The sequence below is a fragment of the Paenibacillus nanensis genome, assembly GCF_003583765.1.
Taxonomy (GTDB): Bacteria; Bacillota; Bacilli; order Paenibacillales; family Paenibacillaceae; genus Pristimantibacillus; species Pristimantibacillus nanensis.
Window position 1 is genome coordinate 1 of the sequence record NZ_QXQA01000006.1, and the last position, 230,686, is coordinate 230,686.

At 53.2% G+C, this 230,686-nt stretch carries 200 protein-coding genes and 2 riboswitches (1 of these 202 cut by a window edge); of the genes, 46 read left to right on the forward strand and 154 right to left on the reverse strand.

All coding sequences use genetic code 11. From position 1 onward, the window contains the following. Positions 1-806: 806 nt before the first annotated feature. From D3P08_RS11285 to D3P08_RS11315, 7 genes are all read right to left on the reverse strand, one after another. On the reverse strand, positions 807-2,054 hold the full coding sequence (locus tag D3P08_RS11285) for an ABC transporter permease (protein ID WP_119599812.1): 1,248 nt from the start codon (positions 2,052-2,054) through the stop codon (positions 807-809). Continuing rightward, complete coding sequence (locus tag D3P08_RS11290) at positions 2,054-2,803, reverse strand: ABC transporter ATP-binding protein (RefSeq protein WP_119599813.1); 750 nt, start codon at positions 2,801-2,803, stop codon at positions 2,054-2,056. The genes D3P08_RS11285 and D3P08_RS11290 overlap by 1 nt, the downstream gene beginning before the upstream one ends. A 136-nt stretch (positions 2,804-2,939) precedes the next feature. Then, positions 2,940-4,193: an S-layer homology domain-containing protein gene (locus D3P08_RS11295; protein WP_119599814.1), complete on the reverse strand. Its 1,254-nt coding sequence runs from the start codon at positions 4,191-4,193 to the stop codon at positions 2,940-2,942. A 109-nt stretch (positions 4,194-4,302) separates the two neighbouring features. Continuing rightward, the gene (locus D3P08_RS11300; RefSeq protein WP_119599815.1) at positions 4,303-5,784 is read right to left on the reverse strand and encodes a DEAD/DEAH box helicase; all 1,482 of its coding nucleotides are present in this window, start codon (positions 5,782-5,784) and stop codon (positions 4,303-4,305) included. 25 nt (positions 5,785-5,809) lie between these two features. Further along, positions 5,810-6,583 (reverse strand): SDR family NAD(P)-dependent oxidoreductase, encoded by a 774-nt coding sequence (locus D3P08_RS11305; protein WP_119599816.1) that lies wholly within the window; start codon positions 6,581-6,583, stop codon positions 5,810-5,812. 79 nt (positions 6,584-6,662) lie between these two features. Next, complete coding sequence (locus D3P08_RS11310; protein ID WP_119599817.1) at positions 6,663-7,124, reverse strand: chemotaxis protein CheX; 462 nt, start codon at positions 7,122-7,124, stop codon at positions 6,663-6,665. A gap of 143 nt (positions 7,125-7,267) precedes the next feature. Then, positions 7,268-8,275: an HRDC domain-containing protein gene (locus D3P08_RS11315; protein ID WP_119599818.1), complete on the reverse strand. Its 1,008-nt coding sequence runs from the start codon at positions 8,273-8,275 to the stop codon at positions 7,268-7,270. Between the two features lie 206 nt (positions 8,276-8,481). On the opposite strand from D3P08_RS11315, the gene D3P08_RS11320 reads away from it, so the two are divergent. Next, positions 8,482-8,778, forward strand: coding sequence for a DUF3055 domain-containing protein (locus D3P08_RS11320; RefSeq protein ID WP_119599819.1), 297 nt, complete (start codon positions 8,482-8,484; stop codon positions 8,776-8,778). Between the two features lie 52 nt (positions 8,779-8,830). Further along, the gene (locus D3P08_RS11325) at positions 8,831-9,109 is read left to right on the forward strand and encodes a hypothetical protein (RefSeq protein ID WP_420819030.1); all 279 of its coding nucleotides are present in this window, start codon (positions 8,831-8,833) and stop codon (positions 9,107-9,109) included. 111 nt (positions 9,110-9,220) lie between these two features. Here the strand turns inward: D3P08_RS11325 and D3P08_RS11330 are convergent, their stop codons facing one another. From D3P08_RS11330 to D3P08_RS11340, 3 genes are all read right to left on the reverse strand, one after another. Beyond that, entirely contained in the window at positions 9,221-10,576 is a 1,356-nt protein-coding gene (locus D3P08_RS11330; protein WP_119599820.1) for a dicarboxylate/amino acid:cation symporter, read from the reverse strand. Positions 10,577-10,721: 145 nt separating this feature from the next. Next, positions 10,722-11,057, reverse strand: coding sequence for a PqqD family peptide modification chaperone (locus D3P08_RS11335; protein WP_119599821.1), 336 nt, complete (start codon positions 11,055-11,057; stop codon positions 10,722-10,724). Further along, complete coding sequence (locus tag D3P08_RS11340; protein WP_147381799.1) at positions 11,041-11,418, reverse strand: hypothetical protein; 378 nt, start codon at positions 11,416-11,418, stop codon at positions 11,041-11,043. Before D3P08_RS11340 ends, D3P08_RS11335 begins: the two co-directional genes overlap by 17 nt. A 404-nt stretch (positions 11,419-11,822) precedes the next feature. Here D3P08_RS11340 and D3P08_RS11345 point away from each other — a divergent pair, with 404 nt between their 5' ends. The 7 genes from D3P08_RS11345 (at position 11,823) to D3P08_RS11375 (ending at position 17,987) form a co-directional block, all read left to right on the forward strand. After that, positions 11,823-13,769 carry an asparagine synthase-related protein gene (locus D3P08_RS11345; RefSeq protein WP_119599823.1) on the forward strand — a complete coding sequence of 649 codons (1,947 nt, stop codon included), beginning with the start codon at positions 11,823-11,825 and terminating at the stop codon, positions 13,767-13,769. 37 nt (positions 13,770-13,806) lie between these two features. After that, on the forward strand, positions 13,807-13,944 hold the full coding sequence (locus D3P08_RS11350; protein WP_119599824.1) for a paeninodin family lasso peptide: 138 nt from the start codon (positions 13,807-13,809) through the stop codon (positions 13,942-13,944). 108 nt (positions 13,945-14,052) lie between these two features. After that, entirely contained in the window at positions 14,053-14,997 is a 945-nt protein-coding gene (locus D3P08_RS11355) for a phosphoenolpyruvate carboxykinase (ATP) (protein WP_119599825.1), read from the forward strand. Next, complete coding sequence (locus D3P08_RS11360; RefSeq protein WP_119599826.1) at positions 14,994-15,305, forward strand: lasso peptide biosynthesis PqqD family chaperone; 312 nt, start codon at positions 14,994-14,996, stop codon at positions 15,303-15,305. The genes D3P08_RS11355 and D3P08_RS11360 overlap by 4 nt, the downstream gene beginning before the upstream one ends. Beyond that, positions 15,280-15,762: a lasso peptide biosynthesis B2 protein gene (locus D3P08_RS11365; protein WP_119599827.1), complete on the forward strand. Its 483-nt coding sequence runs from the start codon at positions 15,280-15,282 to the stop codon at positions 15,760-15,762. Before D3P08_RS11360 ends, D3P08_RS11365 begins: the two co-directional genes overlap by 26 nt. After that, positions 15,759-17,564, forward strand: a complete 1,806-nt coding sequence (locus D3P08_RS11370; RefSeq protein ID WP_119599828.1) for an ABC transporter ATP-binding protein — start codon at positions 15,759-15,761, stop codon at positions 17,562-17,564. The genes D3P08_RS11365 and D3P08_RS11370 overlap by 4 nt, the downstream gene beginning before the upstream one ends. Before the next feature lie 93 nt (positions 17,565-17,657). Beyond that, a complete protein-coding gene (locus tag D3P08_RS11375; protein WP_119599829.1) occupies positions 17,658-17,987 on the forward strand; it encodes a helix-turn-helix domain-containing protein in 330 nt (109 codons plus the stop codon). A 12-nt stretch (positions 17,988-17,999) separates the two neighbouring features. Here D3P08_RS11375 and sinI read toward each other — a convergent pair whose 3' ends face one another. The 3 genes from sinI to galE all read right to left on the reverse strand — a co-directional run bounded on the left by sinI (position 18,000) and on the right by galE (position 20,474). Beyond that, on the reverse strand, positions 18,000-18,161 hold the full coding sequence (gene sinI / locus D3P08_RS11380) for a DNA-binding anti-repressor SinI (protein ID WP_119599830.1): 162 nt from the start codon (positions 18,159-18,161) through the stop codon (positions 18,000-18,002). Between the two features lie 15 nt (positions 18,162-18,176). Then, positions 18,177-18,260, reverse strand: a riboswitch (cyclic di-GMP riboswitch). A 100-nt stretch (positions 18,261-18,360) separates the two neighbouring features. Beyond that, positions 18,361-19,419: a glycosyltransferase family 2 protein gene (locus D3P08_RS11385; RefSeq protein ID WP_162848440.1), complete on the reverse strand. Its 1,059-nt coding sequence runs from the start codon at positions 19,417-19,419 to the stop codon at positions 18,361-18,363. A gap of 20 nt (positions 19,420-19,439) precedes the next feature. After that, positions 19,440-20,474, reverse strand: a complete 1,035-nt coding sequence (gene galE / locus D3P08_RS11390; protein WP_119599832.1) for a UDP-glucose 4-epimerase GalE — start codon at positions 20,472-20,474, stop codon at positions 19,440-19,442. A gap of 193 nt (positions 20,475-20,667) precedes the next feature. Here galE and D3P08_RS27880 point away from each other — a divergent pair, with 193 nt between their 5' ends. Beyond that, positions 20,668-21,300 carry a serine O-acetyltransferase gene (locus D3P08_RS27880; RefSeq protein WP_276311151.1) on the forward strand — a complete coding sequence of 211 codons (633 nt, stop codon included), beginning with the start codon at positions 20,668-20,670 and terminating at the stop codon, positions 21,298-21,300. 168 nt (positions 21,301-21,468) lie between these two features. Further along, a complete protein-coding gene (locus D3P08_RS11405; protein ID WP_162848441.1) occupies positions 21,469-24,261 on the forward strand; it encodes a right-handed parallel beta-helix repeat-containing protein in 2,793 nt (930 codons plus the stop codon). A gap of 71 nt (positions 24,262-24,332) precedes the next feature. Here D3P08_RS11405 and D3P08_RS11410 read toward each other — a convergent pair whose 3' ends face one another. The 8 genes from D3P08_RS11410 to D3P08_RS11445 all read right to left on the reverse strand — a co-directional run bounded on the left by D3P08_RS11410 (position 24,333) and on the right by D3P08_RS11445 (position 35,111). Further along, the gene (locus D3P08_RS11410; RefSeq protein ID WP_206098951.1) at positions 24,333-25,892 is read right to left on the reverse strand and encodes a lipopolysaccharide biosynthesis protein; all 1,560 of its coding nucleotides are present in this window, start codon (positions 25,890-25,892) and stop codon (positions 24,333-24,335) included. Next, positions 25,889-27,097: a glycosyltransferase gene (locus tag D3P08_RS11415; RefSeq protein WP_119599835.1), complete on the reverse strand. Its 1,209-nt coding sequence runs from the start codon at positions 27,095-27,097 to the stop codon at positions 25,889-25,891. The genes D3P08_RS11410 and D3P08_RS11415 overlap by 4 nt, the downstream gene beginning before the upstream one ends. Next, a complete protein-coding gene (locus D3P08_RS11420) occupies positions 27,072-28,214 on the reverse strand; it encodes a polysaccharide pyruvyl transferase family protein (protein ID WP_119599836.1) in 1,143 nt (380 codons plus the stop codon). The genes D3P08_RS11415 and D3P08_RS11420 overlap by 26 nt, the downstream gene beginning before the upstream one ends. Positions 28,215-28,480: 266 nt before the next feature. Beyond that, positions 28,481-30,718 carry a right-handed parallel beta-helix repeat-containing protein gene (locus D3P08_RS11425; protein WP_162848442.1) on the reverse strand — a complete coding sequence of 746 codons (2,238 nt, stop codon included), beginning with the start codon at positions 30,716-30,718 and terminating at the stop codon, positions 28,481-28,483. Positions 30,719-30,935: 217 nt separating this feature from the next. Then, on the reverse strand, positions 30,936-31,967 hold the full coding sequence (locus D3P08_RS11430) for an acyltransferase (protein WP_119599838.1): 1,032 nt from the start codon (positions 31,965-31,967) through the stop codon (positions 30,936-30,938). Next, complete coding sequence (locus D3P08_RS11435) at positions 31,964-33,232, reverse strand: glycosyltransferase (protein WP_119599839.1); 1,269 nt, start codon at positions 33,230-33,232, stop codon at positions 31,964-31,966. Before D3P08_RS11435 ends, D3P08_RS11430 begins: the two co-directional genes overlap by 4 nt. Next, positions 33,229-33,864, reverse strand: coding sequence for an acyltransferase (locus D3P08_RS11440; protein WP_240647446.1), 636 nt, complete (start codon positions 33,862-33,864; stop codon positions 33,229-33,231). Before D3P08_RS11440 ends, D3P08_RS11435 begins: the two co-directional genes overlap by 4 nt. A 2-nt stretch (positions 33,865-33,866) precedes the next feature. Continuing rightward, positions 33,867-35,111, reverse strand: a complete 1,245-nt coding sequence (locus D3P08_RS11445) for a nucleotidyltransferase domain-containing protein (RefSeq protein WP_119599840.1) — start codon at positions 35,109-35,111, stop codon at positions 33,867-33,869. Between the two features lie 214 nt (positions 35,112-35,325). Here D3P08_RS11445 and D3P08_RS11450 point away from each other — a divergent pair, with 214 nt between their 5' ends. After that, positions 35,326-35,985 carry an acetyltransferase gene (locus D3P08_RS11450; protein ID WP_240647448.1) on the forward strand — a complete coding sequence of 220 codons (660 nt, stop codon included), beginning with the start codon at positions 35,326-35,328 and terminating at the stop codon, positions 35,983-35,985. Between the two features lie 21 nt (positions 35,986-36,006). On the opposite strand, the gene D3P08_RS11455 is transcribed toward D3P08_RS11450, so the two are convergent. The 19 genes from D3P08_RS11455 to yicI form a co-directional block, all read right to left on the reverse strand. After that, positions 36,007-37,143 carry an aminotransferase class I/II-fold pyridoxal phosphate-dependent enzyme gene (locus D3P08_RS11455; RefSeq protein ID WP_276311155.1) on the reverse strand — a complete coding sequence of 379 codons (1,137 nt, stop codon included), beginning with the start codon at positions 37,141-37,143 and terminating at the stop codon, positions 36,007-36,009. Positions 37,144-37,184: 41 nt separating this feature from the next. Then, positions 37,185-37,790: a sugar transferase gene (locus D3P08_RS11460; protein ID WP_276311156.1), complete on the reverse strand. Its 606-nt coding sequence runs from the start codon at positions 37,788-37,790 to the stop codon at positions 37,185-37,187. 22 nt (positions 37,791-37,812) lie between these two features. Next, positions 37,813-38,565 carry a glycosyltransferase family 32 protein gene (locus tag D3P08_RS11465; protein WP_420819031.1) on the reverse strand — a complete coding sequence of 251 codons (753 nt, stop codon included), beginning with the start codon at positions 38,563-38,565 and terminating at the stop codon, positions 37,813-37,815. Positions 38,566-38,579: 14 nt separating this feature from the next. After that, the gene (locus tag D3P08_RS11470) at positions 38,580-39,656 is read right to left on the reverse strand and encodes an EpsG family protein (RefSeq protein ID WP_119599843.1); all 1,077 of its coding nucleotides are present in this window, start codon (positions 39,654-39,656) and stop codon (positions 38,580-38,582) included. Beyond that, positions 39,637-40,560, reverse strand: a complete 924-nt coding sequence (locus D3P08_RS11475; protein WP_119599844.1) for a glycosyltransferase family 2 protein — start codon at positions 40,558-40,560, stop codon at positions 39,637-39,639. Before D3P08_RS11475 ends, D3P08_RS11470 begins: the two co-directional genes overlap by 20 nt. Beyond that, positions 40,526-41,677: a glycosyltransferase family 1 protein gene (locus D3P08_RS11480; protein ID WP_119599845.1), complete on the reverse strand. Its 1,152-nt coding sequence runs from the start codon at positions 41,675-41,677 to the stop codon at positions 40,526-40,528. The genes D3P08_RS11475 and D3P08_RS11480 overlap by 35 nt, the downstream gene beginning before the upstream one ends. Beyond that, on the reverse strand, positions 41,662-42,828 hold the full coding sequence (locus D3P08_RS11485) for a glycosyltransferase family 4 protein (protein ID WP_119599846.1): 1,167 nt from the start codon (positions 42,826-42,828) through the stop codon (positions 41,662-41,664). Before D3P08_RS11485 ends, D3P08_RS11480 begins: the two co-directional genes overlap by 16 nt. Beyond that, positions 42,818-43,705: a UTP--glucose-1-phosphate uridylyltransferase GalU gene (gene galU, locus D3P08_RS11490; protein WP_119599847.1), complete on the reverse strand. Its 888-nt coding sequence runs from the start codon at positions 43,703-43,705 to the stop codon at positions 42,818-42,820. Before galU ends, D3P08_RS11485 begins: the two co-directional genes overlap by 11 nt. A 23-nt stretch (positions 43,706-43,728) precedes the next feature. After that, positions 43,729-45,561 carry a polysaccharide biosynthesis protein gene (locus D3P08_RS11495; RefSeq protein WP_119599848.1) on the reverse strand — a complete coding sequence of 611 codons (1,833 nt, stop codon included), beginning with the start codon at positions 45,559-45,561 and terminating at the stop codon, positions 43,729-43,731. 86 nt (positions 45,562-45,647) lie between these two features. Beyond that, positions 45,648-46,316, reverse strand: coding sequence for a CpsD/CapB family tyrosine-protein kinase (locus D3P08_RS11500; protein WP_162848443.1), 669 nt, complete (start codon positions 46,314-46,316; stop codon positions 45,648-45,650). Then, positions 46,306-47,037, reverse strand: a complete 732-nt coding sequence (locus tag D3P08_RS11505) for a YveK family protein (protein ID WP_162848444.1) — start codon at positions 47,035-47,037, stop codon at positions 46,306-46,308. The genes D3P08_RS11500 and D3P08_RS11505 overlap by 11 nt, the downstream gene beginning before the upstream one ends. 102 nt (positions 47,038-47,139) lie before the next feature. Next, complete coding sequence (locus D3P08_RS11510) at positions 47,140-47,553, reverse strand: helix-turn-helix domain-containing protein (protein WP_119600040.1); 414 nt, start codon at positions 47,551-47,553, stop codon at positions 47,140-47,142. A gap of 569 nt (positions 47,554-48,122) precedes the next feature. Further along, on the reverse strand, positions 48,123-50,156 hold the full coding sequence (locus D3P08_RS11515; protein ID WP_119599851.1) for a beta-galactosidase: 2,034 nt from the start codon (positions 50,154-50,156) through the stop codon (positions 48,123-48,125). Between the two features lie 33 nt (positions 50,157-50,189). Beyond that, complete coding sequence (locus D3P08_RS11520; RefSeq protein WP_119599852.1) at positions 50,190-52,559, reverse strand: glycoside hydrolase family 95 protein; 2,370 nt, start codon at positions 52,557-52,559, stop codon at positions 50,190-50,192. An 86-nt stretch (positions 52,560-52,645) separates the two neighbouring features. Further along, complete coding sequence (locus D3P08_RS11525) at positions 52,646-54,379, reverse strand: ABC transporter substrate-binding protein (protein ID WP_119599853.1); 1,734 nt, start codon at positions 54,377-54,379, stop codon at positions 52,646-52,648. A 201-nt stretch (positions 54,380-54,580) separates the two neighbouring features. Next, a complete protein-coding gene (locus tag D3P08_RS11530; RefSeq protein WP_119599854.1) occupies positions 54,581-55,480 on the reverse strand; it encodes a carbohydrate ABC transporter permease in 900 nt (299 codons plus the stop codon). A gap of 12 nt (positions 55,481-55,492) precedes the next feature. Then, on the reverse strand, positions 55,493-56,482 hold the full coding sequence (locus tag D3P08_RS11535) for an ABC transporter permease (RefSeq protein ID WP_119599855.1): 990 nt from the start codon (positions 56,480-56,482) through the stop codon (positions 55,493-55,495). A 92-nt stretch (positions 56,483-56,574) separates the two neighbouring features. After that, entirely contained in the window at positions 56,575-58,362 is a 1,788-nt protein-coding gene (locus D3P08_RS11540; RefSeq protein WP_119599856.1) for a sensor histidine kinase, read from the reverse strand. A gap of 176 nt (positions 58,363-58,538) precedes the next feature. After that, complete coding sequence (gene yicI, locus D3P08_RS11545) at positions 58,539-60,854, reverse strand: alpha-xylosidase (RefSeq protein ID WP_119599857.1); 2,316 nt, start codon at positions 60,852-60,854, stop codon at positions 58,539-58,541. A 136-nt stretch (positions 60,855-60,990) separates the two neighbouring features. On the opposite strand from yicI, the gene D3P08_RS11550 reads away from it, so the two are divergent. Continuing rightward, the gene (locus D3P08_RS11550; RefSeq protein ID WP_119599858.1) at positions 60,991-61,887 is read left to right on the forward strand and encodes an AraC family transcriptional regulator; all 897 of its coding nucleotides are present in this window, start codon (positions 60,991-60,993) and stop codon (positions 61,885-61,887) included. Between the two features lie 62 nt (positions 61,888-61,949). On the opposite strand, the gene D3P08_RS11555 is transcribed toward D3P08_RS11550, so the two are convergent. The 25 genes from D3P08_RS11555 to D3P08_RS11675 all read right to left on the reverse strand — a co-directional run bounded on the left by D3P08_RS11555 (position 61,950) and on the right by D3P08_RS11675 (position 97,455). Then, the gene (locus tag D3P08_RS11555; RefSeq protein WP_119599859.1) at positions 61,950-64,754 is read right to left on the reverse strand and encodes a glycoside hydrolase family 3 protein; all 2,805 of its coding nucleotides are present in this window, start codon (positions 64,752-64,754) and stop codon (positions 61,950-61,952) included. 173 nt (positions 64,755-64,927) lie between these two features. After that, positions 64,928-66,484, reverse strand: coding sequence for a response regulator transcription factor (locus D3P08_RS11560; protein WP_119599860.1), 1,557 nt, complete (start codon positions 66,482-66,484; stop codon positions 64,928-64,930). Positions 66,485-66,836: 352 nt separating this feature from the next. Beyond that, a complete protein-coding gene (locus D3P08_RS11565) occupies positions 66,837-70,292 on the reverse strand; it encodes a glycoside hydrolase family 2 TIM barrel-domain containing protein (RefSeq protein ID WP_119599861.1) in 3,456 nt (1,151 codons plus the stop codon). A 26-nt stretch (positions 70,293-70,318) separates the two neighbouring features. Next, positions 70,319-72,394 (reverse strand): alpha-glucuronidase family glycosyl hydrolase, encoded by a 2,076-nt coding sequence (locus tag D3P08_RS11570; RefSeq protein WP_119599862.1) that lies wholly within the window; start codon positions 72,392-72,394, stop codon positions 70,319-70,321. 81 nt (positions 72,395-72,475) lie between these two features. After that, positions 72,476-74,149 (reverse strand): ABC transporter substrate-binding protein, encoded by a 1,674-nt coding sequence (locus D3P08_RS11575; RefSeq protein WP_119599863.1) that lies wholly within the window; start codon positions 74,147-74,149, stop codon positions 72,476-72,478. A gap of 72 nt (positions 74,150-74,221) precedes the next feature. Next, entirely contained in the window at positions 74,222-75,094 is an 873-nt protein-coding gene (locus tag D3P08_RS11580) for a carbohydrate ABC transporter permease (protein ID WP_119599864.1), read from the reverse strand. Positions 75,095-75,108: 14 nt separating this feature from the next. After that, positions 75,109-76,044: an ABC transporter permease gene (locus D3P08_RS11585; RefSeq protein ID WP_119599865.1), complete on the reverse strand. Its 936-nt coding sequence runs from the start codon at positions 76,042-76,044 to the stop codon at positions 75,109-75,111. 211 nt (positions 76,045-76,255) lie between these two features. After that, entirely contained in the window at positions 76,256-77,866 is a 1,611-nt protein-coding gene (locus tag D3P08_RS11590; RefSeq protein WP_119599866.1) for an extracellular solute-binding protein, read from the reverse strand. 42 nt (positions 77,867-77,908) lie between these two features. Continuing rightward, positions 77,909-80,191 carry an AraC family transcriptional regulator gene (locus D3P08_RS11595; protein ID WP_119599867.1) on the reverse strand — a complete coding sequence of 761 codons (2,283 nt, stop codon included), beginning with the start codon at positions 80,189-80,191 and terminating at the stop codon, positions 77,909-77,911. Positions 80,192-80,363: 172 nt separating this feature from the next. Beyond that, entirely contained in the window at positions 80,364-81,011 is a 648-nt protein-coding gene (locus D3P08_RS11600) for a YfbR-like 5'-deoxynucleotidase (protein ID WP_119599868.1), read from the reverse strand. A gap of 204 nt (positions 81,012-81,215) precedes the next feature. Then, positions 81,216-82,088, reverse strand: coding sequence for a 5'-3' exonuclease (locus tag D3P08_RS11605; RefSeq protein WP_119600041.1), 873 nt, complete (start codon positions 82,086-82,088; stop codon positions 81,216-81,218). A 30-nt stretch (positions 82,089-82,118) separates the two neighbouring features. Then, on the reverse strand, positions 82,119-83,351 hold the full coding sequence (locus D3P08_RS11610; RefSeq protein ID WP_119599869.1) for an aminotransferase class I/II-fold pyridoxal phosphate-dependent enzyme: 1,233 nt from the start codon (positions 83,349-83,351) through the stop codon (positions 82,119-82,121). After that, the gene (locus D3P08_RS11615) at positions 83,344-83,727 is read right to left on the reverse strand and encodes an arsenate reductase family protein (protein WP_119599870.1); all 384 of its coding nucleotides are present in this window, start codon (positions 83,725-83,727) and stop codon (positions 83,344-83,346) included. The genes D3P08_RS11610 and D3P08_RS11615 overlap by 8 nt, the downstream gene beginning before the upstream one ends. A 15-nt stretch (positions 83,728-83,742) precedes the next feature. Beyond that, positions 83,743-84,732, reverse strand: a complete 990-nt coding sequence (locus tag D3P08_RS11620) for an RluA family pseudouridine synthase (protein WP_119599871.1) — start codon at positions 84,730-84,732, stop codon at positions 83,743-83,745. Further along, positions 84,722-85,324, reverse strand: a complete 603-nt coding sequence (locus D3P08_RS11625; RefSeq protein ID WP_119599872.1) for a cob(I)yrinic acid a,c-diamide adenosyltransferase — start codon at positions 85,322-85,324, stop codon at positions 84,722-84,724. The genes D3P08_RS11620 and D3P08_RS11625 overlap by 11 nt, the downstream gene beginning before the upstream one ends. Positions 85,325-85,986: 662 nt before the next feature. Next, positions 85,987-87,201 carry an aminotransferase class I/II-fold pyridoxal phosphate-dependent enzyme gene (locus D3P08_RS11630; RefSeq protein ID WP_119599873.1) on the reverse strand — a complete coding sequence of 405 codons (1,215 nt, stop codon included), beginning with the start codon at positions 87,199-87,201 and terminating at the stop codon, positions 85,987-85,989. A 17-nt stretch (positions 87,202-87,218) separates the two neighbouring features. Next, the gene (locus tag D3P08_RS11635) at positions 87,219-87,710 is read right to left on the reverse strand and encodes an Lrp/AsnC family transcriptional regulator (protein ID WP_119599874.1); all 492 of its coding nucleotides are present in this window, start codon (positions 87,708-87,710) and stop codon (positions 87,219-87,221) included. A 154-nt stretch (positions 87,711-87,864) separates the two neighbouring features. Further along, positions 87,865-89,022 carry a Ger(x)C family spore germination protein gene (locus D3P08_RS11640; RefSeq protein WP_119599875.1) on the reverse strand — a complete coding sequence of 386 codons (1,158 nt, stop codon included), beginning with the start codon at positions 89,020-89,022 and terminating at the stop codon, positions 87,865-87,867. After that, positions 89,019-90,488: a spore germination protein gene (locus D3P08_RS11645; protein WP_240647451.1), complete on the reverse strand. Its 1,470-nt coding sequence runs from the start codon at positions 90,486-90,488 to the stop codon at positions 89,019-89,021. The genes D3P08_RS11640 and D3P08_RS11645 overlap by 4 nt, the downstream gene beginning before the upstream one ends. Continuing rightward, entirely contained in the window at positions 90,442-91,575 is a 1,134-nt protein-coding gene (locus tag D3P08_RS11650; RefSeq protein WP_162848445.1) for a GerAB/ArcD/ProY family transporter, read from the reverse strand. The genes D3P08_RS11645 and D3P08_RS11650 overlap by 47 nt, the downstream gene beginning before the upstream one ends. Before the next feature lie 126 nt (positions 91,576-91,701). After that, positions 91,702-92,619, reverse strand: a complete 918-nt coding sequence (gene cysK / locus D3P08_RS11655; RefSeq protein ID WP_119599877.1) for a cysteine synthase A — start codon at positions 92,617-92,619, stop codon at positions 91,702-91,704. Between the two features lie 18 nt (positions 92,620-92,637). Continuing rightward, positions 92,638-93,870 carry an MFS transporter gene (locus D3P08_RS11660; protein WP_240647453.1) on the reverse strand — a complete coding sequence of 411 codons (1,233 nt, stop codon included), beginning with the start codon at positions 93,868-93,870 and terminating at the stop codon, positions 92,638-92,640. A gap of 107 nt (positions 93,871-93,977) precedes the next feature. Then, positions 93,978-94,523 carry a hypothetical protein gene (locus D3P08_RS11665; RefSeq protein WP_119599879.1) on the reverse strand — a complete coding sequence of 182 codons (546 nt, stop codon included), beginning with the start codon at positions 94,521-94,523 and terminating at the stop codon, positions 93,978-93,980. Positions 94,524-94,644: 121 nt separating this feature from the next. After that, positions 94,645-95,067: a DUF350 domain-containing protein gene (locus D3P08_RS11670; RefSeq protein ID WP_119599880.1), complete on the reverse strand. Its 423-nt coding sequence runs from the start codon at positions 95,065-95,067 to the stop codon at positions 94,645-94,647. 18 nt (positions 95,068-95,085) lie between these two features. Further along, positions 95,086-97,455: an endonuclease MutS2 gene (locus D3P08_RS11675; protein ID WP_119599881.1), complete on the reverse strand. Its 2,370-nt coding sequence runs from the start codon at positions 97,453-97,455 to the stop codon at positions 95,086-95,088. A gap of 187 nt (positions 97,456-97,642) precedes the next feature. Between D3P08_RS11675 and D3P08_RS11680 the strand changes: the two genes are divergently transcribed. From D3P08_RS11680 to D3P08_RS11690, 3 genes are all read left to right on the forward strand, one after another. Further along, positions 97,643-97,999 carry a phage holin family protein gene (locus D3P08_RS11680; protein ID WP_119599882.1) on the forward strand — a complete coding sequence of 119 codons (357 nt, stop codon included), beginning with the start codon at positions 97,643-97,645 and terminating at the stop codon, positions 97,997-97,999. 199 nt (positions 98,000-98,198) lie between these two features. Further along, on the forward strand, positions 98,199-98,591 hold the full coding sequence (locus tag D3P08_RS11685; RefSeq protein WP_119599883.1) for a cupredoxin domain-containing protein: 393 nt from the start codon (positions 98,199-98,201) through the stop codon (positions 98,589-98,591). 138 nt (positions 98,592-98,729) lie between these two features. Further along, on the forward strand, positions 98,730-99,410 hold the full coding sequence (locus D3P08_RS11690) for an SDR family NAD(P)-dependent oxidoreductase (RefSeq protein ID WP_119599884.1): 681 nt from the start codon (positions 98,730-98,732) through the stop codon (positions 99,408-99,410). A 218-nt stretch (positions 99,411-99,628) separates the two neighbouring features. Here the strand turns inward: D3P08_RS11690 and D3P08_RS11695 are convergent, their stop codons facing one another. The 6 genes from D3P08_RS11695 to D3P08_RS11720 form a co-directional block, all read right to left on the reverse strand. Continuing rightward, positions 99,629-100,123, reverse strand: a complete 495-nt coding sequence (locus D3P08_RS11695; RefSeq protein WP_119599885.1) for a hypothetical protein — start codon at positions 100,121-100,123, stop codon at positions 99,629-99,631. Between the two features lie 21 nt (positions 100,124-100,144). Beyond that, positions 100,145-103,252 (reverse strand): cell division protein ZapA, encoded by a 3,108-nt coding sequence (gene zapA, locus D3P08_RS11700; RefSeq protein WP_119599886.1) that lies wholly within the window; start codon positions 103,250-103,252, stop codon positions 100,145-100,147. Between the two features lie 144 nt (positions 103,253-103,396). After that, positions 103,397-105,838, reverse strand: coding sequence for a phenylalanine--tRNA ligase subunit beta (gene pheT, locus D3P08_RS11705; protein WP_119599887.1), 2,442 nt, complete (start codon positions 105,836-105,838; stop codon positions 103,397-103,399). Positions 105,839-105,871: 33 nt separating this feature from the next. Further along, positions 105,872-106,906, reverse strand: coding sequence for a phenylalanine--tRNA ligase subunit alpha (gene pheS / locus D3P08_RS11710; protein WP_119599888.1), 1,035 nt, complete (start codon positions 106,904-106,906; stop codon positions 105,872-105,874). Positions 106,907-107,306: 400 nt separating this feature from the next. Continuing rightward, entirely contained in the window at positions 107,307-108,527 is a 1,221-nt protein-coding gene (locus D3P08_RS11715) for a copper resistance D family protein (RefSeq protein WP_119599889.1), read from the reverse strand. Between the two features lie 27 nt (positions 108,528-108,554). Next, positions 108,555-108,959 carry a gamma-glutamylcyclotransferase family protein gene (locus D3P08_RS11720; RefSeq protein WP_119599890.1) on the reverse strand — a complete coding sequence of 135 codons (405 nt, stop codon included), beginning with the start codon at positions 108,957-108,959 and terminating at the stop codon, positions 108,555-108,557. Between the two features lie 124 nt (positions 108,960-109,083). Here D3P08_RS11720 and D3P08_RS11725 point away from each other — a divergent pair, with 124 nt between their 5' ends. Both D3P08_RS11725 and D3P08_RS11730 read left to right on the forward strand, forming a co-directional pair. Continuing rightward, a complete protein-coding gene (locus tag D3P08_RS11725; protein ID WP_119599891.1) occupies positions 109,084-110,463 on the forward strand; it encodes a Glu/Leu/Phe/Val family dehydrogenase in 1,380 nt (459 codons plus the stop codon). Positions 110,464-110,499: 36 nt separating this feature from the next. Further along, positions 110,500-110,817 (forward strand): hypothetical protein, encoded by a 318-nt coding sequence (locus D3P08_RS11730; RefSeq protein WP_240647455.1) that lies wholly within the window; start codon positions 110,500-110,502, stop codon positions 110,815-110,817. A 91-nt stretch (positions 110,818-110,908) separates the two neighbouring features. Here D3P08_RS11730 and D3P08_RS11735 read toward each other — a convergent pair whose 3' ends face one another. After that, positions 110,909-111,865 carry an aldolase catalytic domain-containing protein gene (locus D3P08_RS11735; RefSeq protein WP_119599892.1) on the reverse strand — a complete coding sequence of 319 codons (957 nt, stop codon included), beginning with the start codon at positions 111,863-111,865 and terminating at the stop codon, positions 110,909-110,911. A gap of 166 nt (positions 111,866-112,031) precedes the next feature. Further along, positions 112,032-112,198: riboswitch (cyclic di-AMP (ydaO/yuaA leader) on the forward strand. 4 nt (positions 112,199-112,202) lie between these two features. Here D3P08_RS11735 and D3P08_RS11740 point away from each other — a divergent pair. After that, positions 112,203-112,649: a hypothetical protein gene (locus tag D3P08_RS11740; protein ID WP_119599893.1), complete on the forward strand. Its 447-nt coding sequence runs from the start codon at positions 112,203-112,205 to the stop codon at positions 112,647-112,649. A 695-nt stretch (positions 112,650-113,344) separates the two neighbouring features. Here the strand turns inward: D3P08_RS11740 and D3P08_RS11745 are convergent. The 4 genes from D3P08_RS11745 to D3P08_RS11760 all read right to left on the reverse strand — a co-directional run bounded on the left by D3P08_RS11745 (position 113,345) and on the right by D3P08_RS11760 (position 116,832). Then, complete coding sequence (locus D3P08_RS11745) at positions 113,345-114,013, reverse strand: DUF559 domain-containing protein (RefSeq protein WP_119599894.1); 669 nt, start codon at positions 114,011-114,013, stop codon at positions 113,345-113,347. Between the two features lie 235 nt (positions 114,014-114,248). Continuing rightward, positions 114,249-115,031, reverse strand: a complete 783-nt coding sequence (locus D3P08_RS11750) for an ABC transporter permease (RefSeq protein WP_119599895.1) — start codon at positions 115,029-115,031, stop codon at positions 114,249-114,251. 5 nt (positions 115,032-115,036) lie between these two features. Then, complete coding sequence (locus D3P08_RS11755) at positions 115,037-115,840, reverse strand: ABC transporter permease (RefSeq protein ID WP_119599896.1); 804 nt, start codon at positions 115,838-115,840, stop codon at positions 115,037-115,039. Then, entirely contained in the window at positions 115,837-116,832 is a 996-nt protein-coding gene (locus tag D3P08_RS11760) for an ABC transporter ATP-binding protein (protein ID WP_119599897.1), read from the reverse strand. Before D3P08_RS11760 ends, D3P08_RS11755 begins: the two co-directional genes overlap by 4 nt. Before the next feature lie 249 nt (positions 116,833-117,081). Between D3P08_RS11760 and D3P08_RS11765 the strand changes: the two genes are divergently transcribed. Next, entirely contained in the window at positions 117,082-117,624 is a 543-nt protein-coding gene (locus tag D3P08_RS11765) for a DinB family protein (protein ID WP_119599898.1), read from the forward strand. 54 nt (positions 117,625-117,678) lie between these two features. On the opposite strand, the gene kduD is transcribed toward D3P08_RS11765, so the two are convergent. The 3 genes from kduD to kduI are packed head-to-tail and all read right to left on the reverse strand — an operon-like array spanning position 117,679 to position 120,096. Continuing rightward, positions 117,679-118,434: a 2-dehydro-3-deoxy-D-gluconate 5-dehydrogenase KduD gene (gene kduD, locus D3P08_RS11770; RefSeq protein WP_119599899.1), complete on the reverse strand. Its 756-nt coding sequence runs from the start codon at positions 118,432-118,434 to the stop codon at positions 117,679-117,681. A gap of 2 nt (positions 118,435-118,436) precedes the next feature. Continuing rightward, positions 118,437-119,228 carry a DeoR/GlpR family DNA-binding transcription regulator gene (locus D3P08_RS11775; protein ID WP_119599900.1) on the reverse strand — a complete coding sequence of 264 codons (792 nt, stop codon included), beginning with the start codon at positions 119,226-119,228 and terminating at the stop codon, positions 118,437-118,439. Between the two features lie 37 nt (positions 119,229-119,265). Then, positions 119,266-120,096 (reverse strand): 5-dehydro-4-deoxy-D-glucuronate isomerase, encoded by an 831-nt coding sequence (kduI, locus tag D3P08_RS11780; protein WP_119599901.1) that lies wholly within the window; start codon positions 120,094-120,096, stop codon positions 119,266-119,268. A 250-nt stretch (positions 120,097-120,346) separates the two neighbouring features. On the opposite strand from kduI, the gene D3P08_RS11785 reads away from it, so the two are divergent. Both D3P08_RS11785 and D3P08_RS11790 read left to right on the forward strand, forming a co-directional pair. Then, positions 120,347-121,603 carry an aspartate aminotransferase family protein gene (locus D3P08_RS11785; RefSeq protein ID WP_119599902.1) on the forward strand — a complete coding sequence of 419 codons (1,257 nt, stop codon included), beginning with the start codon at positions 120,347-120,349 and terminating at the stop codon, positions 121,601-121,603. 57 nt (positions 121,604-121,660) lie between these two features. Next, positions 121,661-121,885 carry a hypothetical protein gene (locus D3P08_RS11790; protein ID WP_119599903.1) on the forward strand — a complete coding sequence of 75 codons (225 nt, stop codon included), beginning with the start codon at positions 121,661-121,663 and terminating at the stop codon, positions 121,883-121,885. A gap of 87 nt (positions 121,886-121,972) precedes the next feature. On the opposite strand, the gene D3P08_RS11795 is transcribed toward D3P08_RS11790, so the two are convergent. The 5 genes from D3P08_RS11795 to D3P08_RS11815 are packed head-to-tail and all read right to left on the reverse strand — an operon-like array spanning position 121,973 to position 126,086. Continuing rightward, on the reverse strand, positions 121,973-122,629 hold the full coding sequence (locus tag D3P08_RS11795; RefSeq protein WP_119599904.1) for a ThuA domain-containing protein: 657 nt from the start codon (positions 122,627-122,629) through the stop codon (positions 121,973-121,975). Positions 122,630-122,656: 27 nt separating this feature from the next. Continuing rightward, positions 122,657-123,358, reverse strand: coding sequence for an SDR family oxidoreductase (locus tag D3P08_RS11800; RefSeq protein ID WP_119599905.1), 702 nt, complete (start codon positions 123,356-123,358; stop codon positions 122,657-122,659). A gap of 17 nt (positions 123,359-123,375) precedes the next feature. Beyond that, on the reverse strand, positions 123,376-123,831 hold the full coding sequence (locus D3P08_RS11805; protein WP_119599906.1) for a VOC family protein: 456 nt from the start codon (positions 123,829-123,831) through the stop codon (positions 123,376-123,378). A gap of 46 nt (positions 123,832-123,877) precedes the next feature. Continuing rightward, positions 123,878-124,954: a Gfo/Idh/MocA family protein gene (locus D3P08_RS11810; RefSeq protein ID WP_119599907.1), complete on the reverse strand. Its 1,077-nt coding sequence runs from the start codon at positions 124,952-124,954 to the stop codon at positions 123,878-123,880. 4 nt (positions 124,955-124,958) lie between these two features. Continuing rightward, positions 124,959-126,086, reverse strand: a complete 1,128-nt coding sequence (locus D3P08_RS11815) for a Gfo/Idh/MocA family protein (protein WP_119599908.1) — start codon at positions 126,084-126,086, stop codon at positions 124,959-124,961. A 166-nt stretch (positions 126,087-126,252) separates the two neighbouring features. Between D3P08_RS11815 and D3P08_RS11820 the strand changes: the two genes are divergently transcribed. Further along, complete coding sequence (locus D3P08_RS11820) at positions 126,253-127,101, forward strand: helix-turn-helix transcriptional regulator (RefSeq protein ID WP_240647457.1); 849 nt, start codon at positions 126,253-126,255, stop codon at positions 127,099-127,101. An 8-nt stretch (positions 127,102-127,109) separates the two neighbouring features. Here the strand turns inward: D3P08_RS11820 and D3P08_RS11825 are convergent, their stop codons facing one another. From D3P08_RS11825 to D3P08_RS11870, 10 genes are all read right to left on the reverse strand, one after another. Beyond that, entirely contained in the window at positions 127,110-128,930 is a 1,821-nt protein-coding gene (locus D3P08_RS11825) for a PAS domain S-box protein (protein WP_119599909.1), read from the reverse strand. Between the two features lie 146 nt (positions 128,931-129,076). Further along, entirely contained in the window at positions 129,077-130,351 is a 1,275-nt protein-coding gene (gene odhB / locus D3P08_RS11830) for a 2-oxoglutarate dehydrogenase complex dihydrolipoyllysine-residue succinyltransferase (protein ID WP_119599910.1), read from the reverse strand. 6 nt (positions 130,352-130,357) lie between these two features. After that, on the reverse strand, positions 130,358-133,270 hold the full coding sequence (locus D3P08_RS11835; protein WP_119599911.1) for a 2-oxoglutarate dehydrogenase E1 component: 2,913 nt from the start codon (positions 133,268-133,270) through the stop codon (positions 130,358-130,360). 283 nt (positions 133,271-133,553) lie between these two features. Continuing rightward, positions 133,554-135,074: a leucyl aminopeptidase gene (locus D3P08_RS11840; RefSeq protein WP_119599912.1), complete on the reverse strand. Its 1,521-nt coding sequence runs from the start codon at positions 135,072-135,074 to the stop codon at positions 133,554-133,556. A 71-nt stretch (positions 135,075-135,145) separates the two neighbouring features. Next, complete coding sequence (locus D3P08_RS11845) at positions 135,146-136,540, reverse strand: ATP-binding protein (RefSeq protein WP_119599913.1); 1,395 nt, start codon at positions 136,538-136,540, stop codon at positions 135,146-135,148. A gap of 229 nt (positions 136,541-136,769) precedes the next feature. Beyond that, positions 136,770-138,194 carry an anti-sigma factor domain-containing protein gene (locus D3P08_RS27515; RefSeq protein WP_119599914.1) on the reverse strand — a complete coding sequence of 475 codons (1,425 nt, stop codon included), beginning with the start codon at positions 138,192-138,194 and terminating at the stop codon, positions 136,770-136,772. Next, positions 138,191-139,003 (reverse strand): RNA polymerase sigma factor SigI, encoded by an 813-nt coding sequence (sigI, locus tag D3P08_RS11855; protein WP_338068718.1) that lies wholly within the window; start codon positions 139,001-139,003, stop codon positions 138,191-138,193. Before sigI ends, D3P08_RS27515 begins: the two co-directional genes overlap by 4 nt. Before the next feature lie 138 nt (positions 139,004-139,141). Further along, the gene (locus D3P08_RS11860) at positions 139,142-139,555 is read right to left on the reverse strand and encodes a YgiT-type zinc finger protein (protein ID WP_119599916.1); all 414 of its coding nucleotides are present in this window, start codon (positions 139,553-139,555) and stop codon (positions 139,142-139,144) included. Positions 139,556-139,753: 198 nt separating this feature from the next. Next, positions 139,754-140,833 (reverse strand): 3-isopropylmalate dehydrogenase, encoded by a 1,080-nt coding sequence (leuB, locus tag D3P08_RS11865; RefSeq protein WP_119599917.1) that lies wholly within the window; start codon positions 140,831-140,833, stop codon positions 139,754-139,756. Positions 140,834-140,954: 121 nt separating this feature from the next. Further along, on the reverse strand, positions 140,955-143,006 hold the full coding sequence (locus tag D3P08_RS11870; protein ID WP_162848446.1) for a LuxR C-terminal-related transcriptional regulator: 2,052 nt from the start codon (positions 143,004-143,006) through the stop codon (positions 140,955-140,957). A gap of 210 nt (positions 143,007-143,216) precedes the next feature. Between D3P08_RS11870 and D3P08_RS11875 the strand changes: the two genes are divergently transcribed. Beyond that, a complete protein-coding gene (locus D3P08_RS11875) occupies positions 143,217-144,314 on the forward strand; it encodes an HD-GYP domain-containing protein (protein WP_119599919.1) in 1,098 nt (365 codons plus the stop codon). 30 nt (positions 144,315-144,344) lie between these two features. Continuing rightward, positions 144,345-144,953, forward strand: coding sequence for an HD-GYP domain-containing protein (locus tag D3P08_RS11880; protein ID WP_119599920.1), 609 nt, complete (start codon positions 144,345-144,347; stop codon positions 144,951-144,953). A gap of 360 nt (positions 144,954-145,313) precedes the next feature. On the opposite strand, the gene D3P08_RS11885 is transcribed toward D3P08_RS11880, so the two are convergent. Next, the gene (locus tag D3P08_RS11885; protein ID WP_119599921.1) at positions 145,314-146,486 is read right to left on the reverse strand and encodes an MFS transporter; all 1,173 of its coding nucleotides are present in this window, start codon (positions 146,484-146,486) and stop codon (positions 145,314-145,316) included. 115 nt (positions 146,487-146,601) lie between these two features. On the opposite strand from D3P08_RS11885, the gene D3P08_RS11890 reads away from it, so the two are divergent. Together D3P08_RS11890 and D3P08_RS11895 are read left to right on the forward strand one after the other, a co-directional pair. Then, complete coding sequence (locus D3P08_RS11890; protein WP_119599922.1) at positions 146,602-147,486, forward strand: LysR family transcriptional regulator; 885 nt, start codon at positions 146,602-146,604, stop codon at positions 147,484-147,486. A 61-nt stretch (positions 147,487-147,547) separates the two neighbouring features. Then, on the forward strand, positions 147,548-149,008 hold the full coding sequence (locus tag D3P08_RS11895) for an MFS transporter (protein ID WP_119599923.1): 1,461 nt from the start codon (positions 147,548-147,550) through the stop codon (positions 149,006-149,008). A 104-nt stretch (positions 149,009-149,112) separates the two neighbouring features. Here the strand turns inward: D3P08_RS11895 and D3P08_RS11900 are convergent, their stop codons facing one another. From D3P08_RS11900 to ilvB, 4 genes are all read right to left on the reverse strand, one after another. Beyond that, positions 149,113-150,654, reverse strand: a complete 1,542-nt coding sequence (locus tag D3P08_RS11900; RefSeq protein ID WP_119599924.1) for a 2-isopropylmalate synthase — start codon at positions 150,652-150,654, stop codon at positions 149,113-149,115. A gap of 143 nt (positions 150,655-150,797) precedes the next feature. Continuing rightward, complete coding sequence (gene ilvC, locus D3P08_RS11905; RefSeq protein WP_119599925.1) at positions 150,798-151,790, reverse strand: ketol-acid reductoisomerase; 993 nt, start codon at positions 151,788-151,790, stop codon at positions 150,798-150,800. A gap of 119 nt (positions 151,791-151,909) precedes the next feature. Then, entirely contained in the window at positions 151,910-152,401 is a 492-nt protein-coding gene (gene ilvN, locus D3P08_RS11910; protein WP_119599926.1) for an acetolactate synthase small subunit, read from the reverse strand. Next, positions 152,398-154,149, reverse strand: a complete 1,752-nt coding sequence (gene ilvB, locus D3P08_RS11915; RefSeq protein ID WP_119599927.1) for a biosynthetic-type acetolactate synthase large subunit — start codon at positions 154,147-154,149, stop codon at positions 152,398-152,400. The genes ilvN and ilvB overlap by 4 nt, the downstream gene beginning before the upstream one ends. Positions 154,150-154,675: 526 nt before the next feature. On the opposite strand from ilvB, the gene D3P08_RS11920 reads away from it, so the two are divergent. After that, complete coding sequence (locus D3P08_RS11920) at positions 154,676-155,152, forward strand: GNAT family N-acetyltransferase (RefSeq protein WP_162848447.1); 477 nt, start codon at positions 154,676-154,678, stop codon at positions 155,150-155,152. On the opposite strand, the gene D3P08_RS11925 is transcribed toward D3P08_RS11920, so the two are convergent. The 6 genes from D3P08_RS11925 to D3P08_RS11950 form a co-directional block, all read right to left on the reverse strand. Next, positions 155,136-155,522, reverse strand: a complete 387-nt coding sequence (locus tag D3P08_RS11925; RefSeq protein WP_119599929.1) for a hypothetical protein — start codon at positions 155,520-155,522, stop codon at positions 155,136-155,138. The genes D3P08_RS11920 and D3P08_RS11925 overlap by 17 nt on opposite strands. Before the next feature lie 178 nt (positions 155,523-155,700). Beyond that, positions 155,701-156,060 (reverse strand): 50S ribosomal protein L20, encoded by a 360-nt coding sequence (gene rplT / locus D3P08_RS11930; RefSeq protein ID WP_119599930.1) that lies wholly within the window; start codon positions 156,058-156,060, stop codon positions 155,701-155,703. A 44-nt stretch (positions 156,061-156,104) separates the two neighbouring features. Continuing rightward, positions 156,105-156,305 carry a 50S ribosomal protein L35 gene (rpmI, locus tag D3P08_RS11935; RefSeq protein WP_068682086.1) on the reverse strand — a complete coding sequence of 67 codons (201 nt, stop codon included), beginning with the start codon at positions 156,303-156,305 and terminating at the stop codon, positions 156,105-156,107. 33 nt (positions 156,306-156,338) lie between these two features. Then, positions 156,339-156,857: a translation initiation factor IF-3 gene (infC, locus tag D3P08_RS11940; RefSeq protein WP_240647482.1), complete on the reverse strand. Its 519-nt coding sequence runs from the start codon at positions 156,855-156,857 to the stop codon at positions 156,339-156,341. A 269-nt stretch (positions 156,858-157,126) separates the two neighbouring features. After that, on the reverse strand, positions 157,127-158,359 hold the full coding sequence (locus D3P08_RS11945) for a glycosyltransferase family 2 protein (protein WP_119600045.1): 1,233 nt from the start codon (positions 158,357-158,359) through the stop codon (positions 157,127-157,129). Between the two features lie 296 nt (positions 158,360-158,655). Beyond that, entirely contained in the window at positions 158,656-159,846 is a 1,191-nt protein-coding gene (locus D3P08_RS11950) for a glycosyltransferase family 4 protein (protein WP_119599932.1), read from the reverse strand. Positions 159,847-160,066: 220 nt separating this feature from the next. Here D3P08_RS11950 and D3P08_RS11955 point away from each other — a divergent pair, with 220 nt between their 5' ends. After that, positions 160,067-160,636: a phosphatase PAP2 family protein gene (locus D3P08_RS11955; protein ID WP_119599933.1), complete on the forward strand. Its 570-nt coding sequence runs from the start codon at positions 160,067-160,069 to the stop codon at positions 160,634-160,636. Here the strand turns inward: D3P08_RS11955 and trmB are convergent. After that, complete coding sequence (gene trmB, locus D3P08_RS11960) at positions 160,633-161,385, reverse strand: tRNA (guanosine(46)-N7)-methyltransferase TrmB (RefSeq protein ID WP_119599934.1); 753 nt, start codon at positions 161,383-161,385, stop codon at positions 160,633-160,635. The two genes, D3P08_RS11955 and trmB, sit on opposite strands and share 4 nt — an antisense overlap. Before the next feature lie 192 nt (positions 161,386-161,577). Continuing rightward, positions 161,578-161,784 (reverse strand): hypothetical protein, encoded by a 207-nt coding sequence (locus D3P08_RS11965; protein ID WP_119599935.1) that lies wholly within the window; start codon positions 161,782-161,784, stop codon positions 161,578-161,580. 283 nt (positions 161,785-162,067) lie between these two features. On the opposite strand from D3P08_RS11965, the gene mnmL reads away from it, so the two are divergent. From mnmL to D3P08_RS11985, 4 genes are read left to right on the forward strand one after another with little or no spacing between them, the layout of a single operon-like run. Further along, positions 162,068-163,030, forward strand: a complete 963-nt coding sequence (gene mnmL / locus D3P08_RS11970; protein WP_119599936.1) for a tRNA modification radical SAM protein MnmL/YtqA — start codon at positions 162,068-162,070, stop codon at positions 163,028-163,030. A gap of 3 nt (positions 163,031-163,033) precedes the next feature. Next, complete coding sequence (gene mnmM / locus D3P08_RS11975) at positions 163,034-163,612, forward strand: tRNA 5-(aminomethyl)-2-thiouridylate-methyltransferase MnmM (protein ID WP_119599937.1); 579 nt, start codon at positions 163,034-163,036, stop codon at positions 163,610-163,612. Positions 163,613-163,636: 24 nt separating this feature from the next. Further along, positions 163,637-164,035 carry a VOC family protein gene (locus tag D3P08_RS11980; protein WP_119599938.1) on the forward strand — a complete coding sequence of 133 codons (399 nt, stop codon included), beginning with the start codon at positions 163,637-163,639 and terminating at the stop codon, positions 164,033-164,035. A 34-nt stretch (positions 164,036-164,069) separates the two neighbouring features. Then, positions 164,070-165,050: a type I phosphomannose isomerase catalytic subunit gene (locus tag D3P08_RS11985; protein WP_119599939.1), complete on the forward strand. Its 981-nt coding sequence runs from the start codon at positions 164,070-164,072 to the stop codon at positions 165,048-165,050. Between the two features lie 180 nt (positions 165,051-165,230). Here D3P08_RS11985 and D3P08_RS11990 read toward each other — a convergent pair whose 3' ends face one another. From D3P08_RS11990 to D3P08_RS12005, 4 genes are all read right to left on the reverse strand, one after another. Next, complete coding sequence (locus D3P08_RS11990) at positions 165,231-167,033, reverse strand: B12-binding domain-containing radical SAM protein (protein ID WP_119599940.1); 1,803 nt, start codon at positions 167,031-167,033, stop codon at positions 165,231-165,233. A 135-nt stretch (positions 167,034-167,168) separates the two neighbouring features. After that, entirely contained in the window at positions 167,169-168,707 is a 1,539-nt protein-coding gene (locus tag D3P08_RS11995) for a trypsin-like peptidase domain-containing protein (RefSeq protein WP_162848449.1), read from the reverse strand. Positions 168,708-168,954: 247 nt separating this feature from the next. Continuing rightward, positions 168,955-169,458, reverse strand: coding sequence for a ferritin (locus D3P08_RS12000; protein WP_119600046.1), 504 nt, complete (start codon positions 169,456-169,458; stop codon positions 168,955-168,957). 102 nt (positions 169,459-169,560) lie between these two features. Next, complete coding sequence (locus D3P08_RS12005) at positions 169,561-170,991, reverse strand: S41 family peptidase (protein WP_119599942.1); 1,431 nt, start codon at positions 170,989-170,991, stop codon at positions 169,561-169,563. 90 nt (positions 170,992-171,081) lie between these two features. Here D3P08_RS12005 and D3P08_RS12010 point away from each other — a divergent pair, with 90 nt between their 5' ends. Beyond that, the gene (locus D3P08_RS12010) at positions 171,082-171,879 is read left to right on the forward strand and encodes a Cof-type HAD-IIB family hydrolase (RefSeq protein ID WP_119599943.1); all 798 of its coding nucleotides are present in this window, start codon (positions 171,082-171,084) and stop codon (positions 171,877-171,879) included. Positions 171,880-171,938: 59 nt separating this feature from the next. Beyond that, a complete protein-coding gene (locus tag D3P08_RS12015; RefSeq protein ID WP_119600047.1) occupies positions 171,939-172,922 on the forward strand; it encodes a quinone oxidoreductase family protein in 984 nt (327 codons plus the stop codon). Between the two features lie 63 nt (positions 172,923-172,985). Here the strand turns inward: D3P08_RS12015 and fur are convergent, their stop codons facing one another. From fur to D3P08_RS12080, 13 genes are all read right to left on the reverse strand, one after another. Next, the gene (gene fur / locus D3P08_RS12020) at positions 172,986-173,462 is read right to left on the reverse strand and encodes a ferric iron uptake transcriptional regulator (RefSeq protein WP_119599944.1); all 477 of its coding nucleotides are present in this window, start codon (positions 173,460-173,462) and stop codon (positions 172,986-172,988) included. A gap of 288 nt (positions 173,463-173,750) precedes the next feature. Then, positions 173,751-174,812 (reverse strand): sulfate ABC transporter substrate-binding protein, encoded by a 1,062-nt coding sequence (locus D3P08_RS12025; protein WP_119599945.1) that lies wholly within the window; start codon positions 174,810-174,812, stop codon positions 173,751-173,753. A gap of 34 nt (positions 174,813-174,846) precedes the next feature. Continuing rightward, on the reverse strand, positions 174,847-175,911 hold the full coding sequence (locus D3P08_RS12030) for a sulfate/molybdate ABC transporter ATP-binding protein (protein WP_119599946.1): 1,065 nt from the start codon (positions 175,909-175,911) through the stop codon (positions 174,847-174,849). Next, positions 175,912-176,709: a sulfate ABC transporter permease gene (locus D3P08_RS12035; RefSeq protein ID WP_119599947.1), complete on the reverse strand. Its 798-nt coding sequence runs from the start codon at positions 176,707-176,709 to the stop codon at positions 175,912-175,914. Beyond that, the gene (gene cysT / locus D3P08_RS12040) at positions 176,706-177,470 is read right to left on the reverse strand and encodes a sulfate ABC transporter permease subunit CysT (RefSeq protein ID WP_420819033.1); all 765 of its coding nucleotides are present in this window, start codon (positions 177,468-177,470) and stop codon (positions 176,706-176,708) included. The genes D3P08_RS12035 and cysT overlap by 4 nt, the downstream gene beginning before the upstream one ends. A gap of 271 nt (positions 177,471-177,741) precedes the next feature. Continuing rightward, positions 177,742-178,656: an MraY family glycosyltransferase gene (locus D3P08_RS12045; protein ID WP_119600048.1), complete on the reverse strand. Its 915-nt coding sequence runs from the start codon at positions 178,654-178,656 to the stop codon at positions 177,742-177,744. 210 nt (positions 178,657-178,866) lie between these two features. Further along, positions 178,867-179,499 (reverse strand): YigZ family protein, encoded by a 633-nt coding sequence (locus tag D3P08_RS12050; RefSeq protein ID WP_119599949.1) that lies wholly within the window; start codon positions 179,497-179,499, stop codon positions 178,867-178,869. A 26-nt stretch (positions 179,500-179,525) separates the two neighbouring features. Further along, on the reverse strand, positions 179,526-180,875 hold the full coding sequence (locus D3P08_RS12055; RefSeq protein WP_119599950.1) for a glucose-6-phosphate isomerase: 1,350 nt from the start codon (positions 180,873-180,875) through the stop codon (positions 179,526-179,528). A gap of 137 nt (positions 180,876-181,012) precedes the next feature. Next, complete coding sequence (locus D3P08_RS12060) at positions 181,013-181,534, reverse strand: DUF420 domain-containing protein (protein ID WP_119600049.1); 522 nt, start codon at positions 181,532-181,534, stop codon at positions 181,013-181,015. A 187-nt stretch (positions 181,535-181,721) separates the two neighbouring features. Beyond that, positions 181,722-182,039: a pyrimidine/purine nucleoside phosphorylase gene (gene ppnP / locus D3P08_RS12065; protein ID WP_119599951.1), complete on the reverse strand. Its 318-nt coding sequence runs from the start codon at positions 182,037-182,039 to the stop codon at positions 181,722-181,724. A 41-nt stretch (positions 182,040-182,080) separates the two neighbouring features. Next, positions 182,081-184,099, reverse strand: coding sequence for a transketolase (gene tkt / locus D3P08_RS12070; RefSeq protein ID WP_119599952.1), 2,019 nt, complete (start codon positions 184,097-184,099; stop codon positions 182,081-182,083). A 72-nt stretch (positions 184,100-184,171) separates the two neighbouring features. Continuing rightward, complete coding sequence (gene purU, locus D3P08_RS12075; protein ID WP_119599953.1) at positions 184,172-185,074, reverse strand: formyltetrahydrofolate deformylase; 903 nt, start codon at positions 185,072-185,074, stop codon at positions 184,172-184,174. Positions 185,075-185,126: 52 nt separating this feature from the next. Beyond that, on the reverse strand, positions 185,127-186,257 hold the full coding sequence (locus D3P08_RS12080; protein WP_119599954.1) for a deoxyribonuclease IV: 1,131 nt from the start codon (positions 186,255-186,257) through the stop codon (positions 185,127-185,129). Between the two features lie 102 nt (positions 186,258-186,359). Here D3P08_RS12080 and D3P08_RS12085 point away from each other — a divergent pair, with 102 nt between their 5' ends. From D3P08_RS12085 to D3P08_RS12095, 3 genes are all read left to right on the forward strand, one after another. Further along, entirely contained in the window at positions 186,360-186,797 is a 438-nt protein-coding gene (locus D3P08_RS12085) for a DUF2621 domain-containing protein (RefSeq protein WP_119599955.1), read from the forward strand. A 90-nt stretch (positions 186,798-186,887) separates the two neighbouring features. Next, complete coding sequence (locus tag D3P08_RS12090) at positions 186,888-187,391, forward strand: hypothetical protein (RefSeq protein WP_119599956.1); 504 nt, start codon at positions 186,888-186,890, stop codon at positions 187,389-187,391. A gap of 25 nt (positions 187,392-187,416) precedes the next feature. Then, positions 187,417-188,340 carry a TIGR01777 family oxidoreductase gene (locus tag D3P08_RS12095; protein ID WP_119599957.1) on the forward strand — a complete coding sequence of 308 codons (924 nt, stop codon included), beginning with the start codon at positions 187,417-187,419 and terminating at the stop codon, positions 188,338-188,340. On the opposite strand, the gene D3P08_RS12100 is transcribed toward D3P08_RS12095, so the two are convergent. From D3P08_RS12100 to D3P08_RS12165, 14 genes are all read right to left on the reverse strand, one after another. Next, a complete protein-coding gene (locus tag D3P08_RS12100; RefSeq protein ID WP_119599958.1) occupies positions 188,337-189,929 on the reverse strand; it encodes a DUF6382 domain-containing protein in 1,593 nt (530 codons plus the stop codon). The two genes, D3P08_RS12095 and D3P08_RS12100, sit on opposite strands and share 4 nt — an antisense overlap. A 31-nt stretch (positions 189,930-189,960) precedes the next feature. Continuing rightward, positions 189,961-190,467, reverse strand: coding sequence for an A24 family peptidase (locus D3P08_RS12105; RefSeq protein ID WP_162848450.1), 507 nt, complete (start codon positions 190,465-190,467; stop codon positions 189,961-189,963). A gap of 20 nt (positions 190,468-190,487) precedes the next feature. After that, complete coding sequence (locus D3P08_RS12110) at positions 190,488-191,480, reverse strand: hypothetical protein (RefSeq protein WP_147381802.1); 993 nt, start codon at positions 191,478-191,480, stop codon at positions 190,488-190,490. Beyond that, positions 191,446-193,677: a hypothetical protein gene (locus D3P08_RS12115; protein ID WP_119599961.1), complete on the reverse strand. Its 2,232-nt coding sequence runs from the start codon at positions 193,675-193,677 to the stop codon at positions 191,446-191,448. The genes D3P08_RS12110 and D3P08_RS12115 overlap by 35 nt, the downstream gene beginning before the upstream one ends. A 13-nt stretch (positions 193,678-193,690) precedes the next feature. Continuing rightward, on the reverse strand, positions 193,691-194,401 hold the full coding sequence (locus D3P08_RS12120) for a TadE/TadG family type IV pilus assembly protein (protein ID WP_162848451.1): 711 nt from the start codon (positions 194,399-194,401) through the stop codon (positions 193,691-193,693). Then, positions 194,391-194,579 (reverse strand): Flp1 family type IVb pilin, encoded by a 189-nt coding sequence (locus tag D3P08_RS12125; protein WP_119599963.1) that lies wholly within the window; start codon positions 194,577-194,579, stop codon positions 194,391-194,393. The genes D3P08_RS12120 and D3P08_RS12125 overlap by 11 nt, the downstream gene beginning before the upstream one ends. A gap of 24 nt (positions 194,580-194,603) precedes the next feature. Next, on the reverse strand, positions 194,604-195,482 hold the full coding sequence (locus D3P08_RS12130; protein ID WP_119599964.1) for a type II secretion system F family protein: 879 nt from the start codon (positions 195,480-195,482) through the stop codon (positions 194,604-194,606). A 26-nt stretch (positions 195,483-195,508) separates the two neighbouring features. Further along, on the reverse strand, positions 195,509-196,351 hold the full coding sequence (locus D3P08_RS12135; protein ID WP_119599965.1) for a type II secretion system F family protein: 843 nt from the start codon (positions 196,349-196,351) through the stop codon (positions 195,509-195,511). Continuing rightward, on the reverse strand, positions 196,335-197,573 hold the full coding sequence (locus D3P08_RS12140; RefSeq protein ID WP_420819032.1) for a TadA family conjugal transfer-associated ATPase: 1,239 nt from the start codon (positions 197,571-197,573) through the stop codon (positions 196,335-196,337). Before D3P08_RS12140 ends, D3P08_RS12135 begins: the two co-directional genes overlap by 17 nt. Further along, positions 197,560-198,705 (reverse strand): nucleotide-binding protein, encoded by a 1,146-nt coding sequence (locus tag D3P08_RS12145; RefSeq protein WP_119599966.1) that lies wholly within the window; start codon positions 198,703-198,705, stop codon positions 197,560-197,562. The genes D3P08_RS12140 and D3P08_RS12145 overlap by 14 nt, the downstream gene beginning before the upstream one ends. 142 nt (positions 198,706-198,847) lie before the next feature. Beyond that, positions 198,848-199,246 (reverse strand): nucleoside-diphosphate kinase, encoded by a 399-nt coding sequence (ndk, locus tag D3P08_RS12150; protein ID WP_119599967.1) that lies wholly within the window; start codon positions 199,244-199,246, stop codon positions 198,848-198,850. A gap of 31 nt (positions 199,247-199,277) precedes the next feature. Further along, on the reverse strand, positions 199,278-200,078 hold the full coding sequence (locus D3P08_RS12155; protein WP_119599968.1) for a pyruvate, water dikinase regulatory protein: 801 nt from the start codon (positions 200,076-200,078) through the stop codon (positions 199,278-199,280). 2 nt (positions 200,079-200,080) lie between these two features. Next, positions 200,081-200,773 carry a helix-turn-helix transcriptional regulator gene (locus D3P08_RS12160; protein ID WP_338068719.1) on the reverse strand — a complete coding sequence of 231 codons (693 nt, stop codon included), beginning with the start codon at positions 200,771-200,773 and terminating at the stop codon, positions 200,081-200,083. A gap of 148 nt (positions 200,774-200,921) precedes the next feature. Next, positions 200,922-202,703, reverse strand: a complete 1,782-nt coding sequence (locus D3P08_RS12165; RefSeq protein WP_119599969.1) for a M3 family oligoendopeptidase — start codon at positions 202,701-202,703, stop codon at positions 200,922-200,924. A 139-nt stretch (positions 202,704-202,842) separates the two neighbouring features. On the opposite strand from D3P08_RS12165, the gene D3P08_RS12170 reads away from it, so the two are divergent. Next, entirely contained in the window at positions 202,843-203,007 is a 165-nt protein-coding gene (locus D3P08_RS12170) for a YycC family protein (protein WP_119599970.1), read from the forward strand. After that, on the forward strand, positions 203,007-203,249 hold the full coding sequence (locus D3P08_RS12175) for a hypothetical protein (protein ID WP_119600052.1): 243 nt from the start codon (positions 203,007-203,009) through the stop codon (positions 203,247-203,249). Before D3P08_RS12170 ends, D3P08_RS12175 begins: the two co-directional genes overlap by 1 nt. Before the next feature lie 38 nt (positions 203,250-203,287). On the opposite strand, the gene D3P08_RS12180 is transcribed toward D3P08_RS12175, so the two are convergent. Both D3P08_RS12180 and D3P08_RS12185 read right to left on the reverse strand, forming a co-directional pair. Further along, complete coding sequence (locus D3P08_RS12180; RefSeq protein WP_119599971.1) at positions 203,288-203,992, reverse strand: DUF2225 domain-containing protein; 705 nt, start codon at positions 203,990-203,992, stop codon at positions 203,288-203,290. A gap of 5 nt (positions 203,993-203,997) precedes the next feature. Then, positions 203,998-204,387: a globin domain-containing protein gene (locus D3P08_RS12185; RefSeq protein ID WP_119600053.1), complete on the reverse strand. Its 390-nt coding sequence runs from the start codon at positions 204,385-204,387 to the stop codon at positions 203,998-204,000. A gap of 408 nt (positions 204,388-204,795) precedes the next feature. On the opposite strand from D3P08_RS12185, the gene ylbJ reads away from it, so the two are divergent. Together ylbJ and D3P08_RS12195 are read left to right on the forward strand one after the other, a co-directional pair. Continuing rightward, entirely contained in the window at positions 204,796-205,887 is a 1,092-nt protein-coding gene (gene ylbJ / locus D3P08_RS12190; RefSeq protein WP_119599972.1) for a sporulation integral membrane protein YlbJ, read from the forward strand. An 86-nt stretch (positions 205,888-205,973) separates the two neighbouring features. After that, on the forward strand, positions 205,974-206,771 hold the full coding sequence (locus D3P08_RS12195) for an NAD kinase (protein WP_119599973.1): 798 nt from the start codon (positions 205,974-205,976) through the stop codon (positions 206,769-206,771). A gap of 54 nt (positions 206,772-206,825) precedes the next feature. On the opposite strand, the gene D3P08_RS27520 is transcribed toward D3P08_RS12195, so the two are convergent. After that, positions 206,826-207,605, reverse strand: coding sequence for a YutD family protein (locus tag D3P08_RS27520; RefSeq protein ID WP_240647461.1), 780 nt, complete (start codon positions 207,603-207,605; stop codon positions 206,826-206,828). A 33-nt stretch (positions 207,606-207,638) separates the two neighbouring features. Further along, a complete protein-coding gene (lipA, locus tag D3P08_RS12205) occupies positions 207,639-208,583 on the reverse strand; it encodes a lipoyl synthase (protein WP_119599974.1) in 945 nt (314 codons plus the stop codon). Positions 208,584-208,823: 240 nt separating this feature from the next. Here lipA and D3P08_RS12210 point away from each other — a divergent pair, with 240 nt between their 5' ends. Beyond that, the gene (locus D3P08_RS12210; RefSeq protein WP_240647463.1) at positions 208,824-209,894 is read left to right on the forward strand and encodes a M23 family metallopeptidase; all 1,071 of its coding nucleotides are present in this window, start codon (positions 208,824-208,826) and stop codon (positions 209,892-209,894) included. Positions 209,895-209,960: 66 nt separating this feature from the next. Here the strand turns inward: D3P08_RS12210 and yunB are convergent, their stop codons facing one another. Continuing rightward, the gene (gene yunB / locus D3P08_RS12215) at positions 209,961-211,061 is read right to left on the reverse strand and encodes a sporulation protein YunB (RefSeq protein ID WP_240647465.1); all 1,101 of its coding nucleotides are present in this window, start codon (positions 211,059-211,061) and stop codon (positions 209,961-209,963) included. A gap of 94 nt (positions 211,062-211,155) precedes the next feature. Beyond that, positions 211,156-212,025: a sugar phosphate isomerase/epimerase family protein gene (locus D3P08_RS12220; RefSeq protein ID WP_119599975.1), complete on the reverse strand. Its 870-nt coding sequence runs from the start codon at positions 212,023-212,025 to the stop codon at positions 211,156-211,158. A 180-nt stretch (positions 212,026-212,205) separates the two neighbouring features. Here D3P08_RS12220 and D3P08_RS12225 point away from each other — a divergent pair, with 180 nt between their 5' ends. Continuing rightward, positions 212,206-212,421: a hypothetical protein gene (locus tag D3P08_RS12225; RefSeq protein WP_119599976.1), complete on the forward strand. Its 216-nt coding sequence runs from the start codon at positions 212,206-212,208 to the stop codon at positions 212,419-212,421. 67 nt (positions 212,422-212,488) lie between these two features. Here the strand turns inward: D3P08_RS12225 and D3P08_RS12230 are convergent, their stop codons facing one another. The 4 genes from D3P08_RS12230 to D3P08_RS12245 all read right to left on the reverse strand — a co-directional run bounded on the left by D3P08_RS12230 (position 212,489) and on the right by D3P08_RS12245 (position 222,543). Beyond that, positions 212,489-218,149: an S-layer homology domain-containing protein gene (locus D3P08_RS12230; RefSeq protein ID WP_119599977.1), complete on the reverse strand. Its 5,661-nt coding sequence runs from the start codon at positions 218,147-218,149 to the stop codon at positions 212,489-212,491. A 1,191-nt stretch (positions 218,150-219,340) separates the two neighbouring features. Then, positions 219,341-219,604, reverse strand: coding sequence for a hypothetical protein (locus tag D3P08_RS12235; RefSeq protein WP_119599978.1), 264 nt, complete (start codon positions 219,602-219,604; stop codon positions 219,341-219,343). 247 nt (positions 219,605-219,851) lie between these two features. Beyond that, entirely contained in the window at positions 219,852-221,792 is a 1,941-nt protein-coding gene (locus D3P08_RS12240) for an FtsX-like permease family protein (RefSeq protein ID WP_119599979.1), read from the reverse strand. After that, a complete protein-coding gene (locus D3P08_RS12245; protein ID WP_119599980.1) occupies positions 221,767-222,543 on the reverse strand; it encodes an ABC transporter ATP-binding protein in 777 nt (258 codons plus the stop codon). The genes D3P08_RS12240 and D3P08_RS12245 overlap by 26 nt, the downstream gene beginning before the upstream one ends. A 230-nt stretch (positions 222,544-222,773) precedes the next feature. Here D3P08_RS12245 and D3P08_RS12250 point away from each other — a divergent pair, with 230 nt between their 5' ends. Further along, positions 222,774-223,223, forward strand: a complete 450-nt coding sequence (locus D3P08_RS12250) for a DMP19 family protein (RefSeq protein WP_119599981.1) — start codon at positions 222,774-222,776, stop codon at positions 223,221-223,223. On the opposite strand, the gene D3P08_RS12255 is transcribed toward D3P08_RS12250, so the two are convergent. After that, positions 223,184-224,170, reverse strand: coding sequence for an endonuclease/exonuclease/phosphatase family protein (locus D3P08_RS12255; RefSeq protein ID WP_119599982.1), 987 nt, complete (start codon positions 224,168-224,170; stop codon positions 223,184-223,186). The two genes, D3P08_RS12250 and D3P08_RS12255, sit on opposite strands and share 40 nt — an antisense overlap. A 355-nt stretch (positions 224,171-224,525) precedes the next feature. Here D3P08_RS12255 and D3P08_RS12260 point away from each other — a divergent pair, with 355 nt between their 5' ends. Further along, positions 224,526-225,719, forward strand: coding sequence for a winged helix-turn-helix domain-containing protein (locus D3P08_RS12260; protein ID WP_119599983.1), 1,194 nt, complete (start codon positions 224,526-224,528; stop codon positions 225,717-225,719). A gap of 84 nt (positions 225,720-225,803) precedes the next feature. Here D3P08_RS12260 and D3P08_RS12265 read toward each other — a convergent pair whose 3' ends face one another. The 5 genes from D3P08_RS12265 to D3P08_RS12285 all read right to left on the reverse strand — a co-directional run. Continuing rightward, positions 225,804-227,255, reverse strand: coding sequence for an ABC transporter substrate-binding protein (locus D3P08_RS12265; RefSeq protein WP_119599984.1), 1,452 nt, complete (start codon positions 227,253-227,255; stop codon positions 225,804-225,806). Between the two features lie 110 nt (positions 227,256-227,365). Continuing rightward, on the reverse strand, positions 227,366-228,241 hold the full coding sequence (locus tag D3P08_RS12270; RefSeq protein ID WP_119599985.1) for a carbohydrate ABC transporter permease: 876 nt from the start codon (positions 228,239-228,241) through the stop codon (positions 227,366-227,368). Beyond that, positions 228,238-229,161 carry a carbohydrate ABC transporter permease gene (locus D3P08_RS12275; RefSeq protein WP_119599986.1) on the reverse strand — a complete coding sequence of 308 codons (924 nt, stop codon included), beginning with the start codon at positions 229,159-229,161 and terminating at the stop codon, positions 228,238-228,240. Before D3P08_RS12275 ends, D3P08_RS12270 begins: the two co-directional genes overlap by 4 nt. Before the next feature lie 97 nt (positions 229,162-229,258). Beyond that, positions 229,259-230,611, reverse strand: coding sequence for a response regulator (locus D3P08_RS12280; RefSeq protein ID WP_119599987.1), 1,353 nt, complete (start codon positions 230,609-230,611; stop codon positions 229,259-229,261). 23 nt (positions 230,612-230,634) lie between these two features. Next, on the reverse strand, positions 230,635-230,686 hold the end of the coding sequence (locus D3P08_RS12285) for a sensor histidine kinase (protein WP_119599988.1). Its footprint extends 1,787 nt past the window's final position; 52 of the gene's 1,839 nt are visible here — the last part of the coding sequence; its start codon lies beyond the right edge, outside the window; it ends in the stop codon at positions 230,635-230,637.

The following is a 230,686-nucleotide window of genomic DNA, read 5'->3' on the forward strand; positions in this document are numbered from 1 at the left end:
CCTTACTGTGCGTTGCTTGAATTCTTCGTTAAAGCGTTGCCGTTGTTCACCCAATGTGAACACCTCCTCGATAAGCTTATTATCTAGCTTCTCTTAATTGGGTGTCCACTTTTTATTCTAGTTGCACTCGCCGCCTTAACCGCCCGGCATCATCCGTTTCGGAGCAATTTGGTCGGTCTAACCGCCTTAATTGCCCGGCGCCATCCGTTTCGGCGCATTTAGATCGGTTTCGCCGCCTTAACCGCCCGGCGCCATCCGTTTCGGCGCATTTAGAACGGTTTCGCCGCCTTAACCGCCCGGCGCCATCCGTTTCGGCGCATTTAGATCGGTTTCGCCGCCTTAACCGCCCGGCGCCATCCGTTTCGGCGCATTTAAGTCGGTCTACCCGCCTTAACTGCCCGGCATCATCCGCTCGGCGCCATCCGTTTCAGCGCATTTTGGTCGGTTTCGCCGCCTTAACCGCCCGGCGCCATCCGTTTCGGCGCATTTAGAACGGTTTCGCCGCCTTAACCGCCGACGCCATCCGTTTCGGCGCATTTAGATCGGTTTCGCCGCCTTAACCGCCCGGCGCGATCCGTTTCGGCGCATTTAGATCGGTTTCGCCGCCTTAACCGACCGGCGCCATCCGTTTCAGCGCATTTTGGTCGGTCTCGCCGTCTTAACCGCCCGGCGCCATCCGTTTCAGCGCATTTTGGTCGGTCTACCCGCCTTAACTGCCCGGCATCATCCGCTCGGCGCATTTTGGTCAGCGGCGGTCTCAGTGCGGCCATTGAACCGCACTGTTCCAACTCCGCTGCTCCCCGCTTCTAGTCCTCATCGGCCTCAGCCTTCAGCTTTTTCCTGAGCCTTGCGGGTCTCGTCAAAGCGTAGCCAAGCGCGGCAACGAGCATAAGCGCAGGCGGCTGATAAATGCCGGCCGCGAGCAGCGGCAAAGCCGCGGGCAGCCATAGAAGCAGCAAGCCAGACCATAAAGCTGAGCGGTCTACTCGCATCAGCTGCTCATGCTGCTGCGCATCCGGCAGCGGGTATACATGCTTCCATACCGAGTGCCGGTGCACGCTTCTTAGCCCGCTTAACTGCACGCCGTAGATCACGGCGGATAACCCGTAGGCAAGCGCCGCCCCCCAGCCCGACCAGCTCGCATAGTCCGCCGCCATATAGCAGATTAGACCGCCAAGCAGCACAATACGCACCAGGATGCCGCCAATCTCCGACCGAAATAACGCGGCGCTGTACAAATAAACGAATGTATGGCGGTTGGCGAACGAGATCCGCGGCAGCATCCATGCCAAATAAGGTCTGCGCGTTACACCCGGCGACATCACCGGGACATCGATAAATAGGCCAAAAAATACGTAGTAGTGCCGCCGCACTGCCGCCTCCTCCGTGATCAGCCTGTCCCAATTGATCCGGAATTTCATCGGAAGCTTTAGGCAGATAAACACGAGCAGCCCGCACAGCAGCGTAAATCCCGCTGCCTGCCACCACAACGCAGTCAACCACGCCGCAAGCGCAGCCCCCGTTAACGCCCAGCGGAGCAGGCGGCATAAAAGCCTTGCGCCATCCGCAGCCATTCGCCTTTCCTGCCAAGCGCCCGCCGTATTGGCAGCTTTCAAAGCAATCGCTCCAATAGCGAGAAGCCAAGGAGACACTTCCGAGTCGCCCTGACGATAAATGGGCAAATAAATGAGGAAGACAACCGCCGCAAGCAAAAACGCCTTCATGAAGGAGCTTCGCATCGAGCGGTTTAAATAAGATCCCATATCGGATTCCCTAGGCATCAAATAAACGACGTCGGCAGGGGCCAAATAGGTGCGCATCGGGCTCCATGCCAGCACGGGTGTTAGAGCCGCAATTCCCACCCATACGATTGGAAAGTTCGGCGGCATATTGCGAATAAGCTGAAAATAGCTAATGGCCGACGCAATAAACAATAGCGACAAGAAGGTTGGAAATCCGCTTTGCCCCATATAGCGCAAATAGGGTATCGTCTCCTTCCGAAACGCCTTGGCTCGCTCCCGCCATAGAGCATCCAGACGATTACCCGCTTCCATCAGTGCTCTCCTCCGGTAACCAGCTGATAGAAGGCATCCTCCAAAGAACCGCTTCCCGCCTCAAGCCCCGCAGCCGCCCTAATGGCGTCCAAATCGCCTTGCGCGGCGATGCGGCCCTGGTGCATAACAATAAATCGATCGCAATAAGCCTCCACGGTGGACAAAATATGAGAGCTCATTAAAATCGCCGCGCCTCCGCGTTTCACTTCAACAAGCTGCTCCAGCAGGGATCGGATGCCGAGCGGATCAAGTCCAAGAAACGGCTCGTCTATAATGTATAAAGACGGAGAGGCAAGAAGCGCGCTCATTATCATAACCTTCTGCTTCATCCCCTTGGAGAGATGCGAGGCAAACGCCTTGCGCTTCGGAACCATCTGATATTGCTCCAACAGCCTAGCCGCTCCGCTTTCGTAATCCTTCTCGGGAACCTGATAGGCCATGGCGCTTAGCCGCAGATGCTCCTCCACCGTAAGCTCGTCGAACAGCACCGGCGTTTCCGGCACATAAGCAAACGCTGAACGGTATTGCTGCGGCGATTCGTTCAGCGTGACGCCGGCTACCTTAATTTCGCCCTGATGCGGATGCATCAGCCCCAAAATGTGCTTTATCGTTGTGCTTTTTCCGGCGCCGTTCAACCCGATTAAACCAACCATTTCACCCGCTTTCAGATGAAAGTTCAGCTCATGCAGCACAGGCCTTTTCGGGCTGTATCCCCCCGTCAGCTGATCCACCTGCAAAATCGTTTCCATCCTCTTTCACCTTCTGCCTGCCAAAATTCTCCTACCTGTTAACAGCATACCGAATCCGAGCGCCAATATCAAAAATAAAAGCACCCTCTCGGGCGCGTCGAGCGCTAAGAGGGTGCTGGCATATCATAAAAAGCAATTACTTGATTTCGATTGTTTTCACAACATTGTTGACGCCGGACAGTTGTACGAGCTGGCCGGACTTCAGCTTGGATACGTCGCCGACAATCGCTACACTAGGATCTACATTATAAATAAGTACAGTTGTTTGCGAGTTCACTTCTTTTGTGATGGAAACTGTAGCAAGCTTCGCCTGAGCATTGAATGTCAAGGTATTGACGACACCCAGCTCCGAGAAGGAAACGTTAACCGGAGCTTTCTCCGTTACTTCGATAAATACAACCTTGTTCTGGTATGTGCGGAGGAACAGCTTATCGCCGGCTTGCAGCGCGCTAACCGCTACCTTCTGATTGTCGCGGAAAATAAATACCGTTGGATCGACCGTAAGCGTAAGCTCCGTGTTGTCCGGCTTCACCAGCGTCAATTGACCGTTTACAGGAGCGGCCTTCAGAGTGCCCGTAATCGCCTGAGCGTCATGATCCGGCATTTCGCTATCCGTGCGGTCAAGCAATGCAGCAAGCTCGGCGCGCGTTACCGGTTGGTTCGGACGGAACGTTTTGTTGCCATGCTTGTCCTCATAACCTGTAATAATACCCTTTTGCAGCGCAAGAGCTACGTAACCGACGGAGCCTGCTGGGATTTGGTCCGCATCTTTGAAGTCAAGTTTCGTATTGTTCAGCTTCTTGGCTTCGTCTTCCAGCTTAAGCGCTTTAACAAGCAGAACCGTCGACCAAAGTCTAGTTGCGTTCTGCTCCGGCTTAATTTCCGTCTCCGTCTCTGCGAAGAGGTCGTTCTCCAGCGCAACCGCTACATAACCGACCGCCCAAGGATATTTTTTCTCAAGCTTGTTCGCATCCTTGAATTGAAGCTCCGTGCTCATCTCTTCCGCGGATTCCGCTTGCTCGCGAAGACCCATCAGACGCACTGCTGCCGTAATCGTTTCGATACGGGAAATCTTCTGCTGCGGTTTGAACGTTCCATCTTCATAGCCGGTGAATACGCCTTTGGAAGCCAGACGCATGATGTACTCCAACGCCCAATCCAGGTCTTCCTCGTCTTCGAATTTCCAAGTTATTTTGATTTCTTTGTCTTTATCATCATCGTCGTCATGGTCTCTATCTCTGTCACGGTCATCGTCGTGCCAGCCGTTGCCTTTCTTACCATTATCATAATTGCCTCTGCCGCCGTCTGCGAAAGCAGATGCCGCTCCAGTCGTGAGCATCAGCAAAGCCATGGCGGAAATCGCCGTTCTTTTCCAAACTGTCGTTTTCATAAAAAAGCCACTCTCCTTCTAATACGATTACGGAATGTTCCGTTTTTTACCTTCGACCATAACTTTCGTCGGTCTAGGCTCGTTTAGAGGGGGTGGCCCAAAATTTTTTTTATTTTTTATCCGTATTCGACGTTTGTCGCTTCTCCTTCAGCCATTTCGGAGCGCCTTTATCCTTCGTTTCGCGCTTTTTGGCGGACTTTGGCTTGGGCTTGTCAGACTTTACGGAAGCTTTATCCGCTGCCGGTTTTCGAACCGGCTTCACGTTCGCGCTGGTACCATCACCGTTTTCGCGCTTTCGTTCGGGGGGCGCAGCCGATACCGCAGCCTTCTTCACTCCGCCTTTCGCGGTTTCCGGGCTGCGCTGCTCAGGTGCGGCGGACTGCTGACGGCTGCCCCGTTTCGCCTGCTCCTTCGCTATCCGATCAAGCTTTGGACGTGTCGCCTCACTCAGCTCCTCCATCGACAGCAATTCGCCGCGGTACATCGCGCGTTCGCTTAGCTCAATGCCGAGCTGCTTGCGGAACTTCTCCATAATGAACACTTCTTGCGGTGTTACAATGGTAATGACGACACCGCTCCGCCCCATCCGCCCCGTCCTCCCCGCGCGGTGGACGTAATGATCGGCATCGACGGCTGGATCAAGCTGCAGCACAAGCGGCAAGCCTTCAATATCAAGGCCTCGCGCAGCGACATCTGTCGCCAGAAGAAGCTGGCAGCGTCCGTCGCGGAATCGGTCGAGCGTCGCCGCCCGCCGCTGCTTGTCGGAATCGCCGTACAGCATTTCAACGGTAAAGCCTTCATACGAAAGCTTCGATTCCCAATTGGCGATTTCATTCGTATCGTTTATGAACAGCAGAGCGGATTTCGGATTCAGCAATCGGATCAGCCTTCTTGCCGTATCCGTTTTATCCCGTTTATCGCTAATGATGTAGTAATTCTCCACGGTTTGGGAGACGCGATGCTCAGGCGTCAGTTGAATACGCATCGGCGATTTCATCCAGCGTCCTTCGAACCTTGCCATTTGCTCCGGGTATGTAGCGGAGAAAAACGCCATTTGCCTCTCCTTCCCCGTCGCAAACAGCAGCGACTCCACTTCTTTCGTAGAGCCAAGCTGGAATACTTGGTCCGCTTCATCGATGACGACCTGACGGACATCTTGGAGCTTTAGCTTACGCAGCTTAAGCAGTTCATGAATGCGTCCAGGCGTACCGATCACGAGCTGGGGACGCAGCTTCAGCTTCTCGACCTGCCGCTTCAGCGCCGCCCCGCCGATTAGCTGCTGCACCTTAATGCCGAGCGGCTCCGAATAGGCTTGCGCAACTCGAACGATTTGCATCGCAAGCTCCTGCGTCGGCGATAAAATAACCGCTTGAATTGCGCCGGACTTTGCATCGATCCGCTGCAGCAGCGGAAGCAGAAAAGCGAGCGTCTTGCCCGTTCCCGTCTGCGAACGCGCGGATACGTCATGTCCCTCCAGCAGAGGCGGTATCGTCTCGGCCTGTACCGGCGTCGGCTGCTGAATGCCGTTATTGTTCAGCGTCTCGACCAATCGACTGTCTATGCCGAGCTCGCTCCATGTTTTGCCACTCATGTTATTCCCTCTCTTATCGCTTACCCTATTTTCGGTTAAACAGCCCGCCGAACAGCCGGTCGGCTATTCGCGGGAACAACCCGTACAGCTTGATGCCGATCGAAGCCGCGGCAGGCAAATCCAGCTCGGCTTTTCGCCGTTCCATAACCCTTACAATAGCTTTCGCCACATATTGCGGCTTCATCATAAACCAGCTGACGTTTTTGACATAGGCACCCGTCGGATCCGCAATCGCAAAAAATTCCGTATCGATCGGTCCTGGATTAATGGAAGAGACATAAATGCCTTTCGGCTTGAGCTCCATTCGGAGCGCATTTGTAAAGCCGAGAACGGCATGCTTCGTAGCCGTATAGCTGGTCGATTTGGCGGAGCCGATCTTGCCTGCCATCGAGGCGATATTAACAATATGGCCTTCGCCGCGCTTCTCCATGTGCGGCAGCACCGCCTTTACGCAGCGTACAATTCCCATGTAGTTCGTGTCCATCATCGCTTCGAAGGTTTCAACCGGCATCTTCGAAATCGTCTCGAATTGGCCATAACCCGCGTTATTAAGCAAAATATCAATCTTCCCGTATTTCGCAAGAACCGCGCCAACCGTCCGTTCAACCTGCGCCATGTCGGTAACATCCATCACATAGTAGGAGCATTCTCCCTTTATGGAAGCGGCTTGGCGCTTCAGTCTCTCCTCATTGCGGCCGGTCAGAACCGGAATGGCTCCGCGCTCCGCCAGCAGCGACGCCGTAATCGCGCCGATTCCGCTGGAAGCGCCTGAGATCAGCACAATCTTCCCTCTTAGCATTCCAACATCACCCAATCACAAGTTTACTTCATCCACGGCCCAATACGCAAAAAAAGCTCCATAAAGGAGCTTTTCCGCCTTAGGATGCGATTAACACTTGAATGTCCAATTCGCCGATTCCTTCCATAATAAGCGGAATCGTCAATGCTTGCTTTGCGTTAAAGCCAGCCGCATGCGCCGATTGAATCAGCTTAGGCGGTGTAATATCAACGCGAACGCCTTGGTTATACAAGATCGTGCTGGCATTGCCGCTAATCATGTTGCCTAGCTCGGAAATTGCGCTGCGGCCCATTTCGTCAAATTCAGAAATTGCATAGCCGCCCATCATAGCCGAAACCATTTTGAGTGCAACCTGTTCACTCAGTCCGAATACAATATCACCGTTCATTTGTCCGTTGAGGCCGATTTGAATCCAAATGTAATTCTCAACAAACTTAATGTCCTTGATTCCAAGTTGTCCTGTCGCCGGTCTAATTTGAGCGACTTGCTCAATTACGATTTTTGCTGACTCAAGAAACGGATTAATATATTCTGCCTTCATAAAGAGGATGCGCTCCTTTTTTTCTCGACAAAATTCGCAATTTGTCTATTTGCAAACATTATACTTGAAATAGTAGGACAAGTATACTAGTAATATCGCATATGGTTCTTAAGACCCAACAGAAAATGTATCCAATTATTTAATTATACAGCCTGATTTTGTTGATTTTTGCGGCGGTAACTCATCCGCATCAGCCTCAGCCTCTCATACAGCTGTTCAACGGGACGATCGGACTGCGCCGCGGCGTCCTCCCCGTAAACGAGATGAAGCACGGGCTTCAAATACTTGTCGCCGATGGACGACAGCGCCTTCCATATTTCCTCGCGCTCCCCTTCTGGCACCGCGCTTAGCTCGCGTTCGAGCAGCGGATCGATATCATAGCCGTCCTGCTCCAACTGCTCGATCCGAAGCAAAACTTCCCTGCGCGGCAAGGAAAGCTCCTTCTGCAGCTGATCCAGGCCGCCTGATTGCTGCAAAATCGTAAGCATCCTTTTTTTCTCTTGCTGGCGGTCCATCATGCTTTTATATTTATTTTCTTTCTGTTTATAAAGCCACGCTGTGTATTGTTCGGACTCCAGCTTTTCTTGCACCCAATCCAGCGGGAAAGCCGTCGTCCGTTCCACGCCGGCAGTGATTGCTAGAATCGCTTCGCCGTAAGCCTCCTGCTTCGTCTTCCCCCAGCCCGGAATTTGCTTCAATTCCTCTGCAGTTTGCGGAACAAAAGCGCTGATCATCCACAGCATACGATTCGTCGCGATCAGATAAGCCGACTTTTTCTCTGCGGAGGCCGTCTTCCGGCGCCATTCCCGAAGCTGCTGGAACAGCTCCTCATTCGCGTGAAGCTCGCCGTAGCATTGAAGCATCGTCAAATAGCTGCCGGCGGATCGTTCGCTTTCCAGCAAGCCGTCCACAATCGGCGAATAGCCTTGGCCCATCATCCGTGCGACGCCGTGACGGAAAGCCGTCATCATCTCTTCCCAGGACGTGCCCTCGAACCAACGCTCCGGCTCCGGCTTGTCCGCCTCAGCTGCCGTTTCTTCCAGCCAATATACGCCCCATACTCCCTGCTCTTCGCTGATGGTTAACTGGGCGCCGATGACCGCTCCTCCTTCCACAGCCTTCTCAAACGTGTTCAAAAATACGATGTGCATGCATTCACTCACCTTTCTGCGAAATGTTTTTTTTCAAATGCCCGAACGTCGCTGCACGCAAAAAAAGCACCCCTTCTGCCGCAGCAGAAGAGGTGCTTCCTCACACGTTCATTCATTCGATTACTTCCATGCTATCATATCGCGAAGCAGGATTCAACAATTTATTGTATAATGATTTCCAACAACGATAATGCGGAGGTTAAACCATGCAGCTCCCTAATTACGATTTTATGTCCGATTCGACGGAAGACACCTCAACAAGATTTACGACCTTTATTACGCCAAGCTTAAAGCGCTTTGATCTGGCGGTAACCGCTACGAATCGATTCTACGGCAAAAAGCTGGTGACGGACCTCCAATCCGGAAGGACGGCCATCATCGGGCCCGACGATCTGAAGGAAGAAGGGTATTTGGAGCATACTTTCAAGCTGACGGAGGAAGAGGCTTCCGAGCTTGCGCAATTTCTTTATTTCGTTGTCGGCACCGTGAATTTTACGGATTAATCCAGGCAAACCTAAGGCGGTAGCTTACTATGATTTTGGGAGGAGCTTGCCCGTGAACCGGTTTATGCCAGAAGATCGCGATCGTTATCAGGATGTCTCCACGACAGAGTCTCATCGTAATGACCTAGCTCTCGAGGAATTCCCGGAAGGACCGTACGGCTCTACTTTGCTCAGCGAGTCGCTCGGCAAAAGCTCGCCGTGGCGAATCGATCAGCGTTCCTCCGAGCGATTCGGCTATGAGAACCGAACCCTGCACAAAGGGATGGATCGCGATTATCCCGGCGAGGACGACTACGGAGCCGCCATTCCTGAAGTGCATGATGAGCCTTAGAACAATCGTAAACCTTTAATTGTTGCACCCTAAAAACGCCCATGCTCAACCGGACGCTAAGTTGCCGGCCGGGCATGGGCGTTTGTAATTCCGTCGCTGTCCGGTAAGGAGTTATGCCGGATTAAGCTCCATCTCGTCCTCCTCGCCGCGGTTAAACGATTCGCGGTCGAATTCGCCCTCCGAGCTTGCGACAAGCAGCGCGGTAACCGTAGTCCCTGTCGCATTAACCGCCGTTCTCCCCATATCGATAATCGCTTCAACCGCGACAACGAGCGCGATGCCCTCAAGCGGCAAACCAAGCGCGGTCAGCACCACCGTTGTGGAGATCGATGCGGGACCAGGCACCCCGGCGACGCCGATCGAGGAGATCATGCTGATCAGTACAATTAATACATAATCGGTTAAGGTAAGCGTCAGGCCGTATACCTCCGACACAAAAACGGACACGACGGCCGGCCACACGCCGCCGCAGCCGTTAAAGTTCATCGATGCCCCGAGCGGCGCGACAAAGCTGGCTATTTGAGGCGATACGCGAAGTCTCTTCGTAATGACTTCAAGGTTAATCGGCAAGGTCGCGAAGGAGCTGCGCGTTGTAAACGCGACGGCAACCGTCGGATAAGCTTTTCTGAAAAATACAAATGGGTTTACTTTGGCGACTAACGAGACAAGCCCTCCAAACACAAATACAAAATGGAGAATGAGAGCTATGTAGGACACCGCAATCAGCATAGCGAGCGGCTCGATCGTCTCCCATCCGTATTTGGCCGCCATAACCGCGATTAACGCGTATACGCCATACGGCGTAAAGCGAAGCACATATTTAACGACCTGATGCATAATCTCTGTCGCGGAGCCGATAAACGCTTTAAACGGCCCGACCGCCTCCGGCTTTCTGCTGCCGACCTTCACAATCGCGAACGCGATGAACAGCGCGAAAATCAGAATAGGGACCACTTTGCCCTGCGCCGCGTCATTAATCGGGTTGGACGGCATTTGATCGAGAATGACTTGAAAAAAGCTGGGAATCTCGCGCACTTCGTATCCTTCCGGCTGCGCCGCTTGAAACCCCGCCCCCGGGTTCATGAGGACGGCGACCAATAACCCGATGATCGCCGCAATGCCTGTCGTCCCCAGAAACCATCCGATCGTCTTGACGATAAGTTTCCGCAAGTAATTCATATTCGTAATGGAAATGATACTGTTAATGACGAGAACGAATACAAGCGGAATCACGATCATGCGGATGAAATTGATATAAATCGAGCCGATCGTCCCGACGCCTTCCGTCTCGAGCCCAAATTGATTGAAGATCAATCCGGCGCCAAGGCCTAGGCCAAGCGCCAGCAGCACGCGGGTTCCGAACCCGACCCGCTTCCTCGCAAGAAAATAAAGCAAGCCAAGCAGCACCGCGGTTATGAGCAGCGATACCCAATTCGACTCGAAAGCTGCTAGTAAATTATTGTCCATAGCCTTGTACACTCCTTCTGAAGGTGGACAGCGTAATTCACCTGTCTCTGCATTAGATTATTCCCCGAAGGATTGCCAATCATTTATCTCTAGCGCCTTATGCTCCGAAAGAACAACAAAGAGACGCCGCTAAAAGGCGCCTCTCTTACATGCCAAACCATATGAGCTTATGTTCAGACAGCTTAACCAGGAATGAGAAAACTTCCGTCTCGCACGTCAGCCGGTCGATCTCATATTCGTCAAGCAGCTCGCTTACGACTTGCCCAACCGTTACGGGCTCCTGAATTAGCTCCCATATTCGGCTGCCGGTCCTCCCGAGTTCATAATATTTCTGAAAGACCGGATGAAACAACGAAACGCCGCACGCCGTATCTGGACTAATGCTGACGATCACATCTTTGCTCTGTATAACAAGAAGATGCGACGAGAGCGTAACGAACGGATTATACGAGCCCGCAATAAGCTCATACGAGCCTTCCATAGGCCATCACCGTTTCCCTCTCTTTATGCTCTTCAACCGAGAAGCCTCGCTGCTCAACAATCGCATTCATTCCATCCTTCAAAATAAGCTGCTGCAGGCGATCCTCATCCGCTCCCGCAAACGGCGATACAATCATTCGTACCCCGCCCATCATTCGAAGCACCCCGGTATCCGGAACGCATAATGTTGCAATAGACGGGCTCCAAGACGAATAGAATTTACCCGGATCCATGCCGTTCTTCAAAAAGGGATCCATTACGATCACAATATCCGCATAATTGTTGAAAGGGACGGCCTGCAGCCTTGCCGGCAGCGGCACCTCGCTATAAATCGATAACCCGAGAACGGAAAACCATTTCATCGTTGAAGGCATCCTTCTACCCACCTTATTGAATTTGCATCAAATGTTCTTAATTAAGAACGATAATATGATTCTAGCACTCCTGCAAAAGAACTGTCAACGCAAGTCATCCATCGGGACCATTCGATCACGAAATTCGTTTTTGGGAACGATTAACGATCGGGCTTCCGATATTCTGTTGTTGACAACCAAATTAGGAGATGATAACCTAAAGGCAGTTCTTAATAAAGAACAAAAATCCCGATCAGATTCGCTAAGTCGATCCCTGTAAATAGACCTGCCTTCCATTGCTTCACAAGGATAGGACGGCAGGCATCACGAATTAGAATGTTCTATAATACGAACAATTTGTCTCATATATTGTAACGTATCCAGCTGCGCAAGCAACACTTCGGGAGGATATCATGAGCGCTATCTGCAGTATTTATAATCTTCATCAACAATCATTACCGCCTGAGCTCGGCGCCGGGTTAATGGAGCGTCTTTCGCATTATCCGGCAGACCATATCGGCGTCTGGCAGCGGGATGAAGTGTTCTTGGGCTGTCACGGCCAGTGGATTACGCCTGAATCCCGGGCAGAACGGCTTCCGAGTTATCATTCCGAGTGGAACGCCGCCATTACGGCAGACGCGATCATCGACAACCGCGAGGAGCTGTTCGATAAGCTTCAAGTTCCGGCGACTGCGAGAGCGGACATGACGGACAGTCTGCTTCTGCTGCTTGCCTACAGGAAATGGGGCGAGCAAATGCCCGAGCACTTGGTCGGCGATTTTGCCTTCTTGATTTGGGATGAAAGCAGCCGTACCTTGTTCGGCGCAAGAGATTTCTCCGGAACCCGCACTCTCTATTACACCCAAAAGGCCGGACTGGTCGCGTTCAGCACCGCGATTCGCCCGCTGCTTACGCTTCCGGGTGTGAGCCGCGAGCTGAGCGAAAGCTGGATCTCGGAATATTTGGCGATACCCATTACGACAGAAGCGGTCGACTTGTTCTCTACCGTCTATAAAAACGTGGGGCAGGTGCCGCCCGCTCACCGCTTTACGCTTCGGGACGGCAAGCTGTCGTTCCACAGATACGTCACCCTCACGCCGAATGAATCATTGAAGCTTCGGTCTAACGGCGAATATGTAGAAGCGTTCCGCGACGTGTTCCAGAAAGCCGTCGCCTCCAAGCTCCGCACTTACCGGGAGGTTGGCGCGAAGCTGAGCGGCGGACTCGATTCCGGCTCTGTCGTCAGCTTTGCCGCGAGAGCTCTAAAGGAACAAGGGAAGCGGCTGCATACTTTCAGCTACGTGCCGGTCAGCGATTTTCAAGACTGGACGCCGAGAAGCCGTGTAGCGAACGAACAGTCGGACATCAAGGAAACCGTCAACTATGTCGGGAATATCCATGACCAATACTTGGATTTTCCGGATCTGAATCCGCTGTCGGTCGTCGACGATTGGCTCGAAATGATGGAAACGCCTTATAAATTTTATGAAAACTCCTATTGGATGAAAGGCATCTATCAGCAAGCTCATGAGGCGGGAGCCGGGGTCATATTAACCGGCAGCCGCGGCAACTGGACCGTATCGTGGGGCCCGGCGATCGATTATCAGGCCGAGCTCATGCGCAATTTCCGCTGGCTTAAGCTCTATCATGAGCTTCGGATGTATTGCAGAAATTTGAATGTGAACCGGTCAAAGCTGTACCGCGTTCTGATGAAGAAGGCGTATCCCGGCCTCAACCGGATGCTGTCCCGCCAGTCTGCTCCTGCGGATTCGAAGCTGTCCGAGCTTATCAGTCCGGCATTTGCTGAACGGACGAATGTCTATGAGAGGCTGGTACAAAGCGGGTACGATTTCTGGGGCGACTCTTCTCAGAATGTGTTCGATGTCCGAAAAAAACAGTTCGAGCATCTCTACTATTGGACGGTTACGGGAACGGTTGGCTGCAAGCAATCGCTGCGTTATTCGTTATGGGACCGCGACGCTACCAACGATTTGCGGGTCATTCGATTCTGTCTCTCCGTTCCGCAGGAGCAATTCGTGCAGGACGGCTATGGACGTTCATTAATTCGCCGTTCCACTAACGGTTATTTGCCGGATCGCATTCGGCTGAATCAGAAGGTCAGGGGCATTCAAGGCGCAGACGGCGTTCATCGAATGATGCCGGCATGGCAGCAGCTCATCGGCGAATTCGAGCAGCTCGCCGCAGATACGGAGATGAGCGAATATTTGAATATGCCGGAGCTCACCAAAGCGCTTGGCAAAATAAAGGCCGCCGCCGATCCAAAGCTGATCTTCGATACCGAGTTCCGAACGTTGATGCGCGGTCTTATTTTCCGCCGCTTTGTCCGGAAATTCGCTTAAGCGTAAGGCGCCAGACTGCATGAAAGGAGGTGATTTCATGAAAAAAGCATGGCAGCAACCTCAACTGGAAGTACTGAACGTTAATCGTACAATGGCGGGTCCTGGTATCAAAAATCCAGATGCCGTACAACCAGATCCAGACGCAAACGAGCATGACGTCGTCAACTACAGCTAATCCCGCGCGGCTTTTTTACTTACCATTGAGATCGCTAGGTTAGATGCCCTTATATGAACCGCATATAAGGGCATCCGCCTCCCGAGCTACAAACGCACATCGAGGTGAATGATCCTGATTATCCTGGACCGCAACTACCGTTACCGCTCTTTCGGACTCAGCATCGAGAGCGAGTTTCAATTGCCCGAGCTATCCTTTTCTGAACACGAGTTGGAGGAGGAGCAGCCGGGTTTGACAATCGCCGGAGCCGACCTCATGGAAACATGGGACAGCTTGAATCCAGTTGGCGCGCATCTGGCAATCGAAGGCGAGACCGTCTATGTGCGGGTACCGGACACCGGGATATTTGCGATGGAGAACGGACAATCCATTCTCGTATCGCTGTTCCCCGAAGCCAATATGGATAAGGTCAGGCTGTATCTGCTTGGATCATGCATGGGCGTCATTCTGATGCAAAGACGTATCTTGCCGCTGCATGGCAGCGCCATCGCAATTAACGGCAAGGCGTACGCTATCGTCGGCCACTCAGGCGCGGGCAAAACAACGCTGTCGACCTATTTGCTCGAACAGGGATATCAGCTGCTGAGCGATGATCTTATCGCGGTAACGCTGGACCAGGATGACAATCCGATTGTCACGCCCTCCTACCCGCAGCAGAAAATTTGGCAGGAAACCATCGACCTGCTCGGCATGAAGCCGGAACGGTTAAAACCGCTTTTTGAAAGAGAAACCAAATTTGCCGTGCCCGTCTCGGACCGTTTCCACAGCAGTCCGCTCCCGCTGGCCGGCGTCTATGAGCTCATTAAAGTCGAACAAGGCGCAGCGCTCCAGCCCGTCGAAGGCCTGGAGAGATTTCATACGCTGCTTCAACATACATTCCGCGGATTTCTAATCGAGCGGCTGGGCCTGATGGATTGGCATTTCGGCTTCCTTGCTCGTTTCGTGAACCGTATTCAAATGCACAGGCTGTGCCGCCCTCAAGCTCCTTCGAGCGTACAGGAGCTGGCGGAGCTGCTCATTCAAACCACGGCAAAGGAGAATCGCCATATATGAATTCGATCGATCAATTAGGCCTCTCAGATGTTATCAGCTCAAGCAAGGAAAACATCGTAAGCGACATGGGCGGCGAAAAAGTGATGTTAAGCGTAAAAAACGGCAATTATTATAATCTTGGTCATATCGGGGGACAAATCTGGGACCTGATCGCGGAGCCGATTTCCGTTGACGAGCTGGTCCAGAAGCTGCTGCTGGAATTTGAAGTAGAGCGCGCGGAATGCGAGCAGCATGTCTTTTCCTTTCTAGAACATTTGCGGAAGGAAGGTTTACTTGTTATTCATGCGCAAAATAAGGGCATTGCTTAAGCTGGACCGGCATTCGCTGTTCCTTTATGTAGAGGCCATGTACTATTTGGGGCTGGCGCGAATCCAGCTCTATCGGCCGTTCATCAAGGTTGCGCCTTCCCTAGGGGAACGTATGGAAGTGACGGAGGAGGATTGCGCCTCCCTGCCTACGCGGCGAACCATCAAACAAATCGCGAGCGCGGTTGATGTGATGAGCCGGTATACCGTTTGGGAAAGCAAATGTCTCGTAAGAGCGATCGCGAATATGAAGATGCTGGAGAGAAGAAGCATTCCTAGCACTCTCTATTTAGGAACAGGCAAAGACGAGCACGGGAAGATGATTGCGCATGCTTGGCTTCGCAGCGGTCCGATCTATTTGAGCGGCGCCGATGTCATGAACAACTTTATCGTCGTCGAGACGTTCGCCAACAAAGCGAATGCAAAAGGAAGACTCGTCTTCGGGAGGAGAGCCGTATGAATGCTGTCTTGCATTTTATTAAGGAAATGCATCGCGTAACGGGCGCCGCGCTTTACCGCAATTTATTCGGCATGGTCACAAGCAGCTTCCTGGAGAGCATAGGGGTTCTGCTGCTCGTCCCTCTCCTAGGACTTCTCGGACTTGTAAGTCTTGAAGTCGGAGGCGGTTATTTCGCTTGGGCGGCAGAGCTGCTGCAAGGCTTCTCGCCAATGACCGGGCTTTGTATCGTGCTTGGCATCTATGCGGTCACTACGATCGGGCATAACCTTATACAGCGCCATGTTACGATCCGCAGCGTCGAGCTGCAGGGCCAATTCGCCAGGAAGCTTAGGCTTGACGCCTACCGTGAGCTTCTTCAGGCGAACTGGCCCTTCTTCCTGCGCAAGCGCGGCTCAGATCTCGTCAATACGTTGACAATTGAGCTTTCCCGCGTGCTAGGCGCAATCAACACATTCCTCCAGCTCGTCGCATCGGTCATCTTTACCGTCATCCAAATCGCCATCGCCTTCTGGCTGTCGCCGAGCCTTACGCTCTTCGTCCTTATTTGCGGATCGATTCTTGCATTCGCTTCCAGAAGGTTCATCCGGAGAGCCAAGCAGCTGGGCAGCCAAACATCCCAGCACGCTCAAAACTATATGGCCGGCATTACGGACCAGATCAATGGCATGAAGGATATAAAAAGCAATACGATGGAATTAACGAGAATGGAGTGGCTGGAGGAACTGACACGGAATATGTTCCGCGAGCAAGTTGATTACATCAAGCTCCGAATGAACTCGCAGTTTGTCTATAAAACATCCTCCACCCTGCTTATCGCCGCTTTTATTCTCGTCTGCTTCGCATTGTTTCAGACACAGGGCATTCAGCTTCTTACGATTACGGTTATTTTCGCGCGGCTATGGCCAAGGTTTACATCGATTCAAGCGAACCTGGAATCGCTGTCCTCGATGATTCCATCGTGCAGAGCCGTTCTAAAGTTTCGCGAGGAATGCGTCGAGGCCGCAGAAAAATCATTGACCGGTATGACGGAAACTCGCCGGCTTCCGATTCGTCATGAGATCGAATGCCGCAATCTAAGCTTCAAATACGACAAATCAGACAACCAATATAACCTGAAAAACATTCATTTACGGATCAAAGCGCATTCGACGACCGCGATCGCCGGCGCTTCCGGCGCGGGAAAAAGCACGCTGATTGACCTTATCATGGGACTGATGTATCCGGACGAAGGTCATATCGTCGTGGATGGAGAGCCGATCTCCGACCGGAATCTGCTCGCTTACCGCCGTTCGATCAGCTATGTGCCGCAGGATCCGTTTCTCTTCAACGCATCCATCAGGGAAAATATGGAGCTTATCGCTCCAGGGGCAACCGAGCAAGAAATATGGGAGGCGCTTGAGTTCGCTTCTTGCGCGGAATTTGTAAGAGGACTTCCTCAAGGCTTGGATACCGTTATCGGCGACCGGGGCGTCCGGTTATCGGGGGGCGAAAGGCAGCGTCTGGTGCTGGCGCGCGCTATTATCCGCAAGCCAAGTATTCTTGTTCTTGACGAAGCGACAAGCGCGCTGGATGCGGAGAACGAACGAAATATTCAAGAGGCCATTGACCGCCTGAAGGGCTCCATGACGATTATTATCGTCGCACACCGCCTATCGACATTGCGCGGCGCCGATCACGTATTTGTCATCGGAAATGGACAAATAACGGAGCAAGGCGGTTTCGAACAGCTCGCCGCCAATCAAGGGGGATATTTCGGACGATCGCTGCAGCTGCAGACGAGTCCGCATGCTTCTTCCTTCTAAACTTTCGGTCGTTTCCCAGCTTTATCTTCCGTTATGACGATTATTTCGTTATAATAGTGAAAACGCATCCTAGCAGTGACGGAGGAGTCTAGCATGATCGGAGAACGTATTCAGATGCTTCGCAAACGTAAGGGACTATCGCTCACCGAGCTGTCCCAGCGTGCTGGAGTCGCCAAGTCGTATTTAAGCTCCATCGAGAGGGGACTCCAGCAAAATCCTTCCATACAATTTCTTGAAAAGATTGGCGAGGTATTAAACGTTCCGGTTGAGGAATTTGTGAATAGCGACCAATCCGAGCGTCCCGCAACAGGACTGGACCGGGATTGGGAGGATCTGGTCAGGGAAGCGATGGCTTCTGGTGTCAGCAAGGAACAGTTTAAAGAATTTCTTGAGTTCAATAAATGGAAATCCGCCCGCGACTAGCGCTGTATACCCTTATACAGCGCTTTCCTGTATAATGGTTTTCCCTTCCTCTTGAAGGATTAGCAGAACCTTTCTCACTTCCTCCACTGTCAGCCCTTTATCACGCGCGCATAACATCAACTCTACCCACTCTTCATCTAGTTCTAACTGGCTGTTCGAAATGACCTGAATCATGCTTCATTTCCCCCAATTCTTCGGGGCCGGTTGCACCACTGACTCCATGCGTTTAAGGTGCCCAATTACTGAACGCATTTCGACGCCGCCCTTTTCCATTTTTTCCATCACATGATGTATCATATCCTATTCCAATTGCATATGCTGTCGGTTTCTGTCTCCAATTTTTGATAGATTATTTCTCAATTTGTCGAATCTGTTAAAAAGTCATTTTTGTGAACGCATTCACCAGTACCTTCTTAGGTAGACTTCGCAAATAGTCCTTTTTCCCTAATTGATAGAGGAATCGGCAATTCGAGCTTTGAATGGCGCGGATATAGGACGGCGCGAAGTGTCCGGCTGCCGACTCGTCTCCTATACACTCCCGAACCTCCGGACTCTCGCAATATTGCCGGATAATCCGAAGCCTCTCATCCTTCGAATACGAGCTTTCGAACAAGTTCTTCAGGCAAGTTTGCAGCGTATGAAGCAGCATCACCCTCGTTCCACTAGCGTGGTCGTTACGTTCCTCGTAATAATAGTCCGCGATGACCTCCTTCTGGATGCGGTAGCCGTTGATCATATCCGTGAATAGGCTTGGCAAGTAGCGGCTGGTAAAGCCTCCTGCGCGGTAATAATACAGCCTTTCGGGAAGCAGATGAACGGCTTGCGCCTTAAGGAACATCTCCACATTACAATAAAGATCATCGCCAAAAAACTGAATGCGCGCCAGATAGCCGCCGCTTGCAAGAAGCAAATCCCGTTTATATAGCTTTCCGTGGAATTGCGCGGGAAACGGGTGGCCGTGAAGGAAGGCGGGGACGATTTCAGACCGTATCTCATCCCCCGTTATCACTTTCTCCTCCTGGAAAAAATGATCCCCATACGACTTCCGAATCCAGCCTGAGCCGCCCAGTACGCGATACACATTGCTAACCGCTATATCGGCATTCGAGATTGCGGTTGCGCCGCTGAGTCTCTCGAGCATGCTGCGGTCAACCCAATCATCCGCATCCACAAAGGTTAGGAAAGGGGAATCAGACAGCTCAATCCCCTTTCGTCTGGCGGCAATGCTTCCCGACCGCGGCTGACTGTGGACACGGATACGGCTGTCCTCCCTCGAATAAGCCTCGCATATCCGGAGGCTGTCGTCGGTGGAGCCGTCATTGATGAGGAGCAGGCTCCAATCCTTATACGTCTGTGCCTGAATGGACCTAATGCAGCGGTGGAGCTTGCGGCCGGCGTTATATACCGGAACAATAACACCAATCTTGGTCACAGGCAGGCACCCCATTTCGATTAAGTTTGCGCCACGGGTTCCGGCGTTCTGTAGCCCCGGGGATTCATCGACTGCCAGCGCCACGAGTCCCTGCACATTTCCGCGATCCCCCGCTCCGCCCGCCAATTAAGCTCGGCGGCAGCCTTCGTTGTCTCCGCGTAGCAGACGGCTACGTCGCCCGGCCTCCTTCCAGTGATCCTATAAGGGATCGGACGGCCCGAAGCTTCCTGAAAAGCGGCGATCATCTCCAGCACGCTGTAACCGCGGCCCGTTCCCAAGTTATAAATATGTACGCCTGTGGCATGCTCCAGCTTAATGAGCGCCTTCAGATGTCCAAGCGCCAGATCGACGACATGAATGTAGTCCCGCACTCCGGTACCGTCTGCCGTCTCGTAGTCATCACCGTAGACGGACACCTCCGCCAGCCGTCCAACCGCCACTTGCGCGATATAAGGCACCAAATTGTTCGGAACGCCGTTCGGGTCCTCGCCAATCCTTCCGCTTTCATGCGCGCCAACCGGATTGAAATAACGCAAGATCGCCACGCTCCAGCCGGGATTGGCATCAACCACATCCTGGAGCATCTGTTCGATCATCTGCTTCGTTCGCCCGTAAGGATTTACGGCGCCCACCGGCGCTCCTTCATCAATCGGCACTTGCTTCGGCAGGCCGTAAACCGTCGCCGAGGAGCTGAAAATAAGCCGCCTTACGCCGTTAGCCTCCATCACCTCGCAAAGCGTTGTGGTGCTCATCAAATTGTAATGGTAGTATTTAAGCGGATTTTGGACCGACTCCCCTACCGCCTTCAGCCCTGCGAAATGGATGACCGCGTCGATCTTATGCTCCTTGAATACATGGTCAAGCGATTCCCGGTCCATGAGATCAATAAAATAAGAAGCAAAGCGAATGTTCGTTATTTCAGACACGCGTTTCAACGCCTCCGGATGGCTGTTCGACAGATTGTCCACGACGACAATTTCAAAGCCCGCATTCAACAGCTCCACACAGGTATGGCTTCCAATGTAACCTGCTCCGCCCGTAACGAGAATGGCCATTTTCAAATCTCCTCCGTATCCTTTAGTGAGAACAAGACGTTCTTTATAAAGAACATTATACCAGAGGATTGGAAATTTGTCTGTAATAACGAACAAATTCTTACCCTTCGCAAATGAGAAAAAGTACCTTGAAAAAGAACGATGAACAGGTTATAGTTCTTTATATAGAACAACAATGGAGGTTGTATTTGTCGTGACCTTTAAAGAGTTGAAATACCACTGGTTTTCAGACCTTTACCGCTATGAAGAATCGATGAAGGTCAGCATGGCTAAAGTTTTTTATCGGCAATTTTTCTTTGCCGGGTATCATTTTATGTTTTGGCTTCGGCTTTGCAGCTACTTGAAACAGAAGGGGAAATTGTGCAGACCGCTCTACTTCCTGGCGCTCGTTATTCTGCAGCGTTATAAATACAAATACGGTATCGGGATCTCGCCAAGCACCAAAATCGGAAAAGGCTTCTACATCGGTCATTTCGGCGGAATTGTCGTGAACAGCAACGCGACAATAGGCGAGAATTGCGTCATTATGCAGGGCGTTACGATCGGGGCAAGCAATAGAGGTGCAACCAAAGGCGTTCCTACAATCGGGAACAACGTCTACATTGGCGCCGGAGCCAAAATTATCGGCAACGTCCGGGTCGGCAATTATGCCGCGATCGGAGCGAATGCCGTAGTGACGAAGGACGTGCCTGACCATGCCGTCGTCGGGGGGATTCCGGCTAAAATCATCTCGCTTGAAGGCTCCGAGGGCTACATCAGCTTCCCCTATCCTTCGGAGGTCCTTATGAAACAAGCAGGCCTTCTTCCCAAAACGAAAGAACAGTAAAAACTATTAAAGCGCCGGTTCTCGTCTAGGTCGAAGGCCGGCGTTTTTTAACACGGATAGATCGCTTCCGCCGTAACCTGTCTGATTCGATTAGACATCCGCACAAACGGATATATGCGGACTAGCATAGAATAAGTAGATACCAAACTAGAAGGTAGAGGTGATCGCATGGCTACAAGTCCGAACGGCTATATCACCATTAATGGGCAGCAAATTCAAATCTATGATGACACTGCCATTCAACAAGCGTTAAATACAATTCTGGATCCCGCAACGAACCAAATAAGACCAGCCGCGCTGCCGGAGGGGTATAGCCTCCCTGGGCCAACAGGTCCGGCAGGTCCGGCAGGGCCACCAGGACCGGCAGGGCCACCAGGACCGGCAGGGCCACCAGGACCGGCAGGGCCGCAAGGTCCGGCAGGACCACAAGGCGAGCAAGGTCCCCCCGGAACTGCGAGCGGAATAACGGCTAGAGTATACGTCATCGAGCTGTCCCGTTGGGGAATCGTAAGCGGAATTCCGGACAAACCTTATACAACGGAGGATTTCAATCAAGCGAATCAGAACGTGCTCGGAATAAATAACGCTCTTAAATGGGCCGTCGAAAACAATTTCGATTATATCATTTTACCAAAAAATCAGTATGCCATCTGCTATCCAAACCCGATTTTAATTGCCTATAATCACATCACTTTGGATTTCCACGGCTCAACCTTAAAAGTCATTTATGATTCCGACAGCAAATCCCCATTTGACCCGCGTCCCGGTGCAACGGATTATTTCAACTATCCCGGACCTTACTCCGGGACACCAGACGGTGTCAGCATCGTATTTCGCAACGCTAATCACTCGCATGTTAAAAACGCGATCCTCATCGGCTGCAAAGCCGATAGAAGCTTCTCGAACGCGGCTGAGGCAAAGATCGAATGGACGCACGGCATACAATTGGCAAGCGGCTCAGCCTACTGCAGCGTAAGCCACTGCACGATTAGCAGCTATATGGGAGACGGCGTTAACATTAACAGCACATCTCCTGCAGCACTCGCAGGCTTTTCGCTTGGCCTCACAGCGAACGAGATAGATCCCGTAACCGGCGCTCTCATTCCGAGCACGAATCAGACCATGGTTTCCAAGCTTATCGACCTCCCCTCTACGCCATATGACAGCATGTTGATTTCAGGCTTCGGCTATACGCGCGTCACGGCATTGAACCAAAAAGAAGTCGACGTTATTTATTACAACGCGAGCAACGGCTATTTAAGCCGTTATTCGAACAAAAAAATATATACCCCTATCTCCATTCCCCCAGATGCGCGCAAGTTTCGGCTGCTCTTCCGAAACGAGACGGACGCCGCGAAAAACATGCAATTTACGATACAATACGGACTATCCCCTCACCATAATACAATTGAGTTTAACGAAATTTACAATACGCACCGCGGGGGCATCCTGCTTGGAGGCAATTATAATATTATTCGTAATAACAGCATTCACGACGGAAACGGACTGTTGGACCGGAAGCCTCTCTTTCCTAGCACAACGCGGTATGGAATCAATCAAGAAGACGCATACGGTGATCATTCCATTGTTCGTGATAATCTGCTCTATAATTTGAATCACGGAATATTGCTGGGATGCTGGTCAGCCGATGTATATAACAATTTATTTTATAATCTTACCGGAAACGCCGTTAACTTATATGTCGTACAGTCTGTAACCGTGCGGCAAAACCAAATGTACCGCTGCCAAGCAGGCGTTGGCATCATGACTACGAATTTGCCTGGCGCCCACGTTGTCATCGAGAATAACAATATGGCCTACATTACGAATCAGACGATAAACGGCGTCGGCTATGAGGTCTATTTCGAACGAAACGTATTAATCGATGTCAATTCATTTTCGATGCCGGATGACGATAAGTACGTTTGCCGTGAAAATCGTTTTATTTGGACAGACAAGGTTGCCGGTATTCCCTTCTTTACTGTCAATAGAACCGAATACAGCGTCTTTATAGGCTTGGGTGTTCAGCGAGAAATCTATTCCCGGGTATATGAGCATATCGGCTCCATCTTCCAGAACATGCATCTAAGACTGGAGACAAGAAATCAATCGACGAAGACGGAATCCGTGACGTTAAGAGACTGTAATTTCTTTAACAGTCTTCTAAGCAACCGAATTTATGCGACGAAAAGCCGTCATGTATCGATTCAAACTTGCAAACTGGCGGATACAGTAGTAAAGATCGGAAATATAAATACGCCTGATTTTTCCGCCACAACGAGTATTTCAGACAGTAAAATCATCGCAACGACGGTGCCGTATATGATTCAGAACGAATCAAATACCGGCTACGGCTGGGTGGAAATGGATAGAAGCGTTATCGAAATCAACAATACAACCTTTAATTATTTCGTAACCAATGTGTATGCGGTCGCCAATACGGCAAGCATCATTCTAAAGAACAGTACCGTCTCTTATACGGGTACCTCTCCGTATCCATTGCCATCCTACTATGAGCAAAGCAAAAAAACAGCCATTCGAACATTCGTTAACTCTCGCAATCGGTTCGTAAATATTGTTCTTCCGCAAGGCGAGGCCGGACGTTATTTGGATTACGATCCTGCCGTAGAAGGACTGCAGCCACCGGTAACCGGCTATTGGTTCAGAGGCGACACCTACAAGCATGCAGCGCCGGCTCCCGGCGGTTATGCGGGATGGATTTGCATCTCTTCCGGGTATGCGAGCGCAGCTTCTTGGAAAGCCTCAACCGCTGTACGGATCGGCGACCAGATTCAAGTCAACGGCAGAGTCTATGAAGCAATGACTTCAGGAACGACTGGCGCCTCTCCGCCGGCGTGGCCAACTGCCCCCAATGCCACACAAACCGACAATACTGTAACATGGCGGGACATGGGCAGCCTTGCTCAATTTAGACGTTATGCTCCCATTAGCGAAAATTAATAAACGCCAGCACGAATAAGGCTGCCGCAAAGGGAATCTTTGCTGGCAGCCTTCTTATCTTTCATATAGGGTTAATTGCCGGACATCGTCTTTTTTTTCCGCAAGCTCAAATACATTACCTTCCGCAGTATAGTTAACGCCATCTCTTTGAAATATGTAAACTCTTTGTTTCTCCAGAAGATCAAAAGGTACAAACCATTAATAAGAATAATATTTATTGCGCCGTTTGCAACTAAAGCATAGATCGACGTTTCTTCTTTTATGTCATTTGTGATGATATGCGTAAGGAAAAACGGGATCAGCCCTATCGCCAAATATTTGAAGTACATTAAAAAATAAGCCCGTAACTTTTTTTTGAAGATATAGGTGTACACCATTTTCGGCTTCACCCAGAAAATAACGGCCAAATTACTGATTAGCGTACCAATAAATACGCCTGCGAGTCCGATCCAGTTTACTAATAGGATGGATGCCGCCAAGTTAATCAGGGCTTCATAGACAGGCGCATACCGGTCTTGATAATAAATTCCCCCGCTTTCCTTAAACCGCTCGACCGATGCGCGCATAAGGAAAAAGTAAAAATTAATAAGAATAATATTTAGAGACAGCGCATCCAGCTTTTGATCTGCTCCAAGCCAGATCGAAACAAATTGGCTTAACGTATTGTACAAAAAGATCGTAGCAAACGAAGCTAGCCAAAAGTTCAAAAAAAACAGCTTTTGATGCACTTTATACGCATCCTCTTCATTCCCCGTGGCTAGCAAATTGCCTACGCTTGCCGTAATCCCCGAGAAAGCGTGAGAGATTAAACCCTGAATCGATCCAATAACTAACATAAAGCTGTTATAGATCCCCACGACCGTTAAGTTAATGGTTGTCGAAATAATCAAATTGTCTGTGCCAAGAACAAGAACTCCTCCGATTTTATGAAAAAATAAAGCCTTAATATTTTTGAGCAGCGATTTTTTCTCATTCTCTTCGAGCACCCCGTCTTGCAGTTGCTGAACCCAAGCATATTTTTTATTGATATATCGATTCATAAATATGAAGTAAACTGCATTAATGACGATCTGAATAAGGAGATAAAGGTAAAAATCAGGATAAATAGTAAGCAGAAGGTAATGGAGTATGGCGATTATAAGCTTACTTGCAGTCATTGCAATAGAAATCTTATAACCGTCTTGAGCGACAGTTAACATGCACAACTTATAAGAGAAGAAATAGCTGATAAGGGTATTGATCAGAAACAAAATAAAGTACATCGCGGCATCAAGCAATTGGATCTCATCTTGAATAAAAAAACGTAAAAACGGGATTGTCGCCAGGCCTAATCCAAAAATGATTAAGCCGACTATATGGTAAAACCTTCGATAAAATTGTAAGTACCCAAGCATTCGCGGCTTATCGCCTTCTGCGAAAGGTTTATACAACGAGTAAATAATTGCGCTTCCTATTCCTAGCTCAACAATCGACAATACGCCTATAATACTGGTGTACAACGAGCTTAGTCCTAAGTAGTCGTTGCCAAGCGAGTCGAGCAGCGCCTTTCTAACAAAAAAGGCGGGCAGTGCGCCCAGTATAAAGGTAATGAAATTGACAACAACGTTTAAACTTGCTTTTTTCACCCTCAAGGTTGTGTCTCCGCTCCATCAATATTCGACTCAATGAGTTCGTATACTTTATGTATTTCGTTTTCCGTCCCTACATCTTCAATCTTCAAATGCTGAATAATCGAATCCCTCAAACCGGGGTCATCGATCAATTCGCGAATCCCTTCGTAAAGCGCTTCTCCGCTCATTTGCACGATCAGCCCGTTCCATCTATCCTTTATTTGATTGTGTACGACAGGGAAGTTTGTTGCGACAACAGGTTTTTGCAAGCAGCGCGCCTCGGCAATCGCCAGCCCGAAGCCTTCGAATCGTGACGGCTGCACATAAATATCGCTTTGCTTTAAAAAGGTGTATGGATTATGAAAGGTACCCAGCAGCTTCATATGTTCGTTCAAGCCATTCGACTTAATCGACCGTTCCAGCTCCTCTTTCAAAGGACCTTCGCCTATGATGTACCAAACAAACCGATACCCTTTTTCTTTCAGCCTGATGCACGCCTCGATGGCCAGGTCATATCCTTTGGATTCAACCAATCGGCCTATGGTCAGTATTCTTGTTCCGTCACAATCATGCTCGAAACCGCCCTTCTGGAGGGCCATGGCGGATATCATCGCCGTCGATACAATATCGTACACCACCTTGGTCTTCCCAGCCGCTTCCGGCATTTCGGCTGTAAACACCTCTTTGTTAACGTCAGACACTGCCACTATATTTTGAAACCGGGCATAAAACGGCGCATCAAACTTTTTATCATATTGGGCAGCTCTGTAATCCGTATTGATCCAGCAAAACTTTTTGGCTGCATGAACTTTCTCCGCAACAAAGTAAGTCGGAATGCCTTGGCTGTAAGCAATGGCCGCATCGTAAGTCGTATCCAGCTTTGCAATACGATCGGCCATCCATCTCCAGTTGATTTGAGCATGATGCTTTCGTTTTCTTTGAATATTCTGCCTATGCGCGATATAAAGCATCATTTTGTTAAACAGCGTTTTAAACTTTCGATCGGCAATCAGCTTTCGAATGCCTTCTTCGTAGCTTTTTACGGAATCTGGCACCTCCAGCAATCGCACCTGCTTTGGCAATAAAGGCAGATACAATCCCTGTTTCGAAAATAATAATAAGTCCACCTTATATTTCGAATAATCAAAGAGCGTCAGTAAGGAGATTAAGCTTTTTTCAGCGCCTCCGCTATTCAAAGAATCAATGACGAACAAGACTCTTTTCATGCTGAACCATTCCTTGTACGAGTAGTTGATCCAAATACGATTTGGATGACATCTTCTTTGTCTTAATCATTTCTTTCACAACGCTGTAGTCAATCTTCTTTAATAACTCCTCGGCCTTGTACTCATGATTCGTTAATCTGCTATTCAGGTTGAGGTCATCCAGCAAATCCCGCATGCGGGTATTGATGGCCTCCGTTCTATTCACAATAACAAAATCTTTCTCATAAATAAGGGAAAACACGGCTGCGTGGTAAGAGTTAGATACGACAAATTTTGCATCCCGGATAAGCGATATAAACGAATCGGGCCCGACATATCGAAACATCTTATCCGCGTATCTTTGCTTGCCCGGATTCACGCAATAAATCTTATAACCCGTAAGCTCCTTTAGCTCCAACGCAATTTTTTTGATTAGCTCGCTGTTATCAAAGTCATAAATGAGGATGTAATCCTCTTTATAACTGCCGCTGCTGATCTTGTCCCACTCTGTTTGATCCAGCAAAAAGACCGGATCCAGCACCGTGATTGCCCTATGTATCCCCAAATCCCTAAGGATTTTAACGCCGCTTTTTTCTCTTACCGCAACGCCGTCAAGCCGCTCGACTCTTTCTTTCACCACTTTTTTAAGGGGCTCCGCGATACTATCTGTCGCGAAGCTAGCCGCGTAGGAAGCTTTTATTTTTTGGGAAGGAGCAAAGTCGAGATAAAAGGCGGGATCTTTCCCGTTTTGATGCAGACTGTTCCAGATCTGGTCGCTGCCGCAAATATAGGCCTCGGCGGCCGGCGGTTTTTGTTTGAGTTCATCATTCGTTCGGTAGCAGGTGTCGGTTATGCTCAAATATTTTTTATCAAAGCGGTCGAACGCTTTTTTTCTGCGGAGCGAGATTAATCGTCCTGGTAATTTTAAAGTCAAATAGGTCCACTTTAATAACCTGTTTTTTTCCCATCTTGGGTTGGCAACGTTTGATAAACGATAATGATTGCTTAAGTACTCCGGCCTATAATCGATTATCTCGACATCATGACCCGAGTTTTTCAAATATTTCATTAAGCCGTATGCTTGGAGCGATGCCCCATGGTTGTATACGCGATGACATGTAATTGTGCATATTTTCATAAACCGATTTCACTCCTGTCTTTCAACCTAAACCGAAAAATGTTCATTATAACGAACGCAATTCCATTCTACCTCATCTTTAGCAATCCAGCAACCCTAGCCATTGTTTCTTAACATAATGGACGTTCTCTTCTTCCTTGAACGGCACAGTACAACAACACGATTGTTCTTTACAAAGAACTACATAGCACGAAATATCCGTCCATCCCGCCACAAGAAATAGAAGCCTCCCTCTTAAGCAGAAGAAGGCTTCACGCATTACCGTCTTATTCATTCACCGTTATATTGCCGTTCTGCGCATCGTTTTCTTTAAGGGCAAGCTTTGCGTTAACCAGCGTATTTCTCTCCACCGTGTAGGAAGGAGCACCGACACCGGCGTTAATCGTCGAAATTCCAATTGCCGGACGATTCGTCGCAATCGTATTTCTTCTAATTGCCGCTTTTAAAATATCATTCTTCTCGTTGGCTTTCCCGATCTCATTCAATCGAATAATGTCGATTTGTTCATTTTTTAGTTTGTGGGCAACAATGGCATTATCCTCCAGCAATACATTAGCCGCCGATTGAACGTGAATGGCAGTGGTATGGCCAAGCAGTTCAAATCTTGATTTTTTTATCGTCAAGTTCAGTTCCGGGTTATTCGCCACTAGGCCGTTAAAGGCGGTTGAACTGAAGGTAAACACGCAATTATTAAACGTATAAGCCCCGGCGTTGCTGACTCCGATCGCGCCTGAAGCTCCGCCTTCCGCTCCGGCAAACTCGCAATTATTATAAATCGCCGGAGGCAACGACAGCCCGTACGTGGAGTTATAGTCCGTTACTTTCAAGTTGTTAATTATACTTCCCGGCTCTATTCCACCCGTTACCGTACGCAATTTGGATTCACCGGAGATCGTAATGTTGTCTAGTCGTACCCGCTTACCTGTCAGTGAAAGTCCCGCTTCAAGCGATTTGTTCACGCTATGAATGGTAACATTGGACGCTTGCACGCCGAACGGCTCTATCGCGTCGATGTGCAACACAGAATCCACAAGCTTCATCCCGTCGATCCGGATATTGGTGCCGCTAAACGATGTCCGCGTCCCCTCGAGCCGATTATTGATAAAGGTTGCATCCCGATACACGTTTATTGTCGACCCGTCAAAAAAGTTGTTTTTTACAAGAGCGCCGGAAAATGGTTTTGAAATGGCGAGCCCTATTTTTCCTTTTGACGCCATTCTATTATTTTGTACGACCGCATTTTCTCCATCGTAAAGAATGACATCGTATGCGGCATTGTTGTGAAAGGAGTTATCCGAAATGATAATGTCCTTATTGTAAAAACCGTTTAAGTGGAATCCGCCCTCCACATCGATGCCGGACTGAGGCGCGGTGCCTTGCATGTGATGAAGCTCGTTTTTCTGAATAAGGACATGCTCCGCTCCGCCAACCGTAATGCCCTGCCTGCGGTTATACGCAAATTCCGAGTTTTGCACAAGCACATTCGTGCTTAAAACGCGGCTCCAGGTTTGGATATGGGCGCCGGCCGCATTCGATTTCGCAAAAACAAGATGGAAGGCGGCAGCTCCGTAAGGAATCGAAATTTCTTCTCGAACCTTAACGCCAGCAAGCTTCTTCAAAAATTTATTTTTATGATCATAGAAGTAGATATCAAATACTTCAGGGAGATTAATCGGATTAGACAGCTCGAACACACGTCTTTTATCAAGAATCTTGTTATCTAATAACAAAGGCTTCGCGGTACGGATCTTTTGTTTATCCGCCGCCGGTATTCCTTTATCATTGAATGTTCCCGACTCAAAATGATCTGCGTATATCCCATGCAGAGAAGTTCCGAATCCGCCAACTAATAAACCATCCCCGGTAAAATGCGTCGACGTTACTCCATCAATCGTGACAAAGTCTGCTCCTTCAATCGCGATGCCATACCCGCTTTCATGAGTGCCGAAGGACCCAGCATGATCTTTTTTGCTGTAGTCATGCTTATCTCTGTCCCCTTTATACACGCCGCCTCTAATCGTGACATGGTCTGCATCCGGACCAATATAGAGCAAATGATAATATTCCTTTCCATTCGGCTCCTTCTGAAGGATGGCAGTAGAGGGCAGATCAAATAACATATTGCCGACCATGTTAATTCGGCTGTCCTTGTCGATCAGATACGTGCCGGCCGGCAATGTAACGGCTGTTATGCCATTTTTGTGCGCCCATAGTAGAGCTTCGTTAATGCCTTTTGTCGTGCGGACCGGATCGGTGCCGTCGTTGCGAATCCCCCATTTATTCAGGTCAATGACATGGGGGGTTAATTGATATCTGTTTAAATCCGCCCCTGTAGGAAGCGTCTTTCCGATCGTATGAGTACCCTGTCCTGGAAGTATATTGCTCTCGGTATATGCTGTTTTCTCCGGCTGTAGCGATGCTCCTGCTTCGGTTGCCAGACGTAACGGCAGCTGCAGAATTGAAAGTTGAATACCAATCATCAAGGTCCAAATGATCCATTTCACTGCGATCGTAATCCTCCTCATATAACTTATAATCGTACCGAGACTTATTTGATCATTTACAGCAGCTATACAGGCAATATTAGAACGAATAAAGTCCCTTTCATGCGCGTAATGACGACTATAACTCATATAAGCCTGTTTTACGCAAAGGAATAATAACAGTCCCTCACTATGATTATTCTCCGAATGGAAAGAAGTGACGGATTATTAATCCTAACTATTGCAATGATTGGCTCACTGATTTATTCATCCATGTTTTCGTTCTATGTATAGAGACATAACTCAATAGTGAAAGCAGAACCGACAAGCAAACTACCGAAACGAAAGCTACAACTAAAAATACAACCGTACCCTGCGGCATCCCGAGCTCTCTGTACACAGCGCTTATGGCCGATAAGACGGCCGCATGAGACAGATAAATACCATAGGACAACTTCGACAATCTGAGCGTAAATGTTGCTGGCTGTCTTCCTTCAGGCCAAGCGCCTAGCAGCATCATAAAAAATAAACAGGAATAGAGGATAACACTAGGTCTGATGGAGGTGGTAGCTATTCCGACGCCTATTATCCCTTTTGTAAGGTACGTCTCTAGAAACAACCCGAATAAGGCAGCAAAATACAAAGGCAATATAAACGGTTTGTAATTCCGGATTATGGCGAGCTTCTTGCTGAAGTCTTCCGCGAACCATATTCCCAGTACAAAATAAACCAGCCAGTTAAGCGGGTTGAGGAGATTACCAAAAAGCGGTATTCCTGCATACGTGGCAATGAGCTGGCTCGCTGCGCTTAGGACTAAAGCTCCTAGCAATCCCAGCATTGTTGAACCGATTCGATATAGAACAGGATACAACAAGTAAAATAAAATGATTAAAGGCATGTAATAAAGATGGTAGTATGCTCCTCCTGTAACCAGTTCCTTTAAGAAGGTTAAAGGCACAAATGATTGATAAGACACGGCATGATACACAATACTCCACAGCACATAGAGTAAAAGAATTTTGGAGAGGCGTTTGTTCAGAAAAGCGAAATAGCCAAGCTTTGAATTGTCCGACAAAGATAGTCCGAGTCCCGATAAAAATAAAAAGGCCGGAACAGCAAATCGAAACGCTTGATTTAAAAACAGGACGATCCCTTCCGTCCACGTCCTTTCCGCTGCATCGGGCAACACCGTAGCTGTCACATGAATAACCAGCACCCCAATGATCGCAACGCTTCGCATGACATCTAACGCATAATAGCGATTTTTCATCTCACAGATCCTTTCGAGTAGGATTCAAGTGATTGTCTCTTCACGGTGTTAGCTTTATCCGATGCCTTTTCTACGATCTCATACAGCTTTTCTAACTCGCAGGAATTATCGTACGTTTGATTCGAGCAATTCATGGCTAATTCATGGAGCAGTGTTTTGTTCTGATATAACGTCTCGATGCCGGCTGCAATCCCTTCGGCAGACAGCTCGCAAATATAGCCGTCGACGCCATGCGTGACTTGGCTGGCAGCCGTCGCATAGCGGGTGATCATGACCGGCTTGCCCAATATTTGCGCTTCCGTGACGCTGACCGCTTTCCCCTCATACCGCGAGGGCTGCGCGAACAAATCGCAAGCCTTCATATAAGGATAAGGATTGTTCTTTTTACCGTGAAGAATAAAGCGGTCCTGCAGGCCGTGCTCATGAATAAGCGCTCTCAGCTCCGCCTCCATCCCGCCGAAGCCGATAACATGCCACTTCAAGTGTTGAAAGCCCCGATCCCTTAAGAGGCGCATCGCTTGAACAGCCATGTCAAAGCCTTTGACGTACGATAATCGGCCCACGGAAACGATATGGAAAAACGCCTTGTCGAACGAAAGCTCCGGCGGCTTCTCCTCCGCGCTTTCATGGATAAAGGAAGGCGACGTAATATTTTCGATCAGAACCAGCTTGCCGCGAAGCTCGGGATAGGTCTTGGAGAATGCCTCCGTGCAGGCATCCGATATCGAGACGATGCGGTCAAAGCTCTTCCACATCGCGCCGTCAACGCGGTTATCGATCTCCAGCTTACTGTAATCCGTATGGATCCAAGCCACCTTCTTATCCGCATGGACCCGCTTCATCACAAAGTCGTGCGGCCAGGCATAGCTGATCGCGGCATCGTAATGCTTCGATAGCGCCGGCATGAAGGGGGCTAAATATTTGGACACGAGCTGCAATTGAATGTACCCGTAGCCCTCCGGCAGCTTAAGCCGCTTGGCCCTTCCATACGAGAGCAGCTTGATCATCAGGCGCATGATGAAGGCGAACAGCTGCCCGTCCTTCAAGCATTGCATCATCGATTTGCGAAAAATTTTGTGCGTCTTGTTCTCTGGTAGTACGTTCGCCCGCTTCGGTATTTGGTTCATTAGATCGCCCTGATGAGAGAAGACGAGCACATCCACCTCGTAACGCTCATAGTCAAAGCTGTTCAGCATGTTGATCAAGCTGCGTTCGACGCCGCCAATCTCCATGTCGTAAACGGAAATCAGTATGCTCTTCTTCATTGCGCCGCTCCCGCCCGAAGAACCTCTTTTTTGCCAATCTCGAGCAAGCGGCTCTCTCTTTTATTCAAATAGACGGTGTGCGCGGGCACATGGCCTTTCACTACGCTGCCAGCCGCGATGACGGCATGGTCGCCGATGACGGTATCGCGCAGAATGACTACATTCGAGCCGATCCATACATGCTCTCCGATCGTCACCTGCCCGACAAGCAAATGCCCGCCTTCGCTGGATTTGTAGTTATGGTCATGATCGTTTATACAAACGTTCGGCGCAATTTTGGTATAGGCGCCTATAGTCGTTCGGCCGACGCAGTTGATATTGCAATTGTCGTTAATGAAGACGTGGTTCCCCAGCCTCAATTCGCCTTGATGGTCAACGCGAATGCTGGCGTTTTTTCGGATAAACACATATTTGCCGATTCGCATGCGGGCCTGCCTGCTCAGCAATTCCACCGTGCTGTTCGCCTGAATAAAAAAGACGGAGCTGTCCAGCCGCCGAAGATAGATCATCTTAAGGAGCAGTCCCCTTAAGAAGCCCGCAAGCTGCATTTTATTCAGCAATAGCATGCTGACCATGCCTCGCGATCGATATTGCTGCTTAAGCGCGCGAAGCATCTTGACGAAAAATGCCATGACTAAGCTCCTTTCTTCTCTTCAGGCTTGCCCAAGAGCTCTTGCGGATCGCGGTCATCCGCGCCTCCGGTCTTTTTAAACATTTTGCGGGCGGCCCACAAAAAAGGCCGGAGCGGGAAATACAAAAAGTGCAGCTTCACCGGCAGCGGAAGCGTCTTCGCGTCCTCCGGATAAGGATAAAGAAAGCTGGCGATATGCAGCAGCTTTTGTCGATTCGACATCAGCGCGAACAAATATTGGCGATGATAACGCGTGACATCTTTCGGCAGCGGCGGCGTATGCAGATTGATCATTCGTTTAATGTAGAACATGCTGTCCTCCGCCAGCCATTCCGCCTTACGGGATGCGAGCAGAGGCCGCATCTCTTCCCGAAGCGGAGCGGCGAGCAGTCTGGCCGCCAGGAACAAAGCTTGGCCGCCTATATGCAAATAGTGATGTTTTTTCAGCAGTCTTGTAAGCTTCTCCCAATCGAGGCTCTGATTCATCAGCTTCTTCATATCCAGCAGCCAGCGCAGCCTGGACCAGCCATGTCTTGCGCCGTGGGAGACGAGGAACAAGAACAGATCCTCTCTGCCCAAATAAAAGATAGGCCTGCTGATCAGCGAGCTGACGCGCCTCCGGCTCCACAGCTCTTCAAAGCCGGGCTCCTTCGAAGGCGAAGGATTGAGCCGCCAGTGCACCTCGACCTTTATCCCTTTGGAAGGATGATGGAAGGTCAGATGGTGATGCCTCCACTTCCAGTCGTTCAGAACGCTGTCGATATAGTCGTCCTTCTCATACCCCAAACCGGCGAGAAGCTCCTCGGTTCTTGCCAGCCGGTCCATCGGGACCAGCAAATCCAAATCGCAGGAGGTGCGAAGCGACACATCGCCGTAAAGATCGGCCGCAATAACCGGTCCTTTCAGGAATAACGCGCGTATCCCTTCCTCGGCGAACCGGCTTGACAGCTGTTCCATCTCGCCGCTGAGCGCAAGCATTTGCAGCGTGTTGCGATAATAATCCCGTTGGAACAGGCCGGACACAAATAATGGAATATGCGGAGTCTTCAGCTCCTGAAGCTTGCGGTGGATCGTCGGAAAGACGCGATGATGCCTTGCGAGCTCGATGAAAGCATGCCAATCCGCCTCCTGCAGCAATTCCCATTGCTCGAAGGTCATGCCGGCACCTTCCTCCATTTCTAACAAAGCAAGCAGAAGACGCAATTCTTGAGAGAAATCTCCGATGTGGACGCTAACATCGTTATTCATGTTAATCTCCTTCGCGCAGAATAGCAGATAACGAACGATTTTATCGTTTATGTTCTATAAAACGAACACAAATAAAGATTATCATCCTGCTTTTGTTCTGTCAATTCATTTCGACATCTTTATCGGAAGATAAACTTGGAACTTGGAAGCTCTTATCTATTTGTATGTGATAATATAGAGTTGTTCCTTATCACGAACAATAGAGGGGCTGATCATGTTGAAACGAATCGTCATATTCGGCGCAGGGGGACATGCCAAAGCCGTCATCGACGCTGTGGAGAAGCAAGCCGAATATGAAATTGTCGGATTACTTGACGGCGGCAAAGCCGCTGGGACCCATGTCTACGGTTACGAGGTGATGGGCGATGATGCATGGCTTCTTCATAACCTGGATTCGATTGACGGGGTGATCGTAGCGATAGGAGATAACTGGCGTCGGAGCATTGTAGCGGAGATGATCGGCAAAGCGGCGCCGGGGCTTCCATTCGTCACGGCTATTCATCCCTCGGCTCAAGTGGCACGAGGGGCGCGCGTCGGCGCAGGCTCCGTCTTAATGGCCGGCGCCGTCCTGGGCAGCGATGCCGAGCTTGGGGAACACGGCGTTCTGTATCCCGGCTCCTCCGTCGATCATGACAGCCGAGCCGGCCGTTTTGTCAGCCTGGCGCCTAGAGCGGTTACGGGAGGCGGCGTAACGATCGGCGACTACACCGCCGTTGCCATTGGAGCTTCTATCATTCACGGCGTTGCGATCGGCGAGCATGCCGTCATTGGCGCGGGCTCAACGGTAATTCGCGATATTCCCTCTTATACGGTTGCGTACGGCTCGCCGGCGAAGCCCATTCGCAGCCGGGAGAAAGGAGAGCGCTACCTGTAAAGGTAACGCCCTCTTGAATCTTCATACCGCCAGCGTCTCATCAATTGCAGGGAGAAGCACGTTTCGAATGACCGAAATGACGCGCTGCTGATCCGCCTCCGTCAGCGAGGAGCCCGAAGGCAAACAAAGCCCTTTGCGGAACAATTCTCCGCAGACGCTGCCTCTGCCCGGTTGATGCGCATAGAACGACGCCTCGGCGAATAAGGGCTGCATATGAAGCGGCTTCCAAAGCGGGCGCGCCTCGATATTGGCCTCCGCCAGCTCCGCCAGCAGGCTGTCGCGGAGAAACTCCGCATTCTCCCGCTCGATCGTCATCGCCGTCAGCCAGCGGTTGGAACGGGTTCCCGGAAGCTCCGGCATAAACGCGATATCCGCGACATCCCCAAGCGATCCCGCATACCGCAGATATACTTCTCTTCTGGCGGCGACCCGCTCCTCCAGCACCTCGAGCTGGGCTCTTCCGACGCCGGCCAGCAGGTTGCTCATCCGATAATTATATCCCATCTGGCTGTGCTGATAATACGGCGCCGGATCTCTGCCTTGCGTCGCGAGAAACCGGGCCGTGCCCAGCGCCTCCGCGTCATTCGAGACGAGCATGCCGCCGCCGGAAGTCGTAATAATTTTGTTGCCGTTGAACGAGTATATTCCGAACCTGCCGAATGTGCCGCTATGCCGGCCCCGGTAAGTAGAGCCAAGCGATTCCGCTGCATCCTCAATGAGCGGAACGCCGTACCGGTCGCACACGGTCACAAGCTCCTCCATCCTCGACATGCCGCCGTACAAATGCACGACAATTACCGCTTTAGGCAGCCTGCCCTCCCGCTCCTTATCGGCAAGCGCGCGCTCCAAGGCAGCCGGCGACATGTTCCAGGTGTCCGGTTCGGAATCGATAAACACCGGCTCCGCCCCCAAATAACGGATCGGGTTCGCCGTCGCGACAAAAGTGAAGCTTTGGCAGAAGACCGAGTCCCCTGCCGTCACGCCCAGCAGCCTAAGCGCCAAATGAATAGCCGCCGTTCCGGAGCTTACCGCCGCAGCCCCCGCTACGCCGACATAGGACGCCATCTCCGCTTCAAAGGCATCGAGATGCGGCCCGAGCGGCGCGATCCAATTGCTGTCGAACGCTTCCGCTATATATTCCCGTTCCCTGCCGCTCATATGAGGGGGGGATAAATAAATTCTCCCTGTCACGAATGATCTCATCCTTCCTGATTTCGCGCATTACCTTCAAAGAGCGGCATCGTCATATGTGCGCCGTTGCTTACGCCGTCCGAGGTTATCACTTTTTTAACGGTTAGAAACAAGATTTTAAAGTCGAGCAGCATCGTCCGGTTCTCCACATACCATACATCCCGTTCGAAGCGCTCCTCCCAGGTCACCGCATTCCGTCCGTTCACCTGGGCCCAGCCGGTGATGCCGGGTCTCACCAAATGGCGCTTCGCCTGCTCCTCCGTATACAACGGCAAATATTCCATCAGGAGCGGCCGCGGCCCTACGAGGCTTAGCTCTCCTTTTAAAACATTGATAAGCTGCGGAAGCTCATCAAGGCTGGTTTTGCGCAGCAGCTGGCCAAACGGCGTGAGACGGAGATGGTCGGACAGCAGCTTGCCTTCTCCGTCCCGCTCGTCTGTCATCGTGCGGAATTTCAGCAAATAGAACGGTTTGCCGTGCAGTCCGGGCCGCTGCTGCTTAAAAAGCGCCGGCGCCCCCAGCTTAAAACGGACAAGCGCGTATACAACTCCCATTACGGGCAGAGCCGCCGACAATAGTAGAAAAGCGATAATAAAATCAAAGGACCGTTTCAGCATGTTTCTTTCTCCCATATCTCTATTTCGCGATTTTGGCGTCTGAGGCGAGCAGCTTTCTCATCTTCGATATAAACCTTGGTCCGACAACCTTGCTCGCGAATCGTTTCAAATTGCTCTTCATCCTGACATGCGCCGGAAGCCACGACTGCGCAAAATGGTGAATCGTGAAGCTTTCGTTCGTAATATAATTGCCGCCGTCAATGTAGTCATAAGGACTGAAATAGGTTCTCGGATACACAACGACGCCGCCCGGCAGCGTTTGTTTTGCGCCATTCAGCTCCAGACCCTGCCGCTCGCACAGCTTCGATATAACGGCCGTATTCGTCGTCGTATCGAAGGAGCCGTCCGGCTGCACAAACGCGCGTCCGGTATAATCGTCCAGCAGCATCCCGATCCAAGGATGATTCGGAGCGGCGCCCATCGTTCCCGACTGCAGGAAATGCTCATCCTCGAACCCGGTAAATGCCTCATGGGCCAGCAGAGGATCCAGAGGCCTCAGCACCTCGACATCCGTATCCATGTAGATGCCGCCATGATGATAAAGCGCGTGAAGCCTGGCGTAATCGCTCACAAACGCGTACTTTCTCGCTTCATAGGCTTCCTTCACATACCGGCAGCAGGCGAGATCGAAGTTATCCTCATTCCACTCCATGAACGTATACCCGGGCAGATGCTTGCTCCAGCTTTTGATGCAGTCCGCCATCAGCTTCGGCTTCTCCCCGCGCCCGAACCAGCAATAATGAATGATTCGCGGGATTTTTTCTTCCGGCACCAATCCTCAACCTCCTAAAACGGCCAAATGAGATAATCGCTGGAATAACGAATACCCAAAATGACGACATTTTCGTAGAAACTATAAACAAAAAACAAGCTGACTACTGCCATGTAGACGAATCGCTGGTCCTTCTCCCGGAACAGCTTGATCAGCCAGCCGAACAAGACAAGCTGGTAAAGATTGAAATAAATCGTCAGCCTTGCAAAAATCCAGTTCTGAGTCGCAATAATCATCAGAATAAGAGAGACGATCGAAAGGTTCACGAATACATCTCCCGCCGGAAACAGCTCCCTCAGCTTGTCTTTCCCCATAAACGCGATGATAAGAGGAATGAGGCTGATTAACACGCGCATAAAGTTGGCGCCGCCCTCTTGAAACTCCTGGTAATGGCCGTATTGCGTATCCTCGATTGCCGAGAACAGCATTTCCGAAAAATGATTGTACCCGAGCACGATAATAATCGCCGCCGCCAAATACAGCATCGTCCCTTTGGTCCAAGCCTTGCGCCGCGCCACGAAATAGATCGGGATCATAAGCAGCGCGCTCTGGTGGAAGAGGGCGGCGAACAGCACAAGAAGCATATAGGGCTTCCATCTGCCCTCCACCAAAAACTTGGTGCCGGCGAAAACAATGGCCGCCGCCAAATATTGACGCAGACCGTTCATCGAAACGATGAAGGCCCCGGACGTGATATAGACAAATAAGCTAATCTCCAGCATTCTGGAATATTGATAGAACACGCAGACGATCAGAACATTCGTCACAAGCGCGGTTACCGCAATCAAAATTTGCGGATCGTTCGTCATTTGCTGCAGCAGCATTTGCAGCATATTGAAGCCGATATCCTTCCGCTCGAGGACCAGCTGCCAATTTAACGGCTGAACGGAGTAGCCGTGCATATAGAGGAACGTGTCCCCGATATTGTTGCGGAGCCCGGCCACCAGCACGAGCGTTATGGCCGCTAGTCCCGCCGCAAGCTTGTTGGGCTGAATGGGAAGATAGCCGGCTGCGGGTGAAGGCGTTGAAAAGTATCGGGCCATAAATCCGAAAAATGTGACCGCGACCAGGCTAGCCCACAGAATAGTCATTCGATCTACCTCTCGGAACAATAAGTTCTTTTGTTTTGGAACGGATGTACAGATAGAGAAGCAGTCCCGCAGGGGCGGCCAGCAGCGTTATTCCTTTCGCCGGCGACTCCGTGAGCCATCGCTTATTCCTGGCAAGCAGACAGCTCGACACATAATGAATCGCCTGCCGAAGCTTAAACGAGGCGCTTGCAAGCGGCGACTTCATCAACGCCAGCCGGTAGAAGGCAAAGCCCCTCGGATTGCGAACATATTGCTTCAGCATATTGCGCGAAGAGCCGTCCTCCATGTACTCGACGTGGCAGAGAACCTCGTTCAGCAGAAGCAGCGGATACCGCTCATCGAGCTTGAAATACTTGTACGCGAGGCCGACATAGCGTTCATCTTGGAAGATGGGATACGGAAACTGCTTTGTCAGCGCAGAACGGTAGACAAGTTTTTTATCTCCCTTCACGCCGTAACGGTTGTACAGCTCGAACAAGGTGGAGCTTTCGAGCCCTTCCGGAAGCGCCGTTCCAATGATGCGGCCGTCCGTATAGGCGTCCAGCGCGACGAATCCGCTAACGTCATCTCTTCGGTTGTTTTGCCAAAAGCTCGTAATAATCTCTACCGCGCGGTCCGGCATATAATCGTCGGAATCGATACAGACGTTAAGCTCGGTTTCGATATGCTCATAGGCCGTATTATGCGCGCCATGCATGCCCTGATTGTCCTGGTAGATGTAACGGATCGGAACCGCTTGCTCCGACTGCCACAGCCGAACCAAATCGGCGGTATCGTCGGATGACCCGTCGTCGATAATGAGCCATTCGAAATCCTTGCTCGTCTGGCGCTTCAAGCTTTCGTACAAACGGCCGAGACAATAGGCCCGGTTATACGTTGGCGTAAATACGGTTAACGTTCTCATGTCTCACCTCTCGCTGTCCGGCATAATAATCTTGGATCCAGCGGGCAGTCGCCCGAATATCATAGCCCGCTTCGGCAAGGCAAAGGCTTGCCGACGAGCGGTCGCTTTGCCGTTCCCTACCGGCGGCAATGCGCGCGATGTAATCATCGTGAAGCCGGTTCGATAAAAAATGTACGAGTCCGAGTCCCAAATCCGCTTCCCGTGAAATCGCGTCCGATATATAGCAGGGAAGGCCCGATGCTTGCGCCTCCACCAGCGTCACGGGCAGTCCTTCGTGATGGGACGGGAAAACAAACGCGTCAAAAGCTTGCAGCAGCCGCTCAACGTCCTCCCGAACACCCAAGAACCGAACCTGCTCGGTAATCCCAAGCTCGCTCGCCTTTCGCTCCATCTCCTGCCTTAATGGCCCGTCTCCCGCCATCAGCAGCACGCTGTTCGGAATCCGCCGCTGTACTCCGCCAAATATTTCAAGCAGCTGCGCATGATTTTTCTGCGCGTTAAACCGCCCGACATGCCCGATCGCATAGGTGCTCTCCGAGAGACCGAGCTCCTCGCGGACGGATGCGCGGACGGCTTGCGAATAGGCGAATTTCTCCGGGTCGATCCCGTTCTTGAGCAGAACGGCCTCGTTTTTTTTCATCGGGAACAGCCACTTCGCCGCAGCGCTCGAGCATGCGAAACGATGCGTCGCGCTTATGCCGATATACAAGCCCGCGTACCGTTTATACAGCCTTGCCGCGAGACTCCCCTCGCTTCTTGTATTGTGGCTGTGGGCGATGCGGACCGGAACGCCGGCAAGCTGCGCCGCCCGCAGCACGAAGCCGCTCATCCGGTCCATATGGGCATGAACGATGTCATATTCATCGCGCCTAGACCGGAAAAAATCCCGCAGCGCCCGCCGGTATCCCCGGTGACCCGCTTGGTCGATGTACGGGATCCGGTGCACGCGCCCGCCAAGCCGGCGGATCTCGTCATCGAAGACGCCTTCTTTGCTTGTCAAAAAATCAAACTGCACCAAGCTGCGGTCTACGTTCCGGTAAAGATTCATAAGCAGCGTCTCTGCGCCGCCCCGGTTCATATTGACGGCCGCATGCAATATTCTTATAGGGCGTTCCACTGCAATCTCTCCGTCCCTTCCATCGTCTCCTCCATGAGCGGCCGGTACAGCGCCTTCAGCTCCTCCTGCACTTGATCAAGCGAATAGGCGCTTACCCGCTCCAGTCCGCGAGCGCCCATCCTGATTCTCGTCTCGCGGAAGCGGTGAAGCAGCAGCAGACGGCTCGCGAACATCTCTTCATCGCCGGGTTCGACAATGAACCCGCTCCGGCCTTCTTCCACCAGCTCCTCATGCCCGCGGTTGCGGGTGGCGACAACGGGCAGACCGCACGCCATCGCTTCCATGATGTTGACCGGCAGTCCTTCGCGCAGACTTGCGGAGACGGCAACGTCGCACATCGGCATAAGCTGGCCCAGGTCTTCCCGGTACCCGAGGAAATCGATCTGCGCCGCAACGCCAAGACTCGCCGCGAGCGCGCGGCAGTCGTTCAGAAGCGGACCTTGTCCTGCCAATAGAAGCCGTACGCCTGTCACTTTATCCTTCAGCTTCGCAAGCGCGCGGATCAGAAGCTCATGATTTTTGTTGGCGTTAAATTCCGCCGCACAAATGAGTAGAAAATGCTGCGGCGAATAATTGAATTGAAGTCTCATCACGCGCTTTTCATCGGGCGACATCGGCTTGAAGCGTCCCGTATGAACGCCTACGCCGTGAACGTGCCGGATCTGACCCGCCCGGAATCCGCTTGCCGTCGCGCGGCGGTAATCCTCGCCGTTTATCGTGATGAGACAGTCCGTCACAGATGCCAGCAGCTTCTCGATCGGATAATAGAGCAGCCAATTGACCGGCGGCGCCCCTTTGTAGAAATGAAAGCCGTGTGCGGTATAGAACACCTTCGCGCCCCGTCTCCTAGCGCCCCTCGCCGCTAGACGGGCCACCGCGCCGCCCATCGGCGTGTGGCAATGAATGATGCTGTAATCCCCTTTGTCTATAATCGATTTCAGCATCCTGTACGCTTTGACATTCCCTTTGCCTAAGGGTGAGCGTTCAATCGGAATATCGAACTTTCGGTCCACGTGCGGCAGCTCCATCCCGCCCCGCGCCGCAACATGAACCTCCCATCCTTGTCTGCGGAACCATTCCATCATCGGCAAATGAAAAGCTTTAAAGTGATAGTCGACCGTAGCGCAGAATAGGATTCTCTTATGCGTCATAGCGCACTGCTTCCCTTTGCAAAGTCCGGGACAAATAATCCAGCAGCTCGTAGCGAAGCTCCTCCCGCTGCAAAGCAAACTCAATCGTCGTCTGAATGAACCCCATCTTCTCGCCGACATCGTACCGCTTGCCCTCGAACTCGTAAGCGAATACCGCCCTGGAGCGGTTAAGCGAAGCGATGGCGTCCGTCAGCTGTATTTCCCCGCCGGAGCCCGGCTCCTGACTGCCAAGAATATCGAAGATTTCGGGCGTCAGAATGTAGCGGCCCATAATCGCCATATCGGATGGGGCGTCCTCCCGGGCAGGCTTCTCAACCAAGTGGTTAATGCGATGGAAGGAAGGCTCCATCAGCATGCCGTCCACGATGCCGTACCGCGACACCGATTCCTCCGGCACCCGCTGCACGCCGACAATCGAGGATCCGTACTGCTCGTATTTTTCAATCATCTGCTTTAAGCAAGGCTTCTCGGCCGCTATAATATCGTCGCCGAGCAGAACGGCGAACGGCTCGTCGCCGATAAACTTTCTCGCGCACCAGATCGCATGGCCTAGTCCTCTCGGCTCCTTCTGGCGTATGTAATGAATGTCGACCATATCCGACGACTTCCGGACCTCCTGCAGCAGCTCGAATTTGCTCTTCGCAGCTAAGACCTGCTCCAGCTCCATGGAATTGTCGAAATGATCCTCAATCGCCCGTTTTCCTTTACCCGTCACGATAATGATGTCCTCAATCCCCGACTCGATCGCCTCCTCCACGATATATTGAATCGTAGGCTTGTCGACAATCGGCAGCATCTCCTTCGGCATCGCTTTGGTAGCGGGAAGAAACCTTGTGCCTAAGCCTGCCGCAGGAATGATCGCCTTTCTTACCTTCATTTCATTTCCTCTCCTTTTATCCCTTATCCCGACACTGTCGCGAGCGACTGTCTCGAGGCCGGCACAAGGTTGTTCGCAAGCTCCAGCAGCCGCACCTTCAGCTCCGCTTTGTTCATGGCCGGGAAGTCCGCGATCAGGGCTTCGATTTCTTCGAAATAGATGGCCGAGGCTTTCCCGATGTAGATCTTCGGATACACCTGCTGCTCCATCACTTCGTCATCCTTCAGCATCTCCTCGAACAGCTTCTCGCCCGGTCTAATCCCTGTATATTCAATGCCGATGTCTTCAACCGCATAGCCGGACATTCGAATCACGTTTTGCGCCAGCTCCGTAATGTTAACGGGCTCGCCCATATCGAGGACGAATATTTCGCCGCCCTTCGCCAGCGCTCCGGCTTGAATAACAAGACGGGACGCTTCCGGGATCGTCATAAAATAGCGGACCATGTCGGGATGCGTCACGGTAACGGGCCCGCCCTTGGCGATTTGCTGCTTGAACAGCGGAATCACGCTTCCCCGACTGCCCAGCACGTTGCCGAACCGGACGGCGACAAATTTCGTATGGCTGCTGATCCGGTCCATGTGCTGAATAATCATTTCGGCAACCCGTTTCGTTGCGCCCATGACGCTGGTCGGATTGACCGCCTTATCCGTCGAGATCATAACAAAGGTCTCAACCCGGCTTTTGCTCGCGGCCCTTGCCGCATTAAACGTGCCCAGCACATTGTTTTTGAACGCTTCCTCCGGGTTACGCTCCATCAGCGGCACATGCTTATGAGCCGCCGCATGGTAGACGACATGCGGCCGATGGAACATCATGACCTGCATCATTTTCTCCGCATCCTGCAGGTCGGCGATTTCGGTGTAGAACTTGATGTTCGTGTCCCGGAACATCTCCTTCAGCTCCATCTCGATCGCGTAGATGCTGTTCTCGCCATGGCCCAACAGCACCAGCTTCTCCGGCAGGAACCGCGAAATTTGCCGGCATACCTCCGAGCCGATCGAGCCCCCCGCTCCCGTAACGAGAACCACCTTCTGCGTCACATACTCCGAAATGCTTTCGATGTCGAGCTCGACCGGCTCGCGCCCAAGCAAATCCTCCACCTGCACGTCGCGGAACTGCGTGACGGAGACTCTCCCTGTCGCAAGATCCTCCAGCATCGGGATAATTTGCGTCTTCGCGCTTGTTTTGGCGCATTCCGTGTAGATCGCATATAGGTCTTTTTTACTTAACGACGGGATGGCAATGACGATATTGTCGATTTGAAGCTCCTTCACCTTTCTGACGATCGAGCTTACGCGCCCCGCTACGGGGATGCCCATAATGTCGAGCATTTGCTTGTGGGCGTCGTCGTCAATGAACGCGACGGGAAGCAGCTCGCCATCGGCATTGTTCATAAGCTGCCGCGCCAGCATCGTGCCGGCCGAACCGGCTCCGACGATAAGCGTCCGCTTCCGCTTGCCGCTTTGTTTGATGAAGCTGCCCCGAACAAGCCGCCAGCACAGCCTCGATCCGCCGATCAGCAAAATATGCAGCATCCAAGTAACGGCGAGCAGCTTTAGCTGAACGGGACCGACAAGCAGGCCCTGAAGGAGGCCCGCAAGCAAAAACGAAAGTCCGACCGCCTTGGCGATAATGACCAGCTCGCCGACGCTGGCGTATTCCCACGCTTTTTTGTACAGCTTGAAGTAGAAGAAGAAACAATGATGAAAGATCAGCAGCGCCGCGCCTAACACAAAAAACGATCGATTGGCCGATACGGACGGCCCGAGCAGCCACAGGCTTGCGGCAAGCGCCGACGCGACGATCGTGGAATCGAGCAGCACCAGCAGTGCCAACCGATTTCGATAAGTCATAAAAAGCTCATCCTTTCTTCTAAAACGCTTGGTTGTGCTTTATAAAGAACACTTAGGCCGAAAAAAAGACGTTATCCGATTCAGCATCATCTAACGTTCTTTTTATTCAATATAGCGCCTATGATGTTTGCTCCCGCAAAGGATAACGACTGCTTCGCCTCAAGCGCTTTGCTGTGCGTCGTCTTGCCGCAGCGCAGCAGAAGCACGACGCCGTCGCATTTGCCCACAAGCGCGTTTGTATCCGGAGCCTGCAGCACAGCCGGGCAGTCCATTACGATTCGGTCGTAGCGCGAACCGGCTGCCTCGATAATTTCTTTCATCATGTGGGAATCGAGAATATCCGCCGCATTCGCATGCGAGTGGCCGCTTGTAAGCAGCTCCAAGCCTTCGATTTCCGTTCTCTGCACTGCCTCATCGAACGGCAGCTGGTGGGTAAGCACGTTGGACAGTCCCGGAGAGATTTGCGAGCCGAATATTTTATGCAGCATCGGGTTCCGGAAATTGGCGTCGATCAACAGAACTTGTTCGCCGCGCTGCGCCATGCTGATCGCCAAGTTGATGGCGGCCGTTGTTTTTCCGTCTCCTTCCGCAGGCGAGGTAACCAGCAGGGAACGGATGGATTTGCCGTCCGACGCATATTGGATATTATTCCGTATCGTCCGGTACTGCTCAGAGATTCGATGCGCTGGATTTAAGTAAGCTATCAAGCTTCGATGCGCGATTTTTTTGGCAATTTTCGCTTTCTCACGAACCAATCGTCTCACTCCTTATTAACACGGGCTTATGCTTCCTGGACGGCGAAGAGGTATGACGGCGGCGAATCTTCGAGACTTGGCCAAGCATGTTCAGCCCGAGCGCTCCTTCGATATCCTGCTCCGTCTGAATCGAATCGTCGAGCGATTCCAGCAAGAACACCAGGCTAATGCTCAATATCAGTCCAGCGATAAATGCGACATATACAATCGTATTGGTTTTTACATTAATCGGGACAGGCACCGGTTCCGCCGAAGTCAGCAGCCTTATGCTGCTAATGCCGAGCGTCTCCGACGCCACTTCCTTGTACACGTTGACCACGGAGTTGGCAATATCCGCCGCGCGCTCAGGATGCGTATCCATAACCGTAACGACGGTAATAAGCGAGCCCTCCACGCTGTCGACGCGGATCTGGCTTCGCAGCTGGCCTGCAGAAGCGTTTAATCCAAGCTCCTCGATCACCTGTTCCAGCACCACCGGCTCGCGAACGAGCGCCCGGACGGTCGGCATTAAATCGTTGTTCGCCGCAATAATGACTCTGGATGAGGAAGCAAATACATCCGGCTCCGATTGGGAGTTATAAACGATGCCAAGACCCGTCAGCAGTCCTGTTATGACGACAATAAGCCACAGCTTCTTTCTTATCGTCATAAAAAGCTTGCGTAGGTCGATTTCTTTGCCTTTAGGAGCAGCAAAAGGCTCTTTCATGCGATTGAATTCCATGTATACACCCGCTATCATGTTAGTTATAATGAACACTAACACAAGTTTAGTTCTTTATATAGAACATGTCAATACAATTCGACCTTCTTTTTTTGTAAAGGTTCAGTTGTCGATATGAAGAATAATAATATTGGATTTTTTACTGCTGTCGACCTGCCGGTATTCCTTGCTTTGGCTCCGTTCCTTCTGCCACTTATCCGAACGGACCAGCTCCTTGAGCGCGCGAAAATCGCCCTTGTTTATACCTTCGTCCACCGCGTTCCGGATAATGGAATGCCACTCTTCGTCCAGCACCTCATCCACCCGCACCCTCGGCGGCAGCTCTTCTCCAAGCAAATATTCAATATTCGTATCCAAATGAAAGGCGATTTTCGCCAGTACCTGCAGCGACGGATTGTTCTGCACATTCCGTTCGATATAGCTCAAATAGGATTTCGATACGCCGGCCAGATCGGCAAGCTTTGTAATCGAATACCCTTTATCTTCTCTTAATTGTTTAATCCGTTCCCCAATCATAATATTCTCCTTACACCAGATTAGATCAATGCTCTCTTTTTTTATTTCGCGCATCCACACCTATCGGGTCTCTTATAACGGACAATAACTATATTTTAGTTCTTTAAAAAGAACAGGTCAATACTCACACCCCTTATTTTCTATGAAAAATCACTCATAAAATTCGATATAATGAACAAACCGGCGCTTTTTCTTCAAGAACAACATGTAAGACTAACCTGGGAAAATTACTGCGATTGTGCAGCAATTTATCTCTTGGCGGGGCTATACAAGTTAATTTCCTGCAAATGTGCATCATTTTTGCGATAAATGAACCCATATTGCTGATTAGGCGGAAAATTGCTGCATGATTACAGGAATTTCCCTGTTATAGCTACTTTCCGAACTCGATTCCTGCATTTTCGCAGCAATTTGGTCAGTTGGTGGGTAGCTTTTTGGCGGACGGCTCAATCGACGGATGAGACAGGCGGGCTCGGTCGGTACGTGGCACGATCGCAAGCCAACAAAAAAAGCTCCTCCCGTCATATCGACATGACGAGAGGAGCCCCTATCGCTTAACATTCGGACAGCTATTGGCGTTCGCTTTCCAGAATAAGCACGCCCTTGCCCGGAACCGTAACCGATCCCGAAACCACCGCGCCGCTGAGCAGCTCCGTTCTGCCGCCTTCGCCGATGGCAACTTGGGATGCCTCGCTGTTATGGTTCAGCAGGAACAAATATTCCGCATTCCCTTTCACGCGCCGCGCCGCTTCCACGCCATCAGGCAACGCGGCAAGCCCCTTAATGCCCTTTTCCTCGCACAGGTTCTTCAGGAACCCGGCCATAAACGACGCGTCCGGGCTGCTCGCGACATAGTAAGCGCGGCCTTTTCCGTATTGGTTCACCGTCAGAACGGGCATGCCTTTATAGAAGTCGGAGCCGTATTCGGCAAGCACTTCAGCGCCCTCGGTATGGATAAGATCGCAAAGCAGCCCGCATTCGTACGAATCCTTCAGCCCGCCCCACGGCTGCTTCAGGACGATTTGGTTGTTATGCTCCGGGAACAGCGCATCGATCTCTTCCGCCCAAATGCCAAGCAGCGAACGAAGCTCGCCCGGGTATCCGCCGGTTGTCACCAGATCGTTTTCGTTAACGATTCCGCTGAAGAAGGTCGTGACGAACGTGCCGCCGTTTGCCGTGAACCGTTCCGCTTTTGCCGCGAAGCCTTGCTTCACCATATACATGACAGGGGCAATGACGATGTCATATTTGCTGAAATCTTCTTCGACCGATACCATGTCGACCTCGACGCCCATTTTGAACAAAGCGTCATAATACTTGTGCACTTCGCTGACGTAATTGAGCGCGACTGTCGGTCCGCTCGACAGCTCGATCGCCCAGCGGTTCTCCCAGTCGTATACAATCGCAACCTTTGCTTCCGTCCGGGCGTCAAGCAGCTTGCCGCCCAGCAGCTCCAGCTCGCGGCCAAGCTCCGCGCATTCGCGGAATACGCGCGTATGCTCATGGCCGACATGCTCGATTACCGCGCCGTGATACTTCTCGCAAGCGCCGATTGATCGGCGCAGCTGGAAGAACATGACCGTGTCCGCGCCGCGCGCGACGGCCTGATAGCTCCACAGCCGCATAACGCCAGGGCGCTTAAGCGAATTGTAAGCCTGCCAGTTCTGCTGGCTTGGCGTTTGCTCCATCAGCATGAACGGGTCGCCGCTTTTCAGTCCGCGCATTAAGTCATGGGTCATCGCGGTGAAGCTGAACGGCGTGTCCAGCGACGGATAGTTGTCCCATGAAACAATATCCATATGCTTGGCCCACTCGAAATAGTTCAGTTCCGGATAAAAGCCCATCAAATTCGTCGTGACCGGAATATTCGGCGTATGCTTTTTGATCTCCGCATACTCCAGCTTATAGCATTCCAGCATGCTGTGCGACATAAACCGGCGATAGTCGATTGAGATGCCTTGGAAGTTCGTCCGGTTGCCGCCCCATTCCTCGCTCAGCTCGTTCGGAGGCACAATTTCATCCCAATCATAGAACGTGTGGCCCCAGAACCTTGTATTCCACGCTTTGTTCAGGCGGTCCAAGCTGCCGTAGCGCTCCTGCAGCCAGTTGCGGAAGCCTTCCGCGCAGTTATCGCAGTAGCAATAGCCGCCGTATTCGTTGGAAATATGCCAAATGACAAGCCCGGGATGATCCTTGTAGCGCTCGGCCAGCTTGCCCGCCAGCAGGGCGGAATATTTGCGGTAAGTAGGGGAATTCGGACAGGAGTTATGCCTTCCGCCGAACTTTCGTTTTCTGCCTTGATAATCGACCCGAAGGACATCCGGGTATTTCTTGGCCATCCATGCAGGATGAGCGCCCGTGCTTGTCGCGAGGCACGCATATACGCCGCTCTTATACAAGCGGTCCATCGTTTCGTCCAGCTGTGCGAAATCATACGTATCCTCGCTCGGTTGATTCAGCGCCCAAGAAAAGACGTTTACTGTGGCAACATCGATGCCGGCCAGCTTGAACATGCGTTCGTCTTCCTTCCAAATCTCCGCATCCCATTGCTCCGGGTTGTAGTCTCCGCCATACCAAATTTTTGGCAGCTTCTCGTTTATCATATTGTATAAGTCCTCCTATTCGATCTAGTTAGGTTAAGCGGGTCTGATGACATAGGTCACGCCAGGTTCCGCATGGAAAGACCCGCCATCCGGCATCTGCTCTCCATCGGCTCTCGCGACGAGAAGCGCTTGCTCGTAACGAACGCGGCATGGGCCGCTCTGTGTTGCCGTCACTCGGGCTTCCGTGAGCCGTCCGTCCTGCCAGGATAAGCTGACGGTGTAGCCGCCTCTAGCCCGAAGGCCGCTTACGTTCCCCGAATTCCAAGCATTCGGCAGCGCCGGCAGCAGGTCGATTCCGTCCCGGTGGCTTTGCAGCAGCATTTCGGCTATGCCGGACGCTCCGCCGAAATTACCGTCGATCTGGAACGGCGGATGATCGTCGAACAGATTCGGGTAGGTCGAGCGCGACAGCAGCGTTTGAACGAACCGGTATGCCGATTCTCCATCGCCAAGCCTTGCATAGAGGTTAATAAGCCAAGCGCAGCTCCAGCCCGTATGTCCGCCTCCCTGCTTGATGCGGGCTTCCAGCGATTTGCGCGCCGCTTCCGCGAGCTCCGGCGTCTCCTGAGGCGTAATCTCGTGTCCAGGGTAAAGGCCGTACAAATGCGAGACATGGCGGTGACCAGGCTCCGCCTCCGCTAAATCTTGGCTCCACTCCCGGAGCCGGCCGTCCGGACCGATGCCCGGGTTCGCCATTCGGCTCATCGTCTCTCTGAGCAGCCGCGCAAATTCCTCGTCGATCCCCAGAATGGAAGCTGCCTGCATGCAATGGCTGAACAGCTCGCGGATTATGGCCATATCCATGGCGGTGCCGGCGGAGACGCTGCAGCGCTCCCCTTCCGGCGTCAAAAATTTATTCTCGGGCGATGTCGAAGGCGCCGTCACAAGCTCTCCGCTCGGCGACTCGACCAAATAATCGAGGCAAAATTCGGCTGCTCCTTTCATTAACGGGTAAGCCGTTTGCTTGAGGAACGATACATCAAGCGAAAACGCGTAATGCTCCCACAGATGCTGACACAGCCATGCGCCGGCCATCGGCCAGAACGCCCAGCTCGCTTCCCCGGCGCTCGGCGTGGTCATGCGCCACAGATCGACGTTATGATGCGCGGCCCAGCCTCTGCAGCCATAGTGAATACGCGCCGTTCTCGCCCCGGCAACGCTCATATCCCGGATCATATCGAACAACGGCTCATGGCATTCGCTTAAATTGCTTACTTCCGCATGCCAATAGTTCATTTCCGTATTAATATTGGTCGTATAATTGCTGTTCCAGGGCGGCATCATATGCGGGTTCCATATTCCCTGAAGATGAGCGGGCTGCGTGCCCGGCCTGGAGCTCGCCATCAGCAAATAACGGCCGTACTGGAAATACAAAGCTTCCAGCTGCGGATCGGATTGCCCCGCTTGATAAGCGATAAGCCGCTCATCTGTAGGCAGCGATGCGTTGCCGTTCATTCCGAGGTGCAGATCGACGCGCCCAAATAAACGATGATGCTCCGCCACATGCCGCTCGCGCAGCTCGCGGTAAGAGAATGCCGCAGCCGCTTCGAGCGCGAGCCGAAGCTTCTCCATGACAAAGGGCCTTCCGCCGGCAGGCATCGCTTGAAACCCTTCAAAATCGGTGGCGGCCGCCAGCAATATCGTAACGGCCGCCGCGCCGGACACGATGATTTTGCCCGCTTCCTTTCTTACGGAGCCGCCTTCGCAGGACACGCTTATCCGCGCGCCGAACGTCAGACCCAAGCCTTCCTCATACTGAATCGGATCGGGGTGGTCTCCATGATAATTTTCCGCGATATGACTCGGCGCGGAGCCCAGCATAAGAAGGTTCGCCGCCTCCTCAGCAGGGCTTATCTCATGGCGAAGCGGAGAGTCAACAGCGATGGACAGCTCCGAAAGAGCGGCGCCTTCCGACTCGTAACGAACGGCCAGCACTTGATCCGCGGCGCTTACGAATACTTCTCGTTTAACGCGCGCACCGCCTCGCGTGTAACGGACAGCAGCGATCCCGCTGTTCAAATCAAGCTGCCTGGCATAGTCGGCAACCGTTTCCTCACTCTGTTCCACCACCCGCAGATGCCCTAAAGGCTGGTACGATTCGGTGTTACGTCCGAGCATATTGGCGTTGATCAGCTTCTCCGCCTCCGCATACTTGCCGGCGAAAATCAGCTCGCGCACCCGCTTCAAATAACGCTGCGCGTTATAATTTTGCGTATCGCGAGGGAAGCCGGACCAGAGCGTATCTTCGTTAAGCGCGATAGACTCCTCACGGATGCCGCCGAACACCATGCCGCCGATTCTCCCGTTGCCGACCGGAAGAGCCTCCTCCCACCGCGCTGCGGGCTGTCTGTACCACAGCATCCAATCTCTGCTGCTTTTAGCCTCATTATCAATTGCCGGCATGAACCGCCTCTCCTCTCCGAAAGCGAGAGAAGGCCCGAACGGTTTCGGGCCTTCCTCTTCTTTCTATAGCTTTCTTGCTGGACGAATTATTGAATCTCTTTGCCTGTGAAGAGGGAAACTCTCTTCTTAACAAGCTCCGTATACTCGGCTTCCATTTCTTTCGCGCCGGCTTTGTCAAGCTCAGCCAGGAAGTCGTCGTATACTTTATCGAAGTTTTCAGGAGATGTCAGAATCGCTTCCGGAATTCTCTTACGGATAATATCTTGCGTCTTTTGATAGATCACTTGATAGTCGCCGTCCGTTGGAACCGGCATGTTGTACAGCGCGCCCCACTCTTTAGCAGGGAATTCGTCCTCGCCAGGGAACAGGTCTTTCCAAGTTGTTGCGTTGTAAGCGGCAAGCGTTTCTTTTTCAGCTTCTGTGTAGCCGGCAACGATTTGCTCTGGGAAGTTCGTCGTGTAGTAGTTGCCAGTCGAGTCTTTTACGCCGTCGCCATACCAAGCGCTGAATGTTCTGTATTGTCCGATACCGGTTTCTTTAGCAAAGTTTGTTGCATCATTAACTTTTCTGTCTTGAATCTCTTGCGGAATGACGCGTTGTCCGTTCTCGTCAACGGTGTAATGCTTGCCTTCGATACCCCAGTTACGAAGCACTTGACCTTCGTCGGAAGCGAGCCAATCCAAGAATTTGATCAAACGAACCGGATCCTCGGCAGCCGTTGTAATCGCGATACCCGCGCCGTCAACGCCTGCGGATTGGAAGGAATGATCTACGTATTCCTCTGTCAGCGTTACTGGGAAGTGAGCATACGTGTACTCATCTTTGCCAGCCGTTTTCAGAGCGTTCTCCGCATCTTGGTAGCCCCACTCTTGGTCGATCAGACCGAGAACGCGGCCGGAAGCGATTTTCGCTTTGTATTGGTCGTCTTTTTGAACGAACGTATCTTTGTCCAGCAGACCTTCAGCGTACATATGGTTCAGCCAGCGGAAATATTCTTTCTCTTCCGGACGCTTGTAGTGAAGCTGCGCTTCATACGTTTCCGGATTTACATAATATTCGCCGTCGTCCGGAGCGCCAGTCGCAAGGAACGCAGGGTTCGTTACGCTGATCATAATTCTCCAGTCATCCGCGTTAAGCGTAAGCGGAATTGTAGGCTGGCCGTCAGTTTCCGGATATTTCTCCACATATTTCTTCAAAATATCTTCGAAGTCTTTAACCGTGCGAATTTCCGGATAGCCAAACTCTTTCAGAACGCGCTGTTGAATTTCGAAGCCGCCGCCAGCGTCGAAATATTGCTGGCCTACGCCCATATTCGTGACGATCTGATAGATCGATTGGTCTTCGTTGCTGTATTTCAGACGGTTCATGTTTTCGCTGTAAATTTTCTTAAGGTTAGGAGCATGCTCTTCAATGAGTGGAGCAAGGTCGATAATGAGGCCAGCGTCAACCAGGTTGCTAAGGTTACCTTTAGCGAAGATGAAATCCGGCACTTCGCCGCTTGCCGCCATCAGCTGGATTTTGTTTTCGCCGCCGCCAGCGCCTACGTCAAATTCCGCTTGGATCGTTACGCCGGTTTTTTCAGTAATGTATTTGCCGACCTCATCCTGCATGTTGTTCCAGTTCGGGCTTGCGTCAGCGCCGAAGAATGTGAACGTGATCGGGCTGTTGTCTTCCGCAGCCTGCTCGTTGCCGCTATTGCTGCCGGTTTTGCCCGTGTTGCCGGAGTTGCTTGGCTCGTTATTGCCGCCGGAGCAGCCGCCGATCAGCAGCGCGGTAGCAAGCATTAAAGTGGCCAACGATTTTGGATTTTTCCACTTCATATTTCTTCCCCCTAATCTAATAGTAAAGATATATTGTATAACAGGATTATCCTGCGTATACCGAGATGAAAGGTTGGATAAATTTGAAAGCTTATACCCGTTTCCACTAAAGTAAGGGCTTACATCTCCTTTAAAAAAGAGAATGCCAATCTTTTGTTTTCCCGCGATGCCAATCAAGCACCGCGGGAAAGATGCAGGCGCCTAAGCTTTCACTGCGCCTAGCGTCATACCGGAGACAAAGTATCTTTGCAGGAACGGATAGACAAGCAGGATCGGAATCGTTACAACGATCGTGATCGCCATCTTAATCGATTCAGGCGATACTTGTGCCATCTGATTCGCCATATCGTTAGCGTTAGTCATGCGCGCGCCCTGGTTCGTGCTTTGCAGAACCTTCATCAGTTCATATTGCAATGTCGTCAGATGAGGCTTGCTCCCGTTATAGAGGTACGTATCGAACCAAGCGTTCCACTGTCCGACCGCAAGGAACAGCGCGATCGTCGCAAGCACAGGCTTACATAGCGGAAGAATGACTCTCCAGTAGATCGTAAAATCATTCGCGCCATCCAGCTTCGCGGACTCCTGCAAGGCATAAGGCAGGTTGTCGATGAAGGACCGGATAACGAATACGTTAAACGCGCTGACAATGCCCGGCAGGATATAGATCCAGAACGTTCCGATCAGATTCAAATCGCGCATCAGCATGTAGATCGGCACGAGACCGCCGGAGAAATACATGGTCAAGGCAAGGAATACCGAGAAAAACTTTCTGGATTTAAAATCGGGCCGGCTTAGCACGTATGCCAGCATCGATGCGCTGACTAGACCTAGCAGGGTACCCGAAATCGTACGAAGAATCGTAATTTTGAAGCCTTGAATCAGTCCGGTGTAGCCAAAGATGGTTTGATAGTTTTCCCAAGTCAGCTCTCGCGGCCATATATAGATGCCGCCGCGTACCGTATCCTGAGAATCGTTCAATGAGATCGCCAGCACGTTAAGGAAAGGATACAATGTGACGACCATGATAAGCAGCATGATGACCGCGTTGCAGATATCGAATATTTTTTCGGATCTGGTCGCGTTAAACGTATTTCCCGCCATCTTGTTCCCTCCTTACATGATGCTTTCTTTCGTTAATTTCTTCATAACCCCGTTCGCAGTGAGCAGCAATAAGATACTGACGACGGAGGTGAAAATACTGATCGCGGTGCCATACGAGAATCGGCTAATTTTGATGCCGTATTCAAGCGCATAAAGGTCAAGCACTTCCGAATAGTCGGTGACGAGCGAGTTGCTCAGCTGGAACTGCTTCTCGAAGCCGATGCCGATTAGATGTCCGATCGACATGATCAGCAGAACCGAAATCGTCGTCCGGATACCCGGCAGCGTAATATTCCACATTTGTCTGAAACGTCCCGCCCCATCGACGCGAGCCGCTTCGTAAAGCTCTTTGTCAATCCCGGCGATTGCGGCCAGGTAGATGATCGCGTTCCAGCCGGTTTCTTTCCACACATCTGAAGCGGTTACAATTCCCCAAAACCATTCGCCTTTGGCCATAAATTGAATGGGTTCGTTAATGAAGCCCAGCCCCATCAATATATCGTTCACGACGCCGCCTTCAATGGAAAGCATCTTCGTCACGATACCCGCAACGACAACCCAAGAAACGAAGTGCGGCAAATATGAAACCGTTTGCACGGTGCGTTTAAAAAATTTGCCCTTCAGCTCGTTCAGGAATATCGCAAAGGCGATCGGAATAACGAAACCTGCGATAATCCCCATCACGCTCATTGCCAGCGTATTTCGCAGCACCAGGTAGAACCGGTCATCCTGAAACAACTTAATAAAGTTTTCAAGGCCTACCCATTTCTGTTCCGAAAATTCTAAGTACGAACCCTTTGCCGGCTTATAGTTTTGGAAAGCCATAGTCCAGCCCATGAGCGGCAAGTAGTTGAAGACGAACAGCCAAATAATGAATGGCACTGACATTAAGTACAAGTACTTCTGCTGTAAGATCGTCTTCCAAGCTCCTCTTCCCCGTTTCTTCTGCGGAGCAGGGGTAACGCTTTCATTTGCTGCAGCATTTGGTGACAGCGTTTCCATCAATCCAATCCCCCCTCTTTTCTATACCTTTATGATATCGGAGAGGGGGGTTCGGAAATACCCTATAGATTTCAAAGAAAACCATGTAGAAATTAGACATAAAAATGATTCATGGGCACTGAAAATGAAAATGCCGTGCCTTCGCCGTAAAGACTCGTGATTCGCAGGCCATGCTGCTCCCCGTAGGTCATGACGAGTCTTTGATGGACGTTCCGTAATCCGATGCGGGACCGTCCCGTTTCCTCCGGACCGGTTAGTGAGGCAACAACTTGGTCAAGCCTCTCCTGCGTCATCCCAAGTCCGTTATCCTTTACGGTAACGTGGACCTCGTGATCGCGCACGTGAATGATCAGCTCAACCTTAACCCCGTCTTCTTTCCCTTCGACGCCATGCACAACCGCATTCTCGACAAGCGGCTGGATGATAAGCGGCGGCACCTGGACGCGGGACGCTTCCGGGTCGACCGTTAGTTCATAGTGAAGCCTTTCCTCATAACGGAACTTTTGGATCTCTAAATAAGATTTCACCATTTCGACTTCTTCATTCAGCTGAATATGATCTCTGCCGACCTCCAGGTTTTTGCGCATCAGCTTGGCGAGCAGGCGGACGACGTTGGCAATTTCCTTCTCCCCCTTCATCAAAGCGTCCATGCGGATCGATTCGAGCGCGTTGAAGAGGAAATGCGGATTGATCTGGCTTGCCATCATTTTGAGCTTAATTTCGCGCTGCGCCAGCTCCAGGGCATTGTTCTGCTCCGTCTTTTCGACGACCTGGCGAACCAACGTACGGATGCTCTCTACCATATAGTTGAATTGTCTGGACAACTGGCCGATTTCATCATTGCCGTCAATTCGCGACACGACATTCAAATCGCCAAGCGCCAGCCTGTTCAGGTGCCGGCTTAGACCGAGCAATCGGTTCGTAGTAAGCAGCGAGACGGTATAGACGAAAAATAAAGCGATCAGCAAAACAAGTAAAATAAGGAGCAGACCGATCACGCTTACCCGATTCGCGTCTTGTACAATCGCTTTGGTGCTGAACACCGAAACAATACGCAGCTTGTTTGCGCTCAGCTCGGGCGTAAGCTCGTCGACAATCATATACGATTGCTCCCCGTTAATATCGAGCTTATGGCTGCCCTTCATAGCTTGGCTTAGATCGACGTCGTAATCGAGCTTGTCCAGCGTCCGTCCGACGAATGCCGGGTTCTTTGCAGCCACCACATAACCGCGCTCGTCTGCGATTAACGTCTCGAACGGCTCTTGGCTTAGCATTTGGTTCAGCTCCAGCTGATCGAGCGATATCATCAATACGCCGGATGTTTGGCGGTCAGGGAACGGAACTTGACGAATGAGGCTTAGCTTATTTACCGGAATATCCTCATTGTCGTCGATATAGTACCATCTCACGCTTTTGGATGTCTTTGCCTGCTTGTACCAATAGCTGTCCGCGACTCTCTCATCCACTGGAATAAGCTCCAGATTATTAATCAATGTGGGGTTTTCATAATAAAACCGCATGCCCCCGATCTCGCGGTACAGCTTAAAGTACTGCTGAAAGCCTTCATAGGAGCGATAGGCGCTCGTCAATTCGAGAACGCTTTCATAACGCGTCGTGGCGATGATCTCCAACGACTCGTCCAGCAGCAGCGTATCCGATATATCGAGCGGAATTTGAAGCATATCTCCCATTTGGGTTTTAATTTTCTCCACATTGTTCGTCGCCTGCTCGATTGCCCGGTCCATCGCTTGCGCGCGGAAATAGCCGACCACAACGCCGCCGACAATCAAGACGGGAATCATTACGATTAAAATGTAGGAGGCGATCAATTTGTGCTTCAGCTTCAGGTTGTTCGTCAGTCGAATCCATTTCGTTATCATGGCAGCTTGTCCTCCGGATAAAATATGAAAAAACGTGACCTCAGCCAATCTGGGATATGTCGAATAAATGGTAATATCCCCTCTTATCGCAAGAGGGGATATTTCCAATTCGGCTTTGGTTAGAAAGACCTATAGCTTCATCTTAATCGAAACGGACAGCCGCGAGCAACTTGTAGTTATAGGGAGATCGTGACTTCGATCTGTCCGGAGAAGCCGGCAACCTCGATTGTGCCTTGCTCCGTCAGCTTGCCGCCCTGTACGGCTGTCGCATTGCCCATGCCGTGCAGCGACAGGCTGAACGGTTTGCCTGCGCCTTCGGCGCGAACCGTAATCGTTGCCCCTTCGCGTACAGCTGTAACCGACAGTTCCGTCTCGCCCTTCATGTTGCGAACCGTACGGGATGCCATTTTGCCTTGCTCCAGCTGGTACAGACCCAGCTCAACGCCGTCCGCGAAGTCGTAATCCGGACGCGTATCGTTCGCGCCTTTCGGAAGAATCGTGTTCGGACGGACGAACAACGGCAGGCCGAAGAAGTCATACGATTCTTTCCGCCACTTGCCGCCTTCTACCGCACGGCCGGACAGCAGATGCGTCCATGTGCCTTCCGGCAAGAAGTACGTCACTTCGCCTTCTTCGCTGAATACAGGCGCAACCAGCAAAGAATCGCCGAGCATATACTGACGGTCAAGCGTTTCGGCGCCCGGATCGTTCGGGAATTCCAGGAACATCGCTCGCATCGATGGAACGCCCTTTTCCGTCGCGTATACGGCTGTGTCGTACAGATAAGGCATCAGGCTGCATTTCAGCTTCGTGAAAAATCTCGTTACGTCAACCGCCTCATCGTCGTATGCCCATGGCACGCGGTACGAGCTGCTGCCGTGCAGACGGCTGTGGCTCGACAGCAAGCCGAAGGCCAGCCAGCGCTTGAATACATGCGAAGGCGCCGTGTTCTCGAAGCCGCCGATGTCGTGGCTCCAGAAGCCGAAGCCGGATAGACCGAGCGATAACCCGCCGCGCAGGCTCTCGGCCATCGATTCGTAGTCGGCGTAGCAGTCGCCGCCCCAGTGAACCGGGAACTTTTGTCCGCCAACGGTAGCCGAACGCGCGAACAATGCCGCTTCGTTCTTGCCGAGCTTTTCTTCCAGGACGTCAAATACTACTTTGTTATAGAGGTACGTGTAGTAGTTATGCATTTTGACCGGATCGGAGCCGTCGTAGTAAACAACATCCGTCGGGATTCTTTCGCCGAAGTCGGTCTTGAAGCTGTCGACGCCCATATCAACCAGCTCGCGCAGGTAACCTGCGAACCATTCGCAAGCCTCCGGGTTCGTAAAGTCGACAAGCGCCATGCCCGGCTGCCACAAGTTCCACTGCCATACATCGCCGTTTGGCTTTTTCACCAAATAGCCGTTTTTCTTGCCTTCCTCGAACAAGCGGGAACGCTGTCCGATATACGGGTTGATCCATACGCAAATTTTAAGTCCTTTTTCCTTCAAGCGCTTCAGCATGCCTACCGGATCCGGGAAGACGCGCTCATCCCATTTAAAGTCCGTCCAGTGGAATTCGCGCATCCAGAAGCAGTCGAAATGGAAGACGTGCAGCGGCAGGTCGCGCTCCGCCATGCCGTCCACGAACGAATTAACCGTCGCTTCATCATAGTTCGTTGTGAACGAAGTCGTCAGCCACAGACCGAATGTCCATGCCGGCGGCAGCGCCGGTTTACCGGTAAGCGCCGTATATTTGTCCAGCACGTCCTTCGGCTCCGGACCGTCGATGACGAAGTATTCGATCGTCTCGCCCGGAACGCTGAACTGAACCTTCTTCACCTTCTCCGAAGCAACCTCGAACGAAACCGCGCCCGGGTCATTGACAAATACGCCGTAGCCTTTGTTCGTCACGTAGAAAGGAATGTTTTTGTAAGCTTGCTCCGAGCTGGTGCCCCCGTCTTTGTTCCAAATATCGACGATTTGACCGTTCTTCACAAACGAGGTGAACCGTTCGCCAAGGCCGTATACCCATTCGCCGACCGATAGATCCAATTCCTCGCGCATGAAGACGTCGCCGTTCGGATCCGTCGCATGTGCCATCGATTTAAACGCGCTGCCGGTAATACGCTTTTCGCCGCGGAAGAAATCGACCGCCCATTGCATGCCTTTGGAGACGCGTACGCTTAAGTCGCCGCTCTTCAGCTCCGCATAATCGTCATTCTCCGTAATAACCGCATGGCCGCCTGCGGACGCAAGCTCAAACGACGGACCATGGTCAACCGTTCCCGCGTAATGCGTCAGCTTTACGCCGATGACGCCCGGAAGCGGAGAATGGAATTGCACAGTCAGAAGCGTCGTATTGATCATATTGCCGCGGTTATGGATCGGTGTCGTGGATACCGCTACATTCAAGGTGTTGTCCTGCACCCAAATCTCATGCGCTTGAACTGCTGTCGAAAGCGAAAAGCCTTCCCGAATCAACCAGTTGCCGTCAGTAAATTTCATAATTGACAAACCGCCCTTCAATTTCTTGTAGTATTGTCACTATTCATGTCTTAATAATTGCATTATACTGATTCATATAGAAGCAAACTAACATTTTTCAGCCGATTTATAACACGATCATGACGAGGTGATTCGTTTGGATCAAGCGACGCGACATTCGCTCAAGGAGAGCCGCACGCATGGCGACGAGCAGCATCCGTTCGGAACGTATTGGCTGCGTTACGGCGCCGGCGAGCATGTTATCGATTGCCACTGGCATGATGAAGCCGAGTTTTTTTATTGCCTGCAAGGCGAAACGCTCTTTCAGGTCGATACCGATTATTTTGTCGTCCGTGCCGGCGAAGCGGTCTTTGTCGACGGCGGAGATATTCATGCCGCCCACGCGCATGGCGATGATGGCTGCTCGTTCTTCTCGCTCGTCTTCAACACGAGCCTGCTGGCAAGCGCCAATTATGACGCGGTGCAGGAAAAGCTGGTTCTCCCGCTTGTAGAGCGGCAGGCCACCTTCCCGCGCCATATCAAGCCGGAGGATCCTTATTCGGCCGGCCTCATCGCGCATATCGCCGCGATCATGAACAGCTGCAGCGAAGAGCTGCCCGGCTTTGAAGGTGCCGTGAAGGGACGGCTGTACTTGATGCTCGCCGAGCTTGCGGCAAGCGGCAAGTCATGCAGCCGGACAGCCAGCAGCCGCAGCGAATCCTCCAAGATCGAGCGTTTAAAAACCGTCATTCAATACATTCAGCAAAATTATGAAAGGCAAATCCGTTTGTCCGAGCTCGCCGCCCTTATTCCGATGAGCGAAGGACATTTCTCCCGTTTCTTCAAATCGATGACCCGGCAGACGCCGATGGATTATATCAACTCGTACCGGATTCGGCAGGCCGCCGAGCTGCTTAGGCAGCCCGAGAGGAAAATATCGGCGATCGCGCTGGAGGTCGGCTTCGATAATATCAGCTACTTCATCCGGGTATTCCGTAAAACGATGAATTGCTCGCCTTCCGACTTTCGGAAGAAGCTGCAAATTCCAGTCTAACCTCCTGCAGCGGTTACAGTGCAGGGAAGAATGAAGAGATCATTCTTCCCTGCCGTTTCCGCTTAGCTGATGCGCAGCCAGCTGATTTGGACCTCGCCTTCCAGGTTCACATACACATCCTGCCGCCCGCTTATGCCTTCGAGGGCCGCGCGAACGGTTGTCCAAGCCTGGCGGCCGCCGGTAGGCGTGACCTTGCACGAACCGGCAAGCGGACCGTCCGGACTGTTCAACGCGATTTTGATTTCTCCGCCTTTGAGATGCCCCGATACTCTTGCTTCGAACAGAGCGGCGCCTTCGCCTAACTCTACATCCTTGAATGCGATCCAGCCGCTTCCCGCTTTCAGCCTTACGCTTTCCCCGCCTTCGCGGCACTCGTCGACGTACACATTCGCATAGTCGTCATAATTGACAGCTCTTACTTTGCCGCTCAGCAATCTTGGCGGGATCACTTCCCCCTCCACTTGCAGCGCAGCTTCAGCTTCTATGCTGCTGGAGGACGATCCGACCATCACGGTGTAAGAGCCGCTTTCCACGCAGTATCTTTCCCTCGTGACATCCCAGATGGCCAGCTCGGAAGCGGACAGCTCGAACGCCACCGTCTTCTCCTCGCCTGCCGCCAGATGTACCCGCTTAAACCCTTTTAATGTTTTAAGCGGACGGATGACCCGCGATCCATTTGCCCTTACATACAATTGAGGAACCTCGTCTCCCGCTATCGCGCCATTGTTCCGGATCGTTACCGTTACCGTCACCGAGTCGTCTGCTCCGATCCGGTCGCGGCTGAGCGATAAGCCTCCATAGGCGAATTGCGTATAGCTTAGACCGTGACCGAACGGGTAAAGCGCTTCGCCGTCGAAATATTGATAAGTGCGCTTGCCTTTAATAATGTCGTAATCCATCAAATCCGGCAGCTGGCTGACGGACTTGTACCAAGTCATGTTAAGCCGTCCGGCCGGGTTGTAGTCGCCGTACAGCACATCGGCAACGGCATGGCCGAGCTCCTGGCCCGCATGCGAGGTGAAGAGGATGGACGGCACATGCTCGTTCTCCCAGTTCACCGCGAACGGATAGCCGCCGACGATCACGACGACCGTATTCGGGTTCGCCTCAAATACGGCGCGGATAAGCGCATGCTGAGCTTCCGGTAGTGTAATGTCCGGACGGTCGATCGTCTCTTTGCCGTTAATAAACGGGCTGTTTCCGACAAACACGACCGCCGTTTCAGCCGATTTCGCAGCCTGAACAGCCGCCTCAATCCCCTCTTGCACGACCTCGACGATAAAGGATGCGGCCTCTTGCGATTGTCCATGATCGGCGACAAGCTGACGCTCGCCGTTTACCGCAATCGGCTTGCCCTCCCATGATTTCATCGCCAGGCGGCCTTCCGATAACGGTTCGAAGGCGAAGGCTTCCTTCACGAACCAGCCGCGCGCCTCTTCGGCTGTCGCCCTGAGACCCGTGTCGCTTTCGGTTACGTATTTGCGTGTGCCGACCTCGCGCAGCGTCACGCTTCCCCATCCCCAGTCATTGCGTTCAAACAGCGCCGCATTCGACGCGTCTTCAGCATCCGCGACTAGAGCGAATTCGTCCGTATCAGCCAGACGAACGTAGCGTCCCGTCTCCGCCGAGCGGATCCGCACAACATCCAGTCCGGTGTGGAACCCTACTTCACGGCCGGCCATCTTCTCTTGCACGCCTTGCAGCGGGGTAATCCGGTACTTCGGCGTGCCGCTGTACCAGTCCGTATACGCCTCGTTCGCAAGCGGACCGATGACGGCAACGGAGCTCAGCTCCTTACGCAGCGGCAGCAGTCCGCTATTTTTCAGCAGCACGACCTGTTCGCGGGCCGCGCGCAGCGATAACGCCGCATGCTCCGGCGCGCAAAGCTTCGATTCCGGCACATGGCTGTACGGGTTACGGTCAGCCGGGTCAAACTCGCCGAGACGGAATCGCACGCGGAACGTGTTGCGCAGCGCGCGGTCCATATCCGCTTCGCTCAGCAGCCCTTGCTCCAGCGCGTCGCGAATCGCGCGGAACGAAATGTCCTGATCGTCCGTAATGCTGTCGATGCCGGCTTTTATGGAGCCCGCCACCGCTTCCGCGTAGGAATCGACATAATGATGATCCATGACCGTGCCCAGCACGTCGCCGGCGTCACCGACGACAAAGCCGTCCATGCCCCACTCGTCCTTCACGATATCGTTCACTTCGCGGTTAAGGTTACACGGCGTCCCGTTAACGCCGTTATACGCCGTCATCATCGAGCCGGCGCGTCCTTCGCGGAACGGCATCTCAAACGCCTTCAAATAATATTCCCGTTTATTTCTCGGATCAATGCTAACGGAAGCGCTGCCGCGGTCAATTTCATTATTATTTCCATAAAAATGCTTCAGCGTCGCAACCGTTTTATAATAAAACGGATGGTCACCCTGCATCCCTTTGACCAGCTCGGTCGAAAGCTTGCCTGTCAGATGCGGATCCTCGCCGTACGCTTCCTCGGTCCGGCCCCAGCGCGGGTCGCGCTCGAGATCGACCGTCGGCGCCCAGATCGTGAGCCCGTTAATCGCCGGGTTCCGTTGATAGTAGACGCGCGCTTCCTCTGCGATCACGGAGCCGATCTCACGCATAAGCTCCGGGTTCCACGTGCAGGCAAGTCCAGTATTTTGCGGGAATACCGTCGCTTCGCCCAGCCAAGCGACCCCATGCGCGCCTTCTGTTCCATGTTTATATTTCTGTACCCCCAGCCGAGTAATTTCGGCCTGGTACTGGCACATTAATTCGATTTTTTCATCCAGCGTAAATCTGGAGATAAGATCGTCAACCCGCGCCTCCAACGGCAAATCCGGGTTTTGATACGGATGTTTCATCCCCGCTCCCCCTGTCTTCTCTCTTGATTTATTCCCACCTTCATCATACTTTGTTCTGTAAGCGCTTAAAAACACCAATAATTAGTTACGTTTTCATATAATAATCATACGTTTTATTAGCCATTGCAAAAACGCGGATCTCTGCGATAGAGATCCGCGCTTTTTAGGGCCGGCTACGCGTGGCTGACTGTTTTCCGATAAGCAGACGGCGATGTGCCGACATATTTTCTGAACTTGGTGTGGAAATAGTCCACATTCGTATAGCCGACCTTCTCGGCCACCTGATAGACCTTCATGCCTTCCTCAAGCAAAGCCTTCGCCTTTTCGATACGCACCTTATCCAGGTACGTATTGAAGTATTCGCCTGTCGCATTTTTGAACAATTTTCCAAGATAAGCGCTATTATAATTAAAAATGCCTGACAGCGTTTCCAGCTTCAGATTATCGCTGAAGTTCCGGTTAATAATATCCAGCATCATCTTCACTTCATGGTGATTGCCGCCTTTGCTGAGCTGGCTCATCATTTGCTCCAAGAAATAACCGGATTTATTATAAATGGCCTCCAGCGTCCGGGCATTATAAATATCGGCAATAAAGTCCGAATGGTCATTGCTCCAGCTTTGAAGCTGCGGGAAATCTTTAATTCCTTTGGCGAGTATGGAGGTCAGAAGCTCGACAAATCGGCGCTTAATCGCCGCCTCGCCATACCCTTCCGCCACAAGGCTCTCTCCCATGCGCCGAAGCAGAGCTTGCATCGTCTCCTTATTGCCAACCTCCAAAGCGTAATACAGCTGCTCCTTGCACGTCTCCGCGCTGCGGCTGTCATCACCGCTTGCTGACGCTTCCTTTTTCTCCTGCATGTCAGGGCAAAGGAGCTTGCCCTCCCCGATAAAAAAATGCTTTTTGTTCAAATCCCGCGCAGAAGCGTAGGAGGACGCCACATCTCGAATGGCGCAAACTTTATGACCGAGCGAAGCGGAGAAATCGGTCCCCGTCCCTTCTAGCGCCTTCCGAATATCCTGGTAGACGTCTTCCGTCTCGACGCTCAGAATCGGCTCCTTCAGCAGTACGCCGATTTTCGCCTGATACATAAACACGAAGCCGCGCCCCGTCTGCTCGAACATTGCCGAGAGCCTCTTCCACAATCCTGTCAGCACGGCGGGCTCCAGCTCTTCGTCTTCGCCCTGCTTGAGCGACAGAAGCAGCACTTGGTAGCTGTTCCAGAGAAGCCCCAGCTCCCGGGCCTCCTCCTCCATACGGTCGTTCTGCTCGGACGCGCCGGTCAGCAGCGACCGGATGAACGCTTCCCTGCCCCATTCCTTGGACACGTGCTGCCATCGCTCAGACGATTTTTCGCGGTCGATCTGATCTTTTATTTTTTTCAAATACTCGATTAATTCTTCTTCATCTACCGGCTTCATCAGGTAGCCGTCCGCTTTGTAGGCCATCGCTTTTTTGGCGTACTCGAAATCGGCGTATCCGCTTAAAATTAAAAAATGAAGCTTGGCGTCCATTGCCCGAAGCTGGCCCGTCAGCTGCAGGCCATCCATACCGGGCATCCGGATATCGGTAATGACGAGATCAGGCCGGTACGCCTTATATTTTTCAATGGCTTCGTTTCCGCTGGAAGCCGTATCGACTACGATGTATCCGTAAGATTGCCAATCGATAAAAGCACGCAAGCCTTCTCTTTGCTTAGGCTCATCGTCAACTATTAGCACTTTTATCATCCTGATACCTCCCACAGACTGTGTATGTTGAACGGGCGGCGCAAGGGCTGCCGTACCTATTCTCATGTTGCGAATTGCGACCTTATCGCTATTTTGTAAAGCGCTTTCAATCATTATAAAAAAACGATCGATTTCCGTGCAAACATTATCCTGTTCATTTGTTGCACTATTCTGATGTTTCGAACGGGATGCCCGATTCGTGTTCACCAAGCATAACATACTCTTGAGCAGACTTAATAGAGAAAGAAATTGTCAGCTGTGAACGTTATGCTGCGCAACAACGCCTTTCCGTATGTAATGGAAAATAGACAAAAAAAAAGCCCGCTGACGATAATCGCCAGCAAGCTCTTGTTTAACCGCGCTCGAATCGGAACCAGCCGAAGTCGAACTGGCTGCCCGGCAAAAAGATAAAGGTTACGCTCTGCAGACCTTTCACCTTCTCCAGTTGAAAGACGCGCTCCTCATAGCCGTCTGACCGGTCGAACTCCACGAGCTGTTTGCTCTCCCCATCCGTTCCGGCGAACCGGACCTGGATCGTGTTTTTATCAATCGCCGAGCGGCCGTACACGACAAGCTTTGCCGTCCCTGCTTCGGAAAAGTCCATATGCGGAAATTCGAGAGAAACGTTATTGCCGATACCTTCTACGCGGCCGTCCGCAACCGTAAAGCTGTCTCCGTAAATCCGCTCGCAGGACGCCGCGTCGTTTTGTTCGAACGCCCGGCTTTGCCGCTCAAAGGAGAAGCCTTTCATGTGCACCTTCTGGCGCAAAACAAAGCAAATCGACGTAACCCCGCTGAGCCTCTTGGACAAGCGGTACGTTTCTTCTTGATATACATTCCATTTCGAGGGCTTTTGATAGATGACATCGGCCACCATTTCGCTGCCTTCCTCATCAGGCATGCCCTCCCAAATCTGTATCGTATACGGCTCGCTGGATAACGCAAAGATCGGAAGCGTGATCGTATCGGAGCCGTATGGACCGAAATCGATGCCGCGGAACCCAACCTGCGTCTCGCCGTCCCTGCTCGTCGCCACGCCTCTTTCGTTACCGTTCCCGACCTCGCCTTTGCTGTAATCGTAAAGCCCCGCTGCTATAAACCCGTACGGATCTTTATAGGCGGTTCCAAGTCCCGTTACGGTATATTCGAGCTGCGAGATGAGCTTTGTTTTGTCCGTGCCGTTTTTGCTCATGCACCGAAGCCGGAACGCGCCGTCGCCGATGGCCGTCACTTTGGCCGTCAAGCCGTCCGCCTCAACTTTGGCGATGTTCGAGTCGATGCCTTCATCGGTTACGGCTCTCCACTCGACCTCCCGATAGGAGGTGTTCTCCGGCCACAGCTTCGCCTGAACGATGATCTCCCGCTTCAAAGGGTCAAAGCTTTGTCCGGCATCGCTTATGATCTCGATTTTGCGCAGCGGAATCTCTTCCGGCCCGCCGGCCGCATAAGGCAGCTCCTGATTTCTTTCGTTGGCGGATACTCCGGCTGGCGCTCCTCCCTCAGCCTCGCGGGAGACGAGAGTCAGGCTTTCGGGCGCCAAGCCTTCAGACGTTACCTTGACTTGAATATCGCCAGGCTGAAGCGTCGCCCCTATAATGGCCATAAGCTTGCCGCTGAACAAGCGCCGGCTATGTCCTTTATACGGATCGTAGTCCGTGCTGTCCCCGTTATCGAGACCGAGCAAGCGGCCCGCGCCGGTTACTTCGACGCGAACGCGGTTATTCGCGTTATCCACCGGATTCCCCGCCGCGTCAACCATTCCGATTTCGACAAAAATAAGATCGGCGCCGTCCGCCGTCATCGTTTCTTTATCCGCGTGCAGGCGTATCCGCTTTGCGTCGCCGAACGATCTTCTTACATCCGTGGCGATCACGCTGCCCGCTTCATCGTAAGCGATCGCTTTCAATTCTCCCGGCTCATAAGGCAGCTTCCACCAGCCGACTAGCTGCGCGCCTCGCTCATGATCAATAAGATGCGTTCCGACGGACACGCCGTTAAGCAGCAGCTCGACCCGAGGCGCGTTCGAGCAAACGCGGACATCGATCATCTGGCCGTTGTTGAAATCCCAGTACGGGAACAAGTGAACCATCGGGCGGGTGCGATAATCGGTCCAAGCGGCTTGATAAATATAGTACGAGTCCTTCTTGAACGTCGCGGTATCGATCTGTCCGAAATAGCTGTTTTTCGTATGGTACGGTGTCGGTTCTCCGATATAATCGAACCCGGTCCACAGGAATTGGCCTAATGAAAACGGCGTATCCCGCTCCGCCAGAATGCAGGCCTCCGCCGATTTCGCCCCCCAGCTTGTCGAGCTGTTCCCTAAGGCGGAGCACTGCTCGTCGTCATCGGCTAAGATTGATTTCTCGAACGGAAAGTGATAGATCCCTCTGCTTTGCACGACCGATGCGGTCTCGCTCCCGTAAATGATCCAGTCCGGGTGCTCCTCATGATGCTTCCCGTAATATTTCTCGGCGTAGTTGTAGCCGGCGAGCTTTACGATATCGGCGCATTTCTGCGCATTCTCCCACGGCATGTAGTTGGAGCCGATCGTCACCCTCGCGTTTTCCTTCGGATCGAATGCCAGAACATAATCCATCAGCATGCGGGTAATCTCCTGCCCTCTTTCATCCGCATGCGTATCATAAATTTCGTTCCCGATGCTCCACATGAGCAGGCTCGGGTGATTGCGGTCCCGCAGCACCCAGCTTCTCACATCGCGGTACGCCCACTCTTTAAAAAATCGGGCGTAGTCGTAAGGCGTCTTGGAACGTTCCCACATATCGAACGCTTCCGACACAATGAACAGTCCCATCTCGTCCGCCAAATCCATCAGCTCCGGCGCGGGCATGTTGTGAGCCGTGCGGAGAGCGTTAACGCCCATTTCTTTCAGGATGGCGATTCTTCTTCGCATCGCGCTTTTATTGAAGGCCGCGCCGAGCGCGCCCAAATCATGATGCTCGCAGACGCCGTTCAGCTTCAGCTTCACTCCGTTTACCAGAAGGCCCCGCTCCGGGTCCATCTCGATGGTGCGGAAGCCGATAAACTGTGTAATTGTCTCCAGCGTTTCGCCATGCCCTTCAGCCTCGCTTGATTCCTCCGCGCAGCTCTTCAATGTCGTGACCAGCTGATATAGGTTCGGCGAATCCGGGCTCCAAAGCTTAGGCTTCTCGACGATTAATGTCTGACGGCATTGCAGAGCCGAGCCGCCGCTTGCAGACACCCGCTTAGAGCCTTCCGCAACGATCTGCCCGTCGCGGTATACGCGATGCTCCAGGATGACGGGGAGGCCCGCAAGCTTCAAGTCCGTGTCGACCTCAATCATCCAATGATCGCCTTGCCGTCTGGTCGCAACATAGATCCCGTCCGTTTCGATATACGATTCGCCCCTGCTTTTCAGCCAGACGTTCCGGTACATGCCGGCTCCCGAATACCAGCGGCTGTTCGGTCTCTGATGGACCGCCTTGACGACGATTTCGTTCTCCCCTTCTCTGAGCGCCTCTGTTATATCATGCTCGAAGGAAGAGTAGCCGTATTTCCATTCGCCGACAAACCTGCCGTTAACGTAGACGGAGGAATCCATGTATACCCCGTCAAAATAAAGCAGCAAACGCTGCCCTTTCTCCGCTTTAGGCAGAATCAGTCGCTTTCGATACCAGCCGATGCTGTTCTCATAAAGCGCCGACGTCTGGTAGATCAGCCAATCATGCGGAAGATCGACGGGCTTAAAGCTTAGTCCCGCGCAGTCCTCCGCGTCCAGGCCGCTTTTGGCGAATTCCCATCCGTCGTTAAAAAGCGTTTTCGTATTCATGTCCGCATGCCCGCTTTCGTAAAAGGTTAATAAATCAGACGGCCCTGCCGGTCGGCGATGCCCGATTTCCGGTAAAAATACGTATTGATGACGTCCCGCCATTCCTTGGCGTGCTCGCTCTGAACGGCAAGTCGCTCGGCGACGAGAGCGAAATAATCCGCTTCGATTCTGCCCTCGAGCGATTTCCACGCCTCTAGAAGGGCGGCAGCCTCCTCCGCGCCTTCGAAATGCGTATCGTAAATATGCTGGATGACCGTATTGCCGCTATGAAGGACATGCGTATAAGGAACATGATGGAAAAACAGAAGCAGCTCATCGGGACAAAGCTCCAACGAATTGAAAGTCTCCCGCCAAGGGGAATGGTATTGCGCGGTATAGCCGGTTCCCGTCTCGGCCGTCCGGTCGACGCCGATGCCGCGGCAGTCCGCAAAGTGATACGTCCCCCACTTTGAATATTCATAGCCGTCTACGTTGGGACCGTAGTGATGGTTCGGGTTCACCATCCAGCCGACGCCGAGCGGAGCCGTGTAGCTTTCGTAGATCCCCCACGACTTACGCAGCATATCCGATACGACCGTCTCAACCTCAGGGTCGCAGCCCAAGCTTTGCCGGATCCATTCGGCCGTGATCTGGTCTTCAGACAGCGAAGGATTCCAGGTCAGACGCCCATACCCGTACAAGTTCGCTTGCGCAAGCGGATGACCGGTCCAGCATGCGTCGTCTCCGATATTCGATACGGCTGCAATCCCGCCATGAGGCCGCTCGCGCAGAACGCCGCTAGCCAACCTAGCGACAGTTGAGCCTTTGCCTGCGGCATGCGTGTCGAAATCGAGCACCTCTTTCCATTGCGGCACAAGATAGCAAAGATGCTTCTGCTGGCCCGTATATTCCTGCGTAATTTGCAGCTCCAGCATTTGATTCGTCCGCTTCAGCCCGCCGAACAAAGGCGACACCGGCTCGCGCACCTGAAAATCCATCGGACCGTTTTTGATTTGCAGGATGACGTTGTCCGCGAAACGGCCGTCGAGCGGCATAAAGTGCTCATAAGCCGCTTTGGCTCGGTCCGTCGACCGGTCCCTCCAATCCTGCAGACAGTTATAGACGAAGCAGCGCCAAATGACAAGCCCCCCATGCGGCGCGAGAGCCTCGGCGAGCATATTCGCTCCGTCGGCATGGTCGCGTCCGTACGTGAACGGACCCGGCCGGAATTCCGAGTCGGCCTTCACCAGAAACCCGCCGAAATCGGGAATGGCCCGATATAGATCAGACGCCCGCTGCGCCCACCATTCTTTCACGGAAGGCTCCAACGGATCGGCGGTTGGCAAACCTCCCGCTGCAATCGGACTTGCGAAATTCACGCTCAGAAACAGCTTGATGCCGTAATCTCTGAATACAGCCGCTACCCTGGACAGCGTTTCTTCATACTGCTTCGTTATCAGCTTGGTCTCCTCGCGGTGTACATTCACGTTATTGATCGAGATCGCGTTAATCCCGACCGATGCGAGCAGACGCGCGTAATCCCGTATCCGCGAAAAATCGTCAACAAATGCGTTGCCCCGGTAAAAAATCGACTTCCCCGCATACCCGCGCTCGATTGATCCGTCCATGTTGTCCCATTGGTTGATCATGCGCAGCCGGTTCGCCGGCTGCTCGGTCGCGCGGAGCCCGCCAAGGCTTTTCCGCATTTGCATAACACGGATGAGATGGAAGACGCCGTACAGCGCGCCGGCTTCAGCGCCTCCGACGATTGCAATGCGTTCCGCCCCCCCCGAGCCGGCGCGCAGCGTTCGAAGCACGTACCCTTCGTCGCTAAGCTCCGCGATGTCGGAAGAGAGCGCTTGCTCCAGCTCGGGATCGAGCTTCCCCTTGACGCCAATGACGACGCCTGAAGCGCGATCCAGCGATGGAGCGATTGAAGGCGAATGTCCGGTAATGGAACGGACTGCCGCCGCCAGCTCCCGGGCCGCCGTAAGCAGCACCCGCGACTGCTCGGCCACCGCAATCGACGAGCAATAGATCCGGTACTCCTCCCGCAGCGTCTCATTTTCCGCCGTTTCATAACGCAGCCATGCCTTATAACCTGTCATTTCGTTTGTGTCCATACGATACCCTCCCATTGTGAGAAGAAAGGGCCAAGCGTCTCATCCACCTAAGGACCCGCGCCCAGCCCTATTCTCACGAACTTAGTAGCCTAGCTTGCTTTTTGTTTTCTGGAAGACGTCGTTCGCCATTTGCGTATAGCGCGCGCTTCCGTTCGCTTCGACTTGAGCTTTGTACGACTCCCAGTTGTCGAAGCTTTCCTGGCCGGTGATGAACTTCAGCGTCATCGTCTTCACGTAGTCGATGAGCGGCGTCTTGATCAGATCCATTTGCTCCGTTTCTTCCGGCGTCGCCATAATCGGAGGCGCCAGCTTGCGCTTTTCGCGCGTGTTTACTGTCCGATTGAAGTAATCCTTTTCGCCTTCCGTCATCTTGGACGTTTTCAGCTTCGTGTTACCGCCATACGCGAACACCCCGCCGGCAAAGCCGAAATCGACGTTCAATTGCTTCGAAGCGCCTTCGTTCATGCCGTTGTAATAAATATCCGGGTTCAGCACAATATTGCCTTCCGCGTCTTTGGTGTATGTCTCTCCTTCCACGCCCCATAAGCTAAGCGTTTGTCCCTCGTCGGAATACCAGAGCCAATCGACGAAGCGGAGCATCTTGATGAAGCCTTCTTCGCCAAGCTCGTCAAGCGCGCGCTGACTGATCATTATGCCGTTTTCGAGTCTTGACGTCTCGATTTGCAGCTGCCCCTTCGGACCGCCGGGCTGAACGATCATGTACAGCTCTGCGCCGTCCACCTGCATTTTCGATTTGAAATCGGACAGCAGCTGGTAGTTGGCGTTAATCACATACGTGTCGCCTTTGAAAAACTTTGCCTGCGCCGTGTCGTCTTCCTGCGTGAACGATTCCGGATCCATAATGCCTTCTTTCACTAGCTTATTGAAGTATTCCAGGTATGCTTTGAAATCGTCGGAAGCGTTGGCGAATTGAAACTCTTGCTTGTCATGGTCGAAGGTGAGACCGTTCGAAATGCCCCATCCGCCGGTTACGCCGTATTGGACGGCCGCGATATTTAGCGTAGATTCGCCTTTGAACTGGTCGGAGATGACATATTTCGCTCCGGTATGCGCCTTCACTTTCTTCATCGCTTCGTAGAAGTCCTCGTACGTCCAGTTCGCTTCTTCGCCGGTAACGTCTACGCCTGCCGCTTCGAACACGTCTTTGCGGATAATATAAGAGTAGCCGCCGCCGGATACTTCCCACATGCCAGGCAGGACATAATATTTGCCGTCCTCCTTCAGCTTCGCTTTCAGATCCTCTTCCATGCCCCAGTCCTTAACGGCCTTCATGTAGTTCGGCATGTACTGCACCCAGTCGCTGACAGGGACGATTTGACCGGAAGCGACGAAAGCGGATTCATCATAAGTCTTAGGAATAATATAGGGCGCGTCGCCGCTGTTCACAAGCAGCGATTTTTGATTTTCATACTCCGTCCTTGCTGTAATCGACAAGTCAAAGCTTACGTTTGTTTTTTCTTTAATCGCGCTCCACAATCTCCAGTCCTCCCGATAAGGATAGTTCTCGTGGTCGCTGTACATCATGGAGTAAGTGACGGGATCATTCGAGCGGAACGTCTGGCCTTCGCCGAACGTGTAGTCTGCCGCTTCGCCGTTATCCGCCCCCGCCGTAGCCGATGGAGTGTCCGTGTTTTTGCCCGCATTGTTGTTGTTCCCGTTCGAGCTGCATGCCGCCGTAAAAGCGAGCATCAAAGCCAGCAATACCATAACGCTTGCTCTACTGATTTTTCTCATCGTTTTGCCTCCCTTTATTCGTAGAAACTTCTATATTACGGGTCAGCCGTTAAGCCTTGCCGGTAATACCGATTACCCTTTAACCGCCCCGATCATCATCCCTTGCACGAAATAACGCTGTACGAAAGGATACATACAAATGATCGGAAGCGAGGTGAGCACCATGGCCGTCGATTTGACGGTTGCCGCAATCTGGCTCGTCTCCTCGGAGGCTGCGCCGATTTCGGTCGGACTGACCGCGTTGTCGATAATTTGCTTGAGATACAGCGCGATCGGCCATTTCTCCTTCGACTGCAAATAAAGCGAAGGCCCGAACCAGTTGTTCCACATGCCGACGATTACAAACAGCGTAATCGTAGCTATAATCGGCTTCGATAGAGGAAGAATGATTCGGGTGAAAATGCCGAATACGTCCAGCCCGTCTACCCGGCCCGCTTCCTCAAGCTCATTCGGAATGTTCGCAAAAAAGGTTTTCATCAAAATTACGTTGAAGGCGCTGATGGCGCCGGGAATAACGATCGCCCAAACCGTATCCCGCATGCCGAGCGTCTTCGCGACCAGGATGTAGTTCGGAATAAGGCCTCCGCCGAAATACATCGTAAAGAGCACGAACGGGATCACAATTTTGTTCAGCCGCAGCTTCGCCTTGGACAGCGGATACGACATGACGGCCGTCGCGGCTACGGCGATGAACGTGCCTAGGACGGAGTAAAATATGGTATTGCCGTAATAACGGAAGAAATCCGGCTTGCTCATAATGATCTCGTACGTTCTGGTCGTAAACTCGACGGGGAAGAAGCTGACTTTCCCCGCGTAGATGGCCGCTTCCGAGCTGAAGGACTGCGCGACCAGATAAACGAACGGATATAAAGTGAAGAGGACGACAAGCGTCATGATGAATCCGTTTACAATTGTAAAAGCGCTGAACCGCAAAGTTTTCTTCATGGAGGGGCTCCTTTCTACCAAAGGCTTGATTTCGTCGTTCGTTTCGAAATTTCGTTCGCGATCGTAACCAGGATAAGACCGATAATGCCTTCAAACAGGCCGACAGCCGTCGCGAAGCTGAAGTTGCCGCCGGTGATGCCCATCCGGTAAACATAGGTGGAGATAACGTCCGCCGTTTCATAGGTAAGGGGATTGTACATGAGCAATATTTTTTCGAAATTCGATCCGAGAATGCTGCCGATATCCAAAATAAGTAGCACCATGATCGTCGGCAGTATGCCTGGAATCGTAACGTGCAAGGCTTGTCTGAAACGGGTAGCGCCATCGATTTTCGCCGCTTCGTAAAGCTCCGTATTAATCGCGGTCATCGCGGCCAAATACAGAATCGTGCCCCACCCAAGGCTCTGCCAAATGCCGGATGTAACGTAAAGCGTCGGGAACCATTCCGGCAGCGAGATGAATGCGATGGGCTCCATGCCGAACTTCCCGAGCAAAGCGTTAATCGGTCCGGTTAACGAAACCATCTCCTTGACCATCCCTACGACAATAACGATCGAAATAAAATGCGGAAGGTACGACACGGTCTGCACGAACTTCTTCCACTTCATCCACCTGATTTCGTGCAGCAGCAGCGCGAAGAGTAAGGTTAACGGGAATTTGACGGCCAAATAGCTTACGCTTAACGTCAAATCATTAAAGAAAGCTCGCCAGAAGGTCGGGTCATTCATAAACATTTCAAAGTACTGAAAGCCGACCCACTCGGAGCCGAGGATGTTCGGACCGCCTCTATATTTGCGGAAGGCGATAATGTTGCCGATCATCGGCGCGTACTTAAAGATGACAAAATAGATGAGGGGGATTACCAGGAACGAATACAGCTTCCATTCCTTTCTGACGTGCTTCCAAAGCGGGCTTGCGTCTGCGACCTGATCTTTTGTATAAGCGGCCATGCCTCCATCACATCCTTACGAAATTTTCCCTAGCTGCGCTTTTAAGTCCTTGCCCCATCACTGTAGCGAAAGGCGGCTTGCGTTCTCAATGTGCAATAACGAAAATGATGTACGAATAAAGGGAAAACGCGGGTGATCGTTTGAAATCAAGGTTCAAAATCCCGAATCCGCCGGCAAAAATAAAAAAGAAACCTCCGAAGCTTCGGAGGTTTCATCTTTCCCTATACCGTTCGTATGCCGCTTGTTTAATGGCCAATACCCGATCGATTCCCATCGCCTTCAGCTGCTCGACCATCTCATCGTAAGCACCGATCGGATCCACGCCCATAACGATGCGGAGCTCCGCATCCTTGACATATTCGCTTATCTCGCTCATCAGGGCGGACAGCTCGCTCGCTTCCTCCGGCGTCGGCGTAATGGGAGGGAGCAAATAATGCTCATGGTTGGTTTGCTTCCATATTTGCAATGCCTGATTCGTCTCCTCAAACTTCCATTCCAGCTCGGAATCCCGCTGAATCATTGGAAAGTTCGTCTGATGCGCGTATTGCAGCATCACTTGGTCGCTGGACTGGCCGTCCGGATTCGAGACAACAAAATCCGTATAGTCCGGCTTGCCGTCCTCCATCGTATAGGTCACCCCTTCGATCCCGAACGTGTTCAGCATGACGCCTTCCTCCGAGTACGCGTAATCCAGCCAGCGCACCGCCGCCTCCAAGTTTTTCGTCGTCGCCTTGATTGCGGCTGAGCTTGTGCCTGGGTACGCGTTGTCGAGCTGTCCGAACTTCGGAATCTCGCCTTCGTTCAACGTCGGGTAGGGCGCAGCGGTATAACGTGCTCCCGAGCCGTTCGTCGATGCGGCAAGATTGTATTTCTCGATGTAGGCGTGCCAGCCGATCGTAGCGCCGCTTATGCCGGTCGTCATTTTTTTATCGACGGTTTCCAGATCCAGCAGCGCATAGTCTCGATCGATTAGCCCCTCGTCGTACCATTCGCTCATCGTCTTCAAATAATCGCGGTACCCCGGCTCCAGATAGCCGTATTTGACTTGCCCGTCCTCGACGTAGAAGTTGCCCATGACGCCGAACGCTCCGGCAAAGCCCGCTGTCCTCTCGCCCAGAAATAAGGTGCGCAAGGTCAGAGGCGATTGCGCTCCCTTCTTCTCCTTAAAGGCTTTGAGCGCCGCATGCCATTCCTCAATCGTCGTTGGAACGGAAAGGCCCAGCTCATCGAGCCAATCCTTCCGAACGATCGGCCCGCCGTAGACGCGGCCCTGCTCCGAACGGATGAACGGAAACGCATAATAAACGCCGCTGTCCGTCTTCACCATTTTGTCGATATCGGGATTTTCCTCCAGCACCCGCTTGAAGTTCGGCGCATACCGGTCGATGACGTCATTCAGCGGCAGGATGTAGCCTTGCTCGATCGCTTTCTCCGGCCCTCCCGGAAACTCCAGCCAATTGTTCATGAAGATATCCGGCAAATTCCCTGAAGCGAGCAGATAGTCAAATTTATCGTCCGACATCGGAACGCCGCCGAGATGCCGAATTTTAATGCCCGTGCGCTTCTCGTATTCCTGGTCGATCGGTCCCCGGTTCGGCATCCCCATATCGGGAAATTCCGTCATTAGCGTTAACGTCGGGCCGCCTTCCAGCGGATAGGAGAAAGCCTGTCCTTCCTCTATTCGAGGATCCGATTTCCCGGGAGCGCCTGTCGCCCCTTGATCTCCTCCGCTTTCCCCACCGAAGCATCCTGTCGCTAGCAGGGCAAAAACGAAAATGACGATCCAGCCCTTCCTAAGCCAATCGAGCTTTTTCGCAGCCATCATAACGCCTCCTCTCCCTTCGCGAACAATTTCCGAAGTACTTTAGCAGATGGTTTTATATTTGCCGGGCGTAATTCCTTCATACTTTTTGAATACCCGAATAAAAGCGTGACCGCTTGCAAAGCCGACCCGCGCCGCCGTATCGTCAATGCTCGCCCCTTCCTGAAGAAGCAGCTTCGAGGCTTCGACGCGCGTCTGGCTGATGAAATCATGAAGGCCTTGCCCCGTCTGTTCGCGGAATAACTTGGATACGTATTGCGGCGTCAGGCGGAAGCTGTCGCCGATCATCGACACGCTCAAGTTCTTATCGCTGTAATGCTCTTGCACGTACGCCATCACTTTATCTCCGATTCCGGCGCTCGTCTGGACGGACTGCTTGCAGCGAAGCGCGCCGATGACGCGATCCAGGATGTCCAGAAGCTCCTGATGGAATTCCGATTTGGTCGAGCACGACAGCAGCCGCTTAAGCGGACGCCATTCATCCCATGCGATGCCGGCCTGCTCTTGATCGGGAATCGTCTTAATGAGCGTCGTCGCTACGTCCAGCAGAACAAATTTGGCGATTTCTAGAGACGACTGGCTTTGGAAGGCCTGGTGAACGACATGATCGATCATTGCCCTTGCCTTCTCGAACTCATCGGCCTTCATCAGATTCATAAGGATCATTTGATCGTTCACGGTAAAGAAGTAGCTGCTCTCGCTCGGCTTAACATCCCCATACCAGATCAGCATGCCTTCACCCAGCACCATGCGGTATTCCTGAGCCTCAAGCGCCTGCAGAAACGCCTGATGCACGCCGTCTAGGCCAGTCTGAAGCTCGCTGCCCGCCGCTGTGAACCGCAGCTGATAACGCGCCGTAATGAACTCGGCTGCCCCAGCCAGCGCATCCTCCATCCCGTCCTTCCACTCCTCCTCGCAATCCGGGTCGACGTTAACGACCGCCGCCAAGGTCCCGTCCACATCCGTAAAATGAATGCTGAAGCGGTCGCGGATAAAATCGGAGACGATATTGGAGACGATAAACTGGGATAAAGCCAGCACGTTCCGGTCGCTTCCATCGCTTTCGATATAGAACAGCAGCACCGCGAACCGGTCCGACTTCCAGGTCAGACGGTGCGCCTTCGCCAGCTCCGCAGGCGGCACGTTCCGGTCCGTCTTCCCCTTAAGCAGCCTTTCCAAATAATAATTTTGCAGCACCCGAAGCTGCTGGACTTGCTTGCTCGACATGTCGTCCCGCTCGCGGATCGTCTCGAGCACGCTCCGTTGGATAAACGAATATTCATCCTTATCGGGGCTTGCCCCTTGGGGAGCGCTCTTCGAAAAGACGCTCACGAGCCGTTTGACCGGTCCATAATTTTTGCGGGAGAAATAATAAATGACCGCGCCGCCGATCATCATGCAAAGAAGAAGTCCGGCTATGTTCATCGTTTGGATGGCTCGCGTCCGCTCCCAGAATACGTCGGTCGGGAATACGCTCACATATTTCCAGCCCGTCGTATCGGACGATTCGATCGTCACCACCGACTTAACGCCGTCGATCGTATCCGTGAACGTCCCCGATCCGCGGCTGCCCCATTCGGCGTAAGCCGATGGCGAAATCGACTCCGTCTCCGCGCTCTGGAACAAAATTTGATGGCTCGAATCCATGATGAACACATGGCCCTTCTCCACCCAGTCGATATTTTCGAGCATCGTTTTCATTTTTTCAACATTGAGAGGAAACAGCATCATGCCAGCGGATTGCTGCTCCGACTGCATGTGGAACGACCTCACATAGGACGGCGTTATCGTGCGCTTGCCGGCATTCTCTACCGGCAGAAGCACGTATTTTCCCGGCTGGTTCTCCTTCATCAGCTTGAGCCAGTCCTCGAACGCGAATGCATCCGTCTGGTGCTTCATTTCGTAAAATAACCGTTCTTCGACGAACGTTTCGCTTGAAAGCACCGCCCCCAGTTCATTCGAGTAAATATAAATTCCTTTAATGAAGTCATTTGCGGACAGCATATTATTTAATTCCTGCTTCGTTTTATAAAGAAGGTAAGCGTTTTCAACTTCTCCTGGCGTTTGCTCGAGAAGCATACGGACATCCGGATGGATGGACAACTGCGCGCCAAGGCTTTCCGTCTGCTGCAGCTCGCCGTCTACAATATACCGGACCTGCTGAAGCATGGCGCCGCTCGCCCTTTTAATTTCATTCTCGACGATTCCTCTCGTTTGGCTGTAGACGACAACGCTGAGTATAACCGGTATGAACAAAATGACGGCATACGATACAATCCACCGAAACGCTACGCTTCGCGCAAAATTGCTTTTTCCCCATCGCATGGCGCTCCCTCCTATCCCCAACCTCCATGTACAACTTCTATAGTAGCATGAATGAAACGGTGATTTTAAATGTACAATTTGAAAATCGATGTACATTTTGGAGAATGAGGCCTAGGCGCAATAAAAAACCGCCGTTCGAGACGGCGATTTTAGATGAGGGAGCTTCACTTTTTTACGCGGATTGCGACCGGTCAATGCCGAGCGCCTCGTCCGTAATCCGTCTAATATCTACAGTGGAGACGATTTCGTCGTTCACCATGTCCGGCAAAATGTGATTCAAAAAATAGTCGACGCAGTGCAGCTTAATATTTTTAATCTTCACAAGAGCGTCCCGGTACATTTTCACGAATTCCTTCTCCGTATTCCCGCGCTGGAGCTCCGCAAACGCTTCGTATACTTGATCCATCTTGTCGGCTACTTCCAGAATCAAGCCTTCTACCGAATCGTCCTTGCCTTCCCGCAGCTGATTATGGAAGATCGCTTTGAACTCATCCGGTATATGCTCTTCGATGAAGTGATAAACCATGCCCTCTTCCACCTGCTGAATCAGCTTTCGCAGCTCGGGGGACGAGTGCTTGACCGGCGTCTTAATATCGCCGATAAAGATTTCGCCGTAATCGTGGCTGCTTGTGATCTCATATAGTTTTTTCCAGTTAATCGTCACACCGTTTCTCTCTTCAATATCCGCAAGCGTCTTGGCATACTGCACAACCTTCCAAGAATGCGCGGCGACGCTATGTTCCTCGAATTTAAATTTTCCGGGACAGCGAATGATCCGTTCCAATTCGTTCAACGATCGAAAGTAATAATGAATACCCATGAATCATTCTCCTTCCAGCAGTCGGTGTAACGCTAGTATACAAAGCGCGTGTAAATTCTGCATGAACGGAGCTTTATCATTCGGTTAATTTTTCGGACGCCCTACTTACAAAATAAAAAAACGCCGCACTGAGAGAACGGCGCCTCATGGTTAGAAGCGGCATTCCTCAATGTGACGTTTATTGTGGGAAGGTTTGCTGTTCATCTAGCTGATTAACGCGACCAGGCTCTTGAACTCGAGCTCCTCGAATTTGCTCAGCACCATCTGCCGCTCATATTGCCAGCAGCAGCTTTCAAGCTCCGCCTGCAGCGGCGCATTTCTGCGGATCGTGGCCAAATCGCGGGACAGATGGAGCATATCCAGATCGGCTTCGATTTTCGCGCGAATCGTTTTCGAGACGGCGTCAAGGTTCGCAAGCAGCCCGTCAATCGTTCCATGCTCCAAGATGAGCTTAAGAGCTGTTTTTTCGCCTATGCCGCGCACACCCGGATAATTGTCGCTCGTATCGCCCATCAGGCCTTTCAAGTCGATAATTTGCGAAGGCGTCAGCTGGCGTTCCTCCATCAAGCTTGACGGCGTGTAGACCATATAATTGCCGATGCCCTTTTTCATGATGGCAACCGACACGCGGTCATCCACCAGCTGCAGCATATCATGGTCGCCTGTTACAATGACAATCTCTGCTTGATCTCTGAACATAGCAGACAGTGTGCCGATGCAGTCATCCGCTTCGTAGCCTTCGATGCCCAGATTCGGAACGTTGAAGCTCGCCACAACTTCCTTCACCAAATCGAACTGCGGAATCAAATCTGCCGGCGCTTCCGGGCGGTTCGACTTATAGCCGTCGTACTGCTCGGTCCGGAACGTTTTGCTCCCCATATCCCAGCAGCAGATGACATGCGTCGGGTTAAACTTTTGGACCGCATCCATAAAATAACGGACGAACCCGTGCACCGCGTTTACCGGCACGCCGGAGCTTGTCCTTCTAATGCTACCTGTGAAGGACGTTGCGAAATACGCCCGGAACAAGATAGCCATGCCGTCGACCAACAGCAGTTTTTGCTCATTCACTTCGATCCGCTCCATTCTATCGCCTATTCTATGCATTTATTCTACCATAAGCTCTCCGCGGATAAAGCATCCAATTCGTACCGCCGCTTCCCGAAGCCTCTCCTCCGATTCGACAAGCGCAATCCGCACGTAGCCTTCACCCTCTGAGCCAAAAGCCTCTCCAGGCACCACAACTACGCCTGTCCGTTTCAGCATTTCCTGGGAAATGGTTCTCGAGCTCCATGGCATACCCATGTCCCAAGCCATATCCGGCAGCTTCGCCCAGACGAACATTGTCGCTTTCGGACTGGCCACTTGCCATCCTTCCGATCGAAGAACCTCTACAAAAGTGTTTCTCCGGCGTTCATAAAGGACGCCCGCCTTCACGTAATCCGGATTGGATATCGCTTCATTTAGCGCAACGACCGCGGCTTCCTGCACGGGATCAAAGGCGCCGTAATCAATATTCGCCTTCAGCTCGCGAAGCGCACCTACGGCCTCCTTGTTACCGACGAGGAATCCAAGCCGGCAGCCCGCCATATTAAAGCTCTTGGACATCGAATGGAATTCGACCGCCAGCTCCTTTGCGCCGGCAACCTGTAAAATGCTCGGCGGCTCGCAGCCGTCAAACCCCATCTCCGAATAAGCGAGATCGTGAACGACAAGCACGCCGTACTGGCGGGCTTTTTGGAGAAGCCGCTCGAAAAAGGCAAGGTCGGCGACCGCTGAGAGGGGATTGTTGGGATAGTTAAGTAAAATAAACTTAGCCTTGCGCCAATTCTCCTCCGTTATTGCCTCTAGGTCCGGCAAAAATCCGTTCTCCTCCCGCAGCGGCATAAGGACGGCTTCTACTCCGGCAAGCGCAAGCGAACCAGCGTAAATCGGATACCCCGGGTTCGGCAGCAGCGCGGTGTCTCCCGTGTCGCAAATCGCCATCGCAAGATGAGCGAGACCGTCTTGCGAGCCGAGCAGCGTGACGATCTCTTCGTCAGGATCGGCCTCGACGCCGAATCGATACTTCATCCAGGCGGCAGCCGCCTCCTTGAACGGCATGCCGCTTTTTGTTGCTGGGTAGGCGTAAGTGTCCTCCCTTAAAGCGGCCTCCGACAACGCCTTGCGCACGGCTTCGGACGGCGGCTGATCCGGGCTGCCGATGCCGAGGTCAATAATATCAAGCCCTTTGGCTGCAGCTTCCCTCTTCCAAGCCGCCACTTCGGCGAAAATAGAAGAGCCCAGCTGCGACAACCGTTCCGATCTCCACGACTTGGTGCCTGCGCTCTCCTTACTCATGTTTGCCCCATACCTGCTCGTAGGTATCTTCTTTGTAGCCTACCGTCACTTTTTTGCCGTCGGTTACGATCGGTCGTTTGATCAGCATCCCATGCTGCGAGAGCAGCTCCAGCTTTTCTTCCTCCGACATGCTTCCCAGCTTGTCCTTCAGCCCGAGCTCCCGGTATACCTCGCCGGATGTATTGAACAGCTTTTTAATATCCAAACCGCTGATCTCAAGCAGCTGCTTCAGCTCCTTCGCCGATGGCGTGTCGTTGACGATATCCCGCGAGATAACCTCGTTGCCTTTATTTTTGAGCGATTTCACGGCAGCTCTGCAGGTGCTGCATTTCGGATATTCGATGATCGTTACTTTGTTGGTATTGTCAGTATGCACGATTCGTTTCCCCTTTCAAACCTTAGCGGCGTCCGCCCCGCCTTTCAATAATTGTTCAAGACTGCGCAGCTCAGGCGGCAGCGGCGCGCGCCACTCCATCTGTTCCTTTTTGATGGGGTGTACGAAGCCTAACGTTTCCGCATGCAAGGCTTGTCTCCCCGCCGCGCTCTCCCATGCTTCATTGCCAAGCTCTCCCGGTCCGTACATTTTGTCGCCGATGAGCGGGCAGCCGATATGTTTCATATGCACCCGAATTTGATGCGTTCTCCCCGTTTCCAGCTTAAGCCGGACGCAAGCGGCTCGTAAATCGGAGTCCCCCTCATACACATGTACAGCTTCATAATGCGTGACGGAAGGGTAGCCATCCGGCGTCACGACGCGCAGATGCGGCTGTTCCTTATCGCGGTCGATCGGTTCGTTGACGGTTCCCGACCGCGGCTCCGGTATGCCGTAGACGTAAGCCAGGTACAGCTTCGTAACCGCGCCGGCTTGGAGCTGCTCCGACAGCTGCTGATGCACATAGCCCGTTTTGGCAATGGCGACGAGGCCCGACGTTTCCTCATCCAGCCGGTGGATAGGTCGGAACCGGACCTTCTCGCCTCTCTCTTTCCAGTGATGCACGACGCCGTTCGCCAACGTTCCCGTATAATGGCCGTGTGTCGGATGAACAATCATGCCGGCCGGTTTATTGACGATCAGCAGGTCATCGTCCTCATAGACGATCTCAATCGGGATGGGCTGCGGCAAAATATCGTCCGACTCCTCGCGCTCCATGCGCAGCCGGATAATGTCGCCTGCCGATACCGGAGCCGTCGTATAAACCCGCTTCTCGTTGACGGTAAGGCCGTGCTCGGTCAGCTTCACCTGCGACAGCAGCTTGCGGGAGACGCCAAGCCTCCGCTCGAGCACGTTTCGCACGGCTTTGCCGTCATCCTCGGGCGAGACGACGACGGTAAGCGGCGCGTAATACCGCTCGTCCAAATCTGATGGGCCGTTACCCTCCATTATCGCTTCCGCTGCCCCCGTCCTTTTTCCGCTTGCGGAACACTTCGGCGCTGCGCACATATTCCGTATCCGGCACGCCAAGCTTGGCGTTCGCCGCCCGCGCCGCCGCAAAGAAATAATCCGATAAGCGGTTGATATAGATAAGCACGTCTTGGTTGATCGTGTGATCGCGCGAGAGCGTCACGACGCGGCGCTCCGCTCTGCGGCACACGGTTCGGCATACGTGCAGCGTGGAGGATAGGACGCTTCCTCCCGGAAGAATAAATCTCGTAATCTCCGGAGCTTCTTGTATGTAACGGTCGATCCACGCCTCTAAGCGTGTCGCAGGTTCTTCATTCATTTTGTAAGGCGCGCCGGCTTTTGCATACGCGAGGTCAGAACCGCAATCGAACAGCTCTTGCTGAATGTCGATTAGCTGATCGGCAAGCTCGGCCAGACTCGCATGCTTCTCCGCTTCGGCTTGAGCGAGGCCGACGAAGCTGTTCAGTTCGTCGATGGTGCCGTATGCTTCAACTCGCATATCGTCTTTGTATACTCTTCCGCCGATTAAGCTCGTTTCGCCTTTGTCGCCGGTTTTTGTGTATAGTCGCATGGTTTCACTCCTTCTTTAGGGCTTGCTGTGCCGGGACGCTGCAAGCGGGGTTATTTGTTCCGTTGTCGTTTTGACGGTGCGCGGGGCCGCTGCAAGCATGGTCATTCTTCCGACCGCTCGATTGCTTGATTTCAAGGTAACAATCCAACTACAAAGGCGAGCACTGCAGTTTCTCCAGAACGCCCCCGCTTTCCGCTTGATGAGTTAGCGTATTAGAACAAACACAGCTTGGTATGAATCGCATCTGAGTCTAGTAGCTTAAGGCGCTGCATTCGCCCCACTTCCGCCAACTAAGCAGTTCAACCACAATATAAGGCGGCGGGACCGATCTATTTCAGCCGGAACCCGCATTTCAGCAGCTTTAAGACGGCGAGACCGCCCTACTTCAGCTGAGCTGCGCTAAGCTGCTATATGGCGGCGGGACCGATCTATTTCAGCCGGAACCCGCATTTCAGCTGCTTGAAGACGGCGAGACCGCCCTACTTCAGCTGAATTGAGCCGCTAGGCCGCTTTAAAGGCGGCGGGACCGATCTATTTCAGAGCGCGATTAGCGACTCTTCAATTCAAGGTTAAGCTCGCACCTCGCATCTGCTGCTATCATTGAATGGGCAGGCCCATACAGCAAACAGCAGGCCGGAGGAGCTCCTGACCTGCTGGTGTGGTTAGCCTTGCTTCAGTTTGTGCACGAATTGTCCGATGCGGTCGAGCGCCTCGGTCAGTTGGGTGACGGAGGTTGCGTAGGAGCAGCGGATATGCCCTTCGCCACCTATCCCGAATACGTCGCCCGGAACCGCCGCAACGCCCGCTTCTTCGAGAAGCCGCTGGGCGAACGTTTCGCTGCTCAGACCGGTAGATGCGATGGACGGGAAGGCATAGAAGGCGCCTTGCGGCTCATGGCATTCCAGGCCGATCTCCCGGAAGCCCTTCACGACGAGCCTCCGACGCTGGTTATACGATTCGACCATGCGGTCCTTCTCTTCGAGGCCGTGCTGCAGCGCCTCGAGCGCCGCATATTGGGCCATAATCGGAGCGCACATGACGGTGTATTGATGAATTTTGAGCATTGCCGCGATCAATTCGGGATGGCCGCAAGCATAGCCCATCCGCCAGCCCGTCATCGCAAACGCCTTCGAGAAGCCGCTGACCAGAATGGTGCGGTCCTTCATCCCCGGCATGGAGGCGAAGCTGACATGTTTCGAACCATAAGTCAGCTCCGCATAGATTTCGTCGGAAATAACGATCAAATCGTTCTCCTCAACGACCTTAGCGATCGGCAGCCAATCCTCGTAAGTCATGATGCCGCCTGTCGGATTACTCGGATAACAAAGGATCAGAACTTTGGAGCGCGGCGTGATCTCAGCCTGCAGCTGATCCGCGCGCAGCTTGAAATTATCGGCTGCGAATGTTTCAATCCCAACGGCTACGCCGCCGCTAAGCGCTGTAATCGGCGAATAAGAGATATAGCAAGGCTCGGGAATAAGAATCTCGTCGCCTGGCGATATAAGCGCGCGAAGCGCAAGATCGATCGCTTCGCTACCGCCTACTGTTACGATCAACTCGTTCGCGGGGTTATACTCCACGGAGAACGAATCGTTCAAATAGTGAGCGATGGCTTCGCGCAGCTCGGGCATCCCCGCGTTGGACGTATATTGCGTCTTGCCCGTCTCCAGGGCATAAACCGCCGCTTCCCTCACATGCCAAGGCGTAACGAAATCCGGTTCCCCTACACCCAACGTAATAATATCCTTGCGCATGCTAACCAAATCAAAAAACCGGCGGATTCCCGACGGTTTGATGCCTCGAACTAACGGAGACAAGTAGTCAGCCATCGATTCACGCTGCACAGGGATGGTTCTTTCCGATTCCTCTTTAATCATCACCATCACCCTTTATTTTACGGCGATACCATCAGCCGATGGTCACCTTCATGCTCCTCGAAGATGATGCCGTCCTGTTTGTATTTTTTCAATATAAAAAATGTCTTCGTTGAAAGGACCGCTTCGATTGGAGACAGCTTATTGGATACAAATGAAGCGACTTCCTTCAAGTTTTTACCCTCGACCTCAACGAGCAGATCATAGGCTCCGGACATAAGAAACACGGATTTCACTTCCGGATACAAATAGATTCTTTCGGCAATGCCTTCAAAACCGCGTCCGCGCTCCGGCGTAATCTGAACCTCGATTAAGGCGGTCACCTTCTCGTCATCCACCTTGCTCCAGTTCACGACCGTCGCATACTTCACGATCACGTGATTCTCTTCCATCTCGGCAATGGCTTGCTTCACTGCCTCCAGCGGCTCATCCAGCATGGTCGCGATCAGCTCGGCGTCCCTGCGGGCGTCTTCCTTCAGCAGCTCTAATACTTTTAATTGTAATTCGTTCATGCCAAAACCCCTTCCAGCTCGCCTGCGGTTATAAAGAATATTTTACAACGAATCGGTTGTTCCTGCAAAGAAAAAATGAATCGACTGCCATTCCCGCGCCAAGTGCATTAGGGGCGGTAAGGGCGACACACGCGCCTGCCCTTGGAGGGCCGCATTAAGTGCCGCTGCTCATTTCGAATTTTCCGGAGTCCGACAAAATCATCTTCACGTTTACCGTGAGCGCATCCGTACGCGGCCTCCATTTCCCGTCGGCTGCATTGGCCTTCCAATAGCCGTTGTGATAACGGTACAACACATGCTCCAATTGCAGCAGATCCATCTTTTTTTGTACGCCATGTCGGTATGCGGCTTCGATCTCTTCCTTCACCTTTTGCTCAACCGCCGCGGTCAGCTGTTGCTTGGTCAATTGACCATCCATCTCCACAATGTGCCCCTCCAATTGAATGTTTAGCTCAAAGTGCGCATCCTCCCCCGAAACCTTAGCGCGCCGTTTGACAGAGGAGTTGATCACGTTGACCGTCGCCATACTGTCGTCCAGCTCGACCTTCATATATACCTTCTGAAACGCCGGATTTAGCCACCGGATCCCTAGCACGTCCTTCTCCATAGCGAACCCTTGATAAGACAGGTTTTTGAACACATGAACGCCGTTAATCAGCTGAGTATTGATCTTTTTATTGCTATGAAGCCAATACGACTCCGTAGCGCTTAGATCCAGGAGAAGCGCGGTCATGCCGGGATCCCTTACCTGCTGAACGAAAGATTGCATCGTTTGCGCTTGAACAAACGTATACTGCGTTTCATATTGCTCCGGCGCGTAAAGGGGGCTGTTCAGCGGCGATAAATTAAAAAAATATTCCGTTGAAAACAATTTATCGAGGGAGATGCTCGTACCGTACAGGATCGTGGTATAACGAGAAGCCCGCTGCCGGTTCAGTCCATCGAGCACATCTCCGAGTTGGTTCATGGCCCGTTCATGAACAACAATCGTCTTTAGCTGATCCAGACTTAACGTGGTGTAGCCGGCCCGGCTCAGGTTGAAATAGGCCATTTGCACGGAGTCGCCCTGGGATTTGCCAATCCAAACGGGATCGGTCGGCTGTTGGGGCGATTCCGTTTTGGCGATTGCCGAGAACGTAAGCATCTGCGCATACAATGTAAATTGACCATCCTTATAATCAATGCCCAGCGCCGTAATATAGCTTATATTTTGAAGATTGACCTCATCCCAGCAGCCGGATAACAGCAGGCAAATCAGCGTAAGTAAGCCGGCAGCAGCCGTCCGGATGCGCTTCTTCGCGGCGGCCATCATGGGCGTTTCCTCCTTCTGGCGGTCGAAGCGATTTTCCAAGGTTTTTGGATCAGGGCGGATACAACGTCCTTTACATGGAAAGGCGCGACCGGCTGCAGGTAATGCTGGCCGAACGATTCCAGGGAGCACAGGTACACGACAATCGCGTACATTCCGACAAAAAAGCCGAACACCCCAAATATAGAGGCCAATATAAGCACTCCGAACCGAATTATGGAGACAGCTCCCGCAAGCGACTGATTCACGAGTGTAAATGTGGAGACGGCTGACACCGCCGCGACAACCAGCATGGTCGGAGAAGTCAGTCCCGCTCTTATGGCCGCGTCCCCGATAATAAGTCCGCCGACGACCGATACGGTCTGTCCAACCGGTCTAGGCAGCCGGACCCCCGCTTCCCGAAACACCTCGAATAGCGTCAGCATGAGGAACATTTCCATCGTCGCCGACATCGGGAGTCCTATTCTCGACATTGTCACGGTCGCAAGCAAAGTAAACGGAATCTGATCCGTGTTAAAGCTTGAGATGGCGATCCAGAAACCGGGCAAGAACAAAGATAGGAACAATCCCAGAATTCGCAGCAGCCTTTCCGCCGTGACGAAATAAAAAGGCAAATGCGCGTCCTCGGGCGATTTGATAAGGAGCAGCAAATTGCCGGGACCGATAATGGCCGCAGGCGATCCGTCGACGAGAATCGCAAATCGCCCTTTCATCAGCGATTGAGCGACATAATCCGGTCTGCCGATGTATTCGAGCAGAGGGAATAAGGAAATCGGCCGATCGGAAATGAGCTCCTCCAGCTGCCCGGCCCCGTTCAGCATCGGAATATCAATCGAACGGATCCGTCTCCTCACCTCATCAAGCAAGCCGGGTGGCGCTTGGTCCGCCATATGCATAAGCGTAATTTCCGTCTGCGATTCCGAACCGATCTTGAAGTTTTCCACGTGAAGATTCGGTGTCCGCAGCCTTTTTCGAACTAACGCGACATTGACGGACAGCTGTTCCACGAACCCGTCACGCGGCCCCTTAAGCGACAGCTCCATCGTCGATTCCTCGGGACTTCTAGCCGGCTGATTGGCGATATTGTATTCGTAGAAATAAGGGTCATCCTCAAAAATGACGATGACGCTCCCCGCGAACAGCCTCGCAAATATATGGTCCGGCTTTCCGGCGTCGAGCTTCATAAACAACCAGTTCGGATGCAAGATACGGCCAGCCTCCGATTCGGAGGCCACGGACGTATCTTCCCACCGTTCCAGCATAGGAAGGAGGTTCGAATGATACAACGTACTATCGATTAACCCGTCGCAATAGTAGAGCCTCGCCTTAAAATCGTCCTTGCCGCCAACGGAAACCAGCTGTTCGATAACGTCTTGGCACGGCTTTACCCGTTCAAGGAATTGCTCGAAGCTGAGGGCTTCGTCAGACCGGCTTGTCTTCTGGTTCTCCTGATCGATGATGTTGTTCACTTGTGACCCTCCTTTTTTTCAAAAAGCTGATCGCATAAAGAATGACGATAATACTCATTGTCACGATGCCCGATACCCTAAAACCCCAAGTGAGAATCAACCGGTAGGTAATCATGTTTTGGATCCAATAATATGCGGTTAGAGCAAGCAACAATGTGAGGATCGAGATTCCGATCCACTTTCGCTTCATCCGGCTGATGGGACTATATTCGATGATTAGGTACATCGTAAACGACAATCGGACTAAAGCGCCGGACAACCATTGGAAAATAGCAAAAAAATCTACGTGTTCAAAATATTTTCCGATCGACACGAGCCGCCATTGCGAGAATGCCGGGTATCTCATCTTCTCCGCTTCGATCGGCCCAAATTCCGAAATCGCCCCGGTTATCGGCCCTATGGCCAACAGTGCCAGAAAGAGGATGAGAAGGAGCAGATGCCAGCGATTGAAGGACTTCTGCTTATGCAGATGATGCTGGAACAGCAGAAGCGTAAACAATTCGCCGAAGGAGGTTAAGCATAGCAAAGCCCCCCGGAGAACAGGCGGAAAGCCGTATTCCAGCATCGGCAGCAAATAACCGTACTCCTTATGCGGCATGTTGGCCGACATGACAAAATCGCCAAGCAGCACAACGAACGGCACAAGAATACAGCCTACAAATGCAATCGTCCGCAGCCCTGAGCAAGCTGCGTATACACAAATGCCTAATAAGACGCAGCTGACGACGAAGGTCGGCGTTTCGGGCAAATAGGTCGTCCCGGTCCACGATGAAGTGACAATCAGCGTCTCCGAAGCGATCAAATAAAGCAGCATTAAAAAATAGCCAAGCACGAGCCATCCGAAAAAAGGAGGCATGCGCTCGAACAGCCATCGGTCGAACGGTTTGTGCTTCAGCTTCTTCATCAGCCCGTATAGCGGGATCAATGCCCATGGAATAACGACAGCCACTGCAACAAAGACCGACATCCAGGCATCCCGCATCGCTTCGCTAAGCAGAAGCGGCACGATCAGGACATGGTTGGCCAGTCCGACGGATAATACAATCATTGCGATAGCAGGAAATAATCCGAAGGGTTTAATGGACATGTTTGGCATTCACCTCACAACCAAAGGTTGCCCTGAAGCGAATGCCAAAATGCAAAAGAAGTGGAAAAAAATGTTCGAAGAAAAGCGGGGATTAAAATTTGCGTCATCCGATCATTTCGACTGCGCCTAAAAAATATTCATGCTCAAGTACCGCTCGCCCGTATCAGGAGCAATACATAATACACGTTTGCCGGGTCCAAGCCGCTTCGCGACTTGCATTGCCGCCCAGACGGAAGCGCCCGAGGAGGGGCCAAGCAGCAGCCCTTCCTGTCTGGCAAGCGAACACATCGTCTTCAGCGCGTCCTCATCGGATACTTGAATAATTTCATCGTAGACCGATGTGTTCAAGATCGAGGGAATAAATCCGGGACTCGTACCGACAAGCTTATGGGGTCCCGGCTGGCCGCCTGACAGCACAGGCGATCCCATCGGCTCCACCACCGCGACATAAAGGTCTGGGATATGCTGCTTCAGCGTCTCCCCGGTTCCCGTTATGGTCCCCCCGGTACCGGCCGTTGCGACAAACGCGTCCAGTCTGCCGTCCGTTTGCTCCAGGATCTCGAGCGCTGTCGTAACCCGGTGAATATCGGGGTTCGCTTTGTTCTCGAATTGATTCGGAATAAAGCTTCCCGGCAGTTCCGCGCGGAGTTCCTCCGCCTTGCGGATCGCGCCCGGCATCCTTTCGGCCGAAGGCGTAAGCACCACCTGAGCGCCGTATGCCTGCAGCAGCTTAATTCGCTCGGCCGACATATTGTCTGGCATGACAAGAATGAGCTTATAGCCTCGCGCCGCGGCGTTCATCGCGAGTCCAATGCCGGTGTTGCCGCTCGTCGGCTCGATGATTGTATCGCCAGGCTTAATCATTCCTTGTCTCTCGGCTGCTTCAATTAAAGAAAAGGCCGCCCTGTCCTTGACGCTGCCGCTTGGGTTAAAGCGCTCCAGCTTGACGCAAACCTCCGCCATTCCATCTTCCATCATGCGGTTAAGCCGGACTGCCGGCGTATGACCGATTAGCTCCGTTATGCTTGAAACGGCTTTTGCCATATTTTCAACCTGCTCCCGTTAATTGTTGCTCGAATGCCTTCCGGCGTTCGCTAACGCCTGCTTGCGCAAAAAAGGCTTCATAAACCACCATCCCGCTATCGGCACAACGCCGACAGCAAGCAGCAGCCAAGTCACCGCCCTCGGCGAATCATTGATCGGCAGGACAATCAGGTAGACGGACAGACCAACCAGTCGTCCGATTGTCAGCCCCGCTTCGCGAAGGACGATCAATTCCTCCCGATGTACCGCGTTCTTCTCCGACTGGCCGATCAGATCGAAAACTCTGGACGTCATCGGAATAATATACAGCGGCATAAAAAGCGAGGTGCCGATGCCGAACATAAGCAGCGAAATATAAGATACCTGCCAGAACAAAGGCAGAATGACGGCTCCGAGCATCACGACGCCAACAAGCATCGCCCATTCCCGCTTCATGCGGCCCATCAGCCTGCCGATAAGCCAGAAGCTGATAAGAGAGACGAGCGAAACGATAAGGGAATACGTGCCGAGCTTGCTTTCGCTGCGGGTTGCGACATAAACGGTCAATCCGACCAACAGCATAAATACGCCTTCGCGAATCCCTTGCGCCGCGATTGCCGGAAATACTCTGCGCCATGAGCTGCCCTTCTCCATTAATTGCCTTACACCAAAAAACCAGCTGTATTTTCCTTCCCCGTGCCTTTTTTTCAGCCAAAAGCTCAAAATGACGCTAATGGTAAAAATAACCAGAGATAATGTAAAGATAAACCGATATCCTTTTTCGCCCTTCATCGACGTAATAAGCAGCCCCGAGATCCAGGGCGCCAAAATACCAGAGGCTGAACCTAAAAGTCCGGCCCAGCCATTGTAACGATCACGCGTATCGGGTTCGGTCACTTCAAAATAAACGACGTTAAAAGCCAGCCAAAACAATCCGATGGCCAGTCCGTTCAGCACGCCGAGCGGCACCGAGAATTGGTCGGCTTTGCCGCCCAGCAGCAAGACGGTGGAGTAAAACACCCCGCTTAAAGCGATGCCTAGCCTTAGGCTGTGCATCTTGTTATGCTCTTTCACCCATTTGCCCGCGATCCAGAACGTCAGCCCGCCGGTCACGCATTGCGCGAATGTAAACCAGCCGATTAACGTATAGGAACCGCTCGCTTTCCATAAATAGATCGGCAGGAACGTGCCGGACAGCGCGCTCGCTACGCCGTACAATGCCTGTACGACTAGAAGCAGAACGGCTTGTTTCTCCAATTTCGCCTTCGCCAAAACGATACCTCCAGACGCACCGCCGACAGCCGTGCTTAGAAATACGTTTTGTAAGATGCCCTGAAGAAACGCGTCCAATGCCCGTCCATATTTGGCAATGAATTAGCTTAAGAGCGAGCGGCCAGCCGGTTCATCATTTCTTCGCGGTCGGCGTGGCTCAAGAAGGAAGCTGTATGGTAGCATGCCGGGCATACGTACCACACCATTTTGAACGGATTCGGCAGAACCGGAATGCCGACAGCCGCCGGTTCCGCCGCTGCAAAGCCGGCTCCGCCAACGGTTTGAACGCCCGCTTCCATCATATACTCGCGGCATACCGGGCATTCCGGCGCCTCTAGCTGCTCGTCGATAATCCGCTGAATCACGCTTTCTGCCGCGAGCAAACTGCGGCTGCCTCCTCGGAAGCCCTCCTCCGCCGTATACTTATCCGAATCATCCTCTTCGTCGTCCAGCCACTTGTCCTCGTCGTCGGAATCATCGCTGCCGGGCTGTTCCGCCTCGTCATCGCCGCGTTCCAATCCGATACTCATCGAACGGTAGCTGCCAAGCTCATTGTCGCAATGCGGGCAATGCGTCTCCGGTCCAATCTCCTCATCCCAAATAATTTCAGATAAGCACCAATGGCATACCTGGCGGTTTTTATCTTCCTGCATCTCCTGAATCTCTCCTCTAATCCTCTAGTTCAACATTAAATAAATAATGCCGCTTACAAAAAATAAAATAGCCACGATAAGCAGCGTCACCCATAAATACTTCATCGAAAGAGCCTCCAGGCTACAGGATAACGGTCGCTCCGATCACATAAGAAAGCGATACGGATATAATCATCGCAATAAGTCCGACCGCCCGGTTATCGTTTTGAATCTCGTCGTCAATCCGAAACACGGGCGTCATAAATTCAAATAAAAAGTAAGCCACCAATAAAATAACAAAGCCAAATGCGCCCCAGATTAAGCTTTCATAGATGGAATCATTGGCTTCGATCGAAAACCGGAAGATGTTGCAGATTCCGAATATTTTGCCGCCGGTGGCCATGGCGACAGCCAAATTGCCTTTTTTAATCTCGTCCCAGCATTTATATTTCGTTACGAGCTCAAAGATAGACAGAAACACGATCAGCGACAGCACCGTCACCGATACGAAAATTAAAGACGCGGCGTAAGGATTGCCAAGCAGCTTGTCGATATCCGCCTCCATGGACGTCTCCCCCAATTCCTATTTCAGTTCGGCTACCGTAACCCCGATGCCGCCTTCGCCATAGTTGCCGTTACGGAAGCTTTTCACATGCGAATGCTTGCGCAAATATTGCTGAATCCCCGTGCGCAGGACGCCTGTGCCTTTTCCGTGAATAATGTAAACTTGACCGAAGCCGGCCAGGAACGATTCATCCAAGAACCGGTCCACTTCCATAATGGCTTCCTCCAAGCTCTCGCCTCGCAGGTCAAGCTCCATCCGCGCGTCTTCGTCGCGCGTCCGCTTCAGACTGGCTGTCGCTTTCGGCTGCTGCTGCGCCTTCTCCGGCGCTTTCGCTTTTACCAGCTCCATGTCGTCAAGGGCAACCTTCATCTTCAAAATGCCTAGCTGCACTGTCGCTTCAGAGCTGTGCATATCCACGACTAGCCCTTTCTGGTTCAAGCTGTAGACCATCACCTCGTCGCCTGGGCCGATCTTTTGCGGCTTACCCGCACCGCTTGGTTTGCCGCGCTTCGGCCCCGCCGCTTCGGGCGCGGCTTCATCCAATCTGCGGCGAGCCTCGATCAGCTTATGTTCTTTAACGGAAGCGCCTTCTTCCATAGCAAGTTTACGCAGATCGGCAATAATGGTTTCAGCTTCGCGCTTCGCTTTCGCAACGGCCTCGCGGGCTTCTTCGCGCGCTTTCTGCAGCAGCTTCTCCTTCTGCTCCTCAAACCGCAGCCGTTCGGCATCATATTTCGCGCGCAAGCTCTCCATTTCTTTGCGCAGCGACTCCGCCGACTGGCGTTCGGATTCAGCGCTCAGCCGGTTCTCCTCCAGCGAAGCGATCATGCTCTCAACCTTCAGATCCTCTTCGCTCACTTCGCCCCTCGCATGGTCGATAATCGACTTCTGCAGACCGAGACGCTCCGCGATCGCGAAGGCGTTGCTTCGTCCAGGCACGCCGACGAGCAGCCGGTAAGTCGGACTTAAGGAAGCGATGTCGAATTCCATGCTGGCGTTAATGACGCCCTTCCGGTTGTAGGCGTATGCCTTCAGCTCGCTGTAATGGGTCGTCGCAACGATTCTGCAGCCTTTGGCGTGAATATGCTCCAATATCGCGATCGCAAGCGCCGAGCCCTCTGCCGGGTCCGTGCCCGCGCCAAGCTCATCGAGCAGCACGAGGCTTTTCGCTGTCATCGACCGGAGAATGCGGATAATATTCGTTAAGTGGCTGGAGAACGTACTTAAGCTCTGCTCAATACTTTGCTCGTCTCCGATATCCGCATATATGGCGTCGAATACGCAGAGCTGGCTTCCTTCCTCCGCAGGCACGAACAGACCCGACATCGCCATTAAGCTCAGCAGGCCGATCGTTTTCAGCGACACGGTTTTACCGCCCGTATTTGGTCCCGTCACGATAATCGCCGTAAATTGGTTGCCAAGCTCCACGTCAAGCGGAACAACCTTATCCTTATCGATTAACGGATGGCGTCCCCGCTTCAGCTTCAAGAAGCCGCGATCGTTCATTCTTGGCTGCGACGCCTTCATCTCATGGGCCAGTCTTGCTTTGGCGAACGCAAAGTCCAGCTGGGCGAGCAAGTCCTGATTCACAAGCAAATCGTCCACATGCTCCGCCGTCCGCGCCGTAAGCTTTTGCAGTATTTTCTCGATCTCCCGCTGCTCCGCCGCGCGCTGCTCTCTCAGCTTATTGTTCATCGCAACGATCGCTTCGGGCTCAATAAACAAGGTCGCGCCCGAACCGGACTGATCGTGCACGATGCCGCCGAAATTCGACCGGTATTCCTGCTTGACCGGAATGACGTAACGGTCGTTCCGCAGCGTAATAATCGCGTCCTGCAGCATCTTCTGGACCGAGGAGGAGCGAATCATCGACTCCAGCTTCTCGCGAATGCGCGATTCGCCGTTTCGAAGCTCTCTGCGAATGGACGCAAGCTCCGGGCTTGCGCTGTCCATCACTTCCGCCTGTTCGTCGATACATGCGAAAATGTCATCCTCCAGCGCTTTATGTTCGCTAATGCCTTCGGCCAGCGCGCGAAGCATAGGGATCGGGTGTTCATCATGAATAACCTCGATATGCTTCTTCACCCTGCGGCCGCCTCGGGAGGTAGAAGCGATCTCGAGCAGCTCGGCCGGATTCAGCGTTCCGCCGATTCTCGCGCGATGCAGCGGAGCGCTAATATCCGTGATGCCGCCAAAAGGCGCGCTGCCCTTCAGCCGATCGGCTGCATAAGCCTCATCGGTCGCCTGCAGCAGCGATTTGACCTCTTCCAGCTCGGTAACGGGACGAAGCTGCGCCGTCCTTGCTTGGCCAAGCGTCGTAGCCGCATGCGATGTTAATTTATCTATAATTTTTGGATACTCCAGTGTCGTCAATATTTTGGCGTCCAACTTGTTAACACTCCTCTCGCCCTTATATTATAGCCGAACCTTCACCCCGATGCACGAGGCGAGGATGGTTTAGGTTAATTGGTACCACACATAATCTACACATGATTGGCAACACTAAGCCCGAATCAACAAAACCTTCTTTACCTGACCCAAGCGTTCAGAACTTCAATAAGGAGGACAAACGAAAATGACATTTCTAGGACATGTAGTACGATTTATCGTATCGGCGCTTGTGCTTATGCTTGTAGGCTTCATCGTGCCTCAGTTCAGTGTCGGCGGTTTTTGGAGCGCATTGTTCCTGGCGCTTGTTATCGCCGCAATCGGATGGATTATCGAGGGCATATTCGGGAAAAGAGTTACGCCTTTCGGACGCGGCATCGTCGGCTTTATCGCAAGCGCTGCCGTCATCTGGATCGCGCAATTTATCGTAGGCGGCGTATCCGTTACTTGGCTGGGCGCCATTCTTGCCGCGCTTGCCATCGGGATCATCGACCTGTTTATCCCGGTTAGCACACCGTACGAAGCCGGACGGAACAATCGCTAATTTGTCGGCGTTACTATAGCTCCATTCGATCCCTTGCCCGCGGGCAAGGGATTTTCTCTTTCTTTTTGCAGTATGTTCATTACTTCTTCAAAATATTGTCAAACCATTGTCACCGAACCTTCTTTATCCGCCCCGAAAATAAGTTACGATAGAAGAAGAAAGAGATTGTTTTCTTACGAATTCGGGAGGGGATATCAACATGAAAAAATGGTTTATTTTCGCATCTGTCTTTGCCCTGGTGCTCATTATTGCGGCATGCGGATCCAACTCAGGGAACAATGGGGGAAATTCCGGCTCAGCTAGCAATGAGTCCGCGGAGCAGGCAGCTCCAACCTCGGAGCTCGTCATCACAGCGAAAAACTGGGAGTTTGATCAAGAGGAGTACAAAATCAAAGCCGGAGAGGCGGTTGGCCTTACGCTCAAATCGGTGGACGGCGTGCATGGCTTGCAAATTTTGAAAACCGATTACGAAGTCGGCAACGATAAGACCGTCACCGTTCAATTTGATAAGCCAGGCACTTACGACGTGATTTGCTCCGTCCCTTGCGGTCCCGGTCATCGCACTATGACAGCTAAACTGGTCGTGGAGTAGAGCTGCTGTCCGGGTTGAGGCCCTGCTATTAGATTTCCTTACCCTTTGTCCAAGAAAGTCTAATGATGGCAGCCCTTCCAATGCCAAGCCTCCTCTGATAACATAGGGTTCACACAGCTAATGAATGGAGGATGTACGATGGGAGCATTAGATGAACGTGTCGCTATTGTTACCGGAGGCGGCAGCGGGCTTGGCAGGGCTGCTGCGATCGCGTTTGCCGAAGCGGGCGCTGATGTGGTCCTGCTCGGCAGACGCCCCGACAAGCTGAAGGAAACGGCTGAAATGATCGTGCAGCGAACGGAGCGCGCCGCGCAAGTGATTAAAGCCGACGTAACCGACGAGAAACAAGTGGACGAAGCCGTAGCTAACGCGCTTGAACGCTGGGGCCGCATCGACATCTTGCTGAATAACGCGGCCGTTCTGGAATCGGGGGCCGTCTACGACCTTTCCGCTAAGGAATGGCAAAACCAAATTGCAACGAATCTGACTGGCCCGTTCCTATTAATAAAAGCCGTGCTGCCGTCTATGCGGAAGCAAAAGTACGGCCGCATCATCAATATAACCTCGAGCCTTTCCCGCAACGGGGCCGGCGGCTTCGCCGCTTACAGCGCAGCGAAGGCGGGCTTGGAATCGCTGACGCGCACGGTCGCCGACGAGGAACACGAGAACGGTATCCTCGTCAATCTGTACAATCCCGGCACCCTGCGCACCGAAATGCACACCACAGGCAAAGATCCCGCAGTCGTCACACCGGATATCGTGCGGCTCGCCGCCCTCTCCTTCGGGGGGCCGACTGGCACGATCCACTCTTACGGTTAGCATGCAAAAAACCGGTCAAGGACAATAACCTTGACCGGTTTTTTCTTTTTTTTGGGAGCCGCGTGGGACGCCGCGAATTTCGGCTTGCGGGGCTTTTTCGCCCATTCAGCTATACATCCTCCAACGCGGCGTGCTGTAACGGCGTTTTTTACCGTTACAGTCTCCGTTTCATCGGCACAGGGTGCTGTAACGGTCTATTTCGCCCTTACAGACTCCCGTTATCCGCCGCGGCGCGCTGTAACGGCGTTTTTTACCGTTACAGTCTCCGTTTCATCCGCACAGGGTGCTGTAACGGTCTTTTTCACCATTACAGCCTCGCGCTCTCGGACGCGGCGCGCTGTAACGGCGTTTTTTACCGTTACAGTCTCCGTTTCATCGGCACAGGGTGCTGTAACGGTCTTTTTCGCCGTTGCAGCCCCGCATCCTCCACCGGGACGCGCTGTAACGGCGTTTTTTACCGTTACAGTCTCCGTTTCATCGGCACAGGGTGCTGTAATGGTCTTTTTCGCCGTTACAGCCCCGCATCCTCCACCGGGACGCGCTGTAATGGCGTTTTTTACCGTTACAGTCTCCGTTTCATCGGCACAGGGTGCTGTAATGGTCTTTTTCGCCGTTGCAGCCCCGCATCCTCCACCGGGACGCGCTGTAACGGCGTTTTTTACCGTTACAGTCTCCGTTTCATCGGCACAGTGTGCTGTAACGGTCTTTTTCACCGTTACAGCTTCGTTAACCGTCTAGCTTTGTTCAATGAGCTCGATCCACTCGTTAAATTCGGTTTGCAGCTTCGAGTATTCGATTTTCAGCTTTTGGTGCTGATCGAGCAGGGCCTCATGCTCCTCAGCTAAGCGTGAAGAGTGAAGCGCCGCTTCATCGCGCTCTTTCCGAAGCTCGTTAAGCTGCTCTTCCCAATGGCTCGTGTCCGCTGATGCGGCCGCTTCCCGTATAGCAAGCTCCATCCGCTCGCGAAGGCTCTCTTCGCTCGCTTCCAGTTCTTCTTTCATTCGTTGTACGCGAGCCGTTTCCTCTTCCATCTGCGCGAGCAGCTCCGCCTGCTCTTCCAATCGACGGCTTAATTGCTCCGCTTGCTCCACCGCTTCTTCGAGCTGGCCTTTGGCAATTCGTTCACGCGCAAAGGTGGTTTCGAGTTCCTCAATCAAATCCTGCTGCTTCGCCTTCATAGCGTGAAGCTGCTCCTGTAACTCCCGTTCTGCCGCTAGTTTCTTGTCTAGCTGCTCTCTCAGCTCGCGCTCAGCCGCTTGTTGTGCAGCGAGCTTCGACTCCAGCTCCGATTCCGCCATTTGCCCCAATTCGATCTGGTCCTGCAGCTCCCGTTCGACAGCTTGCAGCTTATCCTTCAGCGCGTTCGCCGACGATTGGAGCAGCGCGATCTGCTTCTTCAGCTCGTCCTCGGATGACTTCAGATGCAGCAATTGCTGCTTCAACTCGACTTCAGAGGACTCCAATTGCCCCATTTGCTCGATTAGCTCGTTCTCCGAAGTCTGCAGCTCCGCAATCCGCCTCTTCAACTCGCTCTCCGACGACTGCAGCTCCGCGATCTGCTCCTTCAGCTCGACCTCAGACAATTGCAATTGCTCGATCCGTTCCTTCAGCTCGCGCTCCGACGACTGCAGCTCCGCGATCTGCCCTGTCAACTCGCCCTCGGACAATTGCAGCAGATCGATTTGCTCCTTCAGACTGCGCTCCGACGACTGCAGCTCCGTGATCTGCCCTTTCAGCTCGCCCTCAGACAATTGCAGCTGCTTGATCCGTTCCTTCAGCTCGCGCTCCGACGACTGCAGCTCCGCGATCTGCCCTGTCAACTCGCTCTCGGACAATTGCAGCAGATCGATTTGCTCCTTCAGACCGCGCTCCGACGACTGCAGCTCCGCGATCTGCCCTTTCAGCTCGCCTTCGGACAATTGCAGCAGCTCGATTTGCTCCTTCAGACCGCGCTTCGACGACTGCAGCTCCGCGATCTGCCCTTTCAGCTCGCCCTCGGACAATTGCAGCAGCTCGATTCGCTCCTGCAGCTCGCTCTCCGAAGATTGCAGCTCCGCAATCTGCTTCTTCAGCGCGCGTTCGGCATCCTGCTGAAGCTCCAGCATTTCCTGCCACTCACGCTCGGAGGCTTGCTTTTGTGCCAGCAGAGCTTTCAGCTCGCGTTCAGCCGTACGCGTCTGCTCCAGCTCAAGCTTCAGCTCGTCGACAAGAACCCGCAGCTCGGCCAATCTCCCTTCCGCTTCCTCCTCGGCCAGCTGCTGAAGCTCCGACATTTCCTGCAGCTCCAGCTCAGCCGCCTTCAGCTTCTCGCGCAGCGAGCGCTCCTCTTCCTGCTGATCGTTCATCAATTCCTGAAGCTCACGCTCGGCAGCGCGGCTTTGCTCCAACTGCTTCTGCAGCTCCAGCCCCGCTGCTTGCGACTGCTCAAGCTGCGACTTCAGCCGCTGCTCCGCATGACGGCTTTCCTCCAGCCGGGCCTGAAGCTCCCGCTCGCCGGACTCCCGCTGTTCCAGCAGCTCGGCGAGCTCAAGCTCCTTGAAGGACAGCTGATCAAGCTGCTCCGTATAGCTGCGTTCCGCTTCTTCAGCAAGGGCGATCCGTTCAGCAAGCTTTCGCTCGATTTCCTCCTGCCGCTCGACCCACCGCTTCCGTTCCTCGGCAAAATCTTCAGCTTGTCCGGCAGCCTCATTCAACTGGTCGATGTATGCCTGCTGCTCCTGCTGCAGCTGTGCAACCGTGGACCGCAGCGCTTCTTCATGCTCCATCGCCTGTGTCAGCTGCTCATCGGCCAATAGGAGACGATTCTCAAGCGACTCCTTCTCCGCTTGGGACTGCTGACGCAGCTCTTCGATTTGCGCCAAAAGCCTGCCTCGCTCCGACTGCCACTCATGCTCCCGCTTGTCCCATTTGGACTGCCACTCCCGCTGGATGGCGTCTCTCGCTTCCGTCTTTTCGCTCGTTAATCTTGCAATGGTTTCCCCAAGCTCCAAGGAATGATCCGCTATCAGCTCTTCTTTCTCAGACGCGAACCCAGCCGCAAGCTTCTCCAATTCTGCGGCATGCTCAGACGCCAAGTGTTCCAGCTCGGCGGCATGCTCGGCAACCAGCTGCTCCAGCTCCGCCATATAACGAACGGTCAGCTGTTCCTTTTCCTCCGCCAACGCTTCATTCCATTTCGTCTGCTCCGTCTGGAATTGCGCCGTTAACCGGTCCCTTTCAGCAGTCAATCCCTCGATCGCTTTATCTTTCTCTTGCTCAAGCTTCGCAAGCTCCGTCTCCAGCCTGCTTTTCAGCTGCACAAGCTCCGTCTTTTTCTCCAGCTCAAGCTCCTCGCGAAGCCTCGCGGATTCCTGCTCGTACGCTTCCTTCAGACGCTGAAGCTGTTCCTCGTGTGCTTGAAGCGCTTCCGCCAAAGCCTTCTGCCCCGACTGCTTCTGTTCTTCGGCCATCGCCTCCAGCTGCGCGAGCCGCTTCTCCGATGCCGCTACCGTCTCGTTCAGCTTCGCTTCCGCCTCGGCGCGCACCCCATCCAGCTTAGCCAGCAAATCAGCATTCCGCTGCTTCTCCGCATCGAGCTGCTGCCTCGTTTCAATCGCGCGCGCTTCTTCCTCTTGCAGTCTCGCGTTATCGCGGCGAAGGCGGAACACATCCTCCGTCGTCTGCATCGCGCAGAGTACCGCCAGCTTCTGCATATCCAGCCTCGGATTGGTCTTCGCCAGTTTTTTCATGCTTTCGTCAATCGAGCTGGCAACTCTTCTCATATATTCGATGTTGGAATGACCCTTAATCTTATATTGAATGCCATATATGTCAACGGTTACAACAGTTTTGTCCCCATCCATGAAGTCATGTCCTCCTATCGCCCAAATCAATAACGTTCCCCGCAGCCCTGCCTTGCAGCCCTTGTTTTTACAGGATTTTGGCAAAAAAAAGCCGCATCGAAGTTCATTTGGAACTAATTCGATGCGGCTCTATATGTTTCCTGCCTACTTGCGCAATTCCGCGCCAAAAGTTTGTTCCAAATGCTGGACAACCTGGCCGTGCAGCGCAGTAACCTCTTCATCCGTCAACGTTCGCTCCGCGTGGCGGTATACAAGCGATAACGCGACGCTCTTCTTGCCGGCGCCGAGGCGCTCTCCCGTATAGACGTCGAAGACGCGCACGGATTCCAAAAGCTCTCCTGCCGTGCCTTCTACTGCGGCTGTCAAGCTGCCCGCGGCAACGTTCGCATCCACAACAACGGCGATATCCCGCTCGATTGCCGGATACTTCGGCAGCGCTTTATAGACGATGTCGGCGCTGGCTTCTTCGTACAAAGCATTCAAACCAAGCTCGATCAAGTACGTGTCCGCCATGTCCCACTCCACTTGCAGCGCAGGATGGAGCTGTCCGACGTAGCCGATCACGACAGGGCCAGCCGGCGTCTCAAGCGCTACGGAGGCCGTTCTGCCCGGGTGGAAATGCTCCGGCTGAGCGGCTGCGAACGTCACTTTCGGCGTAAGGCCCAGCACCTCAATTACCGTTTCGACAATCCCTTTCGCATCGTAGAAATCGTAAGCGGCCGCTTTGCTGTTCCACTGCGTTTCCGACTTATTGCCTGTCAGCAGCGCGGCGAAACGATGCTTCTCCTGCGGCAATCTCGTCAGCTGCTCCTCGTCCGTATGGAACACGCTGCCGATTTCAAATATCGCCGCGGATTCGTTTTTACGGTTGCGGTTGTATACAGCCGTCTCGATTAGCTGCGCGATCAGAGACGTGCGCAGCACGCTCCGCTCCTCGCTCATCGGCATCGCCAGCTTAACCGCTTTGGCTCCGTCCGTAAGCGCAGGAAATAACGCTGTTCTCGCCGGGCTCGTGAACGAATAGCTGATCACCTCATGCAGCCCGGAATCTGTCAGCCGCTTGCGCAGCTCGCGGCGAATCGCCTGCGGTTTTGTCAATGAGCCAGGAATCGCGTCGCCATGAATAAGCGTTGTTGGAATATTATCATAGCCGTGCAAGCGCGCGACTTCTTCGATCAGATCGACGGCGCGCGTAATATCGCCGCGTCGCGTTGGGACATCGACGGTAAATTCGTCGTTATTCCCTACGGCGTAAGGGAATTGCAGCCGTCCGAAGATCGTGCGAACCTCCAAGCTCGACAGCTCCGTGCCCAGGTAACCGTTGATTCGTTCAAGCGTTACCGAGATTTTTTTCGGCTCTACCGATTGGGAGACAGCTTCCACGACGCCCTCCGTTACTAAGCCATCCGCCAATTCGGCGATCAGCTTAGCCGCGCGGTCAAGCGCCGGAATAACCCTGGACGGATCGACTTCCTTCTCGAAGCGGATGCTGGATTCGGAACGAAGTCCCAGCTGACGGGAGGTTTTACGAACAGTGCCGCCGTCGAACCTAGCCGATTCGAGCAAAATGTTAACCGTAGCATCCGTTACCTCCGAGTTTGCGCCGCCCATAACGCCGGCAAGCGCAATCGGCTGATTGCCGTCCGTAATAACCAGCATGTGAGGCTCCAAACGGCGCTCTTGGTCATCCAGCGTTACGATCGTTTCGCCTTCGTTCGCCATCCGGACGACGATTCGCCCGCCCGGCACTTTGTCGGCATCGAACGCGTGAAGCGGCTGGCCGAATTCGAGCATGACGAAGTTGGTCACGTCCACGACATTATTGATCGGGCGGATGCCAGCCGCCGTCAGACGGTTCTGCAGCCATTGCGGCGAAGCGCCGATTTTTACATTTTTAATATATCTTGCAGAGTAATGCGGACATTGTTCTTTAGCCAGCACTTGAACGGATACCAGATCCGACGTTTTTTCTACCGTGTCATGAATCGCCGTGCTTGGCAGCTTCACCTCGCGGCCCGTTAAAGCGCCAACCTCGTAAGCCACGCCCAGCATGCTGAGGCAATCGGAACGGTTCGGCGTCAAATCGAGCTCCAGCACTTCATCTTCGATGCCGAGCACATTCCCGATCGGCGTTCCGAGCTGCGTCGACTCCGGCAGCACGAGAATACCTTCCTGCTGTTCCTTCGGCAGCAGCTTGTCGTTAAGCCCAAGCTCCTTCGCGGAGCAGATCATGCCCTGCGATTCTACGCCGCGCAGCTTTGCCCGCTTGATTTTGAAGTCGCCCGGCAGTTCGGCTCCGATAATGGCAACCGGCACCTTCTGGCCGGCGTCCACGTTTTTGGCTCCGCATACGATCTGCAGCTCCTCGCCTGTGCCGACGTCCACCTTGCACACGTTCAGCTTGTCGGCGTCCGGATGCTTCTCCTTCGACTTCACATAGCCGACGACAACGCCGCTTACGCCTTTGTTGCGCGACTCGACGCCGTCTATTTCGATGCCGCCGCGCGTCATAAGCTCAGCGAGCTCTTCAGCGCTTAGGCCGTCCAGCTCGATATATTCATTCAACCATTGGTAGGATACCTTCATCTCTCGTTTCGTCCCTTCTTTTCTATCTCACCGTCATATTCTCGCGAATTGTCCCAGGAAGCGCAGATCGTTCGTGTAGAAATGGCGGATATCGTCAATGCCGTATTTCAGCAGCGCGATCCGCTCCACGCCCATACCAAACGCGAAGCCTGTCACTTCCTCCGGATCGTAGCCGCCCATTTCGAGCACGCGAGGATGCACCATGCCGCAGCCCAAAATCTCCAGCCAGCCTGTCTGCTTGCACATCCGGCAGCCGTGGCCGCCGCATTGAACGCAAGTAACGTCTACTTCCGCGCTAGGCTCCGTGAACGGGAAGAAGCTTGGACGCAGTCGAATCTGCGCCTGCTCGCCGAACATTTGCTGCACGAATTGAAGCAGCGTGCCCTTCAGGTCGCTCATCCGGATGCCTTTGCCGATGACGAGTCCTTCGATTTGATTGAACTGGAACGAATGCGTCGCGTCGTCGTCGTCTCTCCGGTACACTTTGCCCGGACAGATCACTTTAACCGGCGTCATGCCTTCCTTCGCCTTCATCGTGCGAACCTGGACTGGCGACGTATGCGTGCGCATCAAAATTTCATCCGTAACATAGAAGGAGTCCTGCATATCGCGCGCCGGATGATTTTTCGGCAGGTTCAGCGCTTCGAAGTTGAAATAGTCCGTCTCCACTTCGGGCCCTTCCGCGATCGAATAGCCAAGTCCGACAAATATATCTTCGATCTCCTGAGCCACCTTGTTCAGCGGATGCACCGCGCCCGTAGGCAGCTTTTTGCCCGGCAGCGTCACATCGATCGTCTCCGCAAGCAGACGGTTATTCGTCTCCGCTTGCTGGAAAGCCGCCGCTTTCTCTTCAATGACGGCTTCAATCGCGGCGCGCACGTCATTCGCCACTTGACCGATAATCGGACGCTCCTCCGCGCTTAGTCCTCCCATGCCGCGGAGAATTTCCGTCAGCGCACCCTTCTTGCCCAAATATTTGACACGCAGGTCGTTCAGCGCCTGCTGCGTCTCTACTCCCTGCAGCTCCTGCAGCGCTTCGCCGCGAAGCTCCTCCAGTCTTGCTTTCACATTCATCGCCTCCAAATGTTGTCGCCTGGTATGCCCAAGCATCGGAAAATAAAAAAAGGCCCTTCCTCCCCGAAGGGACGGAAGAACCGTGGTACCACCCTAATTCGAACGGCATGCCGTCAAAAACCGGCTTGCTATTCCTTAAGTCCCGGTAACGGCGGGAACCGTGACCCCCTACTTGCGCCAAGCGCGAAGCTTGAACGGTTCAGAGGCATGCTCCGGAGCGAACTTCGGCAGCCTGATTACGCAGGAACGCTCTCAATCTGCGGCGTTCCTTCCCTGTGCGAAAGCACTGCTTACTTTTCTCCATCAAAGCATTTTGACTTTTGTCAAAAACATTATTCCCTATTATATGCAAAGTAAGACTCGGTTGCAATAGATGGCAATTAGGGGTTCTTTTTTAATTCGAAAATACCGCCTCGCGCTCCAGCTTATTGCCGTCCGCTTCGGTCACGACGAGCATGGCCTTCCAGTTACCAGGACGCGGCAGCTTCATGTCGTCCGCAGCGTAGTAATACCGCGTGAAGCCCGGGAATCCGAAGTCCTCCTCGTCGGACTCCGCTGGCATAAGCTCAATCTCAACGGGTTTCCTCCCAGGATTGTCAGCGGAAACGAACGACAGCTGCAGGTCTGACGGCTCGCCGCTGTCCTCCGGCAGCCATATCGTCAGCCCCACATCGTTAGGCCCCGGCGCGTTCGGCGAAATCGAAAGCGTATAATGAAAATCCTCGCCCATCTCATGGTGATGGAGCGGCTCGCTGTCCGGCGCAGGGCTAAGATAGGTGATGACGCCAGCCGCGGCGATAATACACGCCATAAGAATCCCGTCGAGCTTAAGCAGTGCTCCTCGCTGCAGCTCCCGCTTCTTCGCTCTGGCGCGCAGTATCGTGCCCAGCGCGATTACAAGCAGGACGATAATTGCCTTGGCAGCCAGCCAGTTGCCCCAATCGGTATACAGAAGATAGAGCCAAGAAGGGATAAGCAGCCATGTCATCACAATCCCGCTAACGGTCAAGACCGCCATCGTGATCCAGGCAATGGCCGCAAACCGCTCGGCGAACCTTCCCGCTTCCTCCCTGTCCGCTTTCCAGAACAACAGCAGGAGCAGAACGCCGCCTGCCCATACCGCCGCGCAGGCCAAATGAATAAAATCCGATACGATCGCGGCTGTCGCGTGCTCGGATGCGGCTGCGTGGCCTTCGAAGCTTTCAACCCCCAGCAGGAGCAATGCCCATATGATTTTGACGGTATCGTTCAGCCTGATCACCGCGAATCCGAGGAAGGATAACACGATCAAACCGAGCCAAGCTTGTCCCGTGGATGTCTCCGTGAGCAGCTTAACCCATGCTTCCCCTCCCCCGCCCAGACTGGAAACCGTCCGGTTCGCATGGACAAACACAAAAAGAAGAACAGCCAGCAGCAGTCCTCTCATCCCAAAACCGCTCCACTGATGAAGCAGCTTCCGTTGACCTGCCCCGCTCTCCCCTGCAGGAATCGCAAACGTAAGCAGCATGGCTCCGCCAGCCGTCATCAGCATGAAATAATATAAAATTCTTACCGCATAAAACAACACGTCCGGCGCCCCGTTCCATGTACCCGCCAAATGAGGTATGATCGGCATTTCTTCACGTCCCTATATGTTGTAGTTCTACCTTCTGTTTTTGCGCGCCCAATAATCGGGCCAGTTGTCGTCCGGGATCGTCGGGAATCCCCGGCTGGATTCCCATACGTACACCCAGCCTTCCATAGCCGGGTTGGTTCGATCGCTTACCCAGACGCGGTCGTAATCGTTCATCTCTTCTATGCCCGAGAATTCCTCCAGCGCATCCATTGCCGCGAGCCCCTCCCGGCCTATGATAATCCACCCGCCGCGTATCCTGCCCGCTCCAGTTCCGTTCCTTCCGCTGCGCACGGCAGCCGGATAGGGGCCGACATCGACCAGACAGCCCTCGATTTCCCCAGGCTCGAAAGCGGTAATATGCGATGCTATAACATGATGATTGCTGTGCCCTGGAAGCAATGACCCATATATAAAAACAGAAATTTTGGCCATGATTTCTCCCCCGCGCAAAAAAAATCGGATTATGAAACATTATGGCTTATTTCGAAGGCAGTGGCAATCTATGGTACAATGGATAGAGCTCGATTTTGTATAACCAACAAGGAGGTTTTCCTTTATGGCTAGTCAAACCGGCGCTATTGTTCAACAATCATTAACCGCAATGATGGAGGACACTTCATTCCTCCCGCAAGTGCAAGGAGAGCGGCGCAAGCAGGTGTTCCAATCGCTGGCCGCCATTCTGTCCACGCCGAACAAAGTACATAAAGCGTTTTTACGCATCGTGCTTGAGAACGGGAATGTCGTGCGGATCCCCGCTTACCGGATCCAGCACAATGACACGCTCGGGCCTTACAAAGGCGGCATCCGGTTCCATGAAAGCGTCAACGAAGACGAGGTCACGAACTTGGCCGCCCTTATGACGCTGAAGAACGCGCTGCATGAAGTTCCCTTCGGCGGCGGCAAGGGCGGCGTGGTCATCAATCCCCGCCAATATTCCGAGAAAGAGCTTTATCACATTTGCAAAAAATACGTCCAATACTTCGCCGACATCCTTGGCCCTGACAAAGATATTCCGGCGCCGGACATGGGCACCGGCGAGCGGGAAATGGACTGGATGATGGCGGAATACAAAAGCATCCATCCCGGTTCGCCTTACTTGGGATCCTTTACGGGCAAAAGCATCGTGAACGGCGGCTCCTTAGGCCGCAAGGAAGCGACCGGCAAAGGCGTTTATTTTTCATTCCGTTATTTGATGCATGATTTTCTTCGCGACAATAAGGACTGGCTATCCGGCAGCTCCAATATATTCGCCGCTACCGCTATGGCTCATGTAGACAAGCCGCTCACCATTGCCGTCCAAGGCTTTGGCAACGTCGGCTCCGTAACGGCGATGGAAGCCTACAAATGCACGGCAATCCGCGGCAAGGTCGTAGCCGTCAGCGACCGCAACGTTACGCTGTATAACGAGGAAGGCCTCGATATTCCGGCTCTGACTGCGTACGCGAGCGTCAATAGCGGCGACCTTCCTTCATCGGATGACGCGCTGAGGGAATGCGGCGCCAAAGCGCAAATACTGGATCGGGAAGCTGTGCTATATCTGAACGTCAACGTGCTGTTTCTAGCGGCGCTGGAGGAACAAATTCACGCCGGCAACGTGGGAGACGTGAAAGCGCGCATAATCGTTGAAGGCGCGAACGCGCCGATAACGGGGGAAGCCGACGAAGCGCTCGCATCGAAGGGTACGATCATCATCCCCGACATTTTGGCGAATGCCGGCGGCGTAATCGTTTCTTATTTCGAGTGGCTGCAAGGCAGAGAGACGCAATTTTATTCCGAGGAAGAAATCTACAGGCAGCTGTACGCCAAAATGCAGAAGACGATGAACAGCATTTTGCCCGCCTATTTCGGAGATCCCCTTCCTCTTCGGCAAAATTGCTTTGTCCATGCGGTGACGAAGCTTTCCACCGTCCTGTATCGGCAAGGAAAGCTGTATTAAGAGAAGTTGCAAGCCAGAACGGAGAGTGGAGTAACGATGGAGATGGAAACGACCCCGCTAAGCGCGATCACTATCAGCTACGAAGAGGAGAGCTTTCGAGCGCTTAGCTTCCGCAAAGCGGAGCTGGTCGTCGTGACGCAATACGGCGATAAGCTTTGGTATATCGATGCGGAAGGCATCGACGACGCGGGGCTGCTGGCCTGGTTCGGCAGCTCGGAGAACATTCGCGTCGAGCTGGTCGCAACGGCGGAAGACGGAGGGCAGTGGCAAGGTACCGGTTACCTGCATCCTAATGAGCATAACCGTGCGGCTGCGATCCGCGGGGACGGCGAGCTGACTTACCTGCAGAATTGATAATTTATAGAGTCCCGTATTGAATAAAAGGCGCTTGCCGCGCGCGGATATACCGCACGCTGGGCAAGCGCCTTTTTGGTCGTTGTCGGTGTTACTTTGAAATTTCGGGAGTCGTCAAACGGTCGTAGAAGTCTACGACTTTGTCCTTGTCGGCCGAAGCGCGAAGCGCCATTGCGGAACGAGGATGCTCGTCGAGAATACCCGTAATCATATAAGGCATAATATAGCCCCACTCTTCCTTCTCGCGGAGCGGAATCATATATTTCTCGATCATATCGAGCACCGGACGCACGTTGTATTTCGGATTTTTCAATTCGGATACAAGAAGCTCGGTGTTGCAGTTGCCTGCCGCGCGGCCCATGCCGTATACGGACGCGTCCAGCAGCTCAACGCCTTTGTTCGCGGCGAGAAGCGTGTTGGCGAACGCAAGCTGCAGATTGTTGTGCGCGTGAATGCCGAGACGTTTGTTAGGCAGGTGATGCTGGAACTTATCGATCAAATAATTGTAGTCATCCGGCTTTAGGCTGCCGTACGAATCGACGACATACACCACGTCCACGACGGATTCCTTAATGAGCTCAAACGCTTCGATTAATTGATTCTCCATAACGTTGGACAGCGCCATGATGTTAAGGGTAGTCTCGTAGCCGCGGTCGTGGAACACTTGCACCAGCTCAAGCGCCTTGTCCACGTCCTGAATGTAGCAGGCGACGCGGATAAGATCGAGAAGGCTTTCCGAGCGCGGGAGAATATCGTTCTCGTCGACGCGGCCGATGTCAACCAGCGCGGACAGCTTCGTGTTGCCTTTGTTCGGAATCACCTTGCGCAGGAAATCATCGTTCAGAAAGCGCCATGGACCCGCGCTGTCTGCGCCCTTCAAAAGTTTAGGGGAATTTTTGTACCCAATTTCCATATAGTCGACGCCAGCTTCATTCAAGCTATTATAAAGGTGCTGAACAAACTCGACGCTGAAATCCCAGTTATTGACGAGTCCGCCGTCACGTATTGTACAATCGACAATTTTGCAATGACTAGTTTTCGAATGCATGCTTGTTGCTCCTTTAATCTGAACATGAGTTCACTTTTTTTTACCATCATACTTGAAAAGCAACGGGAACGCAAAGTAAAAATGTCGGGATCTGGATAATTGGACGCGAACTTGTACGCCCTAATCCGCCATTTACAAACCGATCCTTTAGAGCTAAAATATTATGTAAACAACATCGCTTAGTTTTTCCTTTTGGAAAAAGCGGGGGAACCAACAAGCAGGCCGGCAGCCGCCGTGTTTGCTGGGGTGAATCCGGGGATTTGTGCCCCCGGTAGGGTCTACTCTCTAGCCCGAATCCGACAGCTAACCTCGTATGCGAACAAAGGAGAGATGTCTTATGCTATCTGTTTCTATTCAAGATTCCTCGTTTCCTCCAGAACAACCCCGGTATGTGAGCGTTTCCCGCATCGAAGTGTTTGTGATTCCTGCCCTGGCCGTTGACTCTGCCGGCTACCGCGTATGCCTGCGCATCAGCAGCGATCTTGGCTATGGATGGGGCGAACAATTCGTCAGCGATAGCGAGCCAAGTCTTCAGCTCGACCGCTGGAGCCCGCTCTTGCGTACCTTTATCGGTCGGTTCCCGTTAACTTCTTTGGCCGAAAGGCTTACCGAACGAATCGCCGAGTCCATTAATCCAGACAATCGCGCTTATCGGCTTTTTGCGGCTGCTGTGCAGCAATTTCTGCATGCAGATGCGCAGCGTTCTCCATTGTCAGCCGATTCAGCGTTTTCAGAGGAATCCGTTCTGCAGCGGCGCGCCGTCGCTTACTTGTCGGTCGACTAAAGCGTCTCCATCAGATAGACAAAAGCATCGTCTAATTAGGCCTTTCGCTTCCGGCAGGAAGCAAAGGCCTTTTCTTTTTGTAGCTTGTCCTGGAGGGGCAGCCTAATTCGCTGCGCACAGGGGGCGTTGGCCTACCGCTGCCCGCTTAAAGCGTCTGCCTTTTTCGCCTGCTGCCCGGGGGAGCGTCCTGTCTGCTTCTCGCATGGGGAGCGGTACGGCCGCTCCTTGCTTGGAGGATGCTGGCGGTGCCTCCCCCCAGCCTGAGAGCGGCACACTATTCTTTCGATCCGAGCAGCTGCCTTGTTCACTTCTTGTCTGAAGAGCGGCACTGTCCGCTGCTTGTCCGGAGATGCCAGGCACTGTTTTCCTCCAGCCCGAGGAGCGGCACCCCCTGCCCCAGGGCTGAGGGTCGCCCTTTCAGTGGGAGTCTTGCCTTCCCCTAATATGCCTCCCCGGAAAAGTGAATAGCGCCATAAGTACACCTATTTTCCGGGAGAATCGCGATATCTGACGAAATAGGGACAAAAGTGCACCTACTCCATCACGATTCAGCCGAAACAAGCAAACCGGAATTAAATAGGTGTATTTTTGTCCCTATTGTGCACACGACGCAGTCACGAAGGACAATAAGTGCACTTTTGGCGCTATTCCCAAAATCTCACGACGAGCATGCCCACCCCGGCGGTACAGCCCTTTTACAAAAGTTTAAAAGCCTGCGGATGCAGCACATACCGAACCTTGCGTTGGTTAGAGACACCTGTTTCGGCGGTGAGCCACCCTTTTGAGCATAACGATTGCAGCTTGCGTACGGCGGTACGGCGGTTAATTTGCAAATGCTGTTCGAGATCGATTGGACGTAGGGGGCGCGCGAGCAGGCAGGCCAGCCGAATGATTTCGCGCTCCGCTGCGTTTTGGATGGTTGCTGCGGACTCCTCTGCCTGAAATCTGCTCAGCACCATGCGAAGAAGAGTGATGCAAAGATCTGGATTATGAGCAACATCGTCATAAGAGAACGCAATAACCTGATAACCCATTGCGGTTAAAAAGGTTTCTCGATTAAGCTCTCTGCAATACTTTTGCCTATCCATATCGCGTACATGCGGACCGAAGCCTTTAATTTCGATAAGGAGCCTTACGGCGCGCGCGATCCATACAAAATCGCAAAAGTAGGACTGTCCTCGCCAGTCGAGCACCTCGTACTCCGGATGCAATCCGTCAAAGTTACCTCGGAGCACCCACCATACATTCCGGCAAAACAATATTTCCGCTTCCCGATGGCCTCTCTCCAGCCGTCCTCTTCGCTCCCCTGTTCTTCGCTGCAAATGATGCTGGATAAACTCGGCATGCGCTTTTTCAAAACTCATACATTTCTCCTCCCTAAGCAGAAACGCCTGCCGGCGCCCTGTCTTGACTAAACAGTTCGCGAAGATGTCTAAGACCTTCACAAGCGCGAGCTCGTCATTCTTACCTTTTAAAAAGAAAACGTCCCGCTCTCATCGGAATGAAAGCGGGACGTTCTTCGTCTCGTTACCGTTATTATAGTGCAACGGTGAACAGTTGGCTAGTGCAGAGTGCAGTCGAGTCGAGTTCAACGAATAGCTACGACCCAGTCGAACGGTAATGCTTAACCCCGATCCGCCATATTAGCAAACATGGGATCAGAAACAAAGCGCCGCCGAAAGGCATGAGCAAAGGCAGCAGCATATCCCCTTCTCGTTTATCCAGAATGTACATCAGAGGCAAATAGCTGACGCAGCCGAACGGAATAATGAATGTGAAAAACCGGGTCACCCCTTTCTCATAAATATTGAGCGGGTACTGCGCCATCTCTCTTCCGCCGTCCGTGAACACGTTCGCCACCTCGAGCGCCTGAATCGTCCAAAAGCAGAAGGTTGCGGCCAGAATGAAGATGCCGGTAAAGATCAATAACCCGTTAAAGACCATAAAGAGCAGAGCCAGCAGCTTTGGAAATGTCCACAGGCCAGGCAGATTCGATACCGACCAAATGAACACGATACCGCTCTGGAGCAGCCTGCCGATTCGCGTAAACTCGAACTTCGAGCCGAGCACCTGCAGCGCGGCGCTTCTCGGCCTTACCAGCAGCCGGTCAAAGTCGCCTTTTCCGACAAGCGACGAGAACGCGTCAAAGCCGCGCGCGAAGCATTCGCTCAAGGAGAAGGACAGATGAATGACGGAGAAGCAAAGCGCCACCTCAAAGAAGCTCCAGCCCTTAAGCTGCCCGAAGCGCTCGAACATGAGATACAAGCCGCCGAACACCATAAAGGGAATAAAAAACTGTCCGAAGCTCATCAGAAAAAACGAGGTGCGGTACTGCATCTGAGATTTCAAGTGAATACTCATATATTTAAAATAGAGCCGCATGTCGGTTAACCTCCTTGTACTACGACGGATCGCAGCGCTCTACCCATTAAGGCGCGGCCCGCCAGCACGAGAATGAGCAGCCACAGCAGTTGAATGCCGATTCCCCATAACGCCTCGCTTACGGGAATATGACCGGAATATACGCGGAACGGAAAATCCGTCGTCCAGCGGAACGGCAGGATGTAAGCGATGGTTTGCAGCCATTTCGGCATGAGCGGGACCGGAATAATCATGCCCGCCAGAAATTCGCCGACAACCGAAATCATCAGAATGGATCCAATCGGCGACATCGTCCAAAATACCGAGATATAGATCATCATCGATATCGCGACGACAACCAGCAGGCCCAGCAATAACGTAACAATGAACAATACAAAAGATGCGATCGATGGCGGCAGACTCATTCGGTACGGCTCCGGGATGATGAAAATAATCGTGAGCAGAGGGAAGCACCGCAGCACCGCGCTTGCAAACCGCTGCGCCAGCAGCTTCGCATACCAGTGGGGGTACAGCTCAAGCGGTCTGCACAGCTCGTACGCGATATTTCCGCCAGTAATCAAATCAAAGAGCTCCTGATCGCGGAACCATAACATAATAAAGGATAGGAATATTTGCTGAAGCCATACGTATGTAATCAAGTCTTGCAAGGAAATAGGCGTCTCGCCCGTACTGCTTGCGTAGAATGCCGCGAAGATCATAATGAAGACAAAACCGAAGAAAAGCTGGGTCGCGATACCTGCGAGGGCCGCGGCTCTGTATTGCATCCCGTTAATAAAACGAAGCCGCCAGATCGATGCATAAGCTCTCATATCTTGTGCTCCTCATACAGCCGCACGATCATCTCGTCGATGTCCTTAGCGACTACCTCGATGTCGACAACCTCTACGAATGCCGACAATCGCGAGACGATTTCCGCCAGCGTCAGTTGCTCCGGATCAAAGCTGTATACCGCTCGTTCAGCCGACCATTCGAGCATCGCCGCGCCGGGGATTTCGATCGGACCGGATTCTCCTCGGTAATCGACCGTCACCGTTTTTCCCGAACCAAATCTACCTTTAAGCTCCTCCAAGGAGCCGTCGTATAGAAGCGAGCCTTTCCCAATCATCAGTATGCGGCTCGCGAGCGCTTCAATGTCGCTCATATCATGCGTTGTCAGAATGACCGTAACGCCCTGCTCCTTGTTCAGCTTCTTAATGAAGCTCCGCACAGCCAGCTTGCTTACCGCGTCCAGCCCGATCGTCGGCTCGTCTAGGAACAGAAGCTTCGGACTATGCAGCAAGGAGGCGGCGATTTCGCAGCGCATTCGCTGTCCCAGGCTCAGCTGCCTGACCGGCATTTGCACAATCGTCTCAAGCGCGAGCATTTCCGTCAGCATGGAAATGTTCGCTTTGTACTGAGCCTCCGGAATTTTGTAAATGTCCCTCAGCAGCTCGAACGAATCCAGCACCGGCACATCCCACCACAGCTGCGAACGCTGTCCGAACACGACGCCGATATGCTTGACGTATTCCGCCCGATCCTTCCACGGCGTGTACCCCATGATCGAGCAGCTGCCGTCATCCGGCACGAGAATGCCGCTCATCACTTTAATCGTTGTCGACTTGCCCGCGCCATTCGGGCCGATATAACCGACAACCTCCCCTTCGCCGATCGAGAAGGAAATATCCTTCAGCGCCTCCACGACGGTGTGCTTCCTGGCGAACAACGCTTTGGCCGCTTCCTTAAGTCCGGCGGTCCTTGTCGCAACTTTAAAGCTTTTTCCGATCCCTTCCAGCCGAATCATTCCATTGTTCCGACTCATGTTCCCTAGATCCTCCTGAGTGTATTCCGCCCGATTTGCAGCGTGCAGAGCGCAAAACTCGAATCTCTTACCGTTCCTTGCGAAAACAGCGGGATAAAGAATATAACCTAAATGTCAAAAAAAGTATAGTATTTTTTTACAACCTTTTGTAAACGGGCTCCTTCGGCCTAAAGAAAGCAATATGTAAGAAATGTCCGCGAACAAATCATGCTATTCTAGTTGAAGAATTGAGTGGAAAAGGGGGTTCTCATGGTGGAGAAGCATCCGATCGTCAACTACACTTGGATCGACGCCTACTTATCCGACTTGCAGCGTTATTCCTTCGAGCAGCTCCGGTTTATTCCCGAGCCCGGAGTTTGGTCGCTCTGCCAAATGTATGACCATCTCATCCTTGCTGCTCTTGATTATTTCGAGAAAATAGCGGAGTGCGCGACTGACGGCGAGGAGCAGGGTCAGGGGAAAACGGAGGCAGGCGAGGAATTGTTCGCACTCGGAGGGTTCCCGCCGGTCAAAATAAAGCTCCCAGACGGGCCGGAAAACTCGCCCAGCAACTCAGAGAGCCATGAGGATCTTGCGAGCAGGCTCGAGCTGGTGAAGTGGGAGATGATGAAGTGGGAAGAGCGGGTACCCGCCATAAACCCAAACCGGAAAGTAAGGCACGACGGCTTCGGCTGGCTCAACGCCCTCGAGTGGTTTGCGCTTACTAACATGCACTTCCGTCATCATCTCCGCCAGAAGGAAGAATTGGAGCAGCGCTGGACAGCGCATATAGCCGGCATTCGGCATGCATGAATAACGCTAAATAGCCCCTGGCCGCAAATGCCGCCAGGGGCTTGATCTAATTCCCTATCTTACCAGCCAGCCGCCGTCTACGGCGAGAATATGGCCGTTCATATAATCCGAAGCGGCCGACGCCAGGAATACCGCCGGTCCGATCAAATCCTCGGATGTGCCCCAGCGTCCTGCCGGGATGCGCTGCAAAATTTGCACGCTGCGCACCGGATCCTCGCGGAGCGCTTCCGTATTGTCCGTGCTCATGTAGCCGGGAGCAATCGCGTTCACTTGGAGACCCTTCGAAGCCCATTCGTTCGCGAGCGCCTTCGTCAGTCCGGCTACCGCGTGCTTGCTTGCGGTGTAGCCCGGCACATTAATGCCGCCTTGGAAGCTGAGCATCGAGGCGATATTAATAATTTTGCCCGAGCCTTGCTCGATCATATGCTTGCCGGCCAGCTGGCTGAGCACGTACACCGAGTTCAGGTTGACGTCAATCACAGCCTGCCAATCCTCGTAGCTGTGCTCGGCTGCCGGCGTGCGGCGGATAATGCCCGCGTTGTTTACCAGGATGTCGAGCCTGCCGAGCCCTTCAAGCGTCTTCTCGACAATGGCGGGCAGCTGCGTTCGGTCGCTGACATCCGCTTGTATCGTAATCGCTTTGCGGCCGATTGCCTCGATGCGCGCGGCCGTTTTGTCCGCCGGCGTCCGGTTCGTGACGAGCGCCACATCCGCTCCCGCTTCGGCAAGACCGATCGCAACCGCTTCGCCAAGCCCGCGGCCCGCTCCCGTTACGATGGCCGCTTTGCCCGTAAGATCAAATAAACCCATCTTTATTTCCCCTTCCCAAGCTTGCCGCCTTTTGCAAGACTTGCCTGCAAAATCTGTATCCCCTTGGCGGCGTATTTCGCTTCCACCTCGGGCGCTAGGCCCTCATCGGTAATAATGCGGTACGTTTCTTCCAAGCTTCCGTAAGTGATCAACGCGCCTCTATCGAATTTGCTGTGGTCGGCGAGGATGTAGACCTGCTTGGCGTTGTCCATGTACAACCGCTTCAGCTTTGCGAGCTCCTCCGTAAAAATCGTCAGTCCGTATTCCAGATGGATGCCCGTGGTCGACAGGAACAGCTTGTGCACATTCAGCCGGCTGATCCATTCCTGCGATTCGCCGCCGATCAGCAGATTGTTATGACGGTAGCCTCCCGGCACGACGAGCCGAATGGACTCCTTCGCCGTCAGCTCGCGGATAATAAGCAGATCGTTCGTCAGCACGGTCAGCGGCATATTCGGCAGCAGCTTCGCCAGCTCCAGCGTAGTGCTCCCCGCATCGAGCGCAATAATGTCGCCCGGCTCGATAAAGTTAAGCGCTAGCTCCGCAATCGCCGTCTTCTCCGGTCTGTGCTTCGCGTTCGGAATTTGCAGCGGGAGCAGGCTGTCTTCTCCGGCTTGCTCCATGACCGCCCCGCCATGCGTCCGCTTCAGCAGCCCCTTCTCCTCCAGCTTTTCCAAATCCTCGCGAACCGTCTTTTCGGTCACCTGGAATAGCTCGCTCAGCTCCGATACCTTAACGGCGCCTTGCTGCTCCAGCTTTTCTAATATTGTACGATGACGTTCAGCCGCCAGCATTCGGTGTTCCCCCTCCACTTTGCTTCATGGAGCCATTCTACTTCAGATCGCTTGGCTGAACAACGTCCATGTCCGTAAAGGTATAATTCTCGCCGGCCATCGACCAGCAGAAGGTATAGTTGCTTGTTCCGACGCCGGAGTGAATCGACCACGGAGGAGAAATAATCGCCTGCTCATTGGCCACGACCAGATGTCTCGTCTCCGACGGCTCGCCCATCATATGGAAAATGCGGGTATCCTCCGCCATGTCAAAGTACAGGTACGCTTCCATGCGGCGGTCATGCACATGCGACGGCATCGTGTTCCAGACGCTTCCTTTCTGCAGGCTTGTAACGCCCAGCATGAGCTGGCAGCTTTGAATGCCGTCCGCATGAATGTATTTGTAGAGGATGCGTTCGTTCGATGTTTCCTGCGAGCCAAGATGGTTCGGGTTCGCTTCTTCTCTTGTCATTTTGCGGGTTGGGAACTCCGCATGCGCAAGCGCCGAGCAGAAGTACAGCTTCGCGGGGTTCGAGGCATCCTTGCTCGCAAGCTTCACCTCGCGTTTGCCTTTGCCCACATAAAGCACGTCCAGCTTATCCAGCTCGTAAGCCTCTCCGTCAACCGTAATGACCGCAGCTCCGCCGATATTTAAAAAACCGATCTCTCTGCGCTCTAGGAAATAATCCGTCTTCAGCGTCTCCGCCGCCTCCAGCGCCAGAGCTTCTCCAGCCGGCACCGCGCCGCCTACGACCATGCGGTCATAGTGGGTATAGACCATCTTCACTTGTCCGGCTTCGAACAGGCTTGGAATAAGAAACTCCTGACGCAAACGCGCTGTATCATACTGCTTGACATCTGTTGGATTTGTTGTGTGGCGAACTTCCATTATGAATAGCCTCCTTCATGATTTTAAAATCTTTTTTTCGTATGAGTTCGTTTGTTTATGTTCGAAATCTACTATATCACACATTTTCAAACTTAAAAAGAACAAAATAAAACAAAATTCCTCGGCTCCATGAGGAGGGATTTTTTTCTTCAACCTGCATGAATGAAATTTCATCATTTGCCGATTGAATATTAATTCGTATTAATGTATATTTATACAGTACAACATCTTTTGATCGGAGGGATCCGTTATGAGTTTAAGCTTTTCCCCTGGCAATCCCGCATTAGAAAGTGTGAAGCCTGCTGCCAATAGAACGGCCAAATTGCTGAGTGCCGCTAAAAATCATATATTATTCACTGCAAACCGACCGGATATCATCATGGAAAAAGGCGAAGGGATGATGCTTTACGATACGGACGGCAACGCCTATTTGGATTTTATCGGAGGATGGGCGGTTAACTGCTTGGGGCACTCTCCCGCCGTTCTGCAGCAAGCGCTTGCGGAGCAGGCCGGTGAGCTTGTTCACGCGAGCCCCGGCTTCTATAACAAGCCGCAAGCGGAATTTGCCGAGCTGCTGACGCAAGTAAGCGGTATGGACAAAGTATTCTTCACCAGCACCGGCGCGGAGGCGAATGAAAGCGCCGTGAAGCTGGCCCGCAAGCACGGCGCGCTCCATTTGAACGGCGCGTATGAGATCATTACGCTTACGAACAGCTTTCATGGCCGGACGCTGGCGATGATGTCCGCTACGGGCAAGTCGCAGTGGGAGCCGTTATTCGCGCCGAAGGTAAACGGCTTTGTCCATGTGCCGATAAACGATCTAGACGCTTGCTTCGCCGCGGTAACGAACAACACCTGCGCGATTATGGTGGAGCTGGTGCAAGGGGAAGGCGGCGTGCACGCTTTAAGCGAAGCTTATTTGTACGGCCTGCGCAAAATATGCGATATGTACGGCATCCTTCTTATCTTCGACGAAGTTCAGACCGGACTTGGCCGCACCGGCAAGCTGTTCGCATACCAGCACTACGGCATTGCGCCTGACATTTTGACGCTAGGCAAAGGTATTGGAGCGGGCTTCCCGCTGTCCGCGATGCTGACGAAGGAGCCATTCGACCTATTCGAGCCCGGCGATCAAGGCGGCACTTATACCGGACAGCCGCTTGGTATGGCGGCCGGCCTTGCCGTGCTTCGCGAGCTGCTGAAACGCGATTTGGCGGCAAACGCGGAGAAGCAGGGCCGTTATTTGAAAGCCGAGCTGGAAGGTTTAGCCTCCCGCTATCCCATCTCGAATGTGCGGGGCATAGGCTTGCTGCTCGCTTTCGACGTCCCGTCAGGTGCGGCTCCTAAGCTTGCCGAGACCTGCATGCGCTTAGGTCTGCTCATTAACGCGGCGAATGCCGTTACCATTCGTATAATGCCTGCGCTTATCGTTGAGCCTCATCATATTGATGAGATGATCGCGATTTTAGAAGATGCTCTTCACCAATGCTTCATGCATGTCGGATAAGCCGCTTCGCATACGCTATTTAGGATGGTAACGCGTAAGCGGCAGGAGGGCTTCTCGTTGATTCAGTTGATTCGAAGGAAACGGTCCGGCAAAAAGGATGGATTTACCGTCTATATCATTCCCGCTTGGCAGTGGAAGGAATTTATCGCTTTCGAGATGATCGGGGGGATGGCCTTCTACCTGGTCAGCAAAATTATGGTTCATACGGAATGGTTATGCATCGCGGCTAACATGGCGGGGCCGCAAATGCTCAAATATATGTATGCGGCGCTGCGCGCCTAGACAAAAAAAGGAACGCCTGCCCGCGGATGTCTTATCCGCTTGCGGAGTCGTTCCTTTAATTGATATAGACGGTTATCGATTCCGCCTCTACAGGCCGGCCGTCCATTTAACCGCTGCTCTCAGCGCGCCAAGAAACGCATCGTCTGCAAGACCTTCCTCGCGGTGCGCGGGCGTTAAGCAGCAGACGCGGCCTTGGCCGGATGGATGCCTCCATCCTGCTATAGAGGCGCCGTCAATGGAAGAAGACCGGAGGAACACTTCCGTCTCCTCTTCCCGGCAGGCGGTAAAATAATGCTCATCCAGCAGCTCGAATGGCTCGGAAATAAGCGGCGAATCCGAAGGCTCATAGCGGACAAGCTGATGCTCGGCCGGATGCGACAGGAAACAGCCGCGGAGCATACGCACATAAGCTCCGTCTTCCGGATACGAGGCGAGCCCGGAATGCCAAGCAAGCCACCCTCCGCCCGCTTCCACATAACGCGCGATGTCCGCCGCATGCTTCTCCGTCATCCACAGCCGAGCCGGATCTCCTTCCGGATCAATACGGTTCTCCGCGAACAGCACCACGGCAGCCGGATTAGAAGCAAGCTGCGTCATCAACTCGTCCGTATCCTCGGCGAAATGCAGCACGGCTTGCTCTGCTGCCTGCCGCTCCGTTATCGAGCGTTCCAGCGCCAAACGCGCCGGCTCCGCTTTATGGTAGAAATCGCCGACATACGCGACGATACGTTTCTTGTTCGTCATGGTGAGCCTCCTTCAGCCAATCATCCGTTACAGCTTCATCGGATTGCCTTTTTTGTCTACAAACCATTTGCCTTCCTCCGGTACGACTTTACGTTCCGCAAGGTCCAAGATGGAACGGGCCGACTCTGCCGCGTCGCCGGTCGCCTCCGAGCCGCCCATGTCCGTCCGAATCCAGCCGGGATGCACAGCGTAAACGGCAAATCCATGCGGTACCAGCAGAGACCTGAGCTGGGCAGTGAACATATTTAATGCCGCCTTCGACATCCCGTAGGAATAATCCCCGGCCCATGCGTTCGCCAGGCTTCCCGCTTCCGAGCTAATATTGATGACAGCCTGCTCTTTCCCCTTCCGGAGAAGCGGCAGGAAATGCTTCATCACCAGAATCGGACCGTACACATTCGTCTGGAACGATTCCTCCACCTGCTCGAGGTCCAGCTCTTCCAGCTTCTCATCTCTTCCGCGAAGAATGGCCGCGTTGTTGATGACAACGTCAATCGCGTCGGTCCGTTTCGTCACTTGCTCCCGCGCATAGGCGACAGCCTGCTCATCCGTTACATCCAGCGGCAGCAGCGTGACGCCTTGCGGGTATTGTTCCTGCAGCGCGCGCAACCGGTCCGCGGATGAGCCCGGTCCGCGAACTCCAGCCCATACATGATGGCCGCGGGCAGCCGCTTCGGAAGCAAGCTCATAGCCAAGACCTCGATTGGCGCCGGTAATTAAAATTTCCATTTTCGATACCTCCGAGGCTATTTGTCGTTTTCAAGAAGCTCAAGCATGACCTTAAGCGGTTCGAACGTATCCAGGTAGGCATACCGCCCTCCCGTATACTCGCCTTTCTGCACCAGCTTCAAGCCTTTGCCTTCCATTAATGAAATTTTTTCTTTCATGCCTTCAACGACAAAGGCGATATGATGCACGCCTTCCCCATGCGCATCCAAGTGCTCCCTCCAGGTGCTCGCGTGGCGGTCCGGTTCGATAAGCTCCAGCTGCAGCGAACCCATATCGAAAAAAGCAAGCTTAGCCCTCGCTTCGGAAGAAGCCCCGCGGAATTCCGTCTGCGCCTTGTCCACCGTATCCGTCCAGAACCATGCCGGCTTCTCCATACCGAAAAATTCCGCATAAGCCTGCGATACCTTCTCGATATCATGAACCAGCAATCCAATCTGCGTTATCACTTTTGTTCCCAGAATTCCGTTATTCATTCCGCTTCATCTCCTTCGTCAGCTTTCCAGACCTAACGCGTTATTCTTAACCTTCGATACGCACCGCGTCACGCTGCGCGATGAGCGACAGCTCCGCCGCTTTGAACGTATGCTCCTGCGTCATCGCGTTTTCGGTTCCGTTCAAACAATCGAGGATCAGCTCGCCGAAATACGGGTAGCCGACCTTGCCTTTCAGCCTCATGTGCTGCTCGCCATCGCCATTCACCAGGTACAGCTGATCGCCTTCCTGTTCTCTGCCGACATCGATATATTTGCGGAGCTCGATATAACCTTCCGTGCCGAGAATGAGCATCCGCCCGTCGCCCCAAGTGCCGAGACCGCTTGGCGTCAGCCAGTCCACCCGCAGGTAGCCGGTCGCGCCATTTTCGCCAACCAGCGTCATATCGCCGAAGTCCTCAAGCTCCGGATAATCCTTGTTCGCATAGTTGGCTACCTTGCTGCTCACGACCTTGGCATCCTTATTCCCCGTAAAATACAGGAACTGCTCAACCTGATGCGAGCCGATATCGCATAGGATGCCGCCGTATTTCTCTTTTTCGAAGAACCAAGCCGGACGGGACGGCGCATTCAAGCGGTGCGGTCCAAGACCAAGCACCTGCACGACTCGGCCGATCGCCCCTTTCTGGATCAGCTCGCCCGCGTAAACCGCGCTTTCGACATGGAGGCGCTCGCTGTAATACACCGCGTATTTTTTCCCCGTTTCCGCCGCCGCAGCCCGCGCTTCCTCCAGCTGCTCAAGCGTCGTGAACGGCGCCTTATCCGTGAAATAGTGCTTTCCGCTCCGCATCACCCGCACGCCAAGCGGCCCGCGCAATGAGGTAATGGCTGCCGCCGCGACAAGCTGCACCTCGGGATCGTCCAATATTTGCTCCGCCGACTCTGCAGCCCTCACGCCCGGGTACCGCTGCACGAACGCCTCGACTCTTGCCGGATCGCTGTCATAGACCCACTTCAGCTCGGCGCCCGCTTCGATTAACCCGTTGCACATGCCATAGATATGGCCGTGATCCAAATTCATTGCGGCAATAACAAACTCCCCTGCCTCCACGACACGTCTTGTCCGTCCTTCCGGCGCATAATTCATACCGTCGGCTTTGCTCATCGCTTTATTGCTCCTTCCGGTAGGTGGATTGTTTAATCCGTTCTTGAAGATGCTCGTAATACAGCTCCTCGTCAATCGGCAGCTCGACCCAGTTATCCGTCCAGGTCGACAGCAGCATCGCATTCGACAGCATCAGTCCTTTGATGCCTTCCTCACCCGGCGCTATCAGCTGCTCGCCATGGAGGATCGCGTTAACCCAGTTTTGGGTAATCCCTTTATGGTCGGGATTGACGCCTTGAATCGGGATTTCGCATTTCCAGCATTCCGGCTGGCCGAAGCCGCCTTTGTACGTCGCGTTAAATTCCGGCTCGGATACGCGCAGCCGCCAGAAGGTAAGCTTATTGTCTTCGATGACGACCTTGCCGCGGTCTCCGCTGATCTCCAGCCGGTTCGTGCCCGGCGCTTCGCCTGTCGTTGTGACGAAAACGCCGGTTGCGCCGTTCTCGTATTCGACAAAAGCGGTTACATCATCCTCCACCTCAATATTCCGGTGCTTGCCGAAATAACAAAACGCTCTGACCCGCTTCGGCATCATATTGATCGTCCATTGCCACAGATCCAATTGATGCGGGTCCTGATTCAGCAGCACGCCGCCGCCTTCTCCCGCCCAAGTTGCGCGCCATGTGCCGGAGTCATAATAGCTTTGGGAACGGTACCAATTGGTAATAATCCAATTCGTTCTTCTAATCTCGCCAAGCTCTCCGCTGTCTACCAAGTCTTTCAGCTTCTGATAAAGCGGATTCGTGCGCTGGTTATACATCATGCTGAATACGGCATCGGTCCGGGCGGCCGCGTCGTTCATCTCGCGCACCTGCTTCGTATAGACGCCGGCAGGCTTCTCGCACAGCACATGCAAATTTCGTTCAAAGCAAGCAATGGCAAGCTCCGGATGGGAATAATGCGGAGTTGCGATAAGGACGCCGTCCACAAGTCCGGAATCCATCAGCTCATACGGATCGGAGAAAAGCGCAACATCCTCTCCCGCATGCTCCTTCGCCCACTCCAGACCGCTTGGCGCGCTATCGCTGACAGCCGTCAGCTTCACGCCGTTTACCTCGCCTCTTTTTATGTAACCGATATGCCCTTTTCCCATATTGCCAAGACCGATTATACCTAGTCTTACGACGCTCATCTTCCATCTCCCTCTCACCTGTTTTTCATGCGGTCAATCCATTGAAAAACCTAGCTGTATCGTATCACGACGCACCCCCGCAGGCTTCTTCCGCATTAATCGAAATCATCTTTTATTTGACTGTGGTTGGTGTATAATGAGGGTACTTGCGAGGAGGGAGCCTGGAATGAACAACGCGAACATCCAAATCAAAGTCCCCTTTACGATGGGAACCTCAACGAATTATACCGGCCATATTCCTTACCATACGCATACGCACTATGAGATTTATTACTTCCACGGCGGCAAAGCCAACTATCTGATCAATGACCGCATTTATGTGCTGGAGCCCGGGGATTTGATTCTCATGCATGGCATGACGCTTCATAAAGCGCATGTCGATCCCGAAACCGCATACCATCGAACGACGCTGCATTTTGACCCCTATTATTTTCATCAATACATACAGCCCGCCTACGCTGAGGATTTGCTTGCGCCGTTCCGCAAGCTTCAGAACGTCCGCCTGCAGCTGCGAGGAGAAGATAAGCAAGAGTTCGAGCGGTCGCTGACGAGAATGGAAGCGCTCTACAAGCAGCAATCTCCACATTCGATGCAACGTTTTCAAGCTTTATTTCTCGATCTGATGCTGCAAATCCGCGAGCTATGCGCACAGCCCATGCGTACGATGCCTTCTTATCCGTCTTCCAAGGAACGCCATGTGCAATCCGTCATTAGCGACCTGGAGGCGCATTTCAATGAAGAAATTACGCTGGAGCATCTGCAGGCCCGGCTTCACTTAAGCAAATATTATTTGGCCAAAACCTTTAAAGAAGTGACCGGGATGACCATATTCCAATTTCTGATGCACCGCCGAATTTATGAGGCGAAGCTGAAGCTTATCCAGAGCTCGGAAAGTATTACCGATATCGGTTACGAAGTGGGGTTCAAGCATCCTTCCCACTTCAGCCGAACCTTTAAAGAGCATACGGAGCTGACGCCGGAGCAATACCGGAAACGGCATCAGCTGGCGCTCTAATCCTGCTTCTAGTGCTTTATAGGGAGCGTAATCTCGACCGTCGTTCCTTTGCCTTGCCTGTTGTAGATTTGAAGCTTGCCGAGATGGGCTTCGATGATTCGGGTGCTGACCATGAGACCAAGGCCAGTGCCCTTTTCTTTTGTCGTGACGAAAGGCTCGCCTAGCCTGCGAATCACTTCATTTGGAATACCGGGACCCTCGTCATGAATGCGAACATGCAGGAGCCGTTCCTTGCCGGTCTCCGCCATGTTCGCTTGAATGTGCACCTTGCCGCCGTCCGGCATCGCTTCAATCGCGTTTTTGACCACGTTTAAGAACACCTGCTTCAATTGGTTCCCGTTGCAATACAGCATTGGAAGGTTAGCCTCCAGCTCGCAGCAGATTTCCACGTTAAGCAGGATAGCCTGCGTCTCCAGTATCGACAACACGCTTTGAATAATTTCAGCAAAGCTTCCTTGCTCGAAGGACGTCAAATGAGGCCTCGCCAGCGTCATAAACTCGTTCACAATGAGATTGATCCGATCCAGCTCAGCAGCCATAATTTCGAAATAGGAGCTTTCGTCTTTATATTTCGAACGGAGAAGCTGCGTGAAGCCCTTCAGCGCCGTGAGCGGATTCCGAATTTCATGAGCTACGCCGGCCGCCAGCTGTCCGATAACCGAAAGCTTCTCCGAGCGCAGCATCTGCTCCTCCGATCGTTTCCGGTCTGTCAGATCTCTCACCACGCTAAGCACAACGCTTCTCCCCATATAATTATCGATCCGGATATAAGACACTTCGGCTTCCAAAATACGATCGTCCAGCAATATTCGGATTTCACGAAAAGCGGTTGGCTCGTCCAGGGTCATCGCTCTTTCAATATCTTCTTGTACAAGCTTTCGGTCGTTCTCATGGATAAACTGCAAAAATGGCTGTCCGATCATGAGGGAATCATCCGGCTGCCCGGCTAGCTCAATCGCGTGTTTATTCGCATAAAGCACTTCATCCTCATCCGTAATAAAGATAGGTTCGGGAATGCACATCAGCATTTGTTGGTACAGTTTAGCGCTGTTTTGGAGCATCTGCTCCTGTTCCTGCTTGAGCGTGACGTCCTGTATCGTTCCGAGAATCGCCTCTTCGCCATTAAACGAAATGGAGGAGCAATTGCCCTCCAAATAGATCGAACGGCCGTCCTTCCGCTTCCCCTTCACTTTGAATGGATATTGCGTTTTTCCGGCCATGTGCTTGGTACATTGGTCTTCATGGAGCAAAACCAGCTTGCTTGTGTCCACAACCGCATCGACTGGAAGCCCTTGCAGCTCCTCTAACGAATAACCGAGCATATCAAGCAGATAGGGATTGGCGTAAACGATTTCATTTTGCTGCGCTACAAATACGCCGGCCACTACGCTTTCGACAAGCGTTTTGTACAAGTCGTTCCACTCGTTTAACGTCTCCTCCATTTGAAGCATAGGCGACAGATCGCGAACAATGAGCTGAACCGCGCTTTTTCCGTCATAGGTAATCGGGATCGCTCTTACTTCGGTCGAGACAATGCTTCCGTCTAAACGAATCAGCTTTCGGAGAAGGGGGGATGACGGCACTCCTCTTTCGATAAATCCTTCCACTCGTTCTTTTAACTGATAATGATACTCCTGATGAATTAAATCGAATAAGTGCCTCCCCTCTAGCTGCTGACTGCTTGTCGCCCCGACCAGTTTAAGCGCCGCTTCGTTTACGAACAATATCTGAAAATTCGAATGGACGATGACGCCGTCCGGCAAACAATGAACGAGGGTTTCGTATCTTACTCTGCTCTCCTGCAGCAGTTGTTCGGTTGTGGCATCCATTGTTTTTCCCCCTATGATCAGTCGCGCAAATTATAGTTCATTTTTACTATTTTCCACCCATTCCATTTTTCCTCCTGCCGGCTTCTAAAAATGACAAAAAAACCGCCGCTTACCTGTCGGTAAGCAGCGGTTCGTATACGAAACGATTAGCCTTGAAGCAGCAGCTGTTCTGGATCCTCGAGCATTTCTTTAACCGCAACGAGGAAGCGGACTGCCTCCGCGCCGTCTACGATGCGATGGTCGTAGGAAAGCGCGATATACATCATCGGACGGTTCTCCATACGCGTTTCGTCGATGGCAACCGGACGCAGTTGAATCTTATGCATACCCAGGATGCCGACTTGAGGCGTGTTAAGAATTGGCGTCGACAGCAGGGAGCCGAATACACCGCCGTTTGTAATCGTAAAGCTGCCGCCTTGCAATTCGCTGAGAGACAGCGTGTTCGCGCGGGCTTTCTTCGCAAGCTCTACAATGTTTCTTTCGATTTCGGCGAAACCAAGACGGTCGGCGTCGCGAACGACAGGAACGACCAGGCCTTCTTTCGCGGATACCGCGATACCGATATCGTAAAATTTCTTCACGACGATGTCTTCGCCGTCAATCTCCGCGTTAAGCAGCGGGAACTGCTTCAGAGCGCCGACAACCGCCTTCGTGAAGAAGGACATAAAACCTAGGTTTACCTCATTCTTGTCGAAGAACGATTGCTTGCGGCGTTTGCGGAGATCAAGGATCGCCGTCATATCGACTTCGTTAAACGTCGTCAGCATCGCCGCAGTGCGCTGCGCTTCTACCAGACGGTTCGCGATCGTTGCCCGGCGGCGCGACATACGCTTGCGCTCAACCGGCTTGCCGCCAGTGCTAGCGCTAGCTGCCGCCGCTGGAGCCGCTGGAGCCGCTGCTGCTGGAGCAGGCGCCGCTGCTGGAGCAGGAGCTTGTACGCCATGCGAGCGGACATCATCCGGATAGATGCGTCCGATACCGTCTTTGCCTTGCACCTGCGTCAGGTCGATGCCTTGCTCACGGGCAAGCTTGCGGGCAGCCGGAGAAGCGTTAACCGATGCCGCAGAGGATGCCGCTACAGCTGCAGGCGCTGCTGCTGCTGGAGCAGCGGCTGGCGCAGGCGCCGCAGGCTCAGCCGCTTTTGGCGCTTCCGGCGCCGGCGCAGGAGCTGCGGCCGGTGCAACGGAGGATGCGCCGATCGTACCGATTGCTTCGCCCACCAGTACAACCTCGCCGTCTTTTTTGGCGATGCTTGTCACGACGCCGCTGCTGTCCGCGCTAATTTCAATATTAACCTTATCCGTCTCAAGCTCCAGAAGCACGTCCCCTTGATTAACGGAGTCGCCTTCCTTCACATGCCATTTTGAAATCGTTCCTTCGGAGATCGATTCTCCCAATTCCGGTACAATAATATCTGCCATTTGTTGTTACCCCCTTACCAAACTCGATTCGAATGGCTGGCCATTCAAAGCGGATGAAATAATCGATTGCTGCTCTGCTGCGTGAATTTCCTGATGACCGGTTGCCGTGCTGGCGCGTTCCGGACGTCCGATGTAACGAACCTGAACCTTGCCCGGCGCAAGCTCCCGCAGGCGTGGCTCCATGTAGAACCAGGAGCCTTGGTTTTTCGGTTCTTCTTGCACCCATACGATTTCTTCGAGCTTAGGGAATTGGCTGATGACGCGTTCGAGCTCGGCTTGCGGCAGCGGATACAGCTGCTCCACATGCGCTACGCGCAGCCATGCGTATTCCTCGTCGCTGCCGGACGCCATCGCTTCAGCGATATCGACCATCACTTTACCCGATCCAAGAAGCAGACGCTTCACTTTATCTTTTGCCGCCTTCGGCTCTGTAAAGCTAAATTGCGGCAGCACCGGCTTGAACGAGCCTTCGCTGAATTCCACGCCGTGCGATGCGGCGCGCGGGTTACGCAGCAAGCTCTTTGGCGCCATTATGACGAGCGGTCTAACGTTGTCGCCCTTCAGCATTGCCGCCTGCTTGCGAAGCAGGTGGAAGTATTGCGCCGATGTCGTCAGGTTCGCTACCGTCCAGTTGTTATCGGCGGACAATTGCAGGAACCGCTCCAGACGCGCGCTGGAATGCTCTGGACCTTGACCTTCATAGCCGTGCGGCAGCAGCATAACAAGCCCGGACTTCTGGGACCATTTCGCGCGGCCTGCGGACAGGAACTGGTCGAAAATAACTTGAGCGACGTTCGCGAAATCGCCGAATTGCGCTTCCCAGATAACGAGAGTTTCAGGCGCAAATACGTTGTAGCCGTATTCGAACGCCAGTACAGCCGTCTCGGACAGCGGGCTGTTGTGTACGGCGAACGAAGCCTTCGCTTGTGGAAGAATATGCAGAGGCGAGAACTTCGCGCCTGTTGCATTGTCGTTCAGCATAATATGACGGTGAGCAAATGTGCCGCGCTCGGAATCCTGCCCGCTCAGGCGAATCGGCGTTCCATCCGCTAGAATCGTTGCGAAAGCAAGCGCCTCCGCATGCGCCCAATCCATCTTCTCTCCATCGTTCAAGCCGTTCGCGCGGCGCTGCAGAATACGCTGCAGCTTCGTATATTCCGTAAAGCCTTCCGGCCGGTTCAGAAGCTCCAGGTTAATTTCCTTCAGCGTTTCCATCGGCACTGCGGTGCGAACATCTTCCGGAACGATTACGCCGGTTTCGGCGGAAGCCTGAACATGCGTTTTGCCTTCGTTCGCCTTCATCGCGTCGTATGCGGCTTGAAGGGCGCTTGTCGTCTTCTCGCGAAGCTGCTCGACCTGCTCGTCTGTTACGTTCTTTTCCGCTTTCAGCTGGTTCGCGTACAGGGTTGCTACGGTAGGATGGCTGCGAACCTTGGAGTACACGAGCGGCTGCGTCGCATCCGGATCGTCCATTTCGTTATGGCCGTAGCGGCGGTAGCCGATCAGGTCGATAACGAAGCCTTTATTGAATTGCAGGCGGTATTCGCATGCCAGCCGGATTGCGGCCAGACAAGCTTCCGGGTCGTCCGCGTTGACGTGAACGATTGGAAGATCAAAGCCCTTCGCCAGATCGCTCGCATAATACGTGGAACGGGAATCCTCGCTGTTCGTTGTGAAGCCCACCCGGTTATTCGCGATAATATGAATCGTACCGCCGTTGCGGTAGCCTTGAAGGTTGTTGAAGTTTAGCGTCTCGGCCACGATGCCTTCGCCGATAAACGCCGCGTCGCCGTGTACGCAGACGGTAACCGCGCTGTGCAAGTCCTGCGAAGGGAAGCCAGGTGTGCTGCGGTCTTCCTGCGCCGCGCGGGTAAAGCCTTCCACGACAGGGTTAACGAATTCCAAGTGGCTCGGGTTATTCGCCAGCGTGACTCTTGCGCGAACGGTCTCGCCCTCGGTAAACGCGCGGTCCGCCCCAAGGTGGTACTTCACGTCGCCGGACCAGCCAAAGTTAATGCCGATCGAGCCTTCGGAAGGAACAACCTCCTTATTAGGGGAGTGATGGAATTCAGAGAAAATTTTCTCGTACGGCTTGCCAAGAACATGCGTCAGCACGTTCAGACGTCCGCGATGCGCCATACCGATAAGAATATCGTGCGCGCCGTCATGCGCGACTGCGCGAATGATTTCGTCCAGAACCGGGACAAGCATGTCTACGCCTTCGATAGAGAAGCGCTTCTGACCAACAAACGTTTTGTGAATGAAGCTTTCAAACAGCTCGACTTGCAGTAAGCGTTCCAGCAGCGCTTCCTTCTCTCTCTGGGACAGAGGAGCAGGGAAAGAGCCGGACTCCGCTTGTTTATGCAGCCAAGTGCGCTCGTTTTCATCATGGATATGCGTAAATTCATAAGCGGCCGAACGGGTGTAAATCTCTCTGAGCCGCACGATTGCGTCCCATCCATTCGCGATTGTATCCGGCGCGTTATCCCAGATTAAGGATGCGGGAATGGAGGCCAAGTCTTCCTTCGTCAATCCGAACGTTTCCGGTTCCAGCAGCTTGGTGTCCGCCGGTTTGCTGATGCCTAGCGGATTAATATCCGCGCCTAAATGGCCGTACCTGCGGATATTCAGCATTAGCTGATGCGCGGCAACGACCTTTTTTAGCATATTGCTGTCGATCGGACCTTTCACCGCCGGCGCGGCTCCCTGTACGGAGCTTGCCGCGGAAGCTGCAGGAGAAGCTGTCGAAACGGCAGCTGCACTAGGCGGTGCTCCCCACTGTGCAAACATTTCTCGAACCGATGCTTCAACCGCATTCGGATCGCTCAGGAACAGCTCATATTGCTCCTGAACATAGCCAAGATTGGGACCATAGTAGCTTTTCCAAGGCGAAGAATTGCGCTCATCATGGATGCTCATTGCAGATAATTCCACCCTCTCTATTCATAACCATCCTATTATTTTCAATGGCGGAGCTTTCCATACATCCCCGCCGGCTTCTCTCTTTCTATGAAGAAAAAGAAGAAGCGTCGTCGCAGCTCAAAAAACAGCAGCGTAGCTCCTTCATATTTTAGTACAATAACCGCTTGCCAACCATAATCATCTTGGCATCGGTTTCATGCATTTCGAGCATTAATAGAGAATCTAGGCACGGGTATACGCGATTGGTCGAAAAAGCGTGACGAAATCGAGCGATTATCCGTTACGCTTTCTCTTTCCCAGCCAATAATTCCACCAGCGTACGCACCATAACGCCGGTTCCCCCCTTAGGCTCCCAGCCTCTGCTCGCCTCCAGCCATGCGGTTCCGCCAATATCGAGATGGACCCAAGGAAGTCCCTCGGTGAAATGGCCGATGAACATGCCGGCTCTGCTTGCGGCGCCGTAACGGCTTCCGCTGTTCTTCAAATCGGCGGCGTCACTCCGCAAATCCTTCATAAATTCCGGATAAGCCGGCAGCTGCCAGACCCGCTCCCCCGCCCGCTCGGATGCCCGCAGCACTTCCGCCATCAGCGCTTCGTTATTGGTGACCGCGCCGGTCGCTTCGTATCCCAGCGTAATCATAACGGCGCCGGTCAGCGTTGCGACGTCGACCAGCTTCGTCGCGCCCCTGCGAATAGCGGTTGTCAGCCCGTCCGCAAGCACCAGTCGGCCCTCGGCATCCGTATTGACAATCTCGACCGTATATCCGCTCATCGTTTGCAAGACATCGCCCGGCTTGAACGCGCGATCGGAAGGCATGTTCTCCGCGGTCGGAATGACCGCCAGCACATTGACCTCCGCCTTGAGCTCGGCCAATGCGCGAAGCGCGCCGAGAACGGCGGCGGCGCCGCCCATGTCGGAGATCATCTCCTCCATGCCGAGTCCCTTCTTAAGCGAGATGCCGCCTGTATCGAACGTAATCCCTTTCCCGACCAAGCCCCACACTTCCGCGTCGTCCGGCGCTCCCTTATAATGAATCACAATCATGCGCGGAGGGTTCACGCTGCCTTGGCCGACAGCCAGCAGCCCGCCCATTCCCTGCTCCGCTGCCGTCCACTCGTCAATAACCTCGATTTCCAGATCAAACTCGGAAGCCAGCTCTTCCGCATGGTTGGCCAGTCTCTCCGGCGTCAGGTCATTGCCCGGAAGATTCGTTAAGTCCCGCGCATAGGCGACGGATTCCGCCAACAGCTTGCCTTTGGCAGCACCGCTTTCCCACGCTTCCCGTCCGCCCGGCTCATGCAGCAGGCCCGCCTCGGGAATAAAGGCTGCCGCGTCTAATTGGAACCGCTTTGTTTCCTCTTTCTTGAGCGGCATTCTGTCATGCAGCGCAAGCAGCAGTCCTTCTGTCAGCGACTGAGCGACAACCGACGCTCCGATAGCCGCCACTTCTTGCTCGAATAACGATTTGCTAAGTCTCACTTCCGCTGAAGCGGCTTTTATCCGTTTCAGCGCCTTCGCTGCGGCGGCGGCAGCTTTCCGAAGCCCGTCGGCACCCTCGCCCGGCGTATAGCCCGCAAACACGACATAGGACGCATTCAGCAGCCCAAGCGACCAAACGACTTCCGTCTGCTCCGTCTTGCCTTGAAACAATCCCTTGGCATACCCGCTCCGCAATTGCTGATCGAGCTTAGGCTCGACGATGACGCCGTCTTCTTGCAATTCCTTTTCGCCGATGAACCGAATGATGGCTTCAGCGGCCGCACCGTCCTTCATGGCTCCATATGTAAAGGTTGTTGTCATCCTATTCCCTCTCTTCCCAAAAAACATAAAAAATAATCGGGGCCCGAAAGCCCCGATTTGATTCTAAACTTTTATTCTGCCAATGGCAAATAGATCGTAAAGGCCGTCCCGCTGCCGACTTCGCTGTCTACCCGGATGGTCCCGCCATGATTCCGTATGATCCGGTAGCTTACCGATAATCCAAGACCGGTTCCCGCTTGCTTCGTCGTAAAAAACGGATCGAACAGCTTGTTCATCGTCGCTTTGTCCATGCCTTTCCCGTTATCCTTGATCACGATTTGCACATATTCGCCGTCACTGTTAAGCGTAATATCAATTCTGCCTCGCCGGAGGGCTTGTACTTCTTCTACCGCGTCCAACGAGTTTTTTAACAGATTCAATATGACTTGCTTTACTTGCTTAATATCGATTGAAACGACCGCGTCCGATTGGAAGGATTCCACCATAATCTCGCAATTGCGAAGCAAGGACTCGCTTTCCGTCAGCATCACCACTTCGCGGATCAGATGCTCGATGGAAGCCGCTTGCTTCATCGGGGCCGAAGGCTTCGAAGAATTTAAAAACTCATAGATAATGTCGTTCGCCCTATCTATTTCCGTCAGGATGATGCGCGCATATTCCTCTTTCCCTATCTCCAGCAAATAAGGCTTGAGCAGCTGAATAAACCCTCTTATACTGGTCAGCGGGTTCCTAATTTCGTGGGCGATGGCCGCGGCAATCTTCCCGAGCATGGCCAGCTTGTCGTTCTGCAGCGCGCTTTGCTCGATCTGCTTGTATTCGGAAACATCCTTCACGCTGAACAGATAATCGCCCTCAAGCTGGTCGCCGTAGGTTACAGTAGCCAGCAGATGCTTTCCGTCCTTATGCTGAAATTCGTAATACCGGTTTCGTTTCATAAACATTTCCCGGTATAAGCGAAGAATGGTCCGCTTCGTCGTGATCGACAGGCTGGGATGCAGCAAAATTTCGCGAATATTGCAGCCGATCAGCGTTTTTCTAGGTATGTCGAGCAGCTTCGCCATTTGCACATTAATAAAGGATAGAATACCGTCGTTATCGAATAGCGCGATGCCGCTGTCCATATGCTGCAGCACGTTCTCGTATTTATTTTTAACCTTCTCGAAGGATCGGTCGGAACGAAGCATGAGTTCGCGCATTTCCATAAACTTCTGCGCCGATGCCAGTTCCTGCTGTTCGCAATCCGCGCTTACTTCCATTTTGAAACGGCAGGTTATCATTACCTCCGTTAGAAATAGAAAGGAACGGTGATACAGCTTTACAGCATCTTTGGCTTCCACATTGGCAGCCAATTCTTCCATACACTCTTCGTGAACGGCAATGATGTCTTCCTGGTTGAAACCGTATAATTGCTTCCCCAGCTCATTAGCATGCTGAAGCGACGCTTCCTTACCACCCCGGATATATTCGGCAAGCGCCGGGAAATAAAGCTTTCGAATGGCTTGCATCTACTAAATCCTCCCCGGCAAAGCTATGAATTACTAGCGACACCCTATCACTCACACCTAATCATAGGTTTCCTTTACAAAGGCTGTCAATCAGAAATCCTGTCGAAACGTGCGGTCTATCGTATAGGCTCGTAATTTGTCTAAATGAGCACCCCGCTTCATGCTCGTGTAGTATAAAAGCCCCGTCGGTTCAACCGTCGGGGCGTCTTGCCATATGTTTTATCCTGCTTTAATCTCTGTCCCGTCCGCCTTTGCCGTCCCGGTTGCGATTGTCCTTCCGATCGACGTTTTCGTCATCCCGATCGTCATCATCGTCGTCATCATCCCGGTCATCGTCCCGCCGATCTTCATCATCGTCGTCCCGGTCATCCCAGGCGTATCGGTTATTCAGCCAGCTGTTGTCGCGATCGTTATAGCGGTTCCGCTCCCAGCCATCGTCATCATCATCGCGGTCGTCATCGTCCTTTTTCCCTGATGGTCCGTTATTCCGGTTTTTCCCGTTATTTTTGGACGAATGGCCGTTATCGTTTTTGGAGCCTTTATTGTCCTTGCCCTGGTTCTTATTATTTCCGTTATTTCTATTATTCGAATTCTTCTTGTCCTCGTCGTCATCGCTGTCTTCATCATCGTCGTCACGGTCCTTCTTCCCGTTGTTCCCCTTGGAATCCGACGGCTTGGAAGGCTTCGCGGTAGGCTTAGAAGCAGGAGTAACGGCAGGCACAGCAGAAGGAGAAGCAGCTGGCTTCTCCGTCGGGCCGTCTTGCAAAGCCGCGCCGGTCTGACCATTCGGCTTCTTCTCTTGCGCTTCTTTTTCCTTTTTCTCTTTCGCTAACAGCTCCTGCAGCTTTGCCTTTGTCGCGGCCTCATCCTCGTCGTCTACGATTTGCTTGACGCCGCCGATCGGCTCCGTCCATTTATCGATCGATACCTCTTTTAATTCCGAGATCTCGCCTTCATACCCTTCGTCCTTGGCCATCAAATAGACGGCCATCTTGCCGGAGGATATGCCGTTCGCGTCGGCTGCCTCCCGAAGCTCTTCCGGAACGGACAGCGTCATGATCGTCACATCCTTCAATTCGGATGTGTGCTCGGCCAGCCATTGCTGCAGTTTCTTGTTCAAACTATCGGTCAGAATCGATTCGAATTCGACCGCAAATCCCTTTTTACCGGACAGCATGATGCTTGTAATCAAAATATCTTTGTGCGGCGCGTCCAAATAATGCGACTGATTCGCTTGCTCGAGAATGACCGCGGCTACGGTTTCCACATCTTTTCCTTTATAATCGATGTTTTCAATCAACTTAGCCCCGTCTTCATTAAGAGCCCGCAGCGCGCGAACCCGCTCCTTCCCGTCGACGCCGATCTCCACGCTTGGATTGATGTCCATCGTCACATAGGCCACAACAGGATTGGCTGTCTGTATGGAATAAGCGATCCCCGCAATGGTGAGCAGACAAAACATAGCCGCGGCAGCCGCATACCGGGAAGCAACCCGGCTCAGGCCGGCGCGCCTCTTAACCGGTATCTCCTCCTCAAACACAAGCTCTTCGCCGATTTGAGGCGAGCCTTGAAGCGGAGCGCGCAGAAATTGTCCGTCTGCCGTCATGACCACCGCATGCCGCTCATGTATACTCATTACGATTCCGCGCTTCATTTGCTCACCTCCCTGCTTTGCGTCCGATCTACGCGGCCGATCGTTAAATAATCGTTCATGTATGGATAAGCTCCCGACAAAATGACGGCGATTGCGATAATATATTTCCGGTTCCGCTCAAGCGTCTTGCGCGAAACCCCGCTCGCCTCCATCAATTCCTTGATTGGCATCTTCTGAGTTAGCCGCAGGCTTTCCATCAGCCGCTCGTCACCGGCCAGCATGGCCGATATGCCGATCAGAATTTGCCGTGAATCGGCGTGCTTCGGGGAATGCTCCACCAGCTCGCCGAATGTGATGCCATACAGAGTAAGCTCTCTGTTCAGCTCCTCGATTTCCGCTCTGCGTTCGCTATCGCTTTTACTCGCGTCATGTGCCTGCAGCGCCTGCTTTGTGTCCAGAACATTATAAACTGAGCCGTCCTCGCCTTCCGTATCGTACGAGCTGTACGGGACGGCTTGGAGATGCCTTTGTTCTTTTCGGGCATGGTCAATAAGCCTACGCTGCATCACAGTTTTTGCAAATCCTAGAAATGAAGCGCCCGCCTTAACGTCGTACTGATTAATCGCTTCATTGAAAGCGACCAGCGCGACGCTGAACTCATCATCTCTTGAAGGATCCACATATCGTTTGCAGAATTTGCTTGCGGTTTTCACAATATATGGTGAATACTCAGCGATAAATCGCTCACGAAGCGCTTCATCGCCTTGCCTTATTTGCTCAATGTACTGCTCCGGCCCCAGGGTTGTCTCGGAAGAGTCTCGCTGAGAGGGAACCGATTTACGCAGAAAACGTTTGAATAGAACCAGCAACAATCGCTCCACCTCGCTACTAAATCAATTCGTCGTGCTGTTATGGTTTTTGGGGGGCATCATGAAAAAAAATTAATGTTCGGCGTAAAAACACAGAAAGCCTCCGCAAGGGAGGCATTCTCTATCATTCCATTCGGATTAAACGGAAGAACGGCGCAGGAGCTTATTGCGTCTGCTGTTCAGAACAATCAGCCTTTTCTTAAGAGCCGCCTGCCATTCCGTATCTTGAATGCTTTTGGCAAAGCTGAGCAAATCCAGGGACATATCGATTTGGCTCCGCACAATCGCAATGGGCTCCTCGTCTTCATGATTGACACAGTTTTCAAGCAGCGCGCCCGCGTCTTGGTCGACGTAATCCTCGAAGTCGACCTCCAGCGCGCCGTCGCCATGCGCGTATTCGGCGAGAATTTCATATTCCGACAGCGCCAAATAATGCACCTCGACTCTGTGGCACACCGGACAGAAGGTTACCGGCACGTTATGGATGTGCGTATGGTGATGCTTTAACGTTCCTTTTGTTCCAATCATACTGGCTCCGCAGCAGAAACTCATCGCGACACGCTCCTTATGTAAGTTGCCTTCGTTATCGTACAGCGAAAGAAGCACTCAATGAGACGGTCTAAGTTATTATGTATTCGGCGCTTCGGACCGAAATTCCTGCCGAGGCGCTTTATATTAATAATTCCTCATCATGGAAGGGTAAAAAAAATAAGCCCTCATCCTGAGATGAGGGCTTATGAACGCGAATCCTTATTTTTGCATAGCCGCTACGATCAAATCGCCCATTGCGCCCGTGCCGATCGCTTTGCTCTTATCGACCGCAATGTCTCCCGTACGGTGGCCCGCGTCAAGCACATTTTTTACCGCGTCTTCGATCGACTTCGCCGCGTCATGGTAGCCGAAAGTGAGGCGGAACATAAGCGCTACGGACAAAATCGTTGCGATCGGGTTCGCAATGCCTTGACCCGCGATATCAGGCGCGGAGCCGTGCACCGGCTCGTAAAGCCCGAAGCTTCCCTCGCCGAGCGAAGCGGAGGACAGCATACCGATGGAACCGGTAAGCATAGCGGCTTCGTCGCTTAGAATATCGCCGAACATGTTCTCCGTTACGATAACGTCGAAGCTGGACGGACGGCGGAGCAGCTGCATCGCGCAATTGTCGACCAGCACATGCTCCAGCTCAACCTCCGGATATTCCACAGCTACGCGGTTTACGACCTCGCGCCACAGGCGGGATGTTTCCAGCACGTTCGCTTTGTCGACGGATGCCAGACGTTTGCTGCGAGTCATTGCGATATCGAACGCTTGGCGGACGATGCGCTCTACTTCTTGCACGTTGTATACGCAAGTGTCGACCGCTTCCTCGCCGTTTGCGCCTTCGCGGCGGAATTTCTCGCCGAAGTAAATGCCGCCCGTCAATTCGCGGACAACGATCAGATCCGTTCCTTCCAGCACTTCAGGCTTCAGCGTGGATGCTTCCTTCAAGCAGTCGAAGACGTTCGCCGGACGAATGTTGGAGAACAGGCCAAGCGCTTTGCGAATGCCGAGAAGACCCGTCTCCGGGCGAAGCTCCTTCGGATTGTTATCCCATTTCGGTCCGCCTACCGCTCCGAGCAGCACCGCGTCTGCGGACTTGCAAAGCTCCAGCGTTTCTTGCGGAAGCGGCGTGCCTTTCTCGTCGATCGCGATCCCGCCGAACAGCCCATGCTCCGTTTCGAACTGGTAGCCGAACAGCTCCTCGGTTTTTTTCAATACCTTGAGCGCTTCTCCGACAACTTCAGGACCAATGCCGTCGCCGCCAAGAACCGCAATTTTTTTCACGTCTGACATGTTCGAACACACCTCTCTAGTCATTCTTAATCTAGTATCATTTGTACCATAAGTAATAGCTTAACACAAAGATATAAAATCTATTAGCTTTATAGACTGTGGCTATAGCGCAAATTTCCCGTTATTCCAACAGCTTCTTGAGCAGCTGCGTCCGGTTGGCTGCCCCAAGCTTGGACAGCATCGATCTCATATGCTTTTTAACGGTAGCTTCGCTGATGTAAAGGCTAGACGCGATATCGGAATTGGTGAGTCCCCGTTCGAGAAGCTTAGCCACCGCCTTCTCCCGGTCGGTTAAATCCGCTCTGGCCATAATCGGATCCGGGGTGTTAGGAGGCGCTGCGGCATCAACCCCCGGCTCATCGTCCCGCTCCGCCACCATATCGCCATACCCGGTCCGCCTCATCATGCGGTGTATATAGTCGATCAGCTTGCCTTTGCGCAGGTCCAATACAAAGGTTGGCGCAGGCGTTACCCCGTCATAGCGGACATGCATGCCTCCAGGTGCGATTTCAAAGCCCAGGCTCAAATGCGTCTCCGTAAAATAGGAAAACGGCGCAGGCGATTCGACGACCAGCTCCCCGCTGAACATCAGCGAATGAAGCAAATGCCCGATCGCCGTCTGCTGCGACGTATCCGAGAAATCTTCCGCGTCGATGGTCTCGATGAACCACCCCGATCTGGTCGCCGCGGGCACAGCAAGCCGTTTCAGCTCTTCCTCCGTCAACGAACGAAAGTAGGCCTTCGATCTGGGCGCCTCGAGCAGATAAGGGATGGTCCCTTCGTTGATCGGGACGACGGCGGCAACGCCGATCAAACGGCCTTCCGCATTTCTCATTACCCGAACGGCGTCGCGGTCCAGCTCGAACAGCTTCCGGAAATTGAGCGACCTCAGCGTATAGAGACTCTGCTCCGCTGTCATGCTGAAGTCGAAGGTGAGCTTGGACTGCGGATCATGCAGCAGGATCTGTAAATCCTTTGCCTCCCGCTTCCTTCTAGCGGCATAAGCCTCAATCTCGTCCAACGCTTCGATTCCCGTCTTCGCATAATGCTTCGGCACGAGATCGAATACATCCATAAACGCTCTGACTAGCGCGTCTCCTATGTAGTACATAAGCTCAACCGCTTCCCTTGACGACGCGTCTATACGGCCTAACGACATCAGCCTTTCATAATAAAGCCGCAGTCCTCTCTCTCTTAGCTCCGCATACCGCTGAGGCGCGCGCAAAATCAAATCCCGGCATACCGCTTCCCGCATCAGGGAATAGATCGTGAACCCGTCATCGACCCTTCTTACGAACGAATAACGAATCAAACGCCGGAAGTCGGAGGCCGTTACCTCGCTTCCAAGCACCGCATTAAGGGCATCCTGGTTAAAATGCCGCAGCACCGCCGCCGCTTCGATGAGCGCCCGCATTTCCTCATCAGGCGCTTCCCGCATCCATAGCTCTACGATAAACGGCAAGCTGTCGTCATCCCGGAAATAAGTCTCCTCCCCCGCTCCTTGCTGAGCGAGGAATGCAGCGAGCGACAGCATGAGCGGATGCCCCTTGGAGCAGCTCCATAACCGCTGAATTTGCGTTTCTTCGGCAATGCCGTTGTTCCGGGCGTAGCGTGTCACAGCGTTCCAATCAAGCTCCTGCAGATGCATCCTTACGAGCTGCTGACGCCAAACGGGAGATAACAGCCACGGCTCGGAAAGCTGCGACCGTCCGGCGATAACAATGAGCGCGCTCGCGCGCAGCCCTTTTAAAAAGGTATCCCGGATCCAGAAATCCAGCATGTCGAACCGCTCGTACGCATCGATAAGCAGGACTACCCTCCCCTGCTCCGCCTTGTTCCGGATCGCTTCATAACAGCTTAATAGCCGCGTGTGTTCATCGCCGTCCGTCCATTCCGGGAGCTTCAGCTCCCGCCTGATTTGATCACAGAAGCTGGAAGGAGCGGCAAGAACGCCTTCCCCGTCGATCGAAATCGTAACGGCCCCCGCCTTATGGGCTTCCGCCCGGAATTTATCGAGCAGCGTGCTTTTGCCGATTCCGGCCGTTCCATAAACATTTATCACTCTCCGCGAGGCGGATTCGTCTAAGAGGAGGCGGCTAAAAGCCGCCGTCTCCATCTCTCGGCCTACCATATAGGACTCTTCTCCGTCTTCCGCCCACCCGTTATCGTTCATTTTGCCTGCACCCACTTTGAAAGGTATGAGAAAAGTTAGCTTTATTTTACATGAGTTGACGGGTTCCGACATCGTTTTTTTGCGAAAAAGGTAGCCGAAAGGATACCTAATTGTATCCGCTAGGAGAATAGTCCGGGGAGGGCGGCGAACGTAAAATAAAAGAAAAGGATAACGGAAGTCGGATCGATCTATAAAAAAGGAGAATCAGTCATGTTTGAGTGCACAATAAAAAATTTGAAAGAAGGGGATGTGCTTGCCCGGCCAATCACCGGACGGAATGGTGTTACGATTTTGGAGCAGGGCACCGTTCTCAGCAAGCGGTACATTAAACGGCTGCTGGAGCTTGGCATACCAATGGTCTATTTGGTGAACGAGCCCTCCCGGCCTGTCCCGGCCCCGAAGCTGGCGCTTGCGCGTCCGGAAAGCGGCCATCGCAGCCAGCCTTTCCTGTTTAACGAATTGAATAAACGGCTGGATGCCGCGAAGTTTTGCCCGAACGGCCAGGACAGCGCTCAAGACCAGCGATTCAAACGCCGGTATAAACGGATTCTGTCCGAACTGCTTTCCCATCCCGAAGTCGCCGCTTTGCTGCAAAGGCTGTATGAATTCGATTCGTACGTCTTCGATCATTCGGCCAGCGTGTCTATTATGAGCGCCATCATCGGCGACGAGTGGGGCTATACCGAAGATAAGATGCTTGAGCTCATCCTCGGCTCGCTCTTATTCGACATCGGGATGACCAGCATGCCGCTTTCGTTGGTGCAAAGCTGCGAGAAGCTGTCGGAAAAGGATAAGCTTCAGCTGCAGGCGCATACGACTGCCGGATTCGATATGCTGCGGGAGATCAGCGGCATTCCCTTCTCGTCGGCGATCATCTCGCTTTCCCATCACGAACGGTATGACGGCTCGGGCTACCCATTCGGAAGAAAAGGCCCGGCCATTCCCGAATATGCAAGAATTGTAGCGCTGGCGGATAACTATAACGCGTTAGTATCGCCGCGGCGGTATCGTTCCTCCTATAAAGCCGACGAAGCGATGGAGTTTCTGCTTGCCTCCGGCAATTACTATTTCGACGCCGACCTGGTTCAGCTTTTCCTGAAACGGGTCAAGGCCTTCCCGGTTTCCAGCGTGCTGACGCTTAGCAGCGGGCAGACGGGCATCGTGAAATGCTACAGCTCCTCCATCGCCCACCGGCCCGTTGTACAAATTATTAAGGAGGCGGGCGGCAAGGACGTGCGCGCGCCCTATGAGCTGGATCTCGCCTCTAGCAGCACCATTACCGTGCTTCATGCCGCGACTCAGAATTAAAAATGGAACAGATCGTTTAGGAGTGATCGTATGATGTTGATAAAAGATGAAATAAATGAGGCCGGTATGGAGCTGCTCGCGAAGAAGAGTCCCTCCTCCTATAACCACTGCATTCGCGTTGCGATGATCGCCCAGCAGTTCGCCCCCCGCCTTAACCTGAGTCCCGAGCAGCAGCAGCTGCTCGTGCACGGCTGCTATTTGCACGATCTTGGCAAGCTGTTTATCCCAAGCTCCATCCTTGAACGGGAAGGGGGCCTCTCCGATGAGGAATGGCAGGTCATGAAGCTGCATCCGTCCTGCGGCGGACAAGCCAGCGAGCGCTGCCGAAACAGCCTAAGCCAGGACGCCCTTGATGTCATTACGTACCATCATGAACGATGGGATGGCGGCGGATACCCGGAAGGGCTTACCGGACCTTCCATTCCATACTTTGCGCGTATATGCGCCATAATCGATACGTTCGACAGCATGATCTCCAATCGCTGCTACCGCAAAAGCATGCCCTATGAAGAAGCCATCGCAGAGCTTCGCAAAAATAGCGGCACGCAATTCGACCCCGAGCTGGTGGAGCCTTTTATCGCTTTCACCGCTTCCCCCAGCTTTCCAATGATCATGTATAAAATGTCCATAGCGATATGACCGCAAATAAACAGCTAATACTCGTGAATATGGAATTCGTTTTGCAGGCAGGGCTCGTTCTTCCGAAGGATGGCGTATACGTGATGGAGAAGCTTATTGGCGTAAGCGATCACGGTCACCTTGTAAGGCTAGCCCCTTTACGGATTACGCATGGATCAGCACTCATTCGCTTTAACGCCTCCAACAAGTCCCTCAAACGCTCGAAGCCTTTTTCCAGCCTCCAAACAACAGCATGAAGCTGCGCGGCTTACCTATAATGCCCATACAAATAGGCCAGTCCGATAACACTGGTTGACCTCAAGCTACGAAAGGCCGGCCTTGCGGCCAGCCTCTCTTGAACACGATTAATGTCCGGTTTCATTATGCGTTTAGTCCCTGGCCTTCCGCCACCCGGCCGCTGTCCGGGCTTTTGGATAAGAGCAGCTGAACGACGATCATGGCCATGATGATAATAAGCATGGAGACAAGAGCAAGCGTGAAATTGCCGTTATAATCATACAATCCGCCGATCAAGAGCGGACCCATTGCCCCGATCAGATAGCCGCCGCACTGGGACATGGCCGACCATGCTCCCGCTTCCTGCGGCGTATTCGTCTCCACAATCGGCAGCATAAGCGCCAGCGGGAACAGTCCGCCTGCGCCGATGCCCAAGAAGATGGCGGCAGGCAGCATCGGCATATGCAGCAGCACCAGAATGATGCCGATCAGTTCAGACACACTGCATGCGACGAGAAAAAATCCGCGTTTGCCGTATTTGGCCACTAGACTTGGAAGCGTCATGGACACCGGGATTTGGATGATCGTAAATACGGTGAGCAGCATGGCGGCGCTTGCCTTGCTGTAGCCGATGCTCTGGGCAATCGGCGAGATCCATGCCGTAAGCGAGTAGAACATGCTGGCCATCAAACCGAAGAACAAGGTCAGCAGAATGGCGCGCTTATTGGTCATCGGCAGCCGGGAACGTACTGCGCTTACGGCTTGATCCTTCTTTCCGATAAGCGGAAGCCAGATCAGCAAGGCGAGGATGCCCAAAACAGCCCAGACCGCCAGTGTAAAAGATAAGTTTTGATCTTGGCCGTTATAGATCGGAATCGCCAGCGCGGATGCGGCGCTTGCGCCAACGGTCAACGATACGGAATACACGCTGACGATGCCGGGCTTAGTCGGAAAGTATTTCTTAATAAAGCCGGACAGCAGCGGGCCGGCGAGGCTAATGCCAATGCCGCCGATTATAGCCGTAGCGACAAGTACGCCGACGGAACTGACCACGCCCCGAAAAGCTGTCGCGCCCGTAATGAGAGCCAGCGCAATAAAGATCGTGCGCTCCAGTCCCCACCGGTCCCGAAGCGCCGTCGCCGAAGGGGCGAAGATGCCCATGCATAATACCGGCAGCGTGGTAAGCAGACTGGCGGTTAGCGCATTCATGCCGAGTCCCGATTGCATCGTCCCCAGCAGGGGCGCGACGGACGAGATGATTGGTCTTAAGTTAAGCGCGGCGATAAAAATCGCCAGCAGCCAAAACAGTTTTTTCATAGATGGTCACTCCCCTCTATATCTGTGTACACAAGTATAGAGACTCTATTTCCATTGATCAATGCTATAATTTCTATTATTATAATAGTAAAAAACTATCGATAAAGGAGAAGCTATGGACACACGGCATATCCAATATTTTATGGCTGTCTACGAGCATCTTCATTTCACAAAAGCGGCTGAGGCGCTTGGCATATCCCAGCCCACCTTAAGCCAGCAGATCCGCGTGCTGGAGGCGGAGCTCGGAATGCCGCTATTCGACCGGATCGGCAAGCAGGTCGTAGCGACCGAAGCCGGCAAGCTGCTGCATTTCCACGGCGGGCGTATGCTTCTGGCTGAGCAGGATGCCAAAATCGCGATACGGGAGCTGAGGTCGTCGGCTCGGGGCACCGTCCGTCTTGGCGTTCTGCCTTCGGATTTAGACTTCCAGCTGGTGCCGCTCTTTATCCACTTCCATTCCGAATATCCCGATATACAGCTGCAGGCCTTCTCTACGATTCAAATCCTGGAGGAGGTATTGAGTAACCGGGTCGATATCGGCATCGCGCTCAGAACTCCGCCGGACAAGCGTCTGGTGCAAATTCCGCTGCTCTCGGAGCCTTATCACCTGCTTGTCCATTCCGGCAGCGTGCTTGCCGACAGACCGTCCATTACGCTTCGCGAACTGGAGCAGCTGCCGATCGTTATGTATCCGCGCGGCTTCCTCGGCCGCGATCTGGTGGAGAAGGTGTGCCGGGAGAAGGGCGGCTTCCAGCTCGCGACCGTCATGGAGACCAGCACGGCCATCTCTCTCCTGCAGCTGGTCCGCGCTGGCGTCGGAGCGACGATTCAGCCCGTCAGCCTGCTTAAGCAGGAATCCATGCGGCGAGATATTGTCGCGATTCCGATCTCCGACCATGCGCCAATGCGCCATCTGGAGCTGATCTACGGCTCGGAGCGCTATATAAGCGAAGCCCATCGCCAGCTGACCAAGTGGCTGATCGACTTTTTCAGCAAGTAAAGTGATAGAATAGAGTTAATAGAATTCGTTGCACTCATCATGAAATTAGGAGCCGACTCAAGTGAAAGCACATCCAATACGTCTACTTCGCATTACCGGACTATTCGACGGCCTGTCGCTATTAGTCTTGCTTGGCATCGCGATGCCGCTCAAATATATATGGGGGATGGACAAAGCCGTTACGATCGTCGGCAGCCTTCACGGAGGCATATTCAGCCTCTACGGGCTGGCCATCCTGTACTCGTCGCTTAGAATCAGATGGAATCTGCTTTGGCCGGCTGCGGCGGTGCTGGCGGCATTTGTTCCATTCGGCAACTTCGTGCTGGACTGGCAGCTGAAGAAAGCGCAGGCGAAATATGCGGTCAAGCCGTTCAATTACGCGCTGCTTGTATACAGCATCGTTTTCTTCTCCTTCTTTGATCTGTTCGCGCAGCTGCCGGTCATGAGCACCTTCGCCGCTTCGATCGGCGCCAGCTCGTTCATCGTCGGCTTCGTCATCGGACTGTACTCGCTGTCCAATACGTTCGGCAATATCCTATCGGGGATTATGACGGACAAAATCGGCCCCTTCAAAATCTTGATGGCCGGTCTTGTCTTATCGAGCGGCGCGCTGCTTCTGTATCACTTCGTCGAGCAGCCCGCCTGGCTAATCGTCGTCCGCATTATTCACGGCTTTGTCGCGGGCTTGATCGTGCCGGCCGCCTTCACCTTCTCGGCCAACACAACCGTGCAGAACGAGCAAGGGAAAAAGGTCGCTTTTACCGGCACGTTCGTCGGACTTGCCGCCATTATCGGGCCCGCATTCAGCGGCATTATGGCCAGCAAAACATCCGTTCCGTTCGTCTTCACCTGCGTTGCGATGCTGGGACTGGCGCTGGCCGTCTTGTCCGCCATCTTCCTCGGCAAATACAAGATCGCCAAGAAAGAGAAGGAAGAGCCTGCCGCTAAAGGCCCGTTCCTTAATATCGCGGTCATAAAGGCCTACGGCGGCGCGTTCTTCCTGATGTTCTCGCAGGGCGTCATCGCCTACCTGCTCCCGCTCCATGTGCAGTCGCTGGGGTATGACTCCAGGCTGAGCGGCACGCTTATGAGCGCCTTCGGCATCATTGCGGTTCTGATCTTCGCGCTTCCGACGAACCGGATATTCGACCGGGCCGCACCGTCCATTACGATGGCGCTGGGCATCGGGCTGATGGGCCTGAGCCAGCTGCTGATCGGCCAAGCGGATACGACCTTGGCGCTCTACTCCGTTCTGGGCCTATACGGGGTCGGCTTCGCCTTCCTGTTCCCGTCGATCAACACGATGCTTATCCGGGCGACCCCGGCCCAGCTGAGGGGCAAAGCGTACGGCTACTTCTACGCCTTCTTCTCGCTGGGCGTCGTTGCCGGATCTTCGCTGCTGGGCTGGCTGCCGTTCGACGAGAGCGAGGGCTTCCTCTTCACCGGAGCGGTGCTGCTTTCCTTCGCCGCTTTCGTGATGGTCAGCAGACGCAAAGAGCATGCAGCGGCCAATAAGGATTAAACTGCAGCAAATCGTTCCTTCATCAGCAAATGAACCTCGCAAAAAAAGCCGTGCCATCTGACGACTTGCATCGTCGTCCGACAGCGCGGCTTTTTCATTTCCTCTTAGATTAAGCTCATATTGTCACGGCGGCTTGGCTGCTTCCGCTTGTCGATCAGGCGGTTCACCGCATCGAGATACGCTCTAGCGCTCGCTTCCAAAATATCCGTGCTAAGACCGCGTCCTTGCGCGGAAATATCGTTCTGCTTCAGCACCACATGCACTTCTCCGAGCGCGTCTTTGCCTTGGGATACGGATTTGATGGAGTAATCCTCCAGCTCAACCGTCTCTTTGGTCGCAAGATCGATCGCGTTGTAGATCGCATCGACGGAGCCGTTGCCTTCGGCTGTCTCCTCGCGGATTTCGCCTTCCACGCGCACGCTAACCGTCGCTTTCGGCGTAGATTTGTTGCCGTAGCTCACCTGAATCGTCTCCAGCGTGAACACCTCCGGCGTATCGATCAGCTTCTCCTCCAGCAGCGCGCGAATATCCTCATCGCTGACCGCTTTCTTGCGGTCGGCCAGATCCTTGAACTTGGCGAAAGCCGCGTTAACCGCTTCTTCCTCCAGCTCATAGCCAAGATCGATCAGCTTCTCGCGGAAAGCATGGCGGCCGGAATGCTTGCCCAGCACCAGCTTGGATTCCTTCAGGCCGATCGTATCGGGCGAGATGATCTCATACGTCGTTTTTTCCTTCAGCATGCCGTCCTGGTGAATGCCGGATTCATGGGCGAACGCATTGGCGCCGACAATCGCTTTGTTGCCGGGAACGACCATACCCGTCAGCTTGCTCACGAGGCGGCTAGTTTTGGCGATTTCCTTCAGATTCAGCGTCGTCTGGGCGCCGAAGAAGTCCGGACGAGTCGCCAGCGCCATCGCAACCTCTTCGATCGCGGTGTTGCCCGCTCGTTCGCCGATTCCGTTGATCGTGCCCTCGACCTGATCCGCTCCGTTCAAAATCGCCGCCAGCGCGTTCGCGGTCGCCATGCCCAAATCATCGTGACAGTGCGCGCTGAGCTGGATTTTTTCGATGTTCGGCACCTGCTCCTTAAGCGTCTTGAAGATGTTGCCGAACTCCTGCGGATTCATATACCCAACGGTATCCGGAATATTAACGACCGTTGCGCCGGCTTTGATCGCCATATCCGTCACCTGGCACAGGAAATCAAGCTCCGTGCGGCCCGCGTCTTCCGGAGAGAACTCGATTTTATCGAAATATTGCTTCGCGTAACGGATTGCGCGGTCCGCCGCTTCCAGCACCTGCTCCTTCTCCATGCGGAGCTTATGCTTCCGATGGATCGGGCTCGTCGCAAGGAAGAGATGGATACACGGATCCTGAGCGCCTTTTAACGCTTCGCGCACCGCGTCGATATCCTGCTCGCGCGAACGGGACAGGCCGATGATCGTCGCGTTTTTAACAGCCCGGGCGACGGCGTTCACCGCAGCCAGGTCACCCGGCGACGCGGCAGGAAATCCCGCTTCAATACGATCTACGCCCAGCTTCTCGAGTTGGAGCGCGATTTCGACCTTCTCCTTCGTGTTCAGGTTAACGCCAGGAGATTGCTCGCCGTCACGAAGCGTTGTATCGAAAATATATATTTTCCGCATGTTGCCCTGTACCTCCATGAACAGAATCATCCCGATACCGCACGGAGATAGGCATGACGGCAGCGAAGATCGCTGCCGGCATGCGCTCCATATGGACCGGGATTGGTTGTTTCTCTGAGCCTAGTATATGCGCTTAAGCTAGATTATTTCTTAATCCAGTGCATCAGTTCGCGCAGCTGCTTGCCAGTCTCCTCGATCGGGTGAGCGGCTTCGTTGCGGCGAGTAGCCGTAAGCATCGCGCGGCCGGATTTGTTCTCGAGGATGAAGTCGCGTGCGAAACGGCCGGATTGGATGTCTTCCAATACGCGCTTCATTTCTTTTTTCGTTTCTTCCGTTACGATACGAGGACCTGTAACGTAGTCGCCGTATTCTGCCGTATTGGAGATGGAGTCGCGCATAGTAGCCAGACCGCCTTCGTACATCAGGTCAACGATCAGCTTCAGCTCATGCAAGCACTCGAAGTATGCCATCTCTGGCGCGTAGCCTGCTTCAACCAGCGTCTCGAAGCCAGCTTTAACAAGCGCGGAAGCGCCGCCGCAAAGAACGGCTTGTTCGCCGAACAAATCGGTTTCTGTCTCTTCTTTGAACGTTGTTTCGATAACGCCTGCACGCGTACAGCCGATACCTTTCGCGTACGCAAGGCCGATAGCCTTTGCGTTGCCGGTCGCGTCCTGATGAACTGCGATCAGACCAGGAACGCCGAAGCCTTCTTGGTAGGTGCGGCGAACCATGTGACCTGGCGATTTCGGAGCTACCAGGAATACGTCTTTGTCCGCGCTTGGCACGATTTGTCCGAAATGAACGTTGAAGCCGTGGGAGAACATGATCGCTGCGCCCTGCTTCAGGTTCGGTTCGATTTCCTCGTGGTAGACTTGCGCTTGCGTCTCGTCTGGGAGAAGGATTTGAACAACGTCAGCCAGCTTTGTCGCTTCAGCAACCGTCAATACTTCGAAGCCGTCTTTTTTGGCAACTTCAGCCGATTTGCCTGGACGAAGACCGATAATAACCTTCAGGCCGCTGTCGCGCAGGTTTTGCGCTTGTGCGTGTCCTTGGCTTCCGTAACCGATAACCGCGATCGTTTTACCTTGCAGTACGCTTTGGTCAGCGTCCTTTTCATAATACAATGTAACTGCCATGTGATGATTGCCTCCTTTTATTGGACCCTTTTGAGCGGGTGTTTAAGCGGGGAGCCGGTTTACTCTCCGTGCTTCCCCTCTTAAACTCCCGCTCAAAGCGGGATGTTAATACGATTGAATCATTGTTTTACGTTACCGCGGTTAAGCGCGGTAACACCAGTGCGCGAAAGCTCGCGGATGCCATAAGGCTTAAGAAGCTCGATCATCGCGTCGATCTTCTCCGTGTCTCCTACTACTTGTACCATTAATGATTGCGTGCCGATATCGACAACCGCCGCGCGGAACGTTTCGACGACGCCGAGAATTTCGGGACGAGACGCGGGCTCCGCATGAACCTTGATCAAAGCAAGCTCTCTTGCGACCATCGGATTGGCGCTCAGATCAACAACCTTGATGACGTCGATCAGCTTGTAAAGCTGCTTCGTAATTTGCTCCAGCGTATGGTCATCGCCGGAAGTGACGATGACCATGCGCGAGAGGCCCTGCTCCTCGCTTGTTCCAACCGTAATGCTTTCAATATTGAAGCCCCGGCGTCCGAATAGGCCGGATACGCGCTGCAGAACGCCGGGCTGATCGTTGACGATTACTGCGATCGTATGCTTTTTCATCATTCCGCATCCCCCATGATCATTTGATCGATGGTGCTGCCTTGGGCAACCATCGGATAAACGTTCTCGTCACGGCGTACGACGAACTCGACGACGGCCGGACCAGGATGACGGAGCGCTTCTTCCCATGCGGTGCGGGCTTCGTCCTTGTTCGAGGCGCGGAAGCCTCTCACGCCGTAAGCTTCTGCGAGCTTCACGAAGTCGGGGCTGCCGGCTAGATCGATATGGCTGAAGCGGTTCTCGTGAATCAGCTCCTGCCACTGTCTAACCATGCCGAGAACCTGGTTGTTCAGGATGACCACTTTAACCGGAATATTGTTAATCGCGCAGATCGCAAGCTCCTGAGCGCACATCTGCATGCCGCCGTCGCCGTTGATCGATACGACGACGCGGTCCGGGTTCGCCATCTGGGCGCCGATCGCCGAAGGGAAACCGAAGCCCATCGTGCCAAGCCCGCCGGAGGTTACCCACGAACGCGGTTTGTTGAACGGATAGTACTGCGCGGCCCACATTTGATGCTGGCCGACGTCCGTCGTAACGATCGCGTCGCCATTCGTTGTTTCGTGGATCATTTGAACAACCCATTGCGGCTTCAGCTCGGTATCGGAGTCGATGTATTTGAACGGATGCTTCGCTTTCGATTCCTGAATGCTTGCCCGCCAGTCATCCGCATTGTCGGCGCGAACCGCCAGCTTGTTGGCCATCGCCAGCACGGACTTGACGTCTCCCACGATCGGAATGTCGGTCGGAACGTTTTTGCCGATTTCCGCGGGATCGATATCGATGTGAACGATCTTCGCGTGCGGAGCGAAGCCCGAAAGCTTGCCCGTTACCCGGTCATCGAACCGCGCGCCGATATTGATTAGCAGATCAGCGCTTTGGATGGCGTTGTTCGCCGTATACGTGCCGTGCATCCCCGGCATCCCCAGCCACAGATCATTGCCGCTTGGGAAGCCGCCAAGTCCGAGCAACGTTGTCGTGATCGGAATTTGCGTCTTCGTTACGAACTCCAGAAGCTCCTCATGCGCTCCGGAATAAACGACGCCGCCGCCCGCCAAGATCAAAGGCTTTTTCGCTTCCGCGATCGCCTTAATCATTTTGTCCACTTGCAGCTTGTTCGGGTTAATCGTCGGATTATAGCCCCGGATATTCACTTCCGTTACCGGCTGGAACAGCGTCTTCGCCGCCGACACATCCTTCGGAATGTCGATAAGAACCGGTCCTTTACGGCCCGTATTTGCGATATGGAACGCCTCATGAATAATCCGAGGCAAGTCTTCAACCTTGCGAACTAAATAGCTGTGTTTCGTAATCGGCATTGTGATGCCGGTGATGTCAGCTTCTTGGAATGCGTCCGTTCCGATCAGAGTGGAAAAGACATTGCCCGTAATGACAACGAGCGGCACGGAATCCATATACGCCGTCGCGATGCCGGTGACGAGATTGGTAGCCCCCGGTCCCGATGTTGCGATACATACGCCGACTTTGCCGCTGGCGCGGGCATAGCCGTCCGCCGCGTGAATAGCGCCTTGTTCGTGCCTTGTGAGCAAATGGTTGAAATCAGGGTTATCGTGCATGGCGTCGTAAATATACAGTACAGCGCCGCCCGGATAACCGAATACGCAATCCACGCCTTCCAGAAGCAGGCTGCGTAGCAGGATCTCCGACCCTGAGATCACTTCAGGCTTCGAAAATTTTTCGATTAATTCCTCTTTCGACTTTACAGTTGAACTTTGCGTTTGCGTTGCCATCTATTTTCCTCCTCTCGAAAAACAAAAAACCTTTCGTCCTTCAGCCTTAAGCTGAAGGGACGAAAGGTTACGCTTCCGTGGTACCACCCAAATTCGTTATATATCTCCCGATATATAACCTCCATTGGTTAGAACGCTGTGCACATTCCGACGTTCTACCATGGCACTTTAACGCTTGCCCTGCGATGCTCCCTAATAGGCAACCCGGGTTGCTTTTCAGGAGGATAGCTCCGAGGTGAGCTCGTAGAAAAGGGGTTTTGGCGTCGGTTGCAGCTGATCCGTCCGCTCTCTGAGCAAAAGAGCCCTTAACACTTCGTCCTCATCATTGCCGATTGATTATGACTTTTCATTATTATATGCGTATTCTGACAGTTCGTCAAGAACCATAAATACCCCTTTTCGAAGACCTCTTGATTCCGGTCTTATGCGAACCGCAGGCCAGCGGCATACATATAGTAGTATAGCCTTTAACAGGAAATCTCATGCAGCGCGGCGCAGACTGCTCCGCAGAACAGGAAGGTTGCCCATGATTCGTAATCGGAAGCCATCGGATGACACAGAGCTTGTCCGTCTTATCCGGGCCGAATTGATTCCGCTCTCGTACACCGCTCGTCCGCTCGACGCCCATATGATCCGCGAGCTCCCGTTGCGGTTCCGAAACGGCGTTACCTATGTCGCGACTAGCTCTAAGCTTGGTCCCCCAGTCGCTTTTATTCACTTCTATGTCCACGGCACGGAGACCGTCATTGACATGCTTGTCACAAATCCGGAGTATCGGGGACAAAGGCTGGGCACAACGCTGATGGCGTATGCCGAGGCCTACGGCAAAGCGCGAGGCTGCCAAGCGGCCCGTTTATTCGTCGATCGGATCAACGTCAGAGCGCATCGCTTTTACAATAAGCTTGGCTTTGGAACCATTCGTTATTTACCCGAGGTTCAATGCTATGAGCTGCTTAAACCGTTGACCTCGCCATCCGCGTTACCCGTTAGTAATACCCGTTAAAATACCCGCCGGGATAGCCGGCATTGGGCCCGTAGCCGCCAAATTTGCCGTAGCCGCAGCCTCCGCATGTCGGGACACCGCAGCCGCAGCCGCCGTAGCCTCCGCCGTAACCGCCGTAGCCTCCACCCCAGAATCCCAGCGTGCCTATTGCCAGCAGATCAAAGAGCAGAAGCGGCCATAGGAAAAATCCAAAGCCTTTTGTTTGGACCTTTTTGCCCTTTTTGCCTTTTGGTCTTTTGCTCGACGCTACAATCAATCGGTTCCCGCGCAGCCGAAGCAGCTTGCCCGTTACGACAGAACCGTCCCTGCGCACTGCATAGATGGATTTGCCGATCAGTTTCCGCACTTGCTTTCTGGAAACGTTATGCATGTCAAATCCCTCCTTTCCCGTTATTCTGCAGTTTATTCAGGAAAGGGAGGACTTGCTTGTATGTTTGTCTGCTGTCGCTTGTCTGTTTTCTTGATGCTCCGAACCTGCTTATCCATACAAAAAAGACCCCTCGACCACCGCATGAAGCGATTGCCGATAGGGTCTTTACAAAACGCGATTAAGCGTTGATTTTTTGTTTCGCAACGCCGGCCAGCGAGTTGAACGAAGCGATGTCGTTCACAGCCAGGTCAGCAAGCATCTTGCGGTTTACTTCGATGCCCGCAAGCTTCAGGCCGTGCATGAATTTGCTGTAGGACAGGCCGTTCACGCGAGCTGCCGCGTTGATACGAACGATCCACAGTCTGCGAATGTCGCGCTTCTTGTTGCGACGGTCGCGGTAAGCGTACATCAGGGACTTGCCTACTTGCTCCTTCGCTGTTTTAAACAGACGGTGTTTCGAACCGAAATAACCTTTAGCCAGCTTTAAAATTCTTTTACGACGACGAGCGCGGACGAAGCCGCCTTTAACTCTTGCCATGAGTGGAAACCTCCTGTAGGTTGAATTTGTATCTTATACGATCATTATTTCAAGTTGGAAAGACCTTGCTGCAAACGGCGAACATCGCCAGCGGCCATAAGCGGTTGACCCGCAAGCACGCGTTTTTGACGGCCGGACTTGTGCGAAAGCAAGTGGTTTCTGTATGCTTTGTAGCGTTTCACTTTACCCGTACCGGTAATTTTGAAGCGGTCTTTCAGACTGCTGTGCGTTTTCATCTTAGGCATGTCAGTTTATCCTCCTTAATGTTGTTCCAGCCTTTAGCTGTTGTTGGATTTCGGTGCCAAAATCATAATCATGCTCCGGCCTTCCAGCTTAGGAGCGCGCTCGACATTGCATATTTCGGCAACCTCTTTGGCGAGGCGTTCCAGAATCCGTTGGCCGATTGCGGCATGCGTAATCTCGCGGCCGCGGAACCGGACGGAAGCTTTCACCTTGTCGCCTTCGTTCAGGAACTTAACGACATTGCGGAATTTCACCTGATAGTCGTGCTCCTCGATGTTGGCCCGGAACCATACTTCCTTCAGGTCAACAATCTTTTGGTTCTTACGAGCTTCCTTCTCTTTCTTCTGCTGCTCATAGCGGAACTTGCCGTAGTCCATGATGCGGCAAACCGGCGGTTTGGCCGTCGGTGCGACGTTCACCAGATCCATGTTAGCCTCAGCTGCGAGCTGCAGCGCTTCGCGAAGCGGCTTAATGCCGATTTGCTCTCCCTCCGCGCCTACCAAGCGTACTTCTCTGGCGCGGATTTCATCGTTGATTTGATGTTCTCTGCTAATAACGTGCCACCTCCATAATGGTTTACGATGTGTGTGCTCTTCCCAATAAAAAATGCGGGTTCGCTAGAACCCGCATCTCATAACCGTCAATTGATTCTGCTTATATCAGCTTCAATAAATCGAAGCGACAGCATACCCATCCGATTATCGCAGACCAGTCAGCTTAGCCAAAAGGTGAGAAGCGGGCGCTTCTGCTTGTGCGAATATGTCGTATACAATACTAAATTACTATATCACAGCCTAATTATATGTGTCAATATCCAATAGCTTTATTTACTCTGAACTTCTTCAATGCGAACAACCCGGGTATGCTGCGTATGGCTCCACGTTTTGTTGTTCTGCGTGAAGAACGCGTAGAACGTAATCGGCCACCAGGAAATCAGGAAAAACGGCAGCGTAAGCAAATGCGCGTACATCTTCCAGTTTCTCACCTTCTCCATCATCATTGCGGCCGGGAATTGCAGCACCGTCGCCGCAGCCGCCACCGCGATCAGCCACCATGGCAGATAGTTATACACAGAATGGATCACATCCGGTGCAGGCACCGCCATATCGATCCACATGACGGCCGTAAGCAGGAAGCCGAGCAGCGTATTATAGACCGAGACCGAGTAAACGGCGGCGTCAATTTTGGTCAAATTGCGCTCCTTAATGCCAGCCCACAGCAGCGGGAAGAAATAGTTGCGAGCGACGTTGAAGTGTCCCTGCATCCAGCGAAGCCGCTGTCTTGCGGAAGCCCGGAAGGAAACCGGCTTCTCGTCATACACCTTCGCGTCGTAATTCAGAATCGGGTAAACGTTACGCTTCACGCAGCGCATCGAAAACTCCAAGTCCTCGACCAGGCTTGTTGCTCCCCAGCCGATTTCCTTCAGCAGATTCGTTTCGAAGCACATGCCCGTGCCGCCAAGGAAGTTGCTCATCTTCAGATTGGTTCTGGACAGCTGCCACAAGCGGTTGCAGTACCAATACGTAATCGCGTAAGCCGCCGTAATCCAGGAGTCGCCCGGGTTCTTCGTGTCCAAATAACCTTGGATGACCTGATGGCCTTCGCACAAATCGTCGTTCATCAGCCGCAGGAAATCCGGATTGACCAAATTATCCGCGTCGAACATGACGACCGCGTCATATTGGCGCGGCATGCTCCACAGCTCTTTCAGCATCCATTCGATCGCATAGCCCTTGCCGCGGAGATGATAATTTTTGCGCTCGCACGCGTAAACGCCCATGCTGCGGGCGATCTCCGCCGTGCCGTCGGTGCAGTTGTCGCAAATCACAAAGACGTCGTACAGCTCTTTCGGATAGTCCAGCTTCTTCAGGTTCTCAATCAGGGCCCCGACAACCTTCTCTTCGTTGTGCGCCGCCACAAGAACGGCGAACGATTTGCGCGGCTCGTGCCGCTTTCGGCTCTTATTTTTCAGAAAGCCGAACAAGGACAGCGAGAACTGGTATATTGCGATTAAAGCCAGCAAAACTTGAAAAACAATAAACACTACCGTAAAAATCATGCGGCATTACCCCCTATAACCCCTGATTTTGTGTGTCTGCTCCATTTTTTTCTCTGTATAAAGGGCAGATTTTCTTTTTCATGCGTTGCAATATTTGCCTTTCTGATTTTCTACTGAATCCCCCGCTTTGTCAAAATGGGAATACGGCGTATATACGTTTAATTCAGTCAGAAAAACGCTTGCATTTGAACGTGGAGCTGATTTCCCCTCCGTTTACTCCTCAACAGTCTTATTCTCAACCATTTCCTGCGTTTTTAGCACAAATGGCCTCCTTAAACGGGCCTATATTAAAATTAATTAATGCGCCGTTTAGGCAATATGGAGGATTCGCGTTCTGAAGCACCCGCCAGCGTGTCGCATTGCGTCAGAAGCTTGTCAAATATATCCTCCCATGAGCGGCTTCTTCCATAGAGGTGAGCATTCCTGCCCATGCAAGCCCTCGTTTCCGGCTCACGGTACAGCAGCTCCAAGGCCGCCGCGAACGCTTCGGAGTCGCCGGGAGCTCTTAACAGACCCGTTACTCCGTCCTGAATCGTATCCCGAACGCCGCCGGCATCGGCGCCGATAACAGGCGTTCCGCAGGCCATCGCTTCCAAGACGACATTCCCGAACGTTTCTGTCGGGGAAGGGAACAGCATAACATCCGCCGCCGCATACCATTTCTGCAGCTCGCCGGCTTCCGTGAAACCAATGAATCTGGCGTTTACTCCTTCCTCTGAACATTTCTGCTTAAGAAGCTCTGACGACGGCCCGTCACCCGCGATGACAAAAACGGACTCCTGACAAACCGAACGCTGAAAACGGGCAAACGCCTCGATCGCCGTTTCAACATCCTTTTCCGGCGCCAGCCTGCCTGCGTACAGAACGAGATACGATGTCTTAGCGATATCCGCTTTGCAAAGCAACGCCTCACGATCCGCCAAAGGATGAAAGACGCTTGTATCTACGCCTCTGCTCCAAATTGTAAGCCGTTTAGCATCCCAGCCTCTCTCCGCCAAATTCGACAACGTGCTGGCCGAAGGAACAAAGACCGCCTTGCAATCGCGATGAAACCAATCCATATATCTCCATAACAGCTTTTCCATCCATTGCAGATTGTAAAACGATAAATATTGGTCAAAGTTGGTGTGATAAGAAGCAATAAGCGGAATGCCGTATTTGCGCGCGAAGCGGAGGCCGCAAAGACCGAGGTTAAAAGGGGTCGCAACGTGGATAAGATCAGGCCGGAATTCCGTAATGGCCCTGCGGATATGGGCCGGATTCGGAAAGGCAAGACGGCATTCCGGGTAAAGAAAAAACGGGAAGCTGACGAATCTTTCGACAGAGTTCGGCGTCGACTGCCGCCCCGCCCGCGATGAAGGCTCCGGCGCAAATACTTTGCAGGCGACGCCGCGCCGCTCCAAATAGCTGGTCCAGCGCTGCAGCGTTCGCGCTACGCCGTTCACGTCGGGAACGTACGTATCGGTAAATATCGCCACTCTCATATGAATCGCCTCCGGATTCGACTGCGCGGCTGCCGGCGCGACACGCGCGGTCGTGTTTTCTCCATTGTAAGAGGCGTATGTTTTCTCCAAATTATCCGGTTATGAATGAATCGTTAATATGAATTTATTATTCGGATAACGTTCAGACAATATTTGACGACTACAATGAAATCAGAAGATCCTAGACGCTGACAACGATGGATGGAAAGGGTGAACGGTCATGGATAAAATGATTGGATGGATGAGAACGAGGGAACAAAAAATGCTGATATGGGCGAACCGGAGAACTTCTCTCGGATGGCTCTCTGTCACATTAGACAAGTGGCTGAGCACCGTAACGCATATGGGCGGAGCCACCTTCACGCTTGTCTCCGCCCTGCTGCTTGCGCTTCTGGCGCCGTCCCCATGGCATACGGCGGGCTGGCAATGTCTTACGGCCGTTGCTGTCAGCCATATTCCGGTTGCGATCGTGAAACGGAAGCTGAAGCGCCTCCGTCCCTATCAAGCGCTGCCGGAAGTCAATACTTGTCCAAAGCCGCTCCAAGACTCTTCTTTCCCGTCCGGGCACACGACGGCCATATTTTCATGGATCGTTCCTCTTCTGCTGGCAGGCGGACCCCACACGGTCGTCATTGCGCCTGCGGCATTCGTTATCGCGATTTCCGTAGCGTGGTCCAGAATGTATTTGGGTCTGCATTACCCTTCGGATGTTGCGGCCGGAGCCGTGATCGGGACGGTTACAGCCTATGCGGTGCACGCCTTCTGGTTGAATCCGGCTTCCTTCGTCTAATCTTCTTGGTCGTCGCCGTCTTGTGCCGCGGCTTGCTCGTCCCGCCGGTTGTTTAGCTTCTGCTCGCGATGCTTGCGAAGCGCCTCCTCGCCAATTACCACTTCCACCCGGTGGATCGGCTGCCCCTTCTCATAAAATTTGGTCTCGTATTCGGTAAAGACCAAATCCTCGCGAGGCCCGTCCTTATGAAGGTTAAGCGAAATATTGCGCATAACCAGCTCCATATCCGCGAAGCTGTTCAGCGAAAACTCGAAGAGCGACACGGAATCCGTTTTAAAATGGATTTCGCCGTTCTCATTAAGAATCTCCTTATATTTGGCGACGAAACGCTCGTGGGTAAGTCTCCTGCGGGCGTGCTTGCTCTTCGGCCACGGGTCGCTGAAGTTCAAATAGATGCGCTCCAGCTCGCCTGGCGCAAACATCGTCTCAATCCCTTCGATATTCGCGCGCAGCAGCGCCAAATTGGGCGGATGGGGAACCTCCTTCTCCTCCCATGCCAGCCTTGCCTTCTCGCTGGCGCGCCTCAGCAGCTCGTCATACATATCGACGCCGATGAAATTAATGTGCGGATTGCGCACGCTCATCTGGCTGATGAATTGGCCTTTGCCCATCCCGAGCTCAACATAAATGGGGTTATCGTTGCCGAAAAATTGTTTCCATTTGCCGCGGTGCGGAGCCGCATCCAGCACGACTAGCTCCGGCTGGCTCTCCAAGCTTTCCCGTATCCCTTTTCTGCCTCTTAAACGCATACGTAATTTCTCCTTCAATAAACAATCGCATGATAGTAATCAGTCCTTATTGTGCCCAACTGCGCTCTCCTTGTAAAGCCTTTTTCCCGCCGTTGTCGTTCCCGGCCCTCATAACAACAAAAACGGGGCATTCTCGAAGACCGTATAGATCTTCCGAAGACGCCCCGTCAGGATGCTCATGTATTCGATTTGTCAGCTCAGAAACTGATAAGAAATCGACGCATTTTGTTTACCCTCTTGCTCCCACGTCTCCGCCAGCACCGAATTGAGCTTCTTGCGCGCGGATACTTTGACATCATGGTTGGCGTGAAACTGGATGCCTGACAAAGCCATCAGTTCCTTCACCGTTAATTCAACGGTTACTTTCTCATCGCCGTTCGGGATTTTGGTTAAATTCATCTCACATCACCTCATCGGATTATGGTTGAAATTTTCCAATTATAACGACTTTTCATGTGTGCGTTTACATTTTGGCTATGTCAGGTTTTTTCATTGATTTGTCGCACTTTTAATATAACACACCATGTTAGGTTTTTCAAGCCCAATCTGCAGTTTTACGCAGTTCTATTTCCAGTTTTCCCTGAATCCGAACGTTCATACCAAGACACCCGGACAAAGCATGGCTTTTCGATAATTTTTCCGATACAATGAAGGTTGAATGCTCGGAAAGAAGGGGAAATTCATGATTTATACGAACATCTCGCAAGAGTTCCCGCTGCACTGGGGCGATAAACGATTCCATACTTGGAACTATGAAATGCGAGAGCAGTTCGGAGGCAAAGTGTTCAAGGTCATGCTTGACGCCGGATTTACATGCCCCAATCGCGACGGCACGATCGCGAAGGGCGGCTGCACCTTTTGCAGCGCGCGCGGTTCAGGCGATTTTGCCGGAAGCCGCCGCGACGACCTCGTGACACAATTTAATACGATCCGGGACCGGCAGCATCAGAAGTGGCCGGATGCGCGTTATATCGGTTATTTCCAAGCGTATACCAACACGTACGCACCGGTGGAGGAGCTGCGCGACTATTACGAGGTGATTCTGCGGCAGCCCGGCGTGGTCGGCTTATCGATCGCGACGCGTCCCGACTGTCTGCCGGATGACGTTGTCGATTATTTGGCCGAATTGAACGAACGCACTTATTTATGGGTGGAGATGGGGCTGCAAACGGTCCATGAGTCGACCTCCGAGCTCATCAACCGCGCCCACGATACAGCCTGCTACCTCGATGCGGTGAGAAGACTTCGCGAACGGGGCATCCGCGTATGCGCCCATATCATTTACGGTCTCCCGCAGGAGACCCGCGAAATGATGATGGAAACCTGCCGCCAGGTCGCTCGGATGGACGTGCAGGGCATCAAGATTCATCTCCTTCATTTAATGCGCAAAACCCCAATGGTTAAGCAATATGAAGCTGGCCTTCTGCAATTTCTGGAGAAGGATGAATACATCCGGCTGATCGTAGACTCCTTGGAAATTCTCCCCCCGGAGATGATCGTTCACCGGCTGACCGGCGACGCGCCGCGCGATCTGCTGATCGGTCCGATGTGGAGCATGAGGAAATGGGAAGTGCTGAACGGAATCGACCAAGAGCTGCGACGGCGGGATACATGGCAGGGCAAGCTTTGGAAACCGGAGGTGTAAGGCATGGGATTTTTATCTGTGCTTAGCATGGCGCACAAATGGATCGAGGAGCGCGCCGGCAGCGGCGATATCGTTGTCGATGCGACTGCGGGCGGCGGCGTCGATACGCTGGCCCTCGCCAAGCTGGTCGGTCCGAAAGGCGTCGTCTACGCATTCGACATCCAACAGGAGGCGCTCGACCGTACGCATGACAGGCTTGCCGCGGCCGGGGCGCACCGGCAAGTGCAGCTGCATCTGATGGATCACGCCGGCATGACCGAGGCGATATCCCCTGCTCACAGGGGACAAATTTCAGCGATCATGTTTAATCTCGGGTTTCTTCCCGGCGGCGACCCTGCCGTCATCACGCAGCCTGCCTCCACGATCGGAGCGCTTCAAGCCGCGATGACGTTGCTTCGGCCAGGCGGAATCATTACCTGCGTTCTTTACCCCGGCCATCCAGGCGGGGACACGGAAGCGGCCGCAGTCGAAGCATGGGCAGCCGCCCTTCCCCAATCGGAGGGGCAGGCGGTTCTGTACAGGCAGCCGCAGCGCAGCGCGGCCCCTTACCTCATCGCGGTCGAGCGGCGCAAATCGTCTTAACTACAGAAAAGGAGATTGAATAACATGGCAGTGAAAAAATTAGAGCATTTAGGCATTATGGTTCGCGATATCGAAGCGTCCATCGCCTTTTACACATCTGTCCTTGGGCTTGAGCACAAGTATACGATGACGCACACAAACGGCGTTATTCAGCTGGCGTTCCTGGCCTTCCCTGGTCATGACGAGACGGAGCTTGAGCTCATTCAAGGCTATAATGCGGATTTGCCTGCGGAAGGCAAGGTTCATCACGCCGCATTTACGGTCGATGATATCGAGGCTGAATTCGAGCGCATGAAGAGTCTGCCGCAAGTGCAGCTGCGCGACGACGAAATAACGACGCTTCCGAACGGAGCTCGCTACTTTTTCTTCTACGGGCCGGACGGCGAGCTGCTGGAGCTGTTCCAGCCGGGCGCGGCCGTATAAAATCAAATGCTTTTATACTTAGGAGGCGTACATATTGGTTAAGCCATATCCGCTCAAATTCAAAGCTGAAATGAAAGAAAGAGTATGGGGCGGCCGAGCGTTGGAGCAATTCGGCCTTGAGCTGCCGGAAGGCGCGATCGGCGAAGGCTGGATGATCGGCGATCACCCGAATGGCGTTACCGCGGTCGTAAACGGACCGCTCGCAGGAAAGGGGCTCGACGAGGTCCGTGAGACGCTGGGACGAGAATGGTTCGGCACAAACGGCTTTTCGTCGAAAAACGGCCGCTTTCCGCTGCTGATCAAGCTGCTCGATTGCAATGACGACTTATCTGTGCAGGTGCATCCTACCGATTCGTATGAAGGACTGCCGGAGGGCGAGCTGGGCAAAACGGAAATGTGGTATATTCTTGACGCTAAGCCAGGCGCGACGATCATTTACGGCTTGAAGGAAAATATCGACCGCAAGGCAATGGAAGAAGCCATCGCGGAAGGCCGGATTATGGATACGCTGCAAGTTGTTCCGGTAGAGGCGGGCGATGCCTTTTATATCCCGGCCGGTACCGTGCACGCGTTATGCTCCGGCGTACTCGTTGCCGAAATTCAGCAAAACTCCGATACAACCTACCGGCTCTACGATTATAACCGCCCCGGATTAGACGGAAAGCTGCGGGAGCTCCACATCGAGGATTCGTTAAACGTTATCGCTTACGAGGGAGCCGGCGCGAACCGGATGAAGACGGATGCCGTCTCTCCGGGCGAATGGCTCACTATCGCTTCCTCCCCTTATTTCCTCGTTGAAAAAGGAATCATCGAGGAGCCGCTTGCTTTAACGACGCCAGCCTACAGCTTTGTTATTCTCGTTATTGCAGACGGCGAGGGCCGGCTGAGCTGGCAGGACGGAGAGCTGGCGGTAAAGGCAGGCGAATGCTTCCTGCTTCCTGCTACTTTAGGACACTATACGCTATCCGGCCGTCTCACGGTTCTGCGGAGCGTTGTACCGCAATCGAACTCGTAATGTCGGATTCCTCTGATCCGATCGAACAAGGAAGGAATCCGAAAACAAAGGAGAACGCTGGCGCTTCTCCGGAACATTCGTCTGCTCCGTTTTGGCAATCCTCAACTTAGTTTTAAACTATAAAAAAGCTATCCGCTTATGAGCCTTACGGCTGCGGATAGCTTTTTTAATAGGCTAATGTTAGTCGGCGCCTGCGCCTTCCGGCTCCAGTGCGAGCATGAACGGACGCGGCTTCGGCTTGCCGCCTCCTTGCTCCAGCGCGTACATCATGACGAGCAGCGTATGCCGCTCTTTACGGATTTCCCCGGTTCCCAAATAATGCGCCAGATCGAACGGAAGCTTCTCGATGACCGCATGCTTGTGCAGCTCCCGTTCCTGAAGGCCCAGATCGGCAAACTCGCGGGAGACGGCCTCCGGGGATTCCGCCAGCTTCCGCATCCAGCCCGCCCATTCGGGCTTGTCCATCGTAAACTCCCACCACGTTTTGCGCGGCTTATAGTTATGGTTCAGGAAATAATCGTATTTCATCAGACCGAGCGCCACATCATGGTCGATAGGCCGATCGGCGGCATCGACAGTCTGGAGATAGGACCACAGCCGAGCGAACAGATCCTCCAGCTGATGGCCGATCTTCTGCCAGCCGCGCTCTTCCCAATAATCCCCGAACAGTTGGAAGAAATCGAACGGCGATTGGAAGACGTTGTCGACGAGGTATAGCAGCGTATGATCCATCCGATGCGCGTTCCAATATTTCTCAAGCACGTCCTCAACCCGCTTGATGCGCACGATATCGCCGAACGGCATCAAATCGTTGCCCAGCATCTCATAGGGGGCGCGGTCCATATAAATGTATCCCCATTTGTCCGCATCTCTCCGCAGACCTGTTCCCCGGAGCATCTTCAAAAATCCAAGCTGCAGCTCTTCGGGCCGCAGCGCGAACACATCGTTGAAGGTGCCTCTAAAGGTGTCGTAATTTTCGAGCGGCAGTCCGGCGATCAAGTCCAAATGCTGGTCAATTTTGCCCGAATCCTTCACCTTCGTTACCGTCCGCACGAGCTTGGACCAATTTTGGCGGCGCTGAACGGCCAGGTTCGTCGGATCGTTCGTCGACTGCACGCCGATTTCGAAACGGAAGATGCCGGGCGGCGCATGCTCCGCTAAGTAATCAAGCACCTCCGGCCTCATAATATCCGCCGTAATTTCGAATTGGAAGACGCAGCCCCGATGATTCTCAATCAGGAACTGAAAAATTTCGAGGGCGTAGTCCCGTTTAATATTAAAGGTGCGGTCGACAAACTTGATCAGCTTCGCTCCGTTATCGATCAGATACAAAATATCGGATTTGGTCCGCTCCATATCGAAGTAGCGAACGCCTACCTCAATGCTGGATAAGCAAAACTGGCAGCTGAACGGACAGCCCCTGCTCGTCTCAAAATAGACGACGCGGCTGCCGAGCTGAGGGATATCCTCCTTGAATCGGTGCGGGGAAGGCAACTCATTCAAATTAAGCTTTGGCCTTGGCGGATTAATAAGCACTTCGGTCTTGCCATCCCGCTCCTTCCGGTATGCGATCCCGAACACCATATGGAACTTGCCGTTACCCTCGATCTCGGTCAGCAGGTGATGGAACGTCTCTTCCCCTTCTCCCATGACGATGAAATCGACTTCAGGCAGCCGCTCCATCCAATAATCCGTATCGTAGCTCACTTCCGGTCCGCCCAGCACGATGCGCAGCTCCGGTTTAATTTTGCGAAGCATATTAATGACCGTTATCGTCTCTTCAATATTCCAAATGTAGCAGGAGAAGCCGATCACATCGGGATTTTTCGAATATAGATCGCTAGCGATGTTCATCGCGGGGTCTTTAATGGTATATTCGGCGATTTCGATATCGAATTGATGCTCGCTGTACGCCTTCAGACAGCGCAAAGCCAGCGACGTATGAATAAACTTGGCGTTTAGAGTAGACAGAACGACTTTCATAACGGAAACTTCCCTCTCTTACTTGACGAATCGCCTATCGGCGTTATGCATCCATCTATTGTACCGAACTTCGGCTTAAAAAAGAAGAGGCGCCGATTGCCGCAGCTATGCGGCTCTCGAGCGCCAATCGGATTTCTACATTCTCGTTTCGATATAAAGCTGATCCTTGATTTGCATATCGATGACAGGATAACGAACCTTCCATTTGCCGTTGCCGACAGAGGTGACTTCGCCCGGCGCGAGCCCGCGCGGCTGGAAGCCGTAATCGCGGTCGAAGGAGATCGTAACCTGAATGCGGTCATCCGGCAGCATACGGTGTAGCTCATGCGCCATGTTAACCGCCCACATCGACAATTCGCCCGATGTAGATTCCCCGTAATATAAGTAGTAGAGCGGGTCGATGTTGGCCGTCAATACCAGCCAGCCTTCCGCATCGCGCTTGACGTCCCAATCCTTAAACTCCGCAACTCCCTCAAGCGTCTGTACCGAAGAGAACTCCTGCTCCATCAGGCTCCGAATATCTTCAAGCGGCGCGCCGACAAGCGTCTCTGGGAGCGACGGCGTCAAGAACTCGGCCTTCTCGATCATCTCTTCCGTTACGGAATCGATCAGCATTGCCGCTTGGAACGCCGCGATCGCGAAGTTCAGATCCGCATAGGAGCCGTCGATACCCGCATACGTTATGCCTACGAGCTCGCCATATTCGTTAAACAGCGCTCCGCCCGAGCTGCCATGGTCGATCGGCGCATTCGTTTGAATATAGCTAATGCCGTTCTCGTAGCTCAAATTGCTGATCAGCCCTTCAGAGACCGTATTCTGTAAACCGAGGGGGCTGCCGATCGCATAGACGCGGTCGCCTTTGCGCGCTTGGTAGCCATAGCCGACTTCCACCGGCGCCAAGTCTAGCGGCTCCTTCGTAAGGATAATCGCAAGATCGGCTTCTTTATCTGCGGCAACTACGCCTTCCACCGCAATTTCATCATAATAGATGGAGTTCACGGTAGCCGAAGTGGCGTCTTCCATTACGTGATAATTCGTCAATACAAGGTTCTCCCCAATGACGATTCCGCTGCCGAAGGCCACGTTCGTTGCGATAAATACGACGCTTTCGTCATAAAGATCCACGATTTCAGTCGAAGTCAATTTCTCCAGTTCAACTTCCGGAGCTTCTTCTTCCGTATCCTGCTCTATCTCTTGATAATACCAGCTGCTTACCCGAATCGCAGGAATAGCTCCATCCCATTTGACATCGGCTTCCAGCTGTTCGGCTACAAAACGAAGCGGCACAAAAGGCACACCGTTTTTCAGCGCCGCCGCGGCGTCCATTTTTACCGTTTTACCGTTAACAATCGCTTCCTTCTGGCCAATGGCCATCGTGATCGTTAATCTGCCGTCCCGTATAATGATGGCATTCGTTTTTTTCTCCAGTGCGGACGACGCCCCGAGCGAATCGAGCAAATCCGCCATCGGAACCATCGCCGCGCCGCCCGTTTTGTAGATCGGGGCGGACAGCTTTACTTGTTCTCCGTCAACCCATAGCTGAATACTCTCGCTTTTGTCCGCTTTCGCGCTTGCGGCCGATGCCGCAGAGACGCTTTGAACGGATAATGGAGCAAGCAGCAGAGCTGTCGCGAGCATGGGGCTAACCAACCTGTTGTACCAGCTTTTCTTCATGAAAACGTCCTCCACATTCTCCCATAATAGCCAAACGTATGATTCCTTCCCAATCCTACCACTCACAATCTCGCATTGTCTATGAAAAGTCTGAGACTCTAGCGAAATTTCCGACTTCGACATAGGCCATTCTAAGTATATCGGAAAGTCCCTTCTTAAAATCGAGATAGCGTGGGGGAAAAATGGATTGGCCGCATAAAAAAAAAAGCCCGGCGGCTTCTTGTAAAGTCACCGGGCTCTTCCTTTGCTATTCTGCTGGCGGCGTAAACGAACGGGCTGCGAACTCCGTATCCAGCATATAAAAAGCGTTACTGTCCTTGTCAATCCGCTTCAGCTTGTTAATGATGCTGTCGAACAGCGCTTCTTCTTCCACCTGCTCCTCGATAAACCATTTCAAGAAGTTGATCGTCGCGTGCTCGCGGTCGTTCATGGCGAGGTCGGACAGTTTATAGAAGCGTTCGGTATTTTGCTGCTCGTGCTTGTAGCCCTCCTCGAAGGCATGAAGCACGGAATTGTAGTCGTTATTCGGTTCAGGCAATGCGGCCAGCGTCGCGCGGCGCCCGCGGTCATTTAGAAACTTATATATTTTCATTGCATGAAACCGTTCCTCTTCCGCTTGAACAATAAAGAAATTCGCGAAACCGTCCAAGCTGTCGGCGGAGCAGTAAGCCGCCATCGCAAGATACACATGGGCGGAATAAAACTCAAAATTCATTTGCTCGTTCAGCGCTTTGGCTAATGCGTCATTCATAACGTGCACCTCGCTTTTTGTCGTTTGGATCATTTTAACATAAAAAGGAGGGGCGGCAAATGGCCGCCCCTCCTTAATTCTCCAGCATCCCGCGCTATCGGATCATTTTTTCACGCCGCTTGTCAGCAGTTCAATGCCCTTCAGAAGCTGTGTATCCTCTTTATCCAGCTTTTCCCGAAGCAGCTCAAGCAGCCTGTATCCGGTCTTGTCGTCGAATTTCCCCGTTGTCTCGAGCCCCTCGCTTTGCTGGAATTGCCGCAGCGCCTGCTCCGTCGTTTCATCGAATACGCCTTCCGTTTCGAGCGGTCCGTATCCGAGCTCCCGCAGCATCGACTGCAGGGTGACAACGTCATCGCCATAGCTGCCCAGCTCCATCTCGGATCCGGTAGCAAGCGGACGCAAGCTGGCGTATGCCGGCAGCTTCACCTCGATGTCAGGGGATACGCCTTGCTCATTGATCCAAGTGCCGCCCGGCGTTTTCCATTGCGCTTCCGTCAGACTGAGGACAGATCCGTCCGGATACTGCCGGAACGCTTGCACGACGCCTTTGCCGTACGTCGTTTCGCCAATGACGGTCGCTCCCGCCGATTCCTTCAGCGCGGCAGTCAGCACTTCGCTGGCGCTTGCGGATTGACCGTTGACCAGAACCACGATGGGAACCGTCCACTCTTTCTTTTGCTCAGACAAGAAGGAAACGGTCTGTCTTTCATTTTTGTACACAACGTCAAGAATCTTCTTATCCTTCGGAATAAGGATATTGGCGATATCAAGCGTCGAGGTCAACAGGCCGCCCGGGTTCGAGCGCAGGTCGAGCAGCAGCCCCTCCAGAGGGCCTTCCTCCTGCAGCTTGGCAAGCTCGGCTTCAAATTCCTTGGCTGTATTTTCAGCGAAGCGGCTGATTGTCACATGGCCGATTCCGCCCTCCAGCTTCTCGGAAGTTACGGTGTAGACGGGTATAGCCGCCCGTTTCATCGTAATTTCGATCGGCTCCTTCTCGCCATCCCTCCGCAGACGAAGAGTAACCTCCGTGCCTTCTTCGCCCCTAACCATGCCTAGCAGTTCCTGGAACGATTTCCCTTTAATCTCCACGCCATCTACGGCAATGATCGTGTCGCCCGCCAGAACGCCTCCCCGTTCCGCCGGCGTATCCTTGATGACCGACGTGATGATATAGAGTCCTTCCTCCTGGCGCATCTCCGCGCCGATTCCATAAAATTGCCCTTCGTAGGATTGGGTGTACGCCTCTCCTTCCTCTCCGACGAAATAATGCGAATAAGGATCGTTCAGCGAAGCGACCATGCCCTGCGTGGCGCCGTTAATCAAATCCTTCGGATCGGCGCCGTTCAAATAGTCTTCCATAATTTTCGTGTACGCGGTGTTCAGCTGCTTGAACGCCGGATCCTTTGTAATCGGATAACGCATGCCCGACGACAGCATCCCAAGCACATATCCGATAACAAGCAACGCGACTACGCCAATCACATAAATAAATCCCGATTTTTGTTTGACCGGTTCTTCGAAGTTATTGTTCATTCCTTAATCTCCTTGTATGAATGCTGGTTTTTCGCTACAATCATCCTGAATTGCCTAACCGTATGGACAAGAGAGGAGCTCGTCTCAACGATGTATAAGCTGATCGCCGTAGATTTAGATGACACGCTGCTTAATGACGAACTGCAAGTGACTGAAGGCACGAAGAAAGCGATGGCTGACGCCCTCGAGCAGGGCGTCATCGTTACGATTGCCACCGGCCGCATGTATGCCTCCGCCCAGCAGATCGCCAAAAATATTAACCTTAATGTACCTATTATTACGTATCAGGGAGCGCTCGTCAAAACGCTGCTGGACGGCAAGGTGCTGTATGAACGTTCGGTTCCGACGGATGCCGCCAAGGAGCTGTATGCTTACTGCCAAGCCAACAAGCTTCATTTGCAGCTGTATGTGGACGACGAGCTGTATAGCACGGAAGACAACGACCGCATTCAAAAGTATTCCAAGCAATCCAACATCCCTTATCATATCGAGCCTGATTTTAGCAAGCTCATCGAGCATCCGATGAACAAGCTGCTAATGATCGACGAGCCCGAACGGCTTGATGAAGTGGCGCATGAGCTTCAGACGCTGATCGGCGACCGCGTGCATATTACAAAGTCAAAAGCCAATTACTTAGAGATTATGCACAAGGAAGGGACAAAAGGACACGCGCTCCGGTATTTGGCCGAATATATCGGCTGCACCATGGAGGAAACGATCGCCATCGGAGACGCCTGGAACGACCGCGAGATGGTGATGGCCGCCGGACTCGGCGTTGCGATGGGCAACGCGGTCCCGGCTTTGAAGGAGCTTGCCGATTACATCACGCTGACCAACAATGAAGACGGCGTCAAACACGTCATCGAAAAATTTGTACTGAACCGTTAAACATACGGCCTAAATTAAGAGGAGGAATTTGCAGGTAATCGAACGGGGAGTGAATGGGTTTGAAAGCGATCGTCGTTGAAAGTCTCGGGCCATCTAAAAATTTAAAATATAGAGATGTCGAAATCCCGGTCATGGGTCCAAAACAGGTACTCATTCGCGTAAAAACGACCAGCGTAAATTTTGCGGATATCAAAGCGAGACGCGGCAATAAAGGACAAGGAAACGTTCCTTTTATTCCAGGGCTGGAAGCGGCAGGCGTGATCGAGCAGGCCGGAGCCGATGTAACGTCCTTACATAAGGGGCAACGAGTCATCGCTTTTCCTCATAACGGTTCCTATGCCGAATATATCGTAGCCGATGAAAATCTGACTTTTGCGATCCCTAACGGTATCGATTTTGATATCGCCGGTGCATGCGGCATTGTGTCCTTCCTAAGTTACAGCCTGCTTGCCGAGCTCGCCAGAATACAAGAGGGTGAAACGGTCCTCATACACGCTGCGTCGGGCGGGGTAGGGACAACGGCCATACAGCTCGCCAAAACTTTAGGCGCCGGCCTAGTGGTCGGAACCGTCGGCAGCGAAGCGAAAAAGGCTGCCGCTATTCGAGTGGGAGCAGATCATGTATTCTGCTACGAAGAGGAAAACTTTTCAGAAAAAGTAAACGAAATAACAAACGGTAAAGGCGTAAATATCATTCTAGATTCCGTTGGCGGCGAAGTGACCGAACAAAGCATGACATGTCTCGCGCGTTACGGCCGTCTTGTTATTTTCGGTAATGCGAGCGGCAAATACGGTCAGCTCCAAACATCCGATCTTCATGCAAGCTGCCGCTCGGTGCTTGGTTTTAGCCTTGGCACGACTAGGAAGGAGCGGCCTGAGCAATTAAAAGGCATCGCGGAAAAAGTGCTTCGCTTATTGGAGAACCGCAGCCTTCAAATCGACATTGGCGCAACGTTCCCTTTAAAGGACGCATCGTTAGCGCATGATTGGGTCGAAAGCAGAAAAAGCACCGGTAAAGTCGTATTAAAAGTCGAGAATGAATAGACGAGCATTGAAATGAAAAAAGCACGGGCTGCTCCACAGCCTGTGCTTTTTTATGAACCTCTATCAGGAAACGGCTTTGCAGTCGCGTTTGCATTCTCCGCTGCTGCAGCTCTTGTAATTTCCTGTAAAATCAAGCCGGTGGTCCAGCACCTTAAAGCCGTATTCCCGCTCCAGCCTCTCCTCCAGCTCGACCAGCCAATCTTCCTTGATTTCCTCGAGGGCTCCGCATTTCTGACAAATCAAATGATGATGCATATGCTCATGATCTTCGCCTCGTAAATCAAAACGGGCCACGCCGTCTCCGAAATTCATCTTCGCTACAATCTGCAGCTCAGCCAGAAGCTCCAGCGTCCGGTATACCGTCGCCAGCCCAATTTCGGGAAACTTCTCTTTCACCAGCATATAGACATCCTCGGCGCTCAGATGATCCTCTTCGTTCTCCAGTAGCACCCGCACAATGATTTCACGCTGTGTCGTCAGCTTATACCCGTTCTCCATCAAGCTTCGCTTTATTTTTTCAATCTCCGCCGTAACGTTCATTTCTCCGCACCTCCCGTGTTGAATCGGACTGCTATTTATTAAAGGCTCCCGCCGAATTTGCCATTTTATAATTTAGAATTATTCTAATCTAATCCTAGACGATTTCCGCTTAGAAAGCAACCGCTAATCTGCTCTCTTTACATTCGCTCCTGAAATCCATTTCCCTGCTTGCCGCAAATAAAAACATTGGAAATCGAATATAAGGCGAAAATTGAACGCTGCACAAAATAAAAAAAGGAAGCGGCCGCTTCCCTTTTTTTGTCCATCAGATGCTGTTGTAGATGCTGTTTAGATGTCGGCCAACACCTGATACCATACGCCTTTTTTGGCGTACAGCAGCTCGCGTACCTCCTGCCAGCCGCCCAAATACGTAATGTCGAACAAACCTTCCGGCGTCGCGAATTTGTCCTTCGTCTCCTCGGCTACCGCTTCGTCTACGGGGCGAAAGCCGTGCTCTGCGAAGATTCGCTGCGCCTCAGGGCTTTGCAAATATGCGATGAACGCTTCCGCAACCTCTCTCGTACCGTGACGGTCCACATTTTTGTCGACGACCGCCGCAGGATTTTCAATGAGAATCGTATCCTTCGGAACGACGATATCGTAGTCTACGCCTTTCTGAATGCGGGCTATCAGTTCGTTTTCATACGTGACGATCACGTCGCCAACCCCGTATTCAAAAGCAGCCATGGAGGCTCTGCCGCTTTTATCGAGCGACTCTACATTCGCGTGGACCGACCTTAGGAACTCTTTGGCATAATCCGGCGACTTCTCGCCCGTCTCCCGCTCCGAAAGCTTGAGCCCTGCGCCATAAATCGCGTTAATATCCCATTGCGCGCCTCCGGACGTCTTCGGATTCGGGTAAAGCACCTTTATGCCTTCGCGCGTCAAATCCGTCCAATCTTTAATATTCAGCGGGTTGCCCGGCCGGGTACCCATCACCACGATCGAGCGGGTAATCATGCCTCCCGCATCGCGATTACGCCAGTCATGCGTAATAAAGCCCGCATCCTCAATTTTGTCGAGGTCGCCTTCCATCGCAAGCACCGCGACATCCGCTTCGAACCCGCCGGCAATGGCGCGCGCCTGCGTCCCGGACGCCTCATACGATTCTTGGAACGTTACGCGCTGGCCCGTCTTCTCTAGCCACTGCTTCTTAAACGCAGGGAGCAGATCGCCGAAAGCATCCTTAACGACCGAATAAGCGCCAATAACAAGCGTAACGTCGCCTTCGGGCACGGTCTGACCATTATCCGGCGTCTCGCTCTTTGCGCAGCCTGCAGCCGCGGCAAGTAGAACGGCAATAAGCAGAAACGGCAGCAGACGCCTCGCTAAAGCTGGAATTCGTATCATAAGGTCAACACTCTTTCTGCTGGAATGTCTACTATCAAATATGGATCGGCATCGGATCGACCTTAAGCGGATTTTCCATAATCCAGCTGTCTTGATCGTTGAACAGATAGGCCCGGTGCAGCAATACGCTTACCGCTTCGCCCGGCTTCAGCACTTCCTTCTCCAGCGAACGGTACGTAATCAGCTTCGTGTCGCCGACTGCTAGCTCGACCATCCATTCGCTTCCGCGGAAATGGATATGCTTCACAACCGCAGGCATCGTAGCGGAAGCCAGCTTAATCTCCCCAGGCTTGCCGATCTCGATATATTCCGGTCGAATCAGCGCTTTGGTATCCGGCTGTACCGCTGCGCTTTCAAAGCCTTTCAGCGACGAGATATCGTCGATGAACGAAGACTCGCCGATAAAGCTTGCGACAAACGGCGTTTCCGGGTTTTTGTAAATATCCCACGGGCTGCCCTTCTGCTCGAGCCGCCCCTTGTTAATAATCATAATTTCGTCCGCAACCTCGATTGCTTCCTCTTGGTCATGCGTAACGAAAATCGACGTGATGCCGACGCGCTCGATCATCTCTTTGAGCCACGTGCGCAGCTCCGTGCGGATCTTCGCGTCAATCGCGGCGAACGGCTCATCCAGCAGCAGAAGCTGCGGCTCCGGCGCCAATGCCCGGGCGAAGGCTACGCGCTGGCGCTGACCGCCGGACAGCTGATGCGGATAGCGGTGCTCGAAGCCCTTCAGCCCCGTCAGCTCCACCAAATACATGACGCGCTCGCGGATTTGCTCCTTCGTATGCTTCTTCACCTTCAAGCCGAACGCGACATTATCGTAAACCGTCATATGTTTAAACAAAGCGTAGTTCTGAAAAACAAAGCCGATTCCCCGCTCTTGCGGGGGAAGATCGTTCACGCGTTTGCCGTGGAAGACAATATCGCCGGAGGACGGCGTCTCAAGTCCGGCAAGCATGCGCAAAATCGAGGTTTTGCCGCCGCCGCTTGGGCCGAGCAAACCGATCAGCTTGCCCTTCTCGATATCGAAGCTGACATCCCGCACCGCATGGAAGTCGCCGAAGTTTTTGTTCAAATTGCGAACCTCGATATGCATCTAATGCACTTCCTTTCGTTTTTTGGCCCATTCCATCAGCAGCAGCAGACCGACGGAGAACGCCGCCAGCACTAGAGCGATCCCGTTCGCCGCCACCACATTGAAGTTTTCAACATCTTGATAGACAAGCGTAGTCGCCGTCTGCGTTTTATTCATTATATTGCCCGAAACGACTAGCACGGCGCCAAATTCGCCAAGCGAGCGCGCAACTGTCAGCACGACGCCGTAGATGACGCCCCAGCGAATGGACGGCCACGTAACCTTCCAGAACGTGTACCAGGAATAAGCGCCCAGCGTTGACGCCGCTTCTTCCTGCTGAGCGCCGATCTCCTGCAGGACCGGCATCACCTCGCGGACCATGATGGGGAACGTTACAAATAACGTAGCCAATATCATGCCCGGCAGCGCATAAACGATTTTTACGCCGGCGTCCTCGAACAGTGAACCGATAACCGTATTCGGTCCCAGTATCAGCACGATCATCAGACCGCCGATGACGGGAGAAACGGCAAACGGCAGATCGACAATGCTGTTGAGCAGCCGTTTCAGCTTCGGCCCAAGCCATTGCGCCCGAACCAGATAAAGCGCGAGCATAACGCCGAAGAGTGTATTAATTAACGTCACGATAACAACGATAATGCCCGTCATCATCAACGCGTGCAGCGATTGGGGACGCGTCAGCGCGTCAATGAAGCCATCGATGCCGTCCTTCCAGGCGCCGGTAAAAATTTTGACCAAAGGTGCGATAAGCAGTATTGCAAATACGAGATAAGTAAGAGTAATCCATAGCCTTCTCATTTCGCGCCGGACCTCCTTGCTTGCAGAAGGTTGACGATCCACAGAATTAAGAAGGACAGCGTCAGCAGAATAACGGATACAGCAGCTGCGCCCTGCGGATTGTCGCTTTCGATTTCGCCAAAAATATAGACGGAAGCGACTAGCGTTTTGCCCGGTATATTGCCCGCAACGAGCACGACGGCGCCGAATTCGGCCAGCCCTCGGGAGAAGGCAAGCATAGCCCCGCTGAGAATGCCCGGGAGCATCGTCGGGAATATTACTTGGAAGAACGTTTTCGCTTTGGATGCGCCAAGCGTATACGCCGCTTCTTCCTCCGATTTGTCGAGCTCCTCCAAAAGCGGCTGAATGGCGCGGATGACAAACGGGAACGTGACGAACAGCATCGCAACGACAATGGCCGGCTCATGGAACACGATCTCGATGCCGATGGATTCCGCAAGCGAACCGACCAAGCTGTTCGGACCGAGCAGCAGCAGGATAAGCAAGCCGCCTACAGCAGTCGGGAGCGCAAACGGGAGATCGACGAGGCTATTAAGCAAGCTCCGTCCCGGGAAACGGTAGCGAATGAGCACCCATCCGATCATCGTTCCTAAAAAAATATTGAGAATCGTCGCGATGAGCGCCAGCTTTACGGTTAGCAGCACGGCCTTCCAAGCGAGCGGATCCGATACACTTTCCCAAAACGGAGCCCAGCCCAGCGAAAAGGATTGCGTATAAATGCCGAGTATCGGCAATACGATCAAACAGACGAAATAGAGCATGATGGCAGTCCGAAATCCAAAGCTCCAGCCTTTCCCTCGAAACAATGCGTTCACTGTGACGTTACCTCCAAACCATCGGCTCGTGCCGTAGGTGCTGCCCTCTTTTAATAGCATAATTCCTATTAACTTACTAGGTATTATTAATGTAGCATCAGCCCTACGAGGAGTCAATGGTTAAATAACAAAAAGTTTAGGGATTGATACACTTCTCTTATAGGATATTCATCAGCCCAGAAATTCGCCAATAAAAAAAGCCGGATAATCATCCGGCTTAAATTTGTACCAGCATCAATATGATGGAGGATAAGCTAAAGCATGTGCTGACCAGGCATAGCACCAGCAGCGCCTGCTTATGATTCAGTCCGGCTCTCAACAGCCGGTAGTGCGCCTGACTCGCGTCGGCCTGGTAAATCGCTTTTCCTTGAAGGAACCGCTTCACGACTACAAAAATATTGTCGAAGATCGGTACGCCGAGCGCCAAAATCGGTATAAACAGCGACAGCACGGTTGCCTGCTTGAAAGCGCCGTCGAGCGCGATTACCGCCAGCATAAAACCGAGGAAGGTCGCCCCTGCGTCACCCATAAAAACTTTGGCGGGCGGTTTGTTGTATCGCAGGTAAGCAAGCGTAACGCCAACGAGAATAATTGCCATCATGGCGGAATTCGATTGCCCCATCGTCAGCGCCACAATGAACAGCGTAATGCTGGAGATCGCGGATAGTCCGCCTGCAAGCCCGTCCAAGCCGTCCGTGAAATTAATAACGGTCGTAACGCCGAATATCCATAGAACCGTCAGCACGAATTGCAGGATGACCGGGAGCATGACGTATTCGCCGGAGAGCGGATTGACGAAGCCGGTGAACACGTTGCCGGACAAATAAACCAGCACAGCTGCGGACATTTGAACCAGCATCTTCGGCAGCGCGGGGAAGTCTTTGCCTTTGGTTTTGTACCAATCGTCGATCGTCCCGATCGTCAGCAGCAATATTCCGCCCAGGAATAAAGCACCCGTCTCCCAGCTGAACTCTCTTGCAATGGCAAGATACGCGGCAAAAAATCCGATAAAAATCGCATAGCTGGCTGTAAGCGGGATCGGCTCCCGATGCAGCTTGCGTTCCTCATCTTTACGAGGCTTGTCCACAAAGTCCAGCTTAAATGCCAGCCGGCTGAATGGAGGGATAAGCATGTACACGATAACAAATGACAGAACAAATGCTAGGATGTAAAAGATAAGAGCCACCACCAATAATTTTCAATATAATTCACGATCATTATACATGCTTTTCCACAATCATGTCGACTTTTGGCACCCTTTTCAGGAAGCATAACCGGATTAATTTTTTTTTATTTTGACCAAAAAAAAGCATGGGGATGAATTCCCCATGCTTGAAGCGAATTATTCGCCATCAATATAATACCGTTCTTCGCCTGCCGTAATGCGGGCCTGACCTTGCGTCAGATCCGTCATCCAAGCGACAAAAGCTTCCGCGTCCGGCGCCTCCGGCAAGCACAATACAGTGACGCTGTCCGTAAATTCCGTGCCCCCAAGACGCGTCCCGCGGCCGTGAAGCTCGTTCTCCAGCTTCCCGTACCAGGTATAGTCCACTTCGACAAAAACCTCGCGGTGCAGCACCATTTCAATTTCGCCCGCCGCTTCGATGCCGGCGACCGCGCCGTCCGTATAAGCGCGGACAAGACCGCCCGCGCCCAGCATGATGCCGCCGAAATACCGCGTAACCACCACAACAACGTTTTTTAGCCCTTTGTTCTTGATCACCTCAAGAATCGGCTTGCCCGCCGTTCCGCTCGGCTCTCCGTCGTCGGACGCCTTCTGATGCTGATCCCGCTCGCCGACGACGTACGCCGAGCAGTTATGTGTGGCGGTCCGGTGCAGCCGCTTGATCTCGTCGATAAAAGCGACCGCTTCCTCTTCGCTCTCCACGGGCTTCGCATAGCCGATAAACCGGGATTTTTTGATCACGATTTCCTTGCTGGCTTCGCCTCTAATTGTCCGATATCTTGTCAGCATGTAAGCATCGCCCCTAGCTCAACCGATTACAGGCGTGCCTCCAGCTCCGCTTTTTCCTTCTCGAAGCCCGGTTTGCCGAGCAGCGCGAACATGTTCTTCTTATACGCTTCCACGCCTGGCTGGTCGAACGGGTTGACTCCCAGCAGATAACCGCTGATGCCGCAAGCCTTCTCGAAGAAATAAACGAGATAGCCGAATGTGTACGGCGTCATGTCCGCGATGTTCACGATCAGGTTCGGAACTTGTCCGTCCGTATGCGCAAGGAGCGTGCCCTCGAACGCTTTTTTATTGACGAAATCCATCGTTTTCCCCGTCAGGAAGTTCAGTCCGTCAAGGTCCTCCGGATCGTTTTGGATCGTAATATGCTCCGCTACTTCGCCGACTTGGATAACCGTTTCGAAAATGTTGCGGTTGCCCTCCTGAATGAATTGACCCATGGAGTGCAGGTCGGTGGAGAAGTCGACGGATGCCGGATAAATGCCCTTATAGTCTTTGCCTTCGCTTTCGCCGTACAGCTGCTTCCACCATTCCGACACGAAGTGCAGGGACGGCTCGTAATTTACGAGAATTTCCGTCACTTTGCCTTTGCGGTACAGCGCGTTGCGGACAGCCGCATACTGGTACGCTTCGTTCTCCGCCAGGTTCGGATTGCCGTATTCCTGGGACGCGTCGGCCGCGCCTTTCATCATTGCGTCAATGTCGATGCCGGCAACTGCAATTGGAAGCAGTCCAACCGCCGTCAGAACGGAATAACGGCCGCCCACATCGTCAGGAATAATAAAGGATTCGTAGCCTTCCTCGTTCGACAGCTTCTTCAGCGCGCCTTTTTCTTTATCCGTAGTCGCATAGATACGCTTGCGCGCTTCCTCTTTGCCGTATTTCTTCTCGAGCTCGGCGCGGAAGACGCGGAATGCGATAGCGGGTTCTGTCGTTGTGCCCGATTTCGAAATGACATTGATCGACCAGTCGCGGCCTTCCAGCAATTGCAGCAGGTGCGTCACGTAAGTCGAGCTGATGTTGTTGCCCGCGAACAGCACCTGCGGCGTCTTGCGCTGCTCCTTCGGCAGCACGTTGTAGAAGGAATGCGACAGCATCTCGATCGCCGCGCGGGCGCCCAGATAAGAGCCGCCGATTCCGATCACGACCAGCACTTCGGAGTCGGACTGAATTTTTTCGGCCGCCTTCTTGATGCGCGCGAATTCTTCTTTATCATAGTTATTCGGGAGGTCGATCCAGCCCAAATAGTCCGAGCCGGCGCCTGTGCCGTTATGTAATTGGTCATGCGCCAGCTTCACTTGATCCTTGAAATAATCGATTTCGTGCTGGCCAACGAAAGATAGAGCTTTGCTGTAATCGAACTTTACCGTTTTACTCATAATTTCGAATACCCCCTAAAATGTTTGAAAACTGCCGCTCAAGGCTGAGAACGGCTATCAACTTTTCATTTAGAATATCGGATTATTCTGCCAAACACAAGCTTATCACTTATTAGAAAAACTTATGCGGCGAAAGCTTAATAATAAGGCGAAATCATCAAATAAACAATGACGCCCGTTAAGCTGACGTACAGCCAAATCGGCATCGTCCAGCGCGCGATTTTGCGGTGCTTGTCCACTTGGTTGGACAGTCCTCGCGCAAGCGACAGCAAGGCAAGCGGAACAACTACAATCGCGAGCACGATATGCGTCAGCAGCACAAAGAAGTAGATTCCTCTTAGAATCCCCTCTCCCCCGTAAGGCGTCGATTCCGTTAAGTAATGGTAGGTGACGTACGATACCAGGAACAGCGTTGTCGTCACGAAGGCCATCAAAATAAAGGAGCGGTGCATCCGAATATTTTTCCTTTTGATCGCAAACAGCGCAATGAGCAGCGCCAGAAACGTAAAGCTGTTAAAGACGGCGTTAAGCAGCGGCAGCAGCTTGACGTCAAAGCCGACTTCCCCCTCGTAGGCCGGCAGGAAGAACAGAATCGCAACAAGCGCAACAATGACGACGGTCAGCACCGCCACTAACGGCGTGTAGTTTTTTTCTTTCATTTTGAAGGAACCCTCCTCAACGTTTTCGTAGAAAATTGCGTCGTAAGCATAAGCCAACTTTATCCGATTTCCCCCGGTAAAAACAATGCGGCAGAGGCTCCTTTTGTCACAAATAATCGACGATTTTACGTCTTTTATACGAACAAAGGACCGAACCGCCTGCGCGGTTCAGCCCTTTTCCTTCGTATTACTCGTAAATATACGAGCAGCAGTAGTCCGTAACTTCCGCGACTTGAAGCTTGAACTTCGTGTTCGCCGGAACCTTGAACTCGCCTTCGCCTTGAATGTGCAGCCATTCGGTCTCGCCCGGCAGCAGCACCTTCAAATCGCCGGCCAGGATTTCCATGATTTCCAGGCAATCCGTTCCGAACTCGTATTCGCCTGGCAGCATAATGCCGAGCGTTTTTTTCGTGCCGTCGGCAAACAATACCGCGCGGCTCGTGACTTTACCGTCAAAATAAACATTGGCTTTTTTGACGACTGTTACATTTTCAAATTGCGACATGGGACAATTGCTCCTTTATATGATCTATCTAGAAGCCGTAATTACAGCAAAGCCTTCACTTTGCTTACGACGTTCTCGACCGTAAAACCATATTCCTTGATCACGCGGTCGCCAGGAGCGGATGCGCCGAAGCGGTCGATCGCAAGAATGTCGCCTTGATCGCCTGTGTAACGCTCCCATCCGAACGGATGCGCCATTTCGATCGCAAGACGAGCCTTCACGTCAGGCAGAATGACGGAATTGCGGTATTCCTTGGACTGCTTCTCGAACAGATCCATCGACGGCATGCTGATGACACGGACCTGGATGCCTTCTTCAGCCAGCGCTTTCTGAGCCGCAACTGCCAGTTGAACCTCGGAGCCCGTCGCGATAATTTGCGCTTGAGGCTTGCCGTTTGCCGCATCGGACACAACATACGCGCCTTTGCGAACATTCTCGCGAGCGCCGTTCACGGTGCCTTCGAGAATCGGCAGGTTCTGACGAGTCAGCACGAGAGCGACCGGATTCGCTTTGTTCTCGACCGCATAGGCCCAAGCAGCGGATGTTTCGTTGCCGTCAGCCGGACGGATAACCGTCAGATTCGGAATAATGCGGATCGAAGCCAGCTGTTCGATCGGCTCATGCGTCGGACCGTCTTCGCCGACCGCGATACTGTCATGCGTCAGCACATAGACAACCGGCTGATTCATTAGAGCGGCAAGACGAATCGCCGGACGCAGATAATCGGTGAACACGAAGAACGTTCCGCCGAATACTTTAATCCCTCTATGCAGGCTGATGCCGTTCATAGCGGCAGCCATGCCGAATTCGCGCACGCCGAAATAAATGTTGCGGCCGTCGTAGCTGCCCGGCTTGAACTGCGCAAGACCTTTCAGATGCGTCATCGTAGAGCTTTCCAGGTCGGCGGAGCCGCCTGCAAGGTTAGGCACGTTCTTCGCCAGGCCGTTCAGCGCGTTGCCGGAAGCGACGCGAGTGGACAGCGGCTTGTCTTCCGTTGTGTATGCCGGCAGATCCGCATCCCATCCTTGCGGAAGGTCGCCGGAGATCGCCAGCTCGAATTGAGCCGCAAGTTCCGGATAAGCTTCTTTATAAGACGCGAACAGCTTGTTCCATTCCGCGTTGACTTGCTCGCCTCTGCTCTTCACTTCCGCGAAATGAGCGCGAACCTCGTCCGGCACATGGAATTGATGCTCTTCGTTCCAGCCGTAGAATTGCTTGGTCAGCTTGGTCTCTTCAACGCCGAGCGGGGAGCCGTGAGGACCCGCATGGCCGCCTTTGCCGCCTTTGTTCGGGCTGCCGTAGCCGATTACCGTTTTGACTTCGATCAAGGTCGGTTTGGACAATTCCGCTTGCGCTTCAGCTATTGCTTTGGACAATGCGTTCAAATCATTGCCGTCCTCCACGCGAAGAACTTGCCAGCCGTAGCCTTCAAAACGCTTCTGTACCGTTTCGGAGTAGGACAAGCTCAATTCGCCGTCTAGGGAAATATCGTTGGAATCATACAGAACAACGAGTTTGCCAAGACCCAAGTGGCCGGCAAGCGAAGCCGCTTCGTGAGAAATACCTTCCATCAGGTCGCCGTCGCCGCAGATGGAATACGTAAAGTGATTAATGATGTCATAGCCTTCTTTGTTATAAACAGCAGCAAGATGGGCTTCCGCCATCGCCATGCCCACCGCCATCGCCACGCCTTGTCCAAGCGGACCTGTCGTGGCGTCAACGCCTGCCGTATGGCCGAATTCCGGGTGGCCTGGCGTCAGCGAGCCCCATTGGCGGAAGTTTTGCAGCTCTTCAATCGGAAGGTCGTAGCCGCTTAGATGAAGCAGGCTGTAAAGCAGCATGGAGCCGTGGCCTGCGGACAAGACGAACCGGTCGCGGTTAATCCACTCCGGGTTCGCCGGGTTATGCCTCATATCTTTTGCAAAAAGCTGGTATCCCATCGGAGCGGCGCCCATCGGCATGCCGGGATGGCCGGACTTCGCTTTCTCAATCGCATCGATCGCAAGCGTACGGATCGTGTCTATGGAAAGCTGATCAATCGACTTTTGATTTACTGTCATCTTTATTGCCTCCTAGATTATCTGTTTAATTCCTAGTAATAAAGTAAGCTTTGGATATTGTAGCACTTGCCATTAATTGAATACAACCGTCTTGTTCTGGTGAACGAGAACGCGGTCTTCGATATGCCACTTGACTGCCCGCGCCAAAACGACGCGTTCGATCGTGCGGCCGATCCGTTTCAAGTTTTCCACATTATCGCGATGGCTGACGCGCTGGACGTCCTGCTCGATGATCGGTCCGCCGTCAAGCTCCTCGGTCACATAATGAGCCGTCGCGCCGATAATTTTCACCCCGCGGTTATAGGCTTGCGCATAAGGCTTGCCGCCGACAAACGCAGGCAGGAAGGAGTGATGGATATTAATAATCCGGTTCGGGAACTGCTCGATAAACCTCGGCGAGATGATCTGCATATAACGGGCGAGCACGATCAAATCGGCTTTATCCGCGACAACTTCCATTTGCTTGCGCTCCGCTTCCTCTTTCGTATCCGCCGTTACCGGGATGTGGTGATAAGGAATGCCGAACGATTCCACCAGCTGGCGCATGTCCGGGTGGTTGCTAATGACCATCGCGATCTCGGCGTCCAGGTCGCCGGCTTGCCACTGCCACAGCAGCTCGAGCAAGCAATGGTCCTCCTTGGAGACGAAGATAGCCAGACGCTTCTTACGGCTCGCGCGGAATATATTCCATCTCATTTGGAAACGGTCCGCCACGCGCGCGAAGTCCTCAACTAGGACGGGAAGCTCACTATCCATATCGTTCAATACAAACTCGAAGCGGATGAAGAACATGCCGCCCTCAGGGTCCATGGTATATTGATCCGATTGGACGATATTCGCCCCATGCTCATGGAGAAAATGCGATACGGCGGCTACGATGCCCGGCCGGTCGGGACAGGAGATAAGCATGCGCGCGCGTCCGCTTTTGCCTGCCGCTTCGCTCGCCTGCTGCACTTGATTCGATTGGGATGACATGACTTTAATCTTCCTTTTCTATTATAATTTTCATCGCTTGCGCTACAATTATTTATACTTTGGCAAAAAGCTCTTTGCCCGCGAACCAGGCCGTTAAGCGCTGATTCAACTGCTCTTCGGTCAGCTCCGAGGACAATACGCTCTCGGCCAAAACCAGATCGTACAGACGCTCCATCGGTTCGCGCGGATCCGCTTTTTTCGCCTTCGCGTCGTTTTTGAGCAGCGTCCATGTGTCGATCACGTAACCCCGCGGGTCAATCTCCTGCTTTTCGAAGAAGCGGTGCAGCTTCTCCACATCCTCCAGGAAGCTGTCTCCGAAGCGGTTTTTCACTTCACCGCGAAGAAGCGCAATTTCGACCTCATACATCGGACGTTCCATTTTATCCTCTTTGCCGATCCAAGGTGTCTCCAAAATAAACGGACGGCCCTTCAGCGCCTCATGGTTGACGATATTCGAAATGGCGGCTTGTCCCAGCCAGCCCGCGCCGATCGGGGCATGACGGTCTTTGCCTGCTCCTCTTGGATTTTTACTGTCGTTAATATGCACGACCGCTACCCGGTCAAGGCCGACGATACGGTCGAACTGCTCCAGCACGCCGTCCAGATCATGAATAAGATCATACCCCGCGTCGTGCATATGGCAAGTGTCCATACAGACGGTTAATCTTTCGTTGCTTTGCACCTTGTCGATGATCGCGGCGATTTCTTCAAAGCTTCTTCCGATCTCCGTCCCTTTGCCCGCCATCGTTTCCAGCGCGATGTTGACGTTCGTTCCGCTCGTGCCCGCCAGCACTTCGTTCAGGCCTTCCGCAATGCGCGCAATCCCGTATTCGGCATCCTTATCGGTATAGGCTCCCGGATGCAGCACAATGTTGCGGACGCCTATGTAATCGGTTCTGCGGATCTCTTCCTGGAGGAAATTGACCGCCAGCTCGAATGTATCATCCTTATAAGAGCCAAGGTTAATGATATATGGCGCATGAACGACGATTTCGCCGATTCCGGCTTTCTCCATCAGCGCCTTTCCTTCTTCAATATATAACGATTCGATCGGTTTGCGCCGTGTGTTCTGCGGAGCCCCGGTGTAAATCATAAATGTGCTCGAGCCGTACGATACGGCTTCCTTGGCGGCTGTCTGCAGCCCCTTGTCCGAAAATGATACGTGGGAACCTATTTTCAACATCCTTTAATTCGCCCCTTTCGGTTGATCAAACCTTATTTTACAAGGAATGTCGAAATAAATCTAGGAATACGCTATAATTCATTATTGAGGTGAAAGATAGGTATGGGTGGAACGCCGAATTGGTTCATGTATTTCATCGTATTTTGGGCGATTGTAATGGTAGTGGCCATGTCGATCGGCGGATTTTTTATGTTCCGGAAGTTCTTGAAGGTTCTGCCGATGAGGGACGGCAAGTCCAAGCTGGATTGGCAAAACTATTGGGTGGAGCGGAGCCGCAGCATGTGGGGCGAGGACGCCAAGCAGTTTCTCGACGAGCTGGTGTCTCCCGTGCCGAACGCGTTCCGGGATATCGCCAAGCACTCCATTGCCGCCAAGATCGGTCAAGTTGCCATCGAGAGCGGCGCAACCTCCGTGACGAGGGAGCATTGCATCGAAGGATATATCCGGGCTACGCCGAAGCGCGACTACCGAAGCTTGATCAGCTTTCTTGATAGGAAGGGCATCGATTATACCCCATATCAGCATCTGCTGAACAAGTAGACAGAGCTGCCGAGCGGCAGCTCTGTCCGATTTTTTTTGCAACCTCTCATACCCGACATTCGTTTACCTATAGTAGGAGGTGCTTCAACTATGAATAAACTAACCAAAAGAAAAAAACAAACGGCAATCGCCGGAGCGCTGCTTCTCGCAATGACGCTGACCCTGTCCGCATGCGGCGGGGAGAACAATGCGGGCGGGGCCGACACAAACGCGGAGCAGAACAACTCAGGAGCGGCGGCAGGCAATCAATTGCCGGAAGATAGCGGCATTATGGATCCTGACGCTCCGGCAAGCGGCGAAAATTCCAATTCCGCACCGGATTCTTCCGCAAACGAAAACGCGAATAACGAAGAAGAGACACCTGCCAACGATGTTCTAAGCGCTGAAGGCGTATATACAGGTCAAATTGATTCCCATTCCATCGAGATTACGACAGATGCCGGGGCTACCGTCTATCAAGTTCCGGAAGAGCTGTTAACGGTCATTGAGAATTTGCCTGCAGATGCGAAGGTGAAATTCGAATACACCGAAAAATCGGAAGGCGACAGCGAATATAAGCAGAATTGGCTGACGAAAATCGAAGCCGTTCAATAATGCGCTGCAAGGAGTGGTTGCTTAAGTGCGGGTGGCTATTGCAGGGGGAACCGGATTTATTGGGAAGGCGCTGACCGGCGCGCTGCTGGAACGAGGGGATGAAGTTTGGATTATTACTCGCGGAGCGGCAGGAGCTCCCTATAATTCCGCTTCGAAGCTTAAGACTGTTTCATGGGCACAGCTGAGTGAAAATCCTCACCTAGCAGAAGGATTGGATGCCATCGTCAATCTTGCAGGCGAAAGCATCAATCAGCGATGGACACCGGCAGCCAAAACGCGGATCATGCAATCGCGGCTGTGGGCCGCAGAGCAAGTTGCAAAGCTGATAGACGCGCTGCAGATTAAGCCGTCCGTCGTCATTAACGCGTCGGGCATATCCGCATACGGCATTTCGGAGACGGAGCTGTTCGATGAGGATAGTCCAACAGCGGTAACCGATTATTTATCGGAAGTCGTTCGAAGCTGGGAAACGGCGGCGGATGCCATCCCCGCCGACCGGCTTGTCAAGCTGAGAATCGGCCTTGTGCTGGCGCGAGACGGCGGCGCTTTCCCGCTCATGCTTCTGCCGTACCGGCTGTTCGGCGGCGGAAGGGTCGGAAGCGGCAGACAAGGGTTGTCCTGGATTCATATCGAGGATATGACCGGGCTCATTCTGTTTTGCCTCGACAACCCGAATATCCGCGGACCGGTTAACGCCTCAGCTCCTGATCCCGTAACCAACGACGCTTTCGGCCGCGCGATCGGCCGAGCCTTCGGAAGGCCCCACTGGTTCCCGGTTCCCGCTGCGCTTATGCGCTTTCTCTTCGGCGAGATGTCTACCCTGCTTCTTGACGGGCAGCGGGCGCTGCCCAAGCGGGCTCTCGAGCACGGCTACATTTTCCGTTATCCGAAGATAGACTCCGCGCTGCAAGCACTTGCGGGAAACAGCGACGACCGCAAGCCAACTTAACCTGTTCTAAGCTCATACAGAGGTCCCTTATCCCCTGCCAGATGGATCCGGTCTCCGGCTTCCAGCTTGTAGGCCTTATAAGGGACCATTAATTTGCCGTTCAACAGACTTCCATTACGGGAGCCCAGGTCCTTCGCGTGATGCTCCCCATTAACCCGTTCGATTTCAAGATGAAGACGGGATACCCCCTCCGCGTCTTCCGAATAACCTGCCCCATCGATCGATCTTCCGATTTTGAACGAATCCGCGTCAATCTCTATTTTCTCCTCTTGACCGTTCCATACCCGCGAGAGCCACGGCTGACGCGCATGCGCTTCATTGATTTCCCCAGCCTGAACGGCTTTATTTTCCGTTTCACTGATTACCGTTGTAGGCTCCAGTCTCTTCCTCGCCCCTTGCTGAGACGGCTGCGATGCGCTTGGGGGAATAGAATAATTGCCCATGGAGCTCGTGGTGCTTGACAGCGGCAGTTCGTATTCCGGCATTACAGGCTCAGAGCTCCATTTCCAAGCAGCTTTAGCCTTAGGCGGGTCCGGATCAAGCGGTCCCGATAACGGCTCCATCCACTCCCTATCGTCCTCCGAAGCCTTTTCTCGAATGAACAAGCTGCCTATTTTTGTCCATGCGTAGTATAAACCTCCCGTCAGCAGAAGCGTCAATGCCGCACAAATAAGAAGATTGGATCGGGATGGCTCGCTCATATAAAGGAATCGCCATACACAAGCAGCCCCAAGCGCCCATGCCGCGATCATCATCCATTTGCCTTGACGTCGCCGAGCGCCTTGTTCCGGCTCATCCGCGTCATGAAGCAGCTCGCCGCCGTTTGACTGTTCCGCATCATTCATCAGCACGATATTTAACGGCAGACCATTCCTTTCCTTGCCCGCTTCGGATATCGATTGACGAAGAACATGCTGCTCCGGCTTATCAACAAGCCCCGCATATGGTTGAGACGCGAAAGGCTGCTCTTTCGGGCGTGAAGCGATTTCGCAAAGACTAGCAGCGCCGCCGCCATGGCCATTCGCGATTAATTCAAGCAGCGTCTCGCGCAGATTGTTTAGCGGAGAACGGCTTTGACCCAGCGATTGAACGATTCTCTTTAATCCCTCGCCGTCAATCGTATCGATATAAGTCGTCCATCGAACGGCTAGCTGAAGCAGCCCGTCTACCGGCTGCAAGCCGATCCCATCCGCCTCTTTCAAAGGCAGGTAAACGAAACGAATATCGTCCATTCGCTCTCCGGTAAATATAAATTGATCGTTTAACATGCAGCTCTCCGGCCGCAGCATATAATCTTTGCATTCGAGCAGCGCGTCTGTCACCGAAAGCAATAGCCCGTAATACTGCTCCATCGTAATCGGCTCCTGCTGCAGCCGATGAACAAGCATCCTCATTCCCGTTAGCGCATAACGGAAGGTTACGATCCCGTCAATCTCCGACCATTCAATTGGGAGCAAATAGGGAACCGTCTGAGAACGAAGCATCTGCAGCTCAAGCTCATCCAGCTCGTGGCGAAAGATCCCCTTCTCACTGTCTACGATCATTTCATGTCTGTTATTCATCGCAAAATCGATTCTGAATTGACGCACTTCTTACCCTCTCCTTTCTCGATGAAGCTGGTCAGATCAGCCATGCCGTGATAGCCGCCGGAATGACCGCGAGCATAAAGGGAAAGCTCTTGCCGGACTTTGCCCAGCCGAACCATCTGCCTTTCATCGAAACGCCAGGCAGCAAAGCTATACCTACAGCCTTTAACGCTTTTCCGGCAAAGGTACGGTTAACAATAAGCAGAAGGACGCCAATAGCGCCTGCATAAAGGATGGCGTACATCAGCACATGCATGACCGAGTAGGCGCCGATCCAAGCGCCAAGCCCGCCGAACAGCTTAACGTCTCCGGCGCCGATACCTCCAAACGCGTATAGAAGAAGCAGCGGCAAAAAACCTGCCGACGCCCCGCCAAGCGACCATAGCCAGCCGTTGATTTCCTGCCCGCCTGCGATCCCTTGATAGAGAAGCCCCGTCACGAAGGCCCCTCCCGTCAGCCAGTTTGGTATGGTTTGTTTATACAAATCCGTAATAGCGGCAATTAGCAGCTGAATAGCCGAAGCCGTCAGCATGACGGTCATTTTCCATCCTCTCCTTCCCTTCATCCCGAATCCTGTTTTTTCACGACGGCAAAATGTTGAGAGATGCTTCCCTCACGGTCTTTGCCTTCTACCGTAAGCTCCCAAATGCCGGGCGTCGTATTGCCGGATACATGCCAAGTCCACTGCACATACCCTTGCCCATCCGCCGTAGCCTCGCCAAGATGCTTAGCCTTGCTTGCGCCGCTCTTATACGTCACGCCAAGCGAGACGGTTGCGCCAGGCTCGGTCTTAACGACGACCGTTGCTTTACGGCCTGGCCGCAAAGGCGTCGGTTCGATAGCGACTATCTGCAGCGGAAGCGCATTCCCACCGTCCGCCTCACTTCCCGCACCGTAGGATGCGGCTTCGGCGTCACTGACCCATACCCGCTCGTAGGCCTGCTCCTTGAGCACAAGCTTTCTGTTCGTAAACGGTATTTTGATCGGGAACTCGTATTCCAAGGCAATTGCTATATAAGGCTCTTCTTTCTCCTTTAAGTCAGGCAGCGAGATATAGCTCAGTCTCACGCGTTCAGCTTTCAAAAGATAAGGGTTCGCAAATTGCCGGACGAACGGCTCGATTACGCTTTTCCCCAGCTCGGTCGCAGCCAGATTCTGCAGCGGCCGCCAATCCCCCCGAAGGGCCGAGGATACGAACTCCCCCGCGGGGTCAGGAAGCCATCCTGCAACGTCCGCTGCGATCTCGCTCCATTCCGGCATTGGATTAGGCAAGGACGGTGCAAGCGCGCCGCTGGCGGCTTGCAGCTGCTCCTGCGCCAGCTCGACGGGATACATATGCGCCGCAATCTGCCTTACGCTTTGCGAAGCGGTCGTCTGCAGCGCCATTTGCGAAGCGCATAACGAGATCAAGACGGAGAAGCCAACGAGCAGAAACAGCAGAATCGGCATAACAAGCGCGGCTTCCAGTACAATGGAGCCTTTTCGTTCTTTAAGGAATAAGGCTTCGTCAGCGGCGCGCTCAATAAGACCAGCCAACGGTTTTTGTCGTCTCATATCGGTTGCCGACTACCTTTCCCTGGAGCAAATCGAGGCGCCCCAGCATACTCATTACTCCGGGCAAAAACCAAAGCTTCATGGAAGCGGTAACTTCTCCAGTCACGCCGACGGGTACGGATGCGAGCGTGAGATCGGTATTTTGTTCGATGACGGCGATCATGCGCGCCAGCCGGTTTTCCTCGGCTCCCCCATGGAGCAGCATAAACAGCCTCAAATAATCCGAATAGGTCAGGTCGACCCTCACATATTTGGAGAGCGGCGCCGAACCTTTTTCCGTGAAGGAGAGCATATCCTCCATCGTTTTCTCCAAGCCGTAAATGATCGCTGCGGACAGGATGAGAAGAGGATGACCGAGCGACCGGCTTTCCATGAAGCCCTCCATCGTGCGGATCGCAAGCCGCACAGAGAACAGCTCGCCGTAAGCGGCGATAATGTTGCCCATCGGTTCATGAAACCCATACAGAACGTATTCCATCTCCTGGTTGTAGAAGGAGGCCGCCTGCGCCACTCCTTCCACATCGCCGTTCGTCAGCAGCATGCGAAGCTGCTGCGGCTCAAAGTAAGAGAACCTTTTGGCCGCATATTCGCCATAATAGAATGTATCGCGGCTTCGCAGCAGCATATCCGACATGCCGGAGAACAAGCCGTCCATCATTGACGCAGATTGCTCGGCCGCTTCATTCGCGTCGCTCGGGCTTTCGATTTTCCCTGACTGCGCCGCGGAGTCGGCGTTCCGGTTAAACTGCAAATTTTGCTCATAACGCGCCTTCGCTCGCTGGAACATTTCCTGATGATCGGGCCTTGGCGTAACGCCTGACATCCCTTGCAGCAACCGGTTCGCTTCGCCCCATAACGACGCTTTCTTTTTCTCTTGGGCGGCGAGCTGCTCCTTCAGCGAGCTATTTAGAACCACTTCTCTTCGTTCCTTCAGCACGGTTCCCGGCATGGAATAAAGCCGCTCGTAATCGGCAACCGCCGTTCCGATCTCGACAATGCTTGCCAGCAGCGAGCCTTGCGCTATAGGATCTAGACTTGTCATGGCGCCGTTCCACCGATCCAACAGCTGGTCCAGCTCGCTGGTAAAAACGGTGCCCCGATTGCCCTGCTCGACCAGTTCGCTCTTATAGGCGGCAAACCATTCCGATGTGCGGAGAAGCTTTTCTCCGCTGTTCTTAATCTCAGCCAGCTCCTGGGACGCGCCGCTCGGCATGCTATAGTCGGTTGATCCCGGCGTTTTCGCTGATGCGACCTTCCCATATCCTTCTCCCGAAGCCGCATCGGCTTGAGCTAGAACAAGACGCATTTGGTCATTGACCCGAACGGCCTCCTCAAGCTTCAGAGCCGCGTCCTGAAGCAGCTGAGCGTGCCGCTGCTTCAGCCTGCCGCTGCCGCTGCGGATATCTCTCGTCATATTCGCGACAGCCTTCTCGAATTGAGCAATGGAGTCGCTGTACAATAGTTCCTCGTCTGCCCCCCTCATCGCATCGTACCGGATCTCGTTTACGTAGCCGACATATCTGTCCGCCAGGGCGGCAGCTGAATCCCTGCTGTTACCGGCAGTCCCTCTCCCTGCCGGGATCAGCCCCATCACGTCGCTGTTTATGAACGTATCGACCGCCTGCTCCTGCAGCCTGAGCGCTTTCTCCAGCAAGTCCTCCCGCTTCTCGTACAGCTTCCGGAGCTGCTCCAGCGTATGAACCGCATTCGAGCTTTCGCGCAGCGCCCCGGCCAGCGGCGTAAATTTCGCTACAAGCTCAAGCGAAAAGTCGATCGGCGCCTTATACTTCATATCCTCCAAAACTTGCCGCGCAAACACATCGTGGTCCCCCAGTGTGGAGGCCGTATTCAGCTTCGTTTCCTCAATGCTGGACTCCAATATTCCGAAGCTTTCGCCTGCGCCAAAGCTTTTTTCTCCTGCGTTCGCCTTCATGACTTCAGAGAAAATAGCAGCGCCATCCGTCCCGCCTCTTCCAAAAAGACCATATCGTTCGAACAGCCAGGAGTCGTAAGCGGACAAAACCGATCGCGCTCCGGACCTCGCGGCATTCTCCGTTTTTAATTGAAAGGCGGCAATTCTCGCATAATCAATAAGCACCGCAAAAAAGAGGAGCAATGAAGCCAACAGGATAACAGAAAAAACCGTAACGGCTCCGTCTTCTTTCATTAGAAATCTCCGAAGCTTGTTGGAGCTCATTCCCTCACTCCCTCTATTTCGTATTCCGTTCATAGGAAGCGAGCACCTCATTCGCTCTGCTCTTGGCCGTCGTTTGCCCTTTCGGGTAGTTGATAAACTTGGCGCTGTAATAACGAGCAAGCTCGACGCTGCGAACAAATTCAACCGGGTCTACGATATACCCTTCTGCCGCTGCGCCTGGCTCCCCTCTAATCCAGCTCCGTTCCCATGGCAGCAGCTCGATCGGCTTGCGCAGCTTAACGTCTATGAGCCTGCTAAGTCCGTTTCCAATATACCGGACGGTGCCGTCATAGGGCAGGCTCGCCGTTGTCATCCATCTTGAAGCAGAGGCCAGCTTCAATTTTGCGTCATCCGTTATATCCCCGGCTCCGCCTCCCATTGCTTCCTCCGGGATTGCAATTGTCCTTTCCTCTTCCTTCCCGTCCAGTCCGAACAAGCTGGCCAGTGCGCCGTCGGAGCCGAGACGCCGGTAAAGACCGTCGTATGCCGGCTCCAGAAGCATGCCGGTTGCCGAGTCTCGATGACTGTTATCCCAGCCGAACGCCGCTCGTTCCGACGTGACAGCTGCCGCATAATAGACAACCGTTTTCTGATAGAGATACATGCCAAAGATTAAGAAGGCGAGGACCATCGCAAGCAATAGCGGAAATACGACGCCCGCTTCCAACGTAACACTACCGCTCTCGCCGTTTACCAAGCGCTTCGTTACATTGCTAACTCTCAAAAATTTTACGCGCATCTTCATCCGCACTATCGAGCACTTCATTCACCAAATTGACGATCCAATCCTTAAACAGAAGCGCGATGATAATGACGACGGCAACAATTAAGATTACTTCCAGCGTGCCAATACCGTCTTCATTCCTCCAAAATGCCTTCATACGTTTCGCCAGCTTTTTCATATCCAACATCTCCTTATGATTTGGTTAAGACATCATCAAAACGGCAGGCGCCGCCACAAGAATCATCATTATGAACAGGATGCCGACAAGCGGAAAGACGAGCTTTGAGGAGGCCTCTTCGCCGCTTACACGGGCGATTTCCTTCCGCTTCTCCCACAAGGAATAAGACAGCTCCCTAACCGCAAGCACGAAATGCTCGCCCCCCTTGCGGTAATTAAGCAGCATAACCGTCGTAAAAAGCGACGCTTCCTGGACGGCGCAGCTCCGGTTGAAGCGCTCGAGCGCCGTGTTGAACGACTGCCCGTTCCGCATGGCGGCAACCGCCGCTCGCCACTCTCGATCAAGCGGATTTTGCGAGTTTTCTTTCCCTTCCAGGCAGCGCGCGAAAGCGCTCTGCACCGTTTCGCCTGCGCCAACGAGCAGCATCAGCTTGCTCATCCGGTCCGGCAAAGCAGCTATGATCGCTTTTCTTCTTCGGTTCACCTGCTTGCCCGCATCGGCGAATCCACGGAAGCCAAACCCGATAAAAGCAAGCAGCCCGGCTGCCAGCAACAGGGCTTCCCCGCTGATGCCCGACAGCCATGCGCATCCCGTCAACGCGCCGTAACCCGTCCCGATCGCCGATGCCGCTTCCTTTTTAGTCCGCTCCATCGTCCAAGATGAGCCCCGAAGAATAAACAGCTTCATATGGTAGCTGTTAAGCAGAAGTCCAATTGGCTCTTGCTTCATCGCGTACTCGATCACCCGCATAAACGGCATTTCGATTAAACGTTCTTTAAACCTGCCGCTGCTGCTGCCGTTTCGCCGGCCCGCAAGCATCCCCGGTAAATGCGCGATCGTGAAGCGGCCCGCCAGGAAGCACCAAAATCCCGTCAGCAGCACCGCTGCCGCAATTCCAGCCACTCTCGCCACCCCTTTCTTCGATTGCGCTATATATCGATTCGCATGATCCGGTCCATCATCCAATAACAGCCAAGGAGAAGCGCAAACAGAACCGTAAGCAGGAAATAGCCAAGCATGCCGTACAAAGGAGCCATATAATCGGGCGCGGCGAAGCCAAGAAAGGCTAAAAAAACAAACGGCACCGCCATCATCACGCGAGACTCAAACCTTTTTTGCGCCAGAAGCACTTTCATTTCTCCCTCTACGGTAAGCTTATCGCCGATAATGGTTGAAGTCCGCTTCATAACCTCCAGCAAATCGCCGCCAGAACGTTTGCACGTCGTCAGCGCGTCGACGAATTGCGTAATCTCATCGATTTGAGCCCGGTTGGCCAAATCCCGAAGCGCCCCTTCCAAAGGCTCAAGGTTGTCCAGTCTGTAGCAGATCGTCTGAAACTCCTTCAGCATGTCCGCCCCCGAATCCGAATAAAGCAGCTTCATATCCTCCAGCACGCCACGGAACGCGTTCTCCAAAGAACGTCCGGCCGCAAGGGATGAGGTTAACGAAAAGAGCGCTTCTTTGAACTGCAGCTTTAACCGATTTCTGCGGCGCTCGAGCAGCGACTTCCGCCGCAGCCTCGGAGCGGCCAGCCCCAGCACACTTGCGACGATGGAAAGCGGAACGGAGTGATAAAATAAATAGACCGCCGTATACACCGCCGCACTGCCTGCCATAACGGAAAGAGCCAGCTCCTGTTTGCTTAGCACGTACTCTGTATAACGTGTAAGCTGTCCTTTTCCCGGTTTAGCGTCAAACACACCCTCCCAGCCGCTCCAAGCGGCCAATCTCCGCAGAATGCCGTAATAATTACGTTCAGCACGCCATTCCATCCGGCAGCTCCTTTCCAGCCATACGAAGCTTCTCCGTATTGTTCAGCGGCTTATTGGTTCTTTCCAATCCGCCCAAAATCCGGCCGCCCCTCTCTCCGTCCTCCCGATACCGAAATAGCGGATTCAGCTTCACTTCCCCGTTCTCTACGCCCAGCACCTCGGCAATCTCTGCCACTTTCCTGGACCGGTCCCGATAGCGGGAAAGGTGGATCATGATGTCGATCGCAGACCCGATTTGCCCTCGAATGACCGGCAGCGGCAGCTCCGCCGCGCTGAGCACCATCGTCTCGAGCCGGCTGATCATGTCTTTGCAGCTGTTCGCATGGCCTGTCGAGATCGAGCCGTCATGGCCTGTATTGAAGGCTTGGAGCATATCAAGCGCTTCTCCCCCCCGCACCTCTCCGACCACAATTCGGTCTGGCCGCATTCGGAGCGAAGCCCGGATCAAATCCCGAATCGAGATTTCCCCTTTACCTTCCGTATTCGCATTCCGCGTCTCCATGGAAACAAGGTTTGGCACGGAATGAATTTGCAGCTCCGCAGAATCCTCGATCGTCACAATCCGTTCATCCGCCGGAATAAATTGAGACAGCGCATTGAGGAACGTCGTTTTGCCCGTGCCTGTCCCCCCGCTAATAAAAATGTTGTATTTCGCCTCAACCAGCTCCCGGAGAAAATGGGCAGCCTCATCGGTCAGCGAACCCAGCTTAATGAGATCCTCCATCGTCATAGGTTTGCCGGGGAATTTCCTTATCGTCATACAAGGACCTTTAAGGGCGACCGGCGGAAGCACCACGTTGACGCGAGAGCCGTCCCTCAGCCTGGCGTCCACGATCGGGGAAGATTCGTTCACGATCCGGTTGACGCTTGCGACGACCGATTGAATCAAATCCTCCAGCTTCTCTTTGCTCTCGAACGCCCCCGGCAGCAGCGTCATCACTCCGTTCCTTTCGATGAACACCTCGTTATGGCTGTTGATCATAATTTCGCTAATGGACGGGTCGTCCATGAGCGGCTGGAGAATGTCCAATCCGCGGAAAGAGTGAAACAATCGGCGCACAAGCTTCACCTTCTCCGCCGCCGTTAACGGATGGAGCTTGCACCAGTCGAATACGACCTGCTCCGTCTTGCTCATCAGCTCCTCATCGGACATCGACCCGCCAAAGTCAATGCCGGAACGAATCTGTTCTCGCAGCTCGTACACAAGCTCATCCGACACCATGTAGAGCCTCGCTTTCCCCGAAAGCGAGACCGAACAGCCGGTCAACCGCAGCCCGGTAGACGGGAGAGGACAAAATCGGATGCAGCTCGCCCCGAGTCCATTCCTTCACCTCTGGGAGATGGACGGCGACAGGCATCCCATTCCCGCGATTCATGGCCTTTCTCCCGCTTTCATTCGAACGGTTACCTATCGTAATGGAGTGGCTTTGAATCGCCTGAAAGACCTCGCCCCACCGGTCCAAGCCGTACCGCAGCAGCATCGATTGTTTGGCCGCTGCCGGCGGATCATGAGTGACGACCCAGAAATTAAGGTTGGCCCGGTTCAGTACAGCAACATGCATATCGCCAAGACCCTCATCCATATCGACAATGACGATATCGTATTGACCGTTCCCTGCAACTGCATCAACAATCGCGACAGCATCCTCGGCATTTAAGGATAACCGGTCCTCCGCATTTCGGAACCCGGCCAAATAATCGAACTTTAGCCGCGCATGGTAAGTCCGCCTCTCAGCAACCCATTGCCCAAGCGATTTCGTGCCGTTCTTCACTTCATAAAGCAGCTCCGACATTCCGTCTCCCGCGCTTTCAGCATCCGGCTTCGTTTCCAACCAAAGATAAGAGGTGTTCCAACGCTCCAGGTTTAAATAAAAGACTTTCTTTCCGCGAGTCCCTGCGGCACTCGCCATATGAAGCGCAAGGGTTGTTTTGCCGACTCCGCCGGAAGCGGAATGGATCGTGGCTACCTTTGCTCCTAAGGCGCCAGCCTTCATGCCTGCGAGCTCGCCGGACGAAGCTTGCAGCTTGCCGAACAGCTCCGACAAGCCCTTCAGCAGCAGCGGGAGCGGCTGAAATTGAAGCAGCTCAGCCTGGCTGCCGTTCTCGCCAAGCTTGTCCACCAGGGCGACCGAAGGAACATGAGACAGCTCGGGCTGAAGCTCGCGAAGCAGCTCGGGTTCTGCCGCTAATAAATCGATCGTATACCCCTGCTTGACGTACTGCTTGCAAGCATTCGGATGCGTGAAGGCCGCTACCTGCCACTGCTCTCCGAAGGCGCTGCCGCGGATATATTCCGCAAGCCTGCGCGTATACTCTTTGTCCCTCGACGCGACAGCCAGCTGGTATCTTATCAATGCGACTCCTCCTTTCGATTTCCACGCACGAAAAAAAGCACCGCATAGGGCGCAGATTTCTGCAGCCTTAAACGGTGCTTCCGTGGTTATGTATGAGCTTGGTTAAAAATTTACCATAGGTTTCCTAGTTCGTCAACCACTCCTACTGAAAATACATGCGGATTTCGCGTTCCGCATTCTCCGGCGAGTCGGAGCCGTGCACAATATTGCTCGCCACATCGGTAGCAAAGTCTCCTCGTATCGTACCCGCGGCCGCCTCCTTCGGATTCGTCGCTCCAATAAGGGCGCGCGCGTTCTGAACGGCGTCCTTCGCTTCGACGACCATACCGAACACAGGTCCCGACGTAATAAAATCTACTAACTCGCCAAAAAAAGATTTCGCTTTCAAATGCTCATAATGCTGTTCGGCCGTTTCCCGGCTTAAGTGCATCAGCTTTGCTTCAATAATTTTGAAGCCTTTCTCTTCGAATCTAGCGACAATGCGACCGATAAGTCCGCGCGCTACGCCATCCGGCTTAACCATAACAAATGTTCTATCCATGTGAACCCCTCCGTCTTATAGGTATAGCCAATTATTTGTTAAGCCATTCAATAATAATGCCGGCCGTTTCTTCTATCGCGCGATTCGTCACGTCAATGACGGGACAATCGAGGGAAGCCATAACCGATGCCGCATAGTCCAGCTCCTCTTGGATTCTCTCCGGACTCGCGTAATGCGCGGACGCCGGCAAGCCTAGCGACTTCAATCTCTCGGACCGGATTTCTAGCAAATGCTCCGGCTGCATCGTCAAGCCTACGATTAAGCGGCCAGGGTCCTGCTTTAATTCCGCGGGAGGATTGACTTCCGGCATAAGCGGCAAATTCGCCGTTTTAATGCCTTTATGCGACAGGAACACGCTCAGCGGCGTTTTGGAGGTTCTCGATACGCCGATCAATACGACCTGGGCCTGCACCAAGCCTCTTGCGTCTTTGCCGTCATCGTATTTCACCGCAAATTCGATCGCTTCAATCCGCTTATGGTAAGCCTCGTCGATCGAATGCAGCAGACCCGGCTCGCGTCTTGGAAAGCTTCCAAACGTATCGACAAAAGCCTGCATCATTGGGCCCATGACGTCCACGGCGCGCACCCCGTGTTTGACAGACTCTTCGCGCATGAGCTCGCGAAGCTCCGGCTGCACGAGCGTGTAGCTGATAAATCCGCCTGTCTGAGCAGCCTCCGCTACAATTTTTACGATTTCGTCCTCCGTCCGCAGGTGGCCGAAACGTTTGATTTTCACTTTTTCCGAAGAAAATTGCCTTAGCGTCGCCCTAGCGACCGCTTCCGCCGTCTCCCCGACCGCGTCGGAGCATACGTATATGATTTGTTCTGTCATGCTTACTGGTCCCCCAATTCCGAAGCTGACGCGATATCAGCCAGCAGAGCGATGATGTTCGATTTGGATACCCATCCAGCCACCAAAGGGTTTTGTCCCGTTTCATCAGGCGGATGAATGACCGGCAAACAATCGACCTGATGCTGGGACATTTTACGAATGGCATCCATTACGGTATCGTCAGGAACCAGCGTCACGATATTGGGATAGCGGGTCATCACCATGCTGACCGGTATCGTTGCCGCGCCTGCATTTCCGAGGGTAATTTTCAGCAAATCCTTGGGTGTCACGATGCCGGCAAACCGCTTCTCCTCGTTCACAACAAGCAGCGTATCCGCATTTTCCATAAATAAAGTGATGACCGCGTCATGCACCGATAATGTGTCGGGTATGTTGACGGGAACGCCTTGCACCTCTCGTACCTTCATATTGTGGAAGCGCTGCAGAGGCTCGTTGCTCGCTCGGAATGTATTTCCGAGGAAATACCCGACTTTAGGCTTAGCGTCCAGCATGCCGAGCATGACAAGAAGCGACAAATCCGAACGAAGCGTAGGCCGGCTAACGCCTAAATATTCAGCAAGCTGCTCCCCTGTTACAGGAGAATGCTTCTTAACTAACTCTATGAGCTCTAATTGCCTGGAAGAAAGCTGAATGATCCGTCCCCTCTTTCTTTTATGACTCATATTCATGCGCATTAAAACCGTATAACACCTTATTTAAAATATCATATTCGGATATATTGCACAATAATTATCGGACGCAGCTCCTATACGGCGGATGAATACACAAAAGCCGCCCGGACGCGAATTTCGTCGCATCAGGGCGGCTTTTACCACACATGCCTTAATTGTTTTCCGTCATTTCCAGGAACAAGCGAACATCTTCTTCGGTCAGTGACACAGCCTCTCTCCAGAAGGTCTGCTCCTCGAGATTCACGCCGAGATGCTTCTCGGCAAGCTGCTCAACAGTCATACGGCCCGTATCTCTGAGCAGCGCTACATATTTGGACGCGAACGACGGTCCTTCCTGCTGCGCTCTCGCATACAACCCGGCGCTGAACAAGTAGCCGAACGTATAAGGGAAGTTGTAGAACGGCACATCCGTTAAATAGAAATGCAGCTTCGACGCCCAGAAATGCGGATGCGCCGCGCCCAGCGTATCCTTGAAGGCCTCCCGCTGCGCCGCTTCCATTAATTCATTCAGCTCGCTTACCGTTACCAGACCTTGTTTGCGCCGCTCGTAGAAGCGCGTCTCAAACAACAGACGAGCGTGAATATTCATAAAAAACGCCACGGAACGCTGAATTTTATCCTCCAGAAGCCCGAGCTTCTCCTCTTCGTCCTTGGCCGCTTGCATCGCGCGGTCCGATACGATCATCTCGGCAAAGGTGGAGGCCGTTTCCGCCACGTTCATCGCATACTCCTGCGAGAACCCCGGCAGATCGTTCATGACATGCTGGTGGTACGCATGGCCCAGCTCATGCGCGAGCGTCGAGATGTTGCTGGCCGTCCCGGAATAGGTCATAAAAATACGGGTCTGCCCGCTCTTCGGGAACGAGGTGCAGAAGCCGCCCGGACGCTTGCCCGCGCGGTCCTCCGCCTCGATCCAGCCGTCCTTGAACGCCATCTCCGCAAAGTCCGCCATCGCCGGATCGAACGCCCGGAACTGCTCCGTAATAAAAGCGGCTCCTTCATCGTACGAAACGGTGCGGGTCGCTGAACCGATGGGCGCATCGACGTCATGCCAATCCAGCTTCTCTACGCCTAGCAATCGTGCTTTGCGCTCCAAATACAGGACGAGCGCTTTCTTGCCGTCCTCAATCGCCGACCACATCGCGTTCAGCGTCGCTTCGCTCATTCGGTTGATTTGCAGCGGCTCCTGCAGCACGGATGACCATCCGCGCTTCTCGTACAGCTTCAGGCGGAAGCCGGCGATCCGGTTAAGCGCATCCGCGCTCAAATCCGCGACCGATGCCCACACGCGCTCCCATTCCGCAAATGCCGCCTCTCGGACGGAACGGTCGCTGTCCGAAAGGCGGTTCGCCATTTGTCCGGCGGAGAGCAGCTTCTCCTCGCCATCCTGCTCCACCCGGAACTTCGCCCCCGACACAATTAAGTTGTACAGGTCGCCCCAGCCGTGGTAACCGTCGATCGCCAGATCGCCGACAAGCGCTTCCAGCTCAGGCGCCAGCTTAAGCTTCGCGAGCTCCCGTCTTTCGCTTAAGTTAAACGCTAGCTCTCCGAGCGCGCCGTCCTGGAGAAGCTCTTTCCATGCCGCGTCATCGATTTCTCTCAGCACGTTATCGAACCGGGTCAGCTCCGCAAAAAACTTGGCCGAAATATTTTTCACGCGGTCGCCTAAACCGATAGCGGCAAGATCCCGCACATTTTGTGCGGTCAGGCATTCGATAAACGACTCCGACTGCCGCAAGCTGAGCAGAATCGATTGCGATAAAGCCGTCATTTTTTTGACGCGTTCCTTCACGTCGACGGCGCTGTCCGCTAATACCCCCTGCAGCTCTGCAATCCCCGCCTCCATACCCGCCAATTCCTTGGCGAAGGCCGCCGAATCGGAACCGCCCGGATAGATCGCATCCAAATCCCAAGTCATCGGATATTTGCTCATATGTCCACTCTCCCGTCATGGTATAACCGCTATATGTAGGTCCATCCAAAATAAAAACCGAGCAGCCTCCGCAATCCATTTGCGCAAACCCACTCGGCAGTGTATAACATTATTATATCCAGATTGGAGGTCATTCGCCATGTCCCAACCTTTGCAAATTTCAGCGGAAACCGCGATAAAGCTATCGAAACAATTAAACGTCCCGATCGAGCATCTGATGCATATGCCGAAGCATATTCTGCTCCAGAAGCTTGCCGAGCTTGCCAAGAAGGAAGCCGAAGCTTCGACGGAGAAGCCGGAATGATGATCCCGCTCGAAAATACGTGGCCGTATGAGCTCATAATGGGAGATATCTATGTTGCGGAATGCCCGTTCTGCGACGCCGAAAATGTGCTAATCCCGCTTAGGCCTTCCGAGCTTGAGGATATACGCGACGGAAAAAAACGACTTCTCGTGTTCCCATGCTGCCACAGTAAAATTACGGTCGTCGACGCCGATCAGGATTATCTGCTGACAGACCGCCCGCTTGCGAAACGCAGACGGTAACGCACCAGTACTTCCTGCATCGGCATTCTTCCAACGAATTACGCGCTGCTAGCCTCAGCCTGGGACTGACTGCGGCGCTTCTCATCCGACTCCTCGCGAATCAGCTGCCACTGCTCCCTGCATGCCCGGATCATGGCCGCATCCATAATTTTTTTGTCGTTAACGACGCGGGAGAACCATTTGATCGCTTCATTATTCTCCCCGATGCGGCGATAAAGCTCGCCGATCAAGAACATCAGTCTTGCGTTATTGACGGACACGCCTTCCGTCTCATAAACGCGTATGTACGCCTCAAGCGCATATTTCAAAAACCGCTGCTCCTCCGGCACATTCTTCTCGTAACGGTACAGCCACGCAATATGGTGAAGGAGGCCTGCAACGACGCGGTCCTTCGCTCCTGTCGTCTGGGCGGACAACAGCGCCAGCTTATAGGTAACCATCGCCTGCTTTGCCGTTCTTGCTCCGCCGTAGTCCTGGCCAATTTTCCAATTGACCCCGATCCGCTCGTAATAGTTTTTTCTTTGCGCGTCGTTCAATTTATCTAAACCGTTCTCCGTCGATGCAAAGCCGCAGCTTGGGCAAACGCGGACGACATAGAAATCCGGATTGATGCCATTGGCATAATGACCGCAAAAGTCGGAATCCACAGCCGTAGCCTTCTTGAAACTCGGGCGGACTCTTGTTGTTGTAAAGGTCGTTTCACAGCAGATACATGCAATTTTGGATTCGTACAGCGGTTCCATTCATTTCACGGCTCCTCTTTTGTCGTATTCACGAAATGATGCGCGGGTCCAGACAGACGGTCGAGTAATATGCTTCTCAGCTCGGGTTCAATTCCGACATCCTCCAGCGCTCTTCGCATGCAGTCCAGCCATGCTTCGGCCCGTTCAGGCGTAATAGGAAAGGGAAGATGCCGCGCTCGCATCATCGGATGACCATACTGGTCGGAATAAAGACTCGGCCCTCCGAAAAATTGCGTTAAAAATTGATACTGCTTCTCCATAACCGGATCAATATCCTCAGGGAACAATGGGCCTAATAGCGGGTGTTTTTGCACCTTCGGGTAAAAAGACTCGACTATAGACCTAATTTTATCCGCTCCGCCAACCGCTTCATAAAGGCTTATATTCCTATTCATCGTCATTTCCATCTCCATTTTGTAGGTATTTTGAATTATATCATACTTAGGACTATCCTGCTCAAAAAAAATCGCCCATGCGGACTGCGCATGAGCGTTGTTGATGTTTAAAAAAATTTGGTTAAGCTTCGTATTCCTCTTCGTTCGGAGCCGAGACGGACTCCTTGATGACGTAGACAAAAGCGCAGACCAAGATGCCGGCGATAATACTCATACTCATCACTCCAACCGTTTAAGAATGATTCTATTGTACCATAAACGCGCGCGAATGCCAGCTTTTTTGTAAACGTTTTCTTTGTAAATGTTGCTTGTTGTTTAAGGGGATTTGTGATGGATGTCCGATCTTTCTCATATAGCTAGTAGTAGTGCCTGTACAAGCAGGCCGGTTATTCGAGGGAGGCCGCCTACATGCTGCGAACGATCATCCATCCGTTATCCGTCACTGCGCTTGTTGCATTCAGTATTGCCATACTAATGGCGATTTATCCAACCGAAACGCTTAGCTCTTCGCTGCGAGGGCTATCGATATGGTGGGAAGTTCTTTTCCCCGCTTTGTTCCCCTTTTTCGTTATTTCGGAGCTCCTGCTTGGCTTCGGGATCGTCCATTTTTTCGGAAAATTGTTAGACCCGCTTATGCGCCCTTTATTCCGTCTGCCGGGAATCGGAGGCTTTGTCGTGACGATGGGCTACATTTCCGGTTATCCCGTCGGCGCCAGGCTGACTGCTCAGCTATGGTCCCAAAGGCTTATTACTCGCGCGGAGGGAGAACGGCTCGTCGCGTTTACGACCACCTCAGATCCCATCTTCCTCATCGGAGCGGTGTCCGTCGGTTTTTTCCAAAACGCCGCCGTCGCCCCGATCCTCGCAGCCGCCCATTATGGCGGTGGATTGCTGATCGGCTTCATTATGCGTTTCCATGACCGGGGCGCGGAAAAAAAGGCGTATGAAGCATCCGTTCATAACGGCAAAAAAGCGCAGGATTCCGGAAAAGGGACGTTCTCCCGGAGCCGGATATCCCAAGCTCTGAAGGCGATGCATGAGGCCCGCCTGCTGGACGGACGGGAAATGGGACGGCTTCTGCAGGACTCCATTCAATCCGCTCTGCGGCTCATGATCGTTGTCGGCGGCCTTGTCGTCTTCTTCTCCGTCGTCATGGAAATGCTGACGCATGCCGGACTTGTAGAGGCTCTATCGGAAGCGCTTCGCCTTTTATTTACCGGAATCGGCTTACCCGCGCCTTTGGCGGATGCCGGCATCTATGGTCTGTTCGAGGTTACGCTCGGCGCCAGAGCGGCGGGAACTGCCGGAACCGGACTTATGCATCAACTCGCGATCGCCGCGTGGGTGCTGTCATGGGGAGGCCTCTCCGTGCACGCGCAGATCGCCAGTCTGCTTAGCCGTACGGATCTGCGGTATAAGCCGCTGCTTATTGCGAGGTTTGCGCATGGCCTCATTGCGATGGGACTTGTCTATGCGCTGTGGGGCTGGCTGGCGCCTTAACTTGCCATCACCCTTTTCATTGAATTTCGGGCCGTTTTCCGATATAGTCAGTGATAGATTGTAAGTCCGGAAGGAGAAGGTTGACGTTGAAGTACGCCGTTATCGACAGGGGCGACGAGCGGTCCAAATCGCTTGCCCAACAATTCCATGAGCTAGCCGCGGAGCGGGGATTCGTCCGGAACGATTCCCGTCCTGAGATCGTGATCTCCATCGGCGGCGACGGCACGCTCCTGCAGGCTTTCCATCAGTACATCGATTGCATCGCAGACGTCTCGTTTGTCGGTATTCATACCGGACATCTCGGCTTCTACGCCGACTGGAACGCGGATGAGCTCGAGGAATTGATCCGGCATATGGCGGAGGAAACGCCTCGTATGGTCCGTTACCCGCTTGCTCAGATCGAAGTCGAAACCAGCACGGAGACTCTTCACTATTTGTCGCTCAACGAATTTACGCTGAAGGGCGTCGATGGGACGCTAGTCGCTCAGATCAACATTAATGACGAAATGTTCGAAATGTTCAGGGGAGACGGCATCGTCATTTCCACCCCGTCGGGCAGTACAGCTTATAACAAAAGCTTGGGCGGAGCGATCGTCCATCCGTCGATCGAATCGCTGCAAATCGCGGAAATCGCATCCATCAATAACCGGGTATACCGGACGCTCGGCTCGTCCGTGCTGCTCCCGAAGCATCATCACTGCGATATCATCTCCAAGAAGGAGCAGCGCATTCAGCTTAGCGTCGATCACTTGAATATCACCTATAACGATATCCGCTCGATAAGGTGCAGCGTTGCATCGCGCAAAGTCAGCTTTGCCAGACATCGCCCGTTCCCGTTCTGGAATCGCGTGCGCGAGGCGTTCCTCGGATATGATGTGAAATGAAATAATAAGAAAAGACGCCGGATTCTCTCTGCATCGAGAGCGTCCGGCGTTTTCTTATTCGGATTTATTTTTTTCCGTTCCGCGGTTCGGCTCCGCTGCCGCGCCGACCTCAGATGACGCAGCCTTCACCGGTTTTTTGCCCCGATGGTCGCCGCCCCGGTTATTTTTGTTCCGGAAATGATGGTCTTTGCGGCGTCCTTGGCCTTGTCCTTGGCCTTGTCCGCCGGTTTGTCCTTGCTGCCCGCTTAAGGCTTGGCCGCTTCCGCCCTGCTCTAAGCTTTGCGGCTGGCTTTGAACGGCCTGCTGCGGCTGACTGTCGTTCCTGCCGCTTGCGGATCGTCCTCCGCCTTCTTGACGCTGGTGCTGACGGTGGCGGTTAGGACGCTGCTCCCTTGGGGCGGCCTTCGGCGCTTCCGCCGCCGACGCCGTCTCTGCGGCTGAAGCTTCAGCCGCGGATTCGACGGCCGCTCTCAGGTCATACCCTTCCAAGCGGACCGCGTCGTCCCCGTATTCCACATCGAGATCCAAATCGTCTTCGCCGGGCTCGCTTCGTCCGCCGTGCTTCTTCTCCAAAATAAAGTAAGCGCAGCCGAAATTGCAATATTCAATAATATAATCGGATACCGTGGAGAAAGCGGAATCCTTCGTCGCTTTTTGGTGGTTATCGCGGAAGAAGCCCTTCAGGCGCAATTGGTTGTAACCCCAGTCGCCGATAATGTAATCGTAGCGCTCCAGCACCTCGCTGTACCGGTTACGGAAGGCTTCGGGATTCCAGCCGCCTTTATTCTCATGAATAAGCTCGTACGATTTGCCCCCAATATGAATCAAAGCCATGGATTCACCTCACTTCTTAAGCGTCGGTCGCATTTATTTCACGGCCCCGCTTGCGCAGGAGCCCGTCGATTCAAGCTCGTAATAATCCGGCGCGATCGCTTGCTCGGCGGCGATCGCCGAATCCGTCTGCTCATGGGCATGATATGAGCTGCGTACGAGCGGCCCCGATTCGACGTGACGGAAGCCGCGTTTCTTGCCTTCTTCCTTAAGCGCCGCGAATTCATCCGGATGCACGTAACGCTTAATCGGCATATGCTTCGGCGTCGGCTGCAAGTATTGTCCCAGCGTTAAGATGTTGCAGTCGACTGCGCGAAGATCGTCCATCGCTTGCAGGATTTCATCCCATTCCTCGCCTACGCCAAGCATAATGCTGGATTTCGTCGGAATTTTCGGCTTCATTTCTTTTGCCCGTCTTAAGAGCTCCAGGGACCGACGGTACTTCGCTTTCGCCCGCACGCGGTCGGACAAGCGCTCGACCGTCTCAATATTATGATTCAATATATCCGGGTTCGCGTCCATGACTACCTGCAGCGCATCCCAGTTCCCCATAAAGTCCGGAATGAGCACCTCGACACGGCAGAACGGAAGGCGCTTGCGGATCGCCTTAATCGTAGCGGCGAAGATGGAAGCTCCGCCATCCTTCAAATCGTCGCGCGCAACGGAGGTGACGACACAATGCTGCAGTCCCATCTGCTCGGCGGCTTCCGCCACGCGCTCAGGCTCAGCCGTATCCAGCTCCGTCGGCATCCCCGTATTGACCGCGCAGAAGCGGCAAGCCCGGGTGCAAATATCGCCCAGAATCATAAACGTAGCGGTTCGGTTCGACCAGCATTCGTAAATGTTCGGACAGCGCGCTTCCTCGCATACGGTATGCAGCGTCTTGGTGCGCATCATTTCTTTTATTTCGGCGTAGTTGCCGCCAGTCGTTAATTTTATGCGAAGCCAGTCCGGCTTTTGAAGCTTCTCGCGTTGGTTCATATCTCATTACCTGCTTTCAAAATCAGTAATAGGTTAACGCACTGCCCACATTATAACATGACTCCCTTTGAAAAAGTAATGACATGCCCGCAGCTGTTTTGTCAAAATTCATAGTTTATCGGAATATGAATTATCGCGCAGCGAGATACATTTCGACAACGAACCCCATCATTTGAATAAAAATCACTTAATTGCAAATGCTGACTTTATGTCCGTCATGCTTCTGAAAGGGTGAGACGATTGAAGGTTTGGGTACCGATTACGGCCGCTGCGGCGGCTGTATCGATGATGATAAATCCAGGGGCGGAGGCCGCTCTGCAAGCCGGGGCTCGAGCAAGCGCCGCAGCGGCGGTCCGTACAGTGCTAAATGAAGAGCCGGGAAAAGCGCCGGCGGTAAGCCCGTACGACGCCAGACGGGAGCTGTACGATAATTTGAGCGTCGTGACGAATGTGGAGTGGTATTGGATCGCGGCCGTCGACCAATACGAGCGCACGATCTCGAAAGCGAAGCCCAAAGCGCGGCCGCAGCTCGGACAGACCGTCGGCATTTATATCGAGCCGGAACGCTGGGCGGGTGAGCTGAATCCGGACAGCGAGGACAATCGGCCCGTATCGATTCAATGGTTCAATGGCATTGGCCGGGACGGAGACGGGGACGGCATGGCGAGCCGGACGAGCGACGTCGATCTTCTCTATTCCCTTATTCGGGTTACAGCCGCGCAAGGGACATCGGATGAGCGCTTCCCCATCGGCCTATGGAATTATTATCGTAACAGCCGCGCCGTCCAGCGGATCGAACAATTTGCAAAAATTTATAAAAAATACGGCAAGCTCGACTTATTTGAGCATGCGTTCCCGCTCCCTCTCCGCTCCAACTACTCGTACAAGGACACATGGGGAGACAAAAGAGGCTGGGGCGGTCGCCGCGTCCACGAGGGGACGGACCTGTTCGCCGGACACGGTACGCCTGTCAGGAGCACCTGCTACGGCATCATTGAAATAAAGGGCTGGAATAAATACGGCGGCTGGCGCATCGGCATTCGCGATCTGAACAATCACTACCATTATTACGCCCACTTATCCGGCTTTGATAAAAGCTTGAAAGTCGGCGACATTGTAGAACCGGGGCAAGTTGTCGGATGGGTCGGCAGCTCCGGCTACGGAAAGCCCGGTACCTCCGGCAAATTCCCGCCGCATCTGCATTACGGCATTTACAGAGACCGCGGACTGGTGGAATGGGCGTTCGATCCCTATCCGCAGCTGCGCAAATGGGAGCAGCAGGAACGGCAGCGCCTCCGCTCCAAGCGATAATCCGACGCGCGCGCAAAAATCCCGCAGAATCGGCTTCAAGCCTGATCCTGCGGGATTTTTTCGGCCTTACTCTGTCCCCGTTTCGATAGCGGGCTCGTTCGCGCCCTCCGCCGCGCCTGCGTCAGGCTCCGCTTCCGCTGCGGACTCCGGCTCCTCCGTCGGGCTAGTGGAAACGCCCGACCCCGGCGAAAGCGGCACCGAAATATTAGGGGCTTCCGGCGCGTTCTCGCCGACCGGCTTCCCGGTGCTGTCGTAATAATACATCGGCACGTCGCCGACGACGAGCAGATAGGAAATCGGAATTTCGGTTTCCACCAGCTCCGGCTCGGTATCGAACGGGATAATGATCGATACCTCCGCTACAACCTTGATATAGACCTCGACGAGCACCATATTGATCGCCGCGTTGCGCTCCCGCGTGCTGAGCTCTACCTTCACCGCGCCAACCGGCTCGAATTTGACGGGAACGCGAGGCCCGAACGAAGAGATGATGGCGCTGTTCAGCGCATGTCCGATCGGAATATGCTCGGGGATATCCTTAATCTCGCTGAGCGTATTTTGCACGGTTTCAATCGTCTCCGACGTGATGCTCATATGCTCGGCGTAATTCAGCATGAACCCGGATATTTTACCGTCGCCGTTCATCTTCCAATCAATCAGCTTCTCGGTTTCCGACTTCCGCGCCACCTGCTCGGTAATCGCCCTATTGATCGCCTGCGTCGCAACCTGCTTCACCCGGACTTTCGCGATGTTCATAAGCGGCGGCCTTAAATTCCGCTCAATAAAAATAAACGACGGAATAGAAAACAGCATCATAAAAACGAGGATAAAGAGAAAAATTTTTCGCTTGCGAATTCTCCTTTGCGGCCGGGGCTTATTCGGGTTCGACCCCCAAGAGGAAATTTGCGCTTTGCTTCCTCCCCCCAGCTTAAAGGAGAAGATCGGCTGCCTTTTGCCCCAGCCTCCCCGGGGTTTTGAGGACGGCCTTGATGCCCAAGACGCCATTGGTTTGCCTGTAGAAGGTCTGGATCCCCACTTTATGCCCGTCGATTTAGCGGCCGGCGGCTTAGGCCGTGCGCTGCCCCAGCTTACCGACTTGATTTTGCGATAGGAGCCCCAGCTTCGCGCCGGCCGGAACCGCCAGCCGCTTCTGCCCCACTTTGCCACATCAACCCCTCCTTCCGCTCGTCCTTCGCTTTACCATACTTATGCCGAAAAAGGACAAAAAAGAAGGCCTGCCCTTAAAGGGCAAGCCTTCCTGCTAGTCGACCAAGGATCGGATATACGCGATGTTGTCGCGCAGAAGCGTCTCTGTGGCAGCCGAACCGCTGAAATCCTCGAAGCTGAGCCAGCCGTCATAGCCTATCGCTTTCAAATCGGCAATGACCGTCGGCCAGTGGACGGCGCCTTCCCGCAATGGGCCCCATTCCGATTTCCACACCGGCTCGTGATTGCCGCCTGCAACGTCTGGAACCGGCGCGTCCGTACGCTTCCATACGGCGTTTTTGACATGAACGTGACCGAGGTACGGACCTAGCGCTTCAAGGCCCATTTTGTACTGTTCATAGCCTTCATGCACCATATTGCCCGGATCGTAGATGACGCCGATCTTCGCCGGATCAAAGCCGTCTACAACCCGGCGGGCCAGCGAAGCGCTGCAGGCAATATTGCCGTGATGCACCTCGATCATCGCCTTAACGCCATATTCGGAGCTGAGCTTTTCCGCTTCCGCCAAGTACGCTCTAGCCTCCCGGAATAAATCCTCGTAATGGCGGCTGCGGTCGTAATTCGGAACGCCGACGCGGATGGACGGGGCGCCTAATATTTTCGCAGCCTTCATCGCCCGCTCCGTCGCCGCGACATCGCCGCTTTGGATATAGGAAGCAAGGTTAGGCGCTTCGAGTCCCGCCTCATCCATCAAAGCCCGCACGGCGCGCAGCTCCTCCTCCGAGGAAGAGGCCGCAATCGTAGAGAGATTGTTTCCCCAGAAAGACGGCTGTTCCGCGCTTCGGCTTGGATCATTATTTGTAAAACGCCACTCTACGCCATGGTAGCCGTATTCCTTCAACAGCTTGACGGAGCGATCAGGCGGGCAATCCGGTATCATCACGGTAAAAACGGCATATTTCATTTCGGCACAACTCCTTCTCTCATTTGCATCATTTTAACATGCCGGTCTGAATCGGAGCTTGGTTACGCTTTGCCAGAAGCAGGCTTCTATTTGACTGTGGTTGTTCATTGTCCGCATATACGCTAGACTAGAGGGCAAAGAGTTGACCTTTGGGTACAAAACAAAAGAAGGAGCCTCGCCATGTCCCTGAACCGCCGTTTAATCACCGACGCCGACTTTGAGGAGGCGCTGAATAAAGGCACTCGCATCCGGGTGTTCCAGGATAATCAAATCGTAGACGCAAGCTCCGTTATTGTGCGGTTCGACGAACGGACTGTCGTAACGCAGTCGAGCGTCAGCGACCTGATGTATCACAAGCGCGCAGAATGCGAATTTTTTGATTTGCGGAAACGATAGCGTAACAGGGAGAGGCCGGCCGGCCATGCCGTTTATTGGAACGGCTGCCGGAACGGCCTCTTTTCCTTTAGTTAGCGATCATTCTTGCGATGAGGACCGCCGCTTCCGCGCGTGAAGCATTGTCGCTCGGACGGAAGGTTCCATCCGGCTTACCGTTCATCAGTTCCGCTTCGACGGCTGCCGCAACAGCGTCGGAAGACCAGCTGCTGATCGCTCCAGCATCTGTAAAGGACAGACCGCCGTTTTCGGGGAATGTCAGCCCCATTGCGCCGGCGGCGAGCACCGCCATTTCTTCCCGCGTGATCAGGTCATTCGGCCTGAAGGTGCCGTCCTCGTAGCCTTTCGCAATACCGGCAGAAGCGACGGCGTGAACCGCCTCGGCGTACCAGGCCGACGCGTCCACGTCCGTAAAGCTCACGGCATGCTCGGTCGGAAGCTTCAGAGCGGCAACAAGCATGGCTGCAAACTGAGCCCGCGTTATGCTGGCATTCGGGCTAAACCGCTCTGCGGAGAATCCTTTAACGATGCCCTCCGACGCCAGCATTTCAATCGATCTTCTCGCCCAGTGACTTTGAATGTCCGGGAAGGTTACCGGCAAGCTGGCGAAGCCTTCGCCGGCTTCCTCGAAGCGGAACGCGTCATTCGTATCCGCAATCGCCGCAATGCGTTCTCCCCGGATGATGACGTTATCCGCCGTGATGCTGCCGCTGAGCGCGCCGGTCACATCGATGCCGTTCGTACCCATGCCGTCCAGCACGATATTCTGAAGCGTCACGCCCGATACGCCGAACCCTTGACCATGCGCGATCAAGCCGGCGTACGTGCTGTCCAAAGCGACATTGTCGCGCACGATAATATCCCCTTTCAGGTCTTTCTCGCCCGCGAACAGCCAGATTGCGCCCAAGTTAACGCCATATGCGGCGTCCGCGCTGCCCGTACGGATCAGCGTGTTGCGCTCCACGATCGTTGTGCCGCTGAACGGCACCGGATTGAACCGCGTTGATACCGCGATGCCGGCTCCATTCGTTATCGTATCCGTCCCAATATTATCCTGCAGCTTGTTGCCCTCCCCGCCAAAAATAGCGAAGTTGTCCGCAAGCCACGGCAGCGCCACATTGTTAAAGCGGGCCGTATTGTTGACGCTGGCCCGCCCTTCCGCCGACCAGAACGCGATGCCGTCGTCGCCGGGATACCGGATGTCGGACTGCTCGAGCAGGCTGTTGCTTGTTCCGACGCAGAAGTTGACCGCGTCCGCCATCAAATTGCGCAGACGAAGACCTACCATATGCAAGCCGTCTGTAATCGCATCGCCGCCTCTAGGCACCGACAGCCATAATCCCGTCTTCGAATGCTCCACCCATACGTTCTGAATGACGGAGCCCGGTCCGAACGCTCCGTAGAACGCGTGCGTCAACGCTTCGTCGTCGCGCACGTTCAAATCGCCGTCAATAAGCAGATCATAAAATGCAATCTTCCCGCCGCCCCCGATAAATTTCGCGCCGAGCAGCGTCGTATGCCACATGCCGGCTCCGCGAACCGCGATGTCATCGTTCAGCTCGAACGCTTCTCCTTGCAGGTTAAACACGCCTTCCGGAAACCACACCCCTTGCTTGCTCTCTGCCGCTTCTTTCATCGCTTGAACGAACGCATCCCGGTCATCCTGCCCGTCATTCGGCTTCGCCCCGAAATCGGTGACCGACACATAGCCGTCCGGCTTCGCGTAAGCGGCGTCCGCTTTCTCCAGCTCAACAAGGTCAATGACATAGTACTCCGCTTTATCGCCCGCATCCTTCTGCAGCTTAAATTCCGCGCCGGCCGGAACATCTCCGATTAACGCGTGCGTTTCCGCAAAGAACCGGTGCGCGTTGCCCTGCTTCGGATCGTTCGACCACGGATAGCTGCCGTATTGCCAGCCGTGCTTCGAGCTGAGCTTCAGGCTTTGCCGGAACTGACCGTCAACATAGAGGCTCAGCGTCTCGTTCAGCCCGCTCCCGTCCTCGCTGTCCGGAATGACGAAGCGGAGCGCCAGCGCGTTCGCGGCTTCCGTTGTCCGGAACGACAAATAGTCGCCTTGTTTATTCAACCGCACCGCTTGCCGGCCTGAGGCTTCCGACGCGATCTCCTTGTATACGCGGGATGGACCGAGCAGCTCGCCGTTCGTGTTGCCGTGCTCGGCTTCGTAAGAGATATAAGGCACTGTCGCGCCGCGGTAGTTCGGTCCGACGCTGTCTTTTACGATGAGATGGCTGATCTCGATAACGGATTCGGTATCGCCGTCAGCTGGCTGAAGCTTAATCGTGTTGATGCCTTTGCGCAGCGAAAGCTCGATTTCCGACGTACTCCATGCTTCTGCATTAGCGAGTTTCTGATTCGCGGCTGGAAGCCCGTTCACGACCAGGTTTATTACGCCGCCTTTGCGGTAGCCGATCTCGACCTTATAGCTTCCCGCTTCCTGCGTATGGACGGTAAAGGCCGTAGCGCCGTCCGAGACAAAAGCGTTCTCCGCCTCATAGCGCTGATCGGAAGCAACCGGTTCCTCCAGCCACAAGCCTTGGAGCGCATCCGATAGTTCTCCAATATGAACGCCGCCGGATGCCGTAAGCTGCAGCATGCCTTCGCTATGAGCGGCGCTGCGAAGCCGGATATAGCCGGCTCTGCTCTCCGTCAGCCATTGCGCGCCGTCATTCCCCCTTGCCTCTTCAACCGTAACTGCCTCACCTGCCTCGTTCGCCGCGAGCAGGCTGCCTGTCGCCCGGTTTTTATAAAGCTTTCGTCCGTTAAAATCCTGCATAAGCCAATGGCCTCGCGTATCGCTTGCATCAAGTCTGCCTGTCACGACCTTGCCGTCCTGCTCATACAGCACAGCGTCGGGAGCGGACGCAGCGATGAGCCGGACATCATTTCGGGCGCTTGAAACCGGCGTCGCCGTATCGGTGATTCTGTATTCCGATTGGTCCGGCGTTACATAGGCGTTCGGAGCCTGCTCCAGATACCATCTCGTTGTGCCAAAGGCGCTTGGAAGCAACCCTCGTTCCGCGTAGCCGGTGCCGTTCTGGACGTGAATCAGCTCATCGTTATAAGCGCCGTTGCGGCTTGTGATGGAATAGAAGCTCTGCCCCTCCGAGCCTTTGACGCTCCAATGGGTCGCCTGGTCCCGCTTGCCTGCCGGCACGCTCTGGATGTAGCCGTAGTCCGGCGTCATCGCCATATAATGGCCCGTTGCCCGGTTGCGGATACGCTGCTCGCCCCGCTCTTCTTCGATGACCCAGTGGCTGTAACCGTCGTTAGACGCGGGATGGCCGTAAAGCACAATTCCGCTGCCGTTCTCGTATAAGTATTGATTCGTATGCGCATTTTTGATCCGAATCGGACCGGCCGGAAGCGCCGCTTCCTCTTCAGCCATCTCGACCGGCTCGACCGCGAATTGCGCGGACGCATCGCCCGCCGCTTCTTTACTCACTTTCGTGTAGCCCTGCTCGTCGCGATAGAGGAAATGTCCCGCCCAGCCGCTGCGGAATACGCTGTAGCCTTCTTCGCCAGCCGGCTCGACATTCCATTTCGCGCTTCCCCAGCAGGTGCAAATATCGCCTTGCGCGATAATTTGCTGCGGCGGAGTGGCCTTCTCTACGTCGGCGCCTACGAGCTCCATCGCAATGTAGTGGCCGGTTGCCGTATTTTGCAGCCTGTAAGAATTCGGCGCATCTCCTGTCGGCTCCATAAACCAGATGGATGCGGCCTCATCAGGCTTCAGATTGCCGTATTTCACCTTGCCTTGATCCTCGCCGGCAGCTGTGACTTCGTATAAATACTCGCCGGTTTGTTTGTTTTTCAGCCTGACGTTGGCGAATGCCGCTTCTCCTTCAATGACGGGATTGAACTTCCATTTCGGACTGCCCCAATCCGGGTTGATCACGCTGTATTCGATGAACTTGTTCAAGTTCTGAAGGTTGATATATTTTTTCTGTCCTTGCTCATCGGCCGAGTCCGCAACGTTGTTGATCAGCTTCGAGCCGCTCCGCTCTTCGATTGACCACAACGCGCTGGCCCAATCGTCCTGCACCTCGCTGACCGTTATGCGGCCGTCCTTCATGTTTTCCATATGGATGTAGTGACCTGTTGCCCGATTCTGAATCCGCTTGCGGCCGTTAAACCGCTCGATCATCCAATGGCCCCTCGGATCATCCTCTTCCACGTTCCCGTATTTCAAATAGCCGTTCTCATCCTCATACAGAACAAAAGCCTGCCAATCGTTCTGAATGCGCACGTACTTTGTCGCGACCGGATTTTCGAACAGCCAGTGGGCGGCATTATCGTCAGGCTTGATTGCGCCAGCCTGCGCGGAGCCCGTCAGGTCTTTTACATGCAAAAATTCACTTTCGCCGCTGACGCTTTGAATCGTTTTATAGTCATCGTAGATGGCTGAGTTCGCGATCAGCCATTGGTCCTGCGCGCCGCTCTCCGCAACTCCGATCGCTTTCATTTGCAGCGGCGCCTTCGGCTCAGTCGCGCCTTCGCGCGTCATATAATGTCCGGTCGCCAGGTTGCGGATCCGCTTCACCGTGCCATAGTCTTCCGTCACCCATTGGTAGAACGGCTGCGACCCCGCATAATCAGGATAAGCGCCATATTTGACAGCGCCATCCTCCTCATACAGGAACAGCTCGCTGACCGCGCCCTCGGTAAAGGCCGCCAGCCGGCTTGGCTCGCGCTCCGGCGCCAGCTCGATCCGCCACTTCGCGCTTGCCCAGCCCGGCTGCGCCCAGCTGTTGGAGCGGGCAAACTTATCGTCCGGGAACTCCGCGTTCAGCACGAAGGTTTGCGGCTTCTCCGCTAGGGCTGCCTCCGCGTTGCGGAAGTTCACAAACAGCGCTTCGTCCGTTGCCTCGATAAACCAATCGCTCCCGGCGGTATCGCCGTTCATGCTCCCTTTGATCGGCTCATAGTCTACGCCTTGCGTCACATAATGGCCGGTTGCGCGGTTAACGAGCTTTACGCTGCCTTTCGTTTCGCCGGGCAGCAGAAACCAGTGCGATGCCGCGTCATTCCAAGCTTTATCCCCGTAACCGATAACGCCCGTTTCCGCATCCTCATATAAATATTGGCCGGTCTTGAACTGATTCGCGATGCGTACGGGCTCGGCGTCCATGACCGGCTCGAGCGCCCATTGCGGACTCTCGAACGTAATATTGATATCGTTGCTCAACTCTGCGAACCCAAGCTGATCCTCCTGGTGGATGACCAGGTTCGCGTCAGGCGGCGCGGTTGCGCTTTTGATGACGACGAAGCCTTCGCGGTTCGACTCGTGCATCGTCCACTGATCCGCGAGGCCGCTCTTCGCCGCCGGTTTGCTCATGAGCGGCTCTCTGCGCTCATCCGTGTCCGCCGCAGTTATGTAATGGCCTGTCGCGCGGTTGCGGAACCGCTTATTGCCTTTGTAATCTTCAACGACCCAATGCGAGGACGGATCCTCGTATGCCGGAAAGCCGTACCGGACTACGCCTTCGCTGTCTTCATATAAAAAATTGCTTTGCCACTTGTTCTTCAAGCGGACAAACGTGCCGGCTTGCTCCGTCCCCCCGCTCCCGTCCTGCCTGTCCTGCCCGTCCTGCGCTTGTCCGGTTTGTTCCGCGGCATATACCGGCGCAGACGTCAGCAGCAATAGCAAAGCGAGCATAAGCGAGAGCAAAGATTTCGGGTAAACCGTCGATTTGGATTTGGCGCGCTTCATTGCATAACCTCCCTATCGGATATGAGCCAGCCGAATGTTCAAGTCCATAGTCAGGCTCACTTTAATGATAGGATGCAATCGCTTACAAAACGATGTGCGTTTCTAAACGGAGTAGGTGTGTTTCTACGAGATTGCGACGGTTCCCTTTGGTCATGCACCTTTATGCATCTTACTTACTTGGGTCGCTCGCCTGTCAGGACTCTCGTACGCGCTCTTCGGGCTCTTTTGTACGATATTTCGTACAAAATCCCTTCACCAACCTCGCTCGAGCGCTCTTTTGTGCGATTTTTCGTACAAATCCCCCTCGAACGCCTCGCTCGCGCCCTCTTTTGTACGATTTTTCGTACAAAATCCCTTCACCAACCTCGCTCGCGCTCTCTTTTGTACGATTTTTCGTACAAATCCCCCTCGCACGCATCGGTTACGCGCTCATTTGTACGATTTTTCGTACAAATCCCGTTCGCCCACCTCGCTCACGCTCTCTTTTGTACGATTTTTCGTACAAATTCCCTTTGCCCACCTCGCTCGCGCTCTCTTTTGTACGATTTTTCGTACAAATCCCCCTCGCCTACCTCGCTCGCACCCGCTTTTGTACGATTTTTCGTACAACTTTCCTTCGTCCGCTTCTCTCGCCCCCACTTTTGTACGATTCGTCGTACAAAATGCTGATGTGGGAATGCAGGGCGTTCGCTTTTGTACGATTTTTAGTACAAACCCCCGTCGCCAGCTTCTCTCGCCCCCACTTTTGTACGATTTTTCGTTCAAAATGCTGATGTGGGGATGCAGGGCGTTCGCTTTTGCACGTTTTTCGTACAAATCCCCGTCGCCAGCTTCTCTCGCCCCCACTTTTGTACGATTCGTCGTACAAAATACTGATGTGGGGATGCAGGGTGTTCGCTTTTGCACGTTTTTCGTACAAATCCCCGTCGCCAGCTTCTCTCACCCCAACTTTTGTACGATTTTTCGTTCAAAATGCTGATGTGGGGATGCAGGGCGTTCGCTTTTGCACGTTTTTCGTACAAATCCCCGTCGCCAGCTTCTCTCGCCCCCACTTTTGTACGATTTTTCGTTCAAAATGCTGAGTGGGGCAGCAGAGCGTTCGCTTTTGCACGTTTTTCGTACAAATCCCCGTCGCCAGCTTTTCTCGCCCCCACTTTTATACGATTCGTCGTACAAAATGCTGATGTGGGGCTAAAGGGCGTTCGCTTTTGCACGACTTTTCGTACAAATCCCCGTCGCCAGCTTCTCTCGCCCCAACTTTTGTACGATTTTTCGTTCAAAATGCTGATGTGGGGATGCAAGGCGTTCGCTTTTGTACGATTTTTCGTACAAATCCCCCTCAAACGCCTCGCTCGCGCTCGCTTTTGTATGATTTTTCGCACAAAATCCTCCTCCAGCGAGCAAGCGCAGCACGAACTTATCCCATGCTTCGTAGGCTAAAAATGGACCATCCAAGGCATCAACCTGATGCACCTGAACAGCAACAAGCTCGAACAGAACACGTACGATTTACCGCCATCACAATAGTCCCTGTACAACAAAGAACCGCCCCAAAAGGAACGGTTCTCCATCTATCCCCCAGGGGGACGCCTGTCCTGCCTCCTGCCTTCTACCTTCTGCTTTCCTCTTTCCTCTTTCCTCTTTCCTCTTTCCGCTTTCTGCTCTCTGCTTCCTTCCCCTACTTCCCGCTCCCCCTCAAACCCTATGCCACTCTACTCCGCATCCGCGCCAAGTAGCGCCATCTGATCAGCAAAAAGTATAAAACCTGAATCGCCAAAAAGACGCCATAGATCAGCAAGCTGTTGTTCACCATCGAATACATGGTCAGCTCCGCCATGTTGACGAACGCGACCGCGCTATGGGCCACACCGATTAGGAACGGCAGGAAAAACATGACCGACAGCTGCCGCGTTACAAGCCGGCCTAACTCCTGGCGGCTCAGCCCCAGCTTGCCGACCATGCCGTATTGTTTCTCGTCGCGTTCTACGTCGGCATAAAGCCTGAAATAGAGGAAGCTTGCCGCAAACGTAAAAAATACGACGCCCACAAGCACGCTGATGATGAGCAAAATGCCGTTCAGCTGCCTGTCGCGGTGATGGTCGATCGCTAGTGCGGAGAACGCGTCATCCGCCATTACGGCGTCCGTTGAGAGCTCCGCTTCCAGCTGCCGGGCCAAATCCAGCGTCTTCTCCCACTCCGGCACAACGTAATAGGTGACCGATGTATTCGTAAGGTCCCCGGCTGCGGCCCCCCGGATCAGACCAAAGCTCGCGTCAGGGACGACTAGAACATCGCTCGGGACCGGCATTACCGAGTCATTCGTCCGACCGTTCAGACGCAATTCCATCGTCCCGTCTCCTGCCTTAGCCATCAGCGTCCGAGCTTGTTTCAGCATTTCTTCGTCATGATAGACGCCGTTATTTCGGGACACGAGGCCCGAGGCGATCAGCAGCTCATTATCCCCTAACGCATAGGGCCCGAATCCTCTTAATTCAGCTAGCTCGTTAAACGACGTGAGTCCGACAACCGGCACACCGCTATCCCCCGCAGTCACCATCTCCAGCCGGGCTTTCGTAAACGCCAACCTGGCACTCGTAAGCGCATCATCAATTCGCGCAAGCCGCCCTTCTTCCGCTTGCTCGTTCTCGCTGCCAAAAAACTGATAAGTAAACGCGTACGGGTAGCTCTTCTCGGTACGGTCCGGATCCCCAATCGCCAAGCATGCGCCAATGCCGGAAAACGATACAGCCATCACGGTTGCCACCATAAAGAACATAGCGGCATTATCTCTGACACGGTACGCCATATCCGTCAGCGTCATCAAATTGATGCCGCGGAACAGCAGCTCCTGCTTCCTCCTCAAAGCCCTAAGCGCATATACGCTGAACTGCGTGAACAGGAAGTACGTGCCGATTACGACACAGACGATAGCCAGCGCGAGCAGCCACAAAAAAAACGCCCGCTTGTAGACAAACACAAACACCATGCCATACCCCGCAGCGATTAACAGCAGCGCCAGCATAGATAACCATACAGACGCCTTCGGCTCCGGCTTCGGCTTATTGTCCTCCTTGATCAGCTCAAGCGGACTGGCAACACGACCGACGCGCAGCGTGAGGATCGACACAGCCAAAAACAGCAGCGAAAACGCGCCCGCCGTCATCCATACCGCGTGAAGCGGCAAATAAAATCGAAGCCCTTCTTCAAGCATCAGCAGTTCGGCGCTTGCCAGCAGCATCAGCTTCGTGAACAACAGGCCGAGACCTATACCGCTGGCGATAGCTGCGAGACCGATCAGCATATTTTCGGCAAAAGTCAGCTTCATCCGCTGCTTTTCCGTCATGCCGAGGACAAGCAGAATGCCGAACTCCTTCTTGCGAGCTTTCAGGAAAGCCCCCGCTGAATAGAGCAGGAACAAAAACGAAAACACAAAGATGAAATATTGCGATACCTTCAGCCCCATCGTAGCGAGATACGAAGCGGTCGCGCTGCTAGACGCAAGCTGTCCCTGCAAATCCGGATGGTACAGCAGCACCGCGTAAATAAAAAACGCCATAACCGAAAACGCGCTGCTAAGAAAATGCGCGGCGTATGTCCGCTTTTTTCGGACGACATTCCTATACGCGAACTGGCGAAAGTTCATGTCTGTCCCCTCCAAGCTGCGATAACGCGTTCAAAATGTCCTGATAAAATATCTCCTGACTGTCATTGCGGCGGAGCTCGCTGTACGTTCTTCCGTCTTTGATGAACACGATCCGGTCGCAGTAGCTGGCCGCCATTGCGTCATGGGTAACGAGCAGCATCGTCGCGCCCTCCTCTTTGTTCAGCGCGGACATCAGCGCCATCACGTCGCCGGCAGCCTTGGAGTCTAAATTGCCTGTCGGCTCGTCGGCCAGCACGAGCTTCGGCTTATGAATGAGCGCCCTTGCAATCGCCGTCCGCTGCGCTTGCCCGCCCGAAATTTCGTATGTGCGCTTGTCCAGGATGCCCGTAATGCCAAGCTTCTTCGCCATCGCGTCCGCCAGCTTCATCATTTCGCCGATATCCGTGCCTTCAAGCGTTAATGGCAAAAGAATGTTTTCCCTCACCGTCATCGTATCGAGCAGATTAAAGGCTTGAAACACGAAACCAAGCTCCCTGCGTCTGAATCGGGCAATTCCTTCGGATGAAAGCCGAAAAGGATCCTCCCCGCTCAGCAGCACCTGTCCCGAAGTCGGCCTGTCGATGGTTGACACCACATTTAGTAATGTCGTTTTCCCGCTGCCGGACGGGCCCATGATGCCGACAAACTCACCTGCCGCTACGGAAAGATCAATATGATGTAAAGCATGAAACGGGACTTTCCCCGGATAAATTTTGTTCAGGCCCTTCACCTGCAGCACTTCTGCCCCCACCGTTCTCACTCCAATCTATCGTTTCGATAGCTCAAGTGTAGCGCAGGGCGCGCCAATAGCCCACGAACAATTCCTTCACCTACCTTACAATGTTGAAAGCTTACTTAGAAGCGGCAGATGCCTGAGGCAAAAAAAGTTCTAGGCTAAAAACTAAAATGTTAAACTGGGAAAATAAAGATGTAAACTTAGAAAAAAATAGCAGGCCGTCGAAGTTAAGGAGGAATAAAAACTTGAGTAACATTGATATCCGTGACATATGGTTCGATTTTGCCGCAGCCTTTGCGCGGAAAAAGGATGCTTCGGGCTGGGACGCACTGACCTCGCAGGAGCAAGAAATTGCCACCCTATGGATGCTGGAGGCCGATGTCTATAACGGAGGGTTTGTGCAGTTTTTTTGCAATTGGGGTGAAGAAGCCTATATCTGCGCGGTGCGGGCGTTACAAACCGTCGGGGCGGTCCATGCGCTCGAAATCGTCAAGTCGAGATATGGCTGTATCAAGCATCTATTGGAAGACGAGCGCCTGACGCAACTCTGGGATATCCCGATGCTTCTTACTGAGAAAGAGGCAGAATTGCTGGATAGGCTTGACCATACGTTCTGGGAAGACCAGGATCGCATTGCGGAAATTGCCTATCGATATTACGTGCTGCAGCTGGGATTATCCTCTCCATCATCGTAAATCGTCACTTTTAATCTTGCCGATACTCCGGCGTGATCGGAAGGCCAAAGTCCCGTTTTTGTTCGGTCTTTCTGTGATTCTCCTATTCTTTCTGCTTCAATTGGTTTCCAGCCGTTTTTGAATAAAATATAATCTATTCTCCGATTCAACAGCGAAGCCGCGTTTAATAGATCGGGATTCTGATGTGCGGTAAAGCCTGGCCCTTCCCCAACTTGATTCCATACATCTTGAAAGCCTGCATGGATAAATAAATGATAAGTCGTGCTATTAGGCGTGGCATTCAAATCTCCCGTAATGATCACAGGCAGCTGCGTATTTGCAGGGCCCTGAATCATTTCATTTGCTTGCGCATTCCGTATTGCCTCAACAGCAGGCTCCAAATGGGTATTGATCATTCTAAAAACATGTCGGTCTTGCTTAACGTCTATGGAGGACCATCCTCGGAGTATGGTTACAGGTTGTCCACCTATGGGCACGATCAGGTTTGTTTGAAAGTTGGCTTCTTGCCGTCTAATTATCTTGAAGTCCGAATCTTTTCGAACCAATATGGCATCCCTGTCCAAAAACCGAACCAAATTTCCATTGCTGTCCGGAAGTTCCCTTTCAAGACCTTCGTTTTTAGCTGCCACTTTGTAATCCAAACCTCTTTTTTCTAACTCTTCTAATAGGATTTCTATAAAGTCATAAGTTACGGTTCCGAAGGCTGGAATAATAAGTTCCCAACGAACAGCTTCTTGCAAACCAATAAGATCAGGTTTTTTCGCTTCAATTTCTTTAGCGATTGCCTTCGCTCGAACAGGAAAGTTTGTCGCAAGAAAAAGTCTAAAGCTCTGTGTTACCCGTTCAGGAATTTGCTCTGGGGTCGCATTAATCAGTGGTGTAAAATCAGAACCCAGATAAATATTCCATGTTAGAAACGAAACTTCTAGCTTGTCTCCTGAATGCATTGCCTACCACTCCAATCTATCTCATTTGCTATAGTAGATGTAATAGAATTGAGATTTGAAACGGCAGCTATACATTAAAGTCGCCGAAAATTTGCATACGTATTCGGGAAACGGTACCAGAATAAGCAAAGCAGCAGCTGGTTTCAACGATCGGCTGCTTTTGTCGTTGAAGTAACCAGAGTCGTTTTCGTTTTTCAATAGCTCTTGTTTTTTGGCTCGAGATAATGGTAATATTTTACGGGAACATATGTTTGTTTATTAATTTCGAAGTGCAGGGGGAATAAGCATGATTGAAATTATTGAAGAATCATGTGAATACAGCTCCCGTTTGTTTCGTTAAGGAGACGATGTGTACATGATCCAATTGACGAACCGCCAGGCGCGGCAATTTCTGCTATTGAAGCACGGGTTGTTGGGCGAATATCATTTTACCGGAAAGCAAGGAGTATTGAATTTTGTACGCCAGGTCGGCTGTATTCAATACGATCCCATTGATGTATGCGGAAAAAACGCCGAGCTAGTGCTCCAGTCGCGAATCAAAGGGTTTACCAAGGACATGCTCACCGAGCTGCTGTATATAGATAGAATCCTCGTCGACTATCCCGACAAGAATTTGGCCATTATTCCTGTAGATGACTGGCCGTATTTTGAGCGGTACAGGGAGGCCGCGCGGCAACATGCCAAGCGCTACCCCGAAATGGAAGCGCTGATCGAGCAAGTACGAGCTCACATCCAAAATCATGGTGCGCTAAGTTCGGATGATCTAAAATTGGATGGGAATTTCGCTTGGCGATCAGCCATTCACTGGAGCAGCGGAAATAATCCTTCCCGGTCGGTGCTGGAGCAGATGTACTCGACAGGCGAGCTGATTATCCACCACAAAAAAGGAACGCGTAAATATTACGATATCGCCGGGAAGTATATACAGCCAAAACTGCTGAATGCGCCCGAGCCCCTGGAGAGCGAGCTTGAGCATCAAAAGTGGCGGGTGCTGCGTCGAATCGGCGCTGTTGGCCTTTTATGGAATCGCGCATCCGATGCCTGGCTGAACATATGGGGATTGAAAGCGGAGCAGCGCAACGAGGTTTTCCGCCAACTGTTGCACGAAGCTCGCATTGTTGCTGTTGCCGTGGAACAATTGAAGGATACGCTATATTGCCTCGCGGAGGACTTGCCGCTTATTGATGCCGTCCTGCAAAATCCGGCGCCGAAATGGCGCTGCGAGCTGATTGCCCCGCTAGATAATTTTATTTGGGACAGAAAACTGATCAACGAATTGTTTGGATTCGATTACACCTGGGAGATTTACACGCCTGCAATCAAACGGAAATTCGGCTATTATGTGCTGCCTTTACTATTCGGAGAAAGCTTCATCGGACGAGCCGAGGTAGTCGCGGAGCGAAGAACGGGGACGCTCGTTGTTAAAAACATCTGGTACGAGAACGATATAAAGCCAACAAAGCAATTGCGAACCGCCTTGAACGATTGTTTTCAAAGCTTTGCATTGTTCAATGAATGCGGGACGATTTTGAGAGAGGATATGGACTGATATTTCCAGTTTATTTCGCAAGCAAAAGCCGCCCCTCCCAGAAAATCATCTTCCGGGAAGAGCGGCTTTATCCGCCTTATTTACTTATTCTACAACGATCGCATCGTAAAACTTCTCTTGTACGAGCTTGGCCGCGCTGTCGAGCAGGCCTTGCAGGTCCGCGCCTTTTTTGGAGAAGACCTCCTGCAGCACGTTCGTCATTTCACCGTAGTAATCCTGCGTATTGTACTGCGCTTCCGGCTTGCCGTCGAGGAGCGCGTCGGATTCCGGCGCGTATTTGTACACGTTGTCGTATTTATCGAATACCGCTTTCGCTTTTTGGCCGTATTCGGAGTCGTTCGAGTAGTAGTTCAGCTGCGCCGGAATATAATACTTGCCTTCCGTCTGGCGAGCCTGGATATCCGCTTCGAGCGACTCTAGCCCTTTGTCGGAGAAGTAGTCGAACGTAATGTAGCGGAACGCGATTTCCTGCTCGTCTTTCGTCGCGTTCGGATTGATGACCAAATAGTCGCCGCCGAGTACGCCCGTATGCTTGCCGTTCGCGTCGGCCTTCGGCATTGGGTACGTCAGCACGTCCTCAGGCTTCATGCCGCCTTGATTCAACGCTTGCTCAAGGACGCCGTCAGCGCCGGCAATAACCATCGCCGTCCGTCCTTGCGCGAAGGCGCCTACCGCGTCGCCCCATCCGAGCGCCCAGTCTTGAGGAATGGCGTCGGCTTCCCATCTCAGCTTGTTGTAAAATTCAAGAGCCTTAAAGCCCGCCGCGGAGTTAAACGCCGCCGTTACTTTGCCGCCTTCAACCGTTTGAATCTCGCCGCCCGCTTGGAACAGGAAGTTCGTCCAGTTCCAGCCCGCTTCGTTGCCTTTGCCCATCGGCGCGATGCCGGAGATGCCTTTGGAAGGATCGGCCACCGCTTTCGCCGTATTCAGCATGTCGTCCCAAGTCCAGTCGTAGCCTGGTACGGCAACGCCCTTTTCATCCAGCATTTTTTTGTTCAGCACCGTCGTTACAACATAGCCCTTCTGAGCTACGCCGTACACTTTGCCGTCAATGATGAATTGATTTTGAAGAACGGGGTTGATTTGATCTTTATGCTCGTAGTTATTCCAAATATCTGTAATATCGGCCGCCCAGCCGCGCTCGATCAGGAATTTGGCTTCCGTCGCCCACGTGTTGAACACCGTCGGCGCTTCATTTGCCGCCATCTTGATGCCGATCTCCGCCGGATTATAGTGCCAGTCGCTTTTAACGATCTCGACGTTCGGGTACTCCTTCAGGAACCGGGCGATTTTTTCGTCCTCCAGCTTGCGGTTCTCGACCTGATCCGGCAGCGGATAGTAGATGCTGATCGTCACCTTTTTATCCTTAATATCTTCTTCCTTCGGCTCCTCGGACGGCGTATTGCTGCCCGAATTCGAGCTGGCGGAAGGCTGGTTCGACGGTTCGTTCCCGCCCGAGTTGCCCCCGCTGCAAGCTGCCAGCACCGAGAACACCAGCACCAGGCACAGCATCGTTACTACGTTTTTCTTTAGCATCCGTTATTCCCCTTCTCGTATGAATTTATCGTACACCCCCATCATAATGGGGCGGTTTCTTCCATACGAGGTGTATTTTTATTCCGATCATGTGCAGGTTTACGATCTGCTTATCCTTTGACTCCGCCTATATGGAGCCCCCTCATAATGAATTTCTGGAAGAGGAGGAAGATGACAATCGGCGGCAGCATGACCATGCTGAGAATCGCAAAGCGAATGTTCAGATCAAGTCTTCTCGCGCTGATGACGTATTTATAAATAGCCGTCGCCAGCGGGTATTTGCTGTCGCTGTGCATGACGAGCGATGGCCAGAACCATTCGTTCCAAGCCGTTGAGAACACGAAGATAGCCAGCGTCGCAAAGATCGGAATCGACAGCGGCACCGCGATGCGAATGAACGTCTGCCAGTCCGACGCCCCGTCGATCCTTGCCGCTTCGATCATCTCGTAATGGATGCCGTCGAAAAAGTTTTTCAGCAGCAGCAGGAAAAACGCGCTTGCCCCGGCCGGCAGCCAAAACGCCGCAAACGAATTAAGCAGCCCCAAATCTCTCAAGTTCAGAAAGTTCGGAATCAGATAAGTGCTCGGAGGGATAAATAGCGTAATCATAAAGAAGAAATAGATTCCCTTCTGGTACGGCACATTCAGCTTGGACAAGCTGAACGCCGCCATGCCGAGCACGAGTACCGTCACAACCATGTTGCCGCCGAAAATCATCAAGGTATTTTTCAGAAATTGCGGCAGCTCGATGTAGCTCCAAGCTTCGCCCCAGTTGCCGAAATGCCATTCCGAAGGAAGGAATCTCGGCGGGAAGGAGTTCACCTCGGTATTCGCCTTAAAGCCGTTGAACAGCGCGCTGAGAATCGGATACAGCATGGACGCTACCATTGCGGCAACAACCACGATCATCATGGAGAAGCCGATCCAATTGCCCTTCTTCTTATAGTCGTAGCTCGACAAAATGCCGCGTTCAAAACCCTTTTTCATACGCCCGCCCCTCCCTTGTTGTTCAGCCTGTACTGGAGCACGGCCAGTCCTCCGAGAACAAGGAACATCAGCACGCCAAGCGCGGAGGCTACGCCGTAATCCAGCTTAGCCGTCGCGTATTTGACGATCAAAAGCGCGTACGTCAGCGTCGCCTTGTTCGGTCCACCGTCAAGCAGCGCCAGCTGCGACTGGAAGCCCTGCGAGGTGCCGATCAGCTGCAGCAGGAACAGCAGCAGGATCAAGCCGCGGATGCTGGGCAGCGTAATGTGCCAGATGCGGCGGAAGATGCCGGCGCCGTCGATCTCGGCCGCTTCGTACCAATCCTTCGGGATGCTGAGGACGGCGGCAAGATAGATGAGCATGGCCGATCCGAATTGCTGCCACGTTTCCATCAGGACAAGCGAGATCATGGACCAGGCCCGGTCCGTCAAAAAAGAGATGCTTTCCGCGCCTGTCTGTGTCAGAAAGCCGTTGATCGGGCCGACAGGATCGTAGAACCAGCGCCATAGGCCGTACAGCACGACCGCAGGCACCACATTCGGCAGATAAGCGGCTACGCGCACAAAGCCTTGAAAGCGGCGCAGCTCGGAGATCGCAATCGCGAACAGGATCGGCACCCAGAAGCCGATCACGATACATAGAAACATATAATAGAGCGTGTTTTTGACAGCGATCCAGACGTCCCCGTCGTCAAAGACGGTCCGGTAGTTGTCGAAGCCGACGAACGTATTGCCTTTTACGAAATCGATGTCATAGAAGCTGTAGAACATCCCTTTCACGATCGGCACCCATAGGAACATAATAAAAATAACCGCCGCCGGCAGCAGGAACAGATACCCCCAAATATGCTTGCGCCACTTCGGCGTTTTCCGGTAGGACGCGTCCAGGGGGATCGGGTTCGGTGCAACTGGTTGATTCATCAGGTCTCCCTCTTTTCGTTATCTTTCTCTCTCCTTTATTGTAGAAGCAAGGGAGCCTCCGGCGTAATGTGCGTATCCAATGGGATCATGTCTATTTCTACTGCGCCTGCTTGGACTGTCCGTTCTTCAGCTCGCTCGGGCTGATGCCGTAGTATTTTTTGAATATTTTGCTAAAATGTTCCGGCGACTCGTATCCGACCCGTTCCGAAATTTCGTATCTCCGCATATCCGTGCCGACAAGCAGCCGCTTGCTTTCCTCCATGCGAAGCTTGATGACGTATTCCCACAGGTTGAAGCCCGTTTCTTTCTTGAACAGATAGCTGAGATAATTCGGGCTGACGTGGTTCCGCTGCGCGACCTCGTGAAGCGTTAGCCCTTTCTGGGCGTAGTGCTCCTCGATATACCGCTTCGCTTTGTCCACGATCATGCTGTTCTGCGCCAGCAGCTCCTCGGAGGTCTGCTCCTCCGGCTCGCCGTAAGCGCTCCAGTTGAAATCGCCGTAATAGAACACATAATGGTCCGGGTGCTTGCGGTTCCACTTCAAGGCTTTGCCGGCCTGCTCGTTCAGCTGCGGCAGGAATGAGACGCCTTTCAAAATCTGGCTGATGCCGACGACGCATTCCATGGACAAATATTTGTTGATATTGTAATGCAGGCTGCGGCCTAGCATATCAAGCCCGTTCAGCTTGTTCACGCCTTCTTCGTTGAATTCCCGCTCGCTCCACTGCGCGATCACCGTAATCTCGTCGCCGGGGGAATAGAACGAAATGTTGTTCAGCTCCTTCTCCAGCAGCTCGTGGCAAATATTAAGCGCCGCGTATTTGAGAAGCTGCTGGTCCGCCGGCGATGATCCGCGTTCATGTCCGGCAAGGTTCAGCTTCAGCTTTAGCAAGGCATAATAGGGTCCTTCAAGCGCTGTACCGAACTTCTCGCGCAGTACGCGAAGCGCGGCTTCCGGACCAGGCGAATCTCCCTTCAGCAGACGGTTCAGCCATTCATCCCGCTCCGCGAGCGGCTGCTCCATCCGAAAATGCTCCTCCAGCCGGGACATAAGCGGGTCCTCCTGCGCATCCCTCTTGTTCATCTTGAGCAGCACGCTGCGGACGCAGTCGAGGAATTGCCCCGGATTCAGCGGCTTGATCAAATAATCCTTGGCGCCGAGACGAATGGCCATCTGCGCGTATTGGAACGTCTCGTGAGCCGAAATGACGATCGTCTGCATCCACGGCTTGACCAGCTTCGCCTCCTGCATCAGCTCGATGCCGCTCATCGATCCCATCTGAATATCGGTCACTAGCAAATCGACGTCCTCCATGCGAAGGCAGTCCAAGGCCTCGTAGCCGCTGTGCGCGGTAAAAATCGAGCCGATGTTAATGCCCGATGTCGACAGCAGATTGGACAAGCCCTCACAAATAAGCGGTTCATCGTCCACGATTAAAAGATTGTACATGCAGTTCCCTTCCTTTCCTCATGCTATTGCCCTTTCGGCTCTTCTTCGTAAGCGGCGGGAAGAACGAGAATCGCG

Bases quoted from the DNA above. Each gene is read 5' to 3' on its own strand.
- D3P08_RS12115 (WP_119599961.1), bottom strand. From the start codon at position 193,677: ATGAGCTCCAACAAGCTTCGGAGATTTCTAATGAAAGAAGACGGAGCC.
- D3P08_RS12240 (WP_119599979.1), bottom strand. From the start codon at position 221,792: ATGAACTTTCGCCAGTTCGCGTATAGGAATGTCGTCCGAAAAAAGCGG.
- D3P08_RS12080 (WP_119599954.1), bottom strand. From the start codon at position 186,257: ATGTTGAAAATAGGTTCCCACGTATCATTTTCGGACAAGGGGCTGCAG.
- D3P08_RS12270 (WP_119599985.1), bottom strand. From the start codon at position 228,241: ATGAAAAAGGGTTTTGAACGCGGCATTTTGTCGAGCTACGACTATAAG.
- D3P08_RS11370 (WP_119599828.1), top strand. From the start codon at position 15,759: ATGAATGCTGTCTTGCATTTTATTAAGGAAATGCATCGCGTAACGGGC.
- D3P08_RS12035 (WP_119599947.1), bottom strand. From the start codon at position 176,709: ATGAGAAGGCTATGGATTACTCTTACTTATCTCGTATTTGCAATACTG.
- D3P08_RS11440 (WP_240647446.1), bottom strand. From the start codon at position 33,864: ATGGCATTTTTCGTCAAGATGCTTCGCGCGCTTAAGCAGCAATATCGA.
- D3P08_RS12155 (WP_119599968.1), bottom strand. From the start codon at position 200,078: ATGACAGAACAAATCATATACGTATGCTCCGACGCGGTCGGGGAGACG.
- D3P08_RS11310 (WP_119599817.1), bottom strand. From the start codon at position 7,124: ATGAAGGCAGAATATATTAATCCGTTTCTTGAGTCAGCAAAAATCGTA.
- D3P08_RS11755 (WP_119599896.1), bottom strand. From the start codon at position 115,840: ATGAGAGCTTATGCATCGATCTGGCGGCTTCGTTTTATTAACGGGATG.
- D3P08_RS11600 (WP_119599868.1), bottom strand. From the start codon at position 81,011: ATGGGTATTCATTATTACTTTCGATCGTTGAACGAATTGGAACGGATC.
- D3P08_RS11620 (WP_119599871.1), bottom strand. From the start codon at position 84,732: ATGGAGGGTAACGGCCCATCAGATTTGGACGAGCGGTATTACGCGCCG.
- D3P08_RS11315 (WP_119599818.1), bottom strand. From the start codon at position 8,275: ATGCACATCGTATTTTTGAACACGTTTGAGAAGGCTGTGGAAGGAGGA.
- D3P08_RS12000 (WP_119600046.1), bottom strand. From the start codon at position 169,458: ATGAATGACGCATTAGCCAAAGCGCTGAACGAGCAAATGAATTTTGAG.
- D3P08_RS11495 (WP_119599848.1), bottom strand. From the start codon at position 45,561: ATGACTTATCGAAATCGGTTGGCACTGCTGGTGCTGCTCGATTCCACG.
- D3P08_RS11740 (WP_119599893.1), top strand. From the start codon at position 112,203: ATGCTATCTGTTTCTATTCAAGATTCCTCGTTTCCTCCAGAACAACCC.
- fur (WP_119599944.1), bottom strand. From the start codon at position 173,462: ATGAACGTTACGGCGGAGATTGAAAAAATAAAGCGAAGCTTGATGGAG.
- D3P08_RS11580 (WP_119599864.1), bottom strand. From the start codon at position 75,094: ATGAAGAAAACTTTGCGGTTCAGCGCTTTTACAATTGTAAACGGATTC.
- D3P08_RS11290 (WP_119599813.1), bottom strand. From the start codon at position 2,803: ATGGAAACGATTTTGCAGGTGGATCAGCTGACGGGGGGATACAGCCCG.
- D3P08_RS11890 (WP_119599922.1), top strand. From the start codon at position 146,602: ATGGACACACGGCATATCCAATATTTTATGGCTGTCTACGAGCATCTT.
- galE (WP_119599832.1), bottom strand. From the start codon at position 20,474: ATGGCCATTCTCGTTACGGGCGGAGCAGGTTACATTGGAAGCCATACC.
- ilvN (WP_119599926.1), bottom strand. From the start codon at position 152,401: ATGATGAAAAAGCATACGATCGCAGTAATCGTCAACGATCAGCCCGGC.
- D3P08_RS11610 (WP_119599869.1), bottom strand. From the start codon at position 83,351: ATGAGTAAGGAGAGCGCAGGCACCAAGTCGTGGAGATCGGAACGGTTG.
- D3P08_RS11715 (WP_119599889.1), bottom strand. From the start codon at position 108,527: ATGCCGATCATACCTCATTTGGCGGGTACATGGAACGGGGCGCCGGAC.
- D3P08_RS12175 (WP_119600052.1), top strand. From the start codon at position 203,007: ATGATCCCGCTCGAAAATACGTGGCCGTATGAGCTCATAATGGGAGAT.
- D3P08_RS11415 (WP_119599835.1), bottom strand. From the start codon at position 27,097: ATGAAAAGAGTCTTGTTCGTCATTGATTCTTTGAATAGCGGAGGCGCT.
- D3P08_RS11920 (WP_162848447.1), top strand. From the start codon at position 154,676: ATGATTCGTAATCGGAAGCCATCGGATGACACAGAGCTTGTCCGTCTT.
- D3P08_RS11880 (WP_119599920.1), top strand. From the start codon at position 144,345: ATGATGTTGATAAAAGATGAAATAAATGAGGCCGGTATGGAGCTGCTC.
- rpmI (WP_068682086.1), bottom strand. From the start codon at position 156,305: ATGCCTAAGATGAAAACGCACAGCAGTCTGAAAGACCGCTTCAAAATT.
- D3P08_RS12280 (WP_119599987.1), bottom strand. From the start codon at position 230,611: ATGTACAATCTTTTAATCGTGGACGATGAACCGCTTATTTGTGAGGGC.
- D3P08_RS11595 (WP_119599867.1), bottom strand. From the start codon at position 80,191: ATGCGATGGGGAAAAAGCAATTTTGCGCGAAGCGTAGCGTTTCGGTGG.
- D3P08_RS12255 (WP_119599982.1), bottom strand. From the start codon at position 224,170: ATGCATTCAGGAGACAAGCTAGAAGTTTCGTTTCTAACATGGAATATT.
- pheT (WP_119599887.1), bottom strand. From the start codon at position 105,838: ATGAAGGTATCCTACCAATGGTTGAATGAATATATCGAGCTGGACGGC.
- cysK (WP_119599877.1), bottom strand. From the start codon at position 92,619: ATGGCAAAAGCCGTTTCAAGCATAACGGAGCTAATCGGTCATACGCCG.
- D3P08_RS11760 (WP_119599897.1), bottom strand. From the start codon at position 116,832: ATGAGTCGGAACAATGGAATGATTCGGCTGGAAGGGATCGGAAAAAGC.
- D3P08_RS11505 (WP_162848444.1), bottom strand. From the start codon at position 47,037: ATGGAATTCAATCGCATGAAAGAGCCTTTTGCTGCTCCTAAAGGCAAA.
- D3P08_RS11305 (WP_119599816.1), bottom strand. From the start codon at position 6,583: ATGCTAAGAGGGAAGATTGTGCTGATCTCAGGCGCTTCCAGCGGAATC.
- D3P08_RS11750 (WP_119599895.1), bottom strand. From the start codon at position 115,031: ATGCGGCTCTATTTTAAATATATGAGTATTCACTTGAAATCTCAGATG.
- D3P08_RS11590 (WP_119599866.1), bottom strand. From the start codon at position 77,866: ATGGCTGCGAAAAAGCTCGATTGGCTTAGGAAGGGCTGGATCGTCATT.
- D3P08_RS12110 (WP_147381802.1), bottom strand. From the start codon at position 191,480: ATGAGACGACAAAAACCGTTGGCTGGTCTTATTGAGCGCGCCGCTGAC.
- D3P08_RS11685 (WP_119599883.1), top strand. From the start codon at position 98,199: ATGAAAAAATGGTTTATTTTCGCATCTGTCTTTGCCCTGGTGCTCATT.
- D3P08_RS12140 (WP_420819032.1), bottom strand. From the start codon at position 197,573: ATGGTGTCGGATGAGCTTGTGTACGAGCTGCGAGAACAGATTCGTTCC.
- D3P08_RS11470 (WP_119599843.1), bottom strand. From the start codon at position 39,656: ATGACTATTCTGTGGGCTAGCCTGGTCGCGGTCACATTTTTCGGATTT.
- D3P08_RS11650 (WP_162848445.1), bottom strand. From the start codon at position 91,575: ATGTCCATTAAACCCTTCGGATTATTTCCTGCTATCGCAATGATTGTA.
- D3P08_RS11475 (WP_119599844.1), bottom strand. From the start codon at position 40,560: ATGAGAACGTTAACCGTATTTACGCCAACGTATAACCGGGCCTATTGT.
- D3P08_RS11335 (WP_119599821.1), bottom strand. From the start codon at position 11,057: ATGGAAGGCTCGTATGAGCTTATTGCGGGCTCGTATAATCCGTTCGTT.
- D3P08_RS11320 (WP_119599819.1), top strand. From the start codon at position 8,482: ATGCAGCTCCCTAATTACGATTTTATGTCCGATTCGACGGAAGACACC.
- D3P08_RS11955 (WP_119599933.1), top strand. From the start codon at position 160,067: ATGGATAAAATGATTGGATGGATGAGAACGAGGGAACAAAAAATGCTG.
- D3P08_RS11360 (WP_119599826.1), top strand. From the start codon at position 14,994: ATGAATTCGATCGATCAATTAGGCCTCTCAGATGTTATCAGCTCAAGC.
- D3P08_RS11775 (WP_119599900.1), bottom strand. From the start codon at position 119,228: ATGCTGGCGGCTGAACGTCATCGTACAATATTAGAAAAGCTGGAGCAG.
- D3P08_RS11570 (WP_119599862.1), bottom strand. From the start codon at position 72,394: ATGGACACAAACGAAATGACAGGTTATAAGGCATGGCTGCGTTATGAA.
- D3P08_RS11745 (WP_119599894.1), bottom strand. From the start codon at position 114,013: ATGAGTTTTGAAAAAGCGCATGCCGAGTTTATCCAGCATCATTTGCAG.
- D3P08_RS11515 (WP_119599851.1), bottom strand. From the start codon at position 50,156: ATGATAAACGAGAAGCTGCCAAAAATTTGGTATGGCGGAGACTACAAC.
- D3P08_RS11995 (WP_162848449.1), bottom strand. From the start codon at position 168,707: ATGAAGAAAAGCTGGTACAACAGGTTGGTTAGCCCCATGCTCGCGACA.
- D3P08_RS11875 (WP_119599919.1), top strand. From the start codon at position 143,217: ATGTTTGAGTGCACAATAAAAAATTTGAAAGAAGGGGATGTGCTTGCC.
- D3P08_RS11730 (WP_240647455.1), top strand. From the start codon at position 110,500: ATGGAGATGGAAACGACCCCGCTAAGCGCGATCACTATCAGCTACGAA.
- D3P08_RS11805 (WP_119599906.1), bottom strand. From the start codon at position 123,831: ATGAATAACGGAATTCTGGGAACAAAAGTGATAACGCAGATTGGATTG.
- ylbJ (WP_119599972.1), top strand. From the start codon at position 204,796: ATGCTGCGAACGATCATCCATCCGTTATCCGTCACTGCGCTTGTTGCA.
- galU (WP_119599847.1), bottom strand. From the start codon at position 43,705: ATGAAGGTAAGAAAGGCGATCATTCCTGCGGCAGGCTTAGGCACAAGG.
- D3P08_RS12060 (WP_119600049.1), bottom strand. From the start codon at position 181,534: ATGAAAGAAAAAAACTACACGCCGTTAGTGGCGGTGCTGACCGTCGTC.
- D3P08_RS11870 (WP_162848446.1), bottom strand. From the start codon at position 143,006: ATGAACGATAACGGGTGGGCGGAAGACGGAGAAGAGTCCTATATGGTA.
- D3P08_RS11840 (WP_119599912.1), bottom strand. From the start codon at position 135,074: ATGACAACAACCTTTACATATGGAGCCATGAAGGACGGTGCGGCCGCT.
- D3P08_RS11485 (WP_119599846.1), bottom strand. From the start codon at position 42,828: ATGACGCATAAGAGAATCCTATTCTGCGCTACGGTCGACTATCACTTT.
- D3P08_RS11565 (WP_119599861.1), bottom strand. From the start codon at position 70,292: ATGAATACGAAAACGCTTTTTAACGACGGATGGGAATTCGCCAAAAGC.
- D3P08_RS11525 (WP_119599853.1), bottom strand. From the start codon at position 54,379: ATGAAGTGGAAAAATCCAAAATCGTTGGCCACTTTAATGCTTGCTACC.
- D3P08_RS11535 (WP_119599855.1), bottom strand. From the start codon at position 56,482: ATGGAAACGCTGTCACCAAATGCTGCAGCAAATGAAAGCGTTACCCCT.
- D3P08_RS12010 (WP_119599943.1), top strand. From the start codon at position 171,082: ATGTATAAGCTGATCGCCGTAGATTTAGATGACACGCTGCTTAATGAC.
- D3P08_RS11980 (WP_119599938.1), top strand. From the start codon at position 163,637: ATGGCAGTGAAAAAATTAGAGCATTTAGGCATTATGGTTCGCGATATC.
- D3P08_RS11825 (WP_119599909.1), bottom strand. From the start codon at position 128,930: ATGGATGCCACAACCGAACAACTGCTGCAGGAGAGCAGAGTAAGATAC.
- D3P08_RS11845 (WP_119599913.1), bottom strand. From the start codon at position 136,540: ATGCAAGCCATTCGAAAGCTTTATTTCCCGGCGCTTGCCGAATATATC.
- D3P08_RS12090 (WP_119599956.1), top strand. From the start codon at position 186,888: ATGAATAAACTAACCAAAAGAAAAAAACAAACGGCAATCGCCGGAGCG.
- D3P08_RS11735 (WP_119599892.1), bottom strand. From the start codon at position 111,865: ATGCATTCGAAAACTAGTCATTGCAAAATTGTCGATTGTACAATACGT.
- zapA (WP_119599886.1), bottom strand. From the start codon at position 103,252: ATGGATGGGGACAAAACTGTTGTAACCGTTGACATATATGGCATTCAA.
- D3P08_RS11585 (WP_119599865.1), bottom strand. From the start codon at position 76,044: ATGGCCGCTTATACAAAAGATCAGGTCGCAGACGCAAGCCCGCTTTGG.
- D3P08_RS11925 (WP_119599929.1), bottom strand. From the start codon at position 155,522: ATGCATAACGTTTCCAGAAAGCAAGTGCGGAAACTGATCGGCAAATCC.
- tkt (WP_119599952.1), bottom strand. From the start codon at position 184,099: ATGACAGTAAATCAAAAGTCGATTGATCAGCTTTCCATAGACACGATC.
- mnmL (WP_119599936.1), top strand. From the start codon at position 162,068: ATGATTTATACGAACATCTCGCAAGAGTTCCCGCTGCACTGGGGCGAT.
- sinI (WP_119599830.1), bottom strand. From the start codon at position 18,161: ATGATTCAGGTCATTTCGAACAGCCAGTTAGAACTAGATGAAGAGTGG.
- D3P08_RS11540 (WP_119599856.1), bottom strand. From the start codon at position 58,362: ATGATAACGAAATGGATTCGACTGACGAACAACCTGAAGCTGAAGCAC.
- D3P08_RS12275 (WP_119599986.1), bottom strand. From the start codon at position 229,161: ATGAATCAACCAGTTGCACCGAACCCGATCCCCCTGGACGCGTCCTAC.
- D3P08_RS12005 (WP_119599942.1), bottom strand. From the start codon at position 170,991: ATGAACAATAACTTCGAAGAACCGGTCAAACAAAAATCGGGATTTATT.
- mnmM (WP_119599937.1), top strand. From the start codon at position 163,034: ATGGGATTTTTATCTGTGCTTAGCATGGCGCACAAATGGATCGAGGAG.
- D3P08_RS11965 (WP_119599935.1), bottom strand. From the start codon at position 161,784: ATGAATTTAACCAAAATCCCGAACGGCGATGAGAAAGTAACCGTTGAA.
- D3P08_RS11725 (WP_119599891.1), top strand. From the start codon at position 109,084: ATGGCTAGTCAAACCGGCGCTATTGTTCAACAATCATTAACCGCAATG.
- D3P08_RS11340 (WP_147381799.1), bottom strand. From the start codon at position 11,418: ATGAAATGGTTTTCCGTTCTCGGGTTATCGATTTATAGCGAGGTGCCG.
- kduD (WP_119599899.1), bottom strand. From the start codon at position 118,434: ATGGGTTTATTTGATCTTACGGGCAAAGCGGCCATCGTAACGGGAGCG.
- D3P08_RS12265 (WP_119599984.1), bottom strand. From the start codon at position 227,255: ATGCTAAAGAAAAACGTAGTAACGATGCTGTGCCTGGTGCTGGTGTTC.
- leuB (WP_119599917.1), bottom strand. From the start codon at position 140,833: ATGTCAGACGTGAAAAAAATTGCGGTTCTTGGCGGCGACGGCATTGGT.
- D3P08_RS11800 (WP_119599905.1), bottom strand. From the start codon at position 123,358: ATGGAAATTTTAATTACCGGCGCCAATCGAGGTCTTGGCTATGAGCTT.
- D3P08_RS12125 (WP_119599963.1), bottom strand. From the start codon at position 194,579: ATGAAAAAGCTGGCGAAACGTATGAAGGCATTTTGGAGGAATGAAGAC.
- D3P08_RS11820 (WP_240647457.1), top strand. From the start codon at position 126,253: ATGAACAACGCGAACATCCAAATCAAAGTCCCCTTTACGATGGGAACC.
- D3P08_RS11345 (WP_119599823.1), top strand. From the start codon at position 11,823: ATGAGCGCTATCTGCAGTATTTATAATCTTCATCAACAATCATTACCG.
- D3P08_RS11885 (WP_119599921.1), bottom strand. From the start codon at position 146,486: ATGAAAAAACTGTTTTGGCTGCTGGCGATTTTTATCGCCGCGCTTAAC.
- D3P08_RS12085 (WP_119599955.1), top strand. From the start codon at position 186,360: ATGGGTGGAACGCCGAATTGGTTCATGTATTTCATCGTATTTTGGGCG.
- D3P08_RS11810 (WP_119599907.1), bottom strand. From the start codon at position 124,954: ATGAGCAAAGCCGACGGTATGAATTATGCGCCGGAAGGACGGACAAGA.
- D3P08_RS11435 (WP_119599839.1), bottom strand. From the start codon at position 33,232: ATGAAGAAGAGCATACTGATTTCCGTTTACGACATGGAGATTGGCGGC.
- D3P08_RS11405 (WP_162848441.1), top strand. From the start codon at position 21,469: ATGGCTACAAGTCCGAACGGCTATATCACCATTAATGGGCAGCAAATT.
- ilvC (WP_119599925.1), bottom strand. From the start codon at position 151,790: ATGGCAGTTACATTGTATTATGAAAAGGACGCTGACCAAAGCGTACTG.
- D3P08_RS11430 (WP_119599838.1), bottom strand. From the start codon at position 31,967: ATGAAAAATCGCTATTATGCGTTAGATGTCATGCGAAGCGTTGCGATC.
- D3P08_RS12220 (WP_119599975.1), bottom strand. From the start codon at position 212,025: ATGAAATATGCCGTTTTTACCGTGATGATACCGGATTGCCCGCCTGAT.
- D3P08_RS11815 (WP_119599908.1), bottom strand. From the start codon at position 126,086: ATGAGCGTCGTAAGACTAGGTATAATCGGTCTTGGCAATATGGGAAAA.
- ilvB (WP_119599927.1), bottom strand. From the start codon at position 154,149: ATGGCAACGCAAACGCAAAGTTCAACTGTAAAGTCGAAAGAGGAATTA.
- D3P08_RS12135 (WP_119599965.1), bottom strand. From the start codon at position 196,351: ATGGAATGGCGTGCTGAACGTAATTATTACGGCATTCTGCGGAGATTG.
- D3P08_RS27515 (WP_119599914.1), bottom strand. From the start codon at position 138,194: ATGAAGCGCGGAATCGTAATGAGTATACATGAGCGGCATGCGGTGGTC.
- D3P08_RS11625 (WP_119599872.1), bottom strand. From the start codon at position 85,324: ATGCGACTATACACAAAAACCGGCGACAAAGGCGAAACGAGCTTAATC.
- odhB (WP_119599910.1), bottom strand. From the start codon at position 130,351: ATGGCAGATATTATTGTACCGGAATTGGGAGAATCGATCTCCGAAGGA.
- D3P08_RS11330 (WP_119599820.1), bottom strand. From the start codon at position 10,576: ATGGACAATAATTTACTAGCAGCTTTCGAGTCGAATTGGGTATCGCTG.
- D3P08_RS12230 (WP_119599977.1), bottom strand. From the start codon at position 218,149: ATGAAGCGCGCCAAATCCAAATCGACGGTTTACCCGAAATCTTTGCTC.
- D3P08_RS11420 (WP_119599836.1), bottom strand. From the start codon at position 28,214: ATGAAAATATGCACAATTACATGTCATCGCGTATACAACCATGGGGCA.
- D3P08_RS12045 (WP_119600048.1), bottom strand. From the start codon at position 178,656: ATGCTTATCCCTCCATTCAGCCGGCTGGCATTTAAGCTGGACTTTGTG.
- lipA (WP_119599974.1), bottom strand. From the start codon at position 208,583: ATGAACCAACGCGAGAAGCTTCAAAAGCCGGACTGGCTTCGCATAAAA.
- D3P08_RS11990 (WP_119599940.1), bottom strand. From the start codon at position 167,033: ATGAAAGTCGTTCTGTCTACTCTAAACGCCAAGTTTATTCATACGTCG.
- D3P08_RS12055 (WP_119599950.1), bottom strand. From the start codon at position 180,875: ATGAGTAAAACGGTAAAGTTCGATTACAGCAAAGCTCTATCTTTCGTT.
- D3P08_RS11720 (WP_119599890.1), bottom strand. From the start codon at position 108,959: ATGGCCAAAATTTCTGTTTTTATATATGGGTCATTGCTTCCAGGGCAC.
- D3P08_RS11285 (WP_119599812.1), bottom strand. From the start codon at position 2,054: ATGGAAGCGGGTAATCGTCTGGATGCTCTATGGCGGGAGCGAGCCAAG.
- D3P08_RS12225 (WP_119599976.1), top strand. From the start codon at position 212,206: ATGTCCCTGAACCGCCGTTTAATCACCGACGCCGACTTTGAGGAGGCG.
- D3P08_RS12260 (WP_119599983.1), top strand. From the start codon at position 224,526: ATGATCCAATTGACGAACCGCCAGGCGCGGCAATTTCTGCTATTGAAG.
- D3P08_RS11690 (WP_119599884.1), top strand. From the start codon at position 98,730: ATGGGAGCATTAGATGAACGTGTCGCTATTGTTACCGGAGGCGGCAGC.
- D3P08_RS12030 (WP_119599946.1), bottom strand. From the start codon at position 175,911: ATGCATATCGAGGTTCGCAATTTGAACAAAAACTTCGGCGACTTCCAT.
- D3P08_RS11365 (WP_119599827.1), top strand. From the start codon at position 15,280: ATGCGCAAAATAAGGGCATTGCTTAAGCTGGACCGGCATTCGCTGTTC.
- D3P08_RS11630 (WP_119599873.1), bottom strand. From the start codon at position 87,201: ATGATTAAAGAGGAATCGGAAAGAACCATCCCTGTGCAGCGTGAATCG.
- D3P08_RS11445 (WP_119599840.1), bottom strand. From the start codon at position 35,111: ATGAATAACGATGTTAGCGTCCACATCGGAGATTTCTCTCAAGAATTG.
- ndk (WP_119599967.1), bottom strand. From the start codon at position 199,246: ATGGATAGAACATTTGTTATGGTTAAGCCGGATGGCGTAGCGCGCGGA.
- D3P08_RS11835 (WP_119599911.1), bottom strand. From the start codon at position 133,270: ATGAGCATCCATGATGAGCGCAATTCTTCGCCTTGGAAAAGCTACTAT.
- D3P08_RS11300 (WP_119599815.1), bottom strand. From the start codon at position 5,784: ATGAGTGGCAAAACATGGAGCGAGCTCGGCATAGACAGTCGATTGGTC.
- D3P08_RS11670 (WP_119599880.1), bottom strand. From the start codon at position 95,067: ATGGAGGCGGATATCGACAAGCTGCTTGGCAATCCTTACGCCGCGTCT.
- D3P08_RS12170 (WP_119599970.1), top strand. From the start codon at position 202,843: ATGTCCCAACCTTTGCAAATTTCAGCGGAAACCGCGATAAAGCTATCG.
- D3P08_RS11375 (WP_119599829.1), top strand. From the start codon at position 17,658: ATGATCGGAGAACGTATTCAGATGCTTCGCAAACGTAAGGGACTATCG.
- D3P08_RS11560 (WP_119599860.1), bottom strand. From the start codon at position 66,484: ATGATAAAAGTGCTAATAGTTGACGATGAGCCTAAGCAAAGAGAAGGC.
- kduI (WP_119599901.1), bottom strand. From the start codon at position 120,096: ATGGAAGTTCGCCACACAACAAATCCAACAGATGTCAAGCAGTATGAT.
- D3P08_RS11680 (WP_119599882.1), top strand. From the start codon at position 97,643: ATGACATTTCTAGGACATGTAGTACGATTTATCGTATCGGCGCTTGTG.
- D3P08_RS11450 (WP_240647448.1), top strand. From the start codon at position 35,326: ATGTTGAAACGAATCGTCATATTCGGCGCAGGGGGACATGCCAAAGCC.
- D3P08_RS11555 (WP_119599859.1), bottom strand. From the start codon at position 64,754: ATGAAACATCCGTATCAAAACCCGGATTTGCCGTTGGAGGCGCGGGTT.
- D3P08_RS12180 (WP_119599971.1), bottom strand. From the start codon at position 203,992: ATGGAACCGCTGTACGAATCCAAAATTGCATGTATCTGCTGTGAAACG.
- D3P08_RS11860 (WP_119599916.1), bottom strand. From the start codon at position 139,555: ATGAGTTTCTGCTGCGGAGCCAGTATGATTGGAACAAAAGGAACGTTA.
- rplT (WP_119599930.1), bottom strand. From the start codon at position 156,060: ATGGCAAGAGTTAAAGGCGGCTTCGTCCGCGCTCGTCGTCGTAAAAGA.
- D3P08_RS11795 (WP_119599904.1), bottom strand. From the start codon at position 122,629: ATGACGAACAAGAAACGTATCGTCGCGTATGTCGGCGATTTCTACCAT.
- D3P08_RS11575 (WP_119599863.1), bottom strand. From the start codon at position 74,149: ATGAGAAAAATCAGTAGAGCAAGCGTTATGGTATTGCTGGCTTTGATG.
- D3P08_RS27520 (WP_240647461.1), bottom strand. From the start codon at position 207,605: ATGGCTTTGATTCATATTGGGGGCAAATCGTACGAGCTTATTCATGAG.
- D3P08_RS11765 (WP_119599898.1), top strand. From the start codon at position 117,082: ATGGTGGAGAAGCATCCGATCGTCAACTACACTTGGATCGACGCCTAC.
- ppnP (WP_119599951.1), bottom strand. From the start codon at position 182,039: ATGTCGCAATTTGAAAATGTAACAGTCGTCAAAAAAGCCAATGTTTAT.
- D3P08_RS11530 (WP_119599854.1), bottom strand. From the start codon at position 55,480: ATGGCGGGAAATACGTTTAACGCGACCAGATCCGAAAAAATATTCGAT.
- purU (WP_119599953.1), bottom strand. From the start codon at position 185,074: ATGTCATCCCAATCGAATCAAGTGCAGCAGGCGAGCGAAGCGGCAGGC.
- D3P08_RS11635 (WP_119599874.1), bottom strand. From the start codon at position 87,710: ATGAACGAATTACAATTAAAAGTATTAGAGCTGCTGAAGGAAGACGCC.
- D3P08_RS12160 (WP_338068719.1), bottom strand. From the start codon at position 200,773: ATGCGCATGAATATGAGTCATAAAAGAAAGAGGGGACGGATCATTCAG.
- D3P08_RS11350 (WP_119599824.1), top strand. From the start codon at position 13,807: ATGAAAAAAGCATGGCAGCAACCTCAACTGGAAGTACTGAACGTTAAT.
- D3P08_RS11295 (WP_119599814.1), bottom strand. From the start codon at position 4,193: ATGAAAACGACAGTTTGGAAAAGAACGGCGATTTCCGCCATGGCTTTG.
- D3P08_RS11665 (WP_119599879.1), bottom strand. From the start codon at position 94,523: ATGCAGGAAGATAAAAACCGCCAGGTATGCCATTGGTGCTTATCTGAA.
- D3P08_RS12050 (WP_119599949.1), bottom strand. From the start codon at position 179,499: ATGCTGACAAGATATCGGACAATTAGAGGCGAAGCCAGCAAGGAAATC.
- D3P08_RS12165 (WP_119599969.1), bottom strand. From the start codon at position 202,703: ATGAGCAAATATCCGATGACTTGGGATTTGGATGCGATCTATCCGGGC.
- D3P08_RS11520 (WP_119599852.1), bottom strand. From the start codon at position 52,559: ATGCCGGCAATTGATAATGAGGCTAAAAGCAGCAGAGATTGGATGCTG.
- D3P08_RS11950 (WP_119599932.1), bottom strand. From the start codon at position 159,846: ATGAGAGTGGCGATATTTACCGATACGTACGTTCCCGACGTGAACGGC.
- D3P08_RS12105 (WP_162848450.1), bottom strand. From the start codon at position 190,467: ATGACCGTCATGCTGACGGCTTCGGCTATTCAGCTGCTAATTGCCGCT.
- D3P08_RS12025 (WP_119599945.1), bottom strand. From the start codon at position 174,812: ATGATACGAATTCCAGCTTTAGCGAGGCGTCTGCTGCCGTTTCTGCTT.
- cysT (WP_420819033.1), bottom strand. From the start codon at position 177,470: ATGCTCTATTTCGTCTGTTTGATCGTATTGCCGATACTCGGCATTTAT.
- yicI (WP_119599857.1), bottom strand. From the start codon at position 60,854: ATGAAATTTACTGACGGCAACTGGTTGATTCGGGAAGGCTTTTCGCTT.
- D3P08_RS11785 (WP_119599902.1), top strand. From the start codon at position 120,347: ATGAGTTTAAGCTTTTCCCCTGGCAATCCCGCATTAGAAAGTGTGAAG.
- D3P08_RS11900 (WP_119599924.1), bottom strand. From the start codon at position 150,654: ATGCGGAAAATATATATTTTCGATACAACGCTTCGTGACGGCGAGCAA.
- D3P08_RS11355 (WP_119599825.1), top strand. From the start codon at position 14,053: ATGATCCTGATTATCCTGGACCGCAACTACCGTTACCGCTCTTTCGGA.
- D3P08_RS12185 (WP_119600053.1), bottom strand. From the start codon at position 204,387: ATGAATAGGAATATAAGCCTTTATGAAGCGGTTGGCGGAGCGGATAAA.
- D3P08_RS11455 (WP_276311155.1), bottom strand. From the start codon at position 37,143: ATGAGCGGCAGGGAACGGGAATATATAGCGGAAGCGTTCGACAGCAAT.
- D3P08_RS11640 (WP_119599875.1), bottom strand. From the start codon at position 89,022: ATGATGGCCGCCGCGAAGAAGCGCATCCGGACGGCTGCTGCCGGCTTA.
- trmB (WP_119599934.1), bottom strand. From the start codon at position 161,385: ATGCGTTTAAGAGGCAGAAAAGGGATACGGGAAAGCTTGGAGAGCCAG.
- D3P08_RS11510 (WP_119600040.1), bottom strand. From the start codon at position 47,553: ATGATTGGGGAACGGATTAAACAATTAAGAGAAGATAAAGGGTATTCG.